This is a genomic window from Delftia sp. PX-1, from assembly GCF_055797465.1.
Window position 1 is genome coordinate 6,044,938 of the sequence record NZ_CP184763.1, and the last position, 225,892, is coordinate 6,270,829.

Annotated in this window: 197 protein-coding genes, 4 pseudogenes and 1 riboswitch (1 of these 202 cut by a window edge); of the genes and pseudogenes, 93 read left to right on the forward strand and 108 right to left on the reverse strand. The window is 67.5% G+C overall.

All coding sequences use genetic code 11. The features are described 5' to 3' along the window. Positions 1 to 197: 197 nt before the first annotated feature. Positions 198 to 2,408 carry a rhodanese-like domain-containing protein gene (locus ACN20X_RS27590; RefSeq protein ID WP_473210093.1) on the reverse strand — a complete coding sequence of 737 codons (2,211 nt, stop codon included), beginning with the start codon at positions 2,406 to 2,408 and terminating at the stop codon, positions 198 to 200. A gap of 234 nt (positions 2,409 to 2,642) precedes the next feature. On the opposite strand from ACN20X_RS27590, the gene ACN20X_RS27595 reads away from it, so the two are divergent. Further along, entirely contained in the window at positions 2,643 to 3,632 is a 990-nt protein-coding gene (locus ACN20X_RS27595) for a tripartite tricarboxylate transporter substrate binding protein (protein ID WP_016450776.1), read from the forward strand. A gap of 15 nt (positions 3,633 to 3,647) precedes the next feature. On the opposite strand, the gene ACN20X_RS27600 is transcribed toward ACN20X_RS27595, so the two are convergent. Both ACN20X_RS27600 and ACN20X_RS27605 read right to left on the reverse strand, forming a co-directional pair. Next, a complete protein-coding gene (locus ACN20X_RS27600; RefSeq protein WP_013800576.1) occupies positions 3,648 to 4,064 on the reverse strand; it encodes a tautomerase family protein in 417 nt (138 codons plus the stop codon). 61 nt (positions 4,065 to 4,125) lie between these two features. Next, positions 4,126 to 4,932 (reverse strand): SDR family NAD(P)-dependent oxidoreductase, encoded by an 807-nt coding sequence (locus ACN20X_RS27605; protein ID WP_473210094.1) that lies wholly within the window; start codon positions 4,930 to 4,932, stop codon positions 4,126 to 4,128. A gap of 162 nt (positions 4,933 to 5,094) precedes the next feature. On the opposite strand from ACN20X_RS27605, the gene ACN20X_RS27610 reads away from it, so the two are divergent. Next, complete coding sequence (locus ACN20X_RS27610; protein WP_016452655.1) at positions 5,095 to 5,661, forward strand: winged helix-turn-helix transcriptional regulator; 567 nt, start codon at positions 5,095 to 5,097, stop codon at positions 5,659 to 5,661. A gap of 41 nt (positions 5,662 to 5,702) precedes the next feature. On the opposite strand, the gene ACN20X_RS27615 is transcribed toward ACN20X_RS27610, so the two are convergent. Beyond that, entirely contained in the window at positions 5,703 to 6,266 is a 564-nt protein-coding gene (locus ACN20X_RS27615; RefSeq protein ID WP_016450779.1) for a fasciclin domain-containing protein, read from the reverse strand. 312 nt (positions 6,267 to 6,578) lie between these two features. Here ACN20X_RS27615 and ACN20X_RS27620 point away from each other — a divergent pair, with 312 nt between their 5' ends. From ACN20X_RS27620 to ACN20X_RS27655, 8 genes are all read left to right on the forward strand, one after another. Next, positions 6,579 to 7,550 carry a ferritin-like domain-containing protein gene (locus ACN20X_RS27620; RefSeq protein ID WP_473210095.1) on the forward strand — a complete coding sequence of 324 codons (972 nt, stop codon included), beginning with the start codon at positions 6,579 to 6,581 and terminating at the stop codon, positions 7,548 to 7,550. A 91-nt stretch (positions 7,551 to 7,641) separates the two neighbouring features. Then, positions 7,642 to 7,884, forward strand: a complete 243-nt coding sequence (locus ACN20X_RS27625; RefSeq protein ID WP_473210096.1) for a hypothetical protein — start codon at positions 7,642 to 7,644, stop codon at positions 7,882 to 7,884. Between the two features lie 44 nt (positions 7,885 to 7,928). After that, positions 7,929 to 9,299, forward strand: coding sequence for an Nramp family divalent metal transporter (locus tag ACN20X_RS27630; protein ID WP_473210097.1), 1,371 nt, complete (start codon positions 7,929 to 7,931; stop codon positions 9,297 to 9,299). 149 nt (positions 9,300 to 9,448) lie between these two features. Beyond that, positions 9,449 to 9,928: a rhodanese-like domain-containing protein gene (locus ACN20X_RS27635; protein WP_034363355.1), complete on the forward strand. Its 480-nt coding sequence runs from the start codon at positions 9,449 to 9,451 to the stop codon at positions 9,926 to 9,928. Between the two features lie 12 nt (positions 9,929 to 9,940). Beyond that, the gene (epsC, locus tag ACN20X_RS27640; RefSeq protein WP_013800567.1) at positions 9,941 to 10,855 is read left to right on the forward strand and encodes a serine O-acetyltransferase EpsC; all 915 of its coding nucleotides are present in this window, start codon (positions 9,941 to 9,943) and stop codon (positions 10,853 to 10,855) included. After that, complete coding sequence (locus tag ACN20X_RS27645) at positions 10,852 to 11,124, forward strand: helix-turn-helix domain-containing protein (protein WP_012207587.1); 273 nt, start codon at positions 10,852 to 10,854, stop codon at positions 11,122 to 11,124. The genes epsC and ACN20X_RS27645 overlap by 4 nt, the downstream gene beginning before the upstream one ends. A gap of 82 nt (positions 11,125 to 11,206) precedes the next feature. Next, the gene (locus tag ACN20X_RS27650; protein WP_013800566.1) at positions 11,207 to 12,139 is read left to right on the forward strand and encodes a family 2A encapsulin nanocompartment shell protein; all 933 of its coding nucleotides are present in this window, start codon (positions 11,207 to 11,209) and stop codon (positions 12,137 to 12,139) included. A 12-nt stretch (positions 12,140 to 12,151) separates the two neighbouring features. Then, positions 12,152 to 14,059 carry a family 2A encapsulin nanocompartment cargo protein cysteine desulfurase gene (locus tag ACN20X_RS27655; RefSeq protein WP_070080866.1) on the forward strand — a complete coding sequence of 636 codons (1,908 nt, stop codon included), beginning with the start codon at positions 12,152 to 12,154 and terminating at the stop codon, positions 14,057 to 14,059. Positions 14,060 to 14,093: 34 nt separating this feature from the next. On the opposite strand, the gene ACN20X_RS27660 is transcribed toward ACN20X_RS27655, so the two are convergent. Then, the gene (locus ACN20X_RS27660) at positions 14,094 to 14,231 is read right to left on the reverse strand and encodes a hypothetical protein (RefSeq protein WP_156493794.1); all 138 of its coding nucleotides are present in this window, start codon (positions 14,229 to 14,231) and stop codon (positions 14,094 to 14,096) included. Positions 14,232 to 14,331: 100 nt separating this feature from the next. Here ACN20X_RS27660 and ACN20X_RS27665 point away from each other — a divergent pair, with 100 nt between their 5' ends. After that, positions 14,332 to 15,336, forward strand: coding sequence for a fimbrial protein (locus tag ACN20X_RS27665; protein WP_236884539.1), 1,005 nt, complete (start codon positions 14,332 to 14,334; stop codon positions 15,334 to 15,336). Positions 15,337 to 15,450: 114 nt separating this feature from the next. Here ACN20X_RS27665 and ACN20X_RS27670 read toward each other — a convergent pair whose 3' ends face one another. The 5 genes from ACN20X_RS27670 to ACN20X_RS27690 all read right to left on the reverse strand — a co-directional run bounded on the left by ACN20X_RS27670 (position 15,451) and on the right by ACN20X_RS27690 (position 20,530). Continuing rightward, positions 15,451 to 16,407, reverse strand: a complete 957-nt coding sequence (locus tag ACN20X_RS27670; protein ID WP_046240783.1) for a Bug family tripartite tricarboxylate transporter substrate binding protein — start codon at positions 16,405 to 16,407, stop codon at positions 15,451 to 15,453. Positions 16,408 to 16,451: 44 nt separating this feature from the next. Then, entirely contained in the window at positions 16,452 to 17,453 is a 1,002-nt protein-coding gene (locus ACN20X_RS27675) for a tripartite tricarboxylate transporter substrate binding protein (protein WP_016450801.1), read from the reverse strand. A gap of 65 nt (positions 17,454 to 17,518) precedes the next feature. Next, positions 17,519 to 18,571, reverse strand: coding sequence for a hydroxyacid dehydrogenase (locus ACN20X_RS27680; protein WP_473210098.1), 1,053 nt, complete (start codon positions 18,569 to 18,571; stop codon positions 17,519 to 17,521). Continuing rightward, a complete protein-coding gene (locus ACN20X_RS27685) occupies positions 18,571 to 19,248 on the reverse strand; it encodes an RraA family protein (protein WP_034400240.1) in 678 nt (225 codons plus the stop codon). Before ACN20X_RS27685 ends, ACN20X_RS27680 begins: the two co-directional genes overlap by 1 nt. A 73-nt stretch (positions 19,249 to 19,321) precedes the next feature. Beyond that, positions 19,322 to 20,530 (reverse strand): alpha-hydroxy acid oxidase, encoded by a 1,209-nt coding sequence (locus ACN20X_RS27690; protein WP_070080864.1) that lies wholly within the window; start codon positions 20,528 to 20,530, stop codon positions 19,322 to 19,324. 83 nt (positions 20,531 to 20,613) lie between these two features. Here ACN20X_RS27690 and ACN20X_RS27695 point away from each other — a divergent pair, with 83 nt between their 5' ends. Continuing rightward, positions 20,614 to 21,534: a LysR family transcriptional regulator gene (locus tag ACN20X_RS27695; protein ID WP_070080863.1), complete on the forward strand. Its 921-nt coding sequence runs from the start codon at positions 20,614 to 20,616 to the stop codon at positions 21,532 to 21,534. 19 nt (positions 21,535 to 21,553) lie between these two features. On the opposite strand, the gene ACN20X_RS27700 is transcribed toward ACN20X_RS27695, so the two are convergent. Further along, the gene (locus ACN20X_RS27700; protein WP_473210827.1) at positions 21,554 to 22,780 is read right to left on the reverse strand and encodes a hypothetical protein; all 1,227 of its coding nucleotides are present in this window, start codon (positions 22,778 to 22,780) and stop codon (positions 21,554 to 21,556) included. Here ACN20X_RS27700 and ACN20X_RS27705 point away from each other — a divergent pair. Beyond that, positions 22,779 to 22,970, forward strand: a complete 192-nt coding sequence (locus ACN20X_RS27705) for an oxidoreductase-like domain-containing protein (RefSeq protein ID WP_016452671.1) — start codon at positions 22,779 to 22,781, stop codon at positions 22,968 to 22,970. The two genes, ACN20X_RS27700 and ACN20X_RS27705, sit on opposite strands and share 2 nt — an antisense overlap. A gap of 23 nt (positions 22,971 to 22,993) precedes the next feature. Here the strand turns inward: ACN20X_RS27705 and ACN20X_RS27710 are convergent, their stop codons facing one another. The 4 genes from ACN20X_RS27710 to ACN20X_RS27725 form a co-directional block, all read right to left on the reverse strand. Next, the gene (locus tag ACN20X_RS27710; protein WP_012207603.1) at positions 22,994 to 23,464 is read right to left on the reverse strand and encodes a RidA family protein; all 471 of its coding nucleotides are present in this window, start codon (positions 23,462 to 23,464) and stop codon (positions 22,994 to 22,996) included. A 68-nt stretch (positions 23,465 to 23,532) separates the two neighbouring features. Continuing rightward, a complete protein-coding gene (locus tag ACN20X_RS27715) occupies positions 23,533 to 24,348 on the reverse strand; it encodes an ABC transporter permease (RefSeq protein WP_473210099.1) in 816 nt (271 codons plus the stop codon). Between the two features lie 5 nt (positions 24,349 to 24,353). Next, positions 24,354 to 25,193 (reverse strand): ABC transporter permease, encoded by an 840-nt coding sequence (locus tag ACN20X_RS27720; RefSeq protein ID WP_473210100.1) that lies wholly within the window; start codon positions 25,191 to 25,193, stop codon positions 24,354 to 24,356. Between the two features lie 6 nt (positions 25,194 to 25,199). Further along, complete coding sequence (locus ACN20X_RS27725; protein WP_473210101.1) at positions 25,200 to 26,060, reverse strand: ABC transporter ATP-binding protein; 861 nt, start codon at positions 26,058 to 26,060, stop codon at positions 25,200 to 25,202. Between the two features lie 172 nt (positions 26,061 to 26,232). On the opposite strand from ACN20X_RS27725, the gene ACN20X_RS27730 reads away from it, so the two are divergent. Beyond that, positions 26,233 to 28,017 carry a monovalent cation:proton antiporter-2 (CPA2) family protein gene (locus ACN20X_RS27730; RefSeq protein WP_017405210.1) on the forward strand — a complete coding sequence of 595 codons (1,785 nt, stop codon included), beginning with the start codon at positions 26,233 to 26,235 and terminating at the stop codon, positions 28,015 to 28,017. A 33-nt stretch (positions 28,018 to 28,050) separates the two neighbouring features. Here ACN20X_RS27730 and ACN20X_RS27735 read toward each other — a convergent pair whose 3' ends face one another. The 5 genes from ACN20X_RS27735 to ACN20X_RS27755 form a co-directional block, all read right to left on the reverse strand. Continuing rightward, positions 28,051 to 28,440 (reverse strand): VOC family protein, encoded by a 390-nt coding sequence (locus ACN20X_RS27735; RefSeq protein ID WP_016452676.1) that lies wholly within the window; start codon positions 28,438 to 28,440, stop codon positions 28,051 to 28,053. A gap of 66 nt (positions 28,441 to 28,506) precedes the next feature. Beyond that, entirely contained in the window at positions 28,507 to 28,860 is a 354-nt protein-coding gene (locus ACN20X_RS27740; RefSeq protein WP_016452677.1) for an energy transducer TonB, read from the reverse strand. A gap of 68 nt (positions 28,861 to 28,928) precedes the next feature. Next, complete coding sequence (locus tag ACN20X_RS27745) at positions 28,929 to 31,283, reverse strand: helicase C-terminal domain-containing protein (RefSeq protein ID WP_473210102.1); 2,355 nt, start codon at positions 31,281 to 31,283, stop codon at positions 28,929 to 28,931. Continuing rightward, positions 31,280 to 32,953 (reverse strand): VRR-NUC domain-containing protein, encoded by a 1,674-nt coding sequence (locus ACN20X_RS27750; protein WP_473210103.1) that lies wholly within the window; start codon positions 32,951 to 32,953, stop codon positions 31,280 to 31,282. Before ACN20X_RS27750 ends, ACN20X_RS27745 begins: the two co-directional genes overlap by 4 nt. Positions 32,954 to 33,062: 109 nt before the next feature. Next, a complete protein-coding gene (locus ACN20X_RS27755) occupies positions 33,063 to 33,875 on the reverse strand; it encodes an SDR family NAD(P)-dependent oxidoreductase (protein WP_083393616.1) in 813 nt (270 codons plus the stop codon). A gap of 150 nt (positions 33,876 to 34,025) precedes the next feature. On the opposite strand from ACN20X_RS27755, the gene ACN20X_RS27760 reads away from it, so the two are divergent. Together ACN20X_RS27760 and ACN20X_RS27765 are read left to right on the forward strand one after the other, a co-directional pair. Next, positions 34,026 to 34,229: a type II toxin-antitoxin system VapB family antitoxin gene (locus ACN20X_RS27760; protein ID WP_016448366.1), complete on the forward strand. Its 204-nt coding sequence runs from the start codon at positions 34,026 to 34,028 to the stop codon at positions 34,227 to 34,229. Then, entirely contained in the window at positions 34,226 to 34,606 is a 381-nt protein-coding gene (locus ACN20X_RS27765) for a type II toxin-antitoxin system VapC family toxin (RefSeq protein WP_016448367.1), read from the forward strand. Before ACN20X_RS27760 ends, ACN20X_RS27765 begins: the two co-directional genes overlap by 4 nt. 80 nt (positions 34,607 to 34,686) lie before the next feature. Here ACN20X_RS27765 and ACN20X_RS27770 read toward each other — a convergent pair whose 3' ends face one another. Next, positions 34,687 to 35,439, reverse strand: a complete 753-nt coding sequence (locus ACN20X_RS27770) for a helix-turn-helix transcriptional regulator (protein ID WP_310041868.1) — start codon at positions 35,437 to 35,439, stop codon at positions 34,687 to 34,689. Between the two features lie 229 nt (positions 35,440 to 35,668). Between ACN20X_RS27770 and ACN20X_RS27775 the strand changes: the two genes are divergently transcribed. Next, on the forward strand, positions 35,669 to 37,255 hold the full coding sequence (locus ACN20X_RS27775) for an Ig-like domain repeat protein (protein ID WP_473210104.1): 1,587 nt from the start codon (positions 35,669 to 35,671) through the stop codon (positions 37,253 to 37,255). Between the two features lie 22 nt (positions 37,256 to 37,277). Here ACN20X_RS27775 and ACN20X_RS27780 read toward each other — a convergent pair whose 3' ends face one another. The 7 genes from ACN20X_RS27780 to ACN20X_RS27810 all read right to left on the reverse strand — a co-directional run bounded on the left by ACN20X_RS27780 (position 37,278) and on the right by ACN20X_RS27810 (position 44,101). Next, positions 37,278 to 38,036 (reverse strand): ABC transporter permease, encoded by a 759-nt coding sequence (locus ACN20X_RS27780; protein WP_016452684.1) that lies wholly within the window; start codon positions 38,034 to 38,036, stop codon positions 37,278 to 37,280. Beyond that, positions 38,033 to 39,274: an ABC transporter substrate-binding protein gene (locus ACN20X_RS27785; protein ID WP_473210105.1), complete on the reverse strand. Its 1,242-nt coding sequence runs from the start codon at positions 39,272 to 39,274 to the stop codon at positions 38,033 to 38,035. The genes ACN20X_RS27780 and ACN20X_RS27785 overlap by 4 nt, the downstream gene beginning before the upstream one ends. 109 nt (positions 39,275 to 39,383) lie before the next feature. Further along, a complete protein-coding gene (locus ACN20X_RS27790; protein WP_016452685.1) occupies positions 39,384 to 40,199 on the reverse strand; it encodes an ABC transporter ATP-binding protein in 816 nt (271 codons plus the stop codon). Then, entirely contained in the window at positions 40,196 to 41,284 is a 1,089-nt protein-coding gene (locus ACN20X_RS27795; RefSeq protein ID WP_473041925.1) for an acyl-CoA dehydrogenase family protein, read from the reverse strand. Before ACN20X_RS27795 ends, ACN20X_RS27790 begins: the two co-directional genes overlap by 4 nt. Beyond that, positions 41,274 to 41,858, reverse strand: a complete 585-nt coding sequence (locus tag ACN20X_RS27800; RefSeq protein WP_016448373.1) for a carboxymuconolactone decarboxylase family protein — start codon at positions 41,856 to 41,858, stop codon at positions 41,274 to 41,276. The genes ACN20X_RS27795 and ACN20X_RS27800 overlap by 11 nt, the downstream gene beginning before the upstream one ends. 130 nt (positions 41,859 to 41,988) lie before the next feature. Beyond that, positions 41,989 to 42,930: an AraC family transcriptional regulator gene (locus ACN20X_RS27805; protein WP_016448374.1), complete on the reverse strand. Its 942-nt coding sequence runs from the start codon at positions 42,928 to 42,930 to the stop codon at positions 41,989 to 41,991. Between the two features lie 142 nt (positions 42,931 to 43,072). Beyond that, the gene (locus ACN20X_RS27810; protein ID WP_338499647.1) at positions 43,073 to 44,101 is read right to left on the reverse strand and encodes a Bug family tripartite tricarboxylate transporter substrate binding protein; all 1,029 of its coding nucleotides are present in this window, start codon (positions 44,099 to 44,101) and stop codon (positions 43,073 to 43,075) included. A gap of 203 nt (positions 44,102 to 44,304) precedes the next feature. On the opposite strand from ACN20X_RS27810, the gene ACN20X_RS27815 reads away from it, so the two are divergent. Next, complete coding sequence (locus ACN20X_RS27815; protein ID WP_473210106.1) at positions 44,305 to 46,083, forward strand: IlvD/Edd family dehydratase; 1,779 nt, start codon at positions 44,305 to 44,307, stop codon at positions 46,081 to 46,083. A 57-nt stretch (positions 46,084 to 46,140) separates the two neighbouring features. Next, positions 46,141 to 46,833 (forward strand): GntR family transcriptional regulator, encoded by a 693-nt coding sequence (locus ACN20X_RS27820; RefSeq protein WP_473210107.1) that lies wholly within the window; start codon positions 46,141 to 46,143, stop codon positions 46,831 to 46,833. 31 nt (positions 46,834 to 46,864) lie between these two features. Here the strand turns inward: ACN20X_RS27820 and ACN20X_RS27825 are convergent. Together ACN20X_RS27825 and ACN20X_RS27830 are read right to left on the reverse strand one after the other, a co-directional pair. After that, a pseudogene (locus ACN20X_RS27825) lies at positions 46,865 to 47,139 on the reverse strand (ribbon-helix-helix domain-containing protein). Between the two features lie 66 nt (positions 47,140 to 47,205). Continuing rightward, a complete protein-coding gene (locus ACN20X_RS27830; RefSeq protein WP_212644717.1) occupies positions 47,206 to 48,039 on the reverse strand; it encodes an AraC family transcriptional regulator in 834 nt (277 codons plus the stop codon). A gap of 70 nt (positions 48,040 to 48,109) precedes the next feature. On the opposite strand from ACN20X_RS27830, the gene ACN20X_RS27835 reads away from it, so the two are divergent. The 5 genes from ACN20X_RS27835 (at position 48,110) to ACN20X_RS27855 (ending at position 52,487) form a co-directional block, all read left to right on the forward strand. Beyond that, positions 48,110 to 48,772, forward strand: coding sequence for a pyridoxamine 5'-phosphate oxidase family protein (locus ACN20X_RS27835; protein ID WP_473210108.1), 663 nt, complete (start codon positions 48,110 to 48,112; stop codon positions 48,770 to 48,772). A gap of 28 nt (positions 48,773 to 48,800) precedes the next feature. Beyond that, on the forward strand, positions 48,801 to 49,205 hold the full coding sequence (locus ACN20X_RS27840; protein WP_016448381.1) for a hypothetical protein: 405 nt from the start codon (positions 48,801 to 48,803) through the stop codon (positions 49,203 to 49,205). Positions 49,206 to 49,328: 123 nt separating this feature from the next. Further along, positions 49,329 to 51,572, forward strand: a complete 2,244-nt coding sequence (locus tag ACN20X_RS27845; RefSeq protein WP_473210109.1) for a TonB-dependent receptor — start codon at positions 49,329 to 49,331, stop codon at positions 51,570 to 51,572. Positions 51,573 to 51,669: 97 nt separating this feature from the next. Continuing rightward, positions 51,670 to 51,999, forward strand: a complete 330-nt coding sequence (locus tag ACN20X_RS27850) for a type II toxin-antitoxin system PrlF family antitoxin (RefSeq protein ID WP_043790977.1) — start codon at positions 51,670 to 51,672, stop codon at positions 51,997 to 51,999. Further along, entirely contained in the window at positions 51,996 to 52,487 is a 492-nt protein-coding gene (locus tag ACN20X_RS27855) for a type II toxin-antitoxin system YhaV family toxin (RefSeq protein ID WP_473210110.1), read from the forward strand. The genes ACN20X_RS27850 and ACN20X_RS27855 overlap by 4 nt, the downstream gene beginning before the upstream one ends. 14 nt (positions 52,488 to 52,501) lie before the next feature. Here the strand turns inward: ACN20X_RS27855 and ACN20X_RS27860 are convergent, their stop codons facing one another. The 7 genes from ACN20X_RS27860 to cbiE all read right to left on the reverse strand — a co-directional run bounded on the left by ACN20X_RS27860 (position 52,502) and on the right by cbiE (position 58,535). Beyond that, positions 52,502 to 53,014, reverse strand: coding sequence for an MgtC/SapB family protein (locus tag ACN20X_RS27860; protein WP_016448386.1), 513 nt, complete (start codon positions 53,012 to 53,014; stop codon positions 52,502 to 52,504). Positions 53,015 to 53,128: 114 nt separating this feature from the next. Next, positions 53,129 to 54,526 (reverse strand): chloride channel protein, encoded by a 1,398-nt coding sequence (locus ACN20X_RS27865; protein ID WP_473210111.1) that lies wholly within the window; start codon positions 54,524 to 54,526, stop codon positions 53,129 to 53,131. A 274-nt stretch (positions 54,527 to 54,800) separates the two neighbouring features. Further along, on the reverse strand, positions 54,801 to 55,130 hold the full coding sequence (locus ACN20X_RS27870) for a DHCW motif cupin fold protein (RefSeq protein WP_013800515.1): 330 nt from the start codon (positions 55,128 to 55,130) through the stop codon (positions 54,801 to 54,803). 63 nt (positions 55,131 to 55,193) lie between these two features. Then, positions 55,194 to 55,991 carry a precorrin-6A synthase (deacetylating) gene (cobF, locus tag ACN20X_RS27875; protein ID WP_392443835.1) on the reverse strand — a complete coding sequence of 266 codons (798 nt, stop codon included), beginning with the start codon at positions 55,989 to 55,991 and terminating at the stop codon, positions 55,194 to 55,196. Then, on the reverse strand, positions 55,988 to 56,854 hold the full coding sequence (cobM, locus tag ACN20X_RS27880) for a precorrin-4 C(11)-methyltransferase (RefSeq protein WP_473210112.1): 867 nt from the start codon (positions 56,852 to 56,854) through the stop codon (positions 55,988 to 55,990). The genes cobF and cobM overlap by 4 nt, the downstream gene beginning before the upstream one ends. After that, positions 56,851 to 57,336: a cobalamin biosynthesis protein gene (locus tag ACN20X_RS27885; RefSeq protein WP_473210113.1), complete on the reverse strand. Its 486-nt coding sequence runs from the start codon at positions 57,334 to 57,336 to the stop codon at positions 56,851 to 56,853. The genes cobM and ACN20X_RS27885 overlap by 4 nt, the downstream gene beginning before the upstream one ends. Beyond that, entirely contained in the window at positions 57,333 to 58,535 is a 1,203-nt protein-coding gene (cbiE, locus tag ACN20X_RS27890) for a precorrin-6y C5,15-methyltransferase (decarboxylating) subunit CbiE (protein WP_473210114.1), read from the reverse strand. Before cbiE ends, ACN20X_RS27885 begins: the two co-directional genes overlap by 4 nt. Here cbiE and ACN20X_RS27895 point away from each other — a divergent pair. Next, positions 58,534 to 59,328, forward strand: coding sequence for a cobalt-precorrin-6A reductase (locus tag ACN20X_RS27895; protein WP_473210115.1), 795 nt, complete (start codon positions 58,534 to 58,536; stop codon positions 59,326 to 59,328). The two genes, cbiE and ACN20X_RS27895, sit on opposite strands and share 2 nt — an antisense overlap. Here ACN20X_RS27895 and cobJ read toward each other — a convergent pair. From cobJ to cobG, 4 genes are read right to left on the reverse strand one after another with little or no spacing between them, the layout of a single operon-like run. After that, on the reverse strand, positions 59,262 to 60,095 hold the full coding sequence (gene cobJ, locus ACN20X_RS27900; RefSeq protein ID WP_473210116.1) for a precorrin-3B C(17)-methyltransferase: 834 nt from the start codon (positions 60,093 to 60,095) through the stop codon (positions 59,262 to 59,264). The two genes, ACN20X_RS27895 and cobJ, sit on opposite strands and share 67 nt — an antisense overlap. Further along, positions 60,089 to 60,859: a precorrin-2 C(20)-methyltransferase gene (gene cobI / locus ACN20X_RS27905; protein WP_473210117.1), complete on the reverse strand. Its 771-nt coding sequence runs from the start codon at positions 60,857 to 60,859 to the stop codon at positions 60,089 to 60,091. Before cobI ends, cobJ begins: the two co-directional genes overlap by 7 nt. Next, positions 60,849 to 61,478: a precorrin-8X methylmutase gene (locus tag ACN20X_RS27910; RefSeq protein ID WP_013800507.1), complete on the reverse strand. Its 630-nt coding sequence runs from the start codon at positions 61,476 to 61,478 to the stop codon at positions 60,849 to 60,851. Before ACN20X_RS27910 ends, cobI begins: the two co-directional genes overlap by 11 nt. After that, positions 61,478 to 62,728, reverse strand: a complete 1,251-nt coding sequence (gene cobG / locus ACN20X_RS27915) for a precorrin-3B synthase (protein WP_473210118.1) — start codon at positions 62,726 to 62,728, stop codon at positions 61,478 to 61,480. Before cobG ends, ACN20X_RS27910 begins: the two co-directional genes overlap by 1 nt. Positions 62,729 to 62,973: 245 nt before the next feature. Between cobG and ACN20X_RS27920 the strand changes: the two genes are divergently transcribed. From ACN20X_RS27920 to dsbG, 3 genes are all read left to right on the forward strand, one after another. After that, complete coding sequence (locus tag ACN20X_RS27920) at positions 62,974 to 64,737, forward strand: methyl-accepting chemotaxis protein (protein ID WP_473210119.1); 1,764 nt, start codon at positions 62,974 to 62,976, stop codon at positions 64,735 to 64,737. Positions 64,738 to 64,755: 18 nt separating this feature from the next. Next, the gene (locus ACN20X_RS27925; RefSeq protein WP_473210120.1) at positions 64,756 to 65,883 is read left to right on the forward strand and encodes a FecR family protein; all 1,128 of its coding nucleotides are present in this window, start codon (positions 64,756 to 64,758) and stop codon (positions 65,881 to 65,883) included. A 367-nt stretch (positions 65,884 to 66,250) separates the two neighbouring features. Continuing rightward, positions 66,251 to 66,853, forward strand: a complete 603-nt coding sequence (gene dsbG / locus ACN20X_RS27930; protein WP_026062695.1) for a thiol:disulfide interchange protein DsbG — start codon at positions 66,251 to 66,253, stop codon at positions 66,851 to 66,853. Here dsbG and ACN20X_RS27935 read toward each other — a convergent pair. The 3 genes from ACN20X_RS27935 to ACN20X_RS27945 are packed head-to-tail and all read right to left on the reverse strand — an operon-like array spanning position 66,799 to position 72,727. Then, positions 66,799 to 68,325: an efflux transporter outer membrane subunit gene (locus ACN20X_RS27935; protein ID WP_473210121.1), complete on the reverse strand. Its 1,527-nt coding sequence runs from the start codon at positions 68,323 to 68,325 to the stop codon at positions 66,799 to 66,801. The two genes, dsbG and ACN20X_RS27935, sit on opposite strands and share 55 nt — an antisense overlap. 5 nt (positions 68,326 to 68,330) lie before the next feature. Next, a complete protein-coding gene (locus ACN20X_RS27940; protein ID WP_473210122.1) occupies positions 68,331 to 71,480 on the reverse strand; it encodes a multidrug efflux RND transporter permease subunit in 3,150 nt (1,049 codons plus the stop codon). A 26-nt stretch (positions 71,481 to 71,506) separates the two neighbouring features. After that, positions 71,507 to 72,727, reverse strand: coding sequence for an efflux RND transporter periplasmic adaptor subunit (locus ACN20X_RS27945; protein ID WP_473210123.1), 1,221 nt, complete (start codon positions 72,725 to 72,727; stop codon positions 71,507 to 71,509). 137 nt (positions 72,728 to 72,864) lie between these two features. Between ACN20X_RS27945 and ACN20X_RS27950 the strand changes: the two genes are divergently transcribed. Further along, complete coding sequence (locus ACN20X_RS27950) at positions 72,865 to 73,431, forward strand: TetR/AcrR family transcriptional regulator (protein WP_043790964.1); 567 nt, start codon at positions 72,865 to 72,867, stop codon at positions 73,429 to 73,431. A gap of 144 nt (positions 73,432 to 73,575) precedes the next feature. After that, positions 73,576 to 74,490, forward strand: a complete 915-nt coding sequence (locus ACN20X_RS27955; protein ID WP_012207657.1) for a LysR family transcriptional regulator — start codon at positions 73,576 to 73,578, stop codon at positions 74,488 to 74,490. Here the strand turns inward: ACN20X_RS27955 and acnD are convergent. Genes acnD through ACN20X_RS27970 form a run of 3 tightly spaced genes read right to left on the reverse strand, consistent with a single transcriptional unit; the run spans position 74,478 to position 78,730 of the window. Next, a complete protein-coding gene (acnD, locus tag ACN20X_RS27960) occupies positions 74,478 to 77,105 on the reverse strand; it encodes a Fe/S-dependent 2-methylisocitrate dehydratase AcnD (protein WP_473210124.1) in 2,628 nt (875 codons plus the stop codon). The genes ACN20X_RS27955 and acnD overlap by 13 nt on opposite strands. A gap of 60 nt (positions 77,106 to 77,165) precedes the next feature. Continuing rightward, on the reverse strand, positions 77,166 to 78,335 hold the full coding sequence (prpC, locus tag ACN20X_RS27965) for a bifunctional 2-methylcitrate synthase/citrate synthase (protein WP_133073241.1): 1,170 nt from the start codon (positions 78,333 to 78,335) through the stop codon (positions 77,166 to 77,168). Then, positions 78,332 to 78,730 carry an acyl-CoA thioesterase gene (locus ACN20X_RS27970; RefSeq protein WP_074922441.1) on the reverse strand — a complete coding sequence of 133 codons (399 nt, stop codon included), beginning with the start codon at positions 78,728 to 78,730 and terminating at the stop codon, positions 78,332 to 78,334. Before ACN20X_RS27970 ends, prpC begins: the two co-directional genes overlap by 4 nt. Positions 78,731 to 78,847: 117 nt before the next feature. Between ACN20X_RS27970 and ACN20X_RS27975 the strand changes: the two genes are divergently transcribed. Next, positions 78,848 to 80,260, forward strand: coding sequence for a short-chain fatty acyl-CoA regulator family protein (locus ACN20X_RS27975; RefSeq protein WP_016448409.1), 1,413 nt, complete (start codon positions 78,848 to 78,850; stop codon positions 80,258 to 80,260). Positions 80,261 to 80,285: 25 nt separating this feature from the next. On the opposite strand, the gene ACN20X_RS27980 is transcribed toward ACN20X_RS27975, so the two are convergent. Beyond that, entirely contained in the window at positions 80,286 to 81,251 is a 966-nt protein-coding gene (locus ACN20X_RS27980; RefSeq protein WP_016448410.1) for a ferritin-like domain-containing protein, read from the reverse strand. A 307-nt stretch (positions 81,252 to 81,558) separates the two neighbouring features. Between ACN20X_RS27980 and ACN20X_RS27985 the strand changes: the two genes are divergently transcribed. The 9 genes from ACN20X_RS27985 to ACN20X_RS28025 all read left to right on the forward strand — a co-directional run bounded on the left by ACN20X_RS27985 (position 81,559) and on the right by ACN20X_RS28025 (position 88,010). After that, on the forward strand, positions 81,559 to 81,882 hold the full coding sequence (locus ACN20X_RS27985) for a hypothetical protein (protein WP_473210125.1): 324 nt from the start codon (positions 81,559 to 81,561) through the stop codon (positions 81,880 to 81,882). After that, entirely contained in the window at positions 81,883 to 82,098 is a 216-nt protein-coding gene (locus tag ACN20X_RS27990) for a hypothetical protein (RefSeq protein WP_279494166.1), read from the forward strand. Positions 82,099 to 82,133: 35 nt separating this feature from the next. Next, positions 82,134 to 82,367, forward strand: coding sequence for a hypothetical protein (locus ACN20X_RS27995; RefSeq protein ID WP_473210126.1), 234 nt, complete (start codon positions 82,134 to 82,136; stop codon positions 82,365 to 82,367). Positions 82,368 to 82,374: 7 nt separating this feature from the next. Next, positions 82,375 to 83,193 carry a trehalose-phosphatase gene (otsB, locus tag ACN20X_RS28000; RefSeq protein WP_473210127.1) on the forward strand — a complete coding sequence of 273 codons (819 nt, stop codon included), beginning with the start codon at positions 82,375 to 82,377 and terminating at the stop codon, positions 83,191 to 83,193. Continuing rightward, positions 83,190 to 84,716, forward strand: a complete 1,527-nt coding sequence (locus ACN20X_RS28005; protein WP_473210128.1) for an alpha,alpha-trehalose-phosphate synthase (UDP-forming) — start codon at positions 83,190 to 83,192, stop codon at positions 84,714 to 84,716. Before otsB ends, ACN20X_RS28005 begins: the two co-directional genes overlap by 4 nt. Before the next feature lie 111 nt (positions 84,717 to 84,827). Beyond that, positions 84,828 to 85,904, forward strand: coding sequence for an acyl-CoA dehydrogenase family protein (locus ACN20X_RS28010; protein ID WP_313284066.1), 1,077 nt, complete (start codon positions 84,828 to 84,830; stop codon positions 85,902 to 85,904). Then, complete coding sequence (locus ACN20X_RS28015) at positions 85,892 to 86,650, forward strand: PIG-L deacetylase family protein (protein ID WP_046241191.1); 759 nt, start codon at positions 85,892 to 85,894, stop codon at positions 86,648 to 86,650. The genes ACN20X_RS28010 and ACN20X_RS28015 overlap by 13 nt, the downstream gene beginning before the upstream one ends. Next, positions 86,647 to 87,255, forward strand: coding sequence for a methyltransferase domain-containing protein (locus tag ACN20X_RS28020; protein ID WP_016448417.1), 609 nt, complete (start codon positions 86,647 to 86,649; stop codon positions 87,253 to 87,255). The genes ACN20X_RS28015 and ACN20X_RS28020 overlap by 4 nt, the downstream gene beginning before the upstream one ends. After that, complete coding sequence (locus tag ACN20X_RS28025; protein WP_392406552.1) at positions 87,252 to 88,010, forward strand: glycosyltransferase family 2 protein; 759 nt, start codon at positions 87,252 to 87,254, stop codon at positions 88,008 to 88,010. Before ACN20X_RS28020 ends, ACN20X_RS28025 begins: the two co-directional genes overlap by 4 nt. Here ACN20X_RS28025 and ACN20X_RS28030 read toward each other — a convergent pair. The 3 genes from ACN20X_RS28030 to ACN20X_RS28040 form a co-directional block, all read right to left on the reverse strand. Then, on the reverse strand, positions 87,980 to 88,540 hold the full coding sequence (locus tag ACN20X_RS28030; RefSeq protein ID WP_016448419.1) for a DinB family protein: 561 nt from the start codon (positions 88,538 to 88,540) through the stop codon (positions 87,980 to 87,982). The genes ACN20X_RS28025 and ACN20X_RS28030 overlap by 31 nt on opposite strands. A gap of 22 nt (positions 88,541 to 88,562) precedes the next feature. Next, complete coding sequence (locus ACN20X_RS28035) at positions 88,563 to 89,420, reverse strand: PhzF family phenazine biosynthesis protein (RefSeq protein WP_034363277.1); 858 nt, start codon at positions 89,418 to 89,420, stop codon at positions 88,563 to 88,565. Between the two features lie 63 nt (positions 89,421 to 89,483). Then, on the reverse strand, positions 89,484 to 89,888 hold the full coding sequence (locus ACN20X_RS28040) for a VOC family protein (RefSeq protein WP_016448421.1): 405 nt from the start codon (positions 89,886 to 89,888) through the stop codon (positions 89,484 to 89,486). A 69-nt stretch (positions 89,889 to 89,957) separates the two neighbouring features. On the opposite strand from ACN20X_RS28040, the gene ACN20X_RS28045 reads away from it, so the two are divergent. Continuing rightward, positions 89,958 to 91,325 carry an aminotransferase-like domain-containing protein gene (locus tag ACN20X_RS28045; protein WP_473210129.1) on the forward strand — a complete coding sequence of 456 codons (1,368 nt, stop codon included), beginning with the start codon at positions 89,958 to 89,960 and terminating at the stop codon, positions 91,323 to 91,325. Here ACN20X_RS28045 and ACN20X_RS28050 read toward each other — a convergent pair. From ACN20X_RS28050 to ACN20X_RS28085, 8 genes are read right to left on the reverse strand one after another with little or no spacing between them, the layout of a single operon-like run. Continuing rightward, positions 91,309 to 91,749 carry a nuclear transport factor 2 family protein gene (locus ACN20X_RS28050; protein WP_016448423.1) on the reverse strand — a complete coding sequence of 147 codons (441 nt, stop codon included), beginning with the start codon at positions 91,747 to 91,749 and terminating at the stop codon, positions 91,309 to 91,311. The two genes, ACN20X_RS28045 and ACN20X_RS28050, sit on opposite strands and share 17 nt — an antisense overlap. Before the next feature lie 5 nt (positions 91,750 to 91,754). After that, positions 91,755 to 92,546, reverse strand: a complete 792-nt coding sequence (locus ACN20X_RS28055) for an SDR family NAD(P)-dependent oxidoreductase (protein ID WP_016448424.1) — start codon at positions 92,544 to 92,546, stop codon at positions 91,755 to 91,757. A gap of 5 nt (positions 92,547 to 92,551) precedes the next feature. Continuing rightward, positions 92,552 to 93,112: a DUF3833 domain-containing protein gene (locus ACN20X_RS28060; RefSeq protein ID WP_016448425.1), complete on the reverse strand. Its 561-nt coding sequence runs from the start codon at positions 93,110 to 93,112 to the stop codon at positions 92,552 to 92,554. Next, positions 93,109 to 94,389, reverse strand: a complete 1,281-nt coding sequence (locus ACN20X_RS28065) for an MFS transporter (RefSeq protein ID WP_473210130.1) — start codon at positions 94,387 to 94,389, stop codon at positions 93,109 to 93,111. Before ACN20X_RS28065 ends, ACN20X_RS28060 begins: the two co-directional genes overlap by 4 nt. Before the next feature lie 17 nt (positions 94,390 to 94,406). Next, positions 94,407 to 94,976 (reverse strand): chalcone isomerase family protein, encoded by a 570-nt coding sequence (locus ACN20X_RS28070; RefSeq protein ID WP_016448427.1) that lies wholly within the window; start codon positions 94,974 to 94,976, stop codon positions 94,407 to 94,409. Positions 94,977 to 94,993: 17 nt separating this feature from the next. Further along, a complete protein-coding gene (locus tag ACN20X_RS28075) occupies positions 94,994 to 96,262 on the reverse strand; it encodes an SAM-dependent methyltransferase (protein ID WP_016448428.1) in 1,269 nt (422 codons plus the stop codon). Further along, the gene (locus ACN20X_RS28080; protein WP_046238807.1) at positions 96,259 to 97,011 is read right to left on the reverse strand and encodes a DUF1365 domain-containing protein; all 753 of its coding nucleotides are present in this window, start codon (positions 97,009 to 97,011) and stop codon (positions 96,259 to 96,261) included. Before ACN20X_RS28080 ends, ACN20X_RS28075 begins: the two co-directional genes overlap by 4 nt. Then, on the reverse strand, positions 97,008 to 98,354 hold the full coding sequence (locus ACN20X_RS28085) for an NAD(P)/FAD-dependent oxidoreductase (RefSeq protein ID WP_017407120.1): 1,347 nt from the start codon (positions 98,352 to 98,354) through the stop codon (positions 97,008 to 97,010). Before ACN20X_RS28085 ends, ACN20X_RS28080 begins: the two co-directional genes overlap by 4 nt. A 140-nt stretch (positions 98,355 to 98,494) precedes the next feature. Here ACN20X_RS28085 and ACN20X_RS28090 point away from each other — a divergent pair, with 140 nt between their 5' ends. The 4 genes from ACN20X_RS28090 to ACN20X_RS28105 all read left to right on the forward strand — a co-directional run bounded on the left by ACN20X_RS28090 (position 98,495) and on the right by ACN20X_RS28105 (position 103,332). After that, positions 98,495 to 99,133 (forward strand): TetR/AcrR family transcriptional regulator, encoded by a 639-nt coding sequence (locus ACN20X_RS28090; protein WP_017407121.1) that lies wholly within the window; start codon positions 98,495 to 98,497, stop codon positions 99,131 to 99,133. A gap of 147 nt (positions 99,134 to 99,280) precedes the next feature. Further along, positions 99,281 to 99,760 carry a sigma-70 family RNA polymerase sigma factor gene (locus ACN20X_RS28095; RefSeq protein ID WP_189354164.1) on the forward strand — a complete coding sequence of 160 codons (480 nt, stop codon included), beginning with the start codon at positions 99,281 to 99,283 and terminating at the stop codon, positions 99,758 to 99,760. A 2-nt stretch (positions 99,761 to 99,762) separates the two neighbouring features. After that, complete coding sequence (locus tag ACN20X_RS28100) at positions 99,763 to 100,716, forward strand: FecR domain-containing protein (protein ID WP_473210131.1); 954 nt, start codon at positions 99,763 to 99,765, stop codon at positions 100,714 to 100,716. A 96-nt stretch (positions 100,717 to 100,812) separates the two neighbouring features. Next, on the forward strand, positions 100,813 to 103,332 hold the full coding sequence (locus ACN20X_RS28105; protein ID WP_473210132.1) for a TonB-dependent receptor: 2,520 nt from the start codon (positions 100,813 to 100,815) through the stop codon (positions 103,330 to 103,332). A 120-nt stretch (positions 103,333 to 103,452) separates the two neighbouring features. Here the strand turns inward: ACN20X_RS28105 and ACN20X_RS28110 are convergent, their stop codons facing one another. The 3 genes from ACN20X_RS28110 to ACN20X_RS28120 all read right to left on the reverse strand — a co-directional run bounded on the left by ACN20X_RS28110 (position 103,453) and on the right by ACN20X_RS28120 (position 105,002). Further along, complete coding sequence (locus tag ACN20X_RS28110; protein WP_473210133.1) at positions 103,453 to 104,499, reverse strand: hypothetical protein; 1,047 nt, start codon at positions 104,497 to 104,499, stop codon at positions 103,453 to 103,455. A gap of 149 nt (positions 104,500 to 104,648) precedes the next feature. Beyond that, complete coding sequence (locus ACN20X_RS28115; RefSeq protein ID WP_016448436.1) at positions 104,649 to 104,804, reverse strand: hypothetical protein; 156 nt, start codon at positions 104,802 to 104,804, stop codon at positions 104,649 to 104,651. 39 nt (positions 104,805 to 104,843) lie between these two features. After that, complete coding sequence (locus ACN20X_RS28120; protein ID WP_016448437.1) at positions 104,844 to 105,002, reverse strand: hypothetical protein; 159 nt, start codon at positions 105,000 to 105,002, stop codon at positions 104,844 to 104,846. A 341-nt stretch (positions 105,003 to 105,343) separates the two neighbouring features. Here ACN20X_RS28120 and ACN20X_RS28125 point away from each other — a divergent pair. After that, a pseudogene (locus ACN20X_RS28125) lies at positions 105,344 to 105,496 on the forward strand (IS5/IS1182 family transposase); the annotation flags it as partial. A 1-nt stretch (position 105,497) separates the two neighbouring features. Here ACN20X_RS28125 and ACN20X_RS28130 read toward each other — a convergent pair. Continuing rightward, a pseudogene (locus ACN20X_RS28130) lies at positions 105,498 to 106,339 on the reverse strand (transposase); the annotation flags it as partial. Between the two features lie 218 nt (positions 106,340 to 106,557). Further along, complete coding sequence (locus ACN20X_RS28135) at positions 106,558 to 107,550, reverse strand: TerC family protein (protein WP_016452733.1); 993 nt, start codon at positions 107,548 to 107,550, stop codon at positions 106,558 to 106,560. Between the two features lie 136 nt (positions 107,551 to 107,686). Here ACN20X_RS28135 and ACN20X_RS28140 point away from each other — a divergent pair, with 136 nt between their 5' ends. Next, positions 107,687 to 108,580: a LysR family transcriptional regulator gene (locus ACN20X_RS28140; RefSeq protein ID WP_016448442.1), complete on the forward strand. Its 894-nt coding sequence runs from the start codon at positions 107,687 to 107,689 to the stop codon at positions 108,578 to 108,580. 304 nt (positions 108,581 to 108,884) lie between these two features. On the opposite strand, the gene ACN20X_RS28145 is transcribed toward ACN20X_RS28140, so the two are convergent. Continuing rightward, positions 108,885 to 110,957, reverse strand: coding sequence for a TonB-dependent receptor (locus ACN20X_RS28145; protein ID WP_016448443.1), 2,073 nt, complete (start codon positions 110,955 to 110,957; stop codon positions 108,885 to 108,887). A 1,577-nt stretch (positions 110,958 to 112,534) separates the two neighbouring features. Next, positions 112,535 to 113,542, reverse strand: coding sequence for a formamidase (locus tag ACN20X_RS28150; protein WP_016452734.1), 1,008 nt, complete (start codon positions 113,540 to 113,542; stop codon positions 112,535 to 112,537). A 160-nt stretch (positions 113,543 to 113,702) separates the two neighbouring features. On the opposite strand from ACN20X_RS28150, the gene ACN20X_RS28155 reads away from it, so the two are divergent. The 13 genes from ACN20X_RS28155 (at position 113,703) to ACN20X_RS28215 (ending at position 125,074) form a co-directional block, all read left to right on the forward strand. After that, complete coding sequence (locus ACN20X_RS28155) at positions 113,703 to 114,092, forward strand: Fur family transcriptional regulator (protein ID WP_016452735.1); 390 nt, start codon at positions 113,703 to 113,705, stop codon at positions 114,090 to 114,092. A 37-nt stretch (positions 114,093 to 114,129) separates the two neighbouring features. Next, the gene (gene zigA / locus ACN20X_RS28160) at positions 114,130 to 115,341 is read left to right on the forward strand and encodes a zinc metallochaperone GTPase ZigA (RefSeq protein ID WP_016452736.1); all 1,212 of its coding nucleotides are present in this window, start codon (positions 114,130 to 114,132) and stop codon (positions 115,339 to 115,341) included. A 60-nt stretch (positions 115,342 to 115,401) separates the two neighbouring features. After that, positions 115,402 to 116,316: a GTP cyclohydrolase FolE2 gene (gene folE2, locus ACN20X_RS28165; RefSeq protein WP_016452737.1), complete on the forward strand. Its 915-nt coding sequence runs from the start codon at positions 115,402 to 115,404 to the stop codon at positions 116,314 to 116,316. Continuing rightward, a complete protein-coding gene (locus ACN20X_RS28170; protein ID WP_016452738.1) occupies positions 116,313 to 117,473 on the forward strand; it encodes a CobW family GTP-binding protein in 1,161 nt (386 codons plus the stop codon). The genes folE2 and ACN20X_RS28170 overlap by 4 nt, the downstream gene beginning before the upstream one ends. After that, entirely contained in the window at positions 117,470 to 118,876 is a 1,407-nt protein-coding gene (gene cysS, locus ACN20X_RS28175) for a cysteine--tRNA ligase (RefSeq protein ID WP_016452739.1), read from the forward strand. The genes ACN20X_RS28170 and cysS overlap by 4 nt, the downstream gene beginning before the upstream one ends. Then, positions 118,873 to 119,130, forward strand: a complete 258-nt coding sequence (yidD, locus tag ACN20X_RS28180; RefSeq protein WP_016452740.1) for a membrane protein insertion efficiency factor YidD — start codon at positions 118,873 to 118,875, stop codon at positions 119,128 to 119,130. The genes cysS and yidD overlap by 4 nt, the downstream gene beginning before the upstream one ends. Continuing rightward, positions 119,127 to 119,687: a gamma carbonic anhydrase family protein gene (locus ACN20X_RS28185; protein ID WP_016452741.1), complete on the forward strand. Its 561-nt coding sequence runs from the start codon at positions 119,127 to 119,129 to the stop codon at positions 119,685 to 119,687. The genes yidD and ACN20X_RS28185 overlap by 4 nt, the downstream gene beginning before the upstream one ends. 25 nt (positions 119,688 to 119,712) lie before the next feature. Next, complete coding sequence (locus ACN20X_RS28190) at positions 119,713 to 120,441, forward strand: PIG-L deacetylase family protein (protein ID WP_016452742.1); 729 nt, start codon at positions 119,713 to 119,715, stop codon at positions 120,439 to 120,441. Continuing rightward, entirely contained in the window at positions 120,438 to 122,477 is a 2,040-nt protein-coding gene (gene thrS, locus ACN20X_RS28195; RefSeq protein ID WP_016452743.1) for a threonine--tRNA ligase, read from the forward strand. Before ACN20X_RS28190 ends, thrS begins: the two co-directional genes overlap by 4 nt. Further along, positions 122,474 to 123,874 carry a dihydroorotase gene (locus ACN20X_RS28200; RefSeq protein WP_473210134.1) on the forward strand — a complete coding sequence of 467 codons (1,401 nt, stop codon included), beginning with the start codon at positions 122,474 to 122,476 and terminating at the stop codon, positions 123,872 to 123,874. Before thrS ends, ACN20X_RS28200 begins: the two co-directional genes overlap by 4 nt. Beyond that, the gene (gene fur, locus ACN20X_RS28205) at positions 123,867 to 124,301 is read left to right on the forward strand and encodes a ferric iron uptake transcriptional regulator (RefSeq protein ID WP_016452745.1); all 435 of its coding nucleotides are present in this window, start codon (positions 123,867 to 123,869) and stop codon (positions 124,299 to 124,301) included. Before ACN20X_RS28200 ends, fur begins: the two co-directional genes overlap by 8 nt. A gap of 19 nt (positions 124,302 to 124,320) precedes the next feature. Further along, positions 124,321 to 124,824, forward strand: a complete 504-nt coding sequence (gene hisI / locus ACN20X_RS28210) for a phosphoribosyl-AMP cyclohydrolase (RefSeq protein WP_016452746.1) — start codon at positions 124,321 to 124,323, stop codon at positions 124,822 to 124,824. A gap of 82 nt (positions 124,825 to 124,906) precedes the next feature. Then, the gene (locus ACN20X_RS28215) at positions 124,907 to 125,074 is read left to right on the forward strand and encodes a hypothetical protein (RefSeq protein WP_016452747.1); all 168 of its coding nucleotides are present in this window, start codon (positions 124,907 to 124,909) and stop codon (positions 125,072 to 125,074) included. A 162-nt stretch (positions 125,075 to 125,236) separates the two neighbouring features. On the opposite strand, the pseudogene ACN20X_RS28220 reads toward ACN20X_RS28215, so the two are convergent. Then, positions 125,237 to 125,476: pseudogene (locus ACN20X_RS28220) on the reverse strand (Arm DNA-binding domain-containing protein); the annotation flags it as partial. A 409-nt stretch (positions 125,477 to 125,885) separates the two neighbouring features. Continuing rightward, a complete protein-coding gene (gene glmS / locus ACN20X_RS28225) occupies positions 125,886 to 127,805 on the reverse strand; it encodes a glutamine--fructose-6-phosphate transaminase (isomerizing) (RefSeq protein ID WP_016452749.1) in 1,920 nt (639 codons plus the stop codon). A gap of 137 nt (positions 127,806 to 127,942) precedes the next feature. Between glmS and ACN20X_RS28230 the strand changes: the two genes are divergently transcribed. Continuing rightward, positions 127,943 to 128,458, forward strand: a complete 516-nt coding sequence (locus ACN20X_RS28230; RefSeq protein ID WP_016452750.1) for an Lrp/AsnC family transcriptional regulator — start codon at positions 127,943 to 127,945, stop codon at positions 128,456 to 128,458. Positions 128,459 to 128,665: 207 nt separating this feature from the next. Beyond that, positions 128,666 to 129,790: a GGDEF domain-containing protein gene (locus ACN20X_RS28235; protein ID WP_016448446.1), complete on the forward strand. Its 1,125-nt coding sequence runs from the start codon at positions 128,666 to 128,668 to the stop codon at positions 129,788 to 129,790. A 25-nt stretch (positions 129,791 to 129,815) separates the two neighbouring features. Here the strand turns inward: ACN20X_RS28235 and ACN20X_RS28240 are convergent, their stop codons facing one another. Beyond that, positions 129,816 to 130,673, reverse strand: a complete 858-nt coding sequence (locus ACN20X_RS28240) for a sensor histidine kinase (protein WP_016448447.1) — start codon at positions 130,671 to 130,673, stop codon at positions 129,816 to 129,818. A gap of 94 nt (positions 130,674 to 130,767) precedes the next feature. Then, complete coding sequence (glmU, locus tag ACN20X_RS28245) at positions 130,768 to 132,198, reverse strand: bifunctional UDP-N-acetylglucosamine diphosphorylase/glucosamine-1-phosphate N-acetyltransferase GlmU (protein ID WP_034348976.1); 1,431 nt, start codon at positions 132,196 to 132,198, stop codon at positions 130,768 to 130,770. 104 nt (positions 132,199 to 132,302) lie between these two features. On the opposite strand from glmU, the gene ACN20X_RS28250 reads away from it, so the two are divergent. Continuing rightward, the gene (locus ACN20X_RS28250; protein WP_012207701.1) at positions 132,303 to 133,277 is read left to right on the forward strand and encodes a LysR substrate-binding domain-containing protein; all 975 of its coding nucleotides are present in this window, start codon (positions 132,303 to 132,305) and stop codon (positions 133,275 to 133,277) included. 150 nt (positions 133,278 to 133,427) lie between these two features. Here the strand turns inward: ACN20X_RS28250 and tyrS are convergent, their stop codons facing one another. Continuing rightward, positions 133,428 to 134,660 (reverse strand): tyrosine--tRNA ligase, encoded by a 1,233-nt coding sequence (tyrS, locus tag ACN20X_RS28255; protein ID WP_016452751.1) that lies wholly within the window; start codon positions 134,658 to 134,660, stop codon positions 133,428 to 133,430. A 164-nt stretch (positions 134,661 to 134,824) separates the two neighbouring features. On the opposite strand from tyrS, the gene ACN20X_RS28260 reads away from it, so the two are divergent. Together ACN20X_RS28260 and ACN20X_RS28265 are read left to right on the forward strand one after the other, a co-directional pair. Next, the gene (locus ACN20X_RS28260) at positions 134,825 to 136,219 is read left to right on the forward strand and encodes a peptidoglycan DD-metalloendopeptidase family protein (RefSeq protein WP_046241655.1); all 1,395 of its coding nucleotides are present in this window, start codon (positions 134,825 to 134,827) and stop codon (positions 136,217 to 136,219) included. 104 nt (positions 136,220 to 136,323) lie between these two features. Next, positions 136,324 to 137,472, forward strand: a complete 1,149-nt coding sequence (locus tag ACN20X_RS28265) for an anhydro-N-acetylmuramic acid kinase (protein ID WP_016452752.1) — start codon at positions 136,324 to 136,326, stop codon at positions 137,470 to 137,472. 197 nt (positions 137,473 to 137,669) lie between these two features. On the opposite strand, the gene ACN20X_RS28270 is transcribed toward ACN20X_RS28265, so the two are convergent. The 7 genes from ACN20X_RS28270 to rplM all read right to left on the reverse strand — a co-directional run bounded on the left by ACN20X_RS28270 (position 137,670) and on the right by rplM (position 146,433). Next, positions 137,670 to 138,968: an NCS2 family permease gene (locus tag ACN20X_RS28270; protein WP_016448452.1), complete on the reverse strand. Its 1,299-nt coding sequence runs from the start codon at positions 138,966 to 138,968 to the stop codon at positions 137,670 to 137,672. A 176-nt stretch (positions 138,969 to 139,144) separates the two neighbouring features. Continuing rightward, on the reverse strand, positions 139,145 to 141,571 hold the full coding sequence (xdhB, locus tag ACN20X_RS28275) for a xanthine dehydrogenase molybdopterin binding subunit (protein ID WP_016452753.1): 2,427 nt from the start codon (positions 141,569 to 141,571) through the stop codon (positions 139,145 to 139,147). A 1-nt stretch (position 141,572) separates the two neighbouring features. Further along, complete coding sequence (gene xdhA / locus ACN20X_RS28280) at positions 141,573 to 143,186, reverse strand: xanthine dehydrogenase small subunit (RefSeq protein WP_016452754.1); 1,614 nt, start codon at positions 143,184 to 143,186, stop codon at positions 141,573 to 141,575. Between the two features lie 279 nt (positions 143,187 to 143,465). Next, the gene (gene mdtD / locus ACN20X_RS28285; protein WP_016448457.1) at positions 143,466 to 144,908 is read right to left on the reverse strand and encodes a multidrug transporter subunit MdtD; all 1,443 of its coding nucleotides are present in this window, start codon (positions 144,906 to 144,908) and stop codon (positions 143,466 to 143,468) included. Between the two features lie 116 nt (positions 144,909 to 145,024). Further along, a complete protein-coding gene (gene erpA / locus ACN20X_RS28290) occupies positions 145,025 to 145,399 on the reverse strand; it encodes an iron-sulfur cluster insertion protein ErpA (RefSeq protein WP_016448458.1) in 375 nt (124 codons plus the stop codon). A gap of 202 nt (positions 145,400 to 145,601) precedes the next feature. Beyond that, positions 145,602 to 145,994 (reverse strand): 30S ribosomal protein S9, encoded by a 393-nt coding sequence (gene rpsI, locus ACN20X_RS28295; protein ID WP_012207710.1) that lies wholly within the window; start codon positions 145,992 to 145,994, stop codon positions 145,602 to 145,604. A gap of 10 nt (positions 145,995 to 146,004) precedes the next feature. Further along, a complete protein-coding gene (gene rplM / locus ACN20X_RS28300; RefSeq protein WP_012207711.1) occupies positions 146,005 to 146,433 on the reverse strand; it encodes a 50S ribosomal protein L13 in 429 nt (142 codons plus the stop codon). 267 nt (positions 146,434 to 146,700) lie between these two features. Between rplM and ACN20X_RS28305 the strand changes: the two genes are divergently transcribed. Further along, on the forward strand, positions 146,701 to 147,573 hold the full coding sequence (locus ACN20X_RS28305) for a 23S rRNA (adenine(2030)-N(6))-methyltransferase RlmJ (protein WP_016448459.1): 873 nt from the start codon (positions 146,701 to 146,703) through the stop codon (positions 147,571 to 147,573). 6 nt (positions 147,574 to 147,579) lie between these two features. On the opposite strand, the gene ACN20X_RS28310 is transcribed toward ACN20X_RS28305, so the two are convergent. From ACN20X_RS28310 to ACN20X_RS28360, 11 genes are all read right to left on the reverse strand, one after another. Further along, positions 147,580 to 148,476 (reverse strand): septal ring lytic transglycosylase RlpA family protein, encoded by an 897-nt coding sequence (locus tag ACN20X_RS28310; protein WP_016452755.1) that lies wholly within the window; start codon positions 148,474 to 148,476, stop codon positions 147,580 to 147,582. 78 nt (positions 148,477 to 148,554) lie between these two features. Further along, the gene (metF, locus tag ACN20X_RS28315; RefSeq protein WP_016448461.1) at positions 148,555 to 149,382 is read right to left on the reverse strand and encodes a methylenetetrahydrofolate reductase [NAD(P)H]; all 828 of its coding nucleotides are present in this window, start codon (positions 149,380 to 149,382) and stop codon (positions 148,555 to 148,557) included. A 22-nt stretch (positions 149,383 to 149,404) separates the two neighbouring features. Next, positions 149,405 to 150,607, reverse strand: coding sequence for a TlyA family RNA methyltransferase (locus tag ACN20X_RS28320; RefSeq protein WP_016452756.1), 1,203 nt, complete (start codon positions 150,605 to 150,607; stop codon positions 149,405 to 149,407). A 157-nt stretch (positions 150,608 to 150,764) separates the two neighbouring features. Continuing rightward, positions 150,765 to 152,195: an adenosylhomocysteinase gene (ahcY, locus tag ACN20X_RS28325; protein ID WP_016448463.1), complete on the reverse strand. Its 1,431-nt coding sequence runs from the start codon at positions 152,193 to 152,195 to the stop codon at positions 150,765 to 150,767. Between the two features lie 70 nt (positions 152,196 to 152,265). After that, a riboswitch (S-adenosyl-L-homocysteine riboswitch) is annotated at positions 152,266 to 152,350 on the reverse strand. 7 nt (positions 152,351 to 152,357) lie between these two features. Then, entirely contained in the window at positions 152,358 to 153,092 is a 735-nt protein-coding gene (locus tag ACN20X_RS28330) for a response regulator (RefSeq protein WP_016448464.1), read from the reverse strand. Positions 153,093 to 153,103: 11 nt separating this feature from the next. Then, positions 153,104 to 155,809 (reverse strand): sensor histidine kinase, encoded by a 2,706-nt coding sequence (locus ACN20X_RS28335; RefSeq protein WP_016452757.1) that lies wholly within the window; start codon positions 155,807 to 155,809, stop codon positions 153,104 to 153,106. 34 nt (positions 155,810 to 155,843) lie between these two features. After that, complete coding sequence (locus tag ACN20X_RS28340; RefSeq protein ID WP_016452758.1) at positions 155,844 to 156,719, reverse strand: TorF family putative porin; 876 nt, start codon at positions 156,717 to 156,719, stop codon at positions 155,844 to 155,846. Positions 156,720 to 156,801: 82 nt separating this feature from the next. Further along, positions 156,802 to 158,886, reverse strand: coding sequence for a potassium-transporting ATPase subunit KdpB (gene kdpB / locus ACN20X_RS28345; protein WP_016452759.1), 2,085 nt, complete (start codon positions 158,884 to 158,886; stop codon positions 156,802 to 156,804). A 3-nt stretch (positions 158,887 to 158,889) separates the two neighbouring features. Further along, positions 158,890 to 159,624, reverse strand: a complete 735-nt coding sequence (gene kdpC, locus ACN20X_RS28350) for a potassium-transporting ATPase subunit KdpC (protein ID WP_016448468.1) — start codon at positions 159,622 to 159,624, stop codon at positions 158,890 to 158,892. A 71-nt stretch (positions 159,625 to 159,695) separates the two neighbouring features. Further along, positions 159,696 to 161,402 (reverse strand): potassium-transporting ATPase subunit KdpA, encoded by a 1,707-nt coding sequence (kdpA, locus tag ACN20X_RS28355; protein ID WP_016448469.1) that lies wholly within the window; start codon positions 161,400 to 161,402, stop codon positions 159,696 to 159,698. Positions 161,403 to 161,516: 114 nt separating this feature from the next. Then, positions 161,517 to 161,615, reverse strand: coding sequence for a potassium-transporting ATPase subunit F (locus tag ACN20X_RS28360; RefSeq protein WP_013800438.1), 99 nt, complete (start codon positions 161,613 to 161,615; stop codon positions 161,517 to 161,519). A 289-nt stretch (positions 161,616 to 161,904) separates the two neighbouring features. On the opposite strand from ACN20X_RS28360, the gene ACN20X_RS28365 reads away from it, so the two are divergent. Then, complete coding sequence (locus ACN20X_RS28365) at positions 161,905 to 163,530, forward strand: peptide chain release factor 3 (RefSeq protein WP_034348982.1); 1,626 nt, start codon at positions 161,905 to 161,907, stop codon at positions 163,528 to 163,530. Positions 163,531 to 163,767: 237 nt separating this feature from the next. On the opposite strand, the gene ACN20X_RS28370 is transcribed toward ACN20X_RS28365, so the two are convergent. Beyond that, on the reverse strand, positions 163,768 to 166,305 hold the full coding sequence (locus ACN20X_RS28370) for a DUF7657 domain-containing protein (protein WP_046984087.1): 2,538 nt from the start codon (positions 166,303 to 166,305) through the stop codon (positions 163,768 to 163,770). A gap of 448 nt (positions 166,306 to 166,753) precedes the next feature. On the opposite strand from ACN20X_RS28370, the gene ACN20X_RS28375 reads away from it, so the two are divergent. The 15 genes from ACN20X_RS28375 to ACN20X_RS28445 all read left to right on the forward strand — a co-directional run bounded on the left by ACN20X_RS28375 (position 166,754) and on the right by ACN20X_RS28445 (position 188,535). Next, the gene (locus tag ACN20X_RS28375; RefSeq protein WP_016448472.1) at positions 166,754 to 167,107 is read left to right on the forward strand and encodes a DMT family transporter; all 354 of its coding nucleotides are present in this window, start codon (positions 166,754 to 166,756) and stop codon (positions 167,105 to 167,107) included. A gap of 13 nt (positions 167,108 to 167,120) precedes the next feature. Next, on the forward strand, positions 167,121 to 168,116 hold the full coding sequence (locus ACN20X_RS28380) for a glycosyltransferase family 2 protein (protein WP_080649909.1): 996 nt from the start codon (positions 167,121 to 167,123) through the stop codon (positions 168,114 to 168,116). A gap of 9 nt (positions 168,117 to 168,125) precedes the next feature. After that, positions 168,126 to 169,220 carry an acyltransferase family protein gene (locus tag ACN20X_RS28385; RefSeq protein ID WP_016448474.1) on the forward strand — a complete coding sequence of 365 codons (1,095 nt, stop codon included), beginning with the start codon at positions 168,126 to 168,128 and terminating at the stop codon, positions 169,218 to 169,220. Positions 169,221 to 169,463: 243 nt separating this feature from the next. Continuing rightward, a complete protein-coding gene (locus ACN20X_RS28390) occupies positions 169,464 to 171,278 on the forward strand; it encodes a hypothetical protein (protein WP_016452761.1) in 1,815 nt (604 codons plus the stop codon). 86 nt (positions 171,279 to 171,364) lie between these two features. After that, positions 171,365 to 172,162: an HAD-IIB family hydrolase gene (locus ACN20X_RS28395; RefSeq protein WP_034349002.1), complete on the forward strand. Its 798-nt coding sequence runs from the start codon at positions 171,365 to 171,367 to the stop codon at positions 172,160 to 172,162. Between the two features lie 623 nt (positions 172,163 to 172,785). Further along, positions 172,786 to 173,376 carry a fimbrial protein gene (locus ACN20X_RS28400; protein WP_016452762.1) on the forward strand — a complete coding sequence of 197 codons (591 nt, stop codon included), beginning with the start codon at positions 172,786 to 172,788 and terminating at the stop codon, positions 173,374 to 173,376. 113 nt (positions 173,377 to 173,489) lie between these two features. After that, the gene (locus ACN20X_RS28405; RefSeq protein ID WP_016452763.1) at positions 173,490 to 174,251 is read left to right on the forward strand and encodes a fimbrial biogenesis chaperone; all 762 of its coding nucleotides are present in this window, start codon (positions 173,490 to 173,492) and stop codon (positions 174,249 to 174,251) included. Positions 174,252 to 174,525: 274 nt separating this feature from the next. Continuing rightward, entirely contained in the window at positions 174,526 to 177,612 is a 3,087-nt protein-coding gene (locus ACN20X_RS28410; protein WP_016452764.1) for a fimbria/pilus outer membrane usher protein, read from the forward strand. 7 nt (positions 177,613 to 177,619) lie between these two features. Continuing rightward, positions 177,620 to 178,219 carry a fimbrial protein gene (locus ACN20X_RS28415; RefSeq protein ID WP_227469629.1) on the forward strand — a complete coding sequence of 200 codons (600 nt, stop codon included), beginning with the start codon at positions 177,620 to 177,622 and terminating at the stop codon, positions 178,217 to 178,219. An 86-nt stretch (positions 178,220 to 178,305) separates the two neighbouring features. Next, positions 178,306 to 179,328, forward strand: coding sequence for a fimbrial protein (locus ACN20X_RS28420; protein ID WP_016452766.1), 1,023 nt, complete (start codon positions 178,306 to 178,308; stop codon positions 179,326 to 179,328). 200 nt (positions 179,329 to 179,528) lie between these two features. After that, positions 179,529 to 183,566 (forward strand): trifunctional transcriptional regulator/proline dehydrogenase/L-glutamate gamma-semialdehyde dehydrogenase, encoded by a 4,038-nt coding sequence (gene putA, locus ACN20X_RS28425; protein WP_016452767.1) that lies wholly within the window; start codon positions 179,529 to 179,531, stop codon positions 183,564 to 183,566. A gap of 79 nt (positions 183,567 to 183,645) precedes the next feature. Continuing rightward, positions 183,646 to 185,148 (forward strand): sodium/proline symporter PutP, encoded by a 1,503-nt coding sequence (putP, locus tag ACN20X_RS28430; protein ID WP_016452768.1) that lies wholly within the window; start codon positions 183,646 to 183,648, stop codon positions 185,146 to 185,148. Between the two features lie 298 nt (positions 185,149 to 185,446). Further along, entirely contained in the window at positions 185,447 to 186,433 is a 987-nt protein-coding gene (locus ACN20X_RS28435; protein WP_046237939.1) for a TRAP transporter substrate-binding protein, read from the forward strand. 150 nt (positions 186,434 to 186,583) lie between these two features. Further along, complete coding sequence (locus ACN20X_RS28440) at positions 186,584 to 187,099, forward strand: TRAP transporter small permease (RefSeq protein ID WP_013800419.1); 516 nt, start codon at positions 186,584 to 186,586, stop codon at positions 187,097 to 187,099. A gap of 149 nt (positions 187,100 to 187,248) precedes the next feature. After that, the gene (locus ACN20X_RS28445; protein WP_016452769.1) at positions 187,249 to 188,535 is read left to right on the forward strand and encodes a TRAP transporter large permease; all 1,287 of its coding nucleotides are present in this window, start codon (positions 187,249 to 187,251) and stop codon (positions 188,533 to 188,535) included. 134 nt (positions 188,536 to 188,669) lie between these two features. On the opposite strand, the gene ACN20X_RS28450 is transcribed toward ACN20X_RS28445, so the two are convergent. Then, positions 188,670 to 189,470, reverse strand: a complete 801-nt coding sequence (locus ACN20X_RS28450) for an IclR family transcriptional regulator (RefSeq protein ID WP_473210135.1) — start codon at positions 189,468 to 189,470, stop codon at positions 188,670 to 188,672. 165 nt (positions 189,471 to 189,635) lie between these two features. On the opposite strand from ACN20X_RS28450, the gene ACN20X_RS28455 reads away from it, so the two are divergent. The 3 genes from ACN20X_RS28455 (at position 189,636) to ACN20X_RS28465 (ending at position 193,707) form a co-directional block, all read left to right on the forward strand. Beyond that, positions 189,636 to 191,288 carry a GMC family oxidoreductase gene (locus ACN20X_RS28455; RefSeq protein ID WP_192368235.1) on the forward strand — a complete coding sequence of 551 codons (1,653 nt, stop codon included), beginning with the start codon at positions 189,636 to 189,638 and terminating at the stop codon, positions 191,286 to 191,288. A 48-nt stretch (positions 191,289 to 191,336) separates the two neighbouring features. Further along, on the forward strand, positions 191,337 to 192,665 hold the full coding sequence (locus tag ACN20X_RS28460; RefSeq protein ID WP_473210136.1) for an MFS transporter: 1,329 nt from the start codon (positions 191,337 to 191,339) through the stop codon (positions 192,663 to 192,665). Between the two features lie 181 nt (positions 192,666 to 192,846). Further along, on the forward strand, positions 192,847 to 193,707 hold the full coding sequence (locus ACN20X_RS28465; protein ID WP_473210137.1) for a hypothetical protein: 861 nt from the start codon (positions 192,847 to 192,849) through the stop codon (positions 193,705 to 193,707). 22 nt (positions 193,708 to 193,729) lie between these two features. Here ACN20X_RS28465 and ACN20X_RS28470 read toward each other — a convergent pair whose 3' ends face one another. Next, entirely contained in the window at positions 193,730 to 194,695 is a 966-nt protein-coding gene (locus ACN20X_RS28470) for a LysR family transcriptional regulator (protein WP_133073112.1), read from the reverse strand. Between the two features lie 129 nt (positions 194,696 to 194,824). Here ACN20X_RS28470 and ACN20X_RS28475 point away from each other — a divergent pair, with 129 nt between their 5' ends. Further along, entirely contained in the window at positions 194,825 to 196,003 is a 1,179-nt protein-coding gene (locus ACN20X_RS28475) for an MFS transporter (RefSeq protein WP_133073113.1), read from the forward strand. A gap of 3 nt (positions 196,004 to 196,006) precedes the next feature. On the opposite strand, the gene uvrA is transcribed toward ACN20X_RS28475, so the two are convergent. The 3 genes from uvrA to ACN20X_RS28490 all read right to left on the reverse strand — a co-directional run bounded on the left by uvrA (position 196,007) and on the right by ACN20X_RS28490 (position 205,481). Continuing rightward, on the reverse strand, positions 196,007 to 201,964 hold the full coding sequence (gene uvrA / locus ACN20X_RS28480; protein ID WP_473210138.1) for an excinuclease ABC subunit UvrA: 5,958 nt from the start codon (positions 201,962 to 201,964) through the stop codon (positions 196,007 to 196,009). A gap of 431 nt (positions 201,965 to 202,395) precedes the next feature. After that, positions 202,396 to 203,385 carry a porin gene (locus tag ACN20X_RS28485; protein WP_016450048.1) on the reverse strand — a complete coding sequence of 330 codons (990 nt, stop codon included), beginning with the start codon at positions 203,383 to 203,385 and terminating at the stop codon, positions 202,396 to 202,398. A 413-nt stretch (positions 203,386 to 203,798) separates the two neighbouring features. Further along, positions 203,799 to 205,481: an MFS transporter gene (locus ACN20X_RS28490; protein WP_016450047.1), complete on the reverse strand. Its 1,683-nt coding sequence runs from the start codon at positions 205,479 to 205,481 to the stop codon at positions 203,799 to 203,801. 303 nt (positions 205,482 to 205,784) lie between these two features. Here ACN20X_RS28490 and ACN20X_RS28495 point away from each other — a divergent pair, with 303 nt between their 5' ends. The 4 genes from ACN20X_RS28495 to ACN20X_RS28510 all read left to right on the forward strand — a co-directional run bounded on the left by ACN20X_RS28495 (position 205,785) and on the right by ACN20X_RS28510 (position 209,514). Further along, entirely contained in the window at positions 205,785 to 206,093 is a 309-nt protein-coding gene (locus ACN20X_RS28495; protein ID WP_012207753.1) for a DUF485 domain-containing protein, read from the forward strand. After that, complete coding sequence (locus ACN20X_RS28500) at positions 206,090 to 207,823, forward strand: cation acetate symporter (protein WP_016450046.1); 1,734 nt, start codon at positions 206,090 to 206,092, stop codon at positions 207,821 to 207,823. Before ACN20X_RS28495 ends, ACN20X_RS28500 begins: the two co-directional genes overlap by 4 nt. Before the next feature lie 210 nt (positions 207,824 to 208,033). Next, positions 208,034 to 208,669 carry a YbhB/YbcL family Raf kinase inhibitor-like protein gene (locus ACN20X_RS28505; RefSeq protein WP_392451377.1) on the forward strand — a complete coding sequence of 212 codons (636 nt, stop codon included), beginning with the start codon at positions 208,034 to 208,036 and terminating at the stop codon, positions 208,667 to 208,669. Beyond that, complete coding sequence (locus tag ACN20X_RS28510; protein WP_473210139.1) at positions 208,666 to 209,514, forward strand: helix-turn-helix domain-containing protein; 849 nt, start codon at positions 208,666 to 208,668, stop codon at positions 209,512 to 209,514. Before ACN20X_RS28505 ends, ACN20X_RS28510 begins: the two co-directional genes overlap by 4 nt. Here ACN20X_RS28510 and ACN20X_RS28515 read toward each other — a convergent pair. From ACN20X_RS28515 to ACN20X_RS28545, 7 genes are all read right to left on the reverse strand, one after another. Beyond that, positions 209,490 to 210,179, reverse strand: a complete 690-nt coding sequence (locus tag ACN20X_RS28515; RefSeq protein ID WP_209671743.1) for a 3'-5' exonuclease — start codon at positions 210,177 to 210,179, stop codon at positions 209,490 to 209,492. The two genes, ACN20X_RS28510 and ACN20X_RS28515, sit on opposite strands and share 25 nt — an antisense overlap. Further along, the gene (locus ACN20X_RS28520; protein WP_209671741.1) at positions 210,176 to 212,029 is read right to left on the reverse strand and encodes a putative nucleotidyltransferase substrate binding domain-containing protein; all 1,854 of its coding nucleotides are present in this window, start codon (positions 212,027 to 212,029) and stop codon (positions 210,176 to 210,178) included. The genes ACN20X_RS28515 and ACN20X_RS28520 overlap by 4 nt, the downstream gene beginning before the upstream one ends. After that, positions 212,030 to 212,665 carry a DsbA family protein gene (locus ACN20X_RS28525; protein WP_034363224.1) on the reverse strand — a complete coding sequence of 212 codons (636 nt, stop codon included), beginning with the start codon at positions 212,663 to 212,665 and terminating at the stop codon, positions 212,030 to 212,032. A gap of 33 nt (positions 212,666 to 212,698) precedes the next feature. Continuing rightward, complete coding sequence (locus ACN20X_RS28530; RefSeq protein ID WP_016450040.1) at positions 212,699 to 212,944, reverse strand: DUF1289 domain-containing protein; 246 nt, start codon at positions 212,942 to 212,944, stop codon at positions 212,699 to 212,701. Then, on the reverse strand, positions 212,941 to 213,444 hold the full coding sequence (locus ACN20X_RS28535; RefSeq protein ID WP_016452780.1) for a YbaK/EbsC family protein: 504 nt from the start codon (positions 213,442 to 213,444) through the stop codon (positions 212,941 to 212,943). Before ACN20X_RS28535 ends, ACN20X_RS28530 begins: the two co-directional genes overlap by 4 nt. 2 nt (positions 213,445 to 213,446) lie before the next feature. Beyond that, complete coding sequence (locus ACN20X_RS28540; RefSeq protein WP_016452781.1) at positions 213,447 to 214,388, reverse strand: hydroxymethylglutaryl-CoA lyase; 942 nt, start codon at positions 214,386 to 214,388, stop codon at positions 213,447 to 213,449. Positions 214,389 to 214,497: 109 nt separating this feature from the next. Beyond that, positions 214,498 to 215,406: a LysR family transcriptional regulator gene (locus tag ACN20X_RS28545; protein ID WP_012207762.1), complete on the reverse strand. Its 909-nt coding sequence runs from the start codon at positions 215,404 to 215,406 to the stop codon at positions 214,498 to 214,500. Between the two features lie 91 nt (positions 215,407 to 215,497). Between ACN20X_RS28545 and ACN20X_RS28550 the strand changes: the two genes are divergently transcribed. Both ACN20X_RS28550 and ACN20X_RS28555 read left to right on the forward strand, forming a co-directional pair. Beyond that, positions 215,498 to 216,460, forward strand: a complete 963-nt coding sequence (locus tag ACN20X_RS28550) for a 3-hydroxyacyl-CoA dehydrogenase family protein (protein WP_016452782.1) — start codon at positions 215,498 to 215,500, stop codon at positions 216,458 to 216,460. A gap of 142 nt (positions 216,461 to 216,602) precedes the next feature. After that, positions 216,603 to 216,971 carry a Bug family tripartite tricarboxylate transporter substrate binding protein gene (locus tag ACN20X_RS28555; protein WP_016452783.1) on the forward strand — a complete coding sequence of 123 codons (369 nt, stop codon included), beginning with the start codon at positions 216,603 to 216,605 and terminating at the stop codon, positions 216,969 to 216,971. 9 nt (positions 216,972 to 216,980) lie between these two features. On the opposite strand, the gene ACN20X_RS28560 is transcribed toward ACN20X_RS28555, so the two are convergent. The 5 genes from ACN20X_RS28560 to ACN20X_RS28580 all read right to left on the reverse strand — a co-directional run bounded on the left by ACN20X_RS28560 (position 216,981) and on the right by ACN20X_RS28580 (position 223,285). Beyond that, a complete protein-coding gene (locus tag ACN20X_RS28560) occupies positions 216,981 to 217,901 on the reverse strand; it encodes a 2-hydroxyacid dehydrogenase (protein ID WP_016452784.1) in 921 nt (306 codons plus the stop codon). A gap of 70 nt (positions 217,902 to 217,971) precedes the next feature. Continuing rightward, entirely contained in the window at positions 217,972 to 219,990 is a 2,019-nt protein-coding gene (locus tag ACN20X_RS28565; protein WP_016452785.1) for an acetyl/propionyl/methylcrotonyl-CoA carboxylase subunit alpha, read from the reverse strand. Between the two features lie 51 nt (positions 219,991 to 220,041). After that, the gene (locus tag ACN20X_RS28570; protein ID WP_016452786.1) at positions 220,042 to 220,791 is read right to left on the reverse strand and encodes a DUF4126 domain-containing protein; all 750 of its coding nucleotides are present in this window, start codon (positions 220,789 to 220,791) and stop codon (positions 220,042 to 220,044) included. Between the two features lie 66 nt (positions 220,792 to 220,857). Then, complete coding sequence (locus ACN20X_RS28575; protein ID WP_016452787.1) at positions 220,858 to 221,643, reverse strand: enoyl-CoA hydratase/isomerase family protein; 786 nt, start codon at positions 221,641 to 221,643, stop codon at positions 220,858 to 220,860. Positions 221,644 to 221,677: 34 nt separating this feature from the next. Further along, the gene (locus ACN20X_RS28580) at positions 221,678 to 223,285 is read right to left on the reverse strand and encodes a carboxyl transferase domain-containing protein (RefSeq protein WP_016450032.1); all 1,608 of its coding nucleotides are present in this window, start codon (positions 223,283 to 223,285) and stop codon (positions 221,678 to 221,680) included. Positions 223,286 to 223,377: 92 nt separating this feature from the next. Between ACN20X_RS28580 and ACN20X_RS28585 the strand changes: the two genes are divergently transcribed. Beyond that, positions 223,378 to 225,111 carry a Na+/H+ antiporter gene (locus ACN20X_RS28585; protein WP_016452788.1) on the forward strand — a complete coding sequence of 578 codons (1,734 nt, stop codon included), beginning with the start codon at positions 223,378 to 223,380 and terminating at the stop codon, positions 225,109 to 225,111. Positions 225,112 to 225,155: 44 nt separating this feature from the next. On the opposite strand, the gene ACN20X_RS28590 is transcribed toward ACN20X_RS28585, so the two are convergent. Continuing rightward, positions 225,156 to 225,892 carry the final stretch of an AMP-binding protein gene (locus tag ACN20X_RS28590; RefSeq protein ID WP_016452789.1) on the reverse strand. 982 nt of this gene lie beyond the right edge of the window, so 737 of the gene's 1,719 nt are visible here — the last part of the coding sequence; its start codon lies beyond the right edge, outside the window; the stop codon is at positions 225,156 to 225,158.

The following is a 225,892-nucleotide window of genomic DNA, read 5'->3' on the forward strand; positions in this document are numbered from 1 at the left end:
AAGCGCAAAGCGAGTTCTGCGGCACACCCCGCATCCCGCCCAACGCAGGTCGCCCCGGAGCGCAGCGCAGGGGTCGTGGGCAGTTTGGGGCGCGCTTCTTTGCTTCCTTTCTTATCGCGCGATAAGAAAGGGAGTCGGCTGCCGGGCCGAGACCCGGCCTCGAAAAACAACCACCCGGCAGGGACAAAAAAAGCAACTCAGACAGGCACCAGCCGAATCTCAGCAGCCCACCCATCCCTCTCCAACTGCCCCACCAACCCCAACTCCCAATCCAGATAAGCCCGAAACCCCGCATCCCTCAACCCCAGATCCCGATGCGCATAAGGGCTGTACCACTGGTCATCATCCCCCGTCAGCACATCCGCATCCCCCTGCCCCAGCGGCAGCCCGGCAGCAGCCCAGGCAGAAGTGCCGCCGACGACGGAGCGCACATCGCGCCCCGTGCGCGCCGCCAGTTCGGCCGCCACGCTGCGCGCCAGCACGCCGTCCGGCGAGGTGAGCACCACGACCTGGGCCGGCGGCAGGGCCTGCACGAAGGACGGCAGACGATCAGGCACGGCAAAGCGCGCACCGGCGATGTGCTGCTTCTCGAAGGCGGGCCGGCTGTCCACGTCGAAGACGATGGCCCGGCCTTCGCCCAGCAGTTCCTGCGCCTGCTGCACGGACAGCTGGGGCGCAGGCGCGTGGGAGGCGAGCACGCGCACGGGTTCGGCGCCGACCTCCAGGGTGGCCAGCGAGGGCGGAACGTAGGTGAAGACTTCCCAGCCCAGCTGGGCCAGCCAGGCGCCGGTGGTGAGGGCGCGCACGCCGTCCCAGTCGGCCAGCACGATGCGTGCGCCGCGCGTGGCCGCGTATTCGTCGGTGGCCTGCACGAGCTGGCCGCCCGGCGCCCAGCGCCAGCCGGGCAGGTGGCCGGCCTGGTATTCCTCGCGGGTGCGCACGTCGAAGCGGTAGAGCGTGCGTTCGGTGGCTTCGGACTCGAAGCGGGCCAGTTCGGCCGCATCAATGGATTGCACGCCCGCGCGCTGCGCCACGCTGGCTGCGCGTTCGCGGGCGGTGGCCAGGGCGACGGCGCCGGGCTCGGGCAGCGGGGTGCGGCGGCCATGGGCCAGCCTGCGGCCGGTGAGCAGCCAGTCCATGGTGCCGTTGCGCAGCGAGACGACCTGGTTGGGGATGCCGGCGTCGATCAGGGTCTGCGCGCCCACGATGGAGCGCGTGCGGCCCGCGCAGTTGACGACGACCAGGGTTTGCGGGTCCGGGGCGATTTCGCCGATGCGGTAGACCAGTTCGGCCCCCGGCACGCTCAGGGCAAAGGGCAGGCTGAAGGCCGCGAATTCCTCGGGGGTGCGGCTGTCGACGACGACGATGTTGTCGCCGCGCTGCACGCGCGCGCCCAGCTCGTCCGAGGTGATCCAGGGCGTGTGCTTTTCATGCTCGATGACTTCACCGAAGGCCTTGCTGGGCACGTTGGTGCCGCTGAAGATTTCCAGCCCCTCGGCTGCCCAGCCTTCGGTGCCGCCTTCGAGCACGGAGACGTTGGGCCAGCCCAGGCGCACGAGCTTGGCGGCGGCTTCATGGGCCAGCGTGCCGTCGCCGTCCACCAGCACGATGCGCGTGCCGCGGCGCGGCACCAGGCGGTCGATGAGCTGCTCCAGCCGCCAGGCCGGGGCCGGCGCCGCGAACAGGATGTGGCGGTGCGCGAAGACACCGGCCTCGCGCACGTCGAGCACGGCGATTTCCTCGCCGTCGGCCAGGGCCTGCCGCAGCGCGGCGGGCGTGACCAGCGCATGGCGAATCGACTTGGGCGGGCCGAAGGTGCGGAAGCTGCCGCCCTCCAGGCCCTCGAAGACCACGCGCTCGGGCATGCGCTCCAGGCCGCGCCCGTAGAAATGCAGGTGCAAGCCGGGCTCCTCGCCGATCAGCTCGATGGTGTGCACGTCGGTGGGCGTGAGCACTACCGAGGTTCCGCTGCCCACATCGACGCTGCGCCCCACCGCCAGGGTGTCGCGCAGCGGGTCGTCGGTCTTGCCGCGTGTGAAGAACACGTTGCGCTCCACGCCTTCGACGCCCGCGATGATGGCCCAGGTGGTGTGGTCATGCGGCGGCTGGGACTTGCCCGGCAGGCCGGTGGACAGGTACAGCGCATAGCGCCCGCCCAGGTCTTCGCTGAGGCGGTAGACCTGGGCCGGGTTGCTGGCCGAGACGGGGAAGTGCGCGTGCGGGAACAGTTCGCGCTGCAGGCCCAGCGCCTCCAGCTCGCGGGCCACGGCCTGCAATTGCTCGGGCGTGGCCCGTTCGGGATCGGGGAGCAGGCGCTTTGCGCTGGCGATGAAGCCGGTGATGGCGGCTGCGCGGCGGCTGGCCACGTCGCTGCCGCTGAAGTCGATGGAGAGATGGGTCTGTGTCATGGGAGTGCCTGGGAGGACGTTCGCGGGAGGACACGAAGTTAGGCCTCTCCCGCCCCGGCGCCAACGACGCATTGCAGATATGGATATGAGCTTTGGGCACTGCGCGCGCATGCGTGGCGCAAGCGTGACGCACGTTGTGCGGCAGCCGCATATGCATAGCCGCAATGCTTAGTTCACGCCGCGCCAGGAGCCTCCCAGACTGCGGGCATCGACTCTCTGCACTCCGGCACTCCCATGATCCGCACCCCGTCTGCGCTGCGCGCACTGCTGCTTCCCCTGTTCTCCGCCCTGGCCCTGCACGCTCCTGCGGCCCTGGCCTCGGCCGACAGCTTTCCGAACAAGCCGGTGCGCATCATCGTGCCCGTGGCGCCCGGGGGCAGCGCCGACAAGCTCACGCGCACGCTGGCCGACAAGCTGGCCGCGCTGTGGGGCCAGTCGGTGGTGGTGGAGAACGTGGCCGGGGCCAGCGGCACCATCGGCGCGGCCAAGGTGGCCAAGGCCGCGCCCGACGGCTACACCCTGCTGCAGCAGGGCGAAGGCCTCACGCTCAACGGCCTGCTGTTCGCCCAGTTGCCCTACGACACGCAAAAGGCCTTCACGCCCATCATCAAGGCCGTGGTCAATCCGCAGGTGCTGGTGGTCAACCCCGGCACGGGACTGAACACGCTGGGCGACTACCTGGCCCGCGCCAAGGCCAAGCCGCAAAGCATCAGCCTGGGCCTGCCCGGCAATGGCGGCATTGCCCATGTGGCGCATGAAATCCTCACGCAGGAGACGGGCGCCAAGGTCAACTACATCCCCTACCCGGGCGGTGGCCCGGCCGCGCTGGACGTGCTGGGCGGCCACACCGACGCCACGCTGATCACGCTGGCCGCCGTGACCGAGTACGTGCGCGCCGGCAAGCTGCGCGCCCTGGCCGTGACCACGCCCTACCGCTCCGACGCCCTGCCCCAGGTACCCACCATGGCCGAGGCCGGCGTGCCCGGCTTCTCGGTGGAGAGCTGGCAGGGCTACTTCGCGCCGGCCGGCACGCCTGCGCCCATCGTCGCCAAGATCAACCGCGACCTGCAGACCGTGCTGCAGGCCCCCGATGTGCGCGCCCAACTGGAGCACATGGGCTTCAAGGTGGCGGGCGGCTCCCCTGCCGACCTGGGTCAGAGCCTGCAAAGCGAGCGCCCGCGCTACGCCCGCGCGATCCAGTCGGCGGGGCTGTCGCTGCGCTGAGGTGCAGGCAGGTCCTCAGAGGGGAGAGGGCCGATTGTCCAGGCGCCACTTCTCCCCCTCGGGCGTGCCCGGCACGGGCGGGCGCAGGCCCTGGATGCTCCACAGGCTGAAGGGCGTCTCGTCCACATGCATCTCCCAGCGCAGGCCACGGTCGGCAATGAAGGGGGACAGCTGCCGCCGCACGCCTTCGAGGAACCGTGTCTTGGTCTCCTCGTCGCGGATCTGCCGCGCGATGTGGTCCACGGAGATGCGCACGAAATCATCCGCAGGCTCGCCGCCAATGAAGAACGAAGTGCGCGCCACGGCCTCGAACACCACGCCCACGTAAAAGCGCGGCAGGTCGCCGTAGACGGCCGTGATGCGCTGGGCGATGGCCTGTTTGTCTTCATCGCTGAAGGCGTTTTCGGGGTGGTAGATCTTCCACAGGGGCATGGCTTTCTCCGGGGGCAAAAAGAGGAGTACGGGAATCCGGGGTGGCGACGCAGCGCGGCCGTCAGGCCGGCTGGCCTGCATCCGCAGCCTGGTAGCGCGCCGCCGGCACGCCGCTGAGCGTCAGCGCCTTGACGAGATTGGCCCGCGATTGGTCAAAGTCCAGCCAGGCGGTCGTGCTGCCCAGCGTGGGAAAGCAGATGGCCTCGCCCTGGTCCAGCGCCGCCAGGGCCGTGTCCACCAGGGTCTCGGGCGACATGAACAGGTGCTCGGGAAAAGGAGAAGGCTTGCCCCCGAAGAACTCCGAGCGCACCAGGCTGGGCATCACGGCCTGCACGGTGACGCCGCTGGGTGCCAGCTCGGCCTGCAGCGAGCGCGTGAAGCTCAGCACATAGGCCTTGGAGGCGCTGTAGCTGAAGGCGCCCGGCAAGGGCATCAGGGCCAGGATGGAGCCGATGTTGATCAGCGTGCCCCGGCCGCGCGTGGCGAACAGCCGCGCTGCCGCCAGCGACAGCCGCGTCAGTGCATGGATGTTGACCATGACAAGGCGGTCGACTTCGCGCGCATCCACCTGGGCCGCCGGACCCAGGGCGCCCAGGCCGGCGCAGTTGACCAGCATGGCTATGTCGCGCTGCCCATCGAACAGGGCCTCCACGCTCTGCAGGCCGGCGGCGTCGGCCAGGTCGGCGGCCACCACCTCGACCTGGCGGCCATGGTCGTCGCGCAGGCGCTGTGCCAGCGCATGCAGCCGGTCCAGGCGGCGTGCGACCAGGCTCAGGTCATGTCCGCGTGCGGCCAGGCGATCGGCATAGACGGCGCCTATGCCGGAGGAGGCGCCAGTGACGACGGCGGTGCCTTGATGCGTGCTCATGGGAGAAGTCCTTGCTTGGATCAAGCGGTGGTTGAAAGTGGCTTCAACTATAAACTTCAATCATTAGAGCCACAAGCACGCAATCCACCTCTGCGGACCGGGCTTGCGTTTTGCTGAGACACTCCAGGCCTGCGACAACGCGAACAGACAACGAGGAATTCCATGCGATCCAAGAGCTTCGAGGGCATGGCCTGCTCGATCGCCACCACGCTGGAGGCCGTAGGCGACCGCTGGGCCATGCTGGTGCTGCGCGACCTGATGCTGGGCCTGAGCCGCTATGACGACCTGAGAAAGTCCACGGACATCACCAACGCCACGCTGACCGACCGCCTGCGCCAGCTGGAGCAGTCCGGCCTGGTCGAGCGCCGCCTCTACCAAAGCGGCCCGGACCGCTACGAGTACCTGCTCACGCCCAAGGGCCGCGACCTGTCCCTGGTGATCCAGGCGCTGGCCCAGGTCGGCGACCGGTGGCGCCTGCAGCAAGAAGCGCAGCCGCCCATGCGCTTTGTGCGTGCGCAGTCGGGCACGCCCCTGCGGCTGGCGCTGGTGGAAGAGGAATCGGGCCGCAGCGTGCCTTTTTCCGAGCTGCGCGTGGAGGCCGGCCCCGGCGCGGACGACCTGACGCGCTGGCGGCTGTCCAAGCTGGCCGCGCAGGCCGGGACGCCGGCAGCGGCTTGCGGCGTTGCGCCCGCAAGGCGCATGGCGAAGGCACAAGGCTCCGGCCACTGACCACGGCGGTCAGTGGCCGGCCCGCTCGCTGCCTGTGCCGCTCACTTGGGCAGCAGCACCTTGTCGATCACGTGGATCACGCCGTTGGACTGGTAGACGTCGGGAATCGTCACCGTGGCCATGCCGCCCTTTTCATCGGTCAGCATGATCTTGGAGCCGCTGGACTTGGCCACCAGCGTGCCGCCGCTGACGGTCTTGATGCTGGCCATGCCCTTGCCGTCCTTGATCATCTTGGACAGCGCCGCTGCATCCCACTTGCCGGCCACCACGTGGTAGGTCAGCACCGTGGTCAGCGTGCCCTTGTTCTCGGGCTTGAGCAGGGTGTCCACCGTGCCTGCGGGCAGGGCCTCGAAGGCGGCATTGGTGGGCGCGAACACGGTGAACGGACCCGGGCCCTTGAGCGTATCGACCAGGCCCGCCGCCTTGACGGCTGCGACCAGGGTGGTGTGGTCCTTGGAGTTGACGGCGTTGTCGATGATGTCCTTGGACGGCAGCATGGGTGCACCGCCCACCATCACATCGGCCATGGCGGCCACGGAGGCTGCCGACATCACGATGGCCAGGCCGAACGAGGCCAGCTTGCGGGTGTTTTGAATCGAGACCATGGAATGCTCCTAGCGGGTTGATGACAAGCCGAACGATTCCGGCTGATCTGGATACGCAGCGCAGCGGGGTCTGGATTCAAAAAAGAAAAAGAAACGGCGGCATCCGCAAACCGTTACCGACGCTTTCAATTGCGGCACATCCAGACCTGCGCGGCCTGCGTACTGCCGGATAGCGGGGACGCATCCCATTCCCCTGGGGCAGGTGGCCACCTCTTCAGTGGAACGCGCTTTCGCCACACCCGTGTGCTTTCGGCCGGAGGCGCATTCTTCACGTTGACCGTTCGCGCCTGCCGCGAACCGAGAGGAACCATCATGTCCGACGAATCAGTGTTGATAGGGGTTTTGCAAAAACGTGCCAAGAAGCTGGAGGACAGGCGCCAGTTCTTCCGCAAGACCAGCGGCGTGGCCGTGGGCATGGCGGGCGGGGTGATCCTGTCCGCCTGCGGCGGTGGCGGGGGCGATGCGAATGCGCAGGCCAACGGACCCACAGATGCGGAGATCCTGAACTTCGCCCTCAACCTGGAGTATCTGGAGTCGCAGTTCTATCACTACGCGGTGTTCGGCACCGGCCTGCCCGCCAACCTGCAGTCGGGCGTGGGCACGCAGGGCGCCATCACGGGTGGCCGTGCCGTGGCCTTCAAGGACCCCGTGGTGGCGCAGTACGCCAAGGAGATCGCCCAGGACGAGATCGCCCACGTGGCCTTCCTGCGCGCGGCGCTGGGTTCGGCCGCAGTGGCGCAGCCGCAGATCGACATCGGCGGAACCGACCCGAACGGCGCCTTCTCGGTGGCCGCGCGAGCGGCCGGGCTGGTGGGCGCGGGCACGGCCTTCGATCCCTATGCGAGTGACGAGAACTTCCTGCTGGGGGCCTTCATCTTCGAGGACGTGGGCGTCACCGCCTACAAGGGCGCATCGCCGCTGATCACCAACAAGACCTATCTGGAGGCAGCCGCCGGCATCCTGGCCGCCGAGGCCTACCACGCAGGTCTGGTGCGCACGGTGCTGTACGCCAAGGGACTGGCCACGCCCGCGCTGCGCACGGCGGCCGGCGCCATCTCAGATGCGCGCGACAGCCTGGACGGCTCCACCGACGTGGACCAGGGCATCACGGGGGACGCCACCACGTCCAACATCGTGCCGCTGGATTCCAACGGCATCGCTTTCAGCCGCTCGCCGGGCGACGTGCTGAACATCGTGTACCTGACCAAGGACACGGCGACCAAGGGCGGGTTCTTCCCGTCCGGCGTGAACGGCTCGCTGGTGATGAGCAGCGCCTACGCCTGACGCGGACCGCCCGCCTGCCCCCCACCGGCCGGGGCAGGCGGGCTTCCCCGGGGCTGGCCCGAGACAAGCGTTCCCCTGCCAAGGAGTTGCCATGATGTCCCTTCTGCCTTCCTCATCCGCCCCCAGCACGCCGGGCCGCACTCCGGCCCGCACGCCGCGGCGCCTGAAACCTGCCACCGTGGCGCGCCGCTGCGTGGGCAGCCTGATTCTGCTGGCCGGCGCGGTCATCGTGACCGCAGATCTCGTGGCGCTGTGGCGCGGCGCAGGCACTGATGCCGCACCCGCCACCGCAGCCATTGCGCCCGCCAGCGGCCTGGTGCCGACGGCCCGATAGGCATCCCCCTGCAACCGCGTGCCCCCGCCGGCGGAAAGGCCCCCATGAACGACACCGTGCTTGCGGCCGAACAGGGCCGCTTCGGCACCATCGAGCCGGACCACGGCCACGCGGGCACGCCCAGCCTGCCGCAGGTGCATCGCAGCATCGCCGTGCCGCGCGGCGCCAGCCGCTCGGACAACGCGCGCCGCGTGCTGGCGTTTGCCGGGCCCGGCTACATGGTGGCCGTGGGCTACATGGACCCGGGCAACTGGGCCACGTCCATCGCGGGCGGCTCGCAGTTCGGCTACTCGCTGCTGGCGGTGATCTTTGCCTCCAACCTGATGGCCATGCTGTTCCAGGCGGCGGCCGTGCGCCTGGGCCTGGCCAGCGGGCGGGACCTGGCCCAGGCCTGCCGCGCGCAGTTTTCCCCGCGCATCAACCTGGTGCTGTGGTTCTTCTGCGAGATCGCCATCGTGGCCTGCAACTTGGCCGAGGTGCTGGGCATGGCCATCGGCCTGAACCTGCTGTTCGGCCTGCCGCTGCTGGCCGGCGTGTGCATCACGGTGGTGGATGTGATGCTGATCCTGGCGCTGCAAAGCCGGGGCTTTCGCTGCCTGGAGTCGGTGGTGATCGCCCTGGTGGCATTGATCGGCCTGTGCTTTGCCGCCCAGCTGGTGTGGCTGCAGCCGCCCGTGGCGGCCGTGCTTCGCGGCCTGCTGCCGGGCATGGAGATCGTGGCCAATCCGCAGATGCTGTACCTGGCCGTGGGCATCGTGGGGGCCACGGTGATGCCGCACAACCTCTACCTGCATTCGTCCATCGTGCAGACACGCCGGCATGACACCACGCTCCAGGGTACGCGCCAGGCCATCCGCCTGGCCACGCTGGACTCCACGGTGGCGCTGGGGCTGGCGCTGTTCGTGAACGCCGCCATCCTGGTGGTGGCGGCCGGCGCGTTCAACCGGCCCGGCCAGGCGCCGGTGACCGAGCTGTCGGACGCCTACCACCTGCTGTCGCCGCTGCTGGGCGTGGGCATCGCCAGCGCGGTGTTCGGCGTGGCGCTGCTGGCCTCGGGGCTGAGTTCTTCGGTCACGGGCACGCTGGCCGGGCAGATCGTGATGGAAGGCTTCCTGCAGATCCGCCTGTCGCCCGCGCTGCGCGCCCTGCTGACGCGCTGCATCGCCATCGTGCCCGCCGTGGTGGCCACCGCCTGGTTCGGCAGCACCGGCGCCAGCGCCCTGCTGGTGTTCAGCCAGGTGGTGCTGAGCCTGCAATTGCCGTTTGCCATCGTGCCGCTGCTGCTGTTCACCACGCGGCGCAAGACGCTGGGGGAGCTGGCCTTTGGCCCCAGGATGTCGGCAGTGCTGTGGTGCTGCGCGGCCCTGGTGGTGTCGCTGAACCTGTGGATGCTGCAGCGGGTGCTGACGGCCTGATCGCCCGAACCGGGCATGGCGCCGCGCGGCGCCTTCATAGACGTTTTGCTTCTATCAAACGCCGCTCTTGTTCGTTGGTGGCTTGCCGCGAAGTTCTTAGATTGGTGCCCATAGCCACCAACCCGCGAACTCTCCGCAAGGACGACGACATGACAGCCCTCACTTTGGAAACCGCCTTGCCCCGGGCGCTGCAGGAGGCACAGGACCACGCCCGCGCACAGGGGCTGGGCCACGCAGGCGGCGTGCGCCCGCCCGTGGCCTGGGCGCTGGTGCAGGCCGGCCAGGCCGTGCTGGTCGATGTGCGCACGGCCGAGGAACGCAAGTTCGTCGGCCAGGTGCCCGGCACCCTGCACGTGCCCTGGGCCACGGGCACGGCCCTGACGCGCAACCCGCGCTTTGCCCGCGAGCTGGAAGCGCGCCTGGCCCCGCACGGCGGCAAGGAGGCCGTGGCCCTGCTGCTGTGCCGCAGCGGCAAGCGCTCGGTGCTGGCGGCCCAGGCGGCCGCCCAGGCCGGATTCGCCCATGTGTTCAACGTGCTCGAAGGCTTCGAGGGCGAGATCGACGCGCGCCAGCAGCGCGGCAAAAACGACGGCTGGCGCTTCCACGGCCTGCCCTGGATTCAAGACTGAAGGAGCACGCAGATGGCCAGTTTCGACATTGCCGGACTCACCCAGAACCTGCATGCGGCGCGCCGCGAATGGCGCGAGGCGCACGGCCGCACCCAGGAGCCCGGGGCGCGCGAGTTTCCCTCGCGCGACGCGCTTTCCACCCTCATCGACCAGCTCAAGGCAGCCCTGTTTCCCATGCGCCTGGGCCCGCACGACCTGCGCCAGGAAAGCGAGGACATCTTCGTGGCGCACCAGCTGGACTCGGCCCTGCATGCGCTGCTGGGCCAGATACGGCTGGAGCTGCGGCTGTCCGCGCCCCACACGGCAGCGGGCGCCGATGCCATGGCGCTGGACATCGCCCGCGCCTTTGCCGAGTCCCTGCCCCAGATCCGCCGCCTGCTCGACAGCGATGTGCTGGCCGCCTTCCAGGGCGATCCCGCCGCGCGCAGCGTGGACGAGGTGCTGCTGTGCTATCCGGGCGTGCTGGCCATGATCCACCACCGCCTGGCCCACCAGCTGTACCTGCTGGAGCAGCCGCTGCTGGCGCGCATCGTGGCCGAGCTGTCGCATGCGCAGACGGGCATCGACATCCACCCGGGCGCGAAGATCGGGCGGGGCTTTTTCATGGACCACGGCACGGGCGTGGTGATCGGCGAGACCGCCGTGATCGGCGAGCGCGTGCGGCTGTACCAGGCCGTCACCCTGGGCGCCAAGCGCTTTCCCACCGACGAGCACGGCCACCTGCGCAAGGGCCTGGCGCGCCATCCGGTGGTGGAGGACGACGTGGTCATCTACGCGGGCGCCACCATCCTGGGCCGCGTCACGCTGGGGCGCGGCGCCGTCATCGGCGGCAATGTCTGGGTGACCGAGGACGTGCCGCCCGGCGCCCATGTCACCCAGGCCCATGCGCGCGAACACGCGCAGCAGCCCCGGGAGGTGGCCCTATGAGCACCCGTCTTGTCACCAGCTTCGGCATTGCCGTGCGCCAGGCGCGCGAGGCCCATGGCTGGTCGCAGGAGCGGCTGGCCGAGCACTCGGACCTGAACCGCTCCTACGTGGGAGAGATAGAGCGCGGCCGCGTCATCGCCTCGCTGCTGACCGTGGAGAAGCTGGCCGTCTCGCTGGGCGTGCAGCCCTCGGCCCTGGTGATGCGCGGCGAGACCGTGGCCCACGACCAGCTGGTGCGCGGCCTGCGCTTGGCGGCTATAGCATGTTGAAGACATGTGCGCGGGCCGGGACACTGGCCCTGTTTCCCTCCTTCCCCTTCCCTTTTTCCTGAACTGATCACGGAGTCTGCACATGTCGGCAACAGTGGGCGGCACGACCGCGCTAGGCGACAACGCCGCGCGGCAACTGGCCAACGCAACCAAAACCGTTCCCCAGCTTTCGACCATCAGCCCGCGCTGGCTGACGCACCTGCTGCAATGGTCGCCGGTGGAGGCGGGCATCTACCGCCTCAACCGCGTCAAGAACCCGGAGGCCATCAAGGTCACCTGCACGGCCAAGCAGGAAGACAACCAGCTGCCGCGCACCTATGTGGACTACGAGGAGCAGCCGCGCGAGTACTTCCTCAACGCCGTCTCCACCATCCTGGATGTGCACACGCGCATCTCCGACCTCTACAGCAGCCCGCATGACCAGATCAAGGAACAGCTGCGCCTGACCATCGAGACCATCAAGGAGAACCAGGAAAGCGAGCTGATCAACAACCCCGACTACGGCCTGCTGGCCCAGGTCACGGACGAGCAGCGCATCTTCCCGCTGACCGGCGCGCCCACGCCCGACGACCTGGACGAGCTGCTGACCAAGGTCTGGAAGGAGCCCGCCTTCTTCCTGACCCATCCGCTGGCCATTGCCGCCTTCGGCCGCGAGGCCACGCGCCGCGGCACGCCGCCGCCCACGGTCAGCCTGTTCGGCTCGCAGTTCATCACCTGGCGCGGCATTCCGCTGATCCCCTCGGACAAGGTGCCCGTGGCCGATGGAAAAAGCAAGATCCTGCTGCTGCGCGTGGGCGACAAGCGCCAGGGCGTGGTCGGCCTGTACCAGCCCGGCCTGCCGGGCGAGCAGAGCCCGGGCCTGTCGGTGCGCTTCATGGGCATCAACAACCATGCCATCGCGTCCTACCTGATCTCGCTGTACTGCTCGCTGGCCGTGCTCACGCCCGATGCGCTGGCCGTGCTCGACGATGTCGAGATCGGCAAGTACCACGACTATCCCGACACCTACAAGTAAAGAGGCCGGGCGTTGACCGTGTCTGCAATCACCTCCGTGGCGCCCCAGGCGCCCTTCGACCCCGAGGCGCTGGCGCGCATGGCCAACGCCCTGTTCTCCGCCGCACCGGGATCGGCTCCTGCCCTGCCGGGTCTTCCGGGTCTTCCCGGCCTGCCTGCTGGCGTGCAGGCCCCCGTGAACGTGGCGCCGCCCGGCTCGCCGCTGGCCAGCCCCGCAGGCCTGGGCCCCGGCGTGCCGGGCACGCCCATCCCGCAGGGCCTGGCGCCGGGCAGCAACCTGCTGCCGGCCTCGCCCGCGCCGCTGGCCTCGCTGGCCCACCGCGCGCCCGCGCTGCTGCCCCATGCCCAGGCCGGCAACGGCGTGCCCGACCATGTCGTGAGCGCCCTGCCCGCCTACGAGCCGCGCCTGGGATCGCAGGTGCTGGGCGTGCCCCAGCGCCGGGGCGATCCGCTGGATGCGCTGGCCGCGCTCCCGTTCACGGCACCTGCTGCACCTGCGGCACCTGCGTCACCCGCCGTGCCGCGCATCGGCGTGCCCACCGAAGGGCCCGGCATTGCGTCCGCCGTGCCTTCGGCCGAGCCGCGCTTTTACTTTGTCGATCCCGTGGTACTGCCCGCCGGCTACACCACGCCGGCCCATCCGCTGCAGCGCCAGCAGGCTTCGCACGGGGCAAGGCATGGAGCGGCCGGCGTGCAGGCGCCCTTCGACGTGCATGCCGTGCGCCGGGACTTTCCCATCCTGTCCGAGCACGTCAACGGCCGGCCCCTGGCCTGGCTGGACAACGCGGCCACCACGCACAAGCCGCGCGCGGTGATAGAGCGCATCCGCCATTTCTACGAGCACGAGAACTCCAACATCCACCGCGCGGCGCATGAACTGGCCGCGCGCGCCACCGACGCCTACGAGGGCGCGCGCGAGCGCGTGCGCCGCTTCATCAACGCGCCCGACGTGAACGAGGTCATCTTCGTGCGCGGCACCACCGAGGCCATCAACCTCGTGGCCAAGAGCTGGGGCTGGCAGCATGTGGGCGAGGGCGACGAGATCATCGTCTCCCACCTGGAGCACCACGCCAACATCGTGCCCTGGCAGCAGTTGGCGGCCGCCAAGGGCGCGAAGATCCGCGTGATCCCGGTGGACGACTCGGGCCAGGTGCTCATCGATGAATACCGCAGGCTGCTGAACCCACGCACCAAGATCGTCTCCGTCACCCAGGTCTCCAACGCGCTGGGCACGGTCGTGCCCGTGCAGCAGATCGTGGAGCTGGCCCACCAGGCGGGCGCCCGGGCCCTGGTCGATGGCGCGCAGTCGGTCTCGCACATGGCCGTGGACGTGCAGGCCATCGGTGCGGACTTCTTCGTGTTCTCGGGCCACAAGGTCTTCGGGCCCACGGGCATCGGCGTGGTCTGGGGACGGCGCGAGGTGCTGGAGGACATGCCGCCCTGGCAGGGCGGCGGCAACATGATCGCCGACGTGACCTTCGAGAAAACCGTCTACCAGCCCCTGCCCAACACCTTCGAGGCCGGCACCGGCAACATTGCCGACGCCGTGGGCCTGGGCGCCGCCATCGACTACGTGCAGGCCCTGGGCATGGAGCGCATCGCGCGCTACGAGCACGATCTGCTGCAGTACGGCACGCAGGCGCTGGCGCCCATCCCCGGCCTGCGCCTGATCGGCACGGCGGCCGACAAGGCCAGCGTGCTGTCCTTCGTGCTCAAGGGCTGGACCACGGCCGAGGTGGGCGAGGCGCTCAACGCCGAAGGCATCGCCGTGCGCACCGGCCACCACTGCGCCCAGCCCATCCTGCGGCGCTTCGGCGTGGAGACCACGGTGCGGCCCTCGCTGGCCTTCTACAACACCACCGAGGAAATCGACCGGCTGGCGGCCGTGGTGCAGGGGCTGGCGGCGCGCAGGCGGGGTTGAGCCACGGGCTCAGCCCAGACGTCTTGCAAAGGCGTCACCCGTGGTTGGCCGTGCCCAGGCGGCCGCCACGTCGTTGGCGCCGCTTGCGCCCGGTGTGCCGCAGGCCGGACCCGGTGGCCATGCCGCGCCACGGCAGCGGACGGAACACGGCATTGGAGTCATGAAAAAGCATTGCCAATATCAGAATGATCCTATGGATTTCCATCAATCATAGGAATAGACTTTGGAGCGCGCCCATCAAACTCTCCTGCATCGTTTCCGGTTTCATTCATATGAAAAAAATCAGATATTTTCTCATTACGGCAACGCTTTGCTTTTCTGTAAGCTCCATTTATGGAGGCATATTTACCCCGGCGTCGTCCACCATCCAATTACCGGAAATCATCAACGTTCCCGCAGGAAATATCATGAATGGATCAGTGCTATGGGAATCGCCCATGGTCAAATCCACCCTCGACACAATTTCCTACAGTGTGCTTTCGGGGCCATCTTCAGAAATATGGCCCCAAATCATGAACGCCACTACGCTGGACGGCGATATCTACTCCACATCTTTGCGCGGAATAGGAATCCGTTGGCGTGCCATATGGAAAGCCAGGAATTTCCCCAATGGCAAAACCATGTCCATCACCACTACGTCCAACAATGCAGGAGCCACGGGATGGCTAAGGAATGATGTACATGAGCAAACCATATGGATGCAACTCATCAAGACAGGCGCCGTTCAATCGGGCACTTTCAGCGTCAGCAGCTATTCATCCGCCCGGTTTGACTGCAATAGCCTTTGCAATAACTGGATCGTGAAGGCGACCGGCAGCACCGTGGTGCGCACAGGCGCCAGTTGCCGGGTGAAGACGAGCAACATCGCCGTGAACCTGCAGCGAATCAACAGGTCACTGTTCAACGGGATAGGCGCTACCTCCGCGCCCCAGCCATTCGATCTGGAACTGATATGCACCGGGGGCGAAGCCAATTCCACCCTGCGCCCGTTCGTCACGCTCACGGATGCCAACGATGCCGCCAACCGCTCCGATGTGCTGACGGTGACCGGAGGGGCTGCCGGCATCGGCATCCAGATCCGCAGCAGCGACAAGGTCATCAGCTACGGCGAGGACTCCGCCAACTTCGGCAATCCCAACCAGTGGCAGGCGGGCACCATCACCCCAGACACCAGCAACCACGTGATTCCATTGACGGCGCGCTATGTCCAGACCCAGCCCTCCGTCACCACGGGCCTGGCCAACGGACGGGCCACCTTCACGCTCAACTACCAGTGACCTGCCAGTGACCTGCCAGTGACCTGCCAGTGACCTGCAAGTGACACGCTGGCTGCATTGCGGCTGCGCAGGCGCCCGTGCCGATCCTGCGTGGCCGCCCGCCCCCGGCTGCGCTCACTCGGCTCTGGCCCCCGACACCCGCACCTGCTCGGCCGCCACGGGCATCTGCTCGCGCACGAAGCGCCAGAACGCGTCCACGCCCATGGGCTTGACGGGCAGCGAGCCTTGGTCGATGAACTGCTTTTGCACCTCGGGATTGCGCAGCGCCGTGGCCAGTGCGCCGTTCAGGCGCTCCAGCGCCGCGCGCGGCGTGCCGGCCGGGGCAACCAGGCCGTACCAGGAGTCGGTGTAGAAGCCCTTGACGCCTGCTTCCTCGAACGTTGGTACATCGGGCAGGGCCGGCAGGCGCTGGCGCGAGGCGACGGCCAGGGCGCGCAGCTTGCCTGAACGGATGAAGGGGATGGCACCGGTGGTGAGCACGAAGTCCACGCGGCCCGCCATCAGGTCGGTCATGGCCGGGGCCGTGCCCTTGTAGGGGATGTGGGTGACATCCACGCCCGTGAGCTGCTTGAAGCTGGCGCCCGCCAGGTGCTGGCTGGAGCCCACGCCGCCCGAGCCGTAGTTGAGCTGGCCCGGCCTGGCGCGCGCCGCCTCCAGCAGATCGTTGACCGAGCGCAGCGGCGAGGCCACGGGCACCAGCAGCACGCTGGGCGAGGTGGTGATCATGCCGATGGGCGCGAAGTCCTTGAGCGGGTCGTGGTTCAGCCTGGCGTAGAGCGCGGAGTTCAGGCCGTGCGAGGCCACGGTGGCCAGCATGATGGTGTTGCCATCGGGCCTTGCGCGGGCTGCCGCGTCGCTGCCCAGGTTGCCGCCCGCGCCGGCCCGGTTGTCGATGGTGATGGGCTGGCCCAGGGCCTCGCTCATGCGCGTGGCCGCCAGCCGCGCCACGTTGTCGGAAGGGCCGCCCGCAGGCCAGCCCACGATGAGGGTGATGGGGCCTTGCGCCAGCGCGGGCAGGGCCAGTGTGCACAGGGTGAGCGCAGCCAGGCTGCGGCGCGACAGAGGGGTCATGGCAGTTGTCCTTGTCCATTCAAAGGTTTGCATGGCCAGGGCCTTCAGGGCTTGCCGTCCTGCCAGGGCATTTCGGTCCAGAGCTTGCGAAAGCCGGCCTCGGTGCGCTCCAGTTCGGCCGCGTAGGCGGGCGGCGCCAGGTAGCGCAGCGGCGCGTACATGGCCTCGGCCTGCTGCCTGAACTGCGGGTCGGCCGCGATGGCGGCCACGGCATCGACCAGCTTTTTGCGCACGCCTTCGGGCAAGCCCTTGGGCGCGGCCAGGCCGCGCAGGGAGGCCAGCTCGATATCGATGCCCTGCTCCTTGAACGTAGGCACCTGCGGCGCCAGCGAGCTGCGCGCGGCCGACATCTGGCCCAGCAGGCGGATGGGAGTTCCGCCCTTCTGGTAGGCCAGCACCTCGCCCACGTTGATGGCGCCGATGGTGATCTGCTGGCCCGTGGCGGCGGCGCGCACCTCGCCCGCGCCCTTGTAGGGCACATGGGTGAGCTGCGTGCCGGTGGCCTTGGCGAACAGCAGCATGGCCAGGTGGTCGTCCGAGCCCGTGCCCGTGGTGCCCACGGTCACGGCGCCGGGGTTGGCCCGGGCGTAGGCGGCCAGGCCGGCCAGCGTGGTGATGGCGTTGCTGTTGTGGATGGCAAAGCCGCCCGGGTCGTCCACCAGGTTGCCCAGCAGGTCGTACTGGCTCCAGTGGAAGCTGCTCTTGCGCTCGATGGGAATGGTCAGCACGTTGGGCGTGTTGATGAAGCCGATGGTGTAGCCGTCCGGCTTGGCCCGCGCCAGTTCGCCAAAGCCGATGCCGCCGCCCGCGCCGGGGCGGTTGAGCACGACCACGCTGCCGCCCAGCTTCTTTTCCAGATGGCGGGCCAGCAGCCGCGCCACCAGGTCGGTGCCGCCGCCGGGTCCGTAGGCCACGATCATCTCGATGTTGCGCGAGGGATAGGGGGCCTCGCCCTGAGTCTGGGTCTGAGCCTGGGCCAGGGCCGGCAGCGCCATGCAGGCGGCGGCCAGGCCTGCGCACAATGCGCGCCTTGCTTGCTGTGTCATCTTTGTCTCCTGGGTCGCCTCTTGCAGTGGTCTGAGAGGCTTTGTAGTCATGGTGAAGGAAGCGGCTAACGGGACGGGGAACGGGACGGGTCCAAGGCCCGGGCGATGCGCTCGCGCGCATGCGGCCAGACCTCGGGATTGACCAGGCGCGCGGGCCGCTGGCCGTCGGCCAGCAACTGCACGATCTGGGTGGCAGCCAGCTCGGCGTTGTTGCGCCGGGCCTCGTGCGTGACACCGGCGGTGTGGAAGGTGGCCACCACCTGGGGCAGGGCCAGCAGCGGATGGGAGGCGGGCGGCGGCTCCTGGTCCCAGACATCGAGCCCGGCGCCGGCCAGGTGGCCGCTGGCCAGGGCGGCGTGCAGGGCGGCCTCGTCATGGATACCGCCGCGCGCCGTGCTCACGAAGATGGCGCCCGGCCGCATGGCCGCAAAGGCAGCGGCGTTCATGAGCCCCAGCGTGGAGGCATCGCGCGGGCAGTGCAGGGAGACGATGTCCGCGCGCTGCAGCAGTTCGTCGAAGCCGACGGCCTCGGCCCCGCGCGCTGCCAGGCCGGCCGCGTCGTAGGCCGGGTCGCAGCCGATCACCTGCATGCCGAAGGCCCGGCCCAGGGCCGCGACGCGGCTGCCGGCCTCGCCCACGCCGACCAGGCCCAGGGTGCGGCCGCGCAGCTCGTGGCCCATCACGTCCTCGCGGCTGAAGCCCCGGGCAGGGGCGCGCAGCAGGCGGTCGGATTCGTTGATGCGGCGCAGCACGGACAGCATCAGCCCGATGGCCATCTCGGCCACCGAGTCCGCATTGCCGCCCGACTGGTTCATCACGGCCACGCCGGCGCGCGTGCAGGCCTCGATATCGATGGTGTCGCAGCCCGAGCCGCTGGAGGACACGGCCAGCAGATCGGGGCAGCGCGCCAGCAGGTCCGCCGTGGCGAACCAGTGGCGCGGCAGCTCGTCCTTGGCTGCCGTGATCTGGTAGACCTGTGCGCCGGCCAGGGCCTGCCAGGCGGCGGCATCGTCGCCCTCGCGCCGGCAGGTGATCAGTTGCACGCCAGGCGCGGCCGAGACGATGCGGTCGAAGGCCGCATCCAGCCAGTAGTCGAAACGGACAACGCGGCGGTCCATCACAGCACCCCCTTGGCGGCCAGGGTGCGCGCCACCCAGGAGCGGTCGGCGCGGCCTGCGGCAATGGCGGCAAGCACGTCGGCCTCGTCGCGCTGTATGGCCTCCACGCGGTCGGCAATGGCGGCGGCCTCGGCGGCGGGCACGGCCAGCAGGCCGTCGCCATCGCCCAGCACCAGGTCGCCCGGGTGGACGACCATGCCGTCGATGCTGACGGGCACATGCAGCTCGCCGGGGCCGTCCTTGTAGGGGCCGCGGTGCGAGACGCCGCGCGCATACACGGGCAGCTCATGCTGGCCGATGGTGTCGCTGTCGCGGATCAGCCCGTCGATGACGATGCCGGCCGCGCCGCGCGCCATCATCAGCGCCAGCATGATCTCGCCAATGATGGCGTTGGGACCGGCGCCGCCCGCGTCCACCACGATCACGTCGCCGGGGCCGCAGATGTCGATGGCCTGGTGCACCATGAGGTTGTCGCCGGGCCGCGTGCGCACGGTCAGCGCACGGCCCACCAGCGGCCCCTGGCGGCGATGGAAGGGCCGCAGCGCCGAGGTGCCCGTGGTGCGGCTCATGGCGTCGCTGACATTGGCGACCGGAAAGCCGCGGTAGCGCTGCAGCAGCGCATCGCCAAGGGCGGCCTCGGGCCGGGCGTGGATATGGAATCCGGGAATCTTGCTCACTGCTGTGTCTCCGTCTGTGTCTGTTGTCTGTTGTCTGTGTCTGTTGTCTGTGTCGATGCCGCTGTCTTGACGCTCAGAACGCATCCCAGGCCTGCGCGTGGCGCACGCAGGCCGGCGTGACCTGGTCCAGGCGCGTGGCGCCCAGCATGGCCATGTCGCGCAGCACCTCCTCGCGCAGCAGGGCCATGGCGTGGGCCACGCCCGCCGGCCCGGCCACCGAGGCCGCGTAGTTGAAGGGCCGGCCCACGAACACGCAGCGCGCGCCCAGGGCCAGGGCCTTGAGCACGTCGGTGCCCCGGCGCACGCCGCTGTCCAGCATCACCGGCAGGCCGGGCACGGCGCGCACGATGCCGGGCAGCACGCGCAGCGGTGCCACGGCGCCGTCGAGCTGGCGCCCGCCGTGGTTGGAGACGATGAGGCCGTCGGCGCCGTGATCGCGCGCCAGCACGGCGTCTGCGGCCGAAAGAATGCCCTTGACCACCAGTTGCCCCTGCCAGCGCTGGCGGATGGCGGCCAGATGTGGCCAGGCCAGATGGGAGCGGTCCGAGAAATCGCGCATCACGCTGGCCGACAGGATGGGCGCGCCCCGGTGCGCATAGTTGTTCTCGAAATGCGGCATGCCGTGGCGCCACAGGGTCTTGAGAAAGCTGCCGAACAGCCAGCGCGGATGGCTGATGCCCTGCCAGGCCAGGCCCGGCCCGGGCCGCAGCGGCGTGGAGAAACCGGCGCGCACATTGTTCTCGCGGTTGGCGGCCACGGGCGTGTCCACCGTGATCACCAGGGTCTGCACGCCGGCGGCGGCCACGCGGTCCAGCAGCGCATCGATCTGGCCCTGGTCACCCGGCAGGTAGGCCTGGAACCAAGTGTGGGGCGCGGCCGCCATCACCTCCTCCAGCCGGATCAGCGAGGAGCCGCTCATGATGGCCGGCACGCCCGCCTGCTGTGCGGCCTGGGCCAGCACCAGGTCGCCCCGGTAGGCCGACAGCGCGGCAATGCCCATGGGCGCCACGCCGAACGGCGCTCCGTAGCGGCGCCCGAACAGCTCGAAGGAGGGGTCGCGCTGTGCCACGCCCACCAGCGCGCGCGGCACGAAGGCCAGCTCGGCAAAGGCGCGGCGGTTGTCCGCCAGCGAGGCGTTGTCCTCCACCGCCCCGCTGATGTAGGCATGGATGGGGCGCGGCAGGTGGCGCCGCGCCAGCCGCTCGAAATCGTCAAGCGACAGCACGCCGCGCAGGCGGCGCGGTGGCGTGGCGGAAGCGGCAGGGACGGCAGGCGTAGGCATTGCCAGCCAATGTAGGAGGGCGCAATTCCAAAGAAAAGCGAAATAAATCGGAATCAATGTTTCGCTTTTGTGAAAATATCGCCATGACCCTCAAACAGCTCGAAGCCTTCTACTGGGCCGCCACCTGCCTGAACTTCAGCGTGGCCGCCGACCGCGTGCACCTGTCGGTCTCATCGCTGTCCAAGCGCATTGCGGAGCTGGAGGCCTCACTGGGCGTGCAGCTGTTCGACCGCAGCGGCCGCGCCGCCGAACTCACGCCCCAGGGCGAGCAGCTGCTGCCGCGCATCCGCGAGCTGCTGCACGGCGCCGCCCAGCTGCGCGAGGCGGCGGGCCGCAGCGTGGGCCTGCAGGGCCGCTGCCGCATCGGCTTTGGCGAACTCAGCGGCCTGACCTGGCTGCCCCGGCTGGTGCAGAAGGTGGCCGAGCTGCACCCCGACCTGCAGCTGGAGCCCCACACCGACATCGGCCAGGTGCTGGAGCAGCGCATCGTCGATGGCGAGCTGGACTGCGTGGTCATCGCCGGGCCATCGTCGCGCAGCAGCCTGGCCTTCGAGCAGGTCGCCCAGGTGCGCTTCGTCTGGGCCGCCAGCGACGACTTCATCGCCCGCGCCGGCACCGGCCTGCCCCGGCGCCTGGTGCGCGAGCAACTGCTGATCGCCCTGCCCACCGGCTCGGGCGCCACGCGCACGCTGGACGACTGGCTGGGCCGCCACGGCCTGGCCGTGGAGCGGCGTCTTTCCTGCAACAGCTGGGGCGCCGTGGTGGGCATGGTGGTGGACGGCCTGGGCTTCACCTACATGCCCGAGCAATGGGCCCTGGCCCTGCAGCAACGCGGCCGCCTGCGCGTGCTGGACGGCGGCGCCGAGGCCGCAAAGCACAGCGCGCTGGCCCCGCTGACCTACACCGTGCAATGGCGCCGCGACGATGCCCGGCCGCTGATCACGGAAATGCGCGAGATCATCCGCAGCGTGATCGATTTCCCGGCGCCGCGCTGTTTGAGTTGAACAGACGGAAAGCGTGCCGTCAGCCCACGGTATCCGGCTCCCGCGGCAGATCCTCCATCACCCACGGAGCCTCTTCAATGCGCGCCAGCAGTGCCAGCGTGGCCTGTCGCAGCGCATGCAGCCTGTCCGGCTCCAGCGCCCCCTCGACGATGGCCTCCACATGGAGGTTGCCTTCCTTGAAGCGCAGCGTCACTCCGTCCATCACCACGGCGTACATTTCCCCGACCGCTTCCTGGACCGGCGGGGCAACTGTCTCATCGATCCGGTAGAGCAGGTCCAGCGCCTCGAAGTCAGGCGCGTCACCCAGGCCCTCGATCGTTGGCAGATTCAGGTGCTGGTATTTGCGCAGTGAATGCGCAAGCCGCATGCTCATGAGCCGGTTGCCTTTGCCATCGGCACGCCGCATGGCCCAACGCTGCCAGGGCCTGCGGGTCAATCGCCCCCACTCGCCGGTCACTGTGTCCAGCGACCAGTCGTCGATGTTCTCGGGCGTCAGGCATTGCTCGCCAAACCAGCGCTCGCCGCGGCTCACCACGATGGTTCTCCCATCGCCTGCCAGACAGGCCTCATGCTGATAGATCCAGCCGGGCGCCTCGCCATGCGTGGGAACCGCCTCGATGCGCATGCTGTCCAGCAGCAACTTGTACACCCGCGTCATCCCCGGCATGCGCTGGTGCCGGTAGCCCAGGCCGCCAATGATGAAGATGGCGTCACCCACCAGCGTGGCGCTGTGGAAATCGGTGGGAGGGAAGGCATCGTCCGGGTAGCCGTGGATGGCGATGCCGCCATTCGCGTCGATGACGATGACATCGTTGTAGATGAAGAAGTCGGGATCGCAGCTGTCTTCGTGCTCGCCGCCGATGTGCACGACCCGGCCATCGGCCAGCACCGTCTCGCTCTTGCCATACCGGGCAAAGCACCACATGGGCCCTTGCGCAAAGGGCGACGGTCCACGCAGAAGTTCGTTCGCGCCATAGGCGCTCCAGCGCGTGCGCACCATCCAGTGCCACAGCGGATTGTCCTGCCGCGTCGGGTTCAGCGCTCCGGCCCGGGGCGAGCGCCAGAGGGCAAGATCCCGCACGGCTTCCTCGGGCGGCGGCTCGGCCTTTCTGCGTTCGGCGGCATCCTCCTCAGCGAGAAATTGCGCAATCTCATCCTGTTTGCTCTGATCGCCAGCCTGCATGGCCTGCCTCCTCAAAAACCGTACAAAACAACGCCACAAGCAGCGCGAGACAATCGAGCCCATGACCACCGCGCCGATTCCAGATTCCGCCGACCCCATGCCCCAGCCGCCCGAGCAGCCCGACCTGGACGCCTGCTGCGGCAATGGCTGCGACCCCTGCATCTTCGACAGCTATGACCTGGCCATGGACGAGTACCGCCAGGCGCTGCGGGCCTGGAAGGCGCGCAACGAAACGCCGGCGGGCCAGGGATAGGAATAGGGATAGGGGTAGCGCGATCAGTCCACGCGGGCGATCAGGTCCAACTCCACGGCCGCGCCCTTGGGCAGCTGCAGCACGCCCACCGAAGTGCGCGTGTGGGCACCCACGGGGCCCAGCACCCGGGCGATGAGGTCGGAGGCGCCATCGGCCACCTCGCTTTGCTGGGTGAAATCGGGCGCCGAGCGCACATAGACGGTGATGCGTGCAACGGCGCGCACGGCATCGAGCGAGCCGGCCGCGCGCTGCACGAAGGCCAGGGCCCGCATGGCACAGATGGCGGCGGCCGTTCTGGCCGATGCCAGGTCGATCCCGGCGCCGACCGTCCCCACGTAGAGCACTTCATCGCCCACGCGGGGAATCTGCCCGCTGACGAACAGCTGCTGGCCGTCGCGCACGACGGGGCTGTAGTTGCCGCCTATCTTGATCTCGCCATCGAAGCGGTGGCCGAGCTCAAGGGCGGCCTGGGCGAAGCGTTCATCTGCTGTCATGGTCTGGTGTCCGGAGTAAGGCAAGCGCGCAGTCTAGAGCCTGTGGTGCACCGGCGCCTGCGGCGGCTTCAACTGCCCGTGGACGCGTAATGCTTCACCCCCATGCGCCAGGCGCCCGAGGCCAGCCAGAGGAAGGCAAAGCCGGCCAGCGGCGAGACCCAGCCCAGCCAGGCTGGTGCGCCCAGCGGGTCGGGCTTGCCCAGCACAGCCAGCGCCGGGTAGTAGGCCACGCAGGCCAGCGGCACGGCGAAGGTCAGCAGGCGGCGGAACCACTGTGCGTACAGGGCCAGCGGGTACTGGGCGGCCTCGACGCTGCCGTAGCTCAGCACATTGGCGGCTTCCAGGCTTTCCACGGTCCAGAACGAGAGCGCACCCTGCAGCACCAGGATGCCCAGGAACAGCGCCACGCCGCCCGCCACGGCGAACAGCGCCACGGCGACGGTCTGGGGCGTCCACGCCACGGCGCCCTGGGCCGTGGCAAAGCCCAGCACCAGCAGGCCCTGCAGCAGGCGGCCCAGGCGGCTGATGCGCACGTCATGGCCCATGAGCTGCAGCCACACGGGGCGCGGGCGCAGCAGCAGGCGGTCGAAGGCGCCCGTGCGCAGGAACTGCGTGCCCAGCACGTCGAAGCCCCGGCCCAGCGCATCGGCCAGGGCGAACATGCAGTTCACCAGGCCATAGAACACGGCCACTTCGCCGATGCGCCAGCCCTGCACCTCGCCAAACCGGTGGAACAGCGCCCAGACGGCGATGACCTCGATGCCCGTGACCAGGAACTGGCCCAGGGTCAGCATCAGCGCCGAGGCCGGGTAGCGCGCCTGCCCGCCCAGCGAGGCCAGCGCCAGGCGCAGGAACATGGACAGCGATCCTTTTTGCTTGGCCATGGTCTTCACCCTCCCTGCACTTCGAGCCGGCGCATGGTGCGCGCCATGGCCGCGCGGCCCAGGGCCACGATCACGGCAATCCACAACACCTGCAGCGCCAGGCAGGCCAGCATCTGCGCGCCGGCCATCTGGCCGAAATAGATGCGCGCAGGGATGTCCATCACGCCCGCCAGCGGCTGCAGCAGCAGCGCGGCCTGCCAGGCGTCGGGCATCAGCGCCAGCGGCAGCAGGTTGCCCGACAGCACGATGACCACGGGCGCGGCCAGCGTGTTGATGCCTTTTTCATTGAGCGCGGCGGCAGCGGCAACGTTCAGCAGCATGACCAGTGCCGTGGACAGCAGCAGCGCCAGCAGCATGGATGCGGCAAAGCCCAGGCCTGCGGCCCAGCCGGCCGGCGGCTGCCAGCCCCAGGCGCCCAGCCCCGTCAGCGGCAGGGCCAGCCCTGCAAACGCCACCATCAGCGCCACGCGCGGCAGCACACGTGCCGCGATCCAGCCCGCCGAGCGCACGAACCACAGCGCATAGGCATCCACGGGCCGCAGCCGGTCATAGGCAACGGCGCCCGTGCGCACGGCCAGGGCCACGTCGGGGTCGCCGCTCCAGGGCAGCAGCGCGAACAGGCCCTGGGCCAGCCAGGTGTAGGTGATGGCGTGCTCCAGCGAAATCGGCGCGCCGGCCGATGCCGAGGCACTGCCGTAGAACGCCGCCAGCACCATGGTCTTGATGGCGCCCCACCAGCACTGCGTGGCAAAGCCCGCGTAGGCGGCCGTGCGGTACTGCAGCATCACCAGGAACCGCGATGCAAAGGCCGCCACATAGGGGCGCAGGAGTTCACGCAGCGTCATGCCGGCTCAGCCTTCGGCCGCTCCGTGCATGGCGTAGAAGCGGGCGATCACGGCCTCGATGGCCATGTCTTCTCCATTGCCTTCGCCATCACCACCTCCACGCCCCTCGCCCTGCGCTGCCGCCACCTGGGCGCGCAGCGCATCGACCGCGCAGTCGGCCAGCACGCGGCCATGGCCGATGACGATGACGCGCCGGGCCAGCGCCTCGATGTCGTGCATGTCATGCGTGGTCAGCAGCACCGTGGTGCCGCGTTCGCGGTTGGCGCGCAGCACGAACTCGCGCACGGCCAGCTTGGAGGGTGCGTCCAGGCCGATGGTGGGCTCGTCCAGGAACAGGATCTCGGGCTCGTGCAGCAGGGCCGCGGCGATCTCGGCGCGCATGCGCTGGCCCAGGGACAGCTGGCGCACGGGCTGGTCCAGCAGCCGCTCCAGGTTCAGCATGGCCACCAGCTCGTCGCGGGTGCGCGCAAAGCGCAGCGGATCGACGCGGTACAGGTCGCGCAGCAGGTTGAAGCCGTCACCCACGGGCAGGTCCCACCACAGCTGCGAGCGCTGTCCGAAGACCACGCCGATGCGGCCCACATGGCGCTGGCGGTCGGCGAAGGGGTCGCGCCCGTCCACCTCCACGCGCCCGCCATCGGGCCGCAGGATGCCCGACAGGATCTTGATGGTGGTGGACTTGCCCGCGCCGTTGGGGCCGATGAAGCCCAGCAGCTCGCCGCGCTCCAGTGCGAACGACACGCCATCCAGCGCCTGCACCGTGCGATGGCGCGGATGCACCAGCGCGCGCAGCGCGCCCATCACGCCGGGGTCGCGCTCATGGATGCGGTAGGTCTTGCGGAGGTCGTGGACGAGGATCTGGGGCATGGCGCTGGGCGGTGAGGGCGCGCAGAGGGGGGTACAGAGGGGGCACAGAGGGGGCGCGATTCTACACAGGCCCGGGCTTTGCTATCCTGCGCGCAAATTCGCGGATGGAAATCCGCCTTGCCGCACGCACGCACTCACTCACGCACGCACGCACGCACAAAGGAAACACAACATGGCCGCTGAAGGCAATGCAAGCCAGCTCGTAGGAATCGTCACGCTGCTGGGGGCCGCCGTGGTGGCCGTGCCGCTGTTCAAGCGGCTGGGCCTGGGCGCCGTGCTCGGCTACCTGGCCGCCGGGCTGGCCATAGGCCCCTACGGACTGGGGCTGGTGACGGACGCGCAGACCATATTGCACGTGGCCGAGCTGGGCGTGGTGATGTTCCTCTTCGTCATCGGGCTGGAGATGAAGCCTTCGCACCTGTGGGATCTGCGCGGCCAGATCTTCGGGCTGGGCAGCCTGCAGGTGGTGGTGTGCGCGCTGCTGCTCACGGGCGTGGGCATGGCCTTCGGCTTTCCGTGGCAGGTGGCCTTCGTGAGCGGCGCGGGCTTCGTGCTGACCTCCACGGCCATCGTCATGCAGGTGCTGGCCGAGCGTGGCGACATCCTGGCGCCGCGCGGCCAGCGCATCGTCTCCATCCTGCTGTTCGAGGACCTGCTCATCGTGCCGCTGCTGGCCGCCGTGGCCTTTCTGGCGCCGGCCGATGCGGCGCCCGTGGCCACCTCGCCCCTGTGGCAACGCGCGGGCGTGGCCCTGCTGTCGCTGGGCGCGCTGGTGGGCGCGGGCCTGTGGCTGCTGAACCCGCTGTTCCGCATCCTGGCCAAGGCCAAGGCGCGCGAGGTGATGACGGCCGCCGCGCTGCTGGTGGTGCTGGGCGCCGCCCTGCTGATGGAGATGGGCGGCCTGTCCATGGCCATGGGCGCCTTTGTGGCGGGCGTGCTGCTGTCCGAATCCTCGTTCCGCCACCAGCTGGAGGCCGATGTGGAGCCCTTCCGCGGCCTGCTGCTGGGCCTGTTCTTCCTGGGCGTGGGCATGGCGCTGAACCTGGAGGTGGTGGCGCTGAACTGGCGCATCGTGGGCATGGGCGTGGTGGCGCTGATGCTGGGCAAGGCGCTGTGCATCTATGCCGTGGCCCGCGTGGCGCGCAGCAGCCATGCCGATGCGCTGGACCGCGCCATCCTCATGGCCCAGGGCGGGGAGTTCGCCTTCGTGCTGTTTGCCGAGGCGCTCAAGCTCAAGGTGCTCAGCCCCGAGGTGCATGCCAACATGACGGCCATCGTCGTGCTGTCCATGGCCATCACGCCGCTGGTGGTGGTGCTGCACAAGCGCCTGGCCGGCGCCCAGGCCGTGTCGCTGGACGGCGTGGAGGCGCCGCAGGACCTGCGCGGCAACGTGCTGGTCATCGGCTTCGGCCGCGTGGGCCAGATCGCCAGCCAGGGGCCGCTGGCGCATGGGGCCAGACTGTCCATCATCGACAACGACCCCGACGTGATCCGCAACGCCGAGCCCTACGGCTTCAAGGTCTACTTCGGCGACGGCGCGCGCGCCGACATCCTGCATGCGGCCGGCGCCAGCCATGCCAGCGCCATCCTGGTCTGCGTGGACAGCAAGGCCGCCGCCACGCGCATCGTGGAGAATGTGCGCCACGAATGCCCGCACGCCCGCCTCATCGTGCGCGCCTATGACCGAGAGCACGCGCTGGAGCTGATCCAGAAGGACGCCGACCATGTCGTACGCGAGAGCTTCGAGTCCGCCCTGCTCATGGGCCGCCACGCCGTGCTGGCCCTGGGCGCCACCGAGGACGAGGCCCGGACGCTGGAGTCCGAAGTGCGCGGCCGCGACACCGAGCGCTTTGCGCTGGAGACCGCCGGCGGCACCTTTGCGGGGCGCGCGCTGCTGCTGGGCAATATCGAGCGCATCGATCCGCCCCGGCACGACAAGCCCACCGCCAGGGACTGAGCGCGCAAGGGCCGCAGGGGCCGCAGGCCCCGCTCAATGCCGCTGGTTGATCTGTATGAGATTGCCGCAGGTGTCGTCGAACACCGCAATCGTGACCGGCCCCAGATGCGTCGGCGGCCTGGTGAAGCACACGCCGGCCGCGCTCAGGCGCTCGTACTCGGCCTGCACGTCGTCCACGCCGAAGAAGGTGGCCGGCACGCCGTCGGCATGCAGGGCGGTCTTGAACGGCCTGGCGGCCGGGTGCATGTCGGGTTCGAGCAGCAGCTCCACGCCATCGGCATCGCCGGGCGATGTCAGGGTGAGCCAGCGCGCGTCGCCGCCCATGGGAATGTCGTGCTTGAGAACGAAGCCGAGCACGTCGCGGTAGAAGGCCAGGGCCTTGTCCTGGTCGTCGACGAGCACGCTGGTGATGACGATCTTCATGGAATGCTCCTTGTGTCGCTGCGCAGGGCACGCACCGGGTACACACCTGCCACCACCGGCATGCCGCTATTTCAGCAGGAAGGTGACGGGCACGCGCGTCCACATGCTGTCCGGCACGCCGTCGCGCGTGCCGGGGACAAAGCGCCACGTCCGCACGGCGTCCAGCGCCTCCTGGTCGAGCAGAGGATAGCCGCTGCTGTCTGCCACATCCACGGCCAGTGCCTTTCCGCTGGCGCCCACCAGAACCCGCAGCACCACCTGGCCTTCCTGCTCCAGCCGCCTGGCTTCCTTGGGATAGGCCGGCATCTTGTTCTCGCTGGCCTGCCTGTCAGGCACAGGCTGCACCACGCCTGCCGCAGCCGGGCCGCCGGCCAGCAGGCCCAGGGTCAATGCAAGGATGGCGCAGCGCATGCGGGGCATTCGGAAGGCTCCTGGATGGGGGACTGGATGGGGATGGGATGTCAGTCGCGGACTGGTGCGGCCCCGGATCATCGCATGCCCTCCACCCGCCACCAGCGCGGCAGCAGCGCCTGCACCTCGCCGCGCCGATAGCGGTCGTCGATGAGAAAGACCACGCCGCGGTCGCGCTCGCTGCGGATGACGCGGCCTGCGGCCTGGACCACCTTGCGCAGGCCTGGGTAGAGGTAGCTGTAGTCATAGCCCTTGTCCGCGCCGAACTGGCGGTCCATGGCGCGCTTCATCTCTTCGTTCACGGGATTGACCTGGGGCAGGCCCAGCGTGGCCACGAAGGCGCCGATGAGGCGCTCGCCGGGCAGGTCCACGCCCTCGGAGAACGCCCCGCCCAGCACCGCAAAGCCCACGCCCTGCCCGGCTTCGGTGAAGCGGGCCAGGAAGGCCGCGCGGCCCTCCTCGTCCATGGACGGGGTCTGCAGCCAGACCGGCAGCCAGGGATGGGCGCGCCGCAGGCATTCGGCCACGCGCTGCAGGTAGTCGAAGCTGCTGAAAAAGCACAGGTAGTTGCCGGGCCGGCGCGCGTACTGCGCGGCCACGAGGTCGGCGATGGGCCGCAGCGAACGGTCGCGGTCGCGGTAGCGCGTGGAGATGTGGCCGGCCACCTGCACATCGAGCTGGTCGGCCTGGAAGGGCGAGTCGGCCTCCAGCCAGTGCGTGCCTTCGGGCAGGCCCAGGATGTCGCGGTAGAAGTGCGGCGGGCTCAGCGTGCCCGAGAACAGCACCGAGGCATGGGCCGCCGCATGGCGTGCCGCCAGGTGGGGCGCGGGCACCACGCAGCGTATGCACAGCGTGGAGGCCGGCGCGCGACGGGGGCCTGAGCGCCCGGGCAGCAGGTGGACATCGAACAGCGCATGGCCGCCGAACTGCTCGGCCAGCGCCATGAACTGCAGCGCCTCCCAGTAGAAGTCCAGCACGGGGTCGCCGGGCAGCATGGGGCTGTCGGCATTGGCGTCGGCGATGGCGGCCACGGCGCGCTGCACGGCGCCCAGCAGGCCTGCGGGCACTTCCTCATGGGCCTGGTAGCTGGCGGTCTGCTCCCTGTTCAGCGCACTCCAGCTTCGGCTGAGCCGGTCCAGCGCCTTGCGCACGGCACCGGTGGCCGACTTGCGGGCGGCCGCCAGGGCGAACTGCGACAGCTCGGCCGTGTACATGCGGCGCGCGCGCTCGAGCAGGTTGTGGGCCTCGTCCACCAGCACGCCCACCTTCCATTGCTGGGCCTGGGTGAGCGCGTACAGCATGGCGGCGCTGTCGTAGAAGTAGTGGTAGTCGGCCACGACCACGTCGCTCCAGCGCACCAGTTCCTGGGACAGGTAGTAGGGGCAGATGTCGTGCGCCAGGGCGACGGCACGCACGGCAGGCGGGTCCCAGGGCGCCTGCTGCAGCGCGGCGGCACGCGCGGCGGGCAGCCGGTCGAAGAAGCCGCGCGCCAGCGGGCAGGAGTCGCCGTGGCAGGCCTTGTCGGGATGCTCGCAGGCCTTGTCGCGCGCCAGGATGGCGAGCACGCGCAGCCTTGCGGGTGGCGCGGACGGCGCGGGCAGCGGTTGCGGCGCAGCCGGTTCCTGCGGCGGTGGCTGGTGCTGCTCGGCAATCTGCCGGTTCACGCTGGCCAGCGCCTGCAGCGCCAGGCCATGGCCCGTGCCCTTGGCCGTGAGGAAGAACAGGCGGTCCAGGCCCTGGTCCGGCATGGCCTTGAGCATGGGGAAGATGGTGCCCAGCGTCTTGCCGATGCCCGTGGGCGCCTGCGCCATCAGGCACTGGCCGCCCTGCTGCGCGCGCGCCACGCGATAGACGGCCACGGCCAGCTCGCGCTGGCCCGCGCGAAAGCCCTGCATGGGAAAGCGCAGCGCGGCCAGCGCCGCCTCGCGCGTCGCGCGGTGGGCGGCCTCGCTGCGCGCCCAGTCCAGGAACAGCGCGCATTGCTGCTCGAAGAAGGCGCGCAGCGTGGCCGCATCTTCCTCCTGCACCAGCACGGTTTCCTCCGAGTTGCCCACGTTGAAATACACCAGGGCCACGCGCAGCCGCTGCAGGCCGCGCGCCTGGCACAGCAGATGGGCGTAGATGCGCGCCTGGGCCCAGTGCAGGGCGCGGTGATGGGCGCGCACGCCCTCGATCTGGCCGCGGTAGGTCTTGATTTCCTCGAGCTGGCCGGCCTGGGCATCGAAGCCGTCGGCACGGCCGCGCACGCGCAGGTCGCCGTATTCACCGGCCAGGCTGATCTCGGTCTCGTAGTCCTTGCCCCTGCGCGACTGCACCAGGCTGTGGCCAGCCATGCCCTCCAGCGCGCTGGGCGCGGGCGTGAAGCGCAGGTCCAGGTCGCCCGCGCGCGCCGTGAACTCGCACAGCGCGCGCACGGCCACGGTGTAGCTCACGCGGCCTCTCCCAGCGGCTGGCCGCGCCACTGCACATGGCACACGCGCACGGGAATGCCGTGCTCGGCGCAGTACTGCAGCCAGCGGATCTGGTTGTCCTGCAGCTTGTCGCCGGGGGCCTTGGCCTCGACCAGTTCGTAGCGGCGCTCGGCCGGCCAGAAACGCACCAGATCGGGAAAGCCCGTGCGGTTGGCCTGCACGTCGCGCAGCAGCCGCGCAAAGAACAGCTTGAGGTGGGCGGCCGGAATGCAGTCCAGCGCCAGCGCCAGCAGCGGCGCGCTCAGCGTGCCCCAGAACACGAAGGGCGACTGCAGGCCCTGCTTGTCGGCATGGCGCTGCACGATGACCTCGCGCCAGCTGCCATCGTCCAGATGCGCCAGGCATTCCTCGAACAAGGCTGCGCGGCGCTGCACGAAGTCGGGCGCGGACAGGTCGGCCGGGCCGCTCTGGAACGGGTGGAAGAAAGCGCCCGGCAGCGGCGCGAAGATGGCCGGCCAGCACAGCAGGCCGAACAGCGAGTTGATGAGCGCGTTCTCCACGTAGAACACCGGCGCGGAGTCGCTGTGCCAGTGGTCGCGCAGCACGTATTCGACCGATGCGGGCCGCGCCGGCAGCTCCAGCTCCACGTCCATGCGCATCTGCGCCACCACGGGCGCCAGCGCCGCCGCACGCCCGCGTGCGCCCTGCCCCAGGCTGCGGCGCAGGCGCGGCAGCATGCGCGCCACGCGCTGCAGCTCCTCGTCGCTCTCGGGCTGGGCCTGGGCGGCCTGGGCCAGCGCCATGGCATCGGCAAAGCGCTCCATGCGCTCGTACACACGCATGCGCCGGTGGCGGGCGCCGGGGTAGCGGCTTTGCGCATAGGCCTGCTCGGCACGCTCCCAGTCCTGCATGCGTTCGCAGGCCTGGCCTATGCGCAGCAGCACCTTGGCGCGGCGCTGCTCCAGCCAGGCATTGCCGCTGGCGCAGCCGGCCACCTGCTGCAGCAGCGCATCGATCTCCACGCCCTCATCCAGCGCCGCGCGGCAGGCCTGCAGGGCCAGGTAGCCATCGACATCGGCACGCGACTGGAAGGCCCGTGACGCCGCATCGAAGGCCACGGCCTCGTAGCGGAAAACGCCCAGATCGGCCAGCACGAATTCCGACCAGTCCTGGTAGAGGTTGCCGAAGAACATCAGCCGAAAGCGCTCGCACAGCGCACCCACCATCACGCGCCAGGCGGCTTCGCCGGCTCCGACGCCCTGGTGCCATTGCGCATAGGGCCTGGGCGCCTCATGCAGAGGCTGCAGGGCCTGCAAAAGCTCGGCCTTGCGCAGGCCTGAGTGAACGGGTGCGCCTACGAACAGCTGCAGCAGCTCGGGCTTGGTGTGCAGCGCAAACAGCTCCTCCAGCGCCATGGGGTGGCCCGCGTCCAGCCAGCCCATCTCCAGCAGGGGCGCGGCCGCGTCGGCAATGCCGGGAATCTCTTCGTACACCAGCTTGCCGGCCCGAAACCACGGCCCGCGCCGCATCAGCAAACGCACCATCAGCGCCTGCGAGGGCTGGGGCAGCTGCGTGAAACGGGTGAGGAATGCCTGCTCGGGCGCGTCCAGCAGATCGCCGTAACGCTGGCCAATCCAGTCCAGCGCGCGCTGGAAGTTGTGCAGGTAGTAGAAGCGGTGGGGAGGGAGCATGGGCCTGGCAGATCGGGCAGCCAGGCCGCTCGAAAACTGTATCTTTATACAGTCATCATATCAAACCCGGTAGTGCTCACTTCGCGCAACGGACTTGCCCCGGGCAGGCTCATCCGGCCAGGAAGCCGCCATCGGTCGCCAGGCAGTGCCCGACCACAAAGGCCGCCTCGTCCGACATCAGCCAGACCACGGCCGTGGCCACCTCCTGCGGATGGCCCATGCGCCGCAGCGGCAGGCCCGCCGCCACGGCATGCATGTCGGCAATGCCCGAGCCCAGCATCATGTCCGTGACCACGCGGCCAGGGGCAACGGCGTTGATGCGGATGCCGTGCGGCGCGTACTCCATGGCGGCGGCGCGGGTCAGCGACAGGGCCGCAGCCTTGGAGGCGCCGTACAGCGACAGGCCCGGGTTGGGATTGCGTATGCCGCTGACGCTGGTGTTGTTCACGATGGTGCCGCCGCCCGCGGTCAGCATGGCCGCCAGTTCATGGCGCATGGCGTGGAAGACCGCACGCACATTCGTATCGAAGACCTGGGAGAAGACCGCGTCATCCTGCTCGGCCAGCGCGGCGCGCCGCTCCTGGAAGCCCGCATTGTTGAAGGCCGCGTCCAGCCGCCCGAAGCGCGCCACGGCCTGCTCCACCACCGCCGCCATGTCCTCCTGCCGCGTTGCATCGCAGGCCAGGAAAAGGCCGTCTGCTCCCCGTTGCCGGATTTCCTGCTCCAGCTCCAGGCCCAGCTCACGGCGGCGCCCCGTGACCACCACGGCGGCGGCGCCCTCCTCGGCCATGCGCAGGGCGGTGGCCCGGCCTATGCCGCTGGTGGCACCCACCACCAGGCAGACACGCCCCCGGAGCCGCCCCGATGGTGCAAGGGCCGGCAGGGGGCCGGCCAGTTCCAACTGACGCTGCTGCATGTCCATGGCGATGTTCCTTCGCAATTTGGTTGCATGGTACAACCAATAGACTAAAAACACCATTCAGGCAAAGCCGGTGCCATCCCGCGCGGCTCACTTGCAGGGATGCGCCATTGGATGCAAACTTGCTTCAACATTGATGCAATGAGGTCCACCATGAGAACCACGGTCACCATCGACGACGCCTTGTACGAGGAAGCGCTGGAGCTGGCGGAGCCAGAAATGGACAAGGCCGACCTGTTTCGCGAAGCCATCAAGACTTTCGTGAGAGTGCAGGCGGCCAAGCGTCTGGCCGCGCTGGGAGGCTCCGCACCGGACATGCGGGAGATTCCCCGTCGCCCACAGGGCATCGAGCCATGAATCCCGTTCTGGTCGATACCTCGGTCTGGATCGATCACTTCAGGCAGGGCAATCCTCACCTGGCGCAGTTGCTGCAGCAAGACATGGCGCTCATGCATCCCCTGGTGCTGGGTGAACTGGCTTGCGGCACGCCACCGGCGCGCGCACGCACGCTCGCGGACCTTCAGCGGCTCAAGCCTGCCCGACAAGCCAGCATGCGCGAAGTGCTGGCCTTGATAGAGCGCGAGCAACTCTTTGGTCTGGGCTGCGGTCTGGTGGACATCACGCTCCTGGCCTCGGCACTCATGTCTTCAGGCGCCAGCCTGTGGTCGCTGGACAAACGCCTGCACGCGCTGGCCCAGCGATTTGGCATTGCCTGCCGGAGCGTCCTGCCGTAGGGCCGGTTTCCCTGCTTCTCGAAGGGCTGGGCCCGGCGCACGGCGCCCGCTCGGGTTCGCACAAGCGCGCGCGACACGCGCTAGAAATCCGGCCTGCGCATCCTCGACAAGGCGTCCTGCCGATTGGCGGCTCCCAGCTTGCGGTAGATGTTTTCCAGGTGCCGCTTCACCGTGCCTGCACGCAACTCCAGCATGGTGGCGATTTCTGCGTTGGTGTTGCCGTTGGCGACCCATTGCAGCACTTCACGTTCGCGCGGGCTCAGCACGTCGGCAGCCGGCGAGCCCGGTGAGAGCGCCTGCCATGCCGCCTGGCTGATTCGCTGCTGCTGGCTCAGGCGCCGCCACTGCGCCTGCGCATGCGGCCCCAGCAAGGTCAGCGCCATGCGCTCCGCAGCCGTGTAGCCGCGCGAGGCGCGTGTGACATTGAGGGTCAGCATCGCGCCGTGGCCCAGGTCCACGTCCAGCGCGAGTCCGTCCTGCTGGCCCACCTGGGAGTAGGCCTGGGCATAGAGCGCCGTACGTTGCCATTGCCCGCGAGTCAGCAGGTCGGAAATGCTGGCGGCCTGCGTCTGGCGCTGCCGATACAAGGGGTTGTCGGCCAGATGCCGGTGCACCGCAGCGTTGACTTCGGAGGAAATGGCCCGCACCGGATCGTAGGCCGTGCAGCCACGGACTTCCGCAATGCCGGAGAAATCCACCACCCGAATGTCACCCGGCACCACCAGGCGCAGCGCGTGCAGCAAATGCGTGGCCAGCGCGTGCAGATCGGGCGCGCCGTGCACCGCGAGGATGGCCTGATTGAGTTGCCCCAGTTGCTGCGTTGACAGGGTCATGTCGCGAAATCCAATGGCGTGCTCGAGGTGCTGGCGATAGGTGGGCCGGCTGAGGCCGCATTTTCAGGCCTGCGATGTGCCGTCGGCACATTTTCACGATCTTCGCAGAAAGCTAAGGTCACGCGGTCCGCAACAACAGCGCGCGGGTCTGCCCGGGACACGCAGCGCAACGGGAGGAACCGTGCACGCTTTTCTTCACAGACCCCTTCGACGCCTCCGGCTTCTGGCAGTGCCTGGCGCGCTGTGCAGCCTGCTGGCACTCAATGGCCAGGCCGCGACCATCGTGGTCAATACCACGGACAACACGCCCGGTGCAGCGGACTGCAGTCTGAATGAGGCATTGACCAGTGCCCAGATGGATGACGGCAGTTGGGGCAACGGCGCATGCATATCGGGCAATGGCGCGGACACCATCGTGTTCGACCCGGCCGTCTTTCCGGCAGGCAGCCTCACCGCCATTGCATTGGCAGGCCATTCCATCGACCTCAACTTCACCACCTCGGACATCACGATCGACGGGGACCAGCGGGTGGCGCTCGATGGGGGCAATGCCTCCCGCCTGGTGTCGGCCCAGGGCAGCGGTGTCCAGCTCACGCTGCGCGGCCTGACACTGCGCGGCGGGCAGACCGCCGCCGGTGAAGACGGCGGCGCCATCTACCTGGACAACGGCGTCACCCTGCGCCTGGAGCGCAGCGTGGTGCAGGACAGCACGGCCGGCATCAACGGCGGGGGACTGTACAGCCGCGACAGCACGGTGACCATCGTGGACAGCGTGTTCAGCGGCAACCAGGCAGGGGGACAGGGCGGTGCCATCTACAGCACGGGCAGCGGCTCGCTGACGGTGGAGCGCAGCCGCCTGTCCGGCAACACGGCCCGCACGCTGGGCGGGGGCCTGCGCAGCGGGGTGCCGACCACCATGACCGACAGCACCGTCACCGGCAACGCGCTGGCGTCTCCGGGCTCGGGTGCCGGCGTCTCGTTCACGCTCACCCGCCCCCGCACACTCCACGGCAACCAGATCACGAACAACGCGCCCGGCAACAACTGTGGCGGCGAAACGTTCACGGGGACGGGCAACCGCTACTGGCCGGCCAGCGATACCAGTTGCCCGGCGGCGGCAGGTGCCATCGCCAAAGCACCGCAGGCCATCACCTTCACCACGGCGCCACCGGCCGGCGCACGGGTGGGGGATACCTATGACGTGGCCGCCGTCGGAGGCGGCTCGGGAAACCCCGTCATGTTCGCCGTGGATGCATTGACCGCGGCGATCTGCAGCGCCTCCGGCAGCACCATCCGCTTCCAGGCCGCAGGGACATGCACGATCAACGCCAGCCAGCTCGGCGATGCGGACCATGACGCGGCTCCGCAGGCGGTGCAGATGGCGGCGGTGGGACAGGGCCCCTCCCGTGTCACGCTGACCTCCAGCGCCAATCCCTCGCGTTCCGGGCAGTCGCTGTCCTTCTCCGTGGTGGTCGCACCCGATGTCTCCCTGGGCACCGCCGCCGTCCCCACGGGAACGGTCGAAATCCTGGCTGGCGGCCTGTCGCTGGGCACGGCGGGTTTGTCCAATGCCAGGGCCATCATCGCCACCACCCAACTGACGGTGGCCGGCCCGCATGCCATCGTGGCCCGGTACGGCGGCGATGCGAACTATCTCGCCGCGGACAGCGGCGCATGGACCCAGACCGTGGAGCCCGCAGCCCCGGCCCCGGCCACAGCCACCCCCGTGCCCGCGCTGGGCCCCTGGGGAGTGCTGCTGTGCGCCGTGCTGACGGGATGGGCAGGACTGCGGCTGCGCCGCGTGCACGGCACCTGATGCCGCCGCCTGCCCGCAGGCCTCAGGCCGAATGCATCCAGCGCTGGTGCAGCCACCGAGCCGCATGGTCCAGCGCATAGCCCAGGGCGCCGATCAGCACCACGGCAGCCATCAGCTCCGAATACGCCAGGCGGTCGCGCGTGTCGAGGATGAAGTAGCCCAGGCCGGCCGATACGCCCAGCATTTCCGCGGGCACCAGCACGATCCAGATGATGCCGATGGCCAGACGCACGCCGGTGAGGATCTGGGCCGTGATGCCGGGCAGCACCACGCGCAGCACGGTCTCGGTGCGCGTGGCCGACAGGCTGCGCGCCAGCAGCAGCCAGTTGCGGTCCAGCTGGGCCACGCCGGCCGCCGTGCTCAGCAAGATGGGCCAGACGGCGGCGAAGGCCAGCAGGAAGTACACGGGCGCGTCGCCCACGCCCAGCACCATCACGGCAATGGGCATCCACGACAGCGGCGAGATCATGCGCAGGAACTGGAACACGGGCGAGAACGCCTGCGAGAACCCGCGCGACAGGCCCACCAGCACGCCCAGCGGCACGCCGACCACGAAGGCCAGCAGCAGGCCCACGGCCACGCGCTGCAGGCTCAGCAGGGTGTGCATCCAGATGTCGGCGCCCGTCAGCAGCTGGCCCAGCGCCTGCAGCGAAGGCCAGGGCGCAAAGGCCGCAGCCACGGGCGTGCTGCGCGCCAGCAGCGCGCCGCCCACCCACCACAGGGCCAGGACCAGGGCCGCGCCCAGCAGCGGCAATCCAATACGTCGCAACACCTGGATCACACCACGATGGTTTCGCGGCGCGAGAAATCGGCCGGAATGCCGAAGACCTGCGGGCCGCCCACGGCCTGGATGGCCTTGCGCACGAAGCGGTCGTCCACCAGGTCGGTGGCCGCAAACCTGGGCTCCAGCTTGTCGAGGAAGCGCGTGTCGCCCTCGACCTTGGTGGCCTTGATGGCGCGCACCAGCTGCTCGGTGTACGAGGGATAGGGATAGGGCTGGAAGTCGATGCGCCGCTGGTGCCAGCCCTTGTTGACGACCACGCCGCTGGCCTCGTAGCTGGCGTAGTCGGTGGCGGCCAGCACCTTGGACAGCGTCTGCTGCGGATGCGGCGTGTAGCGGCGCTCGCCCGTGCTCGACAGCAGGCGCGCGGCGGCCAGGCGGTTGTCGCGCGTCCACAGCTGGGCCTTGACCACGGCATTGGTCACGCGCTGGGCCCATTCGGGCTTGTCAGCGATATCGCGCTCGGCCAGGAAGGTGACGCAGCAGGCGTGGTCCTTCCAGACATCGCCCGAGAAGCGCAGCATCTTGCCCACGCCCGCGATCTCGGCGGCGGCATTGAAGGGCTCGGCCACGATGAAGCCCGCAATCGACTTGCCGGCCAGGGCCGAGACCATTTCGGCCGGTGCCAGCACGACGAGGTTGACCTCGTTGGCCGCAATGGCGCCGCCGCGCGCCCGCGTCACGGCCGTGAGGCCGGCCTTGCGCAGCACGTCCTGCAGCAGGATGTTGTGGATGGAGTACCAGAACGGGATCGCCACGGTCTTGCCGCCCAGGTCCTGCACCTTCTGGATCTCGGGCAGCACGGTCAGGCCCGAGCCGTTGACGTGGTTCCAGGCCACGATCTTGGCGGGGAACTTGGCGCCGTAGCGCACCCACAGCGTGGAGGGCGTGAGCAGGTGGATGACGTTGACCTGGCCCGAGACGAAGGCCTCGACGATCTGGGCCCAGGAGCGGAACAGGCGCGGAGCCTCGGCCTTGAGGCCTTCGGCCTCGAACAGGCCGTTGCCGTGGGCCACCAGCAGCGGCGTGGCGTCGGTGATGGGCAGGTAGCCGATCTTCACGGGCTGGTCATCGCCCTTGAAGGCCTGGGCGCGCGCATCGCCTGCGGCCAGCAGCGGCGCGACCACCGAGGCCGTGGCCAGCGCGCCCAGGCGCAGCATGTCGCGCCGCGTGAGGCCGCAGCCGCAGTCCGACGAGGCGCAGATGTGGGTGTAGGAAGGGTGGTCCTGGAAGCTCATGCGAAAGACCTTTCAGAAGAGCATGGTTGAAGTCGAAGAAATGGCGGATCTGCAGGCGGATCTGCAGGCGGATCGGCAGGCAGGCAGGCAGGCAGACAGGCGAGGGAGATCAGGCCTGGGCCGCATGGCGCACGCCGTGCAGGGCCGAGAGGATGTCCAGCCGCAGCGCGGTCACGGCGGCGGCCTGGTCCTCGCGCGGGCGCGCTATGTCCACGCGCCATTCGCGCACGATGTGGCCGGGCCGCCCGCCCATCAGCAGGATGCGGTCGCCCACGAGGATGGCCTCGTCGATGTCATGCGTGACCAGCAGCGCCGCCGTGTGCCAGCGGTGGACCACGTCCACCATCAGCTCCTGCATCTCGGCGCGCGTGATGGCGTCCAGGGCCGAGAACGGCTCGTCGGCCAGCAGTAGCTGCGGCTCGCGCGCCAGGGCACGCGCCAGGGCCACGCGCTGGGCCATGCCGCCCGACAGCTGCGAGGGATAGAGCGCGCCGCTGCCGCCCAGGCCCACGGCCTGCAGCGCCTGCTCCACGCGCTGGCGGCGGGCATCGGCCTCCAGCTTCGGCTGGCGCTCGAAGTCCAGGCCGAAGCCCACGTTGCGCCGCGCGTCCAGCCAGGGCAGCAGGCTGGGCTGCTGGAACACGAAGCCCGCGCGCGGGTGCGGCGCGGTCAGCGGCTGGCCGAGGAACTGGAGCTCGCCCCGGCTCCAGGCGCCGCCGTCCGGCGACTCCAGGCCGCCCAGCACGCGCAGCAGCGAGGACTTGCCGCAGCCGCTGCCGCCGAGCAGGCAGACGATCTCGCGCGGGGCAATGCTCAGGGAGATGTCCTCGAACACGGCCTTGCCGGGCGCATAGCCAAAGCCCGCGCCGCGTGCCTGCAGCACGGGCGCGGGAGCGTCAGGGGAGAAAGCTTCCGTCTGGGTCATGAACTGGTGGTTGCCAGGGCCGCGCCAGCCAGCGCACCCTGTAGCTGCGTGACGCTGGGCGTCACGATGGGGATGAAGGCCGCCTCGCGCCAACGGCGCGCAAATCCCAGCGGCTGGTCGCGATGATAAGCGCGCCCGCCGCTGGCGTGCAGCTCCAGCTGCAGGGACTGCTGCACGATGTCGTTCAATTCCAGGCGCAGGCGGAACAGGGCTTGAGGTCGGTCAAGAAAACGCCCGTCGGACAGGCCGGCATGCAGCGTGGCCGTGGCCAGTTCCAGCGCGTGGCGCTGCTGCTGCAGCGGGCCGCCCAGCACATCGCGCCCGGCGCCGGCACGGGCCGAGGCCGCCGCCAGCGAGGCGCGCGCCAGCCCGATGCACAGCCCCAGCTGCAGGCCCATGAAGGCGGGCCGCACGCGCGGCAGGAAATGGTTGGCGTCGGCATGGATCACATCGGCCGGACCGATCTGCAGCCCCTCGATGGACAGCGCCGCCGTATGGCTGCCGCGCAGCGCGATCAGGTCCAGGTCGGCGCTGCGCTGCAGGCCCGCCGCATCGCCGGGCAGCGCGGCCACGAAGGGCTTTGCACCGTCGCTGCGCGAGACGGCAACGGCCACCACGAAGCGACCCGGCGGCACCAGGTTGGTGGCCCAGGGCACGCGCCCGCGCAGTGCAAGGCCGTCGGCGTTGCCGGAGCCGAAGGGCGTGGCCTCGACCTGCAGGGCCTCGATGCCGCCCAGGTACTTCATGGCGTTGGACAGGCCCGTGGCGCCCGCCTGCGTGCCCTGCAGCAGGCCCGACAGCCAGCGCTGGCGCAGCGCCGCGTTGGGCGACTGCAGCAGGTATTCGACAAAGGCGCGCTGCGCCCAGAACACGAAGCCCGCCGTCAGCGAATGCCCGGCCACACCGGCAATGGCCTCCAGCGCATCGCCCAGGCTGCCGCCCTGCCCGCCCTCGGCCACGGGCACGCCCAGGCCGAACAGGCCGTGCTGCGCCAGCCGGGGCAGCACTTCGTGCGCATGCGCGGGGCCTTCGTCCAGGGAGTCGGCATGGGCGTCCAGCCACTGCCGCAGCGAATCAGCCAGCATGTGCGTTCTCCTGCGGTTGTCGGAACTGTTCGGGCAGATAGGGCTGCAGCTGCGGGTTGACGGGGCTTTGCGCCAGGCTGTTGGCAAAGTTGCACAGCGTGGCCAGGCTGATGCCCAGCACCACCTCCAGTGCCTGCTGCTCGCTCAGGCCGGCTGCATGGAAGGCGGCCAGGGCCTCGTCGGCGACGGCGCCGCGCGTAGCGATCACGGCTTCGGCAAAGCGGCGCACGGCGTCCAGGCGCGGCTGGCCCGTGTCGCGGCCGTCCTGCAGCGCCACCACCTCGGCCTGGGTCAGGCCGGCCTGCTTGAAGGCCAGCTTGGTGTGGCCGGCCACGCAGAAGTCGCAGCCATGGATGCGCGCCGCCGTGATCTGCACCACCTCGCGCTCGGCCAGCGTGAGCTGGGCGCGCGCGTTGATCTGGCCCACGGTCACATAGGTCTCCAGCGCCTGGGGCGAGTTGGCCAGGATGGCGATCAGGTTGGGCAGGAATCCGTTGCCGGCCAGGGCGCGCTCCACGAAGGGGCGGCTGGCTTCAGGAGCGGTTTGCGGGGTGTGCAGGGTCAGGCGTGCCATGGTGCTTTGCAGGAATGAAGGAATGCCTTCATGATCGGCCGCGCCCCCCTTGCCATCAATGCCGCCGCGTCGCGGATTTATGCCCGAACGTGTCAACCCGCAGGCAGATGCGGCGGGCCCGGATGGCGGCTCAGCAGCAGCGTGCCTGCGCGCGCTGCCAGGCGCCGGGCTGCTCGCCCATCACGCGCTTGAAGGCGCGCGAGAAAGCCGCGTAGGACTCGTAGCCCACGGCCTCGGCCACCTGGCCTATGGCCTCGCCCTGGGCCAGCCGGCGCGCGGCCAGCTGCATGCGCAGCAGCAGCAGGAATTGCTGGGGCGGCTGGCCGCAGGCCTCGGCGAACTGCCGAAAGAACGTGGCGCGCGACAGGCACACGCGCGCGGCCATGTCGGCCACGCTCCAGTTGCGGGCCGGCTCGCGCAGCAGCTCGGCCACCAGCGGCGCAAAGCCCGGCCGGCGCAGCAGGCTCCAGATGCCGCGCGCCCGCGCATCGCCATGCGCCAGCTGGCGCAGGCCGTAGAAGAACAGCAGGCCCACCAGCCGGTCCATCACGGCCGAGGGCTCGGTGCCCGTGCGCAGCGCCTCGGCGCGCATCAGGTCGAACAGCATGGAGGCGCCGCTCATCGCATGGTCGTCGCCACGCAGCACCAGGTGGTCGGGAAAGGCATCGACCAGCAGGCCGCGCATGGGGCCCTCGAAGGTGAAGAAGCCGCAGGCCAGCGCCGTCTCTCCGATGCCGGCATCGCCCGTGGCGGGGCGCATGGCCTGCGGGGCGCAGGCCATGTCCGGGTCGGCATAGGGCGAGATGAAATGCGGCACATCGCGCGAGAGGAACACGCCATCGCGCGGCTGCAGCTCCACCGAGGGCTGGCCCGGCAGGTGCAGCCAGCAGCGCCCGTCAAGGATCAGGTGAAAGCTGGCCCGCGCGCGCCCCGCCGTGGAGGCCCGCCAGCGCCCGCAGTACTGCCCCACATGGAACACGCTGGCGCGCCATTGCAGGCCGTTGAGCAGGCCGTCGATGACGCGATCGACCTGCGCTTCGGCCGCGCTGTCGGGGACTGGGTCGGGTAGCACGGTGGTACAGGCAAGGCAGTGGAGGGAATGCGGCCGGCCAGTATCGCCACGATGCAGGCGCGGGGGAACGAATCTTTGGGCATATGCTTGTGCCCTTACCGATATCAGCGCGACCCCACCCGGCCCCGCCCCGCACCCGGCCTCAGTCCGGCTTGATATCCGACTCCTTGATCACGGCCGACCAGCGGCCCACCTCCTTGGCGATCTGCATGCGCGCCTCGGCAGGCGTGGTGAAGGTGGGCATGGCGCCCTGGGCGACCAGGGCGTCCTTCACTTCCTGCTGCCCCATCACCTCCTTGAGCGCGCCGCTGAGCCGGGCGACGATGGGCGCGGGCGTGCCCGCAGGCGCCAGCAGGCCGAACATCGACGTCACCTCGAAGCCTGACAGCCCGGCCTCGGCCGTGGTGGGAATGTCGGCAATGGAGGGCACGCGCTGCGCCGTGGTCACGGCCAGGCCGCGCAGCCGCCCGCCCTTGATGAAGCCCTGCGTGGCGGGCAGGGTGTCGAACACCACATCCACCTGGCCGCCCATGAGGTCGTTGAGCGCGGGCGTGCTGCCCTTGTAGGGCACGTGCGTCAGCGGCACGCCGGCCTGCCGCTTGAACAGCTCGGCCGCCAGATGCTGGGGTGAGCCATTGCCCGAGGAGCCGTAGTTCAGCCCGCCCGGCTTCGCTTTGGCCAGCGCGATGAACTCCGCCAGATTGGCCGACGTCACCGACGGCCCCACGGTGATCACCAGCGGCACGCGGCCCACCACGGCTATGGGCGCGAAGCTCTTGTCCATGGTGAATCCCGCCGTGGCCGGCATGAGCACGCTGTTGATGGAATGGCTGGTCAGCGCGCCCAGCAGCAGCGTATAGCCATCGGGCCTTTCCTTGGCCACGGCCGCGGCGCCCAGGTTGCCGGCCGCGCCGGCCCGGTTCTCCACCACCACGGGCTGGCCCAGCGCCAGCGAGAGCCTTTGCCCCACCACGCGGCCGATCACGTCGGTGGCGCCCCCGGGCGTGTACGGAACGACCAGCTTGATGGGCCGGGCCGGATAGGCGCCGTCGGCCAGTGCGGGCGTGGCCAGGCCTGGGCCCAGCACCAGCGAGGCCAGCAGCGCCGCAGCCAGGGCGGCGCGCCGGTTGGGCGCATGAATGCGACGGATGCGGGATGCAGCAACAACCATGGGTGTCTCCTCCTTTTGTCTTGTGTCGGAAAAACATGCCCGGCACGCACGCCGGGCACGGCTGCATGGTTGGCCAGATAGATTATTAATAATATAGGTGATAACGACGATAATAATCCGCGGCATCCGCCGCTATCCTGCCCCACGACAAGGCAGCGCCTGTCTTCCGACCCCGCCAAGACCCTCTGCAAAGCACCCCACCCATGACCGACCCCAAGACTCCCGATGGCGCTCCAGGCCATGACATCGCCCCCGCCGATGCGGCCACGGGCATCTCCAAGGGCCTGACCAACTACGGCGACCGCGGCTTTTCGCTGTTCCTGCGCAAGGCCTTCATCAAGGGCGCGGGCTACACGGACTCGGCGCTGCAGCGGCCCGTCATAGGCATCACCAACACGGGCAGCAGCTACAACCCCTGCCACGGCAATGCGCCCCAGCTCATCGAGGCAGTCAAGCGCGGCATCCTCATGGCGGGCGGCCTGCCCATGGACTTCCCCACCATCTCGGTGCACGAAAGCTTCTCGGCGCCGACCAGCATGTACCTGCGCAACCTCATGTCCATGGACACCGAGGAGATGATCCGCGCCCAGCCCATGGATGCCATCGTGCTCATCGGCGGCTGCGACAAGACGGTGCCGGCCCAGTTGATGGGCGCGGCCTCGGCCGGCATCCCGGCCATCCAGCTGATCACCGGGTCGATGCTCACCGGCTCGCACCGCAGCGAGCGCGTGGGCGCCTGCACGGACTGCCGCCGCTACTGGGGCAAGTTCCGCGCCGAAGAGATCGACGCCGAAGAGATCGCCGACGTGAACAACCAGCTGGTGGCCAGCGTGGGTACCTGCTCGGTCATGGGCACGGCCAGCACCATGGCCTGCATTGCCGAGGCGCTGGGCATGACCGTGCCCGGCGGCGCCTCGCCCCCCGCCGTCACGGCCGACCGCATCCGCATTGCCGAGCAGACCGGCACCGAGGCCGTGCGCATGGCGCGCGGGGGCCTGACCATCGACAAAATCCTCACGCCCGCCGCCTTCGAGAACGCCATGCGCGTGCTGCTGGCCATCGGCGGCTCCACCAACGGGCTCGTGCACCTGGCCGCCATCGCGGGGCGCATGGGCTATGACATCGACCTGCAGGCCCTGGACCGCATGGGCCGCGACACGCCCGTGCTGCTGGACCTCAAGCCCTCGGGCGACCACTACATGGAGGACTTCCACCATGCGGGCGGCATGGCCACGCTGCTGCGCGAGCTCAAGCCCCTGCTGAACCTGGACGCCCTCACCGTCACCGGCCGCACGCTGGGCGAAGAGATCGATCGCGCGGGCCCCGGCTTTGCGCAGGACGTGGTGCGCCCGCGCTCCAACCCCATCTACCCGCAGGGCGGCATCGCCGTGCTGCGCGGCAACCTCGCGCCGGGCGGCGCCATCATCAAGCAGTCGGCCGCCCATCCCCAGCTCATGGAGCACGAAGGCCGCGCCGTGGTCTTCGAGAACGCGGCCGACCTGGCCCACCGCATCGACAGCGACGATCTGGACGTGACCGCCGACGACATCCTCGTGCTCAAGAACATCGGCCCCAAGGGCGCGCCCGGCATGCCCGAGGCCGGCTACATCCCCATCCCGCGCAAGCTGGCGCGGGCCGGCGTCAAGGACATTGTGCGCATCTCCGACGGGCGCATGAGCGGCACGGCCTTCGGCACCATCGTGCTGCACGTCACGCCCGAATCGGCCGTGGGAGGGCCGCTGGCCCATGTGAGGAATGGCGACCGCATCACGCTATCGGTGGCGCGCCGCGAGCTGACGCTACAGGTCGGCGACGAGGAACTGGCCCGCCGCGCCCGGCTTCACCCGGTGACCGAGCCCACGGCTGAGCGCGGCTACCGCAAGCTCTTTCTCACCACCGTGAACCAGGCCGACCAGGGCGTGGACTTCGACTTCCTGCGCTGCGCCACCGAGCGCGGCACCATTCCCGGCCGGCGTGAATAGTCGGCGCAGGCGGTCAATTCGGACAAAATGGCGTCTTTGTCCCAACCGCCTGTCTTGATGGTCGCTGCCGCCCCATTGCCGATTTCCCTGGATGCCGAACCCGCCCCCGCAGCCGACGCCCTGGGCGCCATGGTGGCCGCGCTGGAAGAGGACGTGGTCTTCGGCCGGCTGCACCCGCGCGAGCGCCTGGTGGAGGACGACCTCATGGCCCGCTTCGGCGTCAAGCGCCATGTGGCCCGCGAGGCCCTGGCCGCGCTGGACCGCATGGGCCTCATCGAGCGCCGCAAGAACGTGGGCGCCCTGGTGCGCTCCTTCTCCACCCAGGAAGTGCAGGAACTGTACGAGCTGCGCGGCATGCTGGAAGTCGAGGCCGCGCGCAAGATCCCCCTGCCCGTTCCCCCCGAAAGCCTGGACCGCCTGACCGCCATCCAGCAGCAGCACGACGCCGCCGTGGCCGAAGGCAACGCTCGCCTGGTGTTCCGCATCAACCTGGCCTTTCACCAAGAACTGTTTGCGCTGGCGGGCAACGACACGCTGCACAAGGCCATCACCGAATACGCGCGCCAGACGCACCCCATCCGCTTCGCCTCCCTGGTCTCGGCCGACTACCGCGAGCGCGCACGCCAGGAACACTGGCAGATGATCGAAGCCCTGCGCGCCCAGGACCGCGACGCCCTGGTCCGCCTGTGCGCCGAGCACCTGCTGCCCTCGCGCGATGCGTATCTGAATGCGCAGTTGCAGCGGTTGTAGGCGAAGTCACCCAGGAGCGACGCGGGCAGCGTCACGCGCCGTTGCCGCCGCTGCGCTCGGCAGCCAGACGCTCCCGCAACTGGCCGAGGGTGACGGCGCTGGAGGGATCAGCCCTCAAGGCGTCATAAGCAGGGCCTACCTCCAGGTGCAGCCAGCTATCAGGCCGCGATCCTTGTCCATCAGCGCTTTCAACCCCGCGCAGATCACCTCGCTTTCGCTGGCGTACTCACCGGCCCTCACTTTGGCCCTGACCGCATCGGCGATGTCATTGGGCAAGGTGATGCTCATTTGCTGAGTGGTCTGCATGGGAGGCTCCCTGTAGGCAAGTGAGTGATCCTACTTTCATGTGGCAATCCAGTCGCCGACCCCGCCTCAGCTTGCACTCGCCCCCAACCTCCCCCGGTACGCCGCAGGCGTCTCCCCGAACGTGCGCCGGAACAAGCCGATGAAGGCGCTGGCCGTGGCGTAGCCCAGGTCCAGCGCGATGTTCGTCACCGGCGCGCCGGCGGCCAGCATCTCCAGCGAGCGCATCAGCCGCGCGCGCTGGCGCCAGGCGGTGAAGCTGAAGCCCGTCTCCGACACAAAGCGCCGGCTCAGCGTGCGCGAGCTGACCGCGGCCCAGCGCGCCCAGGCCTCCAGGTCGCGGGCATCGGCCGGGTCGGCGATCAGTGCGCGGGCGATGCGCTGCAGGCGCGGGTCGGCGGGCAGGGGCAGGCCCAGGGGCTCCACGGGCAGGGTGCGGATCTCGTCCAGGATCACCGCCATCACATGGGCGCGGGCCTGGTCCGCCGAAGGGCCTGGTTGCACGGGCTGCGTTGTGGGCACGCCTTGCTGCCATCCCCAGCCGGCGGCGCGCAGCACGGCCTCGCGCAGCAGGCCCGAGGTGCGGATGGCGCAGGGCCGCTTCGGCAAGTCGGCGCAGGCCGGCTCCGCCACATAGACGCTCCAGCCGTGGAAGGGACCATGGGAGCGGCCCGAATGCAGCTGGTGCGGCGGCAGCCACACGGCATGGATGGCGGGCACCACCCAGACCGCGTCTTCCACGCCCACCGACAGCAGCCCGCGCAGCGAGCCGAACAGCTGGCCGCGCGCGTGCCGGTGCGGCTCGGAGGCCAGCTCCTCGTCCTGGTTGCCCACGGCCGCGATCAGCACGGGGCCATCGGCACGGTTCACATGGCTGACCAGTTCAAGAATGGCATCGGGCATGGCGTCTTTGAGCTATTTGTTGGCTGATCCAGTCTACAGCCGCCAACGCCTTTGTTCTTACGCTTGTGCCATGCACACAGACAACACCGCCCTTGCAGAGCCGCCAGGCCCGGCCATCGACCTGGACTCGCTCTACGCCGCCCCGGCAGAAAGAATCCAGAAGGCCGTGCGCGACCGCCTGTCCGACTTCCACGAGGCCTATCTGCGCCAGGCCAGCTTCTTTTGCCTGGCCACGGCCGGCGAACGCGGCCTGGATGCCTCGCCGCGCGGCGGGCCGCCCGGCTTTGTGCAGGTGCTGGACGAGCGCACCGTGGCCTTTGCCGACTGGCCCGGCAACAACCGCATCGAATCCCTGCGCAACCTGCAGGCCGATGACCGCCTGGCCATGCTCTTCCTGTTCCCGGGGCTGGACATCTTCCTGCGCATCAACGGGCGCGGCCGCATCTCCACCGACCCCCATCTGCTGCAGGAGCTGAGCGAAGGCCGGGGCACGCCCAAGACCGCCACCGTGGTCCTGGTCGACGAGGTGCTGCTGCACTGCGGCAAGGCCATCCACCGCTCCGGCCTGTGGAGCCCGTCAAGCCAGCTGGACCGCACCGCCCTGCCCACCGTGGGCCAGATGATGGCCGCCCTCACGCAGTTGGCCGATGCCACGGCGCCCGCCATGGATGCCGCCCAACAGGAACAGGCCAACGCCCACTACGCCCATGCGGTCAGGAACGACCTGTACTGATGCCCTGCTTTTTCCCAGGAACCATGACATGCTGATCGATACCTCCCGCTTTCCCCTGGTCTACCTGCGCGAACCCGAAGCGCAGGCACCTGCAGACGCAGGCAACGGCAATGACGCATCGGCCGAAGCCCAGATCGAATTCCTGCTCGACCAGGGCCGGCACTTCGTGCTGCTCACCGACCACCTGCCCGGCGACCACCCCGAGGAAAGCCACGAAGAACGCAAGCAGCGCGCCCTGTTCTTCAAGCGCAACCGCGAGCGCATGCGCCAGCTGTGCCGGGGCATGGTCGTCATCACGGGCGACCGCGCCGTGCCCGCCGCCCTGCGCCTGGCCGTGCAAGGCATGGGCAAGGCGCTGGGCATGCGGGTTGCGTTCGTGCAGGGGGAGGATGAGGCGCAGGTCTGCTCGTGGGAGCTGCTTGGACAGGCGTGAAGGCGGGCCAGGCGGAGTGTGGGCACAAACAGACATATCTCCCTACAAGCTCCATACGGGGGAGTCGCATCGATAAAATTATTGGGAATCATTCTCATCCCGCATTCTCATCCCGTTTTCTCCATGCACTCCCCCCTCCACACGCTGACCCCGATCGCCGGGGCCCTGGCCCTTCTTTTGTCTGCTGGCGCCGCATGGGCCCAGCCTGCCCCTTCCACGGCAACGGCCGCGCCCGAGCTGGGCACCGTCACCGTGGAGGCCAGCGCCGATGCGTCGGCTGAAGGCCTGTCCAGGCCCTACGCGGGCGGCCAGGTGGCGCGCGGGGGGCGGGCCGGGATTCTGGGCACGCGCGACAACATGGAGACGCCGTTCTCCATCACCAGCTACACCAACGAGCTGATCCAGGACCGCCAGGCCAAAAGCGTGGGCGATGTGCTGCAGAACGATCCTTCCGTGCGCGTGGCGCGCGGCTTCGGCAATTTCCAGGAGTCCTACTTCGTGCGCGGCTTCGTGCTGGGCTCGGACGACGTGGCCTACAACGGCCTGTACGCGCTGCTGCCGCGCCAGTACATCGCCACCGAGCTGTTCGAGCGCGTGGAGCTGCTGCGCGGCGCATCGGCCTTTCTGATGGGCGCCAGCCCCAATGGCGGCGGCCTGGGCGGCAACATCAACCTGCTGCCCAAGCGCGCGGGCAGCGATCCGCTGTCGCGCGTGACGGCAGGCATTGCCAGCGGCGGCCAGGCCTTCGTGGCGGCCGACGTGAGCCGGCGCTTCGGCCCCGACCAGGCCACGGGCATCCGCCTGAACGCCGCGCACCGGGGCGGCGATACCGCCATCGACCAGGAAAGCTCCAAGCTCGATCTGTTGTCCGTGGGCATGGACTGGCGCAGCAGCAATGTGCGCCTGTCGGGCGACATCGGCTGGCAGGACAACCGCCTCAAGCGCACGCGCACCAATGTCACGCCGGGCGCAGGGCTGGCCGCCATTCCTGCGGCGCCCGATGCTTCCTCCAACTGGGCCCAGCCCTGGACCTATTCCGACGAGCGCGACCTGTTCGGCACGCTGCGCGGCGAATGGGACATCAACAGCAACGTGACGGCCTGGGCCGCCTACGGCCTGCGCCGCAGCTCCGAGAACAACTCGCTGGCCAACATCACGCTGGCGGCGGCCGGCAATGGCGCGGCCACCACCAGCCGCTTCGACAACGCGCGCAAGGACCGCGTGAGCACGGGCGAGCTGGGCGTGCGCGCACGCCTGCAGACGGGCGATGTGGGCCATGAGATCGTCGCCAGCTATTCGGCCTTCGACCTCAAGGTCTACAACGCCTATGGCATGAGCACGTCTGCGGTCCAGGGCAATGTGCTGAACACCAACCTCTACAACCCCAGCTACTACGCGATCACGCCGCTCAACTACCTGGGCAACGACCTGTCCAACCCCGCCTACAACCGGGGCACGCGCCTGAACAGCTTTGCGCTGGGCGACACGCTGTCGCTGATGGACGGCCGCATGCTGGTGACGGCCGGCGTGCGCCGCCAGACGATAGAGACCGACTCGGTGAGCTACCGCCTCGTCAGCAACGGCGCCGTCACCAGCCAGGGCGGCGTGCGCACGGCCTACGACCAGAGCCGCACCAGCCCGGTGCTGGGCGCGGTGTTCAAGCTCACGCCCCAGGTATCGCTGTACGGCAACTACATCGAGGGACTGGCCCAGGGCGACACGGCGCCGGCCAAGTCGGGCGACACCATCATCGCCAACGCGGGCCAGCAGATGTCGCCCTACGTCACCAAGCAAAAGGAAGTGGGCGTCAAGTACGACGGCGGCAAGCTGGGCGGCGGCCTGGCCTTCTTCTCCACCGACAAGCCGCGCTCGCTGATCGACGGCAACCTGTTCACCTCGGCCGGCAAGGACCGTCACCAGGGCGTGGAATTCAACGTCTTCGGCGAACCCATGCGCGGCCTGCGCCTGCTGGGCGGCGCCACCTGGCTGGACGCCAGGCAGCAAAGCACGGGCCGCGCCACCACCGACGGCAAGCGCGTCATCGGCGTGCCGCGCTTCCAGGCCACGGCGGGCGTGGAGTGGGATGTGCCGGGCATCAACGGCCTGGCGCTGGACGGCCGCCTGGTGCACACCGGCGCCAGCTACGCCAACGATGTCAACACCCTGCGCGTGGCCGGATGGAACCGCCTGGACCTGGGCGTGCGCTACATGACCGAAGTGCAGGGCAAGCTGCTCACGCTGCGCCTGCGCGTGGACAACGCGACGGACCGCAACTACTGGGCCTCCGTGGGCGGCTACCCGGGTTCGGGCTACCTGACGGTGGGCGGTCCGCGCACGTTCTCGCTGAGTGCGAGTGTGGATTTCTGAGGCGGGATGCGCGTGCTTTTTGGGGAAGGAACCTTTCGCCCGGGCATGGTAATGCACCTGCATTACCATGCATGGCAGCCTATCAGGAGATGCCATCATGTTTTCGACACTTGAAGCCGAATCCACGCTCACTGACCGCTACCAGACCACCATTCCCGAAGCCGTTCGCCGCGCATTGCACCTGAGCAAGCGCGACAGGATCCACTACACCATCCTGCCCGGCGGGGAGGTCGTGCTCAGTCGCGCCGACTCCACCGAGGATGCCGATCCCGTGCTGGGCCAGTTTCTCGGCTTTCTGGCCCAGGACATGGCAGCCCACCCCGAGCGCCTGCAGACCATGGATGCCCGTCTGGCGCAGCAGATCCAGGCGCTGACCGAAGGCATCGAGGTCGATCTGGATGCACCGCTTTCGGCAGACGACGAATGAGCGCCGTACCGCCCGCCCCCTTGCGCATCCACGGCTGGACGGTATTCATGCACCCGCTTTTCCTGGCCCAGCTGCAGGCGTTGAGCCAGGAAGTGGAGGGTCTGAAAACGAAGGACCCTGACGGGTACACACGCAAGAACGCGACCAAGCGATTGGCGGCGATCCGCAAGCTGGCATTCGATGTCATCCCGCAGGATCCCACGCGGCCAGACTACCGCCAGGGCCATACCCTGGGCGAGGAGCACAAGCACTGGTTTCGGGCCAGGTTCTTCCAGCAGTACCGCCTGTTCTTTCGCTTTCACGCCCCCAGCAAAATCATCGTGTTCGCCTGGGTCAACGATGAGGACACCAGGCGAGCCTATGAGGGCAGCGACGATGCCTACAGGGTGTTCCGAAAAATGCTCGCCAACGGGCACCCTCCTGGCGATTGGGACAGTTTGCTGGCACAGGCGAAGTCCCCGCCACCCCACTCACAGCCGCACGCCTGAGCCGCAGCCCGCCCTCAGGTCTCGCGCGGCTTGGTGTCCGGCTCCGCGTCATCGTGCGGCGGCGGCGCACTGACCACATGCGGCAGCATCACGAGGATGACGATGGCCAGCAGCGTGGCCAGCAGCGCGATGGCTTCGCGCCCCAGGCCGCAGGCCACGCCGATGGCGGCCGTCATCCAGATGCCGGCTGCCGTGGTCAGGCCCTGCACCTGTTCCTCGGAGTGGCGCTTGATGATGGCGCCCGCGCCCAGGAAGCCTACGCCGGCCACCACGCCCTGGATCACGCGGCTCATGTCGGCAATGTCCATGCCGCCGCGCTCGGGCACCAGCACGAACAGCGCCGCGCCCATGGCCACCAGCATGTGGGTGCGCAGGCCTGCGGCCTTGCCCTTGTGCTCGCGCTCGTAGCCGACGATGCCGCCCAGCAGCGCCGCCAGCAGCAGGCGCACCATGACGCGCGTGACCTCGGCCGCATCGGGCAGGCTGGAAAATTCCTCGACCAGGGTGTTGGCCACTTCCTCCCACATGGCGCGTTCCTTTCCTTGGGTTTGCGTCCGGACTCAGGAAGGGAGCATGGCGTGGCGTGAAGCACACCCAGGCCATCGGCATTCGCCATTGGCTGTCAGCCAAGCGCGCCCGCTTCAGGCGCCTGCGGGCTTGTCCTGGTCCTTCGGGGGAGAGGCCTGCTCGGGCACCGGTGCGGGTGCCGACGCAGGAGCAGGTGCAGCTGCGACCACCATGCTCAGCATGTGCTGGGCCAGCGTCTCGTACAGCGGCCGGGCCAGCATGCGCGAGACCAGGCTGGCCAGCATGGCCGCCGCCATGAGGCTGAGCACCATGGAGTGGCCGTCCACCATCTCCATGACGATGATGAAGGCCGTCAGCGGCGCCTGCGTCACGGCGGCCAGGAAGGCGGCCATGCCCATGGCGATGAGGGCGGGCGCGATGTCTGCGCCCATGAGGCCGGCCACGTTGTGGCCCACGCCCGCGCCAATGGACAGCGAGGGCGCGAAGATGCCGCCCGGCACGCCCACCCAGGCCGACAGCCAGGTGGCGATGAACTTCAGGGTGACGTAGAACGAAGGCACGTCGGCCTGGCCCGCCAGCATGTGCTTGACGGCTTCCGAGCCCGCGCCGAAGGTGGCGCCGCCCGTGACCATGCCGATGACGGCGATCACCAGCGCGACCGCCGCCGCGAAGCGGATCGGAAAGCGCGCGCGCAGCTGGTTGAGCCGCTCGGGCGCGCGGGTCAGCGAGGCGGCCAGCAGCTTGGCGAAGAGGCCTCCCAGCACGCCGCAGGCCAGCGTCACGCACAGGCCGGGCAGCAGCGCGTCCCAGGTCAGGTGGGGCACCTGGATGCGCCCGAAATAACTGAGATTGCCGAAGGCCGACACGCCCATCAGGCCGGCCAGCACGATGGCCGCGATGATCAGGCCGCTGGAGCGCGACTCCAGCTTGCGCGACAGCTCCTCGATGGCGAAGACCACGCCGGCCAGCGGCGCGTTGAAGGCCGCCGCAATGCCGGCCGCGCCGCCGGCCACCAGCAGCGCATGGTGGCTGATGCCCGAATGCGGGCCGAACCAGCGCCGCGCATGGTGCATGACACCGGCGGCCACCTGCACCGACGGCCCCTCGCGCCCGATGGACAGCCCCGCCGCAAAGCCTGCGCTGGCCAGCGCCATCTTGGCGAAGGACAGCCACAGCGACACGAAGCGCCCGCGCTGCGTGGAGTCCAGCGCCGGGTCCAGCGTGGCGATCACCTGCGGAATGCCCGATCCCGCCGCACCCGGCGCCCAGCGCCGCGTGAGCCACACGGCGCCCGCCGTGACGGCAGGCATCCACAGCAGCACGGCCCAGCCGCCCTGCCAGTGGTAAATGCTCTCGAAGAATTCGAAGCCCGCGTCCGCCATCAGCGTGAAGGCCACCACGCACAGCCCGGCGGCGGCGGCATAGGCCAGCACGATGGTGCGGTCCAGCCAGCGCCTGCCGTCCCGGAATTCCTGGTTCAGGTTGTGGAGGAAGTCGGGTTCTTGCTGCATCGCGTGAAGAGGCTGGGCGAAAGCTCTTCATTGTGCACAAGCCCGGCCACAGGGGCTGTCGCCATCGGCAATGCCTACTTCGCCGCTGAGTTGATGGACGATGACTGTGTACCTGGAGAGCCGTCCGTCAGGCATTCCACCCCCCGGCATGGGCACCCTGGCAAGCCTTGCCGTACGCCACTCAATGACGGCACGTTTGCGCAGCTCTCGCCCGCGCCGGCGCGAACCTGTCGCAGACCTGCAGCGCGCTGCCGTGCCGATCGTGCCTGCAGGTTCAGTCCACCACGAAGAGCCTGGCGCCCTTGGGCGAGCGCGAGCGGTGCGGCTCGGCGTTGTCCGCCACCTGGTAGCTCATGCCGGGTGTCAGAGTGAAGCGGCGGCCGTCCGCCAGTTCGGTCTCCAGTTCCCCTTCCAGGCACAGCAGCACATGGCCCTTGGTGCACCAGTGGTCGGAGACATAGCCGGGCGTGTACTCCACCGTGCGCACGCGGATGTTGCCGAAGTTCTGCGTGCGCCAGAACGCCTGGCCGGCCTCGGCCGAATGCTCGGTGGGCGCCACGGCGGCCCAGTCGGTGGTGTTGAAGGGGATGTTGTCCATCTGCATGGCGGGATTCCTTGATGAAGGGGGTGTGCAGCTAGAGGGCCGGCGTCGGCAGCAGCCTCGGTCTCAGTCCCCGCGCCGCAGCAGGTAGATATCCATGATCCAGCCATGCCGCTCGCGCGCTGCGGCGCGGGCCTGCGCGATGCGCGGGGCGGCCTCGGCCAGCGGGCCGCTGTCCAGCATCTGGCGGTCCATGCCCAGGTAGGCACCCCACCAGATGTGCAGGCCGTGGGAGGGCAGCTCGGTGAAGCTGCACTGCCCGTCCAGCATGACCACGGCCGTGTCCACGCCGGGCGGCCAGCCCTGCTCGCGCAGCTGGCGGCCCGTGGTCACCACGAAGGGCTGGCCTATGCCGTTGAGCGCAATCGCATGCGCGGCGCACAGCACCTGCATGGAGCTGATGCCCGCCACCACGCGCACGCTGTGCGGCGCCGGCTGCATGCGCGCCGCGATGCGCAGGGTGCTGTCGTACAGCGCCGGGTCCCCCCAGACCAGCAGGGCGACCTGCAAGGGCTGGCCCGCCGTTCGCGGCGCCAGTCCATCGGCCATCGACCGGGTGATGGCCGCCTGCCAGCAGCGCGTGATGGCCGCATGCCATTCATCGACCTGGGCCAGGTAGTCGTCGCCCACGCTGCGGCGCACGGGCATGTCGAAGCCTTCGATGCGCGGGCCGGGCGCAGTGAGCACGGCATCGCACAGGTCGCGGCGCAGGGCGGCGAGTTCGGCCTTGTCCTCGCCCTTGTGCGGCAGCAGGATCAGGTCGGCGGCCTGCATGGCGGCCTGGGCTTCGCGCGTGAGGTGGTCGGGGTTGCCCGTGCCGATGCCGATCAGGCTCAGCGCCACGGGCGGCAGGGCGGCGCTCATGGTGCGGGGTTCCCGAGGGGCACGTCGATCACGGTGTCCCTCAAGGTATCCCTCGCGGTATCCAGCGCGGCATTCGCATGCACATCGGTGGCGGGAAAGCGCGGCTCGGTGCCCAGCGGGCGGTAGCGGCGGTCGTAGTCGGCCGCGTAGAGGCGGCTTTCGCCGAAGTCCTCGGCCTGCAGGCTGCGGCCCACCAGGATCAGGGCCGTGCGCTCCATATGGGTGGCCACGGCCTCGGTCAGGCTGCCCACCGTGGTGCGCACCACGGTTTCGTCAGGCCAGCTGGCGCGCCAGACGATGGCCACGGGGCAGTCGGCGCCGTAGTGCGGCAGCAGCTCGGACTGCACCTTGGCGGCCACATGGATGGACAGATGGATGGCCAGCACGGCACCCGTGGCCGCAAAGGCGGCCAGGTTCTCGCCCTCGGGCATGGCCGTGGCGCGGCCCGAGGTGCGCGTCAGCACCACGGACTGGCACAGGCCGGGCAGGGTCAGCTCCGCGCCCAGCGTGGCAGCGGCGGCCGCGAACGAGGGCACGCCGGGCGTGACGGTGTAGGCAATACCGGCCTCGTGCAGGCGGCGCAGTTGCTCGCCCATGGCCGACCAGACGGACAGGTCGCCCGAGTGCAGGCGCGCCACGTCTTCGCCACGCGCCTCGGCGGCCTGGATCTCGGCCACGATGTCGTCCAGGCTCATGGATGCGGTGTTGACGATGCGCGCGCCCGGCGGGCAGTGCGCCAGCAGCTCGCGCGGTATCAGCGAGCCTGCGTACAGGCAGACCGGGCAGGCCGCCATGAGGTCGCGCCCGCGCACGGTGATCAGGTCGGCGGCGCCGGGGCCGGCGCCGATGAAATGCACGGTCATGCCGTTGCTCCTTGTTTCTTGGCCTGGCTGGCGTGGGCCAGGCAACAGTTCAGAGGTCCGCCCTGGCCCACGGCCAGGGCCAGGGTGGCGCTGCCATCGTCCGCCACCAGGCGGGTCACGCTCAGGGCGGAGTGCGGGCCTGCGGCGGCCAACGCCGCCGCCTCGGCCACGCTGCCGGTGCCGTAGCGCGCCAGCATGCGCGGCGATTGGGTGACCACCGGCTGGCCCGGCAATTGCGCGGACGGCACACGGACCAGGACGGCCGAGGGCACGACCGCCGACATCCAGGCCTCCAGCGCCGGATGGCCGGCCTTGGTATCCAGCACGGCCACGGCGCAGACGGACTGCGGCGCGCAGGCTTGCTGCAACAGGTGCGCCTGGGCCCGCTGCCACAGCGCCTGCAGCGCATGGGGCAGTGCGTCCGTGTGCAGGCCCAGGCCCAGCACGCCGCAGCGGTGGGGGATGGCTTGGTCCGGGTTCACCGCTGCCAGCTCCACTGCACCAGCGGCCGCGCAGCCTTCCAGCTGCGCATGCGGCCCAGCGGCTCGGCGCTGGAAATCTCCAGCCGCAGCAGCTGGCCGCCGTGCTCGGCCTGCAGTTGCACCAGCAGGGCCTCGGTCTCCAGCGTCACGGCGTTGACGACCAGGCGGCAGCCTGCGGGCATGAGGGCCTGCAGGCGCTCGAACAATTCGGCGTCAAAGCCCCCGCCCACGAACACGGCCTGGGGCCGGGCCAGCGCCTGCAGTTCGGCCAGCGCCTCGGGCGCCACGCCCTGCACCACGCGCAGGCGCGCCTGCAGTCCGAAGCGCCGGGCGTTGAGGCGGATGTTGTCCGCACGCGCCGCATGCTGCTCCAGGCTGATGGCCGAGCCACCGGCCAGGCACCACTCCACGGCCACCGAGCCCGAGCCGCCGCCCACATCCCACAGGCATTCGCCGTGGCGCGGCGCAAGAGCCGCCAGGGTCAGCGCTCGGGCCGGGGCCTTGGTGATCTGGCCGTCGTTGGCGTACCAGTGGTTGGGCCGGCCCGGCACCAGCGGCAGGGCCGCGCCGCCCTGGGCGAGCACGGCCACGGCCACGGGCGCATGGGCCGGGTCGGCGGCCAGGGCCTGGGCGGCTTCGGCGGCGCGCCATGCGCGGCGGCGCTCGCGCGGGCCGCCCACGGATTCCATGACCTCCAGGCGGCTGTCGCCCCAGCCTTCCTGCACCAGCCAGTCCGCCAGTGCGGCCACGGCGGCGCCATCGCGCAGCAGCACCAGCGACTGGCGGCCTGGCGACAGGTGCGGCAGCAACTGCTGCACATGGCCGGCATGCAGGCCCAGGCAGACCGTGTCTTCCAGCTTCCAGCCCAGGCGGGACGCCAGCAGCGAAAATGTCGAAGGTTGGGCGTGGCAGCGCCACTCCTGCGGCGCCAGATGCGCCGCCAGGCTGCCGCCCGCCCCGAACCAGAACGGATCGCCCGACGCCAGGACCACCGTGGGCCGGCCACGGCAGGCCAGCACGGGCGCCACGTCAAAGGGCACGGGCCAGGGACGGCCCCGCTCGCCGGCCTGGGCCAGCGCCAGATGGCGCGGCCCGCCAAAAACGGTCTCGGCAGCGTCCAGTGCGCGCAGCGCGGCGGGCGCGAGGCCGTCCAGGCCGTCTTCGTTCAGGCCCACCAATGTCAACCAGGGATCAGTCATGCCCCATGTTCTCCTGCTGGGCGGCACCAGCGGCGCCAGCCAGCTGGCCCAGGCCCTGCACCGCGCCGGCATTGCCGCCGTGTTCTCGTATGCGGGCGTCACGCAGTCGCCCGTGGCCCAGCCCCTGCCCACGCGCGTGGGAGGCTTTGGCGGCGCGCAGGGCCTGGCGCAATTCCTGCGCGGGCAGGCCATCAGCCATGTGGTCGATGCCACCCATCCGTTCGCCGCGCAGATGAGCCGCAATGCCTGCGAGGCCTGCGCCGCCACCGGCACGCCGTTGCTGGCGCTGGAGCGCGAGCCCTGGCAGGCCAGTGCCGGCGATGCCTGGATCGACGTGCCCGACATGCAAGCCGCCGCTGCCGCCCTGCCCCAGGCAGCCGCCCGGGTGTTTCTGGCCGTGGGCCGCAAGCAGCTTGCGGCCTTTGCGGGCCGGCCGCAGCACCACTACCTGCTGCGCCTGGTCGATGCGCCCGGGCCCGGCAGCCTGCCCCTGCCCCACACCACGGTGGTTCTGGGGCGCGGGCCTTTCAGCGCGGAAGACGATGAAGCCTTGCTGCGCACACACGGCATCGAATGGCTGGTGGCCAAGAACGCGGGCGGCGAGGCCACGCGCGGCAAGCTCGATGCCGCACGTGCCCTGGGCCTGCCCGTGGTGATGGTGCAGCGCCCGGCGCTGCCGCAGCGCCAGCGCACCGGGTCGGTGGCTGCGGTGCTGCACTGGATTGCTCATGGCGTGCTGCCGATAGCACCGACGGCGCCGGCAGCACCGCCCGCGCCGCCATCCATGCCGTAGTGGCGTGGCGTGTAGACCCAGCGGCCCACGCGGCGCGTGGCGCTGTTGCCCACCAGGACCACGGTACGCATGTCGGCCATCTCGGGCGTGGCCTCGGCCAGCGTGCATACGTGCAAGTGTTCCTCGGGCGTGGACACGGCGCGCGCGAACACCAGCAGGCGCTGCGGCTCGCAGCGGGTGCGCAGCAGCTGCAGCAGGCGCACAAAGCCTTCGGGCCGGCTCTTGGAGCGCGGGTTGTAGAAGGCCATGGCGAAGTCGGCCTGGGCCGCCAGTTCCACGCGCCGCGCGATCACCGGCCAGGGCTTGAGGTTGTCCGAGAGATTGATGCAGCAAAAGTCATGGCCCAGCGGCGCGCCAGCGCGCGCGGCGGCGGCCAGCATGGCGGTGATGCCGGGCAGCACCTGGATATCGAGCGCCTGCCAGGCGGCGGCCTGCACCGCATCGGCCGATTCCATGGCCTCGAAAACGGCCGACGCCATGGCGAACACGCCCGGGTCGCCCGAGGACACCACGACCACCTGCCGCCCCTGCGCGGCCAGCGCCAGCGCCTGGCGCGCGCGCTCCAGCTCCACGCGGTTGTCCGAGGCATGCCAGGCCACGGCCTGGCCCTGACCCGCCTGCGCCAGCAGGGCCTGCGCGCGGGACACATAGGGCAGGTAGCCGACCACATCGTCGGCCCCGTGCAAGGCGGCTGCGGCTTCGGGCGTGATCTGGTCCAGTGCGCCCGGGCCCAGCCCCACCACCGTCAGGCGGCCGGCGCTCACCATGCGGCCTCCGGGCGGCGGCCCTGGCCGTGCACGAGCACGATGGCGAAATAGGGGCAGGCGTCGTCGGACACATCGCCCAGGCGCGCGACCTGCTCGCTGTCCGTGGTGCCGTTCTGCACCAGCCAGGCGGCCTCCAGCCGGCCCGTGCGCTGCAGGGCGCGGCGGATGCGCGGCAGGTTGCGGCCGACCTTCATGACCACCAGGGCCTCGGCGGACTGCATGCGGCGCACCAGCTCGTCTTCGGACAGGGTGCCGGTCATCACGCTGAGCACGTCGTCGCCCCAGGTGATGGGCTCGCCCGTGGCGTGCCAGCAGCCCACCATGCCGGGGATGCCGGGCACCACGTCTAGCGGCACCTGGCCGCGTTCGCGCAACCGGGTGTACAGATGCATGAAGGAGCCGTAGAGGAAGGGGTCGCCCTCGCACAGCACCACCACCTGCTCGGTCTGCGCCAGCGCTTCCAGGCGCAGGCACCAGTCGTCGTAGAAGCGCGCCAGCAGGTCCACATAGGCGGGGCTGTCCACGGGCAGCTCGGTGGTCACCGGGTACTCCATGGCGTGCTCGGCAGCGCCTTGGGCCAGCAGGCCGTCCACCAGCTGGCGGGCCTTGCCGGGCCGGCCCTTCTTGCGGAAGAACGCCACCTGGCGGGCGCCGCGCACCAGGCGGTCGGCCTTGACGCTCATGAGTTCGGGGTCGCCCGGGCCCAGGCCCACGCAGACAATGCCGGGCCCGCCCTGGCCGGGACGCGGCTGCCTACTCGACATGGCTGGCCAGTGCGTTGATGGCGGCCACGGTGATGGCCGAGCCGCCCAGGCGGCCATGCACGGCCATGCAGGGAACGGGCAGGTCCTGCATCAGCGCCTGCTTGGATTCCATGGCGCCCACAAAGCCCACGGGGCAGCCGATGATGGCGGCCGGCCGGGGGCAGGCCGGGTCCTGCAGCATGTTGAGCAGGTGGAACAGGGCCGTGGGCGCATTGCCGATGGCCACCACGGCCCCGGCCAGGTGCGGGCGCCACAGCTCCAGCGCGGCGGCGCTGCGCGTGTTGCCCATGTCACGGGCCAGCGCGGGCACGCGCTCGTCCTGCAGCGTGCAGATGATGGGGTTGGCGGCGGGCAGGCGCGAGCGCGTGATGCCCTCGCTGACCATGCGCACGTCGCACAGCACGGGCGCGCCGTTTTGCAGGGCCTGCGCGGCGGCCTCGGCCATGCCGGGCGAGAAGGCCACGTGCGGGGCCAGCTCCACCAGGCCGGCAGCGTGGATCATGCGCACCACCACGCGTTCCTCGACAGGCGTGAAGCGTTCCAGCGCCGCCTCGCGGCGGATGGTGGCAAAGGACTGCCGGTAGATCTCGGCGCCATCGGTTTCGTAGCGGTGCAGCATTATTCTTTTGAAAACAGCAATCCCGGATTGTCTCGCACCGAGGCCAGGGTCCGCTGCTCCTGCGCCCTATCCCCGGCACGGCCATGGCGCACTACGGAATAGAAAGGGCCTTCGCCCTCGTCTTCACCTTCTGCCCGCAGCACCACCGTGGCCGGCGCCTGCCGCGCGCAGCCCTTGGCGCATCCGGTCACATGCAGGTGCGCGCCGTGGGGCACCTGCGGCGCCAGCTCCAGCGCCAATGTTTGCGTGGGACCCAGGGCCTGGGTGCAGCCCGGCGCGCCGGTACAGGCGGATACGCGCAGGCGCGGGTCATGGACGTGGGTGATCCAGTCAGCGGCGTTGTCCAGCCCTGCAGCCGTCCACCAGCAAGGCAGGGCGGCACCAGCTTCCGCGTTTTCGTCTTCCACCAGCAGCATGCGCCAGGGTGTCACACGCAAAAAGGCCTGCTCAGGCAAGGCGCGCACCAGCCGCGCCAGCGCCACGGCCGGCAAGCGGCCCAGCGGCGCGCCCAGCAGCCAGCCCACGCCGGGCACGGCACCGGGCGCCGGTCCTTCGCCGTGGGCCGGGGTTTCTGTCTCCACCCAGTCCAGTCCGGGGGGCGGCTGCAGTTGCGCCGCCACCGCGGCCATGCGTCCGGGCCGCAAGCCCTGGGCGCGGCGAAGGGAGGCCTGGTCGGCAAACCAGCGCGCCAGCGCCAGGCCTGCGGCCACGGCCTGGTCCGCGTCGGCCACGGCCAGCGCGTGGTTGCGTCCATCGGGCTGCACCAGCCATCCGGTGGAGGTGCGCTGCAGACGGATATCGGCGGACACGCCCGCCAGCCGGCCCGGTGCGCCTTCCACCGACCAGCCGAACTTGGCGGGCAGGCCGGCCAGGTCGTCGGCCGCATCCAGCGTCTGCTGCAGGGCCTGGCCCAGCGCATGGACAGCCTCCTGCGGCCGGCACAGCGGGTCGATCACCAGGTTGCGGCGGCGCTCGCGGCCCGCGTCGGCGTCCAGCAGGCCCACGGCCGCCAGGGCGCGCAGCACGGCGGCGTGCCGCCCGGGCGCAATGCCGCGCAACTGCACATTGGCGCGGCTGGACAGCTCCAGCGCGCCGTTGCCATGCACCCAGGCCAGGCGCGCCAGCCGCCGCGCCTGGGCCACCGTCAGGCGGCCCAGCGGCGGGCGCACGCGCAGCACCAGCCCATCGCCGGAGGCCATGGGCTGCCAGGCGCCGGGGCACCAGCCTTGGATGTGGGGAGGGGTATGCATGGGATGGGGACCGACTGTAGCGCCGACGCAGCCTGTCCCGCAGGGGCAGCACCCGCAGGCGGTCAAGAAATGCGGGCTTTGTTGATCCAGCCTGCACGGGAAGCGCAGCGGTGACGCTGAACCGATGCCTCGTCTAAATTTGTCACTTCTCATGGAAATTTAACAATTTTCAAAGGGCTTTTATCAAATTAATCACTTATTCTTTGATAAAAACTGATACTTGCACCATCTACCTGGAAAGCGCCATGAATCTCCGCACCTGGACCGTCAAGACCAAGCTCTACGCCGCCTTCACCGCCCTGGCTCTGCTGGTCGCGCTGGTTTCCGTATCCGCTCTGCAGGCGCTGGACGATGCCAACCGCAACCTGACCCGGTTCGTCGATGGCGTGAACGCCCGTGCCCAACTGGCCGAACAGGTGCGCGCAGCCGTGGACAGCCGTGCCATCGCGGCGCGCAACCTGGTGCTGGTGAACACGCCAGCCGACCTGGAGCTGGAAAAAGCGGCCGTGTACGCCGCCCATGCCGAGGTCAAGAACCGGCTGGACCAGCTCAAGGCCCTGGTGGCCGCGCCCGGGGTGGGTGAGGAGGCACGCGCCTTGGTCGCCCGCATCGACCAGATAGAGCAGCGCTACGGCCCGGTGGCGCTGGACATCGTCGCGCTGGCGCTGCGCCAGCAACGGGACGAGGCCATTGCCAAGATGAACAGCGAGTGCCGGCCGCTGCTGGCCCAGCTGATCGCGGCCACCGACGAGTACAGCCGGCTCACGCGCCAGCACGCCCAGGTCATGGTGGCGCAGGCCACGCAGTCCTATGTGCAGCAACGCAACATGCAGATCGGCATGAGCGCTGTCGCCTTCGTGCTGGCCCTGCTCATGGGCCGGCTGATCGCACGCGGCCTGACACGCGCGCTGGGCGCCGAGCCTGCCCAGCTCGGTGAAGTCGCCCGCCAGATCGCCGACGGCAACCTCGACCCCGGACTGTTGCGCAGCGAAGCGCCCGCCGGCAGCGTGCAGGCCTCGCTCAACGCCATGCACCAGAGCCTGGCCAGCGTGGTCAGCGACGTGCGCAACAACGCCGACAGCGTGGCCGTGGCCAGCGAGCAGATCGCCAAGGGCAATGCCGACCTGAGCCGCCGCACCGAGCAGCAGGCCAGCGCGCTGCAGCAGACGGCGGCCTCCATGGACGAGCTGTCCTCCACCGTGCAGCAGAACGCGGACAACGCGCGCCAGGTCAACCAGCTCGCGCTCGGCGCCAGCCAGGTGGCGGTCAAGGGCGGCACCGTGGTGCAGGAAGTCGTCGGCGCCATGCAGGACATCCATGCCAGCTCGCGCCAGATCGGCGACATCGTGGGCGTGATCGACTCCATCGCCTTCCAGACCAACATCCTCGCCCTCAATGCCGCCGTCGAAGCCGCTCGCGCCGGTGAACAGGGCAAGGGCTTTGCCGTGGTGGCCGCCGAGGTCCGCACCCTGGCCCAGCGCAGCGCGCAGGCCGCCCGCGAGATCAAGCAGCTCATCACTGACAGCGCCACGCGCGTCAGCCAGGGCGCGGAGCTGGCCGACCAGGCCGGCGCCACCATGGCCGAGGTGCTGCAATCCATACAGCGCGTGACCGACCTCATGGGCGAGATCAGCAATGCCAGCGACGAGCAAAGCGCCGGTGTGGCCCAGGTCGGGCAGGCCATGAGCCAGATGGACCAGGTCACGCAGCAAAACGCCTCGCTGGTGGAAGAAAGCGCGGCGGCGGCCTCCAGCCTCAAGTCCCAGGCCCAGCGCCTGGTGCAGGCCGTGGCCATCTTCCGCCTGGGCGACCAGGGTGGCGCGGCGCAACAGCCGCGTTTGCAGGCGCCGCTGCCGGCGTCCGTGCCCACGCGCGCGGCCACGGCATCCGCGCTGGCGCCGGCCAGGCCGGCACCGGCACGACCCGCAGCTGGCGCGCGCCCTGCAAGCCCTGCACGCCTGGCTGCGGCCAAGCCGTCCGCCGAATCGCAGGACTGGACCAGCTTCTGAAACCGGCAAGCCGCACGCATGCGCCGCCACCGCTCCTGCACCGCGCCCCTGGACAAGGCTGCGCAGGTGCGCGAACTGGAAGAGTTCTTCCGCGGGCAAAACCCCATCGACCTCGCTGCGGCCGACTGGCACACGCGCATGGAGCAAGGCCTGACCGCCGAGGAAGAAGCCGAATTCACCGAATGGCTGGCGGCCAGCACGGCGCACGAGGCCGCCTTGCGCCACCTGGGCCAGAGCCTGGCGGCCGCGCGGTCCATTCCCCCCGAACAGGTGGCGCGCCTGCGCGCGGAGCAGGCACGCCGGCGCTCGCAGTCGGCGCCTCACGCACGCCCGGAACCGGCCCCGCAGCGCCCGTTCTCCGAAGAGCGCCAAGGCTGGAGCTGGTCCCGCCTGCTGCCGCGACCTGCCCTGGCGGCCCTGTGCTGCACGGTGGCCGTGGCCGTGGGCGTGGGCGTGGGCTGGCACCAGTGGCAGCAGCAGCCCACCTTCACCAGCAGCCACCTGACCCCACGCGGCCAGGCCAGGACCATCACCTTGCCGGATGGCACCGCACTGTCCCTGGATGCCGATACCCAGGCGCAGGTAACTCTGTACCGCGACCGGCGCGAGGTGCGCATCACGCAAGGGCAGATCCTGTTCGCCGTGGCACCCGACAGCGCCAGGCCCTTTCATGTGCGGGCCGGCCCGGCGCGCGTCACCGTGGGCGGCACGCGGTTTTCCGTGCGCTATCGCGCCACGGGCATGGAGGCGGGCAGCGCCAAGGTGGCCGTGCAGGAGGGCCATGTGCGCGTGGCCGGTGCGCAAGGCGCGGCAACGCCTGCCGACCTGGTCGCTGGCCAGGCCCTGAGCGTGTCGCCTGCAGGCGTGCTCGGTCCGGTGTCGGCTGTGGCGCCCGGCAGCATTGCGCTGTGGCGCAAGGGACTGATCCGCTTCGAGAACACGCCCCTGGCCGACGCCCTGGTGGAACTGGAGCGCTACGGGCCGACCGGCCTGGTGGTGCACGACCCGGCCGTGGCGGCTCTGCGCATTGGCGGCACCTACCAGGCCAGCCGCCCCGCCGAGTTCGCACGCATGCTGGCCCAGATCCTGTCCGTCACTCTGGTGGCCGGGCCCGATGGCCAGACCGAGATTGCCGCTGCGCCCTGAGCACGGAGGCGGGACCGGCCCACGCTTTCAAGACTGCCTGCCGCGCCGGGCGCAAGCCCTCCCCCACCCTGCCCCGCTCGCCCTGGCTGTCTGCAATGACGACTGCCCAGCGCCGATGCGCAGCATCTGCAAGGGTGTCAATGACAATCAGCGGCGTGCGAAGCCCATGGGCTGCAACGCGGCGGCAACGGCGCGTGGTCGGTCGGCCGTCGTGTGCGAGATTGCCGCAAGCGATTTCCTGGACCGATGGAACGCGGCGGATGCACTCCGACTCACACCGTCCGCCGCTGTGGCCACAGCACCAGGCGTTGCACGCTTGCCGCGCAGCGCCGCACCCTCATTCATCCAACCGTTCCAAGGAGTTCCCATGCATCTTCAACGCACCGTCCTTTTTGCAGGCATGGCTGCCAGCCTCTTTCTGGCGGCGGGATGGGCCACGGCCGCAGAAGGCCCTGCCACGGCCCAGGCCCCCCATGCCAAGGCCCAGGCCGCCAAGCCGGCGGGCGACACCGTGCAGGCGCAGCTGGAGGCCTCCACCTGGGTGCCCGACGGCAAGGCCGATGCGCCGCGCGTGATCTATACCTTCACCGACCCCAACTGCAAGTACTGCCACAAGTTCTGGGAGGCCGCACGCCCCTGGGTGGACGCAGGCAAGGTGCAGCTGCGCCACATCCTGGTGGGCGTGATCCGGGACGACAGCCCGGCCAAGGCCGCCGCCATCCTGCAGGCCCCGGACCGCGCGGCCGCACTGATGGAGCACGAGAAGAAGTCCGCCCAGGGCGGCATAGCGCCCGCCTTCAGCGTCAGCCCCGACGTGCGCAAGGCGCTGGAGGCCCACCGCAAGCTGATGATGTCCCTGGGCTTCCGTGGCACGCCGGGCATCGTGGTGATCGACAGCCAGGGCGGCACCAAGAGCTATGGCGGCATGCCGCGCGATGCCGCCTTGCCGGAGGTGTTCGGGGCGCTGTGAGGCGGCGGCGCCGTCCAGCTGCCGCCCAGCACGCGGAACAGCTGGGCCAGCGCCAGCTGCCGCTGGGTCACGGTATCGATGTAGGCGCTTTCATTGGCGAAGGCGTTGCGCTGTGCGTCCAGGTAGCGCAGATGGTCGTCCACCCCCGCCTGGTAACGGGCCTGCGCCAGCCGCAGGCTTTCGCGGCTGCTGTCGCGCAGCGCCAGGCGCGCGGCTTCCTCGCGGCGCAGCGTGTCGGTGGCGGCCAGGGCGTCGGCCACTTCGCGGAAGGCGGTCTGGATGGCCTGCTCGTAGGCGGCCACGGCCATGTCCTTGCGCAGCACGGCCAGGTCGAGGTTGGCGCGGTTGCGCCCCCCGTCGAAGAGGGGCAGCGTGACCTGGGGAGTGAACGACCAGGCGCGCTGGCCCGAGCGGAACAGGTCGGACAGATCGGCGCTGGAAGATCCCAGGAAGCCGGTGAGCGAGATGCGCGGGAAGAAGGCCGCGCGCGCCGCACCAATGTCCGCGCTGCGCGCGCGCAGCCGGTGCTCGGCCGCCTGGATGTCGGGCCGGTGGATGAGCAGTTCGGAAGGCGTGCCGGCCGACAGGTCCTGCAGCAGCAGGGGTACGTCGGACGACTTTGCCGACTGTGCAGACCCTGCGGACTGTGCGGACTGTGCGGACTGTGCGGACTGTGCAGACAGGTACGGCGTCAGATCCTCCACGCCCGTCAGCAGCAGCAGGGCGTTGCCGGCCTGGCGCAGCTCGCGTTCGCTGCGCTCCACGTCGGCGCGGGCCTGGGCGGCCAGGCCCAGGGCGTCCTGGTGGTCCAGGGCGGTGGCCGTGCCCGCCTGGCGCCGCTGCGCAGTCAGGCGCAGCGAGGATTCACGGCTTTGCAGCGTGCGCTGCGCCAGTTGCAGCCGGCGCAGGGCCCCATCGCGGGACAGGTAGGCCTGCACCACTTCGGCACCCAGGCTGATGCGGGCGGCGCGCGCGACCTCTTCGGTGGCCAGGTACTCGCCCAGGGCGGCTTCGGACAGGTTGCGCACGCGGCCGAACAGGTCCAGCTCGAAGGCGGCCAGCCCCAGGCCGGCCTGCCAGCTGCCCTGCACCTGCGGCTGGCCCGTGGCATTCATGTCGCCCGGCAGGCGCTGGCGCGTGCCGCCGCCCTGCAGGCCCACGCCCGGCAGGCGGTCGGCGCGCTGCACCTGGTACAGGGCGCGTGCCGCCTCCACGTTGAGCAGGGTCTGGCGCAGGTCGCGGTTGTGGGCCTGGGCCAGGTCCACCAGCTGGCGCAGCTGGCGGTCGGCGATGAAGCTGTTCCAGTCCAGCGTGGCCGCCGACGAGGACAGCACGGGCGCCGCATCCTGCTGCGGCCATTGCGTGGGAATGGGCGCCTGCGGACGCTGGTGGACCGGGGCGAGGGAGCAGCCCGCCAGCACCAGGCTGGCGGCCAGCGCACACAGGGCGCGTGGGAAGAAGTGCATGGACATGGCGCTTACTCGATGCGGGTTGCCGGGGCCTGCAGGGCAGGCGGGGTGCCGGCCGGCGCCTTGCGCCGGAACAGGGACAGCACCCAGACGAAGAAGACGGGAACGAAGACCACCCCCAGCAGCGTGGCCGACAGCATGCCGCCGATCACGCCGAAGCCGATGGCGGCCTGGCTGGAGGCGCCCGCGCCCGAGGCCAGCGCCAGCGGCACCACGCCCAGGATAAAGGCCAGCGAGGTCATGACGATGGGCCGAAAGCGCAGCCGCGCCGCCTGCAGCGCGGCCTGCGCCAGGCTGTGCCCCTGCGCATGCAGGTCCCTGGCGAACTCCACGATCAGGATGGCGTTCTTGGCCGCCAGGCCGATGATGGTGATCAGGCCCACCTTGAAGTACACGTCGTTGGACAGGCCCACGGCCGAGGTGGCCAGCACCGATCCCAGCGCGCCGATGGGCACGATCAGCATCACGGCGGCGGGAATGCTCCAGCTCTCGTACAGGGCCACCAGCAGCAGGAACACCACCACGATGGCCAGCGCGAACAGCTTGGGCGCCTGGGCACCGGCGGCTTTCTCCTGGAAGGACAGGGCCGTCCACTCGTAGCCTATGCCGCGCGGCATCTCGGCCATGATGCGTTCCAGCTCGGCCATGGCCTCGCCCGTGGTGTGGCCCGGCTTGGCATCGCCCGAGATGCGGAAGGCCGGATAGCCGTTGTAGCGCGAGATCTGCACCGGCCCGCTTTCCCAGCGCACCGTGGCAAAGGCCGACAGCGGCACCTGCTGGCCGGCGGCGTTGGGCACGTGCAGGCGCAGGATGTCCTCGGGCCGCGCGCGGGCCTGGGCATCGGCCTGCACCACCACGCGCTGCAGGCGGCCCGCGTTGGGGAACTCGTTGATCACGGCCGAGCCGTAGGCCGTGGACAGGGCCGTGTTGATGGCGCTGAAATCCACGCCCTGGGCCTGCGCCTTGCGCCGGTCGATGTCCAGCCGCAGCTGGGGCGCATCCTCCAGGTTTTCCATCATGGCGTAGGCAATGATGGGCGAGGCATTGGCCTTGGCCAGCAGCTGGTCGCGCGCGGCGATCAGCGCCTCGCGGCCCAGGCTGGCGCGGTCCTGCAGGCGCAGCGCAAAGCCGCCGGAGTTGCCCAGGCCGTCGATGGGTGGCGGGTCCACGGCCATGACGGTGCCGTCGGACAGGCTGGCAAAGCGCTGGTTGAAGGCCTGCACCTCGTCCCACGACGCCTGCCCGGCGCCGCGCACCGACCAGTCCTTGAGCGTGACGAAGGCCAGGGCCGCGTTCTGCCCCATGCCCGAGAAGCTGTAGCCCATCAGGAACTCGGCCTGGGCCGTGGCGGGGCGGCTCTGAACATAGTCCTCCATGTCCTTGACCATGGCCTTGGTGCGCTCCGTGGTGGCGCCCGGCGGCAGCTGCACGCCGACGATGTAGTAGCCCATGTCCTCGTAGGGCACGAAGGATTCGGGCATGCGCGTGTACGCCACGCCCAGCCCGGCCACGATGGCGGCATACACCAGCATGCAGCGCCCGGCGCGGCGCACCAGCCGCTGGTTGAGCAGGTCGAAGCGCTCGGTCAGCGCCGCGAAGCGGCGGTTGAACCAGCCGAAGAAGCCCTTGCGCTCGGCGTGGTGGCCCTTGGCAATGGGCTTGAGCAGCGTGGCGCACAGCGCCGGCGTGAAGGTCAGCGCCAGCAGGCCCGAGAACAGGATGGACACGGCCAGCGACAGCGAGAACTGCCGGTAGATCACGCCCACCGAGCCGCTCATGAAGGCCAGCGGCAGGAACACCGCCACCAGCACCAGGGTGATGCCGACGATGGCGCCCGAGACCTGCTGCATGGCCTTGACCGTGGCGGCCAGCGGGGACAGCCCCTCCTCGGCCATGAGGCGCTCCACGTTCTCCACCACCACGATGGCGTCGTCCACCAGGATGCCGATGGCTAGCACCATGCCGAACATGGTCATCATGTTCACCGAAAAGCCCAGCGCATACATCACGCCCAGGGTGCCGGCCAGGCAGACGGGCACGACGATGGTGGGAATCAGCGTGTAGCGCAGGCTCTGCAGGAACAGCCACATCACCAGGAACACCAGCGCCACGGCCTCCACCAGGGTCTGGATGACCTTGCCGATGGCCACTTCCACGAAGCGCGAGGTGTCATAGGGCACGGCGTACTGGATGCCGGCGGGGAAGTTCTGCGACAGCTCGGCCAGGCGCGCCTTGACGGCCTTGGCGGTCTGCATGGCGTTGGCCCCGGGCGCCAGCTGCACGGCGGCGGCCACGCCCTGGCGGCCGTCCTCGCGCGAGGAAAAGCTGTAGTCCAGCTGGCCGACCTCCAGCCGCGCCACATCGGCCAGGCGCACGGCCGAGCCATCGGCCCTGGCACGCAGCACGATCTGGCCGAACTCCTCGGGCGAGGCCAGCGTGCCCTTGACGGCAATGGTGGCGCTCAGCTCCTGGCCGGGCCCTGCGGGCGAGGCGCCAAAGCTGCCGGCCGGCACCTGCGCGTTCTGGGCGGCGATGGCCGCGTTCACGTCCGCCACCGACAGGCCGTAGCCCAGCAGCTTGTTCGGATCGACCCACACGCGCATGGCCACATCGGCCGCGAAGAACTGCACCTTGCCCACGCCGGGCACGCGGCGGATCTCGTTGTTGATGTTGCGCACGGCGTAGTCGGACAGGGCCACCTCGCTGTTGCTGCCGCTGCCGTCCTTGTAGGTCAGCGAGTAGATCATCAGGAAGTTGGCGCTGGCCTGCTCGACCTGCAGGCCCATCTGCATCACGGACGCGGGCAGGCGCGCCTCGGCCTTCTTGATGCGGTTTTGCACCTCCACCTGGGCCAGCGCGGGCTCGGTGCCCGGGGCGAAGGTGGCCGTGATCTCGGCCAGGCCCGTGGAGCCGCTGGAGGAGTCGAAGTACAGCAGCCCCTTGGTGCCGTTGAGCTCCTCCTCGATGACGCTGGTCACCGACTCCATCACCGTGGTGGCGGAGGCGCCCGGGTAGTTGGCGGTGATCGAGATCTGCGGCGGCGCCACGTTGGGAAACTGGGAGACGGGCAGCGCCGGTATGGCCAGCAGCCCGGCGAGCATGATGAAGATGGCCACCACCCAGGCGAAGTTGGGGCGGTTGATGAAGAACTTGGACATGGTCTATTCCTTGGGCACGCGCCGGCTCAGTCGCTGGACGTGGCGGAGCTGCCGGAGGCGCTGAAGGTGCCGGACAGCCCCGCCGTAGGGGAGGCCGCGGCATCGGAAAGGGCCGTGACCTGAACCCGCGCCCCGGGCTGCAGGCCCGCCATGCGGCCCACCACCACGCGCTCGCCGGCCTTGAGGCCTGCGCTGATCTGCCACTGCGCGCCATGCATGGCCGCGGTCTGCACAGGGCGCATCTGCAGCGTGTCCTGGCCGTCCACCACCAGCACGTGGGCCTGCCCGTCGGTGCTGCGCTGCACGGCCCGCTGCGGCACCAGGATGGCGGCAGGGTCCACGCCCTGGCCCACGGTCACGCGCACATACATGCCAGGCAGCAGCATGCCGTCGCGGTTGTCGAAGCGCCCGCGCAGCGACATCTGGCCGGTGCCGCGGTCCACCGTCACATCCGAGAACAGCAGTTGCCCCGTGCGCTGCAGGCCCGTGCCGTCCACCTTCAGGGAGACCGGCGTGCCGTCCTTGCCCTCCGTCTGTGCCAGGCGGCCCTCGGCCAGGGCCGCGCGCAGGCGCTGGGCTTCGGCCACGGGCTGCTGGAAGTCGGCATAGACCGGGTCGAGCTGCTGGACCAGCGCCATGGGCGTGGCCTCGCCCTGGCCCACCAGGGCGCCCTCGGTGACCAGCGCACGGCCGATGCGGCCCGCGATCGGCGCCCTGACCGTGGCGTATTCCAGGTTCAGCGCGGCCGCCTGCACCTCGGCCTGGGCGGACTGGCGCGCGGCCTGGGCCGCCTGCAGGCGGGCCTGCATGGCTTCGAAGTCCTGGCGGCTGACCGCCTCCTGGGCCACCAGCGGCGCGTTGCGGCCGACCACGGCACGCGCTTCGATCAGGGCCGCCTCGGCGCTGGCCAGCTGGCCCTGGGCGCGGGACAGGGCGGCGCGCAGGGGCGCCGGGTCGATCTGGAAAAGCACCTGGCCGGCCCGGACGTCGGCGCCTTCCTCGAAATGGCGGCGCAGCACGATGCCGGCCACCCGCGCACGCACCTCGGCCACGCGCACGGGCTCGATACGGCCCGGCAGCTCGCTGGACAGGGCCAGCGGCGCGGGCTGCACGGTGACGGCCTGCACCACGGGCAGCGCGTCACCCGCTGCGGCCGGAGCCTCGTTGCGGCCGCAGCCCGCGGCCAGGGCGGCCAGCACCAGGGCCGCCAGCGGCAGGCCACGTCGCTTGTTCAGACGCATGCTCATGTTCACAACCTGATTGAGTTCGATACGAAGGCCGCGATGGTACATATCAGAATCAAATGAGTCAACATCGATTCATTTGATTCTTTAAAACATCAACAGATAAAATCCCCGCACTTTCCAAGGAGGCATGACAAGCGATGACGAGCACCAAGCAAGAGGACGAAGGCAAGCTGCTGGGCGCACTGGCACTGGCACTGCTGGACGATCCCAAGGCCAATCTGCAGGAGCTGGCACGCGCCATCGGCATCAGCAAGGCCACGCTCTACCGCTTCTGCCCCACGCGCGACCAGCTCATCGACCGGCTCATAGGGCATGCGGCCGACACGCTGTCACGCGCCATGCGCGCGGCCGAGCTGGAGCGCCACGCGCCGCTGGAGGCGCTGCGCCGCCTCACCGCCCACTGCCAGGACCACCAGACGCTGCTGCTGTTCCTGATGTATTTCTGGCGCTCCGACATCTCGGTGGTCGGCCAGATAGAGAGCGAATGGGTGGCGGCCATGGATGCCTTTTTCCTGCGCGGCCAGCAGGCCGGCGTGTTCCGCATCGACATCACGGCTGCGGCCATGACCGAGCTGTGGCTGTCCATGGTCGTGGGGCTGCTGGATGCGGAGCGGCGCGGCCGTGTTGCGCGGGCCAGCGTGGCGGCCGTGATGGAGCAGGCCTTCCTGCACGGCGCCCTGCAGCCCGGCGCACCGGCCGCGTAGTGCACCGGGCGCCGATGGGGAAAACCCAGGTGATGAATGATGGTCATGCACTGCTTTCAATCGATGAAGGCAGCCATGGAATGGATCCACATCAATGAACTAGAATTTTTTTAGCTCACAAATCCATGAATTTTTCTCACCAAAATGCTCGAACGCACCCACCTCGCCATCGTCCGTGAAGTCGAAAAACAGGGCTCGCTGACGGCGGCGGCCGGCGTGCTGTGCGTGACGCAGTCGGCGCTGAGCCACAGCATGAAGAAGCTGGAGCAGCAGCTGGGCACGGACATCTGGCTGCGCGAAGGCCGCAGCCTGCGCCTGACGCAAGCCGGCCAGTACCTGCTGGCCGTGGCCCAGCGCGTGCTGCCCCAGCTGGACCTGGCCGAGGAGCGGCTGCGCCAGTTCGCCCAGGGCGAGCGCGGCGCGCTGCGCATCGGCATGGAGTGCCATCCCTGCTACCAGTGGCTGCTCAAGATCGTCGCGCCCTATCTGGCGAGCTGGCCCGATGTGGATGTGGATGTGAAGCAGAAATTCCAGTTCGGCGGCATCGGCGCGCTGTTCGGCTACGAGATCGACCTGCTGGTCACGCCCGATCCGCTGTTCAAGACGGGCCTGGAGTTCGTGCCCGTGTTCGACTACGAGCAGGTGCTGGTGGTCTCCAGCGCGCATGCGCTGGCAGGGGCCGATTTCGTGGAGGCCGCCCAGCTCGCGCCCGAGGTGCTGATCACCTATCCCGTTCCCATGGACCGGCTGGACATCTACAACCAGTTCCTCATGCCGGCCGGCATCACGCCGCGCCGCCAGAAGGCCATAGAGACCACTGACATCATGATGCAGATGGTGGCCAGCGGCCGGGGCGTGGCGGCCCTGCCACGCTGGCTGGTGCAGGAGTACGCGGGCAAGCTGGACGTGGTTCCCGTGCGCCTGGGCGCCAAGGGCATTGCCAAGCAGATCTTCCTGGGCGCGCGCGTGGCGGACCTGCAGACCGACTATCTGCAGGCCTTCATCGAGCTGGCGCGCCAGCCGCTGGCCGCTGGCGCCCCCCCTGCTCAGGCTGCCTGAGCCTGCGCCAGGAAGTCCTGCGCAAACCGCTGCAGCACCCCGCCGGCCTCGTACACCGATACCTCCTCGGCCGTGTCCAGCCGGCAGGTCACGGGCACGCGCAGCGTCTGGCCGTTTCTGCGCTCGACCACCAGCGTGAGTTGGGTGCCCGGCGTGCGCTCGCCTTCCACGCCATAGATCTCCGTGCCGTCCAGGGCCAGGGTCTTGCGGTCGGTGCCCGGCAGGAACTGCAGCGGCAGCACGCCCATGCCGATGAGGTTGGTGCGGTGGATGCGCTCGAAGCCTTCGGCCACCACGGCCTCCACGCCCGCCAGGCGCACGCCCTTGGCGGCCCAGTCGCGGCTGGAGCCCTGGCCGTAGTCGGCGCCCGCGATGATGATCAGCGGCTGGCGGCGGTTCAGGTAGGTTTCCATGGCCTCCCACATGCGCACCACACGGCCTTCGGGCTCGATGCGCGCCAGCGAGCCCTTGTGCTGCACGCCGTCGATGACGGCCATCTCGTTGACCAGCTGCGGGTTGGCGAAGGTGGCCCGCATGGCGGTGAGGTGGTCGCCGCGGTGGGTGGCGTAGGAGTTGAAGTCTTCCTCGGGCAGGCCCATGCGCGCCAGGTATTCGCCCGCCGCGCTGTCGGCCAGTATGGCGTTGGAGGGCGACAGGTGGTCGGTGGTGATGTTGTCGGGCAGCAGGGCCAGCGGCCGCATGTTGCGCAGCGTGCGCGGGAAGGCCGCCAGCGCGCCCACGCCTTCGGTATCCCAGTAGGGCGGGCGGCGGATGTAGGTGGACTGGGGGCGCCAGTCGTACTGGGGCCGGGCCCGGTCTCCATCGTCCTTGCGGATGGCGAACATGGGTTCGTAGACGGCGCGGAATTGCTCGGGGCGCACGGCCTGGGCAACGATGGCGTCGATCTCCTCGTCGGCGGGCCACAGGTCCTTGAGGCGGATCTCGCGGCCGTCCACCACGCCCAGCACGTCCTGCTCGATGTCGAAGCGGATGGTGCCCGCCAGCGCATAGGCCACGACCAGCGGCGGCGAGGCCAGGAAGGCCTGTTTGGCATACGGATGGATGCGCCCGTCGAAGTTGCGGTTGCCCGAGAGCACGGCCGTGGCGTAGAGGTCGCGCTCGACGATTTCCTGCTGGATCCTGGGGTCCAGCGCGCCGCTCATGCCGTTGCAGGTGGTGCAGGCAAAGGCGACGATGCCAAAGCCCAGCTGCTGCAGCTCGCTGAGCAGCCCGGCCTCCTTCAGGTACAGCTCCACGGCCTTGGAGCCCGGCGCCAGCGAGGACTTGACCCAGGGCTTGCGCGCCAGGCCCAGGCGATTGGCATTGCGCGCCAGCAGCGCCGCGGCGATGACATTGCGCGGGTTGCTGGTGTTGGTGCAGCTGGTGATGGCCGCGATGATGACGGCCCCATCGGGCATCAGGCCCTGGCGCTCCTGGGCGCGGGCGGCCTGCAGTTTTGCCGCATCGGCAATGCCGCGCTCGGCCAGGGCCGAGGTGGGCAGGCGCCGGTGCGGATTCGAGGGACCGGCCATGTTGCGCACCACGGTGGACAGGTCGAACTGCAGCACGCGCTCGTACTGGGCATCGGCCAGGCTGTCGCTCCAGAAACCTGCGGTGCGCGCATAGGCCTCGACCAGGCGCACCTGGGCCTCGTCGCGGCCGGTCAGGCGCAGGTAGGCCAGGGTCTGGTCGTCAATGGAGAACATGGCCGCCGTGGCGCCGTATTCGGGGCACATGTTGGAGATGGTGGCGCGGTCGCCGATGCTCAGGCTGTCGGCGCCCTCGCCAAAGAATTCCACATAGGCGCCGACGACTTTTTGCTGGCGCAGGAATTCGGTCAGGGCCAGCACGATGTCGGTGGCGGTGATGCCGCCCTGGCGCCGGCCCGTGAGGCGCACGCCCACGATCTCGGGCATGCGCATCCAGGAGGCGCGGCCCAGCATGACGTTCTCGGCCTCAAGGCCGCCCACGCCCACGGCGATCACGCCCAGGGCATCGACATGGGGCGTGTGCGAGTCGGTGCCGACACAGGTATCCGGGAAGGCCAGGCCATCCTGCACTGTCACCACGGGGGACATCTTCTCCAGATTGATCTGGTGCATGATCCCGTTCCCTGCGGGGATCACATCCACGTTGGCGAAGGCTTTTTTTGTCCACTCGATGAAGTGGAAGCGGTCCTCGTTGCGGCGGTCCTCGATGGCGCGGTTCTTCACGAAGGCATCGGGATCGAAGCCGCCGCACTCCACGGCCAGCGAGTGGTCCACGATGAGCTGCACGGGCACGACGGGGTTGACCTGGGCCGGGTCGCCGCCTTCGGCCGCGATGGCGTCGCGCAGGCCGGCCAGGTCCACCAGGGCGGTCTGGCCCAGGATGTCATGGCAGACCACGCGCACGGGGTACCAGGGAAAGTCGATGTCACGCCGGCGCTCGATGAGCTGCAGCAGGTAGCCGTGCAGCTGCGCGGGATCGGCGCGGCGCACGAGGTTCTCGGCGTGGACGCGGGCGGTGTAGGGCAGGCGTGCCCAGGCGCCGGGCGAGAGCGCATCGACGGCGGCGCGGGCATCGATGTAGTGCACCGTGGTGCCGGGCAGGGGTTTCTTGTGGTCGTTGTTCATGGGGCGGATGCAATGCGGGCAGGCCTGCAGCCCGCCCGCCAGGTTCAGGACAGCGGCGGCTCAGGCGCGCGCATCGAGGGGCACGAACTTCTGGTCATCCGGCCCCGTGTAGTTGGCGCTGGGGCGGATGATCTTGTTGTCCTGGCGCTGCTCGATCACGTGCGCTGCCCAGCCGCTGGTGCGCGCGATCACGAACAGCGGCGTGAACATGGCCGTGGGCACGCCCATCATGTGGTAGCTGACGGCGCTGAACCAGTCCAGGTTGGGGAACATCTTCTTGACCTCCCACATCACCGATTCCAGCCGGTCGGCAATGTCGTACATGCGGGTGGTTCCGGCCTCGTCGGACAGGCGCTTGGCCACGCCCTTGATGACCACGTTGCGCGGGTCGCTGACGGTGTAGACCGGGTGGCCGAAGCCGATCACCACTTCCTTGGCATCGACGCGGCGGCGGATGTCGGCCTCGGCCTCGTCGGGCGTGTCGTAGCGCTTCTGGATCTCGAAGGCCACCTCGTTGGCGCCGCCATGCTTGGGCCCGCGCAGCGCGCCGATGGCGCCCGCGATGGAGGAATACATATCGCTGCCCGTGCCCGCGATCACGCGCGCCGTGAAGGTGGAGGCGTTGAACTCATGCTCTGCATAGAGGTTGAGCGAGGTGTGCATGGCGCGCACCCAGCCTTCGGACGGCCGGTGGCCGTGCAGCAGGTGCAGGAAGTGGCCGCCGATGGAGTCGTCGTCGGTCTCCACCTCGATGCGCCGGCCCGAATTGCTCCAGTGGTACCAGTACAGCAGCATGGAGCCCAGGCTGGCCATGAGCCGGTCGGCAATGTCGCGGGCACCCGCCAGGTTGTGGTCGTCCTTTTCGGGCAGCACGCAGCCCAGGGCCGAGACGCCGGTGCGCATCACGTCCATCGGATGGGCGCCGGCAGGCAACTGCTCCAACGCCTGCCTGACGCTGGCCGGCAGGCCGCGCAGCGCCTGCAATTTGGTCTTGTAGGCCTGCAGTTCGGGGCGCGTGGGCAGCTTGCCGTGCACCAGCAGATGGGCGATTTCCTCGAACTCGCAGACCTCGGCAATGTCCAGGATGTCGTAGCCGCGATAGTGCAGGTCGTTGCCCGAGCGGCCCACGGTGCACAGCGCGGTGTTGCCGGCGGTCACGCCCGACAGCGCGACGGATTTCTTGGGCTTGAATGCGGACGCAGATGGCGCGTCGATGGTCGTGGTACTCATGGAAGGGTCTCCTGGTTCAGATAGGAATGGGCAATGGCCGCAGGAAGGCCGTTGTGGTCGACAGCCACCATCTCGAACAGGCCCTTGAGCACGTCCTCGCAGGCAATGCCCGGAGCCTGGGCCGATGCGGTGACGCAGACCGTCATGGAGCTGCGCCCCACGCGGCTGACCCAGCCGCGCAGGACGATCTCGTGGCCCACGGGCACGGGTGCCAGGAAGTCCACGCCGGTGACGGCGGCCATCACGACCTCGCGCTGTGCCAGGCTGCGCGCAGCGAGAAAGGCCGCCTTGGCCATGAGCTGCAGGCCCTGGCCCGCGAACAGCGTGCCGTGGTGGTTGGCCAGCGCGGGCAATACCAGTTCATGCAGCTCGGCGGTTCCGGTGGGTGTTGTCATGTTTCGCAATTTACGCAAAATAGCGCCCCTGCCATAGTGCTGAAAAGGCGAATTCTTGCGAAACGAAGTCCGCGAATTTGCAAATTCTGCGAATAACAGCCACCCGAGGAAACAGCCATGAAGAAGACGTTCATGGGCGTCAAGCTGCGCAAACTGCGCGCGGAGCACGGCCTGTCCCAGATCGCCCTGGCCCACGCGCTGGGCCTGTCGCCCAGCTACCTGAACCAGCTGGAGCAGAACCAGCGGCCGCTGACGGTGTCGGTGCTGCTCAAGCTCAACCGCGCGCTGGGCGTCGATATCCAGCAGTTCTCGGAGGACGAGGAAGCGCGCCTGGTCGCCGGCCTGCGCGAGGCCCTTGCCGAGGCGCCCGAATCCATTGCCCTGCCCGAGCTGCAGGAAGTCGCCGCGCAGATGCCCGCCCTGGGACGTGCGGTGATGGCGCTGCACCGCCGCCATCTGGAGGCCCTGGAGCGCATCGAGAGCATGTCGCTCAGGCTGGGCGATGACCGCTCGGACATGCCGGTGGCGCGCACCATGCCGTTCGAGGCCGTGCGCGATTTCTTCTTTGCGCACCAGAACTACTTCGATGAAGTCGACCGCGCGGCCCAGGCCCTGGCTGGCGAGGCGCGTGCGGACCCGGGCCATCTGGCGGACTGGCTGGTCCGGCGGCTGCAGCAGCGCCACGGCGTGCAGGTGCATCGCCTGGAAGACTCCCGGCAAAGCCAGCGCCGGTTCGACCCGGCCACGCGCTCGCTGTGGCTGTCCTCGGCGCTGGAGCCTGCGCAACAGGCCTTCCAGCTGGGCACGCAGCTGGCCTTGCTGGAGATGGGCGACACGCTGGACCGGCTGATCGCCACCGCCGCCTTCCAGGGCGACCCGGCCTCAAGCAAGCTCGCCCGCGTGGGCCTTGCCAACTACTTTGCGGGCGCGCTGTTGCTGCCCTACGACCTGTTCCTGGAATCGGCCGAGCAGCTGCGCTATGACATCGACCTGCTGGGCCAGCGCTTTGGCGTGGGCTTTGAAACCGTCTGCCACCGGCTGAGCACGCTGCAGCGGCCCGGCGCGCCCGGCGTGCCCTTCTTCTTTGTGCGCGTGGACCGCGCGGGCAATATCTCCAAGCGCCAGTCGGCCACGCATTTCCACTTCAGCCGCACCGGCGGCACCTGCCCGCTGTGGACGGTGTACGAGGCCTTCGGCCAGCCCGACCAGGTGCTGCGCCAGCTCGCCAGCATGCCCGACGGGCGGCGCTACCTGTGGATTGCACGCTCGGTCTCGCACGGTCAGCGCGGATATGGTTCGCCGCGCAAGACCTTCTCCATCGGCCTGGGCTGCGACATACGCCATGCCGCGCGCCTGGTCTATGCCAAGGGGCTGGACCTGGGCGATCCGGAATCGGCCACGCCCATCGGCATGGGCTGCAAGGTCTGCGAGCGCGACCAGTGCACGCAGCGCGCCTTTCCCTATGTGGGAAAGGCGCTGCATGTGGATGAGAACGCCAGCCGCTTTGCGCCGTACGGCGTAGGCGGCTAGCAACCCCCAGGCATCCTGTGCCAGGTCAGGAGGCCGCGCGCATGCGGTCGCGCAGATCGCGCACTTCGTCGTGGTTGCGCTGCGCGCCCTGGGCCTGGCGCTCCACCATCACGCGGATGGCCGGAGGCAGCGGCTGCTTGAGCGCCTTGCGGTACTGGGCCACGGCGGAATCCTCGCCGCGCTCGCACTCCTCCAGCACGGCCTTGTCGTCCTGCGAGGTCAGCGCCGTCTTCACCGACACCCAGCCCCGGTGCAGCGCGCCGGCCACCGTGCCGCCCGATGCGGGCTCGCGGCCCAGCTTGCGGATCTCGGCCTCCAGCTCCAGCGCGGCGGCGCCGCACTCGGCGCTGTGGCGCAGGAACAGGGTCTTGAGGTCCGGCGAGTCGGCGTTCTCGGCCGAGGTGCGAAAGCCGTACTCGCCATCGCGGCAGGATTCGAGCAGGTCGTTGAGCACGTCGGCCACATCGTCGTTGTCGATGTCGCCGGTGTAGGCCGGTGCCACGATGGTCCCCGTGTCATCACGGACATCGCGAACGCCTGCGCGCTCCCAGGCTGCGCGCGCTGCGGGCCGGGCCTGGTCCCAGTCCAGATGGCTGGCGCCACGGCGCGTGGTCCATTCGCGCTCCCATTCGGCGTCGAAGGCATCGAAATCGGCATCGCGGCGCGCGGCGGCCGCGTTCCAGCCCAGCTCGTAGGCGGGGCGGTACTCCTCGTAGCTGCGGCCGGCCACGTAGTAGGGCTCGTTCTGGTAGGCGTCGCGCCAGTAGGCGTCCTCGACCGTGGGATTGACGGCTTCGGCCGCGCCCTTGCCGGCCAGCCCGCCGACCACGGCACCGGCCACACCGCCCACGGCAGCACCGATGGGGCCGCCCATTGCGCCGAATGCAGCGCCGGTCACGGCACCGCCTGCAGCGCCTATGCCGGTGCCTACGGGATGTGCGCCGGGCGCGTCGGACAGCGGGTCACGGTTTGCGGGATTCGATTGCGTCATGGAATGTGCTCCTTGGCAGTTGAAAGTGATGTCTATCGTGATCGCCGTGGCGCGCCGCCGGCGTGCGCGCTTGCGGCCATGTGCCGTAGGAACGCGGCGACCGGGCCTTGCGGACATCGCGCCAGTGGCCTGTGGCCATTTTTCGCACCCCGGCACAGGGCAATCGGCGTGCCTGAGAACGGCGTTCATGCGCGTGGCATCTTTTCGTTCCTGCGCTTTCGGCGTGGTCCCACGGCGGCTGCGAAAGGGCCAAGAGACCATGGCCCAAGCGCCGCCTGCGCAGGCCCGCGAATGAAAGGAAGACGCCATGAAAGACAAGACCCCATCCGCATCCAAGTCCTCTGCACCCACACAGGCGAAGCCGTCGGGCGATGGCCAGACCAAGCTGCCCGGACAGGTCGGCAAGGCGCCCCATGCGCCCGGTGAATCCGATGCATCCGACGCATCCGAACAGGGCCTGCGCCTTCCGCACGAGCGTGACCAGAGCCTGGACGCTACCAGCGATGCGCCCGATCCGGTGATGCGCCAGGCCCATGACGACCTCGCCTCCGGCCAGGTCGATACCGACATGCGCCAGACGCCGGGCCTGAATGCCGAACGGCGCAAGAAGATGGTGCGCAAGCAGCCTTGATTGCACCTGAAGCTTGCACCTGAAGCGCAACGAGCTGCTGGCAGCCAACAAGATCGCCAGCAACCGCATGACCGGCATCGAAGGGCTCTGGACGGGGAGCAGCTGCAGCAAGGGGCGGCCTTCCACGTCAATCTGGCCGCCCGCGCGCACGAAAGCGGAGCCTGCAAGGAATGCCACTCCATCGACGAAGACGACCCGGCACGGCCCTGCAACTGAGGTGCCCGCGCTTCACTTCATACAGGAGCAACCCCATGCCCGACATTCCCGACTGGCTCCAGTGGCCTGCCTTTCTGGCCTCCATCGCCGGCGCCTGGTGTGTGGGCTCGCGTTCTGCGCAAAGGCGCAACCTGGGCTTCTGGGTCCTGATGCTCAGCAATGCGCTGTGGGCGCTGTGGGGCTGGTCCACGGCGGCCTGGGCGCTGGTGAGCCTGCAGTTCTGCCTGGCCATCACCAACACCCGCGGCTCCATCAAGGCCGAGCGGTGAGCAGGCCATGGCAGCAGACGCTTTCCTGATGTCGATCCACGAAACCGGCAACCCATACCCTGGCGCCTCCATGGAAACACCCCCATCCCCCACCTGCAGATCCGCCCTGTTCCTCGACTTCGACGGCACGCTCGTGCCGCTGGCCGAGACCCCGGACGCCATTGCTCCAGACCCCGTCCTGATCCCGATGCTGGCCAGGCTGCAGGGTCTGTTGGGCGGTGCGCTGGCCATCGTCACGGGTCGGCAGGTCGAGATGCTGGACCACTTTCTGGCGCCGCTGCATCTGCCCGCCGCCTGCGAGCACGGCCTGCAGCGGCGGGATGCCGCAGGCCGCCTGCACATGCAGGCATCGGCCATGCCAGAGACCGTGCTGCAGATGTGCAATGCCTTGGCGGCCGACCATCCCCGCCTGCTGGTGGAGCGCAAGCGCTCCTCGGTCGCACTGCACTACCGGCGTGCGCCAGAGCTGGCGACGCTGTGCCTGGACATGTTGGGCCGCGCACTGCGGCACCAGCCCGGGCTGGAGCTGCTGCACGGCAAATGCGTGCTGGAGGTCAGGCCCGCAGGCGTGGACAAGGGCCACGCCATTGCGGCCTTCCTGCGCGAAGCGCCGTTCGCCGGCCGCACCCCGGTGTTTGCCGGTGACGATGTCACGGACGAGAGCGGCTTTGCCGTGGTGCAGGCGCACGGCGGCATGGCGATCAAGGTGGGCGAAGGCGCAAGCGGGGCCCGCCACCGCCTGGACAGCCCGCAGGCCGTGCACGCCTGGCTGCAGTCCGCATGCATGCACCTGGCTGCGCAGACCTGCGCGGAGGTGCTGCCATGAGCCGGCTGGTGGTGATCTCCAACCGCGTGGTCGATCCGCGCAGGGCCGCGGCCGGGGGCCTTGCCGTGGCCATGGGCGATGCGCTGCGGCAGACGGGCGGCCTGTGGTTCGGCTGGAGCGGGACCGTCACCGACGACGGTGCCCAGGCCGCGCCGGCCGGCCATGTGCACCGCACCCAGGCAGGCAACGTCACGCTGGCCACGGTGGACCTGGACCGCGCGGACCATGACAGCTACTACGCGGGCTACAGCAACGGCGTACTGTGGCCCGTCTTTCACGGACGGCTGGACCTGGCGAGCTTCGACACGGGCCATGCGGCCGGCTACCGCCGCGTGAACCAGCTGCTTGCGCGCAGGCTGCTGCCCCTGCTGGCGCAGGACGACATCCTCTGGGTGCATGACTACCACCTGATCCCGCTGGCGGCCGAGCTGCGCGCCCTGGGCTGCCGCCAGCGCATCGGCTTTTTCCTGCACATCCCATTGCCCCCGCCGACCCTGCTGGCGGCCATTCCCGAGCATGCATGGCTGATGCGCTGCCTGTTTGCCTACGACCTTGTGGGCCTGCAGACCCGCCAGGACGTGCAGCATTTCGAGCGCTATGTCTGCGACGAGGCCGGGGGCCAGTCGCTGGGCGATGGCGCCTTGCGTGCCCATGGGCAGCGCCTGGTGTGCCGCGCCTTCCCCATAGGCATCGATGTGGATGGTTTCATGGCGCTTGCACAGGGCGGCGCCTCGCGGGACATGTACGAGCGCATGAAGCACGAGTACGCCCAGCGCCGCCTGCTGCTGGGCATAGACCGGCTGGACTACTCCAAGGGCCTGCCCCAGCGCCTGCGCGCCTTCCGGGAGCTGCTGGCCCGCCATCCCGAGCAGCGCCGGCGCGCCACGCTGATCCAGATCGGCTCGCCCACGCGCGAGGGCCTGGACGCGTATGCCGACATACGGCGGGAGCTTGAATCGCTGTGCGGCGCCGTCAACGGCGACTACGGCGAGCTGGACTGGATGCCCGTGCGCTACATCCACCAGACCCTGCCGCGCGATGGCATTCCGGGCCTGTGCCGCGCGGCGGCCGTGGGCCTGGTCACGCCGCTGCGCGACGGCATGAACCTCGTGGCCAAGGAATATGTGGCGGCCCAGGACCCGGCCGACCCGGGCGTGCTGGTGCTGTCGCGGTTTGCCGGCGCGGCCGAGCAGCTGCAGGAGGCGATGCTGGTCAATCCCTACGACGTGCACGGCACGGCCGCCGTGGTGCAGCAGGCCCTGCAGATGCCCCTGCAGGAAAGGCGCCAGCGGCACCAGCGGCTGCTGCAGCGCATCGCCGAGCAGGACGTGCACTGGTGGCGCAAGGCCTTTCTGTCTGCCTTGAAAGAGGCCAGGCCGCTGGAGCACAGGGAAAGGGAAGCCTTCGGCATCCCCGTTCCCTCGATCAGGCAGGAGCAGGCACCGCTGCGCCTGGAGCTGGCCGCCTGCCCTGCCGACGGCGTGGAACGGGACGCCTGCCGGTCGGTGGTCTCCGACAGGTAATGCCTTCCTGCTCCTGCGGCGCCGCGTTCATCCTCCCGGCACCATGGCATCGCCCGGCCCCACCCCCATTTCCCGGGCTGCGCACGACACACAAAAGGAAGGCAAGCGGCGATGGCCCAGCACGACAACGAGCACGCCCATGCGTGGACATGCAGCGACACGCTGGCGCAGGCCTTGCACGGCCACACGGACCTGTCGCCAGCGGACCAGTTGGCCCTGCTGGTGGCGCAGGGCGCCGACCGCCTGCCGCTGCCGGGCCATGGCCACACGCTGCAGCGCTGGCGCGCACTGGCCGAGGTGGCCGCCCACAGCCTGAGCCTGGCCAAGCTCTATGAAGGCCATACCGATGCCCTGGCCATCCTCTCCGAGCTGCAGGCAGACCTGGCCACCGAAGGCCTGCGCTGGGCCGTCTGGTGCGCCGAGCCGCCGGGCGAGCGCGTGCAGGCCACGCCCACGGCCCCCCATGCTGCGGCACATGCCGGCATGGCCGTGCAGCTGTCCGGCCACAAGCCCTGGTGTTCGGGCGCGCGCGCGGTGGACCGTGCCCTGGTCAGCGGCTGGCTGGCCGACGGCCGGCGCTGCCTGATCGCCGTCACCATGGACCAGCCCGGCATCCGCAGGGACGACAGCCACTGGCAGGCCGTGGGCATGGCCGCCAGCGCCAGCGCCGACGTGCATTTCGACGGCGCCACCGGCGTGCTGGTCGGCGAACCGGGCCAGTACCTGAGCCGCCCCGGCTTTCACCATGGCGGCGCGGGCGTTGCTGCCTGCTGGCATGGCGCGGCAGCGCGCATCGCCAGCCATCTGCAGCAGGCCGTCGGTCAAGGCGAGGACCCGCACCGCCAGGCCCACCTGGGCGCGCTGGATGTGGCCCTGGCCGGCGCGGCCGGCCTGCTGCGCGACGCTGCAGCCCGCATCGATGCCACGCCCTCGGACCCCTGCCTGCTGGCCGTGAACCGCGCCCGCCTGGCCGTGGAAGCCGCCGCCGAAGAGGTGCTGCGGCGCGTGCCGCGCGCCATCGGACCGGGCCCACTGTGCAAGAACAGGGGCCTGGCACAGCTGATGGCCGACCTGCCCGTCTTCATCCGCCAAAGCCATGCCGAGCGCGACCAGGCCGCGCTGGGCCGCCTGCTGGCCGACAAGGCACAGACCTCGCAGGCACCGGGAGGCGCGGCATGGATGCTGTGAAGCCGCGCCTCATCGAGGGCCGGGGCACGCCGGAATCGCGCTGGCAGGCCTGGTTTGCGCAGCGCCGGCCAGCGCAGGTATCCATGGACGACCTGCTGGACGGCCGGCGCCGCGCCGTCATCGTCGCGCCGCACCCCGATGACGAGATCCTGGGCTGCGCCGGCCTGCTGCGCCGCTGTGCCGAGCGGGGCATGCCCTGCCTCATCGTCTCCGTGACCGATGGCGGAGCCAGCCACCCCGACTCGACACTGTGGCCGCCGCAGCGTCTGGTGCGCGAGCGCGTGCACGAGAGCACCCAGGCCCTGGCCCTGCTTGCGCCGCAGGCGCAGGTGCTGCGGCTGGGCCTGCCCGACGGCCATATCGCCGAGCATGCCGCGCAGTTGCTGCAGCGGCTGGAGCAGTTGCTGCAGCCCTCGGATGCGCTGTTGTGCACCTGGCGCGAAGACGGGCACCCGGACCACGAGGCCACGGGCCAGGCCTGCGCCACGGCAGCCCGGCGCACGGGCTGCCGGCTCTTCGAGCTGCCGATCTGGGCCTGGCACTGGGCCGAGCCCGGCGATACGCGCGTGCCCTGGCACCGCGCCGCCGCCATTGCGCTGGCGCCGCAGGAGCTGGCGCTCAAGCGCCAGGCCCTGTCGTGCTTTCGCAGCCAGCTGCTGCCCGACCCGTCCACGGGCCGCGACGCCATCCTGCCGTCCTGGGCCACGCAGCGCCTGCTGCGTCCGTTTGAAGTGGTGTTTCTATGAACGGCGCCCGGCAGCACTTCGAGCAGATGTACCAGGCCGACCCCGACCCCTGGCAGGTCGCATCACGCTGGTACGAACGGCGCAAGCGCGACCTGCTGCTGGCCGCCCTGCCGCGCGAGCGCTATGCCCACGGCTTCGAGCCCGGCTGCGGCAATGGCGAGGCCACGCAGCGCCTGCTGCAGCGCTGCGACCGGCTGTGCGCCGTCGACTTCTCGGACAGGGCCGTGGATCTGTGCCGCCAGCGGATTGCGCCGCAGGACCGCGCCCGCCTGGACCTGCAGGCCCTGCCCCTGCCCTGGCAATGGCCACAGGTGCCCCAGGCGCCGCAGCAAGGCTTCGATCTCATCGTGGTCTCGGAGCTTGCCTACTACTTCGACGACGCGGCACTGGCGCATTTCAACCGCCAGTGCCTGGCCTCGCTGCAGGGCGGCGGCCACTGGCTCATGTGCCACTGGCGGCATGGGGCGCACGATCACCTGCAGACCACTCGCACCCTGCATGACAGCGTATCGGCCCATGCGCAGCTGCACTTGCTGCTGAGCCACAGCGAACCGGATTTCCAGCTGGACATCTGGCAGAAAACCCCTGAAAGGACGGACAGATGATCGGCGTGTGCATACCAGCCCATGACGAGGAAGACCTCATAGGCCGCTGCCTGGACAGCGTGTTTTGCGCGGCCGCCCATGCCGACCTGCAGGGCGAGACCGTGGCCGTCGTCGTGGTGCTGGACAGCTGCCAGGACGCCACCGAATCGGCCGTGCGCCGCTGGCCCGCCATCCCGTTGTCCATTGCCGCGCGCAACGTGGGCAAGGCGCGGGCCCTGGGGTCGGAGTACCTGCTGCTGCTGGGCGCCCGCTGGCTGGCCTTCACGGACGCCGACACCACCGTCTCGCCGAGCTGGCTGGCCGACCAGCTGGCACTTCAGTCCGACGTGGTCTGCGGCACGGTGCAGGTGGCCGACTGGTCGGACCACGGCGTCCAGGCGGACACGGCGCGGCGGCACTTCGAGACCACCTACACGGACCGCGACGGCCACCGCCACGTGCATGGCGCCAACCTGGGCATCTCAGCCTGGCACTACCGCCAGGCCGGCGGGTTCGACGCACGCACCTGCGGCGAGGACCAGGACCTGGTGGACCGCCTGGCGGCCGGCGGCGCCCGCATCGCCTGGTCGGCCCGGCCCCGGGTGATGACCAGCGGCCGCGCCTACTCGCGCGTGGCCGACGGTTTTGCCGGTGCGCTGCGCCAAGGATGGGCCCTGCCCGGCGACGCGCCGCCTGCGCTGCCCGTGCGCCAGGGCGCCCTGGCGCAGCAGGCCCTGGCCCTGCCTCAACCGCAGGCCGGCTCGTCCACGCGGTAGCAGTCCCTGAGGAACACCGGCAGGTCGTTGGCCGGCGGCACGAAGGGCACCTGGTACATCATGTCGCTGACAAAGCCACGGTGGTAGCTGCCGTGGTTCACCACATGCAGCACGATCTGCTCGCGCGTCATGGCACCCTGCCCGCCGCCCACGAACTCGAAGTGCACGACCTTCGCCAGTTCCTCGTCCGGGCATGCGTCGACGAACTCCACATACCAGCGGTCCATTGCCTGCACGGATTCCCAAAGCGCCTGCAGCGTGGGCGTGTGGTCGGTGTTGCGCATGGTGTAGCCATGCTTGCGGCCCTGCAGGTGGTGCCTGAAGATGTCCTCCACCACAAGGACGTGGTTCAGCGTGCGCACCATGTTGCCGAAGCTCGTGGGGCGCTGCTTCAAGGCCTCGCCTTCGGGCAGCTCCATCACGCTCTTGAAGGTCAGGCCGTTGGCCCAGGCCTTGTAGCGCACCAGCATTTTCAGGTTGGCCCTGGCCGATGAGACGGGAGCGCGCGGGCTCTCTTGGATCGCTGTCATTCGTGGGTTCTTTCGGTGTGGATCAAAGGCCGCTCAGTGCGCCTTCGACATGGGTGCGCGCCGTGCCGCCCACCCAGACCTGGCCCGTGCCGTCACGGGTCAGGAAGATGCGGCCGTCACGGCCCAGGCAGCGGCCCTGGGCGGCAACGTAGTCGCTGTCCATCACCCCCGTCGCAAACAGCCACTGCGCCAGCGAGGCGTTGAGGCTGCCGGTGACGGGGTCTTCGACGATGGCGCCCTGGTGATCGGAGAAGAAGGCGCGCACCTCGCAGGCGGCAGGGCTGGCACCGCCGACACCCCTGGCATAGGGCCCCACCACGCCCACGTCCATGCGCGTGGGCCACTGCCGGGCCGGGTTCAGCGCCAGCACCTGCTCGGCCGAGGCCAGGCGGATGCCCAGCCAGCCGGGGCCGTTGTCTATCCACGAGGCGGCCTGCACCTCTTCGGCGGTGATGCCCAGCATGCGCAGCGCGGCATCCAGCTCGTCGGCGGTGGGCGCGCCAAAGCGCAGCATGGGCGGCGCGGCGAATGCCAGCCGCCCATGCTCCTGCCGTATCTGCACCAGGCCCGCCCCGCACTCCTGGACGATGTGGCCTGCGTTCCTGGGCGCACCGCGCTGGGACAGCCAGGCATGGCAGCTGCCCAGCGTGGGATGGCCGGCAAAAGGCATCTCCCGGTCCAGCGTGAAAATCCTCACGCGGTAGTCGGCCTGCGCCTGCGTGGGCGGCAGCAGGAATGCGGTTTCGGAGAGGTTGAACCAGCGCGTCAGCTGCTGCATCTGTGCGGTGGTCAGCGCCTGCCCACCAGTGATCACGGCCAGCGGATTGCCGGACAGCGGGCCGCTGGCGAAAACGTCGACCATATGAACGGCAATGCTCATGAAGACAGTCCTTGTTGCATGGGAAGGAAAAGAAGGGGAAACGGACGGCGGTCCCGATCTGCGCTAGGGCCGCACATCGGCGCGATGCACCACATGGACCTTGTTGCCGTCGGGATCGCGCAGGTAGGCACCGTAGTAGCCATCGCCGTAATGCGGTCGCGGGCCGGGCGGGCCTTCGTCGCTCCCGCCCCGGGCCAGACCGGCGGCATGGGCCGCATCCACCGCCTCGGGCGATGGCGCCAGAAAGGCCGCCATGCTGCCGTTGCCCGCCGTGGCCGGCTCGCCGTTGAAGGGGCTGTAGACATAAAAGCGCGGCAAGGAAGCCTGCGGCGCCACCCAGCACAGCGCGGCCGGCCCGCCATCGGGCTGGACGGCGCGGCGCTGCAGTCCCAGCGGGGAAAGCACCGCGTCATAGAAGCGGCCGGCCCGCTCGAGATCACGGGCGCCGACGGTGATGTGGCTGAACATGGGGTGAACGTTACACTATCGAGAAATGAAATAGTGTCACGGCACACTCTTTTTTTCCTTGCCCCGACCATGCTCCTGCCCTCCCCCTGGACACCCCGTCTTGCGCGCATTGAAGCCAGTGCCGCCGAGCGGCTGGCGCGCGCCCTGGCCGACGACATCGTCGAAGGCCGGCTGGCCGGCGGCGACCGCCTTCCCGCCCACAGAGACCTGGCCAACAGGCTGCAGATCGGCCTGGGCTCGGTGACCAGGGCCTATGCGCTGCTGGAGCGCCGGGGGCTGACGCGCAGCGTCAAGGGCAGGGGCACCTTCGTGGCCGCCCGGCGGACGCAGGGCGGCGAGGCCATCGACCTGTCCTCCAACGCGCCGCCGGCCGCCATCAGCGAACGCCTGCTGGCGCGCACGCTGACCGCGATTGCGCGCCGCATCGATGCCGATCACTTCAATTCCTACGCGCCGCCGGGCGGACATGCGGAGCATCGCCGCGTGCTCGCGCGCTGGCTGCAGACGCTGGGCCTGAACGTGGAACCCGGCCACATGGTGCTGACCAGCAGCGCGCGCCAGGCGCTGTCCCTGGCCCTGGACCTGGTCTGCCAGCCCCGGGGCCGGCTGCTGACCGAGCGCATCACCTACCCCGGTGCCATTGCCCTGGCCCGGCGCAAGGGCTGCGCCCTGCAGGGCCTGGCCATGGACGCGCAGGGCCTGCTGCCGCAGGCGCTGGCCGAGGCGCTGCACGGCATTCCCGCCGCCGAAGGCAAGGTGCTCTACCTCACCCCCACGCTGCACAACCCGACCACGGCCACCATGGGCGCGGAGCGCAGGCGGGCGATCGTGGATATCTGCCGGAACGCAGGCGCCTGGATCATCGAGGACGGCGTGTATGCCGCCTGCTCGCCCGATCACGCGCGCCTTGCGCACCTGGCGACCCTGGCGCCCGAGATCACCCTGCATGTGAACGGGCTGTCCAAGTCGCTGGGCCCGGGGCTGCAGGTGGGCACGCTGGTGCTGCCGCCAGCGCTGTGCGGCGCCGCGCTGGCGACGCTGCAGGAGCTGTCCATGGCGCCTTCGGCCCTGTCATGCGCCGTGGTCGATGAATGGCTGTCCCAGGGCGTGGTCGCCTCCCTGCAGGCCGACCTGCGCCATGAGGCACAGCGGCGCGTGCGGCTGGCCGCATCGCACCTTGCCCCACACCTGGGCGACAGCCGCCTGGTGCTGCACCCCGAGGCCTACAACGCCTGGCTGCCCATGGAGCGCGAGGCCGCCGACCGCCTGGTGTCGGCCGCAGCGGCGCTGGGCGTGACGCTGACCGATCCGGGCTCGCTGATGGTGGAGCCGCACGACCGTGCCAGCGGGCTGCGCATCTGCCTGGGCGCCCCAGGCCTGGACGACCTGGACGGCGCCCTGGCGCAATTGGCCAGGCTGCTTACTGCGGAGCCCTGAGCTTGTTCTGCAGCGCCCTGGCCACGGCACCCAGCACGGGCACCTTGGCAAAGATTTCCTCCACCGGGTCCCAGAAGTCGCGGTGCACTGCCACCAGTCCCTGCGCATCGAACTCCAGGTAGCTGGTGCCGCAGATGTGCATGGGCTGGCCCGATGCCCTGACAAAGCCCAGCTCCCACAGCAAAAAGCCGCTGTCCCCCTGCACCGCGCCCTGGCTGACGGCGAAGCGGGGCCGGTCCAGTTGCTCGAACATGTGGGCGAACACGCGCTGTATCGCTGCGTGGCCGCGCACATCGTTGAACGGGTCCTTGAACCGGGCCTGTTCCGCATAGAGGGCCAGCAGCGCCGGCAGGTTGTCGCGGCGCAGCGCCTCATAGGCCTGGGCCAGCCGGTCCAGTCGGGGATCGCCGAGGGCAGTGCTCATCGGTTTCAGGCTCCTGTGATGCGGCGAACCGCCGAGAAATACCAGGCATCGGGCAGGCAGCGCAGCAGCCGCACCCAGCGCGTGAAGCGGCGCGGAAAATTCATCTCGAAGCGCCCCTGTGCCCAGCCCTGCAGCATGTGCCGGGCGGCCTCGTCGGCACCGATCAGGGCCGGCATGCTGAAGCTGTTTTGCGCCGTCAGCGGCGTATCGACAAAGCCGGGGTTGATGATGGACACGCCCAGGCCCGGGCCGTGCAGGTCCAGGTAGAGGTTTTCTGCCAGGTTGTTGAGCGCCGCCTTGGTAGGACCGTAGGCCAGGGACATGGGCAGCCCGCGATAGCCTGCCACCGAGCCGACCAGGGCCAGATGCCCCTGGCCGGCCTCCAGCAGCATGGGCAGCACCGCATCGAGCAGGTGCAGCGCGCCGCCATAGTTCACGGCCAGGTGGCGCTGCATCTCGGCCAGGTCGAACTCGGTGGCGCGCTGGGGCCGGTAGTGGCCGGCACAGTACACCACCAGGTCGGGCGCCCTGCCCACATGGGCCCGCACGGCACGGGCTGCCTGTGCCACGGCCTGGGCATCGGTCACGTCCAGCGGCAGGGCCAGGCAGCCTTCGCGGCCGCGCACGAAATCCTGCAGCGCACCGCCATGCCGCGCAGAGACAATCACGCGCGCGCCCTGGCCGTGCAGCGCTTCGGCCGTGGCGCGCCCTATGCCCGAGGAGGCGCCCAGAAGCCATGCCGAGCGGCCCTTCCAGTCGCGCAGCGGCGGGTTCAGCCGGCGGGATAACAGTGGCATGGCCATCACTCCTTGATGATGGCCAGCGTCACGTCGCCCAGGTGCAGGCCGAGCTTGCTCATGGCCGTGCGGTTGAGCAGGGTGCGCCCGTCCATCAGGTACATCCAGTCGTCCATGCTGACGTTCCAGACCCTTCCGTCCACGGGCAGGGCCAGCACGTAGCTCCAGCGGATGGCATTGCCCGCGCTCTGGCCCTGGGCCTCGCCCACCACGTCGTCGGCCCGGCCGCTGTAGCGGCCCTCGCCCAGGTGGCGGATATGCCAGATGCGCTGCTGCGTGCTGCCGTCGCTGTAGACGAAGTGCTCATCGAGCGTGCCCTCGTCGCCATTCCAGCGGCCCGTCATGCGCACGGTGAATCGCTTGACCACCTTGCCAGAGCGGTCCGTGAACATGCCGTGGGCCGTCAGCGGCCCGTTGAAGTACTGGCGCAGGTCCAGCGTCGGCTGCTCCTTGGCGTAGTCCTGCACGGAAGGACCGGCGCAGCCCGCCAGAGACAGCGCCAATGCCGCCCCCAGGCAGGCGCGCCGCAGTGGTGAAAACGAAGCGCAGTGGGTGATGTGGCTCATGTGTGCCTCCAGGAAGAATGCAGTCGCTCGGCGCGCCAGAGCAGCCCGGCCGCCGCCAGTTTGAGCAGGCAGGGCAGCCCGCCATAGGCCCAGGCCAGGGCCTGCAGGCCGGCCGGATCGGTGCTGCCGCTGCGGTAGCCCGCAACGGACAGCAGGGGCAGGGCCAGGCCCGCGGCCAGGGCCAGGTTGAGCTTGGTGGCGCAGGTCCACCACCCCAGGTAGCGGCCCTCGCCCTGGCCGCCCTGGCCGGACTCGTGGATCACGCCCGTGAGCAGTGCGCCCGGCAGGGCCAGGTCCGCGCCCAGGGCCAGCCCGCTGGCCAGGCAGATCACGGCGAAGGCCAGGCTGTCACCCGTGCCCAGCCAGGGCGTGAAGCCGAAGGCCAGCACGCTGGCCAGCATGCCCGCGCGCCAGCTGGGCGCCAGGCCCCAGCGCGAGACGGCCTTCACCCACAGCGGCAGGCCCAGGGCCGCCGCGCCAAAAAAGCACAGCAGCAGCAGGGGCTGCATCCCGGGCACCTGCAATCTGTCGGCCACGAAGAAGGGCAGCAAGGTGGCCGGAATGGCCGCGGCCACGCCGTTGACCATGAAGACGGCCAGCAGCCGGCGAAAGCCGGCATCCGCCCATGGTGAGATCCGAGAGGTGTCCGCCGTGGCCTGCTGCGGCAGCGTCACCGGAGCCTTGAGCCGGTACAGCCCCACCAGCCCCAGCGCCAGGCCCAGCGCCAGCACGGCGCTGGTGGCGTCCAAGCCCAGCCAGGCCGGCAACACGCTGGCCAGCAGCACACCGCCCAGCGTAGCGCCCTCGCGCCAGGCCGTGACGCGGGCCCGCCAGGCGGGCTGCCCGCCCCAGCGCGTCCCCCAGGCCTGGTGGACGATGGTGACGAAGCTGTAGGCCAGCGTGCACACCAGCAGGCTGCAGGCCAGCCAGCCCAGCATGGCGGCCTGGGCACCGCGCGGCGGATGCCACAGCGCCCAGAAGCCCAGGACCATCAGCAGGCTGGCCAGTGCAGCCGCCCACCACGCTGGCCGCATGCCCCGGCGCAGCAGCCGGTCGGCCTGGCGGCCGATGGCGGGGTCCACCAGGGCATCGAAGGCACGCGTGGCCAGCAGCACCGCGCCCAGCCCCGCCAGCGGCGCACCGGCCACGCTGGCGTAGTGGTAGGGCAGGTTCACATACAGCGGCAGGGACACGAACGCCAGCGGCGCGGCCAGGCCGCCATAGGCCAGCCCTGTGCGCCAGGGCAGCAAGGGGGCGGCGGCAGGGTGCGAGGCCATGGCGTGGTCCCGGGCGCTCAGGATTGGCCCAGCAGCGAGCTGCGCATGGCAGGTGCCGAGGTCTGGGGCGCGAGCCAGATGCCGAAGAACAGGCGCGCATAGTCGGCATCGCGCAGCTGTGCAGTCTGGCGCCCGTTGTGGAAGAAGCGCACCTCGCCCTGGCCGTCGTTCAGGCCCAGCAGCCGGTCCTGGGCAGCCACATCGGGAAACGCCTGCTTCATCAGCGCCAGCCATTGGCGGGACTGCTCCTCGGTGAAGCCGTCGACCCTGCGCATTTCGGCGATGGAGCGCTCGGCGATGGCCGCGCCTTCGAGCTTGCGGTCATAGACCAGCTCCAGCGCGAACGGGTGGCGGGCGTAGTCTTCGGGCACAAAGCCCGGTGCAGCCCACAGCCGTGCCTCGTACACGCGCAGGCCGAAAAAGCGCAGCACGCCCGTGCCCACCAGGCGCGCGGCCGGCAGGGCGCTGCGCAGTTCGGCCGGAAGGTCGGCAGTCGGAGTCTTGGCGTGGAGTTCGTTGGGCATGGCGATCAGTGAAGGGACAAGGGCGCAGGCGGCGCCCCAGGCCAGCGCCTGGCGGCGCGGCATGTGACGTGGTGGCGATTTCATGGCAGGGGCCTGCGCAGCGTGAACTGGACGACATCGGTGTTGCCGGTGTCGAAGGCCGCCTCGCAGTAGGCGAGGTAGAAGGTCCAGATGCGCACGAAGCGCTCGTCAAAGCCCTGGGCCCGCACGGCGTCGAGGTGGTGATCGAAGGCCTGGCGCCAGCGCCGCAGCGTCTCCGCATAGTCGCGGCCGAAGGCCATGCGGCGCTCCACCACCAGGCCGGCGCGCCGTGCCTCCTGCTCGAAGGCAGGAATGCTGGGCAGCAGCCCGCCCGGGAAGATGTACTGCTGGATGAAGTCGGTGGAGCGCAGATAGCGCGCGAACAGGTCCTCGCGCAGCGTGATGGTCTGTATGCAGGCCAGGCCCCCGGGCTTGAGGCAGTCGCGCAGCGTCTGGAAGTAGCCGCGCCAGTATTCGCGGCCCACGGCCTCGAACATCTCGATGGAGACGATGGCATCGAAGGGCTCGCCCGCATGGCGTGCCGGCAGGTCGCGGTAGTCCTGGTAGCGCAGCTCCACGGCGTCGGCCAGGCCGGCCTGCCGCATGCGCTGCTGTCCCCAGGCCAGTTGCTCGCGCGACAGCGTCACGCCCGTGACCCGGGCACCGAACTCCTGCGCCGCCGCCTCGGCCAGCCCGCCCCAGCCGCAGCCGATCTCCAGCAGGCGCTGGCCGGGCTGCAGCCGCACCTCGTCCAGCGTGCGCCTGAGCTTGGCCTGCTGGGCGTCCTGCAGGTCGGCGTGGCGCAGCGATTCACCCGTGCGCCCCTGGAACCAGGCGGCGCTGTAGCTCATGCCGGGGTCCAGCCACAGGCGGTAGAAATCGTTGCCCAGGTCGTAGTGGGCATGGATGTTCCTGGCGCTGCCGGCCCGCGTATTGCGCTGCAGCAGGTGGCGCAGGCGGTAGCCCAGCCGGCCCCACCAGCTGCCGTACACCAGGCTTTGCACATGGTCGCGGTTGGCCATGCACAGGCGCAGCAGGGCGGCCAGGTCGGGGCTGTCCCATTCGCCGGCGATATAGCCTTCGGCCAGGCCGATGTCGCCCGATTTCAGGGTGCGCTCCAGCGCCCGCCAGTCGTGCAGCACGCAATGCGCGTCGGCAGCCCCCGACGGCGGACGGGGCAGGTGCAGCAGGCGGCCATCGGGCTGCTCCAGGTCCAGCTGCCCGTGGGGCAGGCGTTCGAGCAGGTTCAGCACACGGCGTGCCCGCGCAGGCGTGCGGCGCGGCGCTGCGGCGGTGGGGCTCAGCAGGGGGGCGGCGGTAGTGTTCATCTTGTGACGAAGCGCTTGGGCGCGGAGGGTTTGCCATGGAAAGGCACGCGCTTGGCCCAAAGGCGCAGCGCGTGCCAGTGGATGCGGGCGACCACGCCCAGCGTCATCAAAGGGGTGCCGAAGAAGGCGCGTCGCACGGCGGCGGCATCCAGCGCCTGCAGCACGCCGCCCACGCTGGTCTGCAGCAGCGGGCCGTCCTCGTCATGCAGGTCCACGCGCGCCAGGGTGCGATCTTCGCTGCGTTCGAAGCGGAAGCGGTACTCGCCGCGCACCTCGCAGAACGGCGAGACGTGGAATTGCTTGCGCGCCACCTGCTCCCGGCCCCAGGCCAGGTCCGGCCCCGCCAGCAGATAGGCATGGCGCTCGCCAAAGGTGTTGTTGACCTCGGCCAGCACGGCGGCCAGCGACCCGTCGGCGCGGTGCGCATACCAAAAGCTCACGGGCTTGAACACGTAGCCCAGCACGCGCGGAAAGGTGTGCAGCCAGACTTCGCCATCGGCGTCGCCAATGCCTTCGCTGTGCAGCAGCTGCTCGAACCAGGCCAGCGCGTCGCAGCCGCCCTCGCCGTGGTCGCTGTCATGGAAGCTCAGCCAGCCACGGCGGTTGCGCCTGAGCGCGGCGTCCGGGTGCGTGCGCAGGCTGCGCATGGGCAGCATGAGGAAATAGCCCGGGTAGCGGAAGGCATGCTCCACCGGCCGCAGGCGGCGGTGCCAGACATGGCCGAAGCCGATGAGCGGCCGGGCCGTCATGCGACCCCCTCGAAGGCCGCGCTGGCGGGCAGGACGGGCAAGGTCGGCAGGGCATGCAGCAGGCCGTCGGCCGCGACCAGGCCCGAGCGCAGGCCGTCCTCGTGGAAGCCGTAGCCGCACCATGCGCCGCAAAACCAGGTCCTGCGCTGGCCTTGCAGGGCATCCACCCGGCCCTGGGCCTCGATGGCGGCCAGGTCGAACACCGGGTGGCTGTACTCGATGCGCGCGTGGACCTGGCTGTCATCGATGGGGCGCACCGGGTTCAGCGACACCATCACGGGCTGCTGCCACGGCAGGGGCTGCAGGCGGTTGAGCAGGTAGTGCAGGCAGACGCCGGCCCGGTCTTTTCCGGGATCGGCGGCGCGTTCGTAGTTCCAGGCGGCCCAGGCCGCCGGGCGGCGCGGCAGCACGCCGGCATCGGTGTGCAGCACGGCCTGGTTGGGCTGGTAGCGGATGGCGCCCAGCACGCTGCGCTCGAGCGGCGTGGCATCGGAGCCCAGCAGGCGCAGGGCCTGGTCGCTGTGGCAGGCCAGCACCACGGCGTCGAACCGCTCCGTGCCGTGCGCCATCTGCAGCAGCACGCCGTGCGCGGCGCGGCGCAGGCCCAGCACGGGCGCGTTCAGCCGGACCTCGTGGCGGCCGTCCTTTTGCAGCGCGGCCACCATGCGCCGCACATACTGGCGCGAACCACCGCGCACGGTGCGCCACTGCGGCCGGTCCGTGACCTGGATCAGGCCGTGGTTGTGGCAAAAGCGGATCAGCGTGGCCACGGGAAAGCGCAGCATCTGGTCGGTGGGGCAGGACCAGATGCAGCCCATCATGGGCAGCAGATAGTCCTGGCGAAAGGCCGGCCCGAAGCCGTGGTCGTCCAGGAAATCTTCGATGCAGCTGCGCAGCCGCGCTTCATCGCCTTCCTCGGCGATGCGCGTGGTCAGGCGGTTGAAGCGCAGGATCTCGGCCAGCATCTTCAGGAAACGGGGCCGCAGCAGATTGCTGCGCTGGGCGAACACACCGCCCAGCGAACTGCCGCTCCACTCCAGGCCCGCCCGGCCGCCGGCCTGCGGCACCTGCACGGAAAACGACATCTCGGCCTCCGCCGTGGGCACCTGCAGCTCTTCGAACAGACGGGTCAGCAGCGGATAGGTGCGGTGGTTGAACACCAGAAAGCCCGTGTCCACCCCCTGGCTCACGCCGCCCAGCGCCAGATCGACCGTGTTGGCATGGCCGCCGAAATGGCTGCCTGCCTCCAGCAGGGTCACGCCATGCCCGCCCGGCGCGCCGGCCAGCCGCCGTGCTGCGGCCAGCCCCGCAATCCCCGACCCGATGACTGCAATGCGATGCATGGGAGCGTCCTTCCTGGTTGAATCGATCAGTCAGACCATGAAGATCAAACTGTGAACTGATGAGTTCAAACTATATACCAAACGTATCCGCTTTGCACTATTTGGTATCGGATATGACCTGTCGGGTCTAAAATATGGCTATGACAAGCCGCTCCTCCATCAAAGAACAGATACAGCGCGTGCGCGAGCAGGCCATCGTGGCGGCCGTCAACCGGCTGCTGGCCACCAAGGGCTACGACGCCATGACGGTGGACGAGGTGGCGGCCGAGGCCGGCATGGCCAAGGCCAGCCTGTACAAGCTGTTCACCTCCAAGGAAGAACTGGCAGGGGCCGCCATGGTGGGCGTGCTGGACCGCGCCCTGGCCTTCGTGGACGGCCTGCGCGACGAAGCCAGCCTGGCGGCCGAGGCCGGCACGCCCACGCGCCCGCTGGACCAGCTCAAGGCCGTGACGCGCTGGGCCATGCAGACCCAGCTGGAAGGCGAGATGCCCTCCCTGCCCGCGCAGAACTCCAACCTCAGCGCCTCGCTGCAATCCAACGACGACTACATGGACCGGCTGATCGCGCTGAGCAACCGCCTGAGCATCTGGATCACCGAGGCCCAGACCAGCGGCCAGATGCAGGCCACGCTGCCGGCCGAACTGGTGCTCTACACGCTGTTCGCGCGGGCCTGCGATCCGGTGGTGGCACTGCTCAAGGAGTCGGGCCAGTACACGCACGCGCAGATCATCGACTGGGTGACCAGCACGACCTTCGACGGGCTGGCGGCGGCGGGCTGATCCGGTGCGCGGGATCGCACCGACCCCAATGCAAATGAGAATTCATATCAACTGGATAAAATGCCGGCAGTTTCTTGACGCGCAAGAGGAAAGGCCCGGCACGTGCATCCATCCACCGACAGTGGCGCCAGCCAGGCTCTGGGCAGCATGTACGCGCAGCACAACCCTTGGCTGGTCGCGTGGCTGCAACGCAGGCTGGGCAACCGCTGCGATGCGGCCGACCTGGCCCAGGACACGTTCACGCGCATCTGGGTCAGCGCCAGGACGCAGGCCATCGAGGACATCCGGGAGCCCCGGGCCTACCTGACGACAGTGGCCCGGCGGCTGCTGGTCAATCACCTCGAACGCCGCTCGCTGGAGCAGGCCTACCTGGCGTCGCTGCACCTCCTGCCCCAGGCCACCGTGCCGTCCGTGGAGGCGCGGGCCATCCTGCTGGAGACGCTGCAGGAGCTCGATGCGCTGCTGGACGCCCTGCCCGCCAGGGTGCGCACGGCCTTTCTCATGTCCCAGCTGGAAGGCCTGTCCTACGAGGACATTGCCGACCGGATGCAGCTGAGCGTGCGCACCGTGACGCGCTACATGGCCCAGGGCTTTCGGCAATGCCTGCTGGTGATGCTGGAGCACTGAGCATGCAGGCCGCAGACGCACGCATCCTGGACGAGGCCGCCCGCTGGCTGGCCCGCAGGCATGCCTCGGACTTCAGCGCGGCCGAGCAGGCCGAACTGGCGCGCTGGCGCAGCCAGAGCAGCCGGCATGAGCAGATCTGGCAATGCGCCGAGCAGCTCAAGGGCCGCTTCAACACCGTGCCCGCCGCCGTCGGCATGGCCACGCTCAACCGCGCGCGCCCCTCGGCGGCACGGCGCCAGTTGCTGCGCTCGGCCGTGCTGGCCCTGGCCACGCCTGCGCTGGGCTGGCTGGCCTGGCGCCAGCTGCCCTGGCAGGACTGGACGGCCGACTACCGCACGGCCAGGGGCGAGCGCCGCGCGGTCACGCTGGCCGATGGCAGCCGCTTGCAGCTGAACACGGCCTCGGCCATCAGCGTGCGCATGGATGGCACGGCGCGGCGCATCCGCCAGCATGCCGGGGAAATCCTGGTCGAGACCGCGCATGCGGCGCCCTACGCCTCCCAGCCTTTCATGGTGCAGACAGACGACGGCCAGATGCAGGCCCTGGGCACGCGCTTCATCGTGCGCAAGCTGGAGCGGGGCACGGCGCTGGCCGTGCTGGAGGGCGCGGTGCGCGTCACGCCGGCAGCATCGGCCAAGGCCGTGGTGGTGCATGCGGGCGAGCAACTGCAATTCGATGGACAAGGCGCCAGCGCCACCCGCCCGGTGGCGCCGCGGGACTCGGCCTGGACGCTGGGCGTGCTCTATGCCGAGAACCTGCGGCTGCAGGACTTCCTGGCCGAGCTGTCGCGCTACCGCGAAGGCCTTGTGCGGTGCGACGACGATGTCGCCGACCTGCGCGTCTCCGGCACCTACCAGCTGCATGACACCGACCGCATCCTGGCCCTGCTGGCCCAGACCCTGCCGGTGCGCGTGCACGAGCGCAGCCGGTACTGGGTGACGGTGGCGCGGCGCTGATCCGATTTTTTTCTGCCGTGGCTGTCCGGTTTTTCTCTCTCGCCTGTCAAGGCTTGCGAAGACCACTTTCATCGACAGCCCAGAGGACAGAACACCATGCACTCCCCTTCTTCCACCGCCGGACCACGCGCCAGCCTGCGCGCCACCGCCTTGGCGGCCCTGGCCGTCAGCACCTCGCTGCTGCTGCACGCGCTGCCAGTCCAGGCGGCCGAGCCGGCCGCCAGCGCCGCTGCCAGGAGCTACCAGATCCAGCCGGGTCCGCTGGGCCCGGCGCTGATGGCCTTTGCCGCGCAGGCAGGCGTGAACCTGGGCATGGACCTGCAGCAGCTCGGCGGCATGGAGACACGCGGCCTGTCCGGCACGTTCTCCGTGGAGGACGGCTTTGCGCAGCTGCTGAACACGTCAGGCTGGACAGCGCGCCGCGTGGGGGCGGGCAACTACGCGCTGGAGAAGCTGCCTGCGGCGGCACGCCAGGCGCCGTCCGCTGCAGCGGCCGTGCCCTCACCCTCAGCCCCAGCCGCGGCACAGGCCACGGAGCTTGCCGCCATCACGGTGACCGCGCGCACGCAGAACAACCTGGTCGCGCCCTCGCGGCAGGTCACGATTCTGGAAGGCCAGGAGGTGGAGCAGCTGCGCCAGGGCTCGGACAGCCTGGCCACCATGCTCAGCAAGGTGGTCCCCGGCATGGCGGACTCCAGCCACACCATCACCGACTACGGCCAGACGCTGCGCGGCCGCAACATGCTGGTGCTGGTGGACGGCGTTCCGCTGAACACCAACCGCGACTCGTCCAGGAACCTGGCCAACATCAACCCGGCCGACATCGAGCAGATCGAGGTGCTGCGCGGCAGCAGCGCCATCTACGGCAGCGGTGCGGCGGGCGGCATTGTCTCCATCCGCACCAAGCGGCCCTCGGGCGAGACGCGGGCCGAGACCATCGTCACCGGCTCGGCCCCGCTGTCCCGCCTGCGCGGCGCGGGGCTGGGCGGCGAGGTGCAGCACTACCTGTCCGGCGGCGGCGAGGTGGTCGACTACTCGGTGAGCCTGGGCGCCAGGCACATGGGCGGCGCCTTCGACGCCAGGGGCAACCGCATTGCACCCGAGCCCAGCCAGGGCGACCTGTTCGACTCCAACATCTACAACGCCTCGGCCAAGATCGGCTTCAAGCTCGATGCCGACCAGCGCCTGCAATTGACCGCCAGCCACTACAACGCGGCCCAGGACACGGACTACGCCTCCGACCCGTCGGTGGCGCGGCTGCCGGCCGGAACGGCGGCGGCCCGCCCCATCAAGGGCCTGGTGCTGGCCGACCAGAACCAGATCAAGAACACCATGCTGGGCCTGGACTACGAGAACCGGGACATCGCAGGCAGCACGCTGGCCGCCCAGCTCTACTACCGGGACTTCTTCACGCGGTTTGCGCCCTTCGACGCACGCGCCGTGCCGGTGCGGGGCGCCAATGTCGACCAGTCCATGCAGAACTCCGAGGTCTTTGGCGGGCGCCTGACCCTGAAGACGCCGCTGGGCGCCGGCAAGAAGAGCCTGCTGATCTGGGGTGCGGACTTCAACCAGGAGCGCACCGACATGCCCATCGACATCTTCGATCCACGGGCCTATGACGCCAGCGGCGGCCTGGTCTTCCACAAGACGGGCCAGCTGATCTACATGCCGCCCGTCACCACGCGCAGCATCGGCGCCTTCGCCCAGCTGCAGCACCGGTTCAATGCGCAATGGTCGGCGGAAGGCGGCCTGCGCTACGACCGCGCCCAGGCCAGCTTCAATGACTTCACGCCGCTGTCGCAGTCACGCGCCCCCAGCCCCCAGTCCGTGAACGGCGGCACCGTCAGGTACAACGCCTGGACCTACAACCTGGGCACGGTCTTCACGCCGGTCCCCGGCCAGGAGCTCTATGCCTCGTACAGCCAGGGCTTCGAGCTGCCGGACATCGGCGTGGTGGTGCGCAATGCCACGCCGGCCTTCAACCTGGGCAACTCCAACCTGCAGGCGGTCAAGACCAACACCTATGAAATGGGCTGGCGCGGCAAGTTCTCCAACGTGATGGCCAACCTCAGCGTCTTCCAGTCGCGCTCCAACCTGGGCGCCGTGCAGAGCTTCAACAATGGCCTGACCCTGCTGCGCACCCGCGAGAAGATCCATGGCATCGAAGGCGGCCTGGACTACTTCAGCGACGACGACCACTGGAGCGTGGGCGGCAGCTTCACCTGGATGAAGGGCCGCGAGCTGCCCCAGGCCGCCAGCGGCTACCAGGACATGACGGGCTTTCGCATCCCTCCGCTCAAGCTCACGGCCTATGTGGAGTACCGGCCCGACACGCGCTGGAGCCACCGCCTCCAGGCCACCGCCTATGCCTCCAAGGACTACCGCCTGGACGGCAAGACCGGCTTCGGCCGCTATGACACACGGGGCTACACCACGGTGGACCTGATCAGCCAGTGGAAGATCGACCCCAAGAACCGTGTGTCCCTGGGCGTGGAAAACCTGTTCAACCGCCAGTACTTCCCGCTCTACAGCCAGCTGCTGCGCAGCAACAACAACACCAGCCGCCTGCCAGCGGCCGGCACGGTGCTGAAGATCAGCTACGCGCACACCTGGTGACCCCATAGGCAGGCACCGGTCGCCGCAGCCCGCCAACAACCGGCCGGGCACGGAAAGGGCAGCCACCCGACGCAGCCGATCAACGACCATCGGCCATCGGCCATCGGCTGCGCCCGGACCTCAAGGCCCCTTGCGCAGCGAGATCGGCGTGCCCCAGATCGGATCGGCGGCGCCCTGGCGGCCAAGGGTGGTGACCTGCATGGGCACCAGCCGCGCCATGAGTTTTTCCTGGTCAGGGGTCAGGTTGGCGCGGGAGGCCAGATAGGTGCGCGTGAATTCCATGGGCACCGGCAGCGTGTGGACGGTGAAGTCCTCCAGCGGGCATTCGACCTTCTCGGCCGCCACCTTGCGGCAGCCCGCCTGGCGGAACTGGTAGCTGGGCGTCTTCAGATACGAGCGCTGGCTCAGCACCAGCTGCCCGCCTTCCAGCGTGAAACTGGCCAGGGCCTGCCGGGGCGGCACGCGCACCTGGACCTTGAGCGCGGGGATGTCGCGCGAGTCCGTGTCCTGGTAGTAGCCCGCACCCATGCCCGGCGTACTGTCCGTGACCTGCCGCTCGCCCCAGGCCACGCAATGGCCCGAGGCACGGTGCACCGTGGTGCAGTACTTCTCGGTGCGGGTCTGCGTGTGCGTGGTGGCCTCCTTCCAGTTCATCTCGGTATAGAACTCGCGGTAGGTCTCGGGCGCCAGGGACACCGTGCCGCTGGCGCCGCGGCCTGCGCCCGCAGCGCCCGCCTTGGCCCCCAGCTGGTCGAGCCGGGCATTGAGCCAGTAGTCATCGCCGCCCGTCAGCAGGTACTTGCCGGGGGGCAGGACATGGACCTCGAAGGCCTTGAAGAGGTAGGTGGTCTTGGGATCGCGCTGCAGCGCGTTGTTCTGGAACTTGCGGCCGAACACGATCTCCGGCCTGTCCTGGTGGGTCCACAGCACGTTCGAGGTCCATTTGGACATGCCGTCGGCGTCGGCCAGCGACTTGTGCGGCGTCAGGTCAGCCACCAGCACCACGGCCATGTTGGCCTTCAAGGCCTCGCTGATCACCCACAGCGTCTTCGCCTGCTCCGCTTCCTCCTTCTCGAGCTGCCCGCTGGAAGGCGGCGCGGCACACCCCGACAATCCCAGGGCGAGCACCAGGGTCGGCAAAACGAAGCAGGGGCGCTGCAGTGTCATCGTTGAAATCCTTGGAGGTTGATGCTGGAAAGGCGTCATTGTGCGGGGAGATCTCCGGCGGCCCCGGCCAGGGCAGGCCCTCGACACGGAAAAGCCGCCCGAAGGCGGCCGGTTCCAGGGAGCACTGCACCAGCGCTGGCTGCGATCAATCAGCGTTGCTGTGGCTGGCGCAAAGGCTGCCCTTGTTGGCGGACGTTCGCCTTGCACTGCATCTGGCTGTAGTTCCTGTCCGTGATGGGTTGCCCCATCTGCATGGGAACATAGGCCGGATGCTGCGGGCCTCTCGTGGGAAGAAGCTGTTTCATGGTTCCATCCTCACGTCAAACGGAACGCCGCCCAGCCTGTCAGCGGGGCTGATTGGGCTGCTGCTGGCCTGGCTGGTTCTGGCCAGGCTGCTTGTGCTGGGGGTTGTCCTGCTGCTGCTGTCCCGGGTTTTGCTGGTTCGGGTTCTGCTGCTGCGGGTTGTTTTGCTGCTGCTGTTGCTGGTCGTTTTGCTGAGCCATGGGTATCTCCTTCACATGGTGGTCAAAGAGGCGCGTCAAACGAAGCGCCCGACTGCAGCGCAGATATGCACTGCGCTGGTAACCAGTGTGGGCCCGGACATGCGGCTCAGCCGTAGGACCGGCCAGAGCGTGCGCAGCCCCATGTTGCGACACCGCAGGTAGGCCAGCCGCCGGGTGTCCGACGGACATTTCGCACAGGGGGCAACGAAGGACCAGGGCAGGCCACGGCCTGCGCTATTCTGGCCAAATAAAGTCGTAAACAGAGGCGTAGCATCCATGAGGCTCAGCGCGCTGCTTAGAGTGGCTAACACCACTTCGTCACAGGCCCCCGCAGAGCAGTTATGCTCGCTGCCCTCATGGCACGACGACCTGTAAGCAAAGAACTGTGGCGACAGCTACAACCCCTCATCCCTGCCTTCGTACCTTCCGCCAAAGGCGGTGCGCGCAAGCTCGCAGTCTGCGATGAAGCAGCCCTCAACGGCATCTTGTTAGTATGCCCTCCCATGCACGCCAAGCCATCACCTCACGGTCGCAGCAATCCTTGGTGAAGGTGGCCGTCACGGTCTGACCTAAATCGCACTTGATTTCCAGACCATCGGAGCACCATCGAAGGTCGCTGCGCGAGACCGCAACCCGGCCCTCATGCGTGCGTGCGGACTGGCGCCGGCGAGGCGCCTTGGGCAGCAGCAGAGCGGCTTGTGCCATGGCGCGATAGACGCGTTTGGCATTGACCCTCGGGGCGCCCCGTGCCGCACGCTGGCGGTTCACCAAGGCACAGGCCCGTCGGTAGCCATAGCTGGGCAAGTCGGCAATTTGCTGGCGCAGTTCGGCGAGCAGCCCGGCATCGTCGCTGGGTGTGCGATGGCTGCGGCCATCGGCCCAGTCTTCACCGCGCCCAAGCAGGTCGCGCACATGCGAGCGCGCCAGCCCCATCGTCCGGCAAACCGTCTTCACTGGTCGTCCCCGGGCAACAAGGGCGAGCGCGCAATCCACTTTTTTTCTGCGGCGTACTCCACGGCTTCCTTGAGGATTTCGTTCTCCAAGGTTTTCTTGCCGAGCACGCGCTGCAGCTTGGCGATTTCCGCGCGGGCAGCCGCCAGTTCGGATGCGGGCACGACTGCCTCGCCAGCGGAGACGGCGGTCAAAGCCCCCTGGCGTTCGAGCTTGCGCCACTGGAACAGCAGTCCAGCCGAAACGCCTTCCTGCCGAGCGACCAATGACACGCTAATGCCTGGTTCGTAGATTCGGCGCACCAGCGCCGCCTTCTCTGCGAGATACCAGCGCCTGCGGCGCTGGTCCTTCACGACTACCTCTATTGACTCCGTATGCCTAGTCATATGCACAGTCCTGTTCCTATCTTCAAAGATAAGCGATAGGACGGGGCCGGGGAATCAGGGGTCTATTTCATCTGCGGCTCATGATGGAGGCCACGGTGACTTGTGTTGCTCGCTACCGTGCGCTTCGGGTCCGTAGGCTTTCGCCAGCGTATGCATCGATATCCTTTCGTCGCTGAGGACAGCGGCTGCATCGCGCAGCCGCTGCCAGATCGGAATCGTCACCGGACCTCCGCCGCGGCCTGCTCGCCGCGCGTCTTCCACAGCGAGACGAGAACGCCACCTGCGATTAGCCCGAAGGTCACGCTTAACGAGATCATTGCCGGGATCTTTCCAATGATGCCCACAAGGAAAATCTTGCTGCCAATAAACACAAGCACCAGAGCCAGCGCGTACTTCAGGTACTTGAAGCGATGGATCATCGCCGCCAGCGCAAAGTACAGCGCGCGCAGGCCTAGGATGGCAAAGATGTTGCTGGTGTAGACGATGAACGGGTCAGTCGTGATCGCGAAAATCGCCGGCACCGAGTCGACCGCAAAGATCAGATCGACAAACTCTACCAGCACCAGGGCGAGAAACAGTGGGGTCGCGAAGCGCTCAAGCCGGCCAGTTTCGGGATCCTTTATACGTACCCAGAAGGCGTTGCCGCGCAGGCCGTCGGTAACGCGTATATGCCGCTTCAGGAACTTCAGCAGCGGGTTGTTCGCGATGTCGGGCATGTGGTCGGCAATGATCCACATCTTGATGCCCGTGAAGATCAGGAATGCACCGAACAAGTACAGAACCCAGCTGAACTGACTGACCAGCGTTGCGCCCAGAGCGATCATGATGGCGCGCAGCACGATCACGCCCAAGATGCCCCAAAACAGCACACGGTGCTGGTACTGCCGCGGGATCGCGAAGAAGCTGAAGATCAGCGCAATCACAAACACGTTGTCCATCGACAGCGACTTCTCGATCATGAAGCCGGTGTAGTAGTCCATGCCGCTCTGAGCTCCCAGGTACCACCACACCCAGGCACCGAAGACCAGCGCTACGCTGATGTAGCCGGCCGACAGCAGCAGGCTCTCGCGCACGCCGATCTCCTGATCGTCCTTGTGCAGCACACCTAGGTCGAATGCCAGCAGCGCTACGACGATACCGACGAAGGTCAGCCAGACCCATACCGGCTTGCCCATGAAGTAGGACGTGAGGAAGGGAGTGATAAGTTCCATTTTGCTCTTTCAGTGAACGACGGTCTGATGCATTGGTGAAGGTGTAATGGAATGTCTGGAGTTTAGGGATGGTCTTCGTTTGAACAAACCAGAGTTATTCGCACCTAAGATTCGGTTTTTCCGCACTGGAGCGCGCATGCTGAACTACCGCCATCTGCATTACTTCTGGGTTGTGGCCAAAGCAGGTGGCTTCGCCAGGGCAGCCGAGCGGCTCGACATGGCAGTGCAGACCATCAGCGCTCAGGTACGCGAGTTGGAGAAGGCATTGGGTCAAGAGCTGCTCAAACCCTCGGGCCGTGGCGTGGCGCTCACTGAAGCGGGCCAGGCCGCCTTCGCACGCGCCGAGGAGATCTTCCAGCTTGGCCAGGTCATTCCTGACGAGGTGCGTGAAGCGGCTAACGGCAAGGTGGCGCGTCTCGCGGTGGGATTCTCCGACGGCATCTCCAAGCTCGCCGCCCACGCGCTGCTGGAGCCGGTGCTGACAACCACCAACCTTCGCCTCGTCTGTCACGAAGGCGAATTCGAACAACTGCTGGGTGAGCTCGCGTTGCACCACCTGGACTTGGTGCTTGCCGGGCAGGCCGCACCACGTAACCCCAATTTGCGCTTGTCTAGCGAACGGCTGGTAGATGCGCCGGTCGAATGGTATGGTCCCGCGAGCATTGTGGGCAAAACCGAGCGCGATGGGTTTCCGTACAGCCTGAATGACCTACCCGTGCTGCTTCCGACCGGTCACTCGGCCTTGCGCACGACGCTGGAGCACTGGTTCATGACCCAGGGCCTGCGACCGCGCATCGTTGGAGAGTTCGAGGACAGCGCACTGCTCGCTGTCTTCGCTGCGCGAGGGCTGGGCGTGTTCCCGGTTAGCCGCCTGGGCGCCGGCGGCATCGGTGTGATGCGGGGCCTGAGACTGTTGGGAAGCGCCGATAGCGTGAAGGAAGAGATCCACGCCATTCGCTCTCGGCGCGGCCAGCATCATCCGCTGGTGCAGAAAATTATGGGCGCCGCGGCGACCGGAGTCGCCGGCTGAATCGCTGCCGGCTCGGGCGACAGGTCGGTACGCGTCGGCGTAACGGGCTCGGGCTGGCTGAAGCCCCAGCGCCTCGTCCAGGCCGACTCACCACCTCCTGCACAACGCTTGGATTCATGCGCTCGCCAGTTGCTGCCGGGCGAGGCGTTCCGCCCGTTCTCGGCCACGGTCTACTTTCCGACCTTGCTGATTTATTGGCCGGGACTGCCCAAGTCACGCACCGTGCGTGACTTGGTTGCCAGTCTGCTGAGTGCGCGCAACGCCTGAGCAGACAGCCTGGGAAAGTCGCACGCAGACTACGCCATCACCACTTCACGTTGAGCGACACAAAGGCCGAGCGGCCCGCGCCAGGCGAGTACATGGGCTGGGCGCTGTCAGCGGGCCAGAAGAAATTGTCCCACCACACGTAGGCGAACTTGCGGTTGGCGAGGTTCTTCACCTGCAGGTCCACGCTCACGGTTTTGGAGAGGGCATAACGTGCATTGAAGTCCAGCAGCACAAAGCTGCCGAACTTGCCCTGGGCGTTGAGGTCGTCTATGAAGTAGCTGCCTTGTGCGCGCGCCTGTAGGCCCAGGCGCAGCGCCTCGTTCGCCTGGTAATCCACCCCGGCGTTGGTGATGTGGCGCGGGGTGGCGAACACCTCCTTGCCCGCCAGCGAGGTGCCAGATGCGGTGAACGCACGGCGCACCTTGGCTTCCTGTAGCGAGTGCGAGGCCCACAGCGTGACTGCACTGCCGATGCGGGTGGATGCCTGAAAGTCGATGCCCTTGCGCCGGGTTTCGCCCAGGCTCACGTTGGTGCCGGTGCTGGGCATGTTGGCCACTTCGTCGGTGGCGTCCTGCTGCCACACGGCCACGCGCAGGTCGGTCCGAGGGCTGGGCTTGAACTTTACGCCCAGCTCGGTACCGGTGTTGATGGACGGGGCGAACTTGGCCTGCGTGGCGGAGGTGATGTAGGCTGGTGCGCGTGATCCGGTCAGGATCTGGAAGGTGCGACCCCAGTTGGCATAGACGCTGGTCGCGTCGTTCACGCTGTACACCATGCTGAGCTTAGGCTGCTTTATCCAGCCGTAGTCCTGCAGCGGGCCGGTGGTGCCGCTGGGGCTCAGGGCGGTACGGCCAGAGAACTTGTCCAGGCGCAGGCCCGGAATGATCTTGAGCTGGTCGGTTGCATTGAAGATGGCCTGCACATACGCGCCCACGTTGTTCAGCGTGTAGCGGTCGTCGTTGGAGGTGTGCGTGGGGTTGCTGAACTGCGTAGGCACCGCATAGGCGTAGCGGTAGCGCTGGTACAGGTTCTTCTGGCGTTCTATCTGGAGGCCGCCGTCCACCGTGAGCGTATCGCTGGCGCGCCAGGTGACGGTGCTCATCAGGCCAGTCTGGTCTTCGTCCCACACGCGGCGCTGGCGTGGCAGGTTGTTCAGGCTGGCAGCAGCGCTGTTGGTGAAGGTGACGCGGCGGTCATCGTCGTAGTGGTTGAAGTAGAGCTTGTTGCTCATGAACAGCGCGGGGGTGGCCTGCCAGTCCAGGTGCAGGCTAAGGTGCTGCATCTGGCGGTCGTCGCCGTCGTTGGCGTTGTGGGCGCCGGTTTGCTTGCGGTTCTGGGCCATCTCGGTGGCGGTCATGAAGCCGGGCTCTTCGGCTTTGTGCGAGTACAGCCGGGCCACGGCACCGACTTTCAGCGTCCTGTCTGCAGAGGTCAGGAACCATTTACCGCCCAGCGCGTACTTTTCAGAGTCGGAATGCGCGCGGTGCCCGTCTGAGCCCTGGTGGGCAATGAAGTAGTTTTGCGCAAAGCCGTCAGACTCCCGCCCCAGGGCGACTTGCACTTCGCGAGTGGCGTGGCTGCCCACGGTCACGCGGCCATCGCTGTAGTTGCCGCCCTGACGCGTGCCAAAGTTGATGCTGCCGCCAATGTTGTGCAGGCCGTAGCGCGGGTCGTTGGTGCCGCGCACCACTTCGATAAAGTCCAGTTCCAGCGGGAAAATCATGTCGATGAAGCGCTGGTTGCCGCTGTTGACGTTGCTGGGGATGCCGTCGATCAGAACCTTGATGCCGTTTATATAGCCCTCGCCGTTGAAGGCGCGGAACGTGGCCTTACCAGACTCTGCCCCCATGCGGGTTTCGGTGAGCTGGATGCCGGGCAGCTGGCCCAGCAGCTCCCAGCTTTGCATCACGTTTTTGTCCTCGATCTTGTCGGCTCCCAGGATGTCGACTGAGGTGAGCAGGCTGGTGGGTGGCAGGGCACCGCCGGTGCCCGAGTACACGGGCACTTCGCCCAGAACAATGACGGAATCGCCTGCGGCGTGGGCAGTGGCGTGCAGACAGGCAAGGGTGGCCGCCAGCGCGACAGGCAGCATTTTGGAAGGAAGCGACACAGAAAAACTCCTGAGACCACAGGCCCCATGCAATGAATCAAAAAACCGGATACACCCGCAGGCTGCGCCGCTTTGGAGCGGTGCTGGCACGGGCCAAGGCGCCGCTGCTGCGTGGTACGCAGCGGGCGCAGTCAGGGTCAGACGTTCAAGTGGGGGGGCGGAGCGCGGGGTGCGGGCGTGAGCCAGCCGGGCGATGCGTGGTCAGAGCGCGTGGCCGCGCCGGGCGGTCCAAGCTGGCGGGCTGCCGCCAGTACAACGCCGAACGTGGCGGCGGTTGCTGCGTGCTGGTGACCGAAAAGATGCTGGCACACCACACAGGCGTCTGCCCTGTGGGCGTCATCGTGATCACCCGTGGCAGCCAGTGTGATTGCAGCCGCTGCATCAGCATCGTTGTAACCGGCATAGCGCACGGGTACCGACTCGAGGCCGGGTTCTGCAAGGTGGGCCAGCTGGTGCGCCCACGGAAGCACCGCTGTGCTGCACAGGGCCAGCCACAGCAGCCCTATGAAACGGTGAATCCAGGCGCAACGCATGGGCGGCAATGATACCGGCGCGTAGCCCCGATGCGAGGGCATTGGCTGCGTCAGAGGGGGTAGCAGGGCACCTTTTGCACCAGCATGGGTGCCTGCGCTAGGGTGGGGATGCCACCACTGGGCTGCTGCCGGTTTCAAAGACACCTTGTAAGGTGGAAGATGAAACCGGAGGTGGTTTATAGGAACAAAACGGCAGTTCAGCCGGGAATTCAAGGGCGAAGCGGTCAAGCTGGTGACCGAGTGAGGGGTTGCAGTGGCGCAAGCGGCGCGCGACCTGGATATAAGTGGCTTCTACGCCTGGTTGGTGAGGCCACGCAGCCAGAGTGATGAGCGGTGAGGTGCGCAAATACGGCCAAGCTAGGTGCCGAAAGCAGCCATTGGTGAAATTTTGCTTCCCCCTGTGAATTCAACCGGTCATTGCTGCATGTACGCCTGCTCGAACCACACGAAATGCTCACCCAACAAAAAAGGGCAGGCGTCAAGCCTTTCGCGCAATTCACGTAGGGCTTGAAACCTTATACGAGGCAATAGGTTAGCCCTGTTTCGTGCCGCCTGCTGTGATACGGCGTTGTGGGCTAGGAGCCACATAAGAGCTTGGAGAAAGCAAGCCGGATCGCGCTGTGGCGGTGAAGACTGCCGAAGAATAACGGACTTGTTTCATCGTCAAAGTCCATTCCACCGCCCCCTATCCAGAACAAAGAACGCGCAGCTTGGGGCTGCGCGTTCGAGGGATGACCGCCGGCGAAAACCCGCATCGTCAGCTTGGCTTTGGAAGCTCGGCCCTGCCCGCGCCCCCCTTCCTGAATCCCGGTCGTCAGCGATAGACGCCCCCAGCATGTGCGGGATCAGCGTCACGGCAATGTTGATAGTCCACCGCTTAATGTGCAAGCAGCTGTGCAGCACTCTGCGGCGTCTGTAGGCTGACGCCGATTGGAGGGCTCACTCATCTCCTTGACTCCGAGATCCTCGCTCGCAGCCCCGCGGAACATCCACGAGCCCCCACCGGAAGAAGTAGAGTTGGCAAGCCGCTCCGAAATCTCCGGGCTACTTCGGCATGGGCCCCAGCTTGACGCCATCCGGGTAGTACTTCCAACCATCCCGGATCTTCACCTTGTCATCCCAGGGCAGCTTGTACTGGCCGTTAGCCAGGTCTTCCACCCATGTCAGGTAGTTGGCCCTCTCGCCGCCTGGCTTGCCGACATAGGCGCGGCAACCCAGGTTGAAGATGTTGTTCTCCAAGGCCCAGTGCTCACGGGCCTTGTCCACGAGGCGCGGGAATAGCTCGGCTGTGACGATCTCCCACGGGTTGCGATGGCCTTGCTGAACCACGTTGCCATCGTAGTTGCAGACCGTACCTTCGCCGAAGTAGTAGAAGACCCCGTCGTAGCCCGCGAGGTTCACCGCCAGGGTGTACATCAGGTTCTGCCAGGCATTGGTGCGGTTGGTCCAGATCCACTGGTCGTTGACTTGGGTCGAGTAGCCCGAGATGCGAATGTAGACATTGGCACCCTTGTAGGCCGCCTCGCGTGCCAGCTCGGGGAACATTCCGTCGTGGCAAATGCACACGGCCAGCTTTGCTCCCTTGGGACCATCACACACCGGCATGCCGAAGTTGCCTGGCGACCAGGGTTCAATGGGAACCCACGGCTGCAGCTTGCGATAGTGCAGTGCCAGCTCACCGTCCGCATTGATGATGATCGCGGTGTTGTAGGGGGGGTTGCTGGGATCTTCGTTGGGCTCCATCACCGAGAACACGCCCCATACGTTCGCTTGCTTGCAGGCTTGTTTGAAGCGCCCGACTTCGGGGCTGTCGACGGACAACAGCATCTCATCGTAGGTCCAGATTGCAGTGTTGAGCCCTTGCGTCGAGTATTCGGGGAACACGATCAGGTCAAGGTCCGGATAGCCAGCCTTCGTGCTGGCCACCGTGCGGCAGATCTGGTCAACCTGCACCTGAATGTCCTCAGGGCCTTTGATGACGGGAACAGGGTATTGAATCATTGCGACGAGCAATGCTTCATCCCATGCGCTGACGCTTCCTGTGCTTGCCATGGCTGTATCTCACTTTCTGCAAATGGACCCTTTGACGACAGGGCCAAAGTCGTGGAGCCGAGTTTTGCAAAACACGCATCAGTGCTGAATACGTTGCCTAGCGTATTCACGGAAAACGAATGTTATGTTATAACATTACTTGAAACTTTCAGGAGTCACTGTGGAATTGACCGCCAACCAGCAACGTGTCCTTTCGACGCTGAAACAGGCTCAAGCCCCTCTCAGTGCCTACAACCTGCTCGACCAACTGCGCGGGCAGGGTTTCAGCGCGCCTACCCAGGTGTACAGGGCGCTGGAGCGTTTGATTCAGGACGGGCTGGTGCATCGACTGGAAAGTCTCAATGCCTATGTCAGTTGCACCCGTGCTTCAGGCTGCCAACACGGCCCGACGGCTTTTGCCATTTGCGACAAATGTGGTCATGTCGATGAATTCGTTGACCGCTCACTCGGGCGCAGCTTGGGAGCGTGGGTCAAGGAGAGTGCGTTCTCGCTGCGCGAATCCACCATCGAACTGCGCGGCCTGTGCGGCAAATGCGCCGCGCAACGTTGAGTGCGTCCTGAACCTCGTATTGAAAGACATAAACACGATGAAATCCTTAGCTCCTTCCGCATCCAACAAGCTCCCCGTCACCGTCCTCTCCGGCTTCCTCGGTGCGGGCAAGACCACGTTGCTCAACCACATCCTGAACAACCGTGAGGGTCGGCGAGTCGCGGTCATCGTCAACGACATGAGCGAGGTCAACATTGATGCCACACTGGTGCGCGACGGCGGTGCCGAACTCTCGCGCACAGACGAAAAGCTGGTGGAGATGAGCAACGGCTGCATCTGCTGCACCTTGCGTGAAGATTTGCTGGTGGAGGTGGATCGGCTTGCCAAGGAAGGCCGCTTCGACCAACTCGTGATCGAATCCACCGGCATCTCGGAGCCGCTGCCCGTGGCCGAGACCTTCACCTTTGCGGGCGAGGATGGCCGCAGCCTGGGCGACGTGGCTCGGCTCGACACGATGGTGACGGTGGTCGACGCTTTCAACTTCCTGCGCGACTACAGCTCGCGCGACAGCATTCGCTCACGCGGCGAGTCGCTGGGCGAGGAAGACCAGCGCACGGTGGTGGATTTGCTGATCGACCAGATCGAGTTCTGTGACGTGATCGTGCTCAACAAGACCGACCTCATCACGGACGAAGAGCGCGAGCGGCTGATGGCGATCCTGCGCAGCCTCAATCCACGCGCACGAATCGAGATTGCGGCGTTCGGCCAAGTGCGGCTTGAGCGCGTGCTGGATACCGGCCTGTTCGACTTTGACGAAGCTTCCAAGGCGCCCGGCTGGCTGCAAGAACTGCGCGGCACGCACACGCCGGAGACCGAGGAATACGGCATCCGCAATTTCGTCTATCGGGCACGCAGGCCATTTCATCCGCAGCGCTTCTTCGATTGGGTGGAAAGCGAATGGCCCGGCGTGGTGCGCTCCAAGGGCTTCTTCTGGTTGGCCAGCGATCCGACGCTGGCGGGCAACTGGTCGCAGGCGGGTGCGGTGGCCCGGCACGGCCCTGCTGGCTACTGGTGGGCTGCGGTGCCGCAGGAACGCTGGCCGCAAGACCCCGAATCCGTCACTCTGATCCGCACCAAGTGGGACGAGCGTGTGGGCGATGCCCGACAGGAGCTGGTGCTGATCGGCATGGACATGGACGAAGCGGCGTTGCGCGCACGCTTCGATGCCTGTCTGCTGACCGACGAAGAAATGGCCCAAGGCCCGAAGGCGTGGACGACTTGGCACAACCCGTTCCCCGACTGGCACTGACTTGACCGTGCTCCCCATGCTCTGAACCGGGTGGGGGCGCACCCCCACTGGATTTTGAGCATGAATGCAGCGCTTCCCGACGTTTCACTGACCGACATTGCCCCCAGCCTCAGTCCGCTGGCATGGGTCGGCATGCAGGGCATCGATCTTCCCATCACGGTGGCAGAGCCGCACTGCCGGCGCGAACTGCATGCGCGCGCCGATGTGCAGGTCGATTTGCCGGCCCCACATGTCAAGGGCATCCACATGTCCCGCCTGTACCGGTTGCTCGACGCCTTGGGGCAGGGAGAGACGCTGTCGCCTGCAGGCCTGCGACATCTGCTGCTGGCCATGATCGACAGCCATCAGGACTGCGAGACCCGCAGTGCGCGGCTGCGCCTGAAGTTCGCGCTGCTGGTTCGGCGTCCGGCTCTGGTCACGCGGGGGCTGTCTGGATGGAAGTCCTATCCCGTTTGTATGGATGCGTCGCTCATCCATGGCACGTTCAAGTGCCGCGTGCAGGTCACGGCGGGCTATTCATCGACCTGCCCCTGCTCGGCGGCGTTGTCGCGGCAGATCATCGAACAGAGCTTTCTGAAAGCCTTCGGCCGGCAGCCCAAAGTGGAGAAGGCCGACGTGGCGGCCTGGCTGCATCAGCATGCCACGCTGGCCACTCCCCACAGTCAACGCAGCGAGGCCGAAGTCGCTGTAGATGTGAATGGCGACGGCGACACACTCGGTCTGCTGGCACTAATCGACCGCATCGAGCAGGCCGTGGGTACGCCCGTTCAAACGGCGGTCAAGCGAGCCGACGAGCAGGCGTTCGCGGCACTCAACGGCCAGAACCTGATGTTCGTCGAAGACGCGGCACGGCGTATCGAGGCTGCATTGAGCTGCCACGCCAATCCCCGCGTCCATGTCCGACACCTGGAGAGCCTGCACCCGCACGATGCAGTGGCCTGGGCGGCTCCGATGCCTGAAGGAGTTCGCGGATGACCACCGAATCCGGACCCAGCCTGATCCCCGTCACTCTGCTGACGGGGTTCCTTGGCAGCGGCAAGACCACCGTGCTCAACCACCTGGTGCGCCAACCTGAGCTGGCCGATGCACTGGTCATCATCAACGAGTTCGGCGAAATGGCGCTTGACCACCTGCTGGTCGCCCACAGCACCGAAAACCTGGTGATGGAAATGAGCAGCGGTTGCCTGTGCTGCTCCATCCGCGGCGATCTGGTCAAAACCCTGCGCGACATCACCTGGCGCTTCTCGCGTAACGGCCAGCGGCAGTTTCGCCGCGTGCTGATCGAGACCACCGGCCTGGCCGATCCGTCACCGATCATCCACACGCTGATGACCCATCCGCAGATCGCGCCGAAGTACCGGCTCGATGGCATCGTCACGACCGTGGACATGGCCACAGGCATGCACACCCTCGACCAGCACCCGGAAGCCGTCAAGCAGGCGGCCGTGGCCGACGCGCTGCTACTGACCAAGGTCGATCTGGTCTCGGACGAGCAGCGCCAAGCGCTGCTGCGCCGGCTCGACAGAATCAACCCGGCCGCCCCGCGCTGGGAGGTACGGGGCGGCGAAATCGCACCGCAGAAGGTGCTGAATCTCGGACTGTTCTCTGCGGACGGCAAGACCCCCGACGTGGTGCGCTGGCTGCGAGAGGAAGCCTATGCGCCGGCGCATGAACACGCACACGATCACCACAAGCACGAACATCAGAGCCACGACCACACCGCGCACGAGTCGCACGGCCATCATGAGCACGATGACGGTCACGCGCACGAGTCGCACGACCATCACGACGTGAACCGCCACGATGACCACATCCGCGCGTTCTGCTTCCACGTCGATGACCCGATACCCGACGAGGTACTGACCAACTGGCTCGAACTGCTCATGGCCTTCGTGGGCAGCAACATCCTTCGCGTGAAAGGCATCCTCAACGTGGAGGGCAGCGCGCAGCCGATCGTCGTGCATGGCGTGCAGCACATCTTCCATCCGCCCGTGCCATTGCCCGCCTGGCCGAGCGAAGACCGCCGCTCGCGCCTGGTCTTCATCACCCAGGACGTTGACCGGGAGGTGGTTGAGCGCACGTTCGAGGCGCTGAGGCAGGCGCTGCCACAAGCGGGAGAGCCGACCGCATGAACCCGCCCATCCAGCTTTACAACACGCTCGTGCGCAAGAAAGAACCCTTGCACACCGGGCAGCCCGACCGGGTGACGATGTACGTGTGCGGCCCCACGGTCTACAACTTCGCCCACATCGGCAACGCGCGGCCTGCCGTGGTGTTCGACGTGCTGGCCCGGCTGCTCCGGCAGGACTACCGCGAGGTGGTCTATGCCCGCAACTTCACTGACGTGGACGACAAGATCAACGCGGCGGCGGCCACCGATGGGGTGCCCATCGGCACCATCACCGGCCGCTACATCGACGCTTACCACGAGGATATGCGGGCGCTGGGGGTGCTGACACCCGACCTGGAGCCGCGCGTCACCGAGCACATTCCCGCGATCATCGACCTGATCCGGAAACTGATGGCGCGGGGCCACGCCTACGCCGAACAAGGGCATGTGCTGTTCCATGTGCCGTCGTATCCGGCCTATGGGCAGCTCTCGGGGCGGCGCACTGAGGACATGCTGGCCGGCGCCCGCGTGGAGGTGGCGCCCTACAAGCGCGATCCGATGGACTTCGTTCTCTGGAAGCCCTCGATGCCGGAGCAGCCCGGCTGGGACAGCCCCTGGGGCCGGGGCCGCCCTGGCTGGCATATCGAATGCTCGGCCATGATCGGCCAACACCTGGGCCACACCATCGACATCCACGGCGGCGGGCAGGATCTGATCTTCCCGCACCACGAGAACGAAGTCGCCCAGGGCACCTGCGCCCACGGCGCGCTCTACTGCCGCACCTGGGTACACAACAGCTTCGTCACGGTGGAAGGGCAAAAGATGTCCAAGTCGCTGGGCAACGTGCTGCTGGTGCGAGACTTGCTGCAACAGGCGCCAGGCGAAGCCATCCGCCTGGCGCTGCTGTCCACCCACTACCGCCGGCCGCTGGACTGGGGCGCCCAACGCCTGGCGGCGGCGCGACAGGCGCTGACGCGCTTCTATGCCAGCCTGGCGAAAGTCGAACACGTTTCTGCGTTGGCAGACACCACCCCCGATGCACAGGTGCTGGAGGCACTGCGCAACGACCTCAATGTCCCTGGGGCACTGACCCGCCTGCACGCGCTGCGCACGAAGCTTGACGAAGCGGCGACGGACACGGCGCGGGCACAGGCCAAGTCGCGCCTGCTGGCTTCAGCCGGTGTGATCGGCTTGTTGCAGCAGACTCCGAGCATGGCAATGGAGGCGCTTGCGCCATCGGACTGGGCGCGGACGGTCAATGCCCACCGTGTCCGAGAACTGTTGGACGAGCGCCAGCAAGCACGGGAGCGCCGGGAATTTGCCCGCGCCGATGCGCTGCGGGGCGAACTGGAGGCAGCCGGCTTCATCGTGGAAGACACGCTTAAAGGCATGGTGGTTCGCCCCAAAGGAAAGGAACTGGCATGACGCGCTGGCCTGCCCGCATGCTGGTGCTGCTGGTACGCGGCTACCAGTTGTTCATCAGCCCGATGCTCGGCCCGCGCTGCCGGTTCCACCCCACTTGCTCGCAGTACGCCGTCGAAGCCTTGCAAACGCATGGGGCCGTCAAGGGAGGTTGGCTGGCACTGCGGCGCGTGCTGCGCTGCCATCCGCTGCACCCAGGCGGGCATGACCCCGTGCCACCCGCCCAACCAACAACATCACAGCCCAACCCACCATGATCCGCAAGAACCCACGCGGCGACCTGCCACAGATTCATCCCAGCGCCTTCGTCGATCCGACCGCCATCCTGTGCGGCCTCGTGGTCGTCGAGGAAAACGTGTTCATCGGCCCTTATGCGGTCATCCGTGCGGATGAGATGGATGCCGATGGGCACATCGACCCCATCGTGATCGGTGCCCACTCCAACATCCAGGACGGCGTGGTGATCCATTCCAAGTCCGGTGCCAGCGTGCGCATCGGGCAGCGCACTTCCATTGCCCATCGCGCCATCGTGCATGGCCCCTGCGCCATCGGCAACGGCGTCTTCATCGGCTTCAACAGCGTGCTGTTCAACTGCAAGGTCGATGACGGCTGCGTGGTTCGCTACAACGCCGTGGTCGATGGTGTGCATCTGCCTGCGGGCTTCTATGTGCGCTCGACCGAGCGCATTGGCCCGGACACTGATCTTCCCTTGCTGCCGCAAGTGCCTGCCGCCGCCAGCGAGTTCTCCGAAGACGTGGCGCGCACCAACAACGAGCTGGTACTTGGCTACAAGGCCATCCAGAACGAGTTCTAACCATTCAGAAAAAAGGACAGCATCCATGTCTCAACCTCAGAGTGCCCTTGTGGTCAGTGCCCATTCCGCCGACTTCGTATGGCGCGCGGGCGGTGCCATCGCCAGCCATGCCAAACAGGGGTGGAAGGTCAAGATCGTCTGCCTGTCCTATGGCGAACGGGGTGAATCGGCCAAGCTCTGGCGCCAGTCCGGCATGACACTGGAGAAGGTCAAGGCCGCGCGCCGGGACGAAGCGCAGCGCGCCGCCGATATCCTCGGCGGTGAGGTGGAGTTTTGGGACATTGGCGACTATCCGATGCGCGTGAACGACGACACCTTGTTCCGTCTGGTTGACCTGTACCGCACGCTGCAACCAGCCTTCGTGTTGAGCCATTCGGTCAAAGACCCCTACAACTTCGATCACCCGCTGGCCATGCACGTGACCCAGGAGGCGCGTGTCATCGCCCAGGCCGAAGGCCACAACCCAGGCCAAAAGATTCTTGGCGCACCGCCTGTCTATGCATTCGAGCCTCACCAGCCTGAGCAATGCGGCTGGGAGCCGAACACCCTCCTGGACATCACCGACGTGTGGGACACCAAGCGCCGCGCCATCGAGTGCATGGCCGGGCAGGAACACCTGTGGCACTACTACACGCGCGTGGCCCAGCAACGCGGCGTGCAAGCCAAGCGCAACATCGGCATCACGGCAGCGCGCAACATCGAGTATGCCGAGGGCTTCATGCGCCTAACGCCTTCGGTGGTGGAGGCGCTATGAATGCGCTCCCGGGCTCCGCTTCCGCCTCTGTGGTGGTCACGCTGCCGGATGGCAGCCGCCGTACATTGGGTCATCCGGTTTCCGTGCTGGGGGTAGCACAGGCCATCAGCTCTGGTCTGGCCAGGAACACCGTGGCGGGCAAGCTCGATGGGCGGCTCGTCGATGCGTGCGACCTGATAGCCCAAGATGCGACCTTGCAGATCATCACACCCCAGGATGAGGAAGGGCTGGAAATCATACGGCACTCCTGCGCGCACCTGGTCGGCCATGCCGTCAAGCAGCTCTACCCAAGCGCGAAGATGGTCATCGGTCCGGTCATCGAAGACGGCTTCTACTACGACATCGCCTACCAACGCCCCTTCACGCCTGAAGACCTAGCCGCCATAGAAGCGCGCATGAAGGAACTGATCGCGCAGAACTACGACGTCATCAAGCGCGTGCTGCCGCGCTATGAGGTCATGGAGATATTCAGGCGGCGCGGCGAGGACTACAAGCTGCGGCTGATCAAGGACATGCCGGACGAACAGCAAATGGGCATGTATTTCCACCAGGAATACGTGGACATGTGCCGTGGGCCGCATGTGCCCAATACACGCTTTCTCAAGGCGTTCAAGCTCACCAAGCTGGCCGGCGCCTACTGGCGCGGCGATGCCAGGAACGAACAGCTCCAGCGCATCTACGGCACGGCCTGGGCCGACAGGAAGCAGCTCGATGCCTATCTCCAGCGGATCGAAGAGGCCGAGAAGCGCGACCACCGCAAGCTGGGCCGCGAACTGGATCTGTTCCATTTCCAGGAAGATGCGCCCGGTGCCGTGTTCTGGCATCCGCGCGGTTGGGCCGTTTTCCAGGAGTTGATCGCCTACATGCGCCGCCGCCAGCAGGACGCGGGCTATGTGGAGGTGAATTCGCCCGACGTGATGGATCGCAGCCTGTGGGAAATCTCCGGCCACTGGCAGAACTACCGTGACCACATGTTCACCACCGAGACCGAGGATGGCCGCGCCCTCGCGCTCAAGCCCATGAACTGTCCCGGCAGCGTACTGCTGTATCGCCACGGCCTCAAAAGCTACCGCGACCTACCAATCCGCATGGGCGAGTTCGGCAAGGTGCATCGCTACGAACCTTCCGGCGCGCTGCACGGACTGCTGCGTGTGCGCCACTTCACGCAGGACGACGCCCACATCTACTGCACACCGCAGCAGATGGACACCGAGTGCCGCGAGGTCGTGGCCCTGGTGCTCGACATCTACCGTCAGTTCGGCTTCGAGGATGTGCGCATCAAGCTCTCGACCCGGCCCGAGAACCGCATGGGCGATGAGGCGACGTGGGACTTGCTCGAAGGCGCGCTGGTTCGGGCGCTGGACGGCATGGGGCTGGCCTACCGCCTCAATCCAGGCGAAGGCGCCTTCTACGGCCCCAAGCTCGAATTCGTGCTGCGTGATGCCATCGGCCGCGACTGGCAGTGCGGAACCCTCCAGGTGGACATGAACCTGCCTGAACGCTTCGGCATCGAATATGTCGATGAAGACGGCCAGCGCAAGCGCCCGGTCATGCTGCACCGTGCATTGTTCGGTTCGCTGGAGCGTTTTACCGGCATTCTGATCGAGCACCACGCGGGCAAGCTCCCGGCCTGGTTGGCACCGATGCAGGTGATGGTGTTGTCGATCACCGAGGAGCATGCCACCTACGTGCAGGATGTTGCGCAGCTTCTGCGAGGTGCAGGGCTGCGCTGCGAAGCCGATGTGCGCAACGAGAAGATTAGCTACAAGATCCGCGAGCAGACTTTGCAGCGTATCCCCTTTCTGCTGGTCGCCGGGGCCAAGGAGCGCGACACAGGCTCCATTGCCATCCGCAGCCGGGACGGGCAAGACCTGGGCGTGTTGCCCTTGATGGATGCCGTGGCACTGTTGCTGCGGGAGTCGCAAGCGCCGGACACCGCTGCACGTAGCGAGGCGCAACGCCGCTTGTGCGCTCGTTTGAACAGGAGGCACACATCAAGCGAGGCTGCGGCCAATGCGCTGGAGGCCGTCTCATGAACGGCACCAGCCACGCTATCACGCCGTCGGCCGGCCGACACGCCGATCTTCTGGTACGGGGTGCAACCGTCATGACGCCCAGCGGGGCCGAGCACATCGACGTGGCCTGCGCGCACGGCCAGATCGTTGCGCTGGGCGATCTTTGCGGTACATGGAGTGCCGAGACCACACTGGACGCCACTGGCCTGCACGTGCTGCCCGGCGTCATCGACAGCCAGGTGCATTTCCGTGAACCGGGCCTGATGCACAAGGAAAACCTGGAGGCAGGCACGCGCGGCGCGGTGCTGGGCGGCGTCACCGCCATTTTCGAGATGCCGAACACGGCCCCGCTGACCTTGAGCGCGGCTGACCTGCAAGCCAAGCTGGATGCCGCCCGTGGCCGCGCATGGTGCGATCACGCTTTCTATGTTGGCGGCTCTGCCGTGAATGCGGAGCAACTGGCCAAATTGGAGAAACTACCGGGCTGCGCTGGCGTCAAGGTCTTCATGGGCAGTTCCTTTGGCGACCTGCTGGCGGATGGCGATGAAGTGCTGCGCCGCATCCTGCGTCATGGACTCAGGCGACTGGCCGTGCATGCCGAGGACGAAGCCCGGCTGCGCGAGCGCAAACACATCGCCGTGGACAGCGCGGACGTGCGCCAGCACCTCGTCTGGCGCGATGTGGACAGCGCGTTGATGGCGACACAGCGCATCGTGCGGCTGGCCGAGGAATGTGGGCGGCGCCTGCATGTCCTGCATGTCTCCACCGCCGAGGAAATGGCGTTCCTGGCGGGTCGCAAGCATCGTGTCACGGTGGAAGTCACGCCGCACCACCTGAGCTTGCAAGCGCCCGAATGCTATCAACGCCTGGGCAGCCTGGCGCAGATGAATCCGCCCGTGCGTGAACAGCACCATCAGGATGCGCTATGGCAGGCGATCCGCAATGGTCTTGTCGATGTCATCGGCAGCGACCATGCGCCCCACACGCTGGCTGAGAAAGCGCGGCCTTACCCCGAATCTCCCAGCGGGATGACAGGCGTGCAGACGCTGCTGCCCGTGATGCTCGACCATGTGCATGCCGGGCGCTTGAGTCTGCAACGGCTGGTGGATTTGACCAGTGCAGGGCCAGCCCGCATCTTCGGCATCGAGGGCAAGGGACGCATCGCGGTGGGTTACGACGCCGATTTCAGCATCGTCGATTTGCGAGCACGCCGCGTCATCCGCAATGACTGGATCGCCAGCGTCAGCGGCTGGACGCCGTATGACGGCCGGACGGTCACGGGCTGGCCCATTCACACAGTGATTCGAGGTTGCTGTGCCGTTCGGGATGAAGCCCTCACTGGAAAACCGAAAGGCGCGGCAGTTCGGTTTCTGGAATCGCGGTCAAGGGAAACCACTGGAGAAGCATCCTATGCCTGATTCACGCGAACTCAGAAGCCGTGGCCTCAAGGCCACGCTGCCTCGCCTGCAAATTCTCGAACTCTTTCAGAGGACGAAGGTGCGGCATTTGACGGCCGAAGAGGTGTATCGCCTGCTGTTCGAGAGCGGTCACGACGTCGGCTTGGCCACGGTGTACCGCGTGCTCACCCAGTTGCAACAAGCCGGCCTGCTCAAGCAGGCGCACTTCGAGTCAGGCCGGGCCGTCTATGAGCTGGATGACGGCATGCACCACGACCACCTGGTTTGTACTTCCTGTGGCCGTGTGCAGGAATTCCACGACGAGGCCATCGAGCAGCAACAGAAATGGATCGCTGCGGAACATGGATTCAAGGTGGTCGAGCATTCCCACATCCTGTATGGCCGCTGCACGAAGAATCCGTGCGAGCACCGCCGCAGCGATTCTTGATATATCCCAAGGAACATCTATGAACCATCAAACCGATACGGATCCAGCCCAAGTGAGGCTGCATCCCAGGACATCCATTGAGCAAGTCGAAGAAGGGAGAGAACTGGCTCCGAAGTTCGACGGCGATGGCTTGATTGCCTGTGTGACGACCGCAGCGGACGACGGCGAAGTCCTGATGCTGGGCTATATGAACCGCGAAGCCTTGGAGAAGACCATCCAGACCAGAGAGGCGCACTACTGGAGCCGATCACGCAAGAAGCTCTGGCACAAGGGGGCAACCAGTGGCTTGGTACAGGTTGTCGAGGAAATGCGCATCGACGACGATCAGGATGCGATTTGGATGCGCGTGCGCGTGTCAGGCTCTGGTGCCAGTTGCCACGTTGGCTACCGTTCATGCTTCTACCGGCAAGTGCCAGTGGGCGCGCGGGGTCAAGCTGACACAGACCTAATCTACACAGAATCTGCAAAGACGTTCGATCCCAAGGCAGTGTACGGGGACGCTCCCAACCCAACACTTCTGTAAACCATGCATTTGGCTCGATATTCGATGCTACCGAATATGGGTTCCAGTGGCGCTCCGGTGTTCGCGCCCAGGAGATCGATTCATGTTCGACAACAATCGGCGCATTCAGTCTTTGAACGGGGGGCTGCTGCTCGAAGCGATTGCGGCGGTGGGAGATGAAGCACGCTTAGTCGATTTCGCTGCGCAACTGAACTCTACAAAAGGAGCGCATCTATTGATAAAAAATGGCTGGCGTCAAGCCTTTTGTTGAAATCACACGGGACTTGAAACCATATATGGAGCAAGAGGTTAGCTCTGTTTCACGCCGCTAGTAGAGGATGCAGCGTTGTGGGCTGGGAGCTACATGAGAGCCTGTAGAAAGCAAACCGGGTCGCGTTGTAGCGATGCAGATTGCCAAAGGCGGGCAGGCTTGTTCGGTCAGCCACTCCTGCGCCATCGTGCGTGCCTGATCGACCGTCAGTTCCCCGTACTGCTACAAGGCGAGCTTGCGGCGCTCGCCGGCGTTCGTGCGGTACTGAAGCATGAACACCTTGCGGCCCGCCGGGGTGATCTTGCACAGGAAGCCGGGCACCACGGTGTCCCGCAGTTCGATGGCCTTGTCTTGAGGTTGTGCCGCATCGACTGCGGACTTGGTGAGCTTGATCTTCGCCATGATGACTCCTCGGAAAGCCCGGTTTCCAAGAGCCGCATGGGAGCCATGCGAGAGGAAGCCGGGTCAAGCTTCGGAAAGCACCGGCATATGTTGAACTCGCCTAAGTTATTGATAAACCTGCTGTATCGAGCCTTGGCGTAGTCCAGCGAATTGCCGAGCTGGAGTCCTCGTGAAACAAAAAAAGAGCGCCCCAAATGTGCGCTCTTTTTATAGCAACAAACCTAAACCAGGCTATGGTTACCTCCGCATATCTATGTCTGCACTAGCCGTCTGATTCGGTTTACGGTTTTACCCTTGTAAACGACCACGGCGCAGATCTGCATGAATCCTGGAGGCTTGTTTACGACTTTAATTGCGTGTTCACGACTTTAATTACCCAGAATACCTGCGCCCTACCCCGGCCCCCGCCTCACTCCACCGTCACGCTCTTGGCCAGGTTGCGCGGCTTGTCCACATCGGTGCCGCGTGCGCAGGCCGTGTGGTAGGCCAGCAGCTGCAGCGGGACCACGTGCAGGATGGGGCTGAGCGCGCCGTAGTTCTCGGGCATGCGGATGACGTGCATGCCTTCGCTGCTTTCGATGTTGGTCTTGGCATCGGCCAGCACATAGAGCACGCCGCCGCGCGCACGCACTTCCTGCATGTTGCTCTTGAGCTTTTCCAGCAGTTCGTCATTGGGCGCCACCGTGACCACGGGCATGGCGCTGTCCACCAGGGCCAGCGGGCCGTGCTTGAGCTCGCCGGCCGGATAGGCCTCGGCGTGGATGTAGCTGATTTCCTTGAGCTTGAGCGCGCCTTCCAGCGCAATCGGGTAGTGGATGCCACGGCCCAGGAAGAGCGCGTTCTCGCGCTTGGCGAAGTCCTCGGACCAGCTGATGACCTGGGGCTCCAGCGCCAGCACGGATTGCAGGGCCACGGGCAGGTGGCGCATGGCGGCCAGGTATTGCTGCTCCTTTTCCTCGCTCAGCCGCCCTTGCGACTGGGCCAGGGCCAGGGTCAGCAGGAACAGGCCCGCCAGCTGGGTGGTGAAGGCCTTGGTGGAGGCCACGCCGATCTCCACGCCGGCGCGCGTGATGTAGGCCAGCTCGCATTCGCGCACCATGGCGCTGGTGGCCACGTTGCAGACGGTCAGCGTGTGCTTCATGCCCAGGTTCTGGGCATGGCGCAGCGCGGCCAGGGTGTCGGCGGTCTCGCCCGACTGGCTGATGGTGACGACCAGGGTCTTGGGATGGGGAACGCTGGTGCGGTAGCGGTATTCGCTGGCCACTTCCACGCTGCAGGGCAGGCCGGCCAGCGACTCGATCCAGTACTTGGCCGTGCAGCCGCTGTAGTAGCTGGTGCCGCAGGCCAGGATGAGCACGCGGTCGATCTCCTTGAACACGCGCCAGGCCGAAGTGCCGGCCTTGCCGTCCGAGGCCACGCCGTCGAACAGCTCGGGCACGATGGCCTGCACGCCTTCCAGCGTGTCGGCAATGGCGCGCGGCTGCTCGAAGATTTCCTTTTGCATGTAGTGGCGGTAGGGACCCAGCTCGGCCGCGCCGCTGTGGGCGTGCACGGTGCGCACGGGGCGCTGCTCGGGCGCCAGCCGCTCGCCGCCCTTGCCCACCAGCCAGTAGCGGCCAGGCTGCAGGTCCACGATGTCGCCCTCTTCCAGGTAGACGATCTGGTCGGTCACGCCGGCCAGGGCCATGGCGTCGCTGGCCAGGAAGTGTTCGGCACCATCCTGGCCCACGCCCAGGATCAGCGGCGAGCCGGCGCGCGAGCCCACCACGCGCTGCGGTTCGTCCTTGTGCATGACGGCGATGGCAAAGGCGCCATGCAGGCGCTGCGTGGCGGCCTGCACGGCCTCGAACAGGTCGCCGCCGTAGAGGCTGTCCACCAGGTGGGCGATGACCTCGGTGTCCGTCTGGCTGGCGAAGACATAGCCCTTGGACTGCAGCTCGGCGCGCAGGGCTTCGTAGTTTTCGATGATGCCGTTGTGCACCAGGGCCACGCGGGCCGGCTGGTCGGCATCGGCCACGGGCGAGACGCCGGGGCCGTGGCTGAAATGCGGATGGGCGTTGCGCACCGCCGGCTCGCCATGCGTGGCCCAGCGCGTGTGGGCAATGCCGGTGTGGCCGATGACCTTGTCCTGTTGCACCTGGTCCATGAGTTCGGCCACGCGCGCCGTGGAGCGGGCGCGCCGCAGGCCCAGGCTGTGCACGCCCTGTGCGTCCAGCGCCTGCACGGCCACGCCGCAGGAGTCATAGCCGCGATATTCCAGGCGCTGCAGGCCCTGGACGAGAACGGGGACGATATCGCGGAAGGAAACCGCTGCGACGATGCCACACATGGACAAGCTCCTTGTTTCGAGATGACGACGGATGCTACGCAGGTTGAAAAGAAATTTCTCTCCAGATTTCCTTATCTATTGAACTAATATTTCATCATCAGGCATTCAAGAAATATTATTTCAATATAAATAACAAAATGAACAAAAATTCCATTCAACTGGACGCTACCGACCTGCAGCTGCTGCAGCTGCTGCAAGAAGACTGCAGCCGCAGCAACCAGGCCCTGGCCGCGCTGCTGCAGCTGTCGCCGCCCACCTGCCTGCGCCGCGTGCGGCGGCTGCAGGAGTCCGGGCTGATCGAGCGGCAGGTGGCCATCCTGCAGCCCGAACGCCTGGCCGCCGCCCTGGGCCATGGGCTGCAGGCCATTGTGGAGGTCTCGCTGGACCGCCAGGACAGTGACGCGCTGGACGGATTCGAGCGCCGCGCCGTGGCGCTGGACGCCGTGCAGCAGTGCTGGCGCGTATCGGCGGGGCCTGATTTCATCCTCGTGGTGGCCGCGCCCGACATGCCGGCCTACCTGGAGTTGAGCCGGGCGCTATTCACGGGCGACGCCAACGTGCGCAATGTCAAGAGTTTTTTCAGCGTCAGGCGCGCCAAGTTCTCCACCGCCATGCCGCTGCCGCCGGCAAATCCCGGAACAGGCGCCCAATGAGGCCAGGACGCTTGATTTTGCGAGTAATTGTGCGCATCAGGAAACTGCGCGGCGGCGGGACTGCGTAGGACAGCAAGCCTGCAATGTGTCCCGAACGCCAACGTTGGACTTTAAGGCGTTGCGCACGCACGGGGACAATGATACAAATTGATGCAACAACACTTTCTGACGCGCTAGGCAATCGGCGCGCACTCGGCTCGCACCGCCATGTCCTTGCGCCAGCGCATCCATCGCCGCACCTATCCCTTGCGCGTCTCCAGCATGGCTTTGGGTGGCCTCGTCGTGGGCACGACCATGACCGAGCTGGGCGCCAGCACGGCTGTCTGGGGCTTTGTGCTGGTGAGCGCCCTGGTCTGGCCGCACATCGCCTTTCTCCACGCCCGCCACAGCCGTGACAGCCACCGCGCCGAACACGCCAATCTGAAGATAGATGCGCTGATCATCGGCAGCTGGATTCCCGTCATGCATTTCTGTGCATTGCCCAGCATTGCGCTGCTGGCCATCAGCATTGCAGACCGCAACCACACGGCCACGCGCGACGGCTGGCTGCAATCGCTGTTCGCCACCTTCCTGGCCGCCGCCGCGGGGGCCCTGCTGCTGCGGCCCGCGCCCGAGTGGGAGGCCAGCCTGGCAGTGCAGCTGAGCATGCTGCCCCTGCTCCTGCTGCACAGCGTGTTCTCCAGCTGGTCCACGCGCCAGCTGGTGCGCAAGCTGGCACGACAGAACGTGAAGCTGCAGGTGCTCAGCCGCATCGACCCCCTGACCACGCTGTACAGCCGCGACTACTGGTGGCAGAAGGCGCGCGCCGCGCTGCGCGACTACCGGCAGACGCAGACCTCGGCCTGCCTGCTGATCGTGGACATAGACCACTTCAAGCGCATCAACGACAGCTTTGGGCACACCGTGGGTGACGAGGTGCTGCAGGCCATCGGCCTGACCATCCGGCACTGCCTGCGATCGCATGACGCGGCCGGCCGCTACGGAGGCGATGAATTCGCCGTGCTGTGCATGCACACCCATCTGGACGATGCCTATGCGGTGGCCCTGCGCATACGCAACCAGCTGAGCCAGCTGCGCGTGCGCGAGCACCCGCATCTGCGCGTCAGCGCCAGCATTGGCGTGGCGGCGGCGGACCCCAGCTTTCTGTCGGTCAAGGACTGGATCAATGCGGCCGACAGCGCGCTCTACAGCGCCAAGGACGCCGGGCGCGACCAGGTGATACCTGCTGCGCCGCTGATGGCCGGCAGCGCGCCCACCAGGTCGGGCACGGACGCGGGAAGCGAGGCCTCGCGCCAGGCACACCAGCCCGAGCCGGATGACACGCTGATCTGAGGGCTGGCGCCAGCGGCAGGCAGACTCAGAGCCCGCGATCCGTGCGCCGCACTTCGCCGCCGGGCCAGTTCAGGCATACGCTGCAGCCGCCCGCCGGCGTGGCGCGGATGGTGGCCTCGCCGCCGTGGCGGCGCATGACGCCGCGCACCAGGGCCAGGCCCGTGCCCAGGCCCGGAAACTCCGACTCACGGTGCATGCGCTGGAAGATGCCGAACAGCGCGCCCGCACGCGAGGGGTCGAACCCCACGCCGTTGTCCGTCACGCTGAGCGTGATGCCGCCGTCGGCATGGCGCTCCACATCGATGGCAATGCGCGGCTGGGCCACGGGCTGGGTGAACTTGACGGCGTTGTCCAGCAGCGCCTCCAGCACCTGGCGCAGCAGGGCCGCGTCGGCACGCACGGCGGGACTTTGCTGCGGCAGGCTCCATTGCAGCCGCGCCGCCGCGCCGCAGGCCGCCCAGCGCGGCTGCGCCAGCACCGCCGTGCGCGCCTGCTCCAGCAGTTCCTGCAAGGCAATGGGCTGCCACTGCATGGGCGTGCGGGCGGCGCGCGCCAGGGCCAGCAGGCCGTCGAGCATGCCGCCCATGCGTCGGGCGGACTGGTCCATGGTCTGCAGGAAGCCGCGTGCCTCCTGCAGTTCCTGCGGCGAAGGCGCGGCCTGCGACAGCAGCTCGTCCACCAGGGGGCCGAAGGACAGCACATGGCGCAGCGGCGCGCGCAGGTCGTGCGACACCGCGTGCAGCCATTCCTGCTGCGCGGCGCGCAGGGCCTGCAGCTCCTGCTCGCGCTGGGCCAGGCGCTCCAGCGCGTCCTGCAGCGTGCGGGGCGGGCCTTGCAGGTCGGCGGCAGGGTCGGGCGGAGGGTGGGCGAAAGGTTCCGTCATGGCATGAACAGGGTCAGGAGATTCGGAAAATCGGCTTGCCCCGTACGGGACCCGCCGGCGATGCGGGCCCTCGAGCCCACGTGTCTCGGAAGTCTCAGGACTTGGGCAGCTTGACCGGGCGCTTCCAGCTGGTGATGCTCACCTGCCTGCCCCGCGATACCGTGAGCACGCCAGGCTCGGTGCTCTTGGTGACCGTGGAGCCGCCGCCCACCGTGCCGCCCGCGCCAATGGTGACGGGAGCCACCAGCACGCAGTTGCTGCCGATGTGCACGTCGGCCTCGATCACCGTGCGGTGCTTGTTCACGCCGTCGTAGTTGGCCGTGATGGAGCCGGCGCCGTAGTTGACGCGCTCTCCCACCGTGGCATCGCCCAGGTAGGCCAGGTGGTTGGCCTTGGCGCCATCGGCCAGCACGGAGTTCTTGACCTCGACGAAGTTGCCGATGTGCACTTCGCGGCCCAGCTGCGCCCCGGGGCGCAGGCGCGCAAACGGGCCCACCAGGGCGCCCTCGCCCACGCTGACGCCGGCCTTCTCGCCATCGACATGCGTGTACGGATGGATGACGGCGCCCGCCGCAATCGTGGCGTTGGCAATGCTGCAATAGGCGCCGATGCGCGCGCCTTCGCCAATCTCCACATGGCCGCTGAAGATGCAGCCCACGTCGATCTCCACATCCTGCCCGCAGACCAGGCGGGCCGCGCGGCCGGTGCGCGGGTCGTCGCGCAGGTCAAAGCGCGCGGGGTCGGCCAGGCGCACGCCCTGCTCCATCAGCGTGCGGGCCTGGGCGCCCTGGTGGGCGCGCTCCAGCTCGGCCAGCTGCAGCGGGCTGTTGACGCCGGCCACCTGCACCGGGTCGGCAATGCAGTGCGCGACCACGGGCACGCCGTCGGCCACGGCCATGGCGACCACGTCGGTCAGGTAGTACTCGCCCTGGGCGTTGTCATTGGTCAGGCGGGCCAGCCAGCCGGCCAGGTGGCGGGCCGGCACGGCCATGATGCCGCTGTAGATTTCCTGGATGGCGCGCTGGGCGTCATTGGCATCCTTTTGCTCGACAATGCGCTGCACCGTGCCGTCTTCGCCGCGCACGATGCGGCCATAGCCCGTGGGATCGGGCAGGCGCACGGTCAGCAGCGCCAGCCGCTGGCCATCGGCCGCATCGACCAGGGCGCGCAGCGTGTCGGCCTGCGTCAGCGGCACATCGCCCGAGAGCACGATGACCATGCCGTCGCCCGCCAGCGCAGGCACGGCCTGCTGCACCGCATGGCCCGTGCCCAGCTGCGGCTCCTGGCGCACGAACTTCAGCGCCATGGAGCCGCCCTGGCAGGCCGCCGCCATGGCGGGCTCCACCTGGTCCGCGCCGTGGCCCGTGACCACCACGGCCGAACGCGCATCCAGCTGCGCTGCGGTCGCCAGCACATGGCCCAGCAGCGGGCGCCCCGCCAGGCGCTGAAGGACTTTGGGCAGGCGGCTTTTCATGCGCGTGCCCTTGCCCGCGGCCATGATGACGAGATCCAGAGGTGCTGTCATAGGTGATTCATCCAAAACGCCAGAACCTGTGCCGGCAACGCCGCCGATTATCTGTCCGCCAAGGGCTGCGGCCGGTCACACGATTGACGTATGCTGGCGGCGCCATGCCCCATGCCACCACTGCACCCGTTCCCCTGCTGCGCACACGCGCCATCGGAGCCGGCCATCTGCGTGCCTTCCTGGCCGTGGCCCGGCACCTGAATTTCCGCGCGGCCGCCGACGAGCTGTCGCTGACGCAGTCGGCCGTGAGCCGCCAGATCCAGTCGCTGGAGGATGAAGTCGGCGTGCCGCTGTTCCTGCGTCACACGCGCGCCGTGGAGCTGACCGGGGCCGGCGCCCAGCTGCTGCGCTCGGTGGCGCCCGCGCTGGAGCAGATCGACGCCTCGGTGCGCCAGATCCGCCAGACCGTGGGCCGCAAGAGCGTGGCCATCACCACCTGGGCCAGCTTTGCCGCCATGTGGCTGATCCCGCGCCTGGAGTCCTTCCAGCGCGCCTGGCCCGATATCGACATCCGCATCGACACCAGCGACACCGTGATGGACCTGGACACCACCGATGTGGACCTGGCCCTGCGCTACGGCCGCGCGGGCGACGGCTGGCCCCAGGCGCAGCGCCTGTTCGGCGAGCAGCTGGCCGTGGTGGCCAGCCCGCGCCTGCTGGCCGGCGGCCCGCCGCTCAGGACGCCGGCCGACGCGGCCCGCTACACGCTGATCGAGACCGGCGACGCCCACCGCATGCCCCAGCTGGAGTGGCTGGGCTGGCAGCGCTGGTTCGGCGTGCAGGGCTGCGACCAGCTGCAGCCGCCGCGCTGGCTGTACTTCAACTACGCCCACCAGATCGTGCAAGCCGCACTGGCCGGACAGGGCCTGGCCATTGCACGGCTGCCGCTGGTGGCCGATGCGCTGGCGGCTGGCGACCTGGTCGAGGTGCTGCCCGCGCACCGGCTGGAATCGCCGCTGGCCTACTGGCTGATCGTGGGCCCGCGCAGCGCCGCGCGTCCCGAGGTGGCCGCCTTCTGCCGGTGGCTGCAGGAGCAGGCCGAGGTCACGCGCGAAACCGTCGAATCGCCCCCGGCTTGAAAAATAACCCCCATGCTCCCCTTGCTGCGCAAGGTCCGCGCCCCCCGAGGGGGCCGTTTTCATCTTGGGGCGGCCCGGCGATGAAAAAGGACGCGGGCATGCCGGCGTCCTTCATTGCTGTGCAGCCGGGCGCATGGCCCGGCGCGGGCATCAGCCCAGCGTCACGCGCGCAAACTTGCGCTTGCCCACCTGCACCACATAAGTGCCGGCTTCGAGCTTGAGGCCCCGGTCGCTGATGGCCGAGCCATCCACGCGCACGCCGCCGCCGTCGATCAGGCGGTTGGCCTCGCTGGTCGAGGGCGCCAGGTTGGCCTGCTTGAGCAGGGCACCGATGCCCAGCGGCGCGCCCGACAGGCTGACCTCGTCGATCTGGTCGGGAATGCCGCCCTTGCTGCGGTTGTTGAAATCCTGCTCGGCCGCATCGGCCAGCGCCGCGCTGTGAAAGCGCGCCGTGATTTCCTTGGCCAGCAGCACCTTGGCGTCCTTGGGATTGCGCCCGCCTTCCACCTCGGCCTTGAGCGCGGCGATCTCGGCCAGGCTCTTGAACGACAGCAGGGTGTACCAGTTCCACATCAGCGTGTCCGAGATGCTCAGCACCTTGGCGAACATGGTGTTGGCGTCCTCGGTGATGCCGATGTAGTTGTTCTTGGACTTGGACATCTTGTGCTCGCCGTCCAGGCCCACCAGCAGCGGCATGGTGAGCACGCACTGCGTGTCCTGCCCGTATTCCTGCTGCAGATGGCGGCCCATGAGCAGGTTGAACTTCTGGTCCGTGCCGCCCATCTCCAGGTCGGCGCGCAGCGCCACCGAGTCATAGCCCTGCAGCAGCGGGTAGAGGAACTCGTGCAGGCTGATGGAGCTGCCGTCGGTGAAGCGCTGGTGGAAGTCGTTGCGCTCCATCATGCGGGCCACCGTGTACTTGGCCGACAGCTCGATCATGCCGCGCGCGCCCAGCTTGTCGCACCACTCGCTGTTGTAGCGCACCTCGGTGCGGGCGGGGTCCAGCACCTTGGCGGCCTGGGTGTAGTAGGTCTCGGCGTTGACCTTGATCTGCTCGGCCGTCAGCGGCGGGCGCGTGCTGTTGCGGCCCGAAGGATCGCCGATCAGGGTGGTGAAGTCGCCGATCAGGAAGATCACCTGGTGGCCCAGGTCCTGCAGCTGGCGCATCTTGTTGAGCACCACGGTGTGGCCCAGGTGGATGTCGGGCGCCGTCGGGTCCAGGCCCAGCTTGATGCGCAGCGGCACGCCGGTGGCCTCGGAACGGGCCAGCTTTTGCACCCAGTCCGCCTGGGGCAGCAGCTCATCCACGCCGCGCAGGGTGATTTCAAGCGCTTGGCCTACACCTTCAGTGACCGGGTATGTTGTAACAGCAGATTGATTCATAAGGGTTTTTCGCCAGGCCGCGTAGGACCGCGTCGGTATACTCCGGGGATTTTCCCGCTGCGGCGAATTCTAGACGCCCGCCTTTCCGCACCACAGAGCGCGGACTTGTTGCCCGTCTGGAGAGCGTATCCCGCCGCTGCGATGCTGTCCGGCCCCCAGGCCGGATGCGCGCAACCCAAGGATCTGATGTTGTGAAATATGGCTTGAACCATGCCAGCGGTGCTCTTGTTGCGCGGCTGACCTCCGTGATCCAGCAACACCCCAAGCGTGTCACCGCAGCACTGGCAGCCATCTTGCTCACGGGCGGCGGCGGCGCCTTCGCCGTGGCCAACCTGGGACCCGATCCGGCCGACCTGCCGGTGCGCATGCTGTCCACGCCCGTGGAATCGCTGGCAGAAGGCCAGACCCTGGCCGAGCTGACCGACAGTGTGCAGGGCATGTCCCTGTACCGTTCCGAATACACGCGTGGCAGCGACACGGCCGAAACCCTGCTGCAGCGCCTGGGCGTGGCCGATCCGGCCGCCGCCGCCTTCATGCGCGGCAACGACCAGGTGCGCCAGCATGTGCTGGGCCGCGCCGGCCGCCTGGTGACGGCCGAGACCACGCCCGACCACCAGCTGTCCCTGCTGACCGTGCGCTGGGCACCTGACGAGGACGGCAGCTTCCGCCGCCTCGTGGTCGAGCGCAAGAACAATGAACTGAGCACACGCATCGAGACGGGCAAGCTGACCGCCTCGCCGCGCCTGGCCGGCGGCATCATCCGCAGCTCGCTGTTCGCCGCCACCGACGCGGCCTCCATTCCCGATGCCGTGGCCATGCAGATGGCCGACATCTTCCAGGGCGACGTGGACTTCCGCCGCGGCCTGCGCAAGGGTGACCGCTTCTCGGTGGTCTACGAATCGCTGGAAGCCGATGGCGAGCCGCTGCGCGCGGGCCGCGTGCTCAGCGCCGAGTTCCACAACAACGGCAAGGTCGTGCAGGCCCTGTGGTTCCAGGACGAAGGCAAGGCCAAGGGCGACTACTACACCATGGACGGCAAGAGCCGCCGCCAGGCCTATCTGACCTCGCCCGTGGAGTTCTCGCGCATCAGCAGCGGCTTTGCCATGCGCATGCACCCCATCCACAAGACCTGGCGAGCCCACCTGGGAACGGACTTCGCGGCGCCCACGGGTACCAAGGTACGCACCGTGGGCGACGGCACCGTCTCCTTCGCGGGAGTGCAGAACGGCTACGGCAACGTGATCTTCGTGGACCACGCCAACAACCACACCACGGTCTATGCCCACCTGAGCCACATCGGCGTCACGCGCGGCCAGCGCGTGGAGCAGGGCGACATCATCGGCAACGTGGGCTCCACGGGCTGGGCCACGGGCCCGCACCTGCACTTCGAGTTCCGCGTCAATGGCGAGCACCGCGACCCCATGACCATCGTCCAGGCCACCGATGCCGCCCGCCCCGTCTCCAAGGCCGGCCGCGCCGCCTTCGACAAGATGGCCGCGCAGATGCGCATCGAGCTGCAGGCATCGAACGAGGCGCTGGCCTTGGCCACCGAGCGCTGAGCACTGCACCCCCCTCCAAAGGCTGCCCTGGCAGCCTTTGTTGTTTCAGACGCATCCTTTTGTGATCGCCAGCCCCGGGGTCCTGCAGGGCTACCATTGCCGGCATGAACCAGCCAGCCCCCTCCCCCATCGCCCACCGCTACTGCATAGGCCTGATGTCCGGCACCTCGCTCGACGGGGTGGATGGCGTGCTTGTGGACTTTGCCGAAGGCACGCAGGTGCTGTGGCATGCCAGCCGTGGCTTTGATGCCGCGCTGCGCGCCGAGCTGCTGGCCCTGAACACCCCCGAGGGCCGCGACGAGCTGCACCGCGCGGCGCTGGCGGCCAATGCGCTGGCGCGCAGCTATGCCGAGGTGGTGCGGGAGCTGCTGCAGGCCACAGGTCTGGCGCCCGGCCAGATCGCGGCCATCGGCGCCCACGGCCAGACCGTGCGCCACCGGCCGCAGATGTTCGACGGCATGGGCTACACGCTGCAGCTCAACAGCCCGGCCCTGCTGGCCGAGCTCAGCGGCGTTGCCGTGGTGGCCGACCTGCGCAGCCGCGACGTGGCCGCTGGCGGCCAGGGTGCGCCACTGGTGCCTGCCTTCCACCAGGGCGTGTTCGGCCGGCCCGGCGAGACGGTGCTGGTGCTCAACATCGGCGGCATCGCCAATCTCAGCGTGCTGGCCGGCGATGGCACGGTGCTGGGCTTCGACTGCGGCCCCGGCAATGCGCTGATGGACGGCTGGTGCCAGACGCACACCGGCCAGCCCTATGACGACGGCGGCCAGTGGGCGGCCACGGGCCAGGTGCTGCCCGCCCTGCTCGACCGCCTGCTGGCCGAGCCTTTCCTTCAGCAGCCGCCACCCAAGAGCACGGGGCGCGACCTGTTCCACGCGGACTGGCTGGCCGGCCATCTGTCCGCCAGTGCAACCAGCGCCGCCGATGCCCGCCCCGCCGACGTGCAGGCCACGCTCACCGAATTCACGGCCCGGGCCTGCGCCAGTGCCGTGCAGCGCTTCGGGCGTGGCGGCGGCGAGCTGCTGGTCTGCGGCGGCGGCGCCTTCAACACGCAGCTGATGCAGCGCATCGCCGCCCTGCTGCCCGGCGTGGCCGTGGACACCACGGCCGCGCGCGGCCTGCCGCCTCAGCAGGTGGAGGCCGCCGCCTTTGCCTGGCTGGCGCGCCAGGCCCTGCTGGGTTTGCCCGGCAACCTGCCGGCCGTCACAGGCGCACGCGGCCCGCGCATCCTGGGCGCCATCCACCCCGCATAAAAAAACCATGCAAGGCATCCGCCAAGCATGGGCCCACCAAACATCTTGCCTGAGCCCAAAGCCTATGAAACTGGCGCGACCCAAAAGCAGGGACGCCGAGCAAGAGCCGCCTCGCGGCGAGGGCGTCGTCCCCCTCCCGCGAAGCGAGAGAGGGCGCCGTGCATACGGGGGAAGGCGCGTAAGCGCCTCAGGGGGTGCTATCCGCCTATATAGACGAACTTGAAGAGGAAGACGCCGCCGATCAGCCACACCATCCAGTGCACTTCCTTGGAACGGCCCGTGAACAGCTTGAGCACGGCATAGGTGATGAAACCGAAGGCCAGGCCATTGGCCACCGAGTAGGTGAAGGGCATGAGCAGGGCCGTGACGGCGGCGGGGATGGCCTCGGTGGTCTCGCCCCATTCGATCTCGGTCAGCTCCTTGAGCATCAGGCAGGCCACGAAGAACAGTGCAGGCGCCGTGGCGTAGCCGGGCACCACGCCGGCCAGGGGCGACAGGAACAGGCAGCACAAGAAGAGCGCGGCCACGGTCAGCGCCGTCAGGCCCGTGCGGCCACCCGCTTGCACACCGGCCGCGCTTTCCACGTAGGCCGTGGTGCTGGAGGTGCCCAGCAGCGAGCCCGCGAAGATGGCGCCGCTGTCGGCCAGCAGCGAACGATTGAAGCGGCCCATGCGGCTGGGCACCAGCAGGCCCGCGCGCTTGGCCACGCCCATCAGCGTGCCCGTGGCATCGAACAGCTCGACCAGGAAGAACACCAGCACCACGTTGAGGATGCCGCCGGTCAGCGCGGACTTGATGTCCAGCTGCAGGAAGGTGGGCGCGATGGAGGGCGGCGCCGAGAACACGCCATGGAACTCGTTGCCCGCGAAGAAGAACGAGGCCACGGTGACCACGACGATGCCGATCAGGATGGCGCCCGGCACCTTCAGGCGGTCCAGCACCACGATGATCAGAAAGCCCAGCGAGGCCAGGATGACTTCGGGCTTGTGCAGGTCGCCCAGGGTCACGAAGGTGGCCGGCGATGCGGCGACGATGCCCGCGCTCTTGAGCGCGATCAGCGCCAGGAACAGGCCGATGCCCACGGTGATCGCTATGCGTATGGACTGCGGTATGCCCTTGATGATCAGCTCCCGCAGGCCGAACAGCGTCACCAGCAGGAACAGGCAGCCCGAGACGAAGACCGCGCCCAGCGCGGCCTGCCAGGTGAAGCCCATGTGCAGCACCACCACGTAAGCGAAATAGGCGTTCAGGCCCATGCCCGGCGCCAGCGCGATGGGATAGTTGGCGTACAGCGCCATGATGGTCGTGCCCAGCGCCGCGATAAGGCAGGTGGCCACGAAGACGGCCCCCTTGGGCATCCCCGCATCCCCCAGGATCGAGGGATTGACGAAGATGATGTAGGCCATCGTCAGAAAGGTCGTCAGGCCCGCGACCAGCTCGGTTCTTACATTGGTGCCGTGCTCACTGAGCTTGAACACCCGTTCCATCCAGTTCATCGCATTGTCTCCGTGTTGTTTTCGCATGCGGGGCGCAACGGTTGTGAAAGCGCCCAGGGTTGAGCACCGGCTGTCCAGGCCGGCACAAGGCATGGCACCCTGCCGGGCGGCCATGGACCTGGTTGCGCGCATCGCTGCGCGCGGATTCAAGGAATGAGGGGGCGGCGCCGGTCCGCTCAGCTCCCGGCGGCCTGCACGGCCTCGATGGCGCGCAGGATGGATTCAGGCGTGGCCGGCGATTGCAGCGGCGGGTTGCTGCGGTGCCCGCCCGCGGCCGAGACGGCATCGCGGATGGCGAAGAACACCGAGAACGGCAGCAGCAGCGGCGGCTCGCCCACGGCCTTGCTGCGGTGGATGGAGTCCTCGAAGTTGTCGCCCTCGAACAGCCGCACGTTGAACACGGGCGGGCAGTCGTTGGCCGTCGGGATCTTGTAGGTGCTGGGCGCGTGCGTGGTGAGCTTGCCGCTTTGCGGATGCCAGACCAGCTCCTCCGTGGTCAGCCAGCCCATGCCCTGGATGAAGGCGCCCTCGACCTGGCCCACGTCCACGGCCGGGTTCAGCGAGCGGCCCACGTCGTGCAGCACGTCGGCGCGCAGCAGCTTGAACTCGCCGGTCAGCGTGTCCACCACCACCTCGCTCACGGCGGCGCCGTAGGCATAGTAGAAGAAGGGCCGGCCCTGCATGGTGTCCTTGTTCCACGACAGGCCGGGCGTGGCATAGAAGCCGTCGGACCACAGCTGCACGCGCTCGATGTAGGCCTCGCCCACCACGGCCTTGAAGTCCAGCACCTTGCCGTTGACGTGGACCTGGTCGTTGGCGAAGCGCACGTCCTCCGCGCGACCGCCATGGCGCTCTGCGGCGCAGGCGGCCAGGCGCTCGCGGATCTGGCGCGCCGCGTCCTGCGCGGCCTTGCCGTTGAGGTCGGCCCCCGTCGATGCCGCCGTGGCCGAGGTATTGGCCACCTTGGTGGTGTCGGTGGCCGTGACGCGCACGCGACCGAAGCCCACGCCCAGCTCATGCGCTACGACCTGGGCCACCTTGGTGTTCAGGCCCTGGCCCATTTCGGTGCCGCCGTGGTTCACGAGGATGGAGCCGTCGTTGTAGACATGGACCAGGGCGCCGGCCTGGTTGAAGTGCTTGACGTTGAAGGAGATGCCGAACTTGAGCGGCGTCAGCGACAGGCCGCGCTTGAGCACGGGGCTGGCCGCGTTGAACTCGGCGATGGCATCGCGGCGCGCGCGGTAGTCGCTGCAGGTCTCCAGCTCGGCCACCAGCTCGTGGATCACGTTGTCGGTCACGACCTGGCTATAGGGCGTGACATTGCGCTCGGTCTTGCCGTAGAAGTTGACGCGGCGCACATCGAGCGCATCGCGCCCCAGCTCGCGCGCCACCGTCTCCATGATGTTCTCGATGGCGATCGCGCCCTGCGGGCCGCCGAAGCCGCGGAACGCCGTATTGCTCTGCGTATTGGTCTTGCCGGAGTAGCCGTGCATGGACACATCGGGCAGCCAGTACGTGTTGTCGAAGTGGCACAGCGCGCGCGTCATCACGGGGCCGGACAGGTCGGCCGAGTGGCCGGCGCGCGAGACCATGGAGATCTCGGCGCCGAGGATGCGGCCCTCGTCGTCGTAGCCCACCTCGTACTCGTACCAGAAGCAGTGGCGGCGGCCCGTGATCATGAAGTCGTCATCGCGGTCCAGGCGCAGCTTGACGGGGCGGCGCAGCCGCGTCGCGGCCACCGAGGCCACGCAGGCGAACAGGGCCGACTGCGACTCCTTGCCGCCGAAGCCGCCGCCCATGCGGCGGCACTCCACATGCACGGCGTGCGAGGCCACGCCCAGCGCATGCGCCACCAGGTGCTGCATCTCGCTGGGGTGCTGGGTGGAGCAGTACAGGTGGACGGCGCCGTCCTCCTTGGGAATGGCGTAGCTGATCTGGCCTTCCAGGTAGAACTGCTCCTGGCCGCCCACGTAGAACGAGGACTTCAGGCGGTGCGGCGCCTCGTCCATGGCGCGGCGCGCGCCGCCTTCATTCGTGCTGCGCGCCAGGTGCATGGGCGGCAGCACGTACTGGCCCAGCTCATGCGCCTGCTGGGGCGTGAGCACGGGCGGCTCGGCCGTGATGTCGGCCGCCGCCTTGGCCTGGGCCGCAGCCAGACGCGCCGCCTCGCGGCTTTCGGCGATCACGGCGAACAGCGGCTGGCCCAGGTAGCGGATCTCGCCGCTGCACAGGATGGGGTCGTCGTGGATGATGGAGCCGCAGTCGTTGACGCCGGGAATGTCCTCGCCGGTGAGCACGGCCACCACGCCGGGCATGGCGCGGATGGCATCCAGCCTGAGCGCATTGAGCCGGCCATTGGCCACGGGAGACAGGCCCAGCGCGCAGTGCAGCGTGCCGTCCAGCTCGGGCAGGTCATCGATGTAGGCGGCCTCGCCGGCCACATGCAGATGGGCCGATTCATGCGGGCGGCTGATGCCCACGCGCTGGCCCTGGGTGTGGGCGCCGGCCTCGGCACGCTCGTCCACGCGGAAGGCGGCGTTCTTCAGGTAATGCGCAAAGGCCTCGGACGAGTGCAGCAGGGAAGGGTCGATGGGGCGGTTCATTTCAGGCTCCTTGGTGCACTGCGTGGGGCATCACGCTCCAGACGCTGGTGGCCTGCAGCGGCAGCGGCTGCTGCAGACGTGTCTCCAGCCACAGGCGCTGCAGCAGGTTCTGCGCCACCTTGAGCCGGTAGTCGGCGCTGGCGCGCATGTCGGACATGGGCTTGAAGTCCTGGGCCAGCGCGGCCTGGGCGGCCTTCACTGCGGCCTGGTCCCAGGGCTGGCCCACGATGGCCGCCTCCGCCAGGGCCGCACGCTTGACCACGGCGGCCATGCCGCCAAAGGCCAGGCGGGCGGACTTCACCACCTCGCCATCGAGCTCGATGGCCAGCCCCGCGCACAGCGCCGAGATATCGCAGTCAAAGCGCTTGCTGATCTTGTAGGCACGGGTCTGGCGCCGTGCAGCGTCCAGCGGCACGGCCAGTGCCTGCACGAACTCGCCCGGTTCCAGCTGGTTCTTCATGTAGTCCAGGTAGAAGTCATGCAGCGGCATGCGGCGCACGCGTGCGCCCTTGCGCAGCTCGATCTGCGCGTCCAGCGCCATCAGCACGGGCGGGGAGTCGCCAATGGGCGAGCCATTGGCCACGTTGCCGCCCATGGTGCCCGCATGGCGGATGGGCACGGAGGCAAAGCGCAGCCACACATCGGTCAGCCCCTCGAAGCGCTGCGACAGCGCCGACCAGGCCGATTCCAGCGAGGCACCGGCGCCGATGTACAGCTCGCCGCCGTCCAGGCTGCCTTCGCCGTGGCGTTCCTCGACACGCTTCATCTCGGCCACGTCGCCCACATAGACGATGTCGCCCAGGTCGCGGAACTGCTTGGTCATCCACAGCCCCACATCGGTGGAGCCTGCCAGCAGGCGAGCGCGGGGCTTGGCCTCGCACACGGCGGCCAGCTCGTCCAGCGTGCGCGGAGCGTGGAAGCTGTCCACACGGCCGCCCTGGGCGGCGTTGGGCGCAGCGTAGTCCAAGCCGGCATCCTGCGCGCGCAGGCCCTGCAGCGCCTGCACCACGGGTTCGGTGGCCATGCGCGTGGCGGGCAGGTCGAACATGCGCTGGCCTGCGTCCAGGATGGGACGGTAGCCCGTGCAGCGGCACAGATTGCCCGACAGCTCGTCGGCCAGCTGCTGGCGCGAGGGACGCGTGCCGGCCTGCTGGTGGTGCTCGTAGGCCGACCACAGCGACATCACGAAGCCCGGCGTGCAAAAGCCGCATTGGGAGCCGTGACAGTCCACCAGCGCCTGCTGCACGGGGTGCAGCTCGGCACCGCCTGCGGGCTTGCCCGTGGCACAGCCCTGCTTGCCGGCGCACTGGCCCTTGACGTCCTCCACCGTGAACAGCGCCTTGCCGTGCAGCGTGGGCAGGAACTGGATGCAGGCATTGACCGTCTGCAGCTGCAGGCCGCCCACGGCGTCGGGCGCGCCGTCTTCGGCCAGCTCGGCGATGACCACGGTGCAGGCGCCGCAGTCACCTTCGTTGCAGCCCTCCTTGGTGCCGGTGCAGCGCGCGTCGCCGCGCAGCCAGTCGAGCACCGAGCGCGTGGGATGCGGCCCCTGTACCTCGACGATCTGGCCGCGGTGATAGAAGCGGATGGGTTGGGAACTGGGGCTCTGGCTCATGCTCGTGGGGGCAACTGCTGGTGCGTGGACTGTTCGGATCACGACTTACGCAAATTCCGAGGAAGAAAGCCGCTGGCCCTGTGGCGATGGCGTGTTTGCGTTCTTGCTTGCGTAAGTCCTGCGGATGTACCCGAGATTAAGTCCAGCCCCGCCCAAACGCATAAGACGGCCTCGATATTTCCTATGCGGGCTGCCATATATCCTTGCCAAAAACAAGGGTAAACCCGCAACAAAAGTGTGGATTGCAGCGGTTCAGGGTTCAAAAGCTATGCACAGCCCTCACTCGTGCTCGGCCGGCTCCAAAGGCTTGGGCCGCACATCCTCATCGTCGCCCAGCTGCGAGAAGATCATGGTCGAGGCCAGCGTCACCGCGCCCATGCAGACGAAGGTGGCGCGGAAGGCATTGAGGGTGTGCTGCGGCGTATCGCCGCCGAACCATTCGCTGAAACCGGCCAGCACCGCACCTGCGGCGGCCACGCCCATGCCCATGGCCAGCATCTGCACCATGGACAGCAGGCTGTTGCCGCTGCTGGCGTTGCCGGCATCCAGGTCCTTGAGCGTGACGGTGTTCATGGCCGTGAACTGCATGGAGTTGGTGGCGCCGAAGATCAGCAGCTGGACGATGACCACCCACAGCGGCAGCGCCGTGGAGACCGTGCCGAAGCTGGCGATCATCAGCGACAGCACCAGGGTGTTGCCCATGAGCACGCGGCGGTAGCCGATGCGCTGGATGAGGGTGGTGGTCTGGCGCTTCATGGCCATGCTGGCCAGCACCGTGGGCAGCATCATCATGCCGGCCTGCAGCGGCGAAAAGCCCAGGCAGACCTGCAGCACCAGCGGGATCAGGAAGGGCATGCAGGAGCTGCCCAGGCGCGAGAACAGGTTGCCCAGCAGGCCCACGCGCAGGCTGCGCACGGCAAACAGCTCGGGGGCGAACAGCGGGTCTGGCCGGCGCAGTGCGTGCAGCCAGTAGGCAGCCAGGCTGGCCAGGCCGAAGATCAGCAGCACGAAGACCATGGCGCCATGGATGCCCTTGCCCGACATGCTGTCCAGCGCCAGCGACACGGCCACCATGCCGAAGGCCAGCAGCGCATAGCCCACGCCGTCGAAGCGCTTGACGGCGAAGCGGTCGCCCACGGGCATGAAGCGCAAGGTAGCGGCCAGGCCGATCAGGCCCACGGGCACGTTGACCAGGAAGATCCAGTGCCAGCTCACGTACTCCACCATCCAGCCGCCCAGCGTGGGGCCGATCAGCGGCCCGACCAGGCCGGGGATGGCCACGAAGCTCATGGCCTTGAGGAACTGCTCGCGCGGGAAGGCGCGCAGCACGGCCAGCCGGCCCACGGGCATGAGCAGCGCACCGCCCATGCCCTGCAGCACGCGTGCGGCCACCATCAGCTGCAGGTTGGGAGCAATCGCGCACAGCACCGATCCCAGCACGAACAGCGCAATCGCCCACAGGTAGACGCGCCGCGTGCCGAAGCGGTCGGCCATCCAGCCCGATGCCGGGATCAGCATGGCCATGGTCAGCGAATAGGCGACGATGACGGACTGCATGCGCAGCGGGCTCTCGCCCAGGGCCTCGGCCATGGTGGGCAGCGCGGTGTTGACGATGGTGCCATCCAGCGTCTGCATGAAAAAGCCGATGGCCACGAGCCATAGGAGCACCGAACGCGAGGAGGATGTGGTGGAGGCGGAAGCGCTTTTGTCTTCAGGAATCATGGCAAGGCAGGGAGGGCGCAGGCGTTAAAAAACCGCCTGCGCATTGCTGCGCGGCGGTTGGTGGGGTGTTGTGCGGCGGGCTGCTGCGGGCTTCACTGCAGCGCGGCCGACAAGGCTTACACCGAGAAGCTCGATCCGCAGCCGCAGGTGGTGGACGCGTTGGGATTCTTGATCACGAACTGCGCGCCCTGCAGGTCTTCCTTGTAGTCGATCTCGGCACCCACCAGGTACTGGTAGCTCATGGCGTCGATCAGCAGCGACACGCCATTCTTGGTCATGGTCGTGTCGTCTTCGTTGGTGATCTCGTCGAAGGTGAAGCCGTACTGGAAGCCCGAGCAGCCGCCACCTTGCACGAACACGCGCAGCTTCAGGTCAGGGTTGCCTTCCTCGGCGATCAGATCGGCCACCTTGGCAGCTGCGCTGTCGGTGAAGACGATCGGGGTGGGCATTTCGGCGGTGGTGGTTTCGGTGATTTCTGCGACGGCGCTCATGGGGATACTCCGAAGTTCTCAATTGGCCCGAATGGTACAGCAAAGGGCTCGGGAATTCCCGGGGCTGCCGGCTTGACGACAGTGCAAGTGGGGGCATTGCCCACTGAATGAGAAAGGTTTGCATCGCCCAGAAAAAAACCGCCGGCAAAGGCGGTTTTTTTCTGGGGAAAGCCCCGGGGGACTTTCCTGCAGTGCCAGCGGATTAACGCTTGGAGAACTGCTTGGCGCGGCGTGCGGAGCGCAGGCCGACCTTCTTACGTTCGACTTCACGAGCGTCACGCGTCACGAAGCCGGCTTGGCTCAGGACGGGCTTGAGCGCTGCGTCATAGTCGATCAGGGCGCGGGTGATGCCGTGGCGGGTAGCGCCGGCCTGGCCGGATTCACCACCACCGTGGACGTTCACTTGAATGTCGAAAGCTTCCAGGTTGCTCGTCAGAGCCAGGGGCTGCTTTGCGATCATGATCGAGGTTTCGCGGCCGAAGTATTCCTGAATGTCCTTGCCATTCACGGTAATCTTGCCGGAGCCCTTCTTCAGGAACACGCGTGCGACGCTGGATTTGCGACGGCCGGTGCCATTGTTCCAATCACCAATCATCTAGGTCTCCTTAGATTTCCAGAGCCTTGGGCTGCTGGGCGGTGTGGGGATGCTCAGCACCGCCGTACACCTTGAGCTTCTTGATCATTGCGTAGCCCAGGGGACCCTTGGGCAGCATGCCCTTGACGGCCTTTTCCAGAGCGCGGCCGGGGAACTTGGCCTGCATGTCGCGGAAGTTGGTGGCAGTGATGCCGCCGGGGAAACCAGAGTGGCGGTAGTACACCTTGTCCAGGTTCTTGGTGCCGGTGACCTTGAGCTTGGAGGCGTTGATGATGACGATGAAGTCGCCGGTGTCAACGTGAGGTGTGTAAATGGCCTTGTGCTTGCCGCGCAGACGGAGTGCCACTTCGCTGGCGACACGTCCGAGCACCTTATCGGTGGCGTCAATCACAAACCACTCGTGTTGCACCTCAGCGGGCTTTGCGCTGAATGTAGACATGAGTTTTCTCTTTCAAGAAAGGTTTGGCGGGCCCTTTTCCGCGGTCGGTGCTTCTTCAAAAAGGAAGCCTCTTAGGCGGGGATGTAAACTTCGCCGCGGGACCCATAAAATCGCTGCGAAGCCCGCCATTATACAAAACTGGCGCAACCGCACCATCCCCCCGATCCGCAAGTCCCCGGCAGCCCTCGCCGCGAGGCGCCAGCGCCGGGCAACCTTGCAGCCGCCATGGGTGTCCACCCGCCAGCGCGGCTGGTTACCATCACGCCTATGTTCAGTTACCGCCACGCCTTCCATGCAGGCAACCATGCCGATGTGCTCAAGCACACCGTGCTGATCGCCACCCTGCAATACCTCCTCCAGAAGGAGGCCGCCCTTACGGTGCTGGACACGCACGCCGGCGCCGGCCTGTACCGTCTGGACGGCGACTATGCCAACAAGAGCGGCGAGGCCGCAGACGGCATCCTGCGCCTGGCCCAGGCCAAGGAGTCCGAGCTGGCCCCGGTGCTGCAGGCCTACATCGCCTCGGTGCGTTCCTTCAACCAGGGAGCGCAGTTGCGCAACTATCCGGGCTCGCCGTTCATCATCCAGTCCCTGCTGCGCGTGCAGGAGCGCGACAAGCTCAAGGTCTTCGAGCTGCATCCCACCGACATGCGCTCGCTGGCCGGCAACATTGCCCAGCTCGAAGCCGGCCGCCAGGTGGCCGTGCTGCACGAGGACGGCTTCGAGGGCATCAAGAAATTCCTGCCGCCGCCGTCGCGCCGAGCCCTGGTGCTGTGCGACCCCAGCTACGAGCTCAAGAGCGACTACGCCAAGGTGCTGGACATGGCGGCCGACAGCCTCAAGCGCTTTGCCACAGGCACGTATGCGTTCTGGTATCCGATCATCCCGCGCCCCGAGGCGCACGATCTGCCGCGCCGCCTGAAGACCATGACCACCAAGGCCGGCAAGAGCTGGCTGCATGTGGAGCTCACGGTCAAGAGCAACAAGACCTCGGAGCGCGGCGGCCTGCCGGCCAGCGGCATGTTCCTGATCAATCCGCCGTTCAATCTCAAGGAACAGCTCAAGCCGGCCATGCCGCAACTGGTCAAGCTGCTCGGTCAGGACGAGAACGCGGCCTTCACGCTCGAATCCGGCGGCTGAGCCCGTTCAGCGCGCGTTCGAGGCCGCAGAGGCCACTGCGGTGGACAGGGCAGCGGCGGGCGCCGCAGCCTTCGCCACCGGTTTGGCGGCAGGGACGGCACGGCTGGCCACGGCCGTGCGTGCATTGGGCCTGGGGGCAGGCGCCTTGGCCTGGACACGCGGACGCACCGGCGCCTTGGCCTGAACCCGGGTCCGTGCCTGTGTTGTCTGTGCCTGTGCCTTGGCCTGCTGCGTCTTCTCGATGGACTTGGCCTTCCTGGCCGTGACCAGGGTTTCGGGGCATTCCTGCTCACCATCGTCGAGCTGCCACAGCTCCACGGGCTTGATGCCCAGGCCGACCATGCCCAGCTCCTGCGCTGCGGCCTGGCTCAGATCGATCACGCGGCCAGGCGCAAACGGCCCGCGGTCGTTGATGCGCACCACCACTGTCTTGCCCGTGGCGGCGCTGCGCACGCAGACGCGGCTGCCGAAGGCAAAGCTGCGGTGCGCGGCCGTCAATTCTTCCTTGTCGAAACGCTCGCCGCTGGCGGTCAGCCGGCCATGCAGGCCCGGGCCATACCAGGAGGCCAGGCCTTGCTGGTCGCTGTCGCGCGAGGGCACGAGGGCGAAGTCGGGATTGGAGGGAGCCTCGGCACTGTCTTCGGGCGAGGCCGACTCGGAGGGCTTGGCATCCGGGGATTTGCCGGCCGGCTGCGCGGCCCGCGATGTGCGGCCACCGCGCTTGCCGGCCGAGGGCACGGCCGCTGGCGTCTGGCCTTCATCCATTGCCGCCGCACCTGCGGTCAGGGCGCCGGACTCGGCATCGCTTTGTGCCACGGGAGCCGGCGCGCAGCCGGCCAGGGTGGCGGTGATGGCGCACATGGCCAGCCAGCGCCAGTGCAGGCGTCGAAAACCACGATCCATGGGCAAAAACCTCCAGGGAACGCCTGACCGTTCCCAAGTTCTAGAGGGTCGCCCGGGGCCGGCGCAGTGGCTGCGCGCTCAAAGGCCCAATCGATCGCAGATTTCCAGCGTGGCGACGCTCTGGTTCATCGTATAGAAGTGCAGCCCGGGAGCGCCCTGGCTGCGCAACTGCTCGCATAGACGGGACACGACATCGAGGCCGAAGGCGCGAATGGACGCCGTGTCATCTCCGTAAGCCTGCAGACGCAGGCGGATCCAGCGCGGGATCTCGGCGCCGCAGGCGTCCGAGAAGCGCATCAGCTGCGTAGAGCTGGTGATGGGCATGATGCCGGGAACAACCGGTGCATCAAGCCCCATGCCGCGCGCCGCATCAACGAAACGGCAGTAGGCGTCGGCATTGTAGAAATATTGGGTGATCGCGGAATCCGCGCCAGCGCGCACTTTAGCCGCAAACGCATCCAGATCGGACTGTGGGGATTTCGCCTGCGGATGGACCTCCGGGTAGGCCGCCACCTCGATGTGGAACCAGTCGCCGAACTCGCGGCGGATGAATTCCACGAGATCGCTGGCGTACTGGAATTCGCCACCCAGGCCATAGCCGCTGGGCAGGTCGCCGCGCAGCGCGACGATGCGGCGCACGCCCATGGCCTTCAGCTCCTGCAGTTCGGCGCGCACCTTGTCGTGCGTGGCGCCCACGCAGGAGAAATGCGATGCCGCGCTGACGCCTTCGTTCTGGATGTCACGCACCATGGCGAAGGTGCCCGTCTGCGTGGAGCCGCCCGCGCCATAGGTGACGGAGCAGAACTGGGGCTTGCGCGCATAGAGGTTCTTGCGCACCTGCACATGCTTGGTCGCGCCCTCGGGCGTCTTGGTCGGGAAGAACTCGAAGCTGATCGGAAAGCTCATGTAAGACTCGCTGCTCAGTGTTTCATTCGTTGCGTTTGCGCAGCTTGGCGCGGCCCGGACCGGGCACGCCGAACTCGGTACTGGTGTCAATCACACGCTCGTTGCGCTGCTCGCGCAGCACGGTGCGGGACACGCGCTTAGGCGCGGCCGGCTTAGGAGCGGCCTTCACGGCCGAGCGGGGCTCGTCGTCGTCCTGCGTTTCAGGCTGCTCTGGCTCCTTCACCACGGCCGCCTGCTGGGCATGCACGAAGAATTCGCGGTTGCCGTCGCCGCCTTCGATGGCCGACTCCATCCAGCCCTTGACCTCCAGGCCCAGCTCGCCCAGGCAGGTGCGGATGCGCTGCTCCACCTCGGTGAACAGGGCCGCATCGCGCACGATGCCGCCCTTGCCGACCTGGCCCGGCTGCAGCTCGAACTGCGGCTTGACCAGCATCAGCAGCTGGCCATGCGGCTTGAGCAGGCGCGTGACGGCCGGCAGCACCAGGGTCAGAGAGATGAAGGACAGATCGCCCGTGACGAAGTCGAACTGCGGCGTGATGTCCACGTCGGCAAACTCGGCGCGGCGGCGGCGCTGCGTGGCCACCGTGCCCTCATCGCGCGCCTTGCCCTTGGCCGCGCGCTCGGCCTTGAAGGCCTCGATCTCGTTTTCCTTGGCGTCGTCGCTGTCGTCGTAGTCCTCGTCGACCACGCCGCCGTTGCGCATCCAGGCATAGGGCGCCACGGGCTGGGTGTCGTTGTCGTCGGGATCTTCTTCCCAGCGTTCGGACAGCACTTCCTCGCAGGCCTCCTGCAGGCCCTCTGCCGTCACCGCGCGGGCATTGACGCCTTCGACGCAGATCACGCGCGCATCCGAGCGCAGCCGGTCATGCAGCTGGCCATGGCCCACGTCCACGCCGATGACCTGGGCGGCGCCTGCCTGCAGCAGGCAGTCGGTGAAACCGCCCGTGCTCTGGCCCACGTCCAGGCAGCGCAGGCCATCCACCGACAACTTGGTGGCCGCCAGCGCGCCTTCCAGCTTCAGCCCGCCGCGCGAGATGAACCGGGCCTCGGCCCCGTCCAGCAACTGCAGCTCGGCACCCGCGGGAATCTCGTCGCCGTTCTTGGCAACCTTCTTCCAAGGCGTCAGCGGCGTCATGCGCCACTGCACGCCACCCGCAATCAGCCGCTGCGCCTGCGAGCGCGTGGCCGCATGGCCGGCTTCCACCAAAAATACATCTGCGCGCATAGCGTCGCTCCAGGAAATCTCAGTTGACTAATGCCCGAAACCGGCGCGACCCAACTCAGGGACGCCAAGCAAGGGCCGCCCCGCAGCGAGGGCGTCGTCCCCCTCCCCCGCGAAGCGGATAGAGAGGGGGAAGGCGCGTCAGCGCCTCAGGGGGTGCTTAGTAGCGATAAGTTTCGGGCTTGTAGGGCCCCTGCTTGCTCACGCCGATATAGGCAGCCTGGCCGTCCGTCAGCTCGGTCAGCATGGCGCCAACCTTCTTCAGGTGCAGGCGGGCAACCTTCTCGTCCAGGATCTTGGGCAGCACGTAGACCTTGCCGACCTCGTAGGCATCGGGCTTGGTGAACAGCTCGATCTGGGCGATGGTCTGGTTGGCGAACGAGGCGCTCATCACGAAGCTGGGGTGGCCGGTGGCGCAGCCCAGGTTCACCAGGCGGCCCTTGGCCAGCAGGATGATCTTCTTGCCGTCAGGGAAGGTGATGTGGTCCACCTGGGGCTTGATCTCTTCCCACTGGTACTGCTCGATGGAGGCGACGTCGATCTCGTTGTCGAAGTGGCCGATGTTGCAGACGATGGCTTCGTTCTTCATGGCCACCATGTGCTCGTGGCGGATGATGTCGCGGTTGCCGGTGGTGGTCACGAAGATGTCGGCCTTGTCTGCCGCCCACTCCATGGTCACGACCTTGTAGCCTTCCATGGCCGCCTGCAGGGCGTTGATGGGATCGATCTCGGTGACCCAGACCTGGGCCGACAGCGCGCGCAGCGCCTGGGCGCAGCCCTTGCCCACGTCGCCGTAGCCGGCCACCACGGCGACCTTGCCGGCGATCATCACGTCGGTGGCGCGCTTGATGCCGTCCACCAGCGATTCGCGGCAGCCGTAGAGGTTGTCGAACTTGCTCTTGGTGACGGAGTCGTTGACGTTGATGGCGCGGAACTTCAGCGTGCCCTTGGCCGACATCTCGTTGAGGCGGTGCACGCCGGTGGTGGTCTCTTCGGTCACGCCGATGATGTGGGCGCTCTTGCGCGTGTACCAGGTGGGGTCCTGGGCCAGCTTGGCGCGGATGGCGGCGAAGGCGATCTTCTCTTCCTCGGAGGCGGGGTTGTCCAGCACGGACAGGTCCTTTTCGGCGCGCATGCCCAGGTGCAGCAGCATGGTGGCATCGCCGCCGTCGTCCAGGATCATGTTGGGGCCTTCGCCTTCGGTACCGGCGGCGCCGAATTCAAAGATGCGGTGGGTGTAGTCCCAGTAGTCGGCCAGCGATTCACCCTTGATGGCGAACACGGGCGTGCCCGTGGCGGCGATGGCGGCGGCGGCATGGTCCTGCGTCGAGAAAATGTTGCACGAGGCCCAGCGCACGTCGGCGCCCAGGGCCTTGAGCGTCTCGATCAGCACGGCCGTCTGGATGGTCATGTGCAGCGAGCCGGCGATGCGCGCGCCCTTGAGCGGCTGTGCCGCGGCGAATTCCTCGCGCGTGGCCATCAGGCCGGGCATTTCGGTTTCGGCGATCAGGATTTCCTTGCGGCCCCAGGCGGCGAGGGAAATGTCAGCGATGGCCGTGTCGGCGGAAACGGGACGAACAGCAGCGTTCATGGTTTTCTCCAAAAGATGAATGAAAAACCACGTTCTGCGGGAGACGAAAAAAAGCTCACCGCACAGAAAGCGTGGGCGAGCGTCGTTGCAGGTATGACTCCGAGCCTCGCAGACCGCATCTGGTGAATGGGCCTGCTGCAACGCTCCTCGGAGAGGCGCTGATTATACCGATCCCGGGGATGCCTCACCGCCCAGCCCCACAAGCCGGTAGCCCACCTGCAGCTCGGTCACCAGGTGGCGCGGCTGGGCCGGCTCGTCCTCGATCTTCTGGCGCAGATTGGCCATGTGCACGCGCAGGTAATGGGCACGGCCCAGGTATTCGGGTCCCCAGACCTGCAGCAGCAGCTGGCGGTGGGTCATCACACGGCCCTGGGCGGCGATCAGCGCCGCCAGCAGGCGGAATTCGATGGGCGTGAGGTGCACCGGCTGGCCCGCACGCCGCACCTCGTGCGTGGCCAGGTCCACCTGCACCTGGCCGAAGTGCACCTGGCTGGATGCAACTGCGCCGCCTGCGGCCCCCAGTTGCTGGCGGCGGCGCAGCATCACGCGCAGCCGGGCCAGCAGCTCGGGCACACCGAAAGGCTTGACCAGGTAATCGTCTGCGCCGGCGTCCAGGGCGGCCACCTTCTCGTCCTCGCGCTCGCGCGCGGAGAGCACGAGCACGGGCACGGAGGACCATCCGCGCAGCTCGGTGAGAACCTGCTTGCCGTCGGCATCCGGCAAGCCCAGGTCGAGGATGACCAGATCGGGCTGGCGGCTCGCCGCCTCGATCAGGCCCCGGCGCGCGCTGTCGGCCTCGAAGACCTGCCAGCCCTCGTCCTCCAGCACCAGGCGCACGAAGCGGCGGATGCCGGGGTCGTCCTCGATCATCAGGATGCGGTTGGTGGGCGTGCTCATGGCGCAAGACTCTAATCGAGCAATGGCTGCTCCGGCACCGGAAAGCGCAGCGTGAACACGGTGCCGGGGCCTGGGCGCGCGGCAGCGGCCTCGATGCGCCCGCCATGGGCCTCGACAATGCTGCGCACCAGCGCCAGCCCCAGGCCTATGCCCGAGACGGTGGACTCGGCCGTGCCGCGCGTGAAGGGCTCGAACAGCGTCTCCACGGGCAGGTGTGGCGGCAGGCCGGGCCCGCCATCCTGCACGGCCACAAGCACCTCGCCGTCCTGTTCGCGTGCGTGGATGGTCAGCGGCGTGCCGGCCGGCGTGTACTTGGCGGCGTTGTCCAGCAGGTTGACCAGCACGCGCTCCATGAGCACGGGATCGAGCTGCAGCAGCGGCAGGCTGGCGGGCACGTCGGTGCTCACGGGATGCTCGTGCAGGCGCGCGCGCATCTGGCGCAGCGCGCTGCCGACCACTTCATCCATCGGCAGCCATTCGCGCTGCAGGTGCACGCCGCCTTGCTGCAGGCGCGCCATGTCCAGCAGGTTCTCCACCAGTCGCTGCATGGCCTGGGCCTGGATGCGGACCTGCTCCAGCATGTCGGCTGCGCCGCCCGGCGGCACATGGCGCTGCGCGGCCTCGGCCGCGCCCAGGATGGTGGTCAGCGGCGTGCGCAGGTCGTGCGAGACGGCCGACAGCAAGGTGTTGCGCATGCGCTCGCCCTCCATGGCGATCTGGGTCTGCTGGGCCACGGCCACGAAGTGCTGACGCTCCAGCGCCAGCGCCACCTGGCTGGCACACGCCTCCAGCAGGCGCTGCTCCTCGGGCACCTCCAGGCGCTGGGGCGCACGCAGTTGCAGCACCAGTACGCCCCGCATGCGCACGGGCGCCGCCAGCGGCACGTAGCGGGCCGGCGCGGCCGGCAACGTGTCCGTGCCCTGGCCGGCCTGCTGACCGTGGTCCATGGCCCAGCGCGCAATGCTGTCGTCCATGGGGCAGGAGCCGCCGCCGGCGGGGCGCAGGCGCTCGTCGGCATCGGGCAACAGCAGCCCGGCCTGGGCGTCGAACACGCCCGAGACCGTGCTCAGCGCAATCTCCACCACCTGCTCCTGCGTGAGCGCGCCCGAAAGGTCGCGCGCCAGCCGCGCCAGGGCGCCCGCGCGCCGCTCGCGCTCGGCCGCCACGCGCGCCTCGTGGCGCAGCCGCGCCATGAGCTGGCCGCAGACCAGGGCCACGCCCAGCATCAGCACGAAGGTGAACAGGTACTGCGTGTCGTTGACATGGAAGGAACCGCGCGGGGGCACGAAGAAAAAGTCGAAGCACAGTACCGACAGCAGCGCCGCCCAGGCGCCCGGGCCACGCCCCCAGCGCAACGAAGACAGCACGACGATGAGCAGGAACAGCATCACCACGTTGGCCGGGTCGAAGATGCGCAGCAGCTGCTCGGCCAGCACCGTGGCGGTCAAGCAGGCCAGGGTCACGCCGGCATAGCCCTTCCAGGGCAGCGGCCTGCGCCGCAGCGGTGCGGCAGGCGCGGCCTCGGTCCGGGCCGCGCTGGAGCCCCCGGAGAGCACCAGCACGTCGATGTCGGGATGCAGCTGGACGATGCGGTCGGGCAGGCTGCGGCCCCACCAGCGCCAGGGCGACCATGCCGGGCGCGGCGGCTGGGCCAGCACCAGGCGGCTGGCGTTGCGCTCGCGCGCGAAGGCAACCAGGGCCTCGGCCACATCGGCGCCCGGCAGCGTGGCCGTCTCGGCCCCCAGGCGTGCGGCCAGGGCCAGGGTCTTGAGCACGGCGGCCTGCACGCTGCGTGGGCGGTGCTGGCGCTGGGGCGCGTCCACGTACACCACCATCCAGCCAGCATCCAGCCGGCGTGCCATGCGCGCCACCTGGCGCACCAGGGCGTCGTCGCCCGCATGACCTGCCACGGCCACCAGCAGGCGCTCACGCGCAGGCCAGACCGTGCCTATGGAGCGCTCGCGCCGGTAGTCGCGCATGTCCTCGTCCACGCGGTCGGCCGTGCGGCGCAGTGCCAGCTCGCGCAGCGCCAGCAGGTTGCCGCGCCTGAAGAAGTTGCGCGAGGCCCGCTCGGCCTGCTCCATCATGTAGACCTTGCCGTCCTTCAAGCGGCGCAGCAGCTCGTCGGGCGAGATGTCGACGACGATGACCTCGTCGGCATCGTCGAAGATCTGGTCGGGCACGGTCTCGCGCACCGTGATGCCGACGATGCCGCCCACCACGTCGTTCAGGCTTTCCAGGTGCTGCACGTTGATCGTGGTCCAGACATCGATGCCTGCGTCCAGCAGCTCCTGCACGTCCTGCCAGCGCTTGGGATGGCGTGAGCCTGGCGCATTGCTGTGCGCCAGTTCATCGAGCAGCAGCACGCGCGGACGCCGCGCGAGCGCCGCATCCAGGTCGAACTCGCGCAGCGTCCGTCCCTGGTGCGGCAGCTCGCGCAGCGGCAGTTGCTCCAGGCCATGCAGCTGCTGCGCCGTTTCCTTGCGGCCATGGGTTTCCACGAGTCCCACCAGAACCTCGCGGCCCCCCTGGCGTTCGCGCTGGGCGGCGGCCAGCATGGCGTAGGTCTTGCCCACGCCTGCATTCGATCCGAAGTAGATGCGCAGCTTGCCCCGCCCCTCCTGCGCCCGCTCATGGCGCAGGCGCGCGACCAGGGCGTCGGGATCGGGGCGCGGCAGACCGGGCGGCGCCGGCTCGGCAGAGGACGAAATGGGCATGGTTCTCAGCCTAGCACCAGAGCGTGCCCCCACACTAGAACGCCGCCGACAGCGACAGCACCCAGCCGCTGCGGCCCAGGCTTTGCATCTGGCCTGCCGCATTGGCCGCGCGGTAGTAGCGCGTGTCGGCCGAGGTGCCGGCCCAGGCCAGCGTGGCCGTCCATGGCCCCCAGCTGCGGGCCAGCGAGACGCGCCAGTCGGCGTACGACAGTTCGCTGTAGTTGCGCACCTGCGTGTGGCCGGCATGCAGGCCCAGCACCGCCCAGTCGCCCAACGGATGCTGGTAGTTCAGGTCCAGATAGCTGCTGCCGCGTGAGCTGCCGCTGCCGGGAAGTGCCTCGGCAAAGGCCGTGGCCGCCGTGCTGTCGCGCAGGCCGAAGTAAGGCGTCAGCGCCAGCGACCATTTGGCGCTGAAGCCGCCGTGGGTGACGCCCAGATAGGCCTCGGTGGTGTCGTAGCGCACGCCGCCGCTGCCATCCCCGCGGGGCACGCGCGCGCCGGGGTAGTTGTAGTGCAGCAGGCCCATGTCGCCCGTCCAGCCCGGCAGCAGCTCGGTGCGCCAGCCGCCGTACAGGTCAAGCTCCAGCGCGCGGCCGTCCAGATAGCTGTGGCGCGACACGCTGGAGCCGGACACGCCCAGGTAGGCGCCGCGCGGCAGCGACAGCTCCAGCCCGCCCTGCAGCGCCGGCCCCATCCAGCTTTGCGAGATGCCACGGAAACGGTAGTCGCTGAGCAGCGCCACGCTGCCGGTGAGCGCGTAGGCGGGTGCGGGCGATTGCTGGGCATCGGCACTGGCAGCGTTGACGGGGGAGGTCTCGGCCTGGGCATGGCAGGACGCAGCCGCCAGCGACAACAGTGCAGCCAGCGAGGCACGGGGGAAGAAACGGGGGACGGCACAAGCGGCCGTCATGGAAGAAACGGATTTCATCTTGGTTTTTGTACAGAGAAAGCAAGGCGGTGCCTGCCCGGGCGGGCAGGCTTGCCGCCAAAGATCAGGCCAGGCCGAAAGCCACCAGCAGCATGTCGATCAGCTTGATGCCGATGAAGGGGACGACCAGGCCCCCCAGCCCGTAGACCAGCAGGTTGCGCCGCAGCAGGGCCGAGGCGCCGATGGCGTGGTAGGGCACGCCACGCAAGGCCAGCGGTATCAGGACGATGATGATCAGCGCGTTGAAGATCACGGCGCTCAGGATGGCCGAGCCCGGGCTGGCCAGTCCCATGACATTGAGCGCCGACAGCTGCGGATACGTGCCCACGAAGGCGGCCGGGATGATGGCGAAGTACTTGGCCACGTCGTTGGCCACGCTGAAGGTCGTCAGCGCACCGCGCGTCATCAGCATCTGCTTGCCGGTCTCCACGACCTCGATGAGCTTGGTCGGGTTGCTGTCCAGGTCCACCATGTTGCCGGCTTCCTTGGCCGCCTGGGTGCCGCTGTTCATGGCCACGGCCACGTCGGCCTGGGCCAGTGCGGGTGCGTCATTGGTGCCGTCGCCGGTCATGGCCACCAGGCGGCCTGCGGCCTGGTGTTCGCGGATCAGGCGCAGCTTGTCCTCGGGCGTGGCTTCGGCAAGGTAGTCGTCCACGCCGGCCTCGGCCGCAATGGCGGCGGCCGTGAGCGGATTGTCGCCCGTGATCATCACGGTCTTGATGCCCATGCGGCGCAGCTCGGCAAAGCGTTCGCGTATGCCGTGCTTGACCACGTCCTTGAGCTCGATCACGCCCAGCACGCGGGCGCCATCGGCCACCACCAGCGGCGTGCTGCCGCGCCGCGACACATCCTCCACCACCTTGAGCATGGCGGGCGGGAACTTGCCGCCCATGGCTTCGACGTGGCGGCGCACGGCGTCGGCCGCGCCCTTGCGCAGGCTGCGCGTGCCGCCGTCGGGCTGCGGCATGTCCACGCCGCTCATGCGCGTCTGGGCCGTGAAGGGAACGAAGACGGCATGCAGGGTTGCCAGGTCACGCTCGCGCAGGCCATGCATTTCCTTGGCCAGCACGACCACGCTGCGGCCCTCGGGTGTCTCGTCGGCCAGTGATGCCAGCTGCGCCGCATCGACCAGCTGCGCGGCCGTCACGCCGGGAGCGGGCAGGAATTCGCTGGCCTGGCGGTTGCCCAGCGTGATGGTGCCGGTCTTGTCCAGCAGCAGCACGTCCACGTCGCCGGCCGCCTCCACGGCGCGGCCCGAAGTGGCGATCACGTTGGCCTGCATCATGCGGCTCATGCCTGCCACGCCAATGGCCGACAGCAGGCCGCCGATGGTGGTCGGGATCAGGCACACCAGCAGGGCGACCAGCACCGTCAGTCCCACGACCTGCCCGCTGCCCGTCAGCTCCACCGCAAAGGCCGAATAGGGCCGCAGCGTGACGATGACCAGCAGGAACAGCAGCGTCAGTCCGACCAGCAAGATGGTCAGCGCCAGTTCGTTGGGCGTCTTGTGGCGGCGGGCCGACTCCACCATGGAGATCATGCGGTCCAGGAAGGACTCGCCGGGGTTCACGGTGATCTGCACCACCAGCCAGTCCGACAGCACGCGCGTGCCGCCGGTGACCGAAGAGAAGTCGCCGCCGGCCTCGCGGATCACGGGGGCCGATTCGCCGGTGATGGCGCTCTCGTCCACCGAGGCCACGCCCTCGATCACCGTGCCGTCCAGCGGTATGGTGTCGCCGGCCTCGACCAGCACCCACATGCCCGAGCGCAGTTCTTCCGCACCCACGGGATGCCAGCGGCTTTGGTAGCTGGCCTGCTCCAGCTTCTTGGCGACCGTGCTGCGCTTCATGCTGCGCAGGCTCGCGGCCTGGGCGCGGCTGCGCCCCTCGGCCAGCGCCTCCGCAAAATTGGCGAACAGCACGGTGAACCACAGCCACAGCGCAATGGCCAGGATGAAGCCCGCAGGCGCCTCGCCCTCGCCCGCCAGGGCCTGGGCCCAGAGCAGGCTGGTGAAGATGGCGCCCAGATAGACCACGAACATCACCGGGTTGCGCCATTGCGCGCTCGGTGCCAGCTTGCGGATGGAGTCACCCAGCGCCTGGCGCACCAGCGAAGGATCGAACAGGGACAAAGCAGTTTTGCGCGACATGGCTTACTCCTTGGCGGCATTGGCTGCCGCAGGCTGCAGCGTCGCGGCCGAGAGATCGTCCAGCGCCAGATTCAACTGCAGCACGTTCACGCGCGGCTCACCCAGCAGGCCCAGAACGCGCGGCTGCATCTGCTGGCGCAGCAGTTCCTGGACCTTGGCCACAGGCAGCTGGCGCTCGCGTGCCACGCGCGGCAGCTGCAGCTCGGCATTGGCCACAGAGATGTGCGGATCCAGGCCGGAGGCCGAGGCCGTCACGGCATCCACAGGCACAGCGGCATCTGCAGCCAGACCATTGAGTTCGCGGTAGGCCGCCACGCGCGCCGCCACGGACTCCTTGAGCGCCGCGTGGGTCGACCCCTGGTTGGTGGCGGCCGACAGCGCGGCGTTGTAGGGCGCGGCCACCGTGGCATCGGCCTTGTCGGGATCCGGCGCCGTGGTGGCGCTGGGCCGACCCTGGAAATAACGGGGCGAAGCGAACTCCTGCCCGATCAGGGCCGAGCCCACGACCGAGCCCTGGCGCGTGATCAGGCTGCCATTGGCGGCCTTGGGAAACGCGGCCTGGGCCACGAGCGTGGTGACCAGCGGATACGCCAGGCCCGTGACCACGGCGACGAACAGCGCCGACCGCAGGCTGGGGCCGAACAGCGAGCGCAGCCCGCCGGCATCGGTCTGGGATGGAACCTGCGCATCGGTGCGCAGCACCGGCAACGGGCCGGAAGTGTGTGTTTGAACTTGCATTTCGGAAACCTCCGCCGCGCTGCTGTGTCAGGCACAGCAGGCGGCCAGGAAAAAAACGGGCTCAGGGGTGTTCAGGGGTAGACCTGTCCTGACAGCATCTGCAGTTGCTCGACCACAGGACCCAGGGCCAGCGAAGGCAGGAAGGTCAGTCCACCGACCACTACCACCACGAAGACCAGCAAGCCCATGAACAGCGGCGTGGCCGTCGGGAAGGTGCCCGGCCCCGCAGGCACGGTGGGCTTGGCCGCCAGGCTGCCGGCCAGGGCCAGCATGGGCAGCAGTGTCAGATAGCGGCCAGCCAGCATGGCCAGGCCGATGGTGGTGTTGAAGAACGGCGTGTTCGCATTCAGGCCCGCAAAGGCCGAACCGTTGTTGGCCGTGCCCGAGGCATAGGCATAGAGCACCTCCGAGAAGCCGTGCGGCCCCCGGTTGGTCAGACTGGCCATGGTGTCGGGCCAGACCGCAGCCAACGCCGTGAAGCCCAGGATGGAGATCGGGTGCGCCATCACGGCCAGCATCACCAGCTTGATCTCGCGCGCCTCGATCTTCTTGCCCAGGAACTCGGGCGTGCGGCCGATCATCATGCCGGCCAGGAAAACCGTGAGGATGGCGTACTGCAGCAGGTTGATCAGGCCCACGCCGTCGCCGCCGAACACACAGTTGAGCATCATCTGCGCCAGCGGCACCAGCCCGCCCAGGGGCGTCAGCGAGTCATGCATGGCATTGACCGAGCCCGTGGTCGCGGCCGTGGTCGTGGTCACGAACAGCGCCGTATCGGCGATGCCGAAGCGCAGCTCCTTGCCCTCCATGTTGCCGCCCGGCTGGGTGGCGCTGATCTGCTGGTCGGCACCTGCGGCCGTGAGCAGCGGATTGCCGGCCTGCTCGGCCGTGAACACCAGCGCCAGAAAGCCCACGAACATCACCAGGCAGGCGCCGAACAGCACCCAGCCCTGGCGACGGCGCAGCAGCATGGAGCCGAGCGCATAGGTCAGCGCCGACGGGATCAGCAGCATGCCCAGGATGTGGAATGCGTTGGTCAGCGGCGTGGGGTTCTCGAACGGATGGGCAGCATTCATGCCGAAGAAGCCGCCACCGTTGGTGCCGATGTGCTTGATGCTCTCCAGGCTGGCCACGGGGCCGAGAAGAATCTGCTGGCGAGCGCCTTCCAGCGTCGTCGCCCAGACCTGGCCATCCAGCGTCTGAGGCACACCCTGCCACACATAGACCAGGGCCACCACAAAGCTCAGCGGCAGCATCACGCGCCAGAGCATGCGCACATAGTCCACCCAGTAGTTGCCCAGGTCCGAGGCACTGGAGCGCGCCAGGCCGCGGATGACACCCGCCGCGGCGACCACGCCCGTGGTCGCGCCAGCGAACATCATGAAGGTGATGGCCACCATCTGCGTGGCGTTGGACAGGCTGCTCTCGCCCGAATACGCCTGCCAGTTGGTATTGGTCACAAAGGACACGGCCGTGTTGAAGGCCAGGTCCGGTGTCTGCGCCGCATTGCTCAGCGCATTGAGCGGCATCCAGCCCTGCAGGCGCAGCAGCGCATAGCCCAGCAGCAGCATGGCGCCGTTGGACAGCAGCAGCGCCAGCCCGTAGCGCTGCCAGCCCATGCGCTCGGCCGGGTTCACGCCCAGGGCGCGAAAGCTCAGCCGCTCGATCCAGGCATGGTGCTCACTCGTGAAGCAGCGTGCCAGCCACTGCCCCATGGGCACGGCCAGCGCCGTCATCAGCAGCAGCACCAGTGCATATTCCATCCAGGTCAACCACATGGAGGTCTCCTTTCAGGCAGTCAAATCCGGCCCAGCGCCGCCACGAAGGCCAGCAGGCCCCCGAAGCAGCCCAGGCTCAGGGCGATAAAGATCAGGTCTTGCATCTGCGCCACCTCAGAACTGTTCGGGCCGCAGCAATGCGTATCCGAGGTAGACAAACACAGCCAGGGCGCCCAGGGCGCCCAGCCATCCGGTGATTTCGGTCAGGGTCATAGGGATTTCTCCCGCATCGGCGCCGCATGGCGGCACCTGTTGTTGCGATGGGGAAAACTCTAGGGCCGGGGCTGTCAAAAGCGGATTGAGATTGCGACGTGCCGTATCAAGACGGCATCAAGAAACCAGGGACACGACTTACATCCCTGTTCGCCGATATTCCCGGTGCGAAAGTAGAATGGCGGCCATTTGCGGCCTCGCTTGGCTCCATGCCCCAATGGCCGCCCGCGACAGACATTACGTCTCCCTTTTCTGGCAGGCACCGCCCTGCCTCTGCGCTTTCAATACTGTGTCATACGCCTCTGAAACCCGGCGCCGCCGGACTTTTGCCATCATTTCCCACCCCGACGCGGGCAAGACCACGCTGACCGAGAAGCTGCTGCTGTTCTCGGGCGCGATCCAGATCGCGGGCGCCGTCAAGGGCCGCAAGGCCAGCCGCCATGCCACCTCCGACTGGATGGAAATCGAAAAGCAGCGCGGCATCTCGGTGGCCAGCTCGGTCATGCAGATGAGCTACCGCGACCATGTGGTCAATCTGCTCGACACCCCGGGCCACAAGGACTTCTCGGAAGACACCTACCGCGTGCTCACGGCCGTGGACTCGGCGCTGATGGTGATCGACGCCGCCAACGGCGTCGAATCGCAGACCCGCCGCCTGATCGAGGTCTGCCGCCAGCGTGACACGCCCATCATCACCTTCGTCAACAAGATGGACCGCGAAGTGCGCGATCCGCTGGACATTCTTGACGAAGTGGAGCGCGAGCTGGGCATGCCCTGCTGCCCCGTCACCTGGCCCGTGGGCCAGGGCAAGCAGTTCGGCGGCATCATCAACCTGCTCACCCAGACCATGACGGTGTTCCAGCCCGGCAGCGAACGCCGCCCCCAGGACTTCGAGGCCATTCCCCTGGCCGAGGCCGACAAGCTGCGTGCGCGCTTCGGGCAGGCCTTTGACGACGCGCTCGACAGCATGGAACTGGCCCAGGGCGCCTCGGCCCCCTGGGACCATGAGGCCTTCCTGGCCGGCAAGCTCACACCGGTCTTCTTCGGCTCGGGCGTGAACAACTTCGGTGTCATGGAAGTGCTGGATGCCGTGGTCGACATGTCGCCCCCGCCCGGCCCCCGCAAAAGCTCGCTGCTGGTCAACAAGCAGCCTGTGGAAAAGATCATCCACCCCGAGGACGAAGGCTTCTCCGGCGTGGTCTTCAAGGTCCAGGCCAACATGGATGCCAACCACCGCGACCGCATCGCCTTCGTGCGCGTAGCCTCGGGCAAGTACACGCCCGGCATGAAGATGAAGGTGCAGCGCACCGCCAAGGAACTGCGCCCCACCTCGGTCGTGACCTTCATGAGCCAGCGCCGCGAAGCCGTCGAAGAAGCCTATGCGGGCGACATCATCGGCTTCACCACGCATGGTGGCGTGCAGTTGGGCGACACCATCACCGACGGCGCGAGCCTGCAATTCACGGGCCTGCCCTTCTTCGCCCCTGAAATGTTCATGACCGTGGTGCTCAAGAACCCGCTGCGCACCAAACAGCTGCAGCAGGGCCTGATGCAGCTGGGCGAGGAAGGCGCCATCCAGGTCTTCAAGCCCGAAGCCGGCGGCAACATGCTGCTGGGCGCCGTGGGCCAGCTGCAGTTCGAAGTGGTGCAGCACCGCCTGAACACCGAATACGACTGCGACATCCGTCTGGAAGGCTGCCAGTACACGGCCGCCCGCTGGATCACGGCCGACACGCCGGGCGAACTGCGCGAATTCGAGAACGCCTACCCGCTGCGCATGGCGCGCGATGCGGCCGACACGCTGGCCTATCTGTGCACGTCACCCTATGACGTGCGATTGGCGCAGGAGCGGTTTCCGAAGATCCATTTCCATCCGCTGCGCGAGCATGCGGGGTTGGCGTTGCAGCGTGGCTAAGACAGCAATCCCCATGAACTGCATGGCGGCCTACCAGGCCATCAAGCTCCCCTGAAGGCCAGCCCCGATTCAGGGGCACAGGCCAGTAGCCGGGCAAAGTCCGAATTCGGTTCGAGCAAAAGCCCCGACCTGCGCCCAGAAATTCACGATCTTTGAAGGCAAGGGGAGGGCTTGGTGCAGCAGGATCTCCTGATGCATCGGACCCAAGAGCCTTGCTCGGCAAATCCGTAAAGATTTCTATCGCCCCTCTTTTTTGATGGCAAACCAGTGCAGGCGCCTGTACTCGCCCATCCATGTCAACGAGGCATTGGAACGCAGATCGTTCGCCTGTGCAGCTTCCACAACCACGCGCTGAGCACCTGTCTTGGAGAAGTCAAACCGTTGTGGATGGATATCGACGCGTACATAGTCGACCGATGCTGCAGACGCACGGTAACCTGAGACATTTTCAACACTGGCGTCCGTGTAGAAACCAAGATGCTGATAGCGATTAACCACGGGCCATTCTTTTTCGGGCAACCCCATTCTGGACCACAGCTCCTTGTGCGGGTAGTACAACACACCATTGGAAATTGGAAATCCTGCTGCAGCGAGCATGTGCGGCCCTATGCCGTCGCCATTGAGCAAAATGGTCCTCAAGTGTCTGCCCTCTGAGTTGATGACATAGGGGATACTCCCTTCTGCTAGGCTCACGCTCTTGGGCGCCCGCAGCACAGGATTGAAAGTCAGTGTTGCAAGCAGATGCACGGCGATCAACATGGCAACGGCGGCGCCCACTTTGCCCCTCAGCATCCACCAGCACATCATCGTTCCGACAATGACCATGGCCGATGTATAGACCCAACTGCCCTCCGGCATGAAAAACAGTGGTGTGCGATAGAGCATCCATGCAATCACCACTGCGCTGCCGAGAGCAGCCAGTGCCGGCACAAGCCAGCTCGTCCACCAACCGGGCGCTGGTTTATCGGCCAGCACCCCCTTCTCGGCCGCCAATGTAATCAAAACGACGCTCACCAGCCCCATACCCACATCCATGCGGAACGTGGGCATATTTCCCCAAAGTGTGTATTTGGCCAGCCAGATCGGCACGCCGACAAAGCCGTAGATCCAGTAGCAGGCAATGAAGGCCGTGCATGCTGCGACAGCCCAACGCCGCTCTCGCCGCTGCACCAGATGGCTAACGCAAAGCACAAGCAACATCAAGGGCAACAGGAAATAGGAACTGGCGGAAGACTGGTCGGTATGCGCTCCAGAAGCATGTGTCACGATATCCGCGTTGTTGTATCCACGCAGATGCCACAGCCAGTCCAGATCCCCCCCGGGCAGCGCGCCTCGCTTGCCGGGATATTCGGTTGCCCGCATCAATGCAACGGCGTCGTGCGTATCCATCCACCAGCTGCCTAGCAGGGCCGCGGCAACCACCCCCGCCCCCACGGCGCCTAGCACCTGCGGCATGCCCCAATGCAGCCGATCACGATTGTCTAGGCACCAGCCCACACCGACGAACAGCAGCAAACTGCCAACGATGATGAGCCAGGTGGGATACAACACTAGGAACCAGCACGCCATCAGCCAGCCAAGACCGAGGCCTAGCAATAGCGCATGCCCGCGACGTGTGGTCTGCATCAGCTTGCATGCGAGCACAAAACCCAGTGCCGGGAACATCGTGGCGTACAGGGGCCAGTTGGACCAGGCGGCAGCGTAGGGGGCCACGCAGAAAGCGAACGACAAAGCCAGATTGAGCCCGCGCCTGTCAGGCCGCAGCACGTTGAGCAGCAGCCAGACCGAAAGCAGGCCACCCCAGAACGGGAGCTGCCATTGCCAGCTCATGGCCTGGCGCAACGGCAGCAGGAAATATCCCCAGGTCGCAGGCTTGGCCAAAGCGGCCCAATTAGCGATCGGAACACCCGTCATGCCGATCACACCCATGTTCTGCCCACTCAAACCGATATTGGTATTCACGACCGGAAACTGCGGCTCATGATTGACCTGAGCCAGCACGTTCGGCATAAGCACGCCCCACTCGTCTCCACGAATGTCGCGCAGGTCGAACAGGCGCGCCTGGCTCCCCTTCGCGCTGAGCAGACTTTGCCCTATCGGGCTCTCCAGAAGCAGATTCATCGAACTGCCGGTAATGCCAGCGGTCACCAGCACGGCGAAGGCACCGACGATCAGCAGGTAACCCGTTCGCTCCTGCGTCCACTGGGACAGACGGCGCGCCAGCCTTGTGCGCTCAAGCCTGCCGAAACGGATGAGCAGCACGACGACCAGCACGATCCCCAGCGCCCACCAATGGCTTTTTTTTATCCTCTTGACGATCAATTCGGGGCTGCCACCCAACGAGCTTTGCAGCAAGAATGTCTGGCCCCCCGGGTAGACGACCTCAAGCCGGATGACATGCACACCGCCAGGAGGCTTCGCAGGTAATGTCACCGTCCAATCGAAGCCCACGCCCACCTGACCACCGGTGTAGGGGCTGTCCGCCGACAGCTCCGGCCTCGCAGTCCACGCCGCATCCTTCGCCTGGAATTCCGTCCCCAAAATGGAAAGCTTCATCGCAGGTGGAGCCGTCCCGTCCTGACCTGCCAGCACCCACCCTGTAAGCGACAGCTTGCTGCTGGGCTCATCGAGCGACCAATGCTCCAACGCACCCGATACTCGTGTCTTCTCCGGAGCCTGGGCGTGCCCCCCCACCGACACAAAGAGAAAAATGAGGGCAAAAAGGAAACGAAACATCAGTATTACGGCAATCTGTGAAGTCAGCACAGGCAACATCCCTCGACTGCGGCGAGGCATCGCCAGAAAGATGGCTAATTTACTCGACTGCGGCAAAGTAGCTCGTGGGAAAAGGCCGCAGTCGATGGCACCTAATGCATGGGCCGGCCAACGCAGTACGGCATTTCCACTAGCTGTACCTCGCGGCCGCCGCGGCCGCCACAGGCCATGCACACTGCACGCGCGCGGCCTGCCGTACCTGCATAATCAGCAACGCCTACCGTACCGGGCGAGCTGGCGACTGCCTGCTCCATCAATCCTCGCCCTAGTCTGACATCCGCATCAATGGGACCTCACTCGCAGCCGATCCAGATTTCCGCAGCATTTTGCAACCAGCGCCCTAAGTGCAGCCGAGCCGCAAGGAAAGCTCCTCAGCCATCCCGGCCCGTCATGTTTGCCTTGGCAACACCGGGCAGCACGCCTACCAAGACAACACACCTTCCAACACATGACACCTTTTCTCACCAGTCTAGCTGTTATTTGCGTCCTCGGCATTTCGCTGGGGCAGCTGCTTTTCAAGAAGGCAGCAGCCGCTATTCCGCTTTCCCCCTCTCTGATGGATATTGCCCTCAATGGCTGGCTGCTTGTGGCTTTCGCGCTTTACGGAGTCACCACGCTGGCCTGGGTGTGGATTCTGAGAAGTGCACCTCTGTATCTGGCATATCCGATTATGGGACTGGCCTTTATAATTGTGCCCAGTCTGGCCTGGCTATTTCTGAACGAGCCAATGCACCCTAAAACTATTATCGGAGGCATCTTCATTGCAACAGGGATAACCATTGCATCCCAAGCACCCAATTAACAAAACAGATCACATGAAAATTTCAGTTGCCATCCCTTGCTACAAAGTCACACAGCATGTCATAGAGGTGATAGAAAAAATACCCGATTGCGTAACAACAATATATGCCGTAGACGATTGTTGCCCTGATGGCAGTGGAAACTGGATTCTGCAGAATTGCAAGGATCCTCGGGTGAGGGTACTTTTCCACACAAAAAACCAAGGCGTGGGAGGGGCAGTAAGCACGGCTTATGGTCAAGCGATCAAGGATGGAATGGATATCGTAGTCAAAATAGATGGCGATGGACAGATGAATCCTAAACTACTTCCGCTTTTTGTCACCCCCATCATCCAAGGAAGAGCAGACTACACAAAAGGCAATCGATTTTTCAGGCTTGAATCAGTGCAAACCATGCCAAAAATCCGCATTTTTGGGAATGCTGCACTTTCCTTCATTACCAAAATCAGCTGCGGATACTGGAACATCATGGACCCGTCCAACGGATATACAGCCATCCACACGAGCGTCTTACGAGAACTACCCATCAGCAAGCTGGAAAAACGCTACTTCTTCGAGACCGACATGCTCTTTCGGCTGAACACCATCCGTGCTGTCGTCAAAGATATACCCATGGACGCAGTCTATGCAGATGAGGAGTCCAATCTCAAGATAAACAAGATCCTCCCGGAATTCCTGAAAAAGCATGCCATCCGCATAGGAAAACGCTATTTCTACAATTATTTTCTAAGAGATTTTAACGCCGGAACCATATATAGCATCTTTGGCGTTCTTTTTTTATCCTTCGGAATAATTTTCGGAGGAATTCATTGGATCAGCAGTTTATTGGACAATCTCCCGGCAAGCAGCGGAACAGTTATGCTCGCTGCCTTGCCTGTCATCATTGGAATCCAGTTCCTCATCGCCTTTCTGCACCACGATATTAGCAGCACCCCTCAGGAGCCGCTTAGCGGGCTGCTAATGGACGCATGCATACTCAAAGACTTCAGAAAAGATAGATTATCCTCTTGAGGAACCCCAATGTTAAAAAACGTGCAGACTTTGCGATTCTTTGCCGCATTCTGGGTGGTACTCCACCACATGAGTCCACCCGTGACGCCATTCACACTGACAATATTGCCAGAAGCGGTCACTCGACTGGGTTTTGCTGGGGTTGATTTATTCTTCGTAATCAGCGGACTGATAATGGCTGAAACCACGAGGAATCTAAAACCTGGATGGCATTCATTCGCACGTTTTTTAACGCAGCGATTTGGCCGAATCTACATTGGCTGGTGGCCATTTTTCTTTGTTTACCTCATCGCTGCATGGCATTTCCAAAATATCAAGCCTCAGACAAGCCTGTTGGGATCTTTCTTCCTGTGGCCTCAGGATTTAATGCTCTACCTTCTCCCCATTACTTGGACGCTGAGTTTTGAGTTGTATTTCTATGTCGTCGTTGCCTTGATTGTCCTCTGGCAAAGACGCTATGCGGCAAAGATCCTAGGGATCTGTGGCCTTGGCATCATCATTTTCAATGTCTGGCTGTACAAGAACGGGATGTACCTCCCTCAAAATGAAGGGAAGGCCAAGGCGAGCCTGCTGATTCCCTTCTACGCATCTCCGCTTGTCGTGGAGTTCATCGCAGGCTTTCTGCTATCGGAATTCGTCCGTCGACGGCCACAGCAATATATCTCTATCTGGGCGACTGCTGCCATTGCCTTTCTAGCTGCCGCATACTTCTATCAAATTCATGGGAATTTGAACGCCAGCGGGATGGCCGGATTTTTCCACGCCGGAGAAAGAGCCGTTCTTTTCGGCGGGTTCTCCTGCTGTCTTGTGGCCTGCGCCATGGAGTTTGAGCGAAAAAACATCACCCCGTGGAAATTGCTGCAATCCCTGGGAGATGCCTCATACAGCATATATCTCAGCCATATCATGGTGCTCGTTGCGATGAGCATCATCTATTTCAAATCACCCGTGCGAATTCCCAATACCATCTGGGCTCTTGCAAGCATATTAGCCACACTGGTATTTTCCTGGCTTTGCTACCGCCTCGTTGAATATCCGCTCTATCAGATATTCAAGAAAAAAGTCTCCACCTGGTTCGGATTCTCCTCGCGCAAAGGCGCTTGACAGCAGGAACTTCCTCTTTTATCGAATCTCCAACTCGCGACAGTAGTTCTCCCCAGATACTCCCCTACACGCTGGAAAAATATAATCCAGAAAATCATGAATGAGGCCAGGGGCATCTTTTAAGAGCCCCTGCTTTTTAGCATAACCCAAGCCTCTGCAATTCCTGCGTCTTCCCAAATGACCCCAACCCGTATTTCACCAAAATCATTCCATCTTTCCGCGCTGAACTTGGTGGGACTGGTGATGTTTGCCACGGCCAATTTTTCACAGGCAGGAACTGCTGCAAGGCCATCCGATCAGCCCTTGATTATCGCGCCCACCGTCGAGGGCATATATTTGTGCGATGAGGCCGTTGCAGACAAGAAGATCCGGACCCTCAAAGAGGCCTATGCGTTCTGCCGCAAACGCGGCATGGATGGTGCCACGGCTGTCACACGTCTCCTCGATACACTGGAACCGGGTGGCCCCAAAGGCTCTGTTCAAATTGGCTACACGGCAACCCTGCAACTGCTCGACCTATATCACCGCACGGGAAAGGGCTGGGAAATTGACGACTCCAAGGTTGACAGTTTCCTGAACGTCATCCGAAAGATTCCACGCCCCGTCGTTGTTTATCTTGCGGCCGACCATTTCGATTCATTAGGGCCCATCGTAGAGGACCTGCGCAAGACTCCCGAGAATCTGATGCAGTTGCGTGATGGCAAGCCGTTGCAGTTGGACTACTTCGGCTACAGCATCCTGCCCTATACACTTGCGACAAATCCGGAAATTCCTGTCAACCACTATCGCTTCAAGGCACTTGAGCATGTGGCAAAAAAAATCCAGGAACTGCCTCTGCCCGTGCAAAATCGCATCGTGGCCTATACTTTGGCCGGTGAACTTCACCATATGTTTCCAGACTTCGAGAATGGAATGGGCGCCTATAGGGACATCCGTGTGACGGACTACAGCCCGGAATCGATAGAAGGCTTCCGACAATGGCTCCGCACACACTACAGGGACATTCAACGATTCAAGGCGCAGACCGGCTTGGACTACGCGTCCTTCGATGTCATCCCTGCCCCCTCCAAGGATATTCGGAAAGAGAAACTCGGCTCCTTCGGCGAGCACTACGACGCATATGCCGACGGCACCCTGCCTGTTGCAGGATGGCTCTGGGATCCCGCACAGATCGTGGATAAAATCAACCTTTATGTGGATGGCAAGCTTGTCGGACCCATGGCCCGCAGCCTCAATCGCTTGGATGTCTACCGTGCCGTCGATGAAATCACAAACCCCAACACCGGTTTTCGGCGCGACATTGACTTCAGCAAACTGAAGCCCGGTCCTCATGTGGCCCAAGTAGTGGTCCTATCCAAAGGGCGGCGCTACAAAATGGCTGATGTGGATTTCGTGGTGGTGCCACGGGATCAAAGCAGCCCACCACCCGGATTGGAGCCTCGGCGGCTTGGTTGGATGCCAGCCTTTACGGCGCTGGAGCGCAAGGGCGCTCGCTCATGGCTGGACATGCCTCCCTCATTGCAGGACGTCTACTACAACCCTCTGGCACGTGACTGGAACCACTATCGAGAATCCCAAGTCTTCAATTTTTTGAAGACCTTCCATGAGCGCGCCCTCAAGGCGGGCCTGCCCGCAGCCAAGCTGTACTCCCACCAAATCATTCCCGATGTGAACCCCTCGTGGAATCCGCAGCTGTTCGCCTCCACCCAGACCCTGGATGGCAAGGCACCTTGGAAGCAGGGCCTGAACATGTACGGCGGCGCCACAAACAGCGACTGGCTGCGCGGTTTCATGAAGCAGCACCAGATCGGCAGCGGCTACGGCGCGCCCGAGTTCAATCCGCAGCAATGGAAACTTGACGGAACGCACCTGGCCGCGCTGAAGGCCCACTATGACGCAGGCGCCACCTTCATCAGCCCCTACTACTTCTCGGTGATCAACCAGCGCTTCAAGGGCGCGGCCGAACACGGCGTCAACCGCATGGAGCTGTCCCCAGACAACCCCAAGGACGGCTCCGACAAGTTCTACAAGGCCATCGTCGAATTCGCCAGGCAGTAGGATGGAGCCCTTGCGCGCACGGTCCGTGCGTGCAAACGCTGCCCTTTTACAAGCCGCCCCGGGCGGCTTTTTGCATTTTGACGACCGTGCCTACAACCCTCCAGCCGCTGTCCCTCTGGACACCTCCCGCATCGCCGCTCGGCATCCTCACCGACATCGACGACACCCTGACCACGGAAGGCGTGGTGCCGGCCCATGTCGTTGATGCCATTGCCCAGCTCAAGCAGTCCGGGCTGCGCGTGGTACCGATCACCGGCCGCCCCGTAGGCTGGAGCGAGCCGTTTGCCCAGGCCTGGCCCGTGGATGCCATCGTGGCCGAGAACGGCGCCGTGGCACTGCGGCGCAATGCGCAGGGCGGGCTGGACAAGCTCTACCAGCAGGACGAGGCCACACGCACTGCAAACTACGCGCGCATGCAGCAGGTGCTGGCCGAGATCGAGGCCACCGTGCCCGGCGCGCTGCGCGCCACCGACTCGGCGGGCCGCGAATGCGACATTGCCGTGGACCACAGCGAATTCGCGCAGATGCCCCAGCAGGACATTGACCGGTGCGTGGCCATCATGAAGGCGGCGGGCATGAACGCCACCGTCAGCTCCATCCACATCAACGGCTGGTTTGGCGCGCACAACAAGCTCGAAGGCGCGCGATGGATCCTGCGCACCCTGTTCGACATCGACCTCGACGCCACGCTGGACCGCTGGATCTACATCGGCGACTCCACCAACGACCAGCTGATGTTCGAGCACATGCCCCACAGCCTAGGCGTGGCCAACATCGCGCGCTTCGTGCCCCAGCTCAAGCACCTGCCTCGCCATGTCACGCAGGCCGAGCGCGGCGACGGCTTTGCCGAAATGGCGCAGTATTTGCTGTCCCAGCGCCCCTGATCCACAGGGCCGAGGGCCGGTGCTGCCCTTGCAGACCTTCGCCCTCGACCACCCCTCCTGATCTGCGGGACCCGCGCCCCCTCCGCAGACACCATCACCCTCAGCACAGGCAACCGCCCGGCGCAGGCGGGCTGCGCACCCTCTTTCCCCCATTCGACAGAGCAAATCTAGGACTATTCCTAGATTCAGGCTCAAATAATCAGAATGCGCCCTATTTCATATAACGGCGGCGCACACCTAGAATCCATCACATACCCAAAGAACAGGTTTTTTCGCCTTTTTCTTTGACATATTCTCTCCTGAACCCCGTCCGCGCCATTGGGCACTGGTGTCTTTGAGCAATTCAATTCCAAACATGCCAGAGAAACAAACCTCGCCCATCCCTCGCCAACGCTCCCTCATCCGAACAATTTCTCCATGTCAGCGCCACCACCTATTCCAGCATGATCGCAACCCCTGCAAATCATTGACCATGCTGACAGTTACCAACCATTGGATTGATGAGGTGAACATGGAACACTGATGATTTATTAACCACTCAACCATTCACACAATCTCTTATTCCATCAGCGCATTCATCGCTGCTGGAATTTCATTTATCTCTTCAACTCGAGGGAATACCCATGAAAAAGATCGCATTGCTGACATCGGTCGCCAGCCTGGTCATGATGGCCATGAACACCGCTCAAGCAGCAGACGGCACCATCAACTTCACGGGCGAGGTGGTCACCACCACCTGCAAGGTGGACACCACGGTCGCCGGCGCCGCCAAGGACGGCGTGAAGCTGCCCAACGTGGCGAACAACCAGCTGGCCACCGTGGGTGCCACGGTCGGCCGCCAGGCGTTCTCGCTGGAACTCAGTGGCTGCGAGCTGGCCTCCAGCGCCACCGCCACGACGCCTGTCTCCAAAGTCGCCGTGTTCTTCGAGGCCGGCCCCAACGTGGATCTGGTCACCGGCATGCTCAAGCCTGCAGCTGCCAGCGGTACTGGTGCGCCCACCGTGGCCTCCGGTGTCCAGATCGCCATCGTGGATCCCAGCAACAACGAGCGTCTGAAGATCGGTTCCGCCCAATCACGCTTTGTGGACATCGACAACAAGGTCGGTGGCACGGGCCGGGCCGTCATGCGTTTCGCCTCCGAATACGTGGCCACCGGCCCCGTGACCGCAGGCCGCACCGACACCTCGGTGACCTACTCGCTGGTCTATCAGTAATCACTGACTTTCAGGCATATCGGCCGCCTTGCGGTAGTCGATATGCCGTGTCTTCTGCTTTCGTGACATGGGCCCGGCCCCATTCTTTCGCTCAAAACCCAGAGAGTTCTCCGATGCTGACGATCAAACGTTCATATGGGCTTGCTGCCATCCTGTTGTCCCTTCTTCTTGGAACGGCGGCACAGGCCAGCGTGACATTGACGGGCACGCGCATCATCTTCCCCAGTGGCGAGAAGGAAGCCACCATCCAGCTCACCAACGAAGGCAGCAAACCTGCCCTGGTGCAGACCTGGCTGGACAAGGGCAACAACCAGGAATCGCCTGAGAACATCGACGTTCCCTTCGTCATCACGCCCACCATCATGCGCATCGAGGCGGGCAAGAGCCAGACGTTGCGCATCATCTATTCGGGCGAAGCACTGCCTGCCGACAAGGAATCCCTGTTCTGGCTCAACGTGCTGGACGTCCCGCCCAAGGCGGAAATGGAAGGCGACTCCAACAATCTCCAGTTCGCCTTTCGCACCCGTGTCAAGCTCATGTACCGACCCAGCAACCTGCCCGGCAATGCCCAGGAAGCTCCTGCCCAGCTTCAATGGTCGGTAGACGTTGACGCTAAAAATCAGCCTGTGTTGAAAGCACGCAATCCCAGCGCCTTTGTGGTCAATGTGGCTGGCGTTGAAGTGCAACTCGGCGGCAAATCCTTCGAGGCAGGCGTCGGGCCCGTTCTTCCCGGCCAGGTGGCCACCTTTCCAATCAAGGAACCTGCGGGTGTCAATATGGCTGGCGCGGCAGGTGCCACGGTGATGTTCAGCAGCATCAATGATTGGGGCGCCAGTCTCAACCACGAAGCCAGAATCGGAAATTCCGCCCAATAAACAGGGCAATGCGAGCACAGCCACGCGAATCCCCCGTCCTTTCCGGCCTGATTATCTAATGCCACTGCATTTTCAGCCCGGCCAGCACACCGATACCCAGCGTTAATACCCGGCGAAACGGCATCGGTCTCTTTACCGGGACTGGCACATCGGCCTTGGCCGTTCGCTTTGCATCGGGCGCACAGCATTAGGAGATAAGCAAATGATCAGGCCATTCTTTCCAGATTCAGAAAAGGGAATCAAAAGCCGGCATACAAGGCAAGGAAAAGGAACAATGCCGGGGCCAGGCCAAGGCCCTGCCGGATATTTCCAACTGAAGCCCGGCCATGCGCTGCTGCTCTCCGTGCTGGTGTGCTGGCAGTCCGAGGCCCAGCAGGGGCAGCAGGTCAAGGAAGTCACGACCTCCACGTCCACCGGCCAGTGGCAGCCCACGCCGGCTGCCGTCGACTTCGACCCCAGCTTTCTGAACACCGGCAAGCAGACCATTGACGTCTCGCGCTACTCGCGCGCCAACGTGGTCACGCCCGGCAACTACAGCCCCGACATCTACATCAACGGCAACTGGGTTGGCCGCCGCGAAGTGCAGTTCAAGGCCCAGTCCGGCTCACAGGACGCGCTGCCCTGCCTGGACAAGGCCCTGCTGGAGAAGGTGGGCATCGACCTCTCACGCCTGCCGCCCGAGGCCGCCTTGAAGCTGGCGGCCGACGGTGGCTGCAACCGTCTGGACCAGATCGTTGCGGGCGCCTTGACCAGTTTCGACTTCGGCAAGCAGCGACTGGACCTGAGCGTGCCCCAGGCCTCGCTACGCCGTTCGGTGCGCGGCTATGTCAGTCCCGACCAATGGAGCGCCGGCGTGCCTGTCGGCCTGCTCGGCTACCAGTTCAACACCTACCACGGGCGCTCCAGCAACGCAGAAAACACCACGCAGAGCTACCTGGGCCTGAACGGCGGCGTCAACATCGACCGCTGGCATTTCCGGCACAACGGCTCCTTCAGCTGGGCGGACACTGGACGGGGCAACTACCAGAACATCTCTACCTACGCACAGCGCGACATTGCCGACTGGTCTTCCCAGCTCATACTGGGCGACACCTACACGGGTGGCGACCTGATGGACTCCACCTCGTTTCGCGGCATACGCTTGAACAGTGATGACCGCATGCTGCCCGACTCCCAGCGCGGCTACGCGCCCGTGGTGCGCGGCGTGGCCAACACCAATGCCCGAGTCACCATCACGCAGAACGGCATCAAGCTCTACGAAACCACGGTGGCGCCCGGCGCCTTCGTCATCAACGACCTCTATCCCACGGGCTACGGTGGCGACCTGCAAGTCAGCATCACCGAGGCCAATGGCGCCGTGCGCAGCTTCTCCGTTCCCTACGCGGCCGTGCCGCTGTCGCTGCGTGAAGGGCAGAACCGATACAGCCTCACTGCGGGCGTGGTGCGCCACCTGCCCAACACCTCGCCCATGTTCTCCCAGGCCACGTGGCAGCACGGCTTCACCAATATGCTGACAGGCTACGGCGGCGTGTCCCTGGCCAAGGGCCATATCTCGCCCATGATTGGCGCAGCGCTCACCACGCCCTGGGGCGCCTTCGGTGCAGACATCACGCACGCCTCCACCAGCATCCCCCACGACGGTTCCTTTTCCGGGCAGAGCCTGCGGGCCAGCTACGCAAAATCCTTTGCCCAGACCGGCACCCACGTGGCCATTGCCGCCTATCGCTACTCCACCAACGGATTCTTCGGCCTCAACGACGCCATGCGCGCACGGGATCAGGCCAATCTGCTACGGCCCTCCACGGACCTGTACCGGCCGCGCAACCGCGCCTCCCTGGTCATGGGACAGCAGTTCGGGCCTGGGGGAGGCAACCTCAGCCTCACGGCGTCCACTGCCAAGTACTGGAACCGACAGGGCTCCAACGTCGACTACGCCATTGGCTACAGCAACTCGTTCCGCAACATCTCCTACAACCTCTCTGCGGCGCGCCAGCGTGATGCCTGGGGACAGTCCAACACGTTCCTGCACGTGGGCCTGTCGATTCCGCTCAGCATGGAGCGCGGCATGATGCTTTCCACCAATACCAACCGCGACTCGCGCGGCCGCGTGCAGGCCCAGGCCAACCTGTCCGGTCTGCTGGGCGACGACAACGCCATCTCCTACGGCCTCAGCGCCAACCACAACACCGGTGGCATGAATGGCAGCAGCACCAGTGCCAGCGCCAACGCCACCTACCGCGCATCGCAGACCGAACTCAGCGGCAGCGTCAGCGCCAGCAGCGGCTACCAGCAGTTCTCGGTAGGCGCGCGTGGCGCCATCGTGGCCCACCCGGGCGGCGTGACGCTGTCGCAATCGGTGTCTGACACCTTTGCCATCGTGGAGGCCAAGAACGCGGAGGGCGCGCGCATCAACAACGCGCCCGGAGTGAAGGTGGACAGCCGGGGCTATGCCGTCGTGCCCTACCTCACACCGTTCTCGATGAACGAGGTCTCCATTGATCCCAAGGGCCTTTCCACCGACGTTGAGCTCAAGGAAACCAGCCAGCACGTCGCGCCGCTGGCCGGTGCCGTGCCGCTGCTGGTCTTCAAGACGGCCTACGGCCGCTCGGCCGTGATCCGCGCGCGGCAGGCCGGCAACATGCCTGTGCCCTTTGGCGCCAGCGTGCTGGACATGGACGGCAAGGAGTTGGGCGTGATCGGCCAGGCCGGCAAGCTGCTGGCGCGCGGGCTATCAGACCAGGGCGAGCTGCAGGTGCAGTGGAAGACCGACACCGGCATGGTGGGCTGCAACCTCTCCTATACGCTGCCTGAAAGAAAGCGCAGCACCACCCACCAGCCGCCGCAAAGCCTGGAACTGCCCTGCGTGGCCAGCAACAAGCTGCTGCCTGCGGCCACCGACGTGGCATCTGCCAAGCCGGGCAAGACCGCGGCAACCTCAACCACCAATGCCAAGACAGCCGTGGCCGGCGCCCCAGCCTCCAACGCTGCGTCGGCTGTGGCTCTGGCCGGCATCACCCAGGAACGCATGGCAGCAACGGCACCGGCCACGGCAGTCGCCAGCGCCCCGGCAGTCACTGCGGCGGCAGTGCTGCCCGCTCGTGCCACACAGCCGAGCGGCAGCCAGCAGGCACTGCAGCTGGAGCGCGACCTGGACGGCCTGCGCATGAGCGTCAAGATCAGCGCCTTGCCCACCACTGCACCAGTCATCGGCAACGCGGGCAGAACTCCCGTAGCGGCAGGGCACGACGCAGGCACCGGCAAGCACAAGCCGCCGCAGCAAACCTTGCGGGCTGACCGTCCGCTGGCCATCCTGCAGCCCAGCCTGAAGATCAGCGCCTTGAAGGCGGCGGACAAGACCTGAACCTGAGGTGAGCCCTCTTCCCCAAAGAGGGTTCGCGCTCGCCCAGGAAACACCACATGGTGCGGCAACCGACAAGCTTTTCGATAGCGCCCATTTACGCGCCAGCGGCACGCAGCAGATTGAAAAATTGAGCGGTTCAATATTGCAATACCGTGCCGGCAGCAATTCTGGCCAACTCTTGGTCGATTTTCAAACAATCACACCAGTACAAATCATCCCTCAGGTGCCCACCTGCCGCGTATCCGCCTCCACCATAAATCTTCCTTTGGGGAATGTGTTCTTTCCGTCTTCCACGCCCGTGGACACCACAGCCAACGAACAAGCCTTCAATATTTCGCTGAATCGCGCTGGGGGCAACAGCGCAACGGTGTCCCAGGCATCCAACGCAACAGGCGTAGCCATCCAGATCACCAGGCTCGATACTCCATTGAAATTCGGCCAGAACTCCGCAGCCGCGGGCAATACCAACCAGTGGTTTGCAGGCAGCGCCGTATTTGGGCAAGGCAAACTGGATATTCCCTTGAAGGCTCGCTATCTGAAGACCGCCGCCCAGGTGACGCCGGGCAAGGCCAATGGTGATGCCACATTCACGATGAGCTATCAGTAGCACGGTCTGGTACTTCTGAGCTTTTGGGGAATCAACGTTCATGGGTGCATTGGGCAGCCCTTACCTGATGCTCGAAAGGAAACTCCGTGAAAAATGCACTTCGCATCCTCAAAAGTTCATTTATTCCATTGACTTGGGCCTTGACTACCCCTTCCACATGGGCCTTGTGCAAATTGAACACCAGCGACGGCTTGCCGTACTTTACGGCCGAGCTCTCCGGCATGACAGTTCCCGAATTCGCGCCTGGTGACTACAACATTGGAAGCACCATCTACAAATACAGCGGTCCGTTGAAACTTACCAATAAAATCCCAGAATCCAAGAAACCACAGTTTGAATGTGTTCCTGGAATAGAAGACTACCTCACAGGCATCGGCCCTCATGAAAATGGTCTCTATGCAGCCCCTGGAACCATCAAGAACATCAAGTTAAAATTAAGCGCCTTCACAATTCCGTTCCCTTTTTTGGTCTACTCAACAGTTCCAAAGACAAGTGGCAATTGGAATGAAGCGAGCTTTTATTATGATATCGAATTAATCAAAATGGGTCCCATCACCAGCGGTGGAATCTTATCTGGCTCTTTCGCTCAATCCCGCGCCAATGATGCGGCCGGACAATTGCTGGTCGATTTTCGTTTCGCGGCCCCGGTCGTCATTCGTCCCCGCGTTCCTACCTGCAAGGTCAGGATGAAAGAAATAAGGTTCGACATGGGCGCCGTACTCATGAGGTCGTCCGGTGGCGTGGGAGCCACCAGCGCTAGCAGCGAGGAACAGAGCGTTCAGCTGGACTGCTCGGGTGGCGATACAGGAACCGCAACGCAGGTGTACGTGACGCTGACCGATGTGACCGACCGCAACAACACGTCCTCCAACCTCACGCTGAACAGGACCTCCACGGCACGCGGCATTGCCGCGCAAATCCTCAGCAACGGCAAGCCGGTGCGGTTCGGCTCAGAGGCGGACGGCACCAGCCGATGGTTGGCTGGCGACGTTCCGCAAGGGCAGACGGCGTTCTCGATTCCGCTGCAGGGGCGCTACGTTCAAACGGAAGAACGGGTTGTACCCGGCAGCGCCAATGCTTCCGCAGAGTTCACCATCCACTATCAGTAAGCGCAGGCGCTGGAGCCATCCGGGGGAAGACCCGAGAGGCCGTGAGAGCGGCCCGCCTGGACGGGCTCCACGGGACCCAGCCTACCTGGGCAAACACAAAGGGTTTACCCCCTATCAAAAAAGGTGCAACCCATGTGAAATCACGCCGAATCCGGTTGCACCCCAGTCATCGAAAAACCACTTTCCCTTTCCAATCCATTATGTCCACCACCGTAGGCATCAAAGTCGACGACGCCTTGCGCGAGCGCATCCGCGTCGCAGCCCAGCAGATGGGTCGCACACCGCACTGGCTGATCAAGCAGGCCGTCGTCCAGTACGTCGATGCGCTGGAGCGCGGCGCAACCATCATCCGGCTTGCAGGCGCAGGCGACAGCCCTGGCGATGTCGCGATCGAAGAGGCGCAACCCAATGCCAGCCAAGAGGTGCAACCCTTTCTGGAATTCGCCCAATCCATCCTGCCGCAGACGCCGCTGCGCGCCGCGATCACGGCCGCCTGGCACCGGCCCGAGCCCGAGTGCCTGCCCGTGCTGCTGCCGCTGGCACGCGCCCAGGATGCCCAGCAGGCCGACAGGGTGCGCGAGCTGGCGACCCGGCTGGTACAGGGCCTGCGCGATGCGCCGGCCGGCAGCGGCGTGGCGGCGCTGGTGCAGGAGTTTTCCCTGTCCAGCCAGGAAGGCGTGGCGCTGATGTGCCTGGCCGAGGCGCTGCTGCGCATTCCCGACCGTGCCACGCGCGATGCGCTGATCCGCGACAAGATCAGCAAGGGCGACTGGCGCGCCCATGTGGGCCGCTCGCCCTCGCTGTTCGTGAACGCGGCGGCCTGGGGCCTGGTGCTGACGGGCAAGCTCACATCCACCAGCAGCGAGAAGAACCTGTCTTCGGCGCTGACGCGCGTGATCGGCAAGGGCGGCGAGCCCCTGATCCGCCAGGGCGTGCACCGCGCCATGAAGCTGATGGGCGAGCAGTTCGTGACGGGCCAGGACATCGCCGAGGCGCTGGCCAACAGCCGCGCCTATGAAAAGCAGGGCTTTCGCTACAGCTACGACATGCTGGGCGAGGCGGCCGCCACCGAGGCGGATGCGCAGCGCTACCTGCAGGCCTACGAGCAGGCCATCCACGCGATCGGCGCGGCGTCCAACGGGCGCGGCATCTTCGAGGGGCCGGGCATCTCTATCAAGCTGTCGGCCCTGCACCCGCGCTACAGCCGAGCGCAGTACGAGCGTGTGATGGCCGAGCTGCTGCCGCGCGTGCTGCGGCTGGCCGAGATGGCCAAGCAGTACGACATTGGCATGAACATCGACGCCGAAGAGGCCGACCGGCTGGAGCTGTCGCTGGACCTGCTGGAGTCGCTGTGCGCGGCGCCCTCGCTCAAGGGCTGGAACGGCATAGGCTTCGTGGTGCAGGCCTATCAAAAGCGCTGCCCGCAGGTGCTGGACCACCTGGTGGACCTGGCCCGCCGCAGCCGCCGCCGCCTGATGGTGCGGCTGGTCAAGGGCGCCTATTGGGACAGCGAGATCAAGCGCGCCCAGGAAGGCGGCCAGGCCGGTTACCCCGTCTATACGCGCAAGGTCTATACGGACGTGAGCTACCTGGCCTGCGCGCGCAAGCTGCTGGATGCGCCCGACGCCGTCTACCCCCAGTTCGCCACGCACAACGCGCAGACGCTGGCCAGCATCTACCACATGGCCCAGGCTGTGGGCGGCAGCTACTACAGCGGCCAGTACGAGTTCCAGTGCCTGCACGGCATGGGCGAGCCGCTGTACGCACAGGTGACGGGCCCGGCCTCCGAAGGCAAGCTGGCCCGCCCCTGCCGCATCTATGCGCCCGTGGGCAGCCATGAGACGCTGCTGGCCTATCTGGTGCGCCGCCTGCTGGAAAACGGTGCCAACACCTCGTTCGTGAACCGCATCGGCGACGCCTCCGTGCCGGTCTCCGAGCTGGTGGCCGACCCGGTGGACGAGGTGATGAAGATCGCCCGCGTTGAAGGCCGGCTGGGTGCGCCGCACCCGCGCATTGCACTGCCGGCCGACCTGTTTGCACGGCAGGGCGAGAAAGACGCGCAGGCCCGCGCCAATTCCCAGGGCCTGAATCTGGCGCACGAGCAGCAGCTGGCCTCATTGGCCGCCGCACTGCTGCACAGCACGCGCCAGACTTATCTGGCCGCGCCCGCAGAGGCCGACCTGCCTGCCGACCCGGCGCGTGCCGAGGGCTGGCAGGCCATGCGCAATCCGGCCGAGCTGTCCGACATCGTGGGCTGGGTGCGCGAGGCCACCGCTGCGGAGGCCGAGGCCTGCGCCACCCGCGCCGCCCAGGCCGCGCCGATCTGGGCCGGCACGCCTGCCGCCGCCCGCGCCGATGCGCTGGCCCGCGCCGCCGATCTGCTGGAGCAGCGCAGCCAGCCGCTGATGGGCCTGATCATGCGAGAGGCCGGCAAGACCCTGCCCAACGCGGTGGCCGAGATCCGCGAGGCGGTGGACTTCCTGCGCTATTACGGCGCCCAGGTGGCTGCGCATTTCGACAACGCCACGCAGCGCCCGCTGGGCGTGGTGCTGGCCATCAGCCCCTGGAATTTTCCGCTGGCCATCTTCTGCGGACAGGTGGCCGCAGCCCTGGCTGCCGGCAATACCGTGCTGGCCAAGCCCGCCGAGCAGACCCCGCTGACGGCCGCCGCCATGGTGGCCCTGCTGCACGAGGCCGGCGTGCCGCGCGATGCGCTGCAGCTGGTGCCCGGTGCGGGCGAGACCGTGGGCGCCGCCCTGGTGGCGCATCCGCTGGTGGCCGGCGTGATGTTCACGGGCTCCACCGAGGTGTCACGCCTGATTGCGCGCCAGCTGTCGCACCGCCTGTCGCCCGCAGGCCGCCCCATTGCGCTGGTTGCCGAGACCGGCGGCCAGAACGCCATGGTGGTGGACTCCTCGGCCCTGGCCGAGCAGGTGGTGGCCGATGTGCTGGCCTCGGCCTTCGACTCGGCCGGCCAGCGCTGCTCTGCCCTGCGTCTGCTGTGCCTGCAGGAAGAGGTGGCCGACCGCACGCTGACCATGCTGCGCGATGCGCTGCAGGAGTGGACGCTGGGCAATCCCGACCGCCTGAGCACCGATGTGGGCCCCGTGATCGACGACGCGGCACGCCGCCAGATCGAGGAGCACATAGAGCAGATGGCCGCAGCGGGCCAGAAGGTCACCCGCGTGGAGCGCAAGGACGGCGTGCTCAACGGCCACTATGTGGCACCCGCCCTCATCGAGATCGACAGCACGGAGCGCCTGCAGCGCGAGGTCTTCGGCCCCGTGCTGCACGTGATCCGCTTCAGGCGCGAGCAGCTGGACGCGCTGGTCGATGGCATCAACGCCACCGGCTACGGCCTGACCTTCGGCGTGCACAGCCGCATCGACGAGACCATTGCCCACCTCACCCAGCGCGTGCATGCGGGCAACATCTATGTGAACCGCAATGTGATCGGCGCCATGGTGGGCGTGCAGCCCTTTGGCGGCATGGGCCTGTCGGGCACGGGCCCCAAGGCCGGCGGCCCGCTGTATCTGCACCGCTTGGTGCAGGGGCCTGCCAGCGCGGCGCTGTCGGTCTTCGCACGGGCGGAGTCGCCCGTCCAGGCGCCGCTGCAGCTGCTGGGCCTGCTGCGCGAGACACTGTCCAAGGCGCCGCCGGATGCCATGTCCGCCGACGAGCAGGTGCAGGCCCTGGCCGCTTGCGACGCGGCAGCCTCCGCATCGCGCCTGGACGCGGCCATGCCGCTGCCCGGCCCCACGGGCGAATCCAACCGCTACCGCCTGCTGCCGCGCGGCCCCGTCTGGGCACTGCCGCGTACGCCGCTGGGCCTGGTGGCCCAGGTGGCAGCAGCCCTGGCCAGCGGCAACGCCTGCCATGCGGTGCTGCCCGACAACGGAACAGGCGCCGACAGCGGCTGCGCCGCCACCTGGCAGGCGCTGCGCGCCGCTGCGGGCGATGCCGGTGTGCCATGGCTGCACAGCGCCAGCGCCGACTCCCTGGGCGATTCGGCAGCGCCCATGGCGGCCTTGCTGTTCGAGGGCGATGGCGACGCCCTGCTGCAGGTCTGCGCCCAGGTCGCCGCGCGCGACGGTGCCCTGGTGCGCGTGGAAAGCCGCAACAGCGACGAGCTGCATGCGGGCCGCGGCTATGACCTGGCCGCGCTGTTCCACGAGCAATCCATCAGCACCAATACCGCTGCCGCAGGCGGAAACGCTCAACTGATGACCATGGCTTGAACCGCCGGGGCCGGCACAACCGGCCCCTGGCAAGCGCCCCGCACCACCCGAAAAAACACGACCAACGCAGGACACTTCAATGCAATTCAACTGGAACGACCCGACGGCGATCATGTTCGCCATCTACCTGGTCGCCATGCTCGGCATCGGCGCCATCGGCTACTTCAGCACCAAGAATCTTTCCGACTACATCCTGGGCGGCCGCAGCCTGGGCAGCTTCGTGACGGCGCTGTCGGCCGGTGCCTCGGACATGAGCGGCTGGCTGCTGATGGGCCTGCCCGGAGCCATCTACCTGTCCGGCCTGTCGGAAGCCTGGATCGCCATCGGCCTGATCCTGGGCGCCTACCTGAACTGGCGCCTGGTGGCGGCGCGGCTGCGCCTGTACACCGAGCGTGCCGGCAATGCGCTGACGCTGCCCGACTACCTGGCCAACCGTTTCGAGGACCACTCCAGCGTGCTGCGCATCGTGACGGCCTTGGTGATCCTGGTGTTCTTCACGCTGTACTGCGCCTCGGGCGTAGTGGCGGGCGCGCGCCTGTTCGAGAACATGTTCGGCATGCCCTACAGCACGGCCCTGTGGGTGGGCGCGCTGTGCACCATCGCCTATGTGTTCATCGGCGGCTTCCTGGCCGTGAGCTGGACGGACACCATCCAGGCATCGTTGATGATCACGGCCCTGATCCTGGCGCCCGTGATCGCCTGGCTGGCCGTGCAGGGCCATCTGCAGCCGGGCCAGGACCTGCACGCCATCGTGGCGGCAGAGAAGTTCGACCTGTTCCGTGGCGCCAGCTTCGTGGGCGTGGTCTCGCTGCTGGCCTGGGGCCTGGGCTACTTCGGCCAGCCGCACATCCTGGTGCGCTTCATGGCGGCATCGTCGGTGCAGACCATTCCCTCGGCCCGCCGCATCAGCATGACCTGGATGATCCTGTGCCTGGCCGGCGCCGTGGCCGTGGGCTTCATCGGCATCCCCTACTTCGCGGCCAACCCCGCTGGCGCGGCCGCCGTGAACGCCAATGCCGAGACGGTGTTCATGGAAATCACCAAGCAGCTGTTCAACCCCTGGATCTCGGGCGCGCTGCTGGCAGCCATCCTGGCGGCCGTGATGAGCACGCTGTCGTGCCAGCTGCTGGTGTGCTCCAGCGCGCTGACCGAAGACATCTACCGCACCTTCCTGCGCAAGAACGCCAGCCAGATCGAACTGGTCTGGATCGGCCGTGCCATGGTGCTGCTGGTGGCCTTGATCGCCATCGCCATCGCCAGCAACCCCGACTCCAAGGTGCTGGGCATGGTCAGCTACGCCTGGGCCGGCTTCGGCGCCGCCTTCGGCCCGGTGATCATCCTGTCGCTGTTCTGGAGCCGCATGACGCGCGGCGGCGCGCTGGCCGGCATCATCACCGGCGCCGTGACGGTGCTGGTGTGGAAGCAGTTCGGTTGGCTGGGCCTGTACGAGATCATCCCCGGCTTCATCCTGGCCTGGCTGGCCACGGTGGTCGTCAGCCGCATGGGCCCTGCGCCTTCGCAAAGCATCCTGAAGGCGCATGCGGCGGTGGAGAGCGAGTTCGAGCGGATCGGGGCACGCTGAGTGGCAATGAGCTGACCCGCTCCGCCTGAACCCGACGCCCGATGACGCTTGCGCGCATCGGGCGTTTGTCATTTCAGCACCTATGACATCGCCAAATCAGATGCACCTCAACGCACATGACGAGCGCTTTGTACGTGGTCGCCACAAGGGGAGTGGTCACTACAATCCATGGGCTCTTTTTTTCATCGCCGGGCCGCCCCAGGATGAAAAACGGCTCCCTGCGGGTAGCCACTGACCTTGCACTGCAAGGGGGAGCGTGGGGGCCATTTTTCAACACACAACAAGTGAGACTGCCGCTATGCAAATGATCCGCCGCACCCTTCTTTCGACCTGCGTGGCCGCCATGGCGGCTGCCTCGGCTGGCGCCGTCCTGGCCCAGACCAAGGAGGTCAAGGTGGGCTACGCCCTGGCCGTGAATTCGCACTACGGCGCGGCCGCCCAGGCCTGGTCCGATGCGGTGGAAAAGGGCACGAACGGCGCCTACAAGTTCAAGCAGTTCCCCGCGTCCGCCCTGGGCGGCGAGCGCGAGCTGATCGAGGGCCTGCAGCTGGGCACGGTGGAGGCGGCCATCGTCTCCACGGGCGCCATCAGCAACTTCGTGCCCGATGTGGGCGTGGTGGACATTCCCTTCCTGTTCCGCGACACGCAGCATGCGCGCGCCGTGCTGGACGGCGCCTTCGGCCAGGAGCTGCTGGCCAAGTTCAGCAAGCGCGGCCTGGTCGCGCTGGCCTGGGGCGAGCAGGGCTTTCGCCACCTGTCCAACAACAAGCACGCCGTCAACGGCGTGGCCGATCTCAAGGGCCTGAAGATCCGCGTGACCGAGAACCCCGTGCACATCACGGCCTTCCGCACGCTGGGCGCATCGCCCACGCCCATGTCCTGGCCCGAGGTGATCGGTGCGCTGCAGCAGGGCACGATCGACGGCCAGGAGAACCCGATCTCGGTGCTGGCCTCGGCCAAGCTGTGGCAGGTGCAAAAGCACCTGACGCTGACCGCCCATGTGTACGCGCCCATGGCCCTGCTGGTGTCGCCCTCGTTCTGGGGCACGCTGAACGACAGCCAGAAGGCGGCCTTCACACAGGGCGCCAAGTCGGGCGCCATTGCTTCGCGCGTGTTCGTGGACACGGTGGAGAAGAAGGGCGTGGAAGAAGCCAAGAGCCACGGCATGCAGGTGGTGGAGAAGGTGGACCAGGCCGCCTTCCGCACGGCGCTGGAGCCCGCCTACAAGGAATACGCAAAGAAGTTCGGCCAGAAGACGCTGGACACCATCGCCAACGCCAAGTAATCCCCTGAGGCATTGCGGGCTGCGGCCCGCAATGCAGGGCGACCCGCTGCGGGCAACACCTGTGGCCCCGCACGGCGCCCGCGCCGATGATCTGACCTCCGGCGGCAGCCCGGCCCTTGCGCCACTCCCCTCCTGCCCTCGCCCACTCCTATGCTCAACCGAATCGAACGCGCCCTTGTGGCCTGCAACCGCTGGCTGCTGATCGTGCTGCTGCTGGCCATGGCCTGCATCGTGTTTGCCAATGTGGTGCTGCGCTACACCACGGGCGACTCCATTGTCTGGGCCGAGGAAGTGGCCCGGCACATGATGATCTGGGTCACCTTCCTGGGCGCGGGCCTGGTGCTGCGCTTCGGTGGCCATGTGGCCATCGACAACCTGCACCGCTCGGTGGGCACGCGCAAGGCGCAGTGGCTACGCCGCCTTGTGGTGCTGGGCGTGGGCCTGTTCTGCGCGGTGATGGCGGTGGCCTCGTCGCAGTACGTCTGGGCCACGCGCTTCCAGACCACGGCGGCCACGGACATTCCCATCTCCTTCGTCTACGCGGCCATGCCCGTGGGCTTCGTGCTGATGCTGGTGCATCTGCTGTTCATTGCGCGCGGCTATATCGCAGACGGCTCGTTCGCCGAATCCGACGAGATGGATGCCGACGCAGCCGCATCCATATGACCCCCCTGAGTCGCTGCGCGCCTTCCCCCAGGGGACGACACCCTCGCTGCGGGGCGGCGCGGCCGGCCCAGGCCCTTGCTTGGTGTCTCCTGCCTTGGAGCGTGTCAGTTCCATCGCTCTGCCATGAATAACTGATTCGAACGCACATCATGGGTATCACGCTTTTCATCGCCATCATCGTCCTGCTCACGCTGGGCTTTCCGGTGGCCTTCGCGCTGGCGATCTCCGCCGCGCTGGCCGTCTTCGTGGGGGGCCGCTATCCGCAGCTCATCGTGTTCAAGGAGATGTTCACGGGCATAGACAGCTTTCCGCTGATGGCCGTGCCCTTCTTCATCCTGGCGGCCGAGCTGATGTCGGGCGGGGCGCTCACGCATGTGCTGCTGCGCTTTGCCGCGCAGTTCGTGGGCCATCTGCGCGGCGGCCTGGGCTATGCCAATGTGCTGTCGCTGACGCTGTTCTCGGGCATTTCGGGCTCGGCCCTGGCCGATGCGGCCGGCCCCGGCTCGATGATGGTCAAGATGATGGACAAGGCCGGCTACGCGCGCTCCTACGCGGCGGCGCTGACGGCCAGCACGGCCATCGTGGGACCCATCATTCCGCCGTCGGTGAGCATGATCATCTACGCGCTGCAGGATGAGAACGTGTCGGTGGGCGGGCTGTTCATGGCCGGCTTCATCCCCGGCATCCTGATCGCGCTGGCCATGGCCGCCGTGAACTGGTGGGTGTGCAAGAAGCGCGACTACCGCTCCACCGAGCCGCGCCCCGACGGCCGCACGATGTGGATCAACAGCTTCAAGGCGATTCCCGCGCTGATGCTGATCGTGCTCATCGTGGTGGGCATCCGCTTCGGCATCTTCACGCCCACCGAGGCTTCGGTGGTGGCCGTGTTCTACGCCCTGGTCTGCGGCAAGTGGGTGTACCGCACACTGCAGTGGTCGGCGCTGCCGGGCATTGCGGCGCGCTCGGCCATGCTGACGGCCTCGGTGCTGCTGGTGATGGCGACTTCGGCGGCCTTTGCCTGGGTGCTGACGGTGGAGGGCATTCCGCAGTACCTGTCCGAGCTGATCGTGAGCTGGCAGCTGTCGCCCACCCTGTTCCTGATCGCGGTGAACATCCTGCTGCTGGTGTTCGGCATCTTCATGGAGCCACTGCCCGGCGTGATGATCCTGGTGCCCATCCTGGCGCCCATTGCGTTCAGCCTGGGCATCGATCCCACGCACTTCGCCATGGTGGTGATCGTGAACCTGACGCTGGGCATGATCACGCCGCCCGTGGGCGGGCTGCTGTTCGTGACCTCGGTGGCCACGCGCGTGTCCATCACCGATCTCACGCGCGAGATGCCGCTGTTCCTGCTGGCGCACTTCGTGGTGCTGTGCCTGCTGACCTTCATCCCCGCGCTGTCCACCTGGTTGCCGCATACGCTGGGCTTCCAGTGACGAAAAGGGCCTCCGAGTGAGGCCCTTTTTTTTGCCGCCTGGCCGCCCCAAGGCATAAAGCGCCCCCCTGGTGGGCAGCGGACCTTGCGCAGCAAGGGTAGCGTGGGGGCCTTTTTTCCGGGGTGCCCAGCGCCTCAGAAGAGCAGGCCGGCCATGCGCTGGGCCGTTTCCTTCAGGTGCGGCAGACCCTCCAGCGCCTGCGCCAGCGGCATGCGCGCCTCGGGCGCATGCACGGCCAGCGTGGCGCGGCACTGGCCCTTGGCATCGCGCACGGGCACGGCCACGGCAATCATGCCGCGCATGAATTCCTCGCGGTCGCAGGAGTGGCCTTCGCGCACGATGCGCGCGCATTCATCGGCCAGCGCCTCGGGCGTGGTCAGCGTGTTGGCCGTGCAGGCGGTGAGTTCCACGCTGTCCAGAATGGTGGCGCGCCGGGCCGCAGGCATATGGGCCAGGAACAGCTTGCCGCTGGCCGTGGCGTGGATGGGCACCATCGATCCAGCCTCCAGCTGGATGCGCAGCGGCCAGTGGGTCTCGACACGGTCCAGGTAGCGCACGCGCGTGCCGTCCAGCACGGTGAGGTTGCAGGTCTCGCCCAGACGGGCCACCAGCTGGGACAGCAGCTCATGGCGCAGGGCCTGCCGCGGGTCGGCTTGCAGGGCGCGCACGGCCAGGCTCAGCAGCTTGGGGCCCGGGGAGAAGCTGCGGTCACCCTCGTGGCGCAGCAGCCATTGCCGCGCCTCCAGGTGGGAGCACAGGCGCGAGGCCGTGGCCTTGGGCAGATTGAGCGCGGCGGCAATGTCCATGAGCCCCGGCGGGGCCTCGGCCTGGGTCACGAAATCGAGCACGGCCAGCGAGCGGTCGGAGACCGAGTTCGCTTCGTCCTGCCGTGCAGGGGTGGGGTCCGGGGCAGCGCTGGCAAGGGATGGCGGCATGGGGCGGTGTCGTGTCGTGTGGAAGGCCGGAAACGCTTTCGATCATGCCTGATCGCCAGGAGGCGGCAAGGGTTTGCGCGGGGTTGCAGTCCACGGTGGCAACGAATAAGTTTCATACAAAGGAACAAATAGTTCCTTCAAAAGAAACTCAAAAGGAGCCACTGCATGCCGGACCCCATCGACAGCTATGACTACGTGATCGTGGGAGCAGGCTCTGCCGGCTGCGTGCTGGCCGCGCGCCTGTCCGAGGACCCGGCCACGCGCGTGCTGCTGCTGGAGGCCGGCCCGCCGGACCGCTCGCCCTGGATCCACCTGCCCATCGGCTACGGCAAGACCATGTGGAGCCCCGTCTACAACTGGAAGTTCGAGACCGACCCGGACCCCAACATGAACGGCCGGCGCATCTACTGGCCGCGCGGCCGCACGCTGGGCGGCAGCAGTTCGATCAACGGCCTGATCTACGTGCGCGGCCAGCGCGAGGACTACGACCACTGGGCGGCGCTGGGCAATGCGGGCTGGTCGTATGAGGAGGTGCTGCCCTACTTTGTGAAGTCCGAAGGCAATGCGCGCGGCGCCTTCCCGGGCCATGGCGCGGACGGGCCGCTCAAGGTCTCGGACATCGGCGCACAGCATCCGCTGATCGAGGCCTTCATCGCCGGTGCAGGCCAGGTCGGCGTGCCCCGCACCGAGGACTTCAACGGCCGCGACCAGGAGGGCGCAGGCTACTACCAGCTCACCACCCACAAGGGCCTGCGCTGCAGCACGGCCAAGGCCTATCTGGGCGAAGCCCGGCGCCGCCCCAATCTGCGCATAGAGACCGACGCCATGGCCACGCAGCTGGTGCTGCGCGGCCGGCGCGCCACCGGCATCCGCTACCGGCAAGGCGGGCAGGAGCGCCAGGCCCAGGCGCGGGCCGAAGTGATTCTGTCGGCAGGCGCCATCCAGTCGCCGCAGCTGCTGCAACTGTCGGGCATAGGTCCGGCCGCGCTGTCGCAGTCCCTGGGGATTCCCGTGGTGCACGATCTGCCGGGCGTGGGCGAGAACCTGCAGGACCATCTTCAGATACGCCTGGGCTACGAATGCAGCCAGCCCATCACCACCAATGACCAACTCAATTCCTGGGTGGGCAGGACCAAGCTGGGGCTGGAGTGGCTGCTGTTCCGCTCGGGCGCGCTGGCCGTGGGCATCAACCAGGGCGGCTGCTTCATGCGTGCGCTCAGGGACGAGCAGGGCCGGCCCGTGGCCGCCACGCCCGACATCCAGTTCCACGTCTCCACGCTGTCGGCCGACATGGCAGGCGGCCAGGTACATCCGTACTCGGGCTTCACCATGTCGGTCTGCCAGCTCCGGCCCGAGTCACGCGGGCAGTTGCGCATCCGCTCGCGCGATGCCTTCGAGCCGCCCTCCATCCAGCCCAACTACCTGGCCACCGACCTGGACCGCCGCACCAACGTGGCGGCCGTGCGCGCGGCACGCGCCATTGCCGACACGCCGGCCATGCGCCCCTTCGTGAAGCGCGAGGTCAAGCCCGGCCCCGATGCGCACAGCGATGCGGAGCTGCTGGAGTTCTGCCGCAACCACGGCGCCACCATCTTCCACCCCAGCGGCACCTGCCGCATGGGCAGCGATGCCCTGGCCGTGGTCGATGCGCGGCTGCGCGTGCACGGCATGGCCGGGCTGCGCGTGGTCGATTGCTCGGTCATGCCCACCCTGGTCTCGGGCAACACCAATGCGCCCGTGGTGATGATGGCCGAGAAGGCCGCCGACATGGTTCGCGAAGACAGGCACGGAGAGACAGGGCAGCTCAAGGTCGCATGACTGCCCGTTCCTGCATCCCGGCAATGCGACAGACAACCAGGAGACAGCATGACGACGGCAACCGATCCCAGGGTCATCCGCAAGGTGGTGACCTCCGCGCTCATCGGCGCAACCATCGAGTGGTATGACTTCTTCCTGTACGGCGTGGTCGCCGGCATCGTGTTCAGCAAGCTGTACTTTCCCAGCGACGATCCGCTGATCTCCACCCTGCTGGCCTACACCACCTTTGCCGTGGGCTTTGTCACGCGGCCGCTGGGCGGGGTGATCTTCGGGCACTTCGGCGACCGCGTGGGACGCAAGAGCATCCTGGTGGTCACGCTGATGATCATGGGCGTGTCCACCTTCCTGATCGGCCTGCTGCCCACGCATGCGCAGATCGGCGTGGCCGCGCCCATCCTGCTGCTGCTGTTGCGCGTGGCCCAGGGCATAGGACTGGGCGGCGAATGGGGCGGCGCCGTACTCATGGCCTATGAATACGCGCCCAAGGAAAAGCGGGGCTTCTACGCCTCCCTGCCCCAGGTGGGCCTGGCCATCGGCCTGTTCATGGCCTCAGGCGTGGTGGCCCTGCTGTCCTGGCTGTGTACCGAAGAGCAATTCATGGCCTGGGGCTGGCGCGTCGCCTTCCTGATCTCGGGCCTGATGGTGGCCGTGGGCATGTACATCCGCCTGCATGTGAAGGAGACGCCCGAATTCGCAGCCGTCAAGGCACGCAATGCGGAAACGGCCATCCCTTTCATGGACATGATGCGGCGCTATCCGGGCAATGTGCTCAAGGGCATGGGCGCACGCTATATCGACGGCGTTTTCTTCAACGTCTTCGGCGTGTTCTCGATCAGCTACCTGACCTCCACCCTGCAGATCAGCCGCACCGACGCATTGATCGGCGTGATGGTCGCCGCCGTGGTGATGTGCTTCACGATTCCGCTGTTCGGCCGCCTGTCCGACCGCCTGGGCCGCAGCCGCGTGTATCTGTGGGGATCGCTGATCACCGCGGTCTCGGCCTTCCCGGCCTTCTGGCTCATGGCCCACAGCGGAGGCAATGTGCTGCTGATATGGATCGCCATCGTCGTGCCCTTCGGCATTCTCTACGCGGCGGTCTACGGTCCCGAAGCCGCCCTCTTCTGCGACCTGTTCGACGCCAAGGTGCGCTACACCGGCATTTCCTTCGTCTACCAGTTCTCGGGGATCTTCGCGTCCGGCATCACGCCCATCATTGCGACGGCGCTGGTCAAGACGGCCGGCGGCAGCCCGTGGCTGGTGTGCCTGTATGTGGTGTTTGCGGGAGCGGTATCGGCCTGGTGTGCCTGGGCGATCGGGAGGGATGGAGGCAGCACCCGTATCTATCAACCTGTCGAGAATGCCAGAGCCAGTCTGTGAACCGATGGATTCCATGCGATTTCAGGAAGGCTCAATCCTGTACGCCAGAAAATCAAATCACTGGCGTGCAAATCCATTCCAGGGATGCCGGCGGAAACTACCCGGCATTCAGCGCATTGCTTCTTTTTGTAAATACGTTAGATAAAATGCGCATGGATTTTCACATCTCAATAGAGAGACCATGTTCAAAAAAGTACTGGCTGCGGCCACCTTGCTGGGCTGCGGCTTGGCGCACGCATTCATGCCCAGCAATGGCACCTGGGTCGTGACCTCCGAACTCAACGGAAAGCCGGGCCGCGGGCTGGCCATCGATGCACAGAACGGCACGCTGGTTCTGCAGATGTATGCCTACGAACCCAGCGGCCAGCCCACCTTCTACATGACCTCGGGCGCGCTGACCAATAACCGCTTTGCCGCTCCGCTGATCCGCTACAAGGGCGGCCGCTTTCTGGGCAGCGGCCCGATGTCGGGCTCCGAAGACCGGAACATGGGCCAGGTCAGCATGCGCTTCACCAGCGGCGTGTCGGGTTTCATCACGCTGCCCGGCGAACAGGAAGTGGCGATTTCGCGTTTCAACTTCGGTTACCCCGCCGTGGCCTCCAGTCTGCGGGGCATCTGGACCATGACTTCAATCGGTTCCGAGGGGCTTCAGACCCTGGGCGTGGAATTGACACGCCAGACCAGCGCCACTTCCAACGGCAACGGCCTCATGACCAGCGGCGACGGCCTGTTCGGCTGCGAGCACCAGATCCGCGGACCGATGGCGGGTGAAACGCTGTGTGTCTGGATCAACGGCTCGGGCCAGGTCCAGCGCAGCTATCGCTTTGTCTACAGCGTCAATGACGGCGAAGGCACGTCCAGCACCTATGGCAACCGTCCCAACCAGCGCCTGGTCGTCAAGCGGCTGACCACGCCCCAGGACGTGGGCACGGGCATCGTCTACGAGAATTCGGCGCCTGCGGAGCCTGTGTATACCGCGCTGCACGAGCACATCGAAAACCTGTCCTTCAACGCCGCACCTCTGCCAGCCGAGCAGGAGTGAAGCCCCCGCTGCCGGCTCCCCCTCAGGGCAGCGCCGGCAGCTGCTCAGCATGCCGCAGGTCCACATGCGCCTGCAGGAAGTCGAGCACGGCGCGCGTACGCGGGGGCAGGCGGTCGGGCTTGCCCAGGTAGACGGCGTGGATGGGCTCCAGGTCGCCCGTGTTGAATTCCTCCAGCACGGGCACCAGCCGGCCGGCGAGCACGTCGGCCCAGGCGTGGTACAGCGACAGGCGGGCCAGGCCCGTGCCGTGCAGCGCCAGCTCGCGCATCACATCGCCGTCGTTGACGCGCACCACCTCCCCGATATCGACGGCCACGCGCTGGCCGTCCACCAGAAACGGCCAGTGAGGTATGGCGCGCTGGTAGCTCCAGCCCAGGCGCACATGGTGGCCCAGCTCATCGGGATGGGTGGGCCGGCCCATGCGGGCCAGGTACTCCGGTGATGCCAGGATGACCTGGCGCGTGCGGCCCAGCAAGCGCGCGACCATGTCCGAGGGCGGAAGCTGGCCCCAGCGCACGGCGATGTCGGTGCCGGCCTCGACCAGGTCCACGATCTGGTCCGTGAAGCTCAGTTCCAGGCTCAGCCCGGGATGGCGCTGAAGCAATTGCGGCACCAGGGGCACGAGCAGCATTTTTCCGGTCGATGAGCTGGTGTTGATGCGCACCAGGCCGCGTGGTTCGCTGCGCACGGCCACGCAGGCCTCCAGTTCCTCCAGGTCGGCCAGCACGCGCTTGCCGCGCTCGAACAGCTGGCAGCCTTCGGGCGTGAGATGCAGGCGCCGCGTGCTGCGCTGCAGCAGCTGCACGCCCAGCCGTGCCTCCAGCCGCGACATGCTCTTGCTGACAGCCGAGGGCGAGATACCCAGGTGGCGTGCCGCGGCCGAGAGGCTGCCGCGCTCGGCGACCAGGATCAGCATTTCCAGCTCGGCAAAGCGGTTGGCATCGGCGCTGCCCGTGTCGGCGGCGGCGAGAGGAACAAGTGCGGGCATGGTGTCTCCGAGAAAAGGATCATCTATTCCACACAGGAACAGATCCGTTTCCATTATTCCATCTACACAAAGGTATGTTGCAGTGCGACATTACTGGACATCACACCAAGGATCACAAGGAATCCGTCCATGCCTCTTTCCCTACTCGCCCTGGCGGCCGGTGCCTTTGGCATCGGCACCACGGAATTCATCATCATGGGCCTGCTGACACAGGTCAGCCAGGATCTTCACATCAGCATTCCCACGGCGGGCTCGCTGATTTCGGGCTACGCCATCGGCGTGGCCGTGGGCGCGCCCGTGCTCACGCTGCTGACGCGCCAATGGCCGCGCAAGCGCCTGCTGCTGGCGCTGATGCTGATCTTCATCGCCGGCAACCTGGCCGCCGCGTTCGCGCCCAGCTATGAATGGCTGATGTCGGCGCGCGTGCTGACCTCGCTGACCCACGGCACCTTCTTCGGCGTGGGCGCCGTGGTGGCCACGGGACTGGTGCCGGTGGACAAGAAGGCGTCGGCGATTGCGCTGATGTTCTCGGGCCTGACCCTGGCCACCCTGCTGGGCGTGCCTGCCGGCGCCTGGATCGGCCAGATGTTCGGCTGGCGCAGCGCCTTCCTGGCCGTGGCCGCGATCGGCGTGCTGGCCTTTGCCATCCTGGCCGCCTTCGTGCCGCGCGACCAGGGCCGCCCCGAGGTCACGCCGCTGGCGCAGGAGCTGGCCGTGCTGGCCAACGGCCAGGTCTGGCTGGGCCTGGGCATCACGGCCTTCGGCTTTGCGGGCGTGTTTGCGCTCTACACCTATGTGGAGCCGCTGCTGACCCAGGTGACCCGCATGGGCGACAGCCTGGTGGCGCTGACCCTGCTGCTGTTCGGCGCGGGCCTGGCCGCCGGCAATCTGCTGGGCGGCAAGCTGGCCGACCGGGGCGTGATGCGCGCCCTGGTGTGGAGCATTGCGGCGCTGATGGTGGTGCTGGCGGCAGGCCGCTGGGCCTTCGGGAACCAGGCCGTGGCCATGGCCTATGTGATCGTGCTGGGCATCGTGGCCTTCGCCACGGTGGCACCCATGCAGATGCGCGTGCTGGACCAGGCCGGCCCCCAGGGCGCCAACCTGGTCTCCAGCCTGAACATTGCGGCCTTCAACCTGGGCAACGCCTTGGGTGCCTGGGTCGGCGGCCTGGCCCTGGCCGGTGGCCTGGGTCTGGTCAACCTGGGCTGGGCCGCCGCCGCGCTGACGGCCGTGGGCCTGGTGCTGGTCTTCTGGAGCAGCCGCCTGCCCGCAGGCTCCGCACGCAGCGCAGGCGTGGCCTGCGCCTGAGGCTCAACGGGCCAGCACGGGCTTGAGCGCCTTGCCCGTGTGCGTGCCCGCAGCCACCAGATCCTCGGGCGTGCCGGCCGCAATGATGCGGCCGCCGTCCTTGCCGCCTTCGGGGCCGAGGTCGATGATCCAGTCGGCCTCGGCGATCACGTCCAGGTCATGCTCGATGACGACCACGCTGTGGCCCGCATCGACCAGGCGGTGCAGCACGCGGATGAGCTTGTCCACGTCGGCCATGTGCAGGCCCACCGTGGGTTCGTCCAGCACATAGAGCGTGTGCGGCGCCTTGTTGCCGCGCCGGGTCACGTCGTCGCGCACCTTGGTCAGCTCGGTGACGAGCTTGATGCGCTGGGCCTCGCCGCCCGACAGCGTGGGCGAGGGCTGGCCCAGCGTGAGATAGCCCAGGCCCACGTCCTTGAGCAGCTGCAGCGGGTGGGCGATGCTGGGCATGCTGGCGAAGAACTCGACGGCCTCGTCCACCTCCATCTGCAGCACGTCGCCAATGCTCTTGCCGCGCCAGGAGACGGCCAGGGTCTCGGGGTTGAAGCGCGCGCCGTGGCAGACCTCGCAGGGCACCTTCACGTCGGGCAGGAAGCTCATCTCGATGGTGCGCATGCCCTGGCCCTCGCAGGCCGGGCAGCGGCCTTCGCCGGTGTTGAACGAGAAGCGGCCGGCCGCGTAGCCGCGCGCCTTGGCCTCCAGCGTTTCGGCGTAGAGCTTGCGGATGGTGTCCCAGAAGCCGATGTAGGTGGCCGGGCAGCTGCGCGGGGTCTTGCCGATGGGGGTCTGGTCCACTTCCAGCACGCGGTCAATGCCCTCGAAGCCCTGCAGGCCCTTGCAGCCCGACAGCGCAGGCGCCTTGCCCGCGTCCATGGCATCGCGCCCGGCCTTGGTGGCGCGCTGGCCCACCCAGGCGGCCACATTGGCCAGCATCACGTCGCGCGCCAGCGTGGACTTGCCCGAGCCGCTGACGCCTGTGACGGCCACCAGGCGCTTGAGCGGCACGCGCGCATCCACGTTCTGCAGGTTGTGCAAATGGGCGCCGCGCACGGTCAGCCAGCCCAGCGCGTCGGAGGCGGGTTCGGCTTCGACAACGACAGGCGCGGCCTTCTTTTTGGATTTGGATACCTTGACAGGCGCGGGTTCCGGCACCGGTTCGGCCACGGCGGCAAGCTCGGCGGCCGCCTGCGGCGGCTGGCCCTCGCCCACCCAGCGGCGCGGCTGGAACGGGTGGCGCATGGCGTGCAGCAGATAGCGGCCCGTGATGGAGTCCTCGGCCGCCATGATGTCGGCCGCCGTGCCCTGGGCCACGAGGCGGCCGCCACGTATGCCGGCGCTGGGGCCGATGTCGATGATGTGGTCGGCCCGGCGGATGGTGTCCTCGTCATGCTCGACCACGACCAGGGTGTTGCCCTTGTCGCCCAGCTTGTGCAGGGCGTTGAGCAGGATCTGGTTGTCGCGCGCATGCAGGCCGATGGTGGGCTCGTCCAGCACATAGCAGACGCCCTGCAGGTTGCTGCCCAGTTGCGCGGCCAGGCGGATGCGCTGGGCCTCGCCGCCCGACAGCGTGGGCGCGCCACGGTCCAGCGTCAGGTAGCCCAGGCCCACTTCCTCCAGGAATTCGAGGCGGCACTGGATCTCGGGGATGAGGTCGCGCGCAATATCGGCCTCGCGGCCCGACATCGCCAGCGCCTGCACCCATTGGCGCACGTCGTTGACCGACAGCTGGGCGATCTCGGCAATGCCCACGCCATGGAAACGCACGGCACGCGCCGTGGCGTTCAGGCGTGTGCCCTGGCAGGTGGGGCAGGTCACTTCGGCCAGGTCCTCGATTTCCTGGCCTTCGAACTTGACTTCGCGGCCCCGGTTGTCCTCGACCAGCAGGGTGTCGTCATAGACCTTGCGCTGGTCCTTGGTGAGCTTGACGCCCGTGCCCACGCAGTCGGGGCACCAGCCGTGCTTGCTGTTGTAGGAGAACAGGCGCGGGTCCAGCTCGGCATAGCTGGTGGCACAGACCGGGCAGGCGCGCTGGGTGGAGAACACCTGCAGGCTGCCGATGCCGGCCGTGCTCCGGCCGCCGGCCATGGCATCGGCCAGGTTGTCCAGGCCGGACAGCACATGCAGCACGCCCTTGCCTGTTTCCAGCGCCTGCGCCAGGTGGCCGCGCAGCTCGCGCTCGCTGGCCGCCGTGACGGTGATGCTGGCCACGGGCAGCTCGATGGTGTGTTCCTTGAAGCGGTCGATGCGCGGGAATCCCGTGGTGGGCAGGAATTCGCCGTCCACGCGCAGATGGGTGTAGCCGCGTGGCCGAGCCCAGTCGGCCAGCTCGGTGTAGACGCCCTTGCGGTTGACCACCAGCGGCGCCAGCAGGCCGATGGTCTGGCCCCGGAACTGCGTGAGCAGCTGGGCCGCGATGCTTTCCTCCGTCTGCGGCTGCACCGCGGCGCCGTCGTGGATGCAGTGCTGCGTGCCCAGCTTGACGTACAGCAGGCGCAGGAAGTGCCAGACCTCGGTGGTCGTGCCCACGGTGGACTTGCGCCCGCCGCGCGACAGGCGCTGCTCGATGGCCACGGTGGGCGGAATGCCGTAGACCGCATCCACCTCGGGCCGGCCCGCAGGCTGGACGATGGAGCGCGCATAGGCGTTGAGCGATTCCAGGTAGCGGCGCTGGCCTTCGTTGAACAGGATGTCGAAGGCCAGCGTGGACTTGCCCGAGCCCGAGACACCCGTCACCACGTTGAACTTGCCGCGAGGAATCTCCACCGACAGCTGCTTGAGGTTGTGCTCCTTGGCGTTGACGATCTCGATGGCATTCCTGGCGGCCGCCCCCGACATGGCATGCGCCTTGCGCTGGCTCTTGTAGAGCATGGGGGCGACCTCGCGCACGGCCTCGCCGCCCACGCCCATGGCCAGGTCGTACTCGCGCAGGGCCTGGGCCGTGTGCGAGCCAGGCACCTGGCGCACTTCCTCGGGCGTGCCCTGGGCCACGATGGCGCCGCCGCCGTCGCCGCCTTCGGGACCGAGGTCGATCAGCCAGTCGCTGGCACGGATCACGTCCAGGTTGTGCTCGATGACGATCAGCGAGTGCCCGGCCTCCAGCAGCTTGCGCAGCGCGCGCATGAGCTTGGCGATGTCGTCGAAGTGCAGGCCCGTGGTGGGCTCGTCGAACAGGAACAATGTGCCCTTCTTGGCCAGCGCCTGCTTCGACTTGGCCTGGGACTTGGCCGCCTCGGCCAGGAAGCCCGCGAGCTTGAGGCGCTGGGCCTCGCCGCCCGACAGCGTGGGCACGGGCTGGCCCAGCTTCACGTATTCAAGGCCCACATCGACGATGGGCTGCAGGGCGCGGATGACCTCGCGGTCCTGGGCGAACAGCAGGGCCGCCTCGGCCACGGTGAGCTCCAGCACATCGGCCACGTTGAGCTTGCGCGGCTGCAACTCGCCGGCCGCGTGGCGCTCGATCATGACTTCCAGGATCTCGGGGCGGTAGCGCGTGCCGTTGCAGTCGGGGCAGCGCAGGTAGACGTCGGAGAGGAACTGCATCTCCACATGCTCGAAGCCCGAGCCGCCGCAGGTGGGGCAGCGGCCGTCGCCGCTGTTGAAGCTGAACTTGGCGGCCGTGTAGCCGCGCTGGCGCGACAGCGGCGCAATGGCGAACAACTCGCGGATGGAGTCCCAGGCGCCCACGTAGCTGGCCGGGTTGGAGCGCGCCGTCTTGCCGATGGGCGACTGGTCCACGAACATCACGTCGCTCAGGTGGTCGGCGCCCAGCAGGCGCTCGAAGGCGCCGGCCGCATCCGTGGGCTTGCCGAAGTGGCGCATCAGCGCGGGCACCAGCACGTCCTGGATCAGCGTGGACTTGCCCGAGCCGCTGACGCCGGTGATGGTGACCAGGCGCTGCAGCGGAAAGTCCACGTCGATGCTGCGCAGGTTGTGCTCGCGCGCGCCTTCGAGGATGAGGCGCGGCGTGGACTCGGTCACCATGCGCTTGAGGCCGAAGCCCACCTGCTTGCGGCCGCCCAGGTAGGCGCCGGTCAGCGTGTCGGCATGGCGCAGGTCGTCGGGCGTGCCATCGAACACGATCTGGCCGCCGCGCGCGCCGGGGCCGGGGCCCATGTCGATCATGCGGTCGGCCGCGAACATCACGGCCGGGTCATGCTCGACCACGACCAGGGTGTTGCCTGCATCGCGCAGGCGCTGCATGGCCTCGGTGATGCGTTCCATGTCGCGCGGGTGCAGGCCGATGCTGGGCTCGTCGAGCACGAACAGGGTGTTGACCAGCGAGGTGCCCAGGGCCGTGGTCAGGTTGATGCGCTGCACCTCGCCGCCCGACAGCGTACGGCTCTGGCGGTCCAGCGTGAGGTAGCCGATGCCCACGTCGCACAGGTACTGCACGCGCGCCATGATTTCGGCGTGCAGCATCTTGAGGGCCTGGGCCTCGCCGTCATGCAGCGGGGCGTCGGCAGCCGGCGCCAGCTGCTGGAAGAAATCACGCAGCCGCACCAGGGGCAGCTGCATCAGGTCGTGCAGGCACAGGCCCGGCAGCGCGTCCAGCTGCTCGCGGCTCCAGGCCACGCCCTTCGGCATGAAGCGGCGGTAGCGGCCTTCGTCGCCGGGCGGCAGCACGGCATCGGCGGCCTGCTTGCCGCCCAGGCGCCACAGCAGGCTTTCGGTCTTCAGGCGCGCGCCGCCGCAGGTGGGGCATTCGGTATAGCTGCGGTACTTGGACAGCAGCACCCGGATGTGCATCTTGTAGGCCTTGCTCTCCAGGTATTCGAAGAAGCGCTTGATGCCGTACCAGGTCTGGGTCCACTTGCCATTCCAGTTGGGCGAGCCGTCCAGCACCCAGCTTTTCTGCGCGTCGGTGAGCTTGGCCCAGGCCGTGTCGCGCGGAATGCCTTCGGCCTCGGCGTGGCGCATCAGGTCGTCCTGGATCTCCTTCCAGGCCGGCGTCTGCACGGGCTTGATGGCACCCGTGCGCAGGGTGAGCTTGTCGTTGGGGATGACCAGCCCCCAGTCCACGCCGATCACGCGGCCAAAGCCACGGCAGGCCTCGCAGGCGCCCACGGCGGAGTTGAAGGAGAACAGCGAGGGAATCGGCTCCTGGTAGCTCAGGCCGCTTTCGGGGCAGTGCAGGCCCAGAGAGAACTTCCACAGCTGGGGCTCGGTGGGCTGGGCACCTGCGGCTTCCACGGCGGATTCAGGCAGCACATAGACCGTCATGTGGCCGCTGCCGCGCTTGAGTGCCACCTCGATGGCCTCGTAGGCGCGGGCGCGCTCGACGTTGCCCAGGCGGAAGCGGTCGGCCACCACGTCCAGCATCTTGACCTTGAGCGGCGCCGCCGCCTTGGCCTTCTTGCCCTTGGCGTTGGCGGCAGGTTCCACGGCGCCGGCCTTCTCGGCCTCGCGCTCGGCCTGGACCTTGGTGAAGCCGCTGGCCGACAGCCATTGCTCCACCTCTGCAGCCGTGGTGTTGGCGGGCAGCTCGACGGGGAAGGTGATGGCGATGCGCGGATCACCGGCCTGCCGGCAACGCTCGGCCAGCTCCTCCAGCACGCTGTCGGGCGTGTCGTGGCGCACGGGCACGGCGGTGTCGCGGTCGAACAGCTGGGCTGCGCGCGCGAACAGCAGCTTCAGGTGGTCGTTGAGCTCGGTCATCGTGCCCACGGTGGAGCGCGAGTTGCGGACGGGATTGGTCTGGTCGATGGCGATGGCCGGCGGCACACCTTCCACACGGTCCACGGCCGGCTTGTCCATGCGGTCCAGGAACTGCCGCGCATAGGCCGAGAAGGTCTCGACATAGCGGCGCTGGCCTTCGGCATACAGGGTATCGAACACCAGACTGGACTTGCCCGAGCCGCTGGGCCCCGTGACCACGGTCAGCTCGCCGGTACGGATGTCGAGATCCAGGTTCTGGAGATTGTGCTGGCGTGCGCCGCGAATTCGAATCAGACCGTGCGTCATGGATGTTGTGTGGTCAGTGGGAGCCAAACATTCTAGGCAGTCCATGCGTCAGGCATCGGACGCTTCTCAATACCTGTATTTTCATACAGGTTAAACACAAAACGCCTCCTCAACAAATCCGCGCGACCATAAAAAAACCCCGGAACCAGTCCGGGGCTCGTGCCTCTTTCAAGGCCTTACTTGGCCATCTGCACGGAGGCAGGCATGGCCTGCCCGTCCGGCACGCCCTTCACCTGGGTGATGGCCAGCAGCGACACGACAACAAAGGCCAGGCAACCGGCCGCGATGATCCTCATGGGTATTTCCTTGATCAGGCTGTGAAAAGACGGGCCCAGACAAAAAGGCCCCGCACCTTTCGGTACGAGGCCTGATGGCAGGCAGGTGCTGATTGGAACAGACCTGCTTTGCTCGCGGCTTACGCCGCGCGGCGATCAGAATGCGTGGCGCACGCCGACGGCGAAGGACGAGAAGTCCGCGCCCTTCACGCCGGTCATGTAGTTGGCGCCGGCCTTGTTGTCCACCTTGGTGTAGTAGCCGTAGACCTTGGTGCGCTTGCTCAGGTTGTAGTTGTAGCCCAGGGTCCACTGGTTGGCGCCGGAGTCGGCAATGTTGCTCCACTTGTTGGCGTGGCCCAGGTTCACGTGGAACTCGGAAGCGCCCAGGGTGTACATGCCCGACAGACGGAAGTTGTTGCGCGTGCCGCGGATTTCTTCGTCGTTGCGCTGGTAGTAGCCGCCCAGCACGAACTGGCCGAGAGTGTAGGCAGCGCGGAAGGCCAGCTGCTTGTCTTCGTCGAACTGGCTGTAGCCGGCGCCCAGGGCCAGGGGGCCCACGTTGTAGTTGGCGGCCAGGTCGTAGCCGTTCTTCTTCTTGGCCAGGGCGGTGGCCTTCTCGTGCATGGAGACCGAGCCTTCCACCGTCAGGCCGCCGAAGTTGGGCGTGGTGTAGGAGATCTTGTTGGCGGTGCCCAGGCCGCTGGCGAACCAGACGGGATCGAAGTACAGCGCGTCGGAGGACGAACCCGTGTCATGGTTGTGCATGCTCACGTAGTCGGCCGTGGCGAAGTACGAGCCGGGGAAGAAGTTGCCCAGGCGCAGCATACCGAAGTTGCCCGACAGGTTCACTTCGCTCTGGCGGCCGAAGGTCAGCGCGCCGGTGGAGGAGGAGCCCATGCCGGTGTCGGAAGCGAAGCCGCTTTCCAGCACGAAGCCGGCCTTCAGGCCGCCGCCCAGATCTTCGACACCGCGCATGCCCCAACGCGAGGAGTTGTTCTCCATCTTGCTGACGCTTTCGTCACCGATCTTCTGGCGCTCGATCGTGGTGTTGATACGGCCATAGATCGTGACGCTGCTTTGCGCCATCACGGTGGTGGAACCCAGCACGGCCAGCACGGCCAGGGCAACGCGGTTCATCTTGATCATCTCGGCATCTCCTTGGGATTGTTGAGTGGGTATTCTTGAAATCTCAGGGCCGACTCCGGCTCTAGATCAGTGCCATTTGCGGCTGCTGCGAATTCTAGGTGCGGGCATGTCAAAAAATGTACGGCCGCCTCTGAAAATGCGCGATCTGATGCTTTGCTGCCACAGGCATGACATGGAAAACCAGTAGAAGCGCCATACGAAAAAAGCCCATGGCAAACCGCCATGGGCTTTCGTCAATGCAGCGCCACAAAACACAGTCGGATACTGCGCACACCGCATGCAACCGGCGCGGCCCCAACTCAGAGACGCCGAGCAAGAGCAGCCTCGCGGCGATGGCGTCGTCCCCCTCCCGCGAAGCGAGAGAAGGCGCCGTGCATACGGGGGAAGGCGCGTCAGCGCCTCAGGGGGAGCCCTCAATCATTCGCGTAGATATCCACATCCTTGGTCTCGCGCAGGAACAGCGTGCCGATGATGGCCGTGGCGCCCGCGATGACGATGGGATACCAGAGGCCGCTGTACATGTTGCCGGTCTGGGCCACGATGGCGAACGACATGGTGGGCAGGAGGCCGCCGAACCAGCCATTGCCGATGTGGTACGGCAGGCTCATGGAGGTATAGCGGATGCGGGTGGGGAACAGCTCCACCAGCATGGCGGCGATGGGGCCGTAGACCATGGTCACGAGGATGACCAGGTAGGTCAGGATGGCGACCATCATCACCTTGTTCATCTTCGCAGGGTCGGCCTTGGTGGGATAGCCGTCCTCGGCCAGCACCTTGGCCACGGTCTTCTTGAACTCGGCGTCCTTGGCCTTGGCTTCCTCGGGGCTCAGGCCCTTGACGGAGAACGAGGGGATCTCGGTGCTGCCGATGCGGATGAAGGCCGTCTTGCCGGGCGCTGCGTCCTCGGAGTCATAGCTGACCGAGCCGGCGGCCAGCAGCTGCTTGGCCACGTCGCAGGAACTGGTGAACTTGGAAGTGCCCGTGGGATTGAACTGGAACGAGCATTCCTTGGGATCGGCAACGATCACCACCTTGCTCTTGGCCTGGGCCGCGGCCAGGTCGGGGTTGGCCGCCTCGGTCAGCGCCTTGAACACGGGAAAGTAGGTCACCACGGCCAGCACGCAGCCCAGCATGATGATGGGCTTGCGGCCTATCTTGTCGGACAGCGAGCCGAAGATCACGAAGAACGGCGTGCCGATGATCAGCGCCGCCGCGATCAGCAGGTTGGCCGTCACCGCATCGACCTTGAGCTGCTGGGTCAGGAAGAACAGCGCATAGAACTGGCCCGTGTACCAGACGACAGCCTGGCCGGCGGTCAGGCCGATCAGCGCCAGGATCACGATCTTGAGGTTGCGCCACTGGCCGAAGGACTCGGACAGCGGAGCCTTGGAGACCTTGCCCTCGGCCTTCATCTTCTGGAAGGCTGGCGACTCGGACAGCGTCATGCGGATCCACACCGAGATGCCCAGCAGCACGATGGACAGCAGGAAGGGAATGCGCCAGCCCCAGTCCGCGAAGGCCTGCTCGCCGATGGAGGTGCGCACGCCCAGGATCACCAGCAGCGACAGGAACAGGCCCAGCGTTGCCGTGGTCTGTATCCACGAGGTGTAGGCGCCGCGCTTGCCGTGCGGCGCGTGCTCGGCCACATAGGTGGCCGCACCGCCGTACTCGCCGCCCAGGGCCAGGCCCTGCAGCATGCGCAGGCCGATGAGGATCACCGGCGCCGCCACGCCGATGCTGGCGTAGGTGGGCAGGATGCCGACGATGAAGGTCGACAGGCCCATGATCAGGATGGTCACGAGGAAGGTGTACTTGCGGCCGATCATGTCGCCCAGCCGCCCGAACACCAGTGCACCGAAGGGCCGCACGATGAAGCCGGCCGCGAAGGCCAGCAGCGCGAAGATGAAGGCCGATCCCGCATCGAGCCCGCTGAAGAATTGCTTGGCGATGATGGCCGCCAGCGATCCGTAGAGATAGAAGTCGTACCACTCGAAAACCGTGCCTAGCGACGAGGCAAAGATCACCTTGCGTTCTTCCGGAGTCATGGGCCGCGGGGTCGCCTTGACCCCCGCGCCTTGCGATGCGTTGATAGCCATGTCTGTCTCCTTGATTTATTGAATATTTAGCGGGCTTGCCATAGGCCCGCCGATTCACTATCCGCCTGCCTGCTGACGCGAATCTGACTCACCTCTTACAGAAATTGACGGCGAACTGAACGATTTCTTACTAACTCAGCAGCAACCCTGATGCCGTCTTTTTCCATGTGAAAAGCACCGTAAAAACCCTGGCAAACCATGCTGCACTGCGTAAGCACTCGGTCAGAAGCGCTTTCCAGAATGCGCCGCAAGGCTGCAGATCCATGGGGCTGCCGCCGCGATTCCAACTTCAGGAGACAAACCATGACCGATCCGGTGGTAGACAAGATACAGCGCCATCCCAAATACCAGGAGCTGCGATCCAGACGCAATCGCCTGGGCCTTTTTCTGACGCTGCTGATGCTGGTCGTTTATTACGGCTATATCGCGCTGATTGCCTTCGACAAATCCTTTCTGGCCCAGCCCATTGGCGCGGGCGTGACCTCGCTGGGCATTCCTATCGCCATGGGCGTGATCGTGTTCTCGGTGATCGTCACCGGCCTCTACGTGCGCCGTGCCAATGGCGAGTACGACAAGCTCACCCAGGACATCCTGAAGGACGCCACGAAATGAAGAATTCCGCACAACGCATGCTGCTGGCGCCCGCCGTGGCGCTGGCCCTGACGGGGCCCGTGCTGGCCGCCGGCGGCGATGTCGGCGTGGCCGCCAAGCAGGCCACCAACTGGACCGCCATCATTCTCTTCACGGCCTTCGTCGTGGCCACGCTGTGGATCACCAAGTGGGCCGCGGGCCGCACCAAGTCGGCCGCCGACTTCTATACGGCCGGCGGCGGCATCACGGGCTTTCAGAACGGCCTGGCGATTGCGGGCGACTACATGTCGGCCGCCTCCTTCCTGGGCATCTCGGCCTCGGTCATGGCCAGCGGCTATGACGGCCTCATCTACTCCATCGGCTTCCTGGTGGGCTGGCCCATCCTGACCTTCCTGCTGGCCGAGCGCCTGCGCAACCTGGGCAAGTTCACCTTCGCCGACGTGGCCGGCTACCGCTTCTCCCAGACACCGTTCCGCGCCTTCGCGGCCAGCGGCACGCTGGTGGTGGTGGCCTTCTACCTGATCGCGCAGATGGTGGGCGCGGGCCAGCTGATCAAGCTGCTGTTCGGCCTGGACTACTGGATCGCCGTGGTGCTGGTGGGCGGCCTGATGATGATCTACGTGCTGTTCGGCGGCATGACGGCCACGACCTGGGTGCAGATCATCAAGGCCTGCATGCTGCTGGCCGGCGTGACCTTCATGGGCTTCATGGTGCTGGCCAAGTACGGCTTCAGCCCCGAGGCGCTGTTCGCCGAAGGCGTGCGCGTGCGCTCCGAGATCGCTGCCAACAACGGCGCCGACCCCTCGGCCGCCGCCAAGGCGGGCCTGGCCATCATGGGCCCGGGCGGCTTCATCAAGGACCCGATCTCGGCCATCAGCTTCGGCATGGCGCTGATGTTCGGCACGCTGGGCCTACCCCACATCCTGATGCGCTTCTTCACCGTGCCCGACGCCAAGGAAGCGCGCAAGAGCGTGTTCTGGGCCACGACCTGGATCGGCTACTTCTACGTGCTGATCTTCATCATCGGCTTCGGCGCCATCACCCTGGTGCTGACCAACCCCGAGATGGCCGACACGGTCAAGGGCGTGATCCACGGCGGCGCGGGCACGGCCAACATGGCGGCCGTGCTGGTGGCCAAGAGCGTGGGCGGCGACGTGTTCTACGGCTTCATCTCGGCCGTGGCCTTCGCCACCATCCTGGCCGTGGTCGCGGGCCTGACGCTGTCGGGCGCCTCGGCCGTATCGCATGACCTGTACGCCACCGTGATCAAGAAGGGCAAGGCCGACAGCGCCGCCGAGCTGCGCGTCTCGCGCATCACCACGCTGACGCTGGGCGCCATCGCCGTGCTGCTGGGCATCGTGTTCGAGAAGCAGAACATTGCCTTCATGGTGTCGCTGGCCTTCGCGGTCGCGGCCTCGGCCAACTTCCCCCCGCTGCTGCTGTCGGTGCTGTGGAAGGACTGCACGACCAAGGGCGCCGTGATCGGCGGCTTCATGGGCCTGGCGTCCTCGGTGGGCCTGACCATCGTCTCGCCCCCGGTCTGGGAAGCCACGCTGGGCAACCCCGCAGGCTCGGCATGGTTCCCCTATGCATCGCCCGCGCTGTTCTCCATGACCATCGGCTTCGTGGGCGTGTGGCTGTTCTCGGTGCTCGACAAGAGTGCCCAGGCCGCCAGGGAACGCGCCGTGTTCCCCGCGCAGCAGGTGCGTTCGGAAACGGGTCTGGGAGCTTCGGGCGCCTCCGGCCACTGAGCTGCCGAAGCGGCAACCACGCACAAGCCGGGCCATGCGCCCGGCTTTTTTTCATCCCTCGCCACACCAGAGACACTCAGTTTGATCGGCTGGAGAAGCCTTTTGAGCGGATGGGCGATGTCCTGCGTTTTCCCCGCCCCTAGACTCGGGGGTCTGCCGAGCGCTTCGTGCAGCATGACTTCTCTCTTCAACGCACAGGATCCATCCGACATGCAACTCACCAGCCAAAGCTTCCAGGACGGCCAGGCCATCCCCGGCGAATTCGCGTTCGCCGTGCCCGATGCGGCATCCCACGTGGCGCTGTCGTCCAACCGCAATCCGCACCTTGCCTGGAGCGGCGTACCGGCGGGCACGCAGTCCTTCGTCGTGGTCTGCCACGATCCCGACGTGCCCAGCCGCGGCGACGATGTGAACCAGGAAGGCCGCGAAGTGCCGGCCAGCCTGCCGCGCGTGGACTTCTTCCACTGGCTGCTGCTGGACATTCCGGCCGCCACCACCGAGATCGCGGCAGGTGCCCAGTCCGACGGCGTCACGCCGCGCGGCAAGAGCGGCCCGGCCGCCCCCGGCGGCCTGCGCCACGGCATCAACGACTACACGGGCTGGTTCGCGGGCGACGAGCAGATGAAGGGCGACTACTACGGCTACGACGGCCCCTGCCCCCCGTGGAACGACAGCATCGTCCACCACTACGTCTTCACCGTCTATGCGCTGGCCACGCCCACGCTGGCGGTCTCCGGCGAACTGACCGGCGCCAATGTGCGCGCGGCGCTGCAAGCCGGCCAGGTGCTGGGCAAGGCCAGCATCACCGGCCTGTACAGCCTGAACCCTGCGGTCTGCGCCGCTTGAACCTGAACGGCGACCCGGTGCCCGGCAGCCACTGGCTGCTGCCTTCTGCCGCCCCCGTGGTGCGGGCCGGCCTGTGCAGCCTGGCGCAGCCCAGCCTGCGCCAGGCCCGGCATACGCCGCGCTTCCTGTTCCATGAAGCCTGCCTGCTGCTGGTGGCGGCAGGCAGGCTGGACCTGCACGACGGCAGCCACCAGACCACGGTGGACACGCCCTCTTGCCTGCTGCTGGTGCAGGCGCATACCAGCGCCGATCTGATGAAGACACCGGGCAGCGGCGGACAGCCCTTTCGCTCCGTGCTGCTGGCACTGTCGCCCGAGCTGCTGGAGGCGTTCCACCGCACACGCGCCCAGCCCGCAGCGCTGCCGCAGGACGAGCAGGCCTTTCGGCAACTGCCGCTGGACGATGACCTGCAAGACGCTCTGCGGCAGGTGCTGGCCAGCGTGCCGTCGCCGACTCTCAGCGACGAACGGCTGCGCTACCGGCTGATGGACCTGCTCGCCGCGCTCGCGGAGCGCGGCCACCTCCTGCGCCGCGCGGGCCCGCCCGGCACGGCCTCGCGCCTGCGCACCCTCATTGCCCAGGCGCCCCAGCAGCACTGGACAGCGCACAGCGCCGGCATCGCGCTGGCCATGAGCGAGGCCACGCTGCGCCGGCGCCTGGCCGGCGAGGGCGTCCGCTTCGAGGAACTGCTGGTGGACACGCGCATGCACCACGCCATGCTGCTGGTGCAGACCACCGGCTGGAGCCTGCAACACATCGCCCAGGCCTGTGGCTACCAGTCGCGTGCGCGCTTTTCGGAGCGCTTCCGTGCGCGCTTCGGCTATTCGCCGTCCGCCTTGCGCTGATGCAGCGGGGCCGGCGTCCCGCCGGCCAGCCTGCGCAGCTTGATGAAGGCCAGCGCTGCCATCACGGCGTCGTTGAGCGCGTCGTGGGCCTCGCGCCGGGGCAGGCCCAGGTCGGCCATCAGCGTGGCAAAGCGCAGGTCGATCTCGGGCGCCTGCTGCTGCCAGGGCAGCAGCTGCCGGAAGCGGTGGTCGTAGTACAGGGCCGAGACTTCGATGCGCTCGTTGGGCAGGCCCGTGCCCAGCCAGGGGCGCAGCACGCGCTCGATCATGGCCACGTCGAATTCCAGGTAGTAGCCGACCAGCGGCCGGCTGCCGATGAAGCGCAGCAGCTGCGCGAGCGCGTCCTCGATGGCCAGGCCCCGGGCCAGGTCGCGCTCGCGCAGGCGGTGGATGCGCACGCTGTCCGCTGGCACGCTGCGCGAGGGGCGCACCAGCAGCTCCAGGCGCTCGCTGGACAGGATGCGCTCTCCCACGATGTGCACGGCGCCGATGGAGACGATCTCGTCGCTGCGCACGTCCAGGCCTGTGGTCTCGCAGTCCAGCGCCACCCATTCGCCGGGCGGCGGCGCACCGAAAAGGAAGTCATAGGCGGGGTCCGCCAGCCTGCGCCGCTGCCAGTTGCGCCGCAGGCCCGCCACCCATTTCGACAGGGGTGCCGCGCTCATACCGCGTCCAGCCGCAGGCGCTGGCGCAGCAGTTCCCGAAAGCGCCGCACCACGGCCAGCGTGTCCTTGAGCAGATCACGCTCCAGGCTGCTCAGGCGCGCCGGGTCCACATGGCCGGTGACGGTCCGGCCCAGGTCGATCTCGGCCAGGCCCGCCTGCAGGCGCAGGCCCATGAGAAAGTGCAGTCCTTCAAGCAGTTCGCGGCCCTGGACTTCATCGAGCACGCCTTCGGCCACCAGGGCCGCCAGGCGCTCGGCCGTTCCCGTGGCGGCGATGTGGTGGGCCAGCGCCAGGCTGCGCACGCCGTGGACGATGGGAAAGATGCCGGCCTTCTTGAGGTGCACGGGCGCCCCCTCGTCACCACGGCCCAGCAGCCGCTCCCACCAGCTGCCCGGCTCGTGCGCGAAGGCGTCGACGGCCGAGGCAAAGCGCGCCACCTGGGCGTCGCTGTCCAGGGCCAGCGCCATCAGGTCCCGCCGAACCTGCGCGAGCAAGGCTGCATCGCCTGCCACGGCGTGGGCGTCCAGAAAGATGGCCAGGTGCATCAGCCCTTGCGGGCTGGGCAGGATCAGCCATTCGCGCACACGACGGCCAAAGTCGGCCACCGTGCCGCGCCACAGCGGATTGCTGAGCATGATGCCGCCCGGGCATTCGGGGTAGCCGAAGCGCTGCAGCTGCGCGGAAAAGCGCGCGCAGATGGCATCGAGGTCCTGGGGCGGCACATAGCCGTCGCGCAGCAGCAGGCCGTTGTCCTGGTCGGTCTTGAGCAATTGCTCGCCGCGCCCCTCGCTGCCCATGACGAAGAGGCAGCTGTGGGCCACCAGGTCCGGCGGCGCCAGCATCTGCCAGGCACGCTCGAACAAACGGGCATTGAGCTGCTGCACCAGGCGCGCCATGAGGGCAATGCGCGTGCCGCCCCGGTGCAGGGCGGCCACCAGGCGCGTGATCTGGGCGGCGGCCTGCTCCAGCGCCTGCAGGTCGGCAGCCTGCTCGATCTGCACGGTGATCAGGTGGGAGTGGTTGGCCAGGAAGCTGAACAGGTCCAGCGCCTCCAGGATGCCCAGCACCTGGCCCTGTGCATCGAGCACGGCCAGCCGGTGCACGCGCGCACGCAGCAGCACGACCAGGGCATCGCCCAGCTGGTCGTCGGCGCGCACGGTGAACACAGGCTGGCTGGCGAACTCGCCCACGGCCAGCCGCTCCAGCGGGCGGCCGTCGAGGATGGCGCGCTGCAGCGTGGTGCCCGTGAAGATGCCCAGGCCGCCCTGCGGCAGTCCCGAGACCAGCACGCTGGTCGTGCGCTCGGCATGGAACAGGCGCACCACGGAGACGATGTCGGTGGCCGCATCCACCACATGGGCGGCACGCAGATAGGCCTGGTCCACGCGCGCCAGCGTCAGCGACTGCAATTCGTGCCGGTCGGCGCGCTGGGCCAATGTGCCCAGCTTGTGGCCCAGGTCGGAGAACAGCAGGGCGCCAAAGGCCGTGTTGCGCGCGATCAGCTCGCCCACGGTTTCGCGCGCAAGCTGGTAGGCGATGAGTTCCTCGGCCACGGTGAAGCGGCTGCCTGTGCGGCCGGCCACCAGGGCGCGGCCGTCGAAGCTGTCGTCGGGGCCGTAGCTGGCCAGGACCTCGTCGCCCTCGGTCTGCACCACATGGCCCTTGATGATGACGAAGAGGTGGGTGGGCGCCGAGCCGGCGTCCAGCACCACGGCGCCCTCGGGGAAGTAGGCGATGTCCACGCCATCGCGCACCAGCGCTTGTTCGTCGGGCGTGAGGCAGTCGAAGGGCGAGGCGGCGAAGTTGAAGGCGTTGGGCATGGGGCGGGGCCGTTGTTCCAGCCCCGCCATTCAAACCTTCAGGCCTTGCTCCACGCTTGCAGCCGCGTCCCAGCCGCTGTCGAACCAGCTGTCGCCTTCCAGGTAGGCGCGCAGCATGGGCAGGCTGTCCAGGCCCCAGAAGAGGCGGCCGTCGACTTCCCAGGCCGGCACGCCGAACAGGCCTTGCGCGGCCGCGGCGTCGGTGTTCTCGCGCAGCAGGCGCTTGGCGTTGTCCGCCGCATCCGTGCGCAGCTGTGGCGCCAGCGTGGCGCGCAGGGCGTCGAGCCGCGCAGGGTCCAGCGCGTCGGCGCCGCCCAGCCAGACATGGCGCAGCACCGTGCCCGCGACAAAGCGGTTGACCGTGCCGTCGTCGCTGCATTCCAGCGCCAGGCGCAGCAGCGGCAGCGGGTTGAACGGATGGCGGGCCGGCATGTCCAGCCCCACGCCCGTGGCATGGCCCAGCCAGCTCACATGGCGGTAGGTCCACTCGCGCTTGCCCGCGATGCCGGCCGGCCCCGGGTTGGCATGGCGCTGCAGCAGCGCGCCCAGCAGCACGGGGCGGTACTGCATGTGGTGGCTGATGCCCTGCAGGGCCTGAGGCAGTTGCTCGAAGGCCAGCCAGGCATAGGGCGAGACGAAGTCGAGATGGAAGGTGATCTGCTTCATGGCGGCAGGCTCCTGCAGTGCAGTCCAGGGGGTCTAGGGGACGGCGACCGTGATGCCCGCACGCTCGAGCAGCGCGTTCCAGATGACCAGGCGCTGCGACGCATCGGACTTGGACCAGGCACGGATCTCGTCGATGGTGCGAAAGCACCCTTCGCAATGGCTGCGGTCCGGCGTCATGCGGCAGACCGAGATGCAGGGCGATGGCACGGGCTCGTCGTCAGCGCGCGCAGCGAAGGCTGCGCCGGCCTTGTGGGCCAGCATTTCCTTGGGGCCCATCATGCCGCCACCTCCTGCACCACGTCGGCCCAGGGCGCACCGGCCAGGGCCTGCAGCGCGGCCGGCGTGGCCGCGAACACCGCATGCGGATGGCCGGCGGCCGCCCAGACGGTGTCGAAGCGCTGCAGTTCCCGGTCCACCAGGGTCACGGGCGTGTTGGCATGGGCCACGGGGCTGACGCCGCCGATGGAAAAACCCGTCTGCGCCTTGACGAAATCGGCATCGGCACGGCCCACGGGGCCGACCAGGGCAGCGACCTTCTTCTCGTCCACGCGGCGGTCGCCCGAGGCCACGACCAGCACGGCCACGCCGTCGCTGCGGCGGCGGAAGATGATGCTCTTGGCCACCTGGCCCACGAGGATGCCCAGCTGGTCGGCCGCTTCCTGGGCCGTGCGCGCCGCGCCGTCCAGCATGCGCGGCCCCTCGCCATGGCCGGCCTGCTGCAGGAAGGCCGCCACGCGCTGCACGCCTTCGGGAAGATGGTGGAGTTCAGATCCGCACATGCTCACACCGCCTCGCATGCAGACGCGCTGGCGCGCTTGGTGAGCAGTGCCTTGGCCACGCGCGACTGCGTGGGGCGGCCCAGGTGGTCGCTGATGAACTGGCCGGCGTCAATCAGCTTGTCCAGGTCGATACCGGTCTCTATGCCCATGCCCTGCAGCATGTAGACCACGTCCTCGGTGGCCACATTGCCTGTGGCGCCCTTGGCGTAGGGGCAGCCGCCCAGGCCCGCCACCGAGGTGTCGAACTGCCACACGCCCAGCGACAGCGCGGCCAGCGTGTTGGACACGGCCTGGCCGTAGGTGTCGTGGAAGTGGCCCGAGACATCGTCGATGGCGAAGTGCTGCAGCGTGGCCTCGATGGCCTTGCGCACCTTGACGGGCGTGCCCACGCCGATGGTGTCGGCCACGCCCACATGCTGCACGCCGATGCCCTTCATGAGGCCGGCCAGGTAGGCCACGCGCTCGGGGGCGATCTCGCCTTCGTAGGGGCAGCCCACGGTGCAGCTCATGGCGCCGCGCACGTAGATGCCCTGGGCGCGTGCGGCCTCGGCCACGGGGGCGAAGCGCTCGATGCTTTCGGCAATGGAGCAGTTGATGTTCTTCTGGCTGAAGGCCTCGCTGGCTGCGCCGAAGACCACGATCTCGTCGGGCCACAGTTCGCGCGGCGCCGACAGCGCGGCCTCCAGGCCCTTCATGTTGGGCGTGAGCACGCTGTAGCGCACGCCGGGGCGGCGGACGATGCCGGCCATGACTTCGGCGTTGTCGGCCATCTGCGGCACCCATTTGGGGCTGACGTAGCTGGTGACCTCGATTTCCTTGAGGCCGGCTTCCTGCAGGCGGTGCACCAGCTCGATCTTGACGGCGGCGGGCACGGGCTGTTTTTCATTCTGCAGGCCGTCGCGGGGGCCTACATCGACGAGTTTGACGCGGGAAGGAATGCTCATGGGGTGTTCTCACCGGGATGACGGGTACGGCCCCTATTGTCCAGTCTTGCAGGTCCGGGCACCACCCCATATCCTGCCGGGCCATGCACAACGGCTGCCAGCGCCCCGTTCAGCCCGGCAGGGCCGCCATTTCCTCGCGCAGCATCTCCACCATGCGCGCGGCAGCCGGCGACAGGCGGCGGCCGCTCAGGCGCACCAGGCCGATGGGGCGGCGCAGCACCGGCCGTGCCAGCGGGCGCGCCACCACTTCCGGCCGCTGCACCACCTGGGCGGCCAGCAGGGGCAGCGCGCTCACGCCCAGATCGGCAGCCACCATGGCCGCGATGGTGGCCAGGTGCTCCACGGCGTACTGGGGCGCAAAGCGTATGCCGTGGGTCAGCAGAGCCTCGTCGGCGTACTGCCGCACGCTGGTGCCGGCCGGCATGGAGATGTGGGGCAGATGGGCCACGTCGGCCCAGCCCAGATCGCCGCGCCCGCGCGCCAGCGCATGGCCGCGGCCCAGCAGCAGCACGAAGCGGTCGGAGGCCAGCGGCAGGTAGTCCAGGTCGGCATAGGCGGGGTTGGCCGCCGTGAGCGCAAAGTCCACGCGGCCCGCGCGCACCATGTCGAAGGCCGGCCCGGCCAGGCTGTCGAACAGCTCCAGGTGCACGCCCGGATGCTCGGCCGCAAAGCGCGCCAGCACGCGGGGCAGCAGGCCCGCAGCCAGCGAAGGCAGGGCCGCCAGCGCCAGCCGGCCCACCTGCACCTGGGCCACCTCCTGCACGCGGCGCACGGTCTCGTCCATCTGGTGGCGCAGGATGCGCGCCTGCTCGGCGAAGACCTCGCCGGCCTGGGTCAGTTCCACGGCGCGCGTGGTGCGCTCGAACAGGCGCGCGCCCAGCATCTCTTCCAGCCGCGCCAGCGTGCCCGAGACGGCCGACTGCGACAGGTGCATCTGCAGCGCCGTGCGCCGAAAGCTCAGCGAATCGGCCAGCGCCAGAAAGACATCGACCTCGCGGGCCGACCAATTGATCTTCATGGCCGATCAGTTTATCGAAAAATGCGTCTTTACCGTTCAATGACGGCTGCCTAGACTGCGCCTCAAATCCATGAAATCAGCAGGAGACAGCATGCACAGCAGTTCGCCGCGCCACGCGCGCACGGTGGTCGTCGGGGGAGGCACCATGGGTGCCGATGTGGCCGTGGTCCTGGCCCGGGGCGGCGCCCTGGTGACCGTGGTCGACCCCGGCGCGGCACGGCGCGAGCTGCTGCTGCAGCACATTGCCATCGAGCTGGCCACGGCCGGCTTTGCCCAGTGCGCGTCCCAGGTCTCGGTCTGCGCGGCGCTGGAGGATGTGGCCTGGGACGGCGTCGCCCTGGTGGTGGAATGCATCACCGAGCAGCTGGACGCCAAGCAGGCGCTGTTCGCCGAGCTGCAGGCACATGCGCCGGCCGACGCCGTGCTGGCCAGCAACAGCTCGGGCTTTCCCATCAGCGCCATCGCCAGCGGCCTGCCCACGGCGCAGCGCATGCTGGGCCTGCACTTCTTCATGCCCGCCCATTTGGTGCCACTGGTGGAAGTGGTGCTGGGAGAGCGCAGCGACCCGGCCCTGGGCCAGTGGCTGCACGCCTTCATGCGCGGCTGCGGCAGCGTGCCGGTGCTGGTGAAGAAGGACAAGCCCGGCTTTCTGGCCAACCGCATGCAGCATGCGCTGTCGCGCGAGGCCTTCGCCCTCATCGACGAGGGCATTGCCTCGCCCGAGGACGTGGATGCCGCCGTGCGCTTCGGCTTCGGCTTCCGCTTCCTGGCGGCCGGTCCCGTGCTGCAGCGCGACCATGCAGGCATCGAGGTGCACTGCGCAGCGGCCGCCACCATGTACCCCACGCTGTCCAACACCGATGTGCCGGCCCAGGCCCTGCGCGATCGCGTGGCGCGCGGCGATCTGGGCATGAAGACCGGCAAGGGCTTCTTCGACTGGCCCGAGGACCGCCGCCTGGCCGAGCGTGCACGCTACGACGCGCTGCTGCGCCAGGGCCTGGCCCTGCTGGCCAGCGAGCTGCCGGTGCCGGAGCAGGCACAGGACACGCCATGAGCACGCCGGTCCCCACGTCAAACACGTCGCAGTGGAACGACCCACTGATCATCACCGTGGCCCCCAACGGCGCCTACTAGCAGCCGGCCGACCACCGAGCCCTGCCGGTCACTCCGCAGGCGCTGGCCGCCAGGTGGGCGTGATGTTCGACATCGTGGGCAGCTCGCTGCAGCACATCCAGGGCGGGCGCCTGATCCCGCTGGCCGTCACCTCGGCAGAGCGCAGCAAGGTGCTGCCCGATGTGCCCACCATGGCCCAGGCCGGCGCGCCCGGCTACCAGATCACGGGCTGGCATGGCATTGCCGTGCGCGCGGGCACGCCGCCCGCCGCCATCGACAAACTCAATGCCACGGTCAACGCCGTCTTCAAGGACCCGGCCTTCCGCACGCGCTGGGAGGCCATAGGCACGCCGGCCGTGGGCGGCACGGCGGCCGAATTCGGCGCCTTGATCAAGAGCGATTCCCAGCGCCTGGGCGCGCTGGTGCTCAGCACCGGCGTGACGCTGGACTGAGCGCGCCCGTCAGTAGCCGCGCCGCAGGTCCACGCGGCCGCTCACGGCCTCGCCCCGGCTCAGCGCCGCGACCTTGCCCACGATCTGCTCCACGCTGTCGCGCGCCAGGGTGCGGGCCGAGGTGTGGGGCGTGAGCGTGATGCGTGGATGCCGCCAGAAAGCATGGCCGTCAGGCAGCGGCTCGGTGCGGAACACATCGAGCAACGCGCCGGACACATGGCCCCCGTCGATGGCGGCGATGAGGTCCTCGTCCGCCACATGGCCGCCGCGTCCCACGTTGATCACATAGGCGCCCGGCTGCAGCAGGGCCAGGCTGCGCGCGTCGATGATGCGGTCTGTCTCGGGCGTCAGCGGCAGCAGGTTGACGAGGATGCGGGTGGCGCGCAGAAAGGCGTCGAAGTCCTGCGGGCCGCAGAAGCCACGCACGCCGTCGATGGCATGCGGCGTACGGCTCCAGCCGTTGACGGGGAAATCGAACACCGCCAGCGCGCGCGCCACGCGCTCGCCCATGCGGCCCAGTCCCATGACGCCCACGGGGTAGTCGGCACGCCGGGGATTGGGCCGGTGCTGCCACAGGCCGGCGGCCATGTCGGCCTCGTAGCCGTCCAGGCCCCGGAAGAAGCGGATCACGGCCTGGCAGACATATTCGGCCATCTGCACGGCCATGCCGGCGTCCTCCAGGCGGTAGACGGGAAGGTCGGGCGGCAGGCGCAGCGGCAGCAGCGCATCGACGCCGGCGCCGATGTTGAACAGGGCCTTGAGGCCCGGCTGCTCGTCGATGAAGCGCTGGGGTGGCGCCCAGACCAGGGCGTAGTCGGCCTGCGGCGCGCCCGGCGACCAGATGTCCACCTCGGCGCCCGGCAGGGCCGCGCGCAGTCCTTGCAGCCAGGCGTCGGGCCTGGTGTCTTCGCAGCAGAAAGTCACTCGCATAGGTGGCCAAGCCTAACGGCCTGGCGACGCCCACGCGCGACTTTTGCGCAAAACTGTCTTGCCTGCGGGCTCAGCTTTCCAGGCGCAGCAGCTCGGAGCCTTCGGTCACCTGGTCGCCGGGCGCATACAGCAGCTCGGCCACCACGCCGTCGCCGGGCGCGGCGATGGTGTGCTCCATCTTCATGGCCTCCATCACGGCCAGCGGCTGGCCCTTGCTGACCTTGTCGCCGGCCTTGACGGCAAAGGAGACCACCTTGCCCGGCATGGGCGCCGTCAGGCGGCCGCCTTCCGAATGCACATCGCCCGCATGGGCCAGCGGATCGGCCAGGCCCAGCACGGCCGCGCCCTGGGGAGCGAACACATGGCATTGCTCGCCCAGCACATGGACCTGGGCGCGCAGGCGCTGGCCCGCGAATTGCACGTCGAAGGCGCCGTCCCCGGCCTGTTGCCAGGACAGCAGGCCCTCGGCGAGGGACTCGCCCTCGCCCACGGCCAGCTGCAGCGCGCCGTCATGCAGGTAGCGCAGGCGCGCGGGCACGGCGGCCTCGCCCTGGCGGAAGTCCCAGCGCCGCTCGGCCACGCCGTGCGAGCGCCAGCCGTCGCGGCGGCTGAAGGGGTCGGCGGTTTCCTGCGCGCGCTCGGCCTGCAGTACCTGGGCCACGGCGGCGGCCACGGCCTGGGCCTGCGGCAGGCGCTGCTGGTGGAACAGATGCTGCTTCTCGCGCTCGATCAGCGCCGTGTCCAGCTTGGCGGTTGCAAAGGCATCGCTGGCGATGACCTGGCGCAGGAACTGCACATTGGTGGCCAGGCCCACGATGCGTGTCTCGGCCAGGGCGGCATCGAGCCGCGCCAGCGCCTGTTCGCGCGTGTCGCCATGCACGATGAGCTTGGCGATCATGGAGTCGTAGAAGGGGCTGATGGCATCGCCCTCGCGCACGCCGTCGTCCACGCGCACGTCGCCGACATGGAAGCTGGCGCAGTCGGGCTTGCGGTAGACATGCAGGGTGCCGGTGGCGGGCAGGAAGCCGTTGTCGGGGTTTTCGGCGCAGATGCGCGCCTCGATGGCATGGCCGGTGATGCGCAGCTCGTCCTGGCGCTTGGGCAGGGGCAGGCCGCTGGCCACGCGCAGCTGCCAGTCCACCAGGTCCTCGCCCGTGATGGCCTCGGTCACCGGATGCTCGACCTGCAGGCGGGTGTTCATCTCCATGAAGTAGAACTTCATGGCCTCGGGCTGGTCGTAGCCGCCGGGCTGCTCGACGATGAATTCCACCGTGCCCGCGCCCACATAGTTCACGGCCTGGGCGGCGGCCACGGCGGCCTCGCCCATCTTCTGGCGCAGCGCAGGCGTCATGCCGGGCGCGGGGGACTCCTCCAGCACCTTCTGGTGGCGGCGCTGCACCGAGCAGTCGCGCTCGAACAGGTAGACGCAGTTGCCCTGGGTGTCGCCAAAGACCTGGATCTCGATATGGCGCGGGCGCAGCACGTATTTCTCGACCAGCACGGCGTCGTCGCCGAAGCTGTTGATGGCCTCGCGCTGGCAGCTGGCCAGGGCGGCGGCAAAGTCCTCGCTGCGCTCGACCAGGCGCATGCCCTTGCCACCGCCGCCGGCGCTGGCCTTGATCAGCACCGGGTAGCCGATGCGGTCGGCCTCGCGCTGCAGCAGCTGCGGGTCCTGGTCGGCCCCGTGGTAGCCGGGCACCAGGGGCACGCCGGCCTTTTCCATGAGCTGCTTGGAGGCCGCCTTCAGACCCATGGCGCGGATGGCCGAGGGCGGCGGGCCGATGAAGACCAGGCCGGCATCGGCGCAGGCCTGGGCGAATTCCTCGTTCTCGCTGAGAAAGCCGTAGCCGGGGTGGATGGCCTGGGCGCCCGTGGCCTTGGCGGCCTCCAGGATGCGTTCCCAGCGCAGATAGCTGTCCTTGGGGGCGCTGCCGCCGATGTGCACGGCCTCGTCGCAGGCCTGCACATGCTTGGCGCGGGCATCGGCGTCCGAGTACACGGCCACGGTGCGCACGCCCATGCGGCGGGCGGAAGCCGCGACGCGGCAGGCGATTTCACCGCGGTTGGCGATCAGGATCTTCTTGAACATGCGTTATCTCCAGTGTTTTCTCTGCAGCCCCGGTCATTCGGCGACCGGCGGCTATGGTTTTTGATTCATCGCGGGAGACCCGCCGAACAGCGCGCGCAGGCGCTGCACCACGGCCTTGAGAAAGCGCCACAGCGCCCAGGTCAGCAGCCACAGGGCGATGACCACGACCAGCAGCACGGCGGCGAAGGCCAGCGGATGCGTGAGCGCCAGCCAGATCGCGCCCACCGAGGCGCCGTCCTCCACCAGGCTCGCGCCCACGTTGGAAAACGGCTCGGGCGAGGTGTTGATGGCCGCGCGCGCCGTGCTCTTGGCCACCTGGCTGGACAGGGCCAGCGAGCCGCCCATCAGGGCCGCCATGGTGGCCATGGTCGCGCTGTCCGCGCCGAAGACGCCGGCCGCCAGCGCCGCGCCCGCCGGGATGCGGATCACGCTTTGCAGCAGGTCCCAGACCGAGTCCACGCCGGGGATCTTGTCGGCGAAGAACTCCACGAACAGCAGCGCGCCGCTGGCGAACAGCAGGGCCGGATGCTCCAGCACATGCAGCCCGCCCGGCAGCGCCACCCAGCCCAGCGCCCCCAGCAGCCCGGTCACGAACACCACGGCGTAGAGCCTAAAGCCGCTGGCCCAGCCCAGTGCGGCGGCCAGCGCCAGCAGGCCGGCCATATCCATGCCGCTGGTGGCCTGGCCCAAGCGCTCGGCCACTTCGCCAGCCGCCTCGCTGACCGTGTGGTGCACGGCCGGGCCCGGGTACAGGCCCACGGACTGCAGCCACTGGACGAGGGAGTCGGTCAGGGTGCTCATGGTGTTGGCTCGGCGTTGGCTCGGCGTTGCTCGGTGGTGGCGCGATGAATGGGCAGCCTGCGCGTGTCAGGCCAGCCAGGCCGGCTTGCGCTTTTGCAGGAAGGCCTGCACGCCCTCCTTGCCCTCGGCGCTGGCCCGGATGTCGGCGATGCCTTCGACGGTGGCGGCGATCAGCTGCTCGTTGATCTCGCGCTCGGCCACATCGATCACCAGGCGCTTGCAGGCGCGGGCGGCGGCGGGACCGGCGCTGACCAGGTGCTTGAGCAGGCCGTCCACGGCGTTGTCCAGCTCTTCGGCGGGCACGACGCGGTGCACGAAGCCGATGCGCAGCGCCTCGGCCGCGTCGAAGCGCTCACCGGTCAGGAAGTAGCGGTGGGCGGCGCGCGCGCCCATGGCGCGGATCACGTAGGGGCTGATAGTGGCGGGGATGAGGCCGATCTTCACTTCGGACAGGCAAAAGCCCGCGCCCTCGGCGGCCACGGCCATGTCGCAGGCCGCGACCAGGCCCATGCCGCCCGCATAGACATCGCCCTGCACGCGCGCGATGGTGGGCTGCGGGCATTCGTAGATCACGCGCAGCATCTCGGCCAGCAGGCCGGCGTCCTCGCGGTTCTCGTCGCGCGAGTAGTCGGCCATGCGGCGCATCCAGTTGAGGTTGGCGCCTGCGCAAAAGGCCGGGCCCTCGGCGGCCAGCACCACGGCGCGCACGTCACTGCGCTTGCCCACGGAGTGGAAGGCCTGGGTGATGTCGGCGATGACCTCGTCGCTGAAGGCATTGCGCACTTCGGGCTGGGTCAGCGTGATGGTGGCCAGGGGGCCCTGGAATTCGAGGGTCAGTGCGGTGGTTTTCATGAAGTACCTCGCTGCAAGGAAAGGGAAGCCGCCGTCACATGCGGAACACGCCGAAGCGCGTGTCCGCTATGGGCGCGTTGCGCGTGGCCGCCAGGCCCAGCGCCAGCACGCGGCGCGTGTCGGCGGGGTCGATGACGCCATCGTCCCACAGGCGCGCCGTCGCGTAATAGGGGTGGCCCTGATCCTCGTACTGCTGGCGGATGGGGGCCTTGAAGGCCTCTTCCTCCTCGGCCGTCCACTGGCCGCCCTTGGCCTCGATGCCGTCGCGCTTGACGGTGGCCAGCACGCTGGCCGCCTGCTCGCCGCCCATGACCGAGATGCGCGCGTTGGGCCACATCCACAGGAAGCGCGGCGAGTAGGCGCGGCCGCACATGCCGTAGTTACCCGCGCCGAAGGAGCCGCCGATGATGATGGTGAACTTCGGCACGGCCGCCGTGGCCACGGCCGTGACCAGCTTGGCGCCGTGGCGGGCAATGCCTTCGTTCTCGTACTTGCGGCCCACCATGAAACCCGTGATGTTCTGCAGGAAGACCAGCGGGATCTTGCGCTGGCAGCACAGCTCGATGAAGTGCGCGCCCTTGACGGCCGATTCGCTGAACAGGATGCCGTTGTTGGCGATGATGCCCACCTGCATGCCCTCGATGCGCGCAAAGCCGCAGACCAGGGTGGCGCCGAAGCGGGCCTTGAACTCGTCGAAGCGGCTGCCGTCCACCACGCGGGCGATGATCTCGCGCACGTCGAAGGGCTTGCGCGTGTCCACGGGGATCACGCCGTACAGCTCGCCGCCGTCGAACAGCGGCGCCTCGGGCGGCAGGTCGCCAGCCGAAGGCTGCTTGGCATGGTTGAGGTTGGCCACGGCCTGGCGCGCCAGCGCCAGCGCGTGGGTGTCGTTGTGGGCCAGGTGGTCGGCCACGCCCGACAGGCGCGTGTGCACGTCGCCGCCGCCCAGGTCCTCGGCGCTGACCACCTCGCCCGTGGCGGCCTTCACCAGCGGCGGGCCGCCCAGGAAGATGGTGCCCTGGTTCTTGACGATGATGGACTCGTCGCTCATGGCCGGCACATAGGCGCCGCCGGCCGTGCACGAGCCCATGACCACGGCGATCTGGGCAATGCCCTCGGCGCTCATGTTGGCCTGGTTGAAGAAGATGCGGCCGAAGTGCTCGCGGTCGGGGAACACATCGTCCTGGTTGGGCAGGTTGGCGCCGCCCGAGTCCACCAGGTAGATGCAGGGCAGGCGGTTCTGCGCGGCGATCTCCTGGGCGCGCAGGTGCTTCTTCACCGTCATCGGGTAGTAGGTGCCGCCCTTCACCGTGGCGTCGTTGCAGACGATCATGCAGTCCACGCCGCTGACGCGCCCGATGCCGGCGATCAGGCCCGCGCCGGGTGCATCGTTGCGGTACATGTTGAGCGCAGCCAGCGGGGCGATCTCCAGGAAGGGCGTGCCCGGGTCCAGCAGCATGGCCACGCGGTCGCGCGGCAGCAGCTTGCCGCGCGCCACGTGCTTGGCGCGCGCGGCCTCGCCGCCGCCCTCGGCGACCTTGGCCACCTGGGCCTGCAGGTCCTCGACCACGGCGCGCATGGCCGCGGCATTGGCCAGGAAGTCCGCCGAACGCGGATTGAGTTGGGTGCCCAGAATGCTCATGTGTGGCCTCTTCTTGTGTTTGCCCGATGCGGGCGCTTGGTTTTTCCGAATGTCCTGCAAAGAACGGCGGTCCGGCCTGGGGAAAATGCCGTATGCACACCGTTGAAATCGTCTTGCTCGTCCTGCTGCTGGGAGCGTTGACGGGCATTGCCGCGCGCTACGTGCGCGCCATCCCGCTGCCGCTGATCCAGATCACCCTGGGAGCGCTGATGGCCTGGCCGCAAAAGGGCCTGCACATCGCCTTCGATCCCGAGCTGTTCCTGCTGCTGTTCATCCCGCCGCTGCTGTTTGCCGACGGATGGCGCATTCCCAAGCGCGAGTTCTTTGCGCTGTACCGCCCCATCCTGCGCCTGGCGCTGGGCCTGGTGCTGTTCACGGTGGTGGGGCTGGGCTGGCTGATCCACTGGCTGGTGCCCGGCATGCCGCTGACCGTGGCCTTTGCGCTGGCCGCCGTGGTCTCGCCCACCGATGCCGTGGCCGTCTCGGCCATCACGCGCAACCTGGGCATGCCCGAGAAGACCATGCACATCCTCGAGGGCGAGTCCCTGCTCAACGACGCCTCGGGCCTGGTGGCGCTGAAATTCGCCATCGCGGCCACGCTGACCGGCCTGTTCTCGTGGACCGAGGTGGCCAAGGATTTCATGTGGATGGCCCTGGGCGGCCTGGGCGTGGGCACGCTGATCGGCTGGGGCTTTTCCTATGCGCGCAGCACCATCACGCGCCGCCTGGGCGACGTGGCGGCCACGCAGATGGTGCTGCTGCTGATCCTGCTGCCCTTCGCCGCCTACATCGTGGGCGAGAAGATCGGCGTGTCGGGCATCCTGTCGGCCGTGGCCGCGGGCATTGCCACCAACTTCGCCGACCTGGAGCGCAGCAGCTACATCAGCGAGCGGCTGCAGACCGAGGGCACCTGGAGCATGGTGGAAGCCTCGTTCAACGGCGCCATCTTCCTGCTGCTGGGCCTGCAGTTGCCCTCCATCATCGGCGTGACGCTGCACGATGCGGGCAGCGAATGGTGGGTGCTGGTGGGCTATGTGGTGATCATCTCCAGCGCGCTGCTGCTGATGCGCTGGATCTGGCTGACGCTGGGCGTGCAGCGTAGCCTGGCTCGCGCCCACTTCCAGGGAAAGATGGCAGAGCGCCCCTCGCACCTGCTGAACCTGGCCACCACCATGGCCGGCATACGCGGCGCCGTGACGCTGGCCGGCGCGCTGTCCGTGCCCATGCTGCTGAACAACGGCCAGCCCTTCCCCGGCCGCGAGATGCTGGTCTTCCTGGCCACGGGCACCATCTTGTTCACCCTGGTGCTGGGCAGCATCGCGCTGCCGCTGATCCTGCGCCGCATGCCCCAGCCCGGCGAATCGCCCACGGTGCGCGAGGAGCGCCTGGCGCGCGTGGCCGCCTGCCAGTCCGCCATTGGCGGGCTGACGCTGAGCGAGGAAGAGATCCAGGGCCACACGCCCGAATGGGTGGCCATGCACCAGGAGGTCATGGGCCACCTGACGCAGGAGTACCGCAACCGCGTCCAGCTGCTGGACGACGGCAGCGGCACGGCCTCCAGCATCGAGATCCAGCGCGAGGCGCCCGAAGTCGTGCGCCAGCGCAAGCTGCGCTACCTGCTGGAGATCGAGCTGCGCCTGCGCTGCATCCACCAGGAGCGCGACGCGCTCTACGCCGAGCGCCAGGCCCACCGCATCAACGACGAGTCGCTGCGCCGCCTGGTCAGCGAGCTGGACATGCAGGAGGTCTCGCTGCGCAAGCGCCTGGTGGTGGCGCGCCGCGCTGCAGCCTCGGCCGTGGCCGCGCCCGAAGGCGGCACGCACTAGGCGGCACGCGGTGGACAGCTGGCGGCAGTGCATGAAAGCAGCCCTCAGGCGGTCCTGGCCGGGCGCAGATCCAGCATGGCGATCATCTCGTCGCGGATCTTGAACTTCTGGATCTTGCCGGTCACCGTCATCGGGAAGGCCTCGACGAAGCGGATGTAGCGCGGCACCTTGTAGTGGGCGATCTGGCCCTTGCAGAAGTCGCGCACGCCGTCTTCGGTCAGCGCCTGGCCGGGCTTGACGATGATCCAGGCGCACAGCTCCTCGCCGTAGCGCACGTCGGGCACGCCGACGACCTGCACGTCCTGCACCTGCGGATGGCGGTAGAGGAATTCCTCGATCTCGCGCGGGTAGATGTTCTCGCCGCCGCGGATCACCATGTCCTTGATGCGGCCGACGATGTTCACGTAGCCCTGCTCGTCCATGGTGGCCAGGTCGCCGGTGTGCATCCAGGCCTCGTCGTCGATGGCCTCGCGCGTGCGGGCCTCGTCCCCCCAGTAGCCGTGCATGACCGAGTAGCCGCGCGTGCACAGCTCGCCCGAGACGCCGGGCGCCACGACCTCGCCCGTGGCCGGGTCGACGATCTTCACCTCCAGGTGCGGCTGCACCTTGCCCACGGTGGACACGCGGCGCTCCAGCGGCGTGTCGGCATCGCTCTGGCAGCTGACGGGACTGGTCTCGGTCATGCCGTAGGCGATGGTGATCTCGGACAGGTGCATGTCGCTGACCACGCGCTTCATCACCTCGATGGGGCAGGGCGAGCCGGCCATGATGCCGGTGCGCA

Coding starts and splice junctions, on each gene's coding strand:
- ACN20X_RS28380 (WP_080649909.1), top strand. CDS start 167,121: ATGAAAATTTCAGTTGCCATCCCTTGCTACAAAGTCACACAGCATGTC.
- ACN20X_RS27870 (WP_013800515.1), bottom strand. CDS start 55,130: ATGCAGATGGACAACATCCCCTTCAACACCACCGACTGGGCCGCCGTG.
- ACN20X_RS28390 (WP_016452761.1), top strand. CDS start 169,464: ATGTTTGCCACGGCCAATTTTTCACAGGCAGGAACTGCTGCAAGGCCA.
- yidD (WP_016452740.1), top strand. CDS start 118,873: ATGACGCGCTGGCCTGCCCGCATGCTGGTGCTGCTGGTACGCGGCTAC.
- ACN20X_RS28335 (WP_016452757.1), bottom strand. CDS start 155,809: ATGCCCATTTCGTCCTCTGCCGAGCCGGCGCCGCCCGGTCTGCCGCGC.
- ACN20X_RS27720 (WP_473210100.1), bottom strand. CDS start 25,193: ATGACGCTGCGTGAACTCCTGCGCCCCTATGTGGCGGCCTTTGCATCG.
- ACN20X_RS28400 (WP_016452762.1), top strand. CDS start 172,786: ATGAAAAAGATCGCATTGCTGACATCGGTCGCCAGCCTGGTCATGATG.
- ACN20X_RS28320 (WP_016452756.1), bottom strand. CDS start 150,607: ATGCGCGCAGATGTATTTTTGGTGGAAGCCGGCCATGCGGCCACGCGC.
- ACN20X_RS27770 (WP_310041868.1), bottom strand. CDS start 35,439: ATGACCCTGTCAACGCAGCAACTGGGGCAACTCAATCAGGCCATCCTC.
- ACN20X_RS28445 (WP_016452769.1), top strand. CDS start 187,249: ATGGGTATCACGCTTTTCATCGCCATCATCGTCCTGCTCACGCTGGGC.
- fur (WP_016452745.1), top strand. CDS start 123,867: ATGCCTGATTCACGCGAACTCAGAAGCCGTGGCCTCAAGGCCACGCTG.
- cobM (WP_473210112.1), bottom strand. CDS start 56,854: ATGACCGTGCATTTCATCGGCGCCGGCCCCGGCGCCGCCGACCTGATC.
- ACN20X_RS27815 (WP_473210106.1), top strand. CDS start 44,305: ATGACCGACCCCAAGACTCCCGATGGCGCTCCAGGCCATGACATCGCC.
- putP (WP_016452768.1), top strand. CDS start 183,646: ATGCAATTCAACTGGAACGACCCGACGGCGATCATGTTCGCCATCTAC.
- ACN20X_RS27975 (WP_016448409.1), top strand. CDS start 78,848: ATGAAGAAGACGTTCATGGGCGTCAAGCTGCGCAAACTGCGCGCGGAG.
- ACN20X_RS27925 (WP_473210120.1), top strand. CDS start 64,756: ATGCGCCGCCACCGCTCCTGCACCGCGCCCCTGGACAAGGCTGCGCAG.
- ACN20X_RS28535 (WP_016452780.1), bottom strand. CDS start 213,444: ATGTGCGGATCTGAACTCCACCATCTTCCCGAAGGCGTGCAGCGCGTG.
- uvrA (WP_473210138.1), bottom strand. CDS start 201,964: ATGACGCACGGTCTGATTCGAATTCGCGGCGCACGCCAGCACAATCTC.
- ACN20X_RS28045 (WP_473210129.1), top strand. CDS start 89,958: ATGCTCCTGCCCTCCCCCTGGACACCCCGTCTTGCGCGCATTGAAGCC.
- ACN20X_RS28110 (WP_473210133.1), bottom strand. CDS start 104,499: ATGACACTGCAGCGCCCCTGCTTCGTTTTGCCGACCCTGGTGCTCGCC.
- cysS (WP_016452739.1), top strand. CDS start 117,470: ATGAACCCGCCCATCCAGCTTTACAACACGCTCGTGCGCAAGAAAGAA.
- ACN20X_RS27605 (WP_473210094.1), bottom strand. CDS start 4,932: ATGAGCACGCATCAAGGCACCGCCGTCGTCACTGGCGCCTCCTCCGGC.
- ACN20X_RS27910 (WP_013800507.1), bottom strand. CDS start 61,478: ATGCTGCACCGCTACGAAACCGATGGCGCCGAGATCTACCGGCAGTCC.
- ACN20X_RS28190 (WP_016452742.1), top strand. CDS start 119,713: ATGTCTCAACCTCAGAGTGCCCTTGTGGTCAGTGCCCATTCCGCCGAC.
- ACN20X_RS27665 (WP_236884539.1), top strand. CDS start 14,332: ATGAAAAAAATCAGATATTTTCTCATTACGGCAACGCTTTGCTTTTCT.
- ACN20X_RS27635 (WP_034363355.1), top strand. CDS start 9,449: ATGACAGCCCTCACTTTGGAAACCGCCTTGCCCCGGGCGCTGCAGGAG.
- dsbG (WP_026062695.1), top strand. CDS start 66,251: ATGCATCTTCAACGCACCGTCCTTTTTGCAGGCATGGCTGCCAGCCTC.
- ACN20X_RS28515 (WP_209671743.1), bottom strand. CDS start 210,179: ATGAGCGCGGCACCCCTGTCGAAATGGGTGGCGGGCCTGCGGCGCAAC.
- ACN20X_RS28035 (WP_034363277.1), bottom strand. CDS start 89,420: ATGAGCATTGCCGTTCATATGGTCGACGTTTTCGCCAGCGGCCCGCTG.
- tyrS (WP_016452751.1), bottom strand. CDS start 134,660: ATGAATCAATCTGCTGTTACAACATACCCGGTCACTGAAGGTGTAGGC.
- ACN20X_RS28100 (WP_473210131.1), top strand. CDS start 99,763: ATGCAGGCCGCAGACGCACGCATCCTGGACGAGGCCGCCCGCTGGCTG.
- ACN20X_RS28070 (WP_016448427.1), bottom strand. CDS start 94,976: ATGCCGCGCCGCCAGGCGCTGGCCTGGGGCGCCGCCTGCGCCCTTGTC.
- ACN20X_RS28020 (WP_016448417.1), top strand. CDS start 86,647: ATGAACGGCGCCCGGCAGCACTTCGAGCAGATGTACCAGGCCGACCCC.
- cobG (WP_473210118.1), bottom strand. CDS start 62,728: ATGCATACCCCTCCCCACATCCAAGGCTGGTGCCCCGGCGCCTGGCAG.
- ACN20X_RS27710 (WP_012207603.1), bottom strand. CDS start 23,464: ATGACAGCAGATGAACGCTTCGCCCAGGCCGCCCTTGAGCTCGGCCAC.
- ACN20X_RS28170 (WP_016452738.1), top strand. CDS start 116,313: ATGACCACCGAATCCGGACCCAGCCTGATCCCCGTCACTCTGCTGACG.
- ACN20X_RS28435 (WP_046237939.1), top strand. CDS start 185,447: ATGCAAATGATCCGCCGCACCCTTCTTTCGACCTGCGTGGCCGCCATG.
- ACN20X_RS27935 (WP_473210121.1), bottom strand. CDS start 68,325: ATGTCCATGCACTTCTTCCCACGCGCCCTGTGTGCGCTGGCCGCCAGC.
- ACN20X_RS28270 (WP_016448452.1), bottom strand. CDS start 138,968: ATGAACTGGATGGAACGGGTGTTCAAGCTCAGTGAGCACGGCACCAAT.
- putA (WP_016452767.1), top strand. CDS start 179,529: ATGTCCACCACCGTAGGCATCAAAGTCGACGACGCCTTGCGCGAGCGC.
- epsC (WP_013800567.1), top strand. CDS start 9,941: ATGGCCAGTTTCGACATTGCCGGACTCACCCAGAACCTGCATGCGGCG.
- ACN20X_RS28565 (WP_016452785.1), bottom strand. CDS start 219,990: ATGTTCAAGAAGATCCTGATCGCCAACCGCGGTGAAATCGCCTGCCGC.
- ACN20X_RS28150 (WP_016452734.1), bottom strand. CDS start 113,542: ATGGCAAGCACAGGAAGCGTCAGCGCATGGGATGAAGCATTGCTCGTC.
- ACN20X_RS28520 (WP_209671741.1), bottom strand. CDS start 212,029: ATGGCGGGGCTGGAACAACGGCCCCGCCCCATGCCCAACGCCTTCAAC.
- ACN20X_RS27855 (WP_473210110.1), top strand. CDS start 51,996: ATGAGCGCCGTACCGCCCGCCCCCTTGCGCATCCACGGCTGGACGGTA.
- ACN20X_RS28575 (WP_016452787.1), bottom strand. CDS start 221,643: ATGAAAACCACCGCACTGACCCTCGAATTCCAGGGCCCCCTGGCCACC.
- ACN20X_RS28055 (WP_016448424.1), bottom strand. CDS start 92,546: ATGCCACTGTTATCCCGCCGGCTGAACCCGCCGCTGCGCGACTGGAAG.
- glmU (WP_034348976.1), bottom strand. CDS start 132,198: ATGACAGCACCTCTGGATCTCGTCATCATGGCCGCGGGCAAGGGCACG.
- ACN20X_RS27750 (WP_473210103.1), bottom strand. CDS start 32,953: ATGCTCCCTCCCCACCGCTTCTACTACCTGCACAACTTCCAGCGCGCG.
- ACN20X_RS28360 (WP_013800438.1), bottom strand. CDS start 161,615: ATGACCCTGACCGAAATCACCGGATGGCTGGGCGCCCTGGGCGCCCTG.
- rpsI (WP_012207710.1), bottom strand. CDS start 145,994: ATGATTGGTGATTGGAACAATGGCACCGGCCGTCGCAAATCCAGCGTC.
- ACN20X_RS28570 (WP_016452786.1), bottom strand. CDS start 220,791: ATGAGCACCCTGACCGACTCCCTCGTCCAGTGGCTGCAGTCCGTGGGC.
- ACN20X_RS27680 (WP_473210098.1), bottom strand. CDS start 18,571: ATGGACCGCCGCGTTGTCCGTTTCGACTACTGGCTGGATGCGGCCTTC.
- ACN20X_RS27715 (WP_473210099.1), bottom strand. CDS start 24,348: ATGGCCAAGCAAAAAGGATCGCTGTCCATGTTCCTGCGCCTGGCGCTG.
- ACN20X_RS28025 (WP_392406552.1), top strand. CDS start 87,252: ATGATCGGCGTGTGCATACCAGCCCATGACGAGGAAGACCTCATAGGC.
- ACN20X_RS28505 (WP_392451377.1), top strand. CDS start 208,034: ATGCAACTCACCAGCCAAAGCTTCCAGGACGGCCAGGCCATCCCCGGC.
- ACN20X_RS28580 (WP_016450032.1), bottom strand. CDS start 223,285: ATGAGCATTCTGGGCACCCAACTCAATCCGCGTTCGGCGGACTTCCTG.
- ACN20X_RS27670 (WP_046240783.1), bottom strand. CDS start 16,407: ATGACCCCTCTGTCGCGCCGCAGCCTGGCTGCGCTCACCCTGTGCACA.
- ACN20X_RS28030 (WP_016448419.1), bottom strand. CDS start 88,540: ATGACAGCGATCCAAGAGAGCCCGCGCGCTCCCGTCTCATCGGCCAGG.
- ACN20X_RS28530 (WP_016450040.1), bottom strand. CDS start 212,944: ATGATGGGCCCCAAGGAAATGCTGGCCCACAAGGCCGGCGCAGCCTTC.
- prpC (WP_133073241.1), bottom strand. CDS start 78,335: ATGAGTACCACGACCATCGACGCGCCATCTGCGTCCGCATTCAAGCCC.
- ACN20X_RS28545 (WP_012207762.1), bottom strand. CDS start 215,406: ATGAAGATCAATTGGTCGGCCCGCGAGGTCGATGTCTTTCTGGCGCTG.
- ACN20X_RS28200 (WP_473210134.1), top strand. CDS start 122,474: ATGAACGGCACCAGCCACGCTATCACGCCGTCGGCCGGCCGACACGCC.
- ACN20X_RS27950 (WP_043790964.1), top strand. CDS start 72,865: ATGACGAGCACCAAGCAAGAGGACGAAGGCAAGCTGCTGGGCGCACTG.
- ACN20X_RS27675 (WP_016450801.1), bottom strand. CDS start 17,453: ATGACACAGCAAGCAAGGCGCGCATTGTGCGCAGGCCTGGCCGCCGCC.
- kdpA (WP_016448469.1), bottom strand. CDS start 161,402: ATGTGGTTGACCTGGATGGAATATGCACTGGTGCTGCTGCTGATGACG.
- ACN20X_RS27705 (WP_016452671.1), top strand. CDS start 22,779: ATGACCACCGCGCCGATTCCAGATTCCGCCGACCCCATGCCCCAGCCG.
- mdtD (WP_016448457.1), bottom strand. CDS start 144,908: ATGATTCCTGAAGACAAAAGCGCTTCCGCCTCCACCACATCCTCCTCG.
- ACN20X_RS28230 (WP_016452750.1), top strand. CDS start 127,943: ATGAACAAAAATTCCATTCAACTGGACGCTACCGACCTGCAGCTGCTG.
- ACN20X_RS28475 (WP_133073113.1), top strand. CDS start 194,825: ATGCCTCTTTCCCTACTCGCCCTGGCGGCCGGTGCCTTTGGCATCGGC.
- ACN20X_RS28140 (WP_016448442.1), top strand. CDS start 107,687: ATGCTGAACTACCGCCATCTGCATTACTTCTGGGTTGTGGCCAAAGCA.
- ACN20X_RS27630 (WP_473210097.1), top strand. CDS start 7,929: ATGAACGACACCGTGCTTGCGGCCGAACAGGGCCGCTTCGGCACCATC.
- ACN20X_RS28250 (WP_012207701.1), top strand. CDS start 132,303: ATGCCCCATGCCACCACTGCACCCGTTCCCCTGCTGCGCACACGCGCC.
- ACN20X_RS28305 (WP_016448459.1), top strand. CDS start 146,701: ATGTTCAGTTACCGCCACGCCTTCCATGCAGGCAACCATGCCGATGTG.
- ACN20X_RS27765 (WP_016448367.1), top strand. CDS start 34,226: ATGAATCCCGTTCTGGTCGATACCTCGGTCTGGATCGATCACTTCAGG.
- ACN20X_RS28050 (WP_016448423.1), bottom strand. CDS start 91,749: ATGAGCACTGCCCTCGGCGATCCCCGACTGGACCGGCTGGCCCAGGCC.
- cobJ (WP_473210116.1), bottom strand. CDS start 60,095: ATGGTGAGCGCCGGCCGCCTGACGGTGGTGGGGCTGGGCCCGGGCGCA.
- ACN20X_RS27920 (WP_473210119.1), top strand. CDS start 62,974: ATGAATCTCCGCACCTGGACCGTCAAGACCAAGCTCTACGCCGCCTTC.
- ACN20X_RS27690 (WP_070080864.1), bottom strand. CDS start 20,530: ATGCCTACGCCTGCCGTCCCTGCCGCTTCCGCCACGCCACCGCGCCGC.
- ACN20X_RS28090 (WP_017407121.1), top strand. CDS start 98,495: ATGACAAGCCGCTCCTCCATCAAAGAACAGATACAGCGCGTGCGCGAG.
- ACN20X_RS28185 (WP_016452741.1), top strand. CDS start 119,127: ATGATCCGCAAGAACCCACGCGGCGACCTGCCACAGATTCATCCCAGC.
- ACN20X_RS27995 (WP_473210126.1), top strand. CDS start 82,134: ATGCCCGACATTCCCGACTGGCTCCAGTGGCCTGCCTTTCTGGCCTCC.
- ACN20X_RS28410 (WP_016452764.1), top strand. CDS start 174,526: ATGCCGGGGCCAGGCCAAGGCCCTGCCGGATATTTCCAACTGAAGCCC.
- ACN20X_RS27695 (WP_070080863.1), top strand. CDS start 20,614: ATGACCCTCAAACAGCTCGAAGCCTTCTACTGGGCCGCCACCTGCCTG.
- ACN20X_RS27735 (WP_016452676.1), bottom strand. CDS start 28,440: ATGAAGATCGTCATCACCAGCGTGCTCGTCGACGACCAGGACAAGGCC.
- ACN20X_RS27985 (WP_473210125.1), top strand. CDS start 81,559: ATGAAAGACAAGACCCCATCCGCATCCAAGTCCTCTGCACCCACACAG.
- ACN20X_RS28240 (WP_016448447.1), bottom strand. CDS start 130,673: ATGACGGAACCTTTCGCCCACCCTCCGCCCGACCCTGCCGCCGACCTG.
- ACN20X_RS27980 (WP_016448410.1), bottom strand. CDS start 81,251: ATGACGCAATCGAATCCCGCAAACCGTGACCCGCTGTCCGACGCGCCC.
- ACN20X_RS27740 (WP_016452677.1), bottom strand. CDS start 28,860: ATGCCCCGCATGCGCTGCGCCATCCTTGCATTGACCCTGGGCCTGCTG.
- ACN20X_RS28525 (WP_034363224.1), bottom strand. CDS start 212,665: ATGAAGCAGATCACCTTCCATCTCGACTTCGTCTCGCCCTATGCCTGG.
- ACN20X_RS27755 (WP_083393616.1), bottom strand. CDS start 33,875: ATGGACATGCAGCAGCGTCAGTTGGAACTGGCCGGCCCCCTGCCGGCC.
- ACN20X_RS27620 (WP_473210095.1), top strand. CDS start 6,579: ATGTCCGACGAATCAGTGTTGATAGGGGTTTTGCAAAAACGTGCCAAG.
- ACN20X_RS27955 (WP_012207657.1), top strand. CDS start 73,576: ATGCTCGAACGCACCCACCTCGCCATCGTCCGTGAAGTCGAAAAACAG.
- ACN20X_RS27850 (WP_043790977.1), top strand. CDS start 51,670: ATGTTTTCGACACTTGAAGCCGAATCCACGCTCACTGACCGCTACCAG.
- ACN20X_RS28085 (WP_017407120.1), bottom strand. CDS start 98,354: ATGCATCGCATTGCAGTCATCGGGTCGGGGATTGCGGGGCTGGCCGCA.
- ACN20X_RS27860 (WP_016448386.1), bottom strand. CDS start 53,014: ATGTGGGAGGAAGTGGCCAACACCCTGGTCGAGGAATTTTCCAGCCTG.
- ACN20X_RS28235 (WP_016448446.1), top strand. CDS start 128,666: ATGTCCTTGCGCCAGCGCATCCATCGCCGCACCTATCCCTTGCGCGTC.
- ACN20X_RS28010 (WP_313284066.1), top strand. CDS start 84,828: ATGGCCCAGCACGACAACGAGCACGCCCATGCGTGGACATGCAGCGAC.
- ACN20X_RS28405 (WP_016452763.1), top strand. CDS start 173,490: ATGCTGACGATCAAACGTTCATATGGGCTTGCTGCCATCCTGTTGTCC.
- kdpC (WP_016448468.1), bottom strand. CDS start 159,624: ATGCAAGTTCAAACACACACTTCCGGCCCGTTGCCGGTGCTGCGCACC.
- ACN20X_RS28550 (WP_016452782.1), top strand. CDS start 215,498: ATGCACAGCAGTTCGCCGCGCCACGCGCGCACGGTGGTCGTCGGGGGA.
- ACN20X_RS28455 (WP_192368235.1), top strand. CDS start 189,636: ATGCCGGACCCCATCGACAGCTATGACTACGTGATCGTGGGAGCAGGC.
- glmS (WP_016452749.1), bottom strand. CDS start 127,805: ATGTGTGGCATCGTCGCAGCGGTTTCCTTCCGCGATATCGTCCCCGTT.
- ACN20X_RS28440 (WP_013800419.1), top strand. CDS start 186,584: ATGCTCAACCGAATCGAACGCGCCCTTGTGGCCTGCAACCGCTGGCTG.
- cobF (WP_392443835.1), bottom strand. CDS start 55,991: ATGAGCGCCGCCCTGCCGCCCGTGGCGCTGAGCCTGATCGGCATCGGC.
- ACN20X_RS28560 (WP_016452784.1), bottom strand. CDS start 217,901: ATGCGAGTGACTTTCTGCTGCGAAGACACCAGGCCCGACGCCTGGCTG.
- ACN20X_RS27785 (WP_473210105.1), bottom strand. CDS start 39,274: ATGAGCTTCCAGGACCACCCTTCCTACACCCACATCTGCGCCTCGTCG.
- ACN20X_RS28585 (WP_016452788.1), top strand. CDS start 223,378: ATGCACACCGTTGAAATCGTCTTGCTCGTCCTGCTGCTGGGAGCGTTG.
- ACN20X_RS27615 (WP_016450779.1), bottom strand. CDS start 6,266: ATGGTCTCGATTCAAAACACCCGCAAGCTGGCCTCGTTCGGCCTGGCC.
- xdhB (WP_016452753.1), bottom strand. CDS start 141,571: ATGAACCGCCCCATCGACCCTTCCCTGCTGCACTCGTCCGAGGCCTTT.
- ACN20X_RS27610 (WP_016452655.1), top strand. CDS start 5,095: ATGCGATCCAAGAGCTTCGAGGGCATGGCCTGCTCGATCGCCACCACG.
- thrS (WP_016452743.1), top strand. CDS start 120,438: ATGAATGCGCTCCCGGGCTCCGCTTCCGCCTCTGTGGTGGTCACGCTG.
- ACN20X_RS27820 (WP_473210107.1), top strand. CDS start 46,141: ATGGTCGCTGCCGCCCCATTGCCGATTTCCCTGGATGCCGAACCCGCC.
- hisI (WP_016452746.1), top strand. CDS start 124,321: ATGAACCATCAAACCGATACGGATCCAGCCCAAGTGAGGCTGCATCCC.
- ACN20X_RS28495 (WP_012207753.1), top strand. CDS start 205,785: ATGACCGATCCGGTGGTAGACAAGATACAGCGCCATCCCAAATACCAG.
- ACN20X_RS28015 (WP_046241191.1), top strand. CDS start 85,892: ATGGATGCTGTGAAGCCGCGCCTCATCGAGGGCCGGGGCACGCCGGAA.
- ACN20X_RS28375 (WP_016448472.1), top strand. CDS start 166,754: ATGACACCTTTTCTCACCAGTCTAGCTGTTATTTGCGTCCTCGGCATT.
- ACN20X_RS27865 (WP_473210111.1), bottom strand. CDS start 54,526: ATGCAGCAAGAACCCGACTTCCTCCACAACCTGAACCAGGAATTCCGG.
- ACN20X_RS28485 (WP_016450048.1), bottom strand. CDS start 203,385: ATGATCAAGATGAACCGCGTTGCCCTGGCCGTGCTGGCCGTGCTGGGT.
- ACN20X_RS28460 (WP_473210136.1), top strand. CDS start 191,337: ATGACGACGGCAACCGATCCCAGGGTCATCCGCAAGGTGGTGACCTCC.
- ACN20X_RS28465 (WP_473210137.1), top strand. CDS start 192,847: ATGTTCAAAAAAGTACTGGCTGCGGCCACCTTGCTGGGCTGCGGCTTG.
- ACN20X_RS28555 (WP_016452783.1), top strand. CDS start 216,603: ATGTTCGACATCGTGGGCAGCTCGCTGCAGCACATCCAGGGCGGGCGC.
- ACN20X_RS27840 (WP_016448381.1), top strand. CDS start 48,801: ATGCTGATCGATACCTCCCGCTTTCCCCTGGTCTACCTGCGCGAACCC.
- ACN20X_RS28540 (WP_016452781.1), bottom strand. CDS start 214,388: ATGAGCATTCCTTCCCGCGTCAAACTCGTCGATGTAGGCCCCCGCGAC.
- ACN20X_RS28450 (WP_473210135.1), bottom strand. CDS start 189,470: ATGCCGCCATCCCTTGCCAGCGCTGCCCCGGACCCCACCCCTGCACGG.
- ACN20X_RS28490 (WP_016450047.1), bottom strand. CDS start 205,481: ATGGCTATCAACGCATCGCAAGGCGCGGGGGTCAAGGCGACCCCGCGG.
- ACN20X_RS27790 (WP_016452685.1), bottom strand. CDS start 40,199: ATGACCCAGACGGAAGCTTTCTCCCCTGACGCTCCCGCGCCCGTGCTG.
- ACN20X_RS27725 (WP_473210101.1), bottom strand. CDS start 26,060: ATGCCCCAGATCCTCGTCCACGACCTCCGCAAGACCTACCGCATCCAT.
- ACN20X_RS28105 (WP_473210132.1), top strand. CDS start 100,813: ATGCACTCCCCTTCTTCCACCGCCGGACCACGCGCCAGCCTGCGCGCC.
- erpA (WP_016448458.1), bottom strand. CDS start 145,399: ATGAGCGCCGTCGCAGAAATCACCGAAACCACCACCGCCGAAATGCCC.
- ahcY (WP_016448463.1), bottom strand. CDS start 152,195: ATGAACGCTGCTGTTCGTCCCGTTTCCGCCGACACGGCCATCGCTGAC.
- ACN20X_RS27940 (WP_473210122.1), bottom strand. CDS start 71,480: ATGTCCAAGTTCTTCATCAACCGCCCCAACTTCGCCTGGGTGGTGGCC.
- ACN20X_RS27625 (WP_473210096.1), top strand. CDS start 7,642: ATGATGTCCCTTCTGCCTTCCTCATCCGCCCCCAGCACGCCGGGCCGC.
- ACN20X_RS28340 (WP_016452758.1), bottom strand. CDS start 156,719: ATGACGGCCGCTTGTGCCGTCCCCCGTTTCTTCCCCCGTGCCTCGCTG.
- ACN20X_RS27895 (WP_473210115.1), top strand. CDS start 58,534: ATGCCCCATGTTCTCCTGCTGGGCGGCACCAGCGGCGCCAGCCAGCTG.
- folE2 (WP_016452737.1), top strand. CDS start 115,402: ATGAATGCAGCGCTTCCCGACGTTTCACTGACCGACATTGCCCCCAGC.
- rplM (WP_012207711.1), bottom strand. CDS start 146,433: ATGTCTACATTCAGCGCAAAGCCCGCTGAGGTGCAACACGAGTGGTTT.
- kdpB (WP_016452759.1), bottom strand. CDS start 158,886: ATGTCGCGCAAAACTGCTTTGTCCCTGTTCGATCCTTCGCTGGTGCGC.
- metF (WP_016448461.1), bottom strand. CDS start 149,382: ATGAGCTTTCCGATCAGCTTCGAGTTCTTCCCGACCAAGACGCCCGAG.
- ACN20X_RS28080 (WP_046238807.1), bottom strand. CDS start 97,011: ATGACGGCCCGGCCGCTCATCGGCTTCGGCCATGTCTGGCACCGCCGC.
- cbiE (WP_473210114.1), bottom strand. CDS start 58,535: ATGACTGATCCCTGGTTGACATTGGTGGGCCTGAACGAAGACGGCCTG.
- ACN20X_RS27800 (WP_016448373.1), bottom strand. CDS start 41,858: ATGGCACGCCTGACCCTGCACACCCCGCAAACCGCTCCTGAAGCCAGC.
- ACN20X_RS27730 (WP_017405210.1), top strand. CDS start 26,233: ATGGCCGCTGAAGGCAATGCAAGCCAGCTCGTAGGAATCGTCACGCTG.
- otsB (WP_473210127.1), top strand. CDS start 82,375: ATGGCAGCAGACGCTTTCCTGATGTCGATCCACGAAACCGGCAACCCA.
- cobI (WP_473210117.1), bottom strand. CDS start 60,859: ATGTCGAGTAGGCAGCCGCGTCCCGGCCAGGGCGGGCCCGGCATTGTC.
- ACN20X_RS28500 (WP_016450046.1), top strand. CDS start 206,090: ATGAAGAATTCCGCACAACGCATGCTGCTGGCGCCCGCCGTGGCGCTG.
- ACN20X_RS28260 (WP_046241655.1), top strand. CDS start 134,825: ATGCGCGCAACCCAAGGATCTGATGTTGTGAAATATGGCTTGAACCAT.
- ACN20X_RS27845 (WP_473210109.1), top strand. CDS start 49,329: ATGCACTCCCCCCTCCACACGCTGACCCCGATCGCCGGGGCCCTGGCC.
- ACN20X_RS27835 (WP_473210108.1), top strand. CDS start 48,110: ATGCACACAGACAACACCGCCCTTGCAGAGCCGCCAGGCCCGGCCATC.
- ACN20X_RS27760 (WP_016448366.1), top strand. CDS start 34,026: ATGAGAACCACGGTCACCATCGACGACGCCTTGTACGAGGAAGCGCTG.
- ACN20X_RS28060 (WP_016448425.1), bottom strand. CDS start 93,112: ATGAGCCACATCACCCACTGCGCTTCGTTTTCACCACTGCGGCGCGCC.
- zigA (WP_016452736.1), top strand. CDS start 114,130: ATGAAATCCTTAGCTCCTTCCGCATCCAACAAGCTCCCCGTCACCGTC.
- ACN20X_RS27945 (WP_473210123.1), bottom strand. CDS start 72,727: ATGAGCATGCGTCTGAACAAGCGACGTGGCCTGCCGCTGGCGGCCCTG.
- ACN20X_RS28265 (WP_016452752.1), top strand. CDS start 136,324: ATGAACCAGCCAGCCCCCTCCCCCATCGCCCACCGCTACTGCATAGGC.
- ACN20X_RS27970 (WP_074922441.1), bottom strand. CDS start 78,730: ATGACAACACCCACCGGAACCGCCGAGCTGCATGAACTGGTATTGCCC.
- ACN20X_RS28215 (WP_016452747.1), top strand. CDS start 124,907: ATGTTCGACAACAATCGGCGCATTCAGTCTTTGAACGGGGGGCTGCTG.
- ACN20X_RS27830 (WP_212644717.1), bottom strand. CDS start 48,039: ATGCCCGATGCCATTCTTGAACTGGTCAGCCATGTGAACCGTGCCGAT.
- ACN20X_RS28470 (WP_133073112.1), bottom strand. CDS start 194,695: ATGCCCGCACTTGTTCCTCTCGCCGCCGCCGACACGGGCAGCGCCGAT.
- ACN20X_RS28370 (WP_046984087.1), bottom strand. CDS start 166,305: ATGTTGCCTGTGCTGACTTCACAGATTGCCGTAATACTGATGTTTCGT.
- ACN20X_RS27810 (WP_338499647.1), bottom strand. CDS start 44,101: ATGGTTGTTGCTGCATCCCGCATCCGTCGCATTCATGCGCCCAACCGG.
- ACN20X_RS27795 (WP_473041925.1), bottom strand. CDS start 41,284: ATGCTGGCTGATTCGCTGCGGCAGTGGCTGGACGCCCATGCCGACTCC.
- ACN20X_RS27700 (WP_473210827.1), bottom strand. CDS start 22,780: ATGGGCTCGATTGTCTCGCGCTGCTTGTGGCGTTGTTTTGTACGGTTT.
- ACN20X_RS28310 (WP_016452755.1), bottom strand. CDS start 148,476: ATGGATCGTGGTTTTCGACGCCTGCACTGGCGCTGGCTGGCCATGTGC.
- xdhA (WP_016452754.1), bottom strand. CDS start 143,186: ATGAGCCAGAGCCCCAGTTCCCAACCCATCCGCTTCTATCACCGCGGC.
- ACN20X_RS28065 (WP_473210130.1), bottom strand. CDS start 94,389: ATGGCCTCGCACCCTGCCGCCGCCCCCTTGCTGCCCTGGCGCACAGGG.
- ACN20X_RS28120 (WP_016448437.1), bottom strand. CDS start 105,002: ATGGCTCAGCAAAACGACCAGCAACAGCAGCAGCAAAACAACCCGCAG.
- ACN20X_RS27650 (WP_013800566.1), top strand. CDS start 11,207: ATGTCGGCAACAGTGGGCGGCACGACCGCGCTAGGCGACAACGCCGCG.
- acnD (WP_473210124.1), bottom strand. CDS start 77,105: ATGAACAACGACCACAAGAAACCCCTGCCCGGCACCACGGTGCACTAC.
- ACN20X_RS27660 (WP_156493794.1), bottom strand. CDS start 14,231: ATGCTTTTTCATGACTCCAATGCCGTGTTCCGTCCGCTGCCGTGGCGC.
- ACN20X_RS28005 (WP_473210128.1), top strand. CDS start 83,190: ATGAGCCGGCTGGTGGTGATCTCCAACCGCGTGGTCGATCCGCGCAGG.
- ACN20X_RS28075 (WP_016448428.1), bottom strand. CDS start 96,262: ATGAACACTACCGCCGCCCCCCTGCTGAGCCCCACCGCCGCAGCGCCG.
- ACN20X_RS28040 (WP_016448421.1), bottom strand. CDS start 89,888: ATGTTCAGCCACATCACCGTCGGCGCCCGTGATCTCGAGCGGGCCGGC.
- ACN20X_RS28385 (WP_016448474.1), top strand. CDS start 168,126: ATGTTAAAAAACGTGCAGACTTTGCGATTCTTTGCCGCATTCTGGGTG.
- ACN20X_RS27645 (WP_012207587.1), top strand. CDS start 10,852: ATGAGCACCCGTCTTGTCACCAGCTTCGGCATTGCCGTGCGCCAGGCG.
- ACN20X_RS27595 (WP_016450776.1), top strand. CDS start 2,643: ATGATCCGCACCCCGTCTGCGCTGCGCGCACTGCTGCTTCCCCTGTTC.
- ACN20X_RS28135 (WP_016452733.1), bottom strand. CDS start 107,550: ATGGAACTTATCACTCCCTTCCTCACGTCCTACTTCATGGGCAAGCCG.
- ACN20X_RS28095 (WP_189354164.1), top strand. CDS start 99,281: ATGTACGCGCAGCACAACCCTTGGCTGGTCGCGTGGCTGCAACGCAGG.
- ACN20X_RS28330 (WP_016448464.1), bottom strand. CDS start 153,092: ATGAGCACGCCCACCAACCGCATCCTGATGATCGAGGACGACCCCGGC.
- ACN20X_RS27590 (WP_473210093.1), bottom strand. CDS start 2,408: ATGACACAGACCCATCTCTCCATCGACTTCAGCGGCAGCGACGTGGCC.
- ACN20X_RS27600 (WP_013800576.1), bottom strand. CDS start 4,064: ATGCCCCTGTGGAAGATCTACCACCCCGAAAACGCCTTCAGCGATGAA.
- ACN20X_RS28115 (WP_016448436.1), bottom strand. CDS start 104,804: ATGAAACAGCTTCTTCCCACGAGAGGCCCGCAGCATCCGGCCTATGTT.